Source organism: Pedobacter frigiditerrae (genome assembly GCF_032678705.1).
In the GTDB taxonomy this organism is placed as follows: Bacteria; Bacteroidota; Bacteroidia; order Sphingobacteriales; family Sphingobacteriaceae; genus Pedobacter; species Pedobacter frigiditerrae_A.
In genome coordinates this window covers 576,717-807,402 of record NZ_JAVTSS010000002.1, presented here as the reverse complement: position 1 = coordinate 807,402, position 230,686 = coordinate 576,717, and the positions used below count along the sequence as shown (strand labels likewise).

General features: G+C 35.3%; 198 protein-coding genes, 1 tRNA gene, 2 pseudogenes and 1 riboswitch (2 of these 202 only partly in view). Of the genes and pseudogenes, 112 read left to right on the top strand and 89 right to left on the bottom strand.

Annotation, left to right across the window (positions count from 1 at the left end; all coding sequences use genetic code 11):
* Positions 1–2,521 carry the 3' portion of a VIT domain-containing protein gene (locus R2Q59_RS14125; protein WP_316785951.1) on the top strand. It extends 491 nt beyond the left edge of the window, so only the last 2,521 of its 3,012 coding nucleotides appear in the window; its start codon lies off the left edge, out of view; it ends in the stop codon at positions 2,519–2,521.
* Between the two features lie 255 nt (positions 2,522–2,776).
* Here the strand turns inward: R2Q59_RS14125 and R2Q59_RS14120 are convergent, their stop codons facing one another.
* Complete coding sequence (locus R2Q59_RS14120) at positions 2,777–3,295, bottom strand: 5' nucleotidase, NT5C type (protein WP_316785950.1); 519 nt, start codon at positions 3,293–3,295, stop codon at positions 2,777–2,779.
* Between the two features lie 149 nt (positions 3,296–3,444).
* Here R2Q59_RS14120 and R2Q59_RS14115 point away from each other — a divergent pair.
* The 9 genes and pseudogenes from R2Q59_RS14115 to R2Q59_RS14075 form a co-directional block, all read left to right on the top strand.
* Positions 3,445–3,975 (top strand): annotated as a pseudogene (locus R2Q59_RS14115) (30S ribosomal protein S16); the annotation flags it as partial.
* Positions 3,976–4,186: 211 nt separating this feature from the next.
* Positions 4,187–4,714, top strand: a complete 528-nt coding sequence (rimM, locus tag R2Q59_RS14110) for a ribosome maturation factor RimM (RefSeq protein ID WP_316785949.1) — start codon at positions 4,187–4,189, stop codon at positions 4,712–4,714.
* A gap of 37 nt (positions 4,715–4,751) precedes the next feature.
* Positions 4,752–5,396, top strand: a complete 645-nt coding sequence (locus R2Q59_RS14105) for a hypothetical protein (RefSeq protein WP_316785948.1) — start codon at positions 4,752–4,754, stop codon at positions 5,394–5,396.
* Between the two features lie 142 nt (positions 5,397–5,538).
* Entirely contained in the window at positions 5,539–6,417 is an 879-nt protein-coding gene (locus R2Q59_RS14100; RefSeq protein WP_316785947.1) for a hypothetical protein, read from the top strand.
* Positions 6,407–6,607, top strand: a complete 201-nt coding sequence (locus R2Q59_RS14095; protein ID WP_316770074.1) for a helix-turn-helix transcriptional regulator — start codon at positions 6,407–6,409, stop codon at positions 6,605–6,607. The genes R2Q59_RS14100 and R2Q59_RS14095 overlap by 11 nt, the downstream gene beginning before the upstream one ends.
* Positions 6,608–6,712: 105 nt before the next feature.
* On the top strand, positions 6,713–7,387 hold the full coding sequence (gene trmD, locus R2Q59_RS14090; protein WP_316770072.1) for a tRNA (guanosine(37)-N1)-methyltransferase TrmD: 675 nt from the start codon (positions 6,713–6,715) through the stop codon (positions 7,385–7,387).
* 213 nt (positions 7,388–7,600) lie between these two features.
* Positions 7,601–7,948, top strand: a complete 348-nt coding sequence (gene rplS / locus R2Q59_RS14085) for a 50S ribosomal protein L19 (RefSeq protein WP_131551598.1) — start codon at positions 7,601–7,603, stop codon at positions 7,946–7,948.
* A gap of 86 nt (positions 7,949–8,034) precedes the next feature.
* A complete protein-coding gene (locus tag R2Q59_RS14080; RefSeq protein ID WP_316770068.1) occupies positions 8,035–9,261 on the top strand; it encodes a Glu/Leu/Phe/Val dehydrogenase dimerization domain-containing protein in 1,227 nt (408 codons plus the stop codon).
* Between the two features lies 1 nt (position 9,262).
* A complete protein-coding gene (locus R2Q59_RS14075; protein WP_316770066.1) occupies positions 9,263–10,390 on the top strand; it encodes a mechanosensitive ion channel family protein in 1,128 nt (375 codons plus the stop codon).
* Positions 10,391–11,115: 725 nt separating this feature from the next.
* Here the strand turns inward: R2Q59_RS14075 and R2Q59_RS14070 are convergent.
* The 3 genes from R2Q59_RS14070 to R2Q59_RS14060 form a co-directional block, all read right to left on the bottom strand.
* Positions 11,116–11,775: a phosphatidylserine decarboxylase family protein gene (locus R2Q59_RS14070; RefSeq protein ID WP_316785946.1), complete on the bottom strand. Its 660-nt coding sequence runs from the start codon at positions 11,773–11,775 to the stop codon at positions 11,116–11,118.
* A 107-nt stretch (positions 11,776–11,882) separates the two neighbouring features.
* Positions 11,883–12,419 (bottom strand): hypoxanthine phosphoribosyltransferase, encoded by a 537-nt coding sequence (hpt, locus tag R2Q59_RS14065; RefSeq protein ID WP_316770063.1) that lies wholly within the window; start codon positions 12,417–12,419, stop codon positions 11,883–11,885.
* Between the two features lie 4 nt (positions 12,420–12,423).
* The gene (locus tag R2Q59_RS14060; RefSeq protein WP_316785945.1) at positions 12,424–14,583 is read right to left on the bottom strand and encodes a biosynthetic peptidoglycan transglycosylase; all 2,160 of its coding nucleotides are present in this window, start codon (positions 14,581–14,583) and stop codon (positions 12,424–12,426) included.
* Positions 14,584–14,702: 119 nt separating this feature from the next.
* On the opposite strand from R2Q59_RS14060, the gene R2Q59_RS14055 reads away from it, so the two are divergent.
* From R2Q59_RS14055 to R2Q59_RS14045, 3 genes are read left to right on the top strand one after another with little or no spacing between them, the layout of a single operon-like run.
* Positions 14,703–15,779 carry an Mrp/NBP35 family ATP-binding protein gene (locus R2Q59_RS14055; RefSeq protein WP_316785944.1) on the top strand — a complete coding sequence of 359 codons (1,077 nt, stop codon included), beginning with the start codon at positions 14,703–14,705 and terminating at the stop codon, positions 15,777–15,779.
* Between the two features lie 34 nt (positions 15,780–15,813).
* Complete coding sequence (locus tag R2Q59_RS14050; protein WP_316770056.1) at positions 15,814–16,059, top strand: NifU family protein; 246 nt, start codon at positions 15,814–15,816, stop codon at positions 16,057–16,059.
* Positions 16,060–16,112: 53 nt separating this feature from the next.
* Complete coding sequence (locus R2Q59_RS14045) at positions 16,113–16,754, top strand: hypothetical protein (protein ID WP_316785943.1); 642 nt, start codon at positions 16,113–16,115, stop codon at positions 16,752–16,754.
* 88 nt (positions 16,755–16,842) lie between these two features.
* Here R2Q59_RS14045 and def read toward each other — a convergent pair whose 3' ends face one another.
* From def to R2Q59_RS14030, 3 genes are all read right to left on the bottom strand, one after another.
* Positions 16,843–17,400, bottom strand: a complete 558-nt coding sequence (def, locus tag R2Q59_RS14040) for a peptide deformylase (RefSeq protein WP_316770052.1) — start codon at positions 17,398–17,400, stop codon at positions 16,843–16,845.
* A gap of 106 nt (positions 17,401–17,506) precedes the next feature.
* Positions 17,507–18,739: a pitrilysin family protein gene (locus R2Q59_RS14035; RefSeq protein WP_316785942.1), complete on the bottom strand. Its 1,233-nt coding sequence runs from the start codon at positions 18,737–18,739 to the stop codon at positions 17,507–17,509.
* Positions 18,739–19,194: a hypothetical protein gene (locus tag R2Q59_RS14030; protein ID WP_316785941.1), complete on the bottom strand. Its 456-nt coding sequence runs from the start codon at positions 19,192–19,194 to the stop codon at positions 18,739–18,741. Before R2Q59_RS14030 ends, R2Q59_RS14035 begins: the two co-directional genes overlap by 1 nt.
* 241 nt (positions 19,195–19,435) lie before the next feature.
* Between R2Q59_RS14030 and htpG the strand changes: the two genes are divergently transcribed.
* The 8 genes from htpG to R2Q59_RS13990 all read left to right on the top strand — a co-directional run bounded on the left by htpG (position 19,436) and on the right by R2Q59_RS13990 (position 28,682).
* Positions 19,436–21,322, top strand: coding sequence for a molecular chaperone HtpG (htpG, locus tag R2Q59_RS14025; protein ID WP_316785940.1), 1,887 nt, complete (start codon positions 19,436–19,438; stop codon positions 21,320–21,322).
* A gap of 92 nt (positions 21,323–21,414) precedes the next feature.
* Positions 21,415–22,635, top strand: coding sequence for a metallophosphoesterase (locus tag R2Q59_RS14020; protein ID WP_316785939.1), 1,221 nt, complete (start codon positions 21,415–21,417; stop codon positions 22,633–22,635).
* Positions 22,636–22,732: 97 nt separating this feature from the next.
* Entirely contained in the window at positions 22,733–23,425 is a 693-nt protein-coding gene (locus tag R2Q59_RS14015; protein ID WP_316785938.1) for a DUF4397 domain-containing protein, read from the top strand.
* Positions 23,426–23,603: 178 nt separating this feature from the next.
* Entirely contained in the window at positions 23,604–26,444 is a 2,841-nt protein-coding gene (locus R2Q59_RS14010; protein ID WP_316785937.1) for a TonB-dependent receptor, read from the top strand.
* A gap of 1 nt (position 26,445) precedes the next feature.
* On the top strand, positions 26,446–27,018 hold the full coding sequence (locus tag R2Q59_RS14005; protein WP_316785936.1) for a TlpA disulfide reductase family protein: 573 nt from the start codon (positions 26,446–26,448) through the stop codon (positions 27,016–27,018).
* A 64-nt stretch (positions 27,019–27,082) separates the two neighbouring features.
* Positions 27,083–27,343, top strand: a complete 261-nt coding sequence (locus R2Q59_RS14000; RefSeq protein WP_316785935.1) for a hypothetical protein — start codon at positions 27,083–27,085, stop codon at positions 27,341–27,343.
* Positions 27,344–27,357: 14 nt separating this feature from the next.
* Positions 27,358–28,446, top strand: a complete 1,089-nt coding sequence (locus R2Q59_RS13995; RefSeq protein ID WP_316785934.1) for a metallophosphoesterase — start codon at positions 27,358–27,360, stop codon at positions 28,444–28,446.
* 5 nt (positions 28,447–28,451) lie between these two features.
* Positions 28,452–28,682 (top strand): hypothetical protein, encoded by a 231-nt coding sequence (locus R2Q59_RS13990; RefSeq protein WP_316785933.1) that lies wholly within the window; start codon positions 28,452–28,454, stop codon positions 28,680–28,682.
* Between the two features lie 6 nt (positions 28,683–28,688).
* On the opposite strand, the gene R2Q59_RS13985 is transcribed toward R2Q59_RS13990, so the two are convergent.
* The 4 genes from R2Q59_RS13985 to ffh form a co-directional block, all read right to left on the bottom strand.
* Positions 28,689–28,937: a hypothetical protein gene (locus tag R2Q59_RS13985; RefSeq protein ID WP_316770033.1), complete on the bottom strand. Its 249-nt coding sequence runs from the start codon at positions 28,935–28,937 to the stop codon at positions 28,689–28,691.
* A 176-nt stretch (positions 28,938–29,113) separates the two neighbouring features.
* The gene (locus tag R2Q59_RS13980; RefSeq protein ID WP_316785932.1) at positions 29,114–29,659 is read right to left on the bottom strand and encodes an REP-associated tyrosine transposase; all 546 of its coding nucleotides are present in this window, start codon (positions 29,657–29,659) and stop codon (positions 29,114–29,116) included.
* Positions 29,660–29,802: 143 nt separating this feature from the next.
* The gene (locus R2Q59_RS13975; protein WP_316770029.1) at positions 29,803–31,341 is read right to left on the bottom strand and encodes a YifB family Mg chelatase-like AAA ATPase; all 1,539 of its coding nucleotides are present in this window, start codon (positions 31,339–31,341) and stop codon (positions 29,803–29,805) included.
* Between the two features lie 340 nt (positions 31,342–31,681).
* A complete protein-coding gene (gene ffh / locus R2Q59_RS13970; RefSeq protein WP_316785931.1) occupies positions 31,682–33,022 on the bottom strand; it encodes a signal recognition particle protein in 1,341 nt (446 codons plus the stop codon).
* Positions 33,023–33,358: 336 nt separating this feature from the next.
* Between ffh and R2Q59_RS13965 the strand changes: the two genes are divergently transcribed.
* The 3 genes from R2Q59_RS13965 (at position 33,359) to R2Q59_RS13955 (ending at position 38,432) form a co-directional block, all read left to right on the top strand.
* Positions 33,359–33,721 (top strand): BlaI/MecI/CopY family transcriptional regulator, encoded by a 363-nt coding sequence (locus R2Q59_RS13965; protein ID WP_316770026.1) that lies wholly within the window; start codon positions 33,359–33,361, stop codon positions 33,719–33,721.
* Positions 33,718–35,799 carry a M56 family metallopeptidase gene (locus R2Q59_RS13960; RefSeq protein ID WP_316785930.1) on the top strand — a complete coding sequence of 694 codons (2,082 nt, stop codon included), beginning with the start codon at positions 33,718–33,720 and terminating at the stop codon, positions 35,797–35,799. The genes R2Q59_RS13965 and R2Q59_RS13960 overlap by 4 nt, the downstream gene beginning before the upstream one ends.
* Positions 35,800–36,002: 203 nt before the next feature.
* Positions 36,003–38,432: a DUF5916 domain-containing protein gene (locus R2Q59_RS13955; RefSeq protein ID WP_316785929.1), complete on the top strand. Its 2,430-nt coding sequence runs from the start codon at positions 36,003–36,005 to the stop codon at positions 38,430–38,432.
* 76 nt (positions 38,433–38,508) lie between these two features.
* On the opposite strand, the gene R2Q59_RS13950 is transcribed toward R2Q59_RS13955, so the two are convergent.
* The 10 genes from R2Q59_RS13950 to R2Q59_RS13905 form a co-directional block, all read right to left on the bottom strand.
* Positions 38,509–39,501: a DUF3078 domain-containing protein gene (locus R2Q59_RS13950; RefSeq protein WP_316785928.1), complete on the bottom strand. Its 993-nt coding sequence runs from the start codon at positions 39,499–39,501 to the stop codon at positions 38,509–38,511.
* Positions 39,502–39,564: 63 nt separating this feature from the next.
* The gene (locus R2Q59_RS13945) at positions 39,565–39,915 is read right to left on the bottom strand and encodes a hypothetical protein (RefSeq protein WP_316785927.1); all 351 of its coding nucleotides are present in this window, start codon (positions 39,913–39,915) and stop codon (positions 39,565–39,567) included.
* Positions 39,912–40,679, bottom strand: coding sequence for a hypothetical protein (locus R2Q59_RS13940; protein WP_316785926.1), 768 nt, complete (start codon positions 40,677–40,679; stop codon positions 39,912–39,914). Before R2Q59_RS13940 ends, R2Q59_RS13945 begins: the two co-directional genes overlap by 4 nt.
* 49 nt (positions 40,680–40,728) lie before the next feature.
* Entirely contained in the window at positions 40,729–41,580 is an 852-nt protein-coding gene (locus R2Q59_RS13935; RefSeq protein WP_316785925.1) for a glucosaminidase domain-containing protein, read from the bottom strand.
* Entirely contained in the window at positions 41,580–42,281 is a 702-nt protein-coding gene (locus tag R2Q59_RS13930) for a glucosaminidase domain-containing protein (protein WP_316785924.1), read from the bottom strand. Before R2Q59_RS13930 ends, R2Q59_RS13935 begins: the two co-directional genes overlap by 1 nt.
* Before the next feature lie 96 nt (positions 42,282–42,377).
* On the bottom strand, positions 42,378–43,010 hold the full coding sequence (locus R2Q59_RS13925) for an O-methyltransferase (protein WP_316785923.1): 633 nt from the start codon (positions 43,008–43,010) through the stop codon (positions 42,378–42,380).
* A 5-nt stretch (positions 43,011–43,015) separates the two neighbouring features.
* Positions 43,016–43,432 (bottom strand): Holliday junction resolvase RuvX, encoded by a 417-nt coding sequence (gene ruvX, locus R2Q59_RS13920; RefSeq protein ID WP_316785922.1) that lies wholly within the window; start codon positions 43,430–43,432, stop codon positions 43,016–43,018.
* A gap of 48 nt (positions 43,433–43,480) precedes the next feature.
* Positions 43,481–43,948, bottom strand: a complete 468-nt coding sequence (locus R2Q59_RS13915; protein ID WP_316770010.1) for a hypothetical protein — start codon at positions 43,946–43,948, stop codon at positions 43,481–43,483.
* Between the two features lie 200 nt (positions 43,949–44,148).
* Positions 44,149–46,566, bottom strand: a complete 2,418-nt coding sequence (locus R2Q59_RS13910; RefSeq protein ID WP_316785921.1) for an outer membrane beta-barrel protein — start codon at positions 46,564–46,566, stop codon at positions 44,149–44,151.
* A 64-nt stretch (positions 46,567–46,630) separates the two neighbouring features.
* Positions 46,631–47,068 (bottom strand): MarR family transcriptional regulator, encoded by a 438-nt coding sequence (locus tag R2Q59_RS13905; protein ID WP_316785920.1) that lies wholly within the window; start codon positions 47,066–47,068, stop codon positions 46,631–46,633.
* 178 nt (positions 47,069–47,246) lie between these two features.
* Between R2Q59_RS13905 and R2Q59_RS13900 the strand changes: the two genes are divergently transcribed.
* The 4 genes from R2Q59_RS13900 to R2Q59_RS13885 all read left to right on the top strand — a co-directional run bounded on the left by R2Q59_RS13900 (position 47,247) and on the right by R2Q59_RS13885 (position 51,639).
* Entirely contained in the window at positions 47,247–48,395 is a 1,149-nt protein-coding gene (locus R2Q59_RS13900) for a hypothetical protein (RefSeq protein WP_316785919.1), read from the top strand.
* A 1-nt stretch (position 48,396) separates the two neighbouring features.
* Positions 48,397–49,890, top strand: coding sequence for a regulatory iron-sulfur-containing complex subunit RicT (locus R2Q59_RS13895; protein ID WP_316770003.1), 1,494 nt, complete (start codon positions 48,397–48,399; stop codon positions 49,888–49,890).
* A gap of 4 nt (positions 49,891–49,894) precedes the next feature.
* Positions 49,895–50,368, top strand: a complete 474-nt coding sequence (locus R2Q59_RS13890) for a gliding motility lipoprotein GldH (protein WP_316785918.1) — start codon at positions 49,895–49,897, stop codon at positions 50,366–50,368.
* A gap of 80 nt (positions 50,369–50,448) precedes the next feature.
* A complete protein-coding gene (locus R2Q59_RS13885) occupies positions 50,449–51,639 on the top strand; it encodes a thioredoxin family protein (protein ID WP_316785917.1) in 1,191 nt (396 codons plus the stop codon).
* A 53-nt stretch (positions 51,640–51,692) separates the two neighbouring features.
* On the opposite strand, the gene R2Q59_RS13880 is transcribed toward R2Q59_RS13885, so the two are convergent.
* Positions 51,693–52,991 (bottom strand): UDP-N-acetylmuramoyl-tripeptide--D-alanyl-D-alanine ligase, encoded by a 1,299-nt coding sequence (locus tag R2Q59_RS13880; protein ID WP_316785916.1) that lies wholly within the window; start codon positions 52,989–52,991, stop codon positions 51,693–51,695.
* 92 nt (positions 52,992–53,083) lie between these two features.
* Here R2Q59_RS13880 and R2Q59_RS13875 point away from each other — a divergent pair, with 92 nt between their 5' ends.
* The 3 genes from R2Q59_RS13875 to R2Q59_RS13865 all read left to right on the top strand — a co-directional run bounded on the left by R2Q59_RS13875 (position 53,084) and on the right by R2Q59_RS13865 (position 60,577).
* On the top strand, positions 53,084–55,567 hold the full coding sequence (locus R2Q59_RS13875) for a M14 family metallopeptidase (protein ID WP_316785915.1): 2,484 nt from the start codon (positions 53,084–53,086) through the stop codon (positions 55,565–55,567).
* Positions 55,568–56,023: 456 nt separating this feature from the next.
* A complete protein-coding gene (locus R2Q59_RS13870; RefSeq protein WP_316785914.1) occupies positions 56,024–59,128 on the top strand; it encodes a TonB-dependent receptor in 3,105 nt (1,034 codons plus the stop codon).
* Between the two features lie 12 nt (positions 59,129–59,140).
* The gene (locus R2Q59_RS13865; RefSeq protein ID WP_316785913.1) at positions 59,141–60,577 is read left to right on the top strand and encodes a RagB/SusD family nutrient uptake outer membrane protein; all 1,437 of its coding nucleotides are present in this window, start codon (positions 59,141–59,143) and stop codon (positions 60,575–60,577) included.
* A gap of 86 nt (positions 60,578–60,663) precedes the next feature.
* Here the strand turns inward: R2Q59_RS13865 and R2Q59_RS13860 are convergent, their stop codons facing one another.
* Both R2Q59_RS13860 and R2Q59_RS13855 read right to left on the bottom strand, forming a co-directional pair.
* A complete protein-coding gene (locus tag R2Q59_RS13860) occupies positions 60,664–61,071 on the bottom strand; it encodes a DoxX family protein (protein ID WP_316769988.1) in 408 nt (135 codons plus the stop codon).
* 1 nt (position 61,072) lies between these two features.
* On the bottom strand, positions 61,073–61,972 hold the full coding sequence (locus tag R2Q59_RS13855) for an LD-carboxypeptidase (protein ID WP_316785912.1): 900 nt from the start codon (positions 61,970–61,972) through the stop codon (positions 61,073–61,075).
* A 38-nt stretch (positions 61,973–62,010) separates the two neighbouring features.
* On the opposite strand from R2Q59_RS13855, the gene metG reads away from it, so the two are divergent.
* Entirely contained in the window at positions 62,011–64,119 is a 2,109-nt protein-coding gene (gene metG / locus R2Q59_RS13850; RefSeq protein ID WP_316785911.1) for a methionine--tRNA ligase, read from the top strand.
* A gap of 68 nt (positions 64,120–64,187) precedes the next feature.
* Here the strand turns inward: metG and R2Q59_RS13845 are convergent, their stop codons facing one another.
* Entirely contained in the window at positions 64,188–65,771 is a 1,584-nt protein-coding gene (locus R2Q59_RS13845) for an ABC-F family ATP-binding cassette domain-containing protein (RefSeq protein WP_316785910.1), read from the bottom strand.
* Between the two features lie 153 nt (positions 65,772–65,924).
* Positions 65,925–66,695 carry a sterol desaturase family protein gene (locus R2Q59_RS13840; RefSeq protein WP_316785909.1) on the bottom strand — a complete coding sequence of 257 codons (771 nt, stop codon included), beginning with the start codon at positions 66,693–66,695 and terminating at the stop codon, positions 65,925–65,927.
* Positions 66,696–66,834: 139 nt separating this feature from the next.
* Between R2Q59_RS13840 and R2Q59_RS13835 the strand changes: the two genes are divergently transcribed.
* The 3 genes from R2Q59_RS13835 to R2Q59_RS13825 are packed head-to-tail and all read left to right on the top strand — an operon-like array spanning position 66,835 to position 69,696.
* Complete coding sequence (locus R2Q59_RS13835) at positions 66,835–68,415, top strand: Na+/H+ antiporter (protein ID WP_316785908.1); 1,581 nt, start codon at positions 66,835–66,837, stop codon at positions 68,413–68,415.
* 45 nt (positions 68,416–68,460) lie between these two features.
* Positions 68,461–69,168, top strand: a complete 708-nt coding sequence (locus tag R2Q59_RS13830) for a hypothetical protein (RefSeq protein WP_316785907.1) — start codon at positions 68,461–68,463, stop codon at positions 69,166–69,168.
* 57 nt (positions 69,169–69,225) lie between these two features.
* On the top strand, positions 69,226–69,696 hold the full coding sequence (locus R2Q59_RS13825; protein ID WP_316769975.1) for a DinB family protein: 471 nt from the start codon (positions 69,226–69,228) through the stop codon (positions 69,694–69,696).
* A gap of 10 nt (positions 69,697–69,706) precedes the next feature.
* Here the strand turns inward: R2Q59_RS13825 and R2Q59_RS13820 are convergent, their stop codons facing one another.
* Positions 69,707–70,540, bottom strand: a complete 834-nt coding sequence (locus tag R2Q59_RS13820) for a glycoside hydrolase family 16 protein (RefSeq protein WP_316785906.1) — start codon at positions 70,538–70,540, stop codon at positions 69,707–69,709.
* A 305-nt stretch (positions 70,541–70,845) separates the two neighbouring features.
* On the opposite strand from R2Q59_RS13820, the gene R2Q59_RS13815 reads away from it, so the two are divergent.
* The 7 genes from R2Q59_RS13815 (at position 70,846) to R2Q59_RS13785 (ending at position 84,047) form a co-directional block, all read left to right on the top strand.
* Positions 70,846–71,691 (top strand): sugar phosphate isomerase/epimerase family protein, encoded by an 846-nt coding sequence (locus R2Q59_RS13815; RefSeq protein ID WP_316785905.1) that lies wholly within the window; start codon positions 70,846–70,848, stop codon positions 71,689–71,691.
* 750 nt (positions 71,692–72,441) lie between these two features.
* Positions 72,442–73,356: an alpha/beta hydrolase gene (locus R2Q59_RS13810; RefSeq protein WP_316769969.1), complete on the top strand. Its 915-nt coding sequence runs from the start codon at positions 72,442–72,444 to the stop codon at positions 73,354–73,356.
* A gap of 217 nt (positions 73,357–73,573) precedes the next feature.
* Positions 73,574–77,713, top strand: a complete 4,140-nt coding sequence (locus R2Q59_RS13805) for a two-component regulator propeller domain-containing protein (protein WP_316785904.1) — start codon at positions 73,574–73,576, stop codon at positions 77,711–77,713.
* Between the two features lie 252 nt (positions 77,714–77,965).
* Positions 77,966–80,581, top strand: a complete 2,616-nt coding sequence (locus tag R2Q59_RS13800) for a glycoside hydrolase family 3 C-terminal domain-containing protein (protein ID WP_316785902.1) — start codon at positions 77,966–77,968, stop codon at positions 80,579–80,581.
* 37 nt (positions 80,582–80,618) lie between these two features.
* Positions 80,619–82,271, top strand: coding sequence for a glycoside hydrolase family 43 protein (locus tag R2Q59_RS13795; RefSeq protein ID WP_316785901.1), 1,653 nt, complete (start codon positions 80,619–80,621; stop codon positions 82,269–82,271).
* Positions 82,272–82,316: 45 nt separating this feature from the next.
* Positions 82,317–82,670 carry a LacI family DNA-binding transcriptional regulator gene (locus R2Q59_RS13790; RefSeq protein WP_316785900.1) on the top strand — a complete coding sequence of 118 codons (354 nt, stop codon included), beginning with the start codon at positions 82,317–82,319 and terminating at the stop codon, positions 82,668–82,670.
* 264 nt (positions 82,671–82,934) lie between these two features.
* On the top strand, positions 82,935–84,047 hold the full coding sequence (locus R2Q59_RS13785) for a Fic family protein (RefSeq protein WP_316785899.1): 1,113 nt from the start codon (positions 82,935–82,937) through the stop codon (positions 84,045–84,047).
* 106 nt (positions 84,048–84,153) lie between these two features.
* Here the strand turns inward: R2Q59_RS13785 and R2Q59_RS13780 are convergent.
* Together R2Q59_RS13780 and R2Q59_RS13775 are read right to left on the bottom strand one after the other, a co-directional pair.
* Positions 84,154–84,225, bottom strand: a tRNA-Arg gene (locus tag R2Q59_RS13780).
* A 52-nt stretch (positions 84,226–84,277) separates the two neighbouring features.
* Complete coding sequence (locus tag R2Q59_RS13775; RefSeq protein WP_316769925.1) at positions 84,278–84,631, bottom strand: hypothetical protein; 354 nt, start codon at positions 84,629–84,631, stop codon at positions 84,278–84,280.
* Between the two features lie 422 nt (positions 84,632–85,053).
* On the opposite strand from R2Q59_RS13775, the gene R2Q59_RS13770 reads away from it, so the two are divergent.
* Positions 85,054–85,416, top strand: coding sequence for a two-component system response regulator (locus R2Q59_RS13770; RefSeq protein ID WP_316769923.1), 363 nt, complete (start codon positions 85,054–85,056; stop codon positions 85,414–85,416).
* Between the two features lie 309 nt (positions 85,417–85,725).
* On the opposite strand, the gene R2Q59_RS13765 is transcribed toward R2Q59_RS13770, so the two are convergent.
* A complete protein-coding gene (locus R2Q59_RS13765; RefSeq protein WP_316769921.1) occupies positions 85,726–86,328 on the bottom strand; it encodes an FMN-dependent NADH-azoreductase in 603 nt (200 codons plus the stop codon).
* Between the two features lie 112 nt (positions 86,329–86,440).
* On the opposite strand from R2Q59_RS13765, the gene R2Q59_RS13760 reads away from it, so the two are divergent.
* The 3 genes from R2Q59_RS13760 to R2Q59_RS13750 all read left to right on the top strand — a co-directional run bounded on the left by R2Q59_RS13760 (position 86,441) and on the right by R2Q59_RS13750 (position 89,415).
* The gene (locus R2Q59_RS13760; RefSeq protein WP_316769920.1) at positions 86,441–86,794 is read left to right on the top strand and encodes a helix-turn-helix domain-containing protein; all 354 of its coding nucleotides are present in this window, start codon (positions 86,441–86,443) and stop codon (positions 86,792–86,794) included.
* Between the two features lie 234 nt (positions 86,795–87,028).
* The gene (locus R2Q59_RS13755; RefSeq protein ID WP_316785898.1) at positions 87,029–88,519 is read left to right on the top strand and encodes a sulfatase; all 1,491 of its coding nucleotides are present in this window, start codon (positions 87,029–87,031) and stop codon (positions 88,517–88,519) included.
* A gap of 53 nt (positions 88,520–88,572) precedes the next feature.
* Positions 88,573–89,415 carry an endonuclease/exonuclease/phosphatase family protein gene (locus tag R2Q59_RS13750; protein ID WP_316785897.1) on the top strand — a complete coding sequence of 281 codons (843 nt, stop codon included), beginning with the start codon at positions 88,573–88,575 and terminating at the stop codon, positions 89,413–89,415.
* Between the two features lie 17 nt (positions 89,416–89,432).
* On the opposite strand, the gene R2Q59_RS13745 is transcribed toward R2Q59_RS13750, so the two are convergent.
* Complete coding sequence (locus R2Q59_RS13745) at positions 89,433–90,167, bottom strand: GntR family transcriptional regulator (protein WP_225870980.1); 735 nt, start codon at positions 90,165–90,167, stop codon at positions 89,433–89,435.
* A gap of 280 nt (positions 90,168–90,447) precedes the next feature.
* Between R2Q59_RS13745 and R2Q59_RS13740 the strand changes: the two genes are divergently transcribed.
* The 13 genes from R2Q59_RS13740 to R2Q59_RS13680 all read left to right on the top strand — a co-directional run bounded on the left by R2Q59_RS13740 (position 90,448) and on the right by R2Q59_RS13680 (position 113,808).
* Positions 90,448–93,639 (top strand): TonB-dependent receptor, encoded by a 3,192-nt coding sequence (locus tag R2Q59_RS13740; protein ID WP_316785896.1) that lies wholly within the window; start codon positions 90,448–90,450, stop codon positions 93,637–93,639.
* A gap of 8 nt (positions 93,640–93,647) precedes the next feature.
* Positions 93,648–95,594 carry a RagB/SusD family nutrient uptake outer membrane protein gene (locus R2Q59_RS13735; protein ID WP_316785895.1) on the top strand — a complete coding sequence of 649 codons (1,947 nt, stop codon included), beginning with the start codon at positions 93,648–93,650 and terminating at the stop codon, positions 95,592–95,594.
* 17 nt (positions 95,595–95,611) lie between these two features.
* Positions 95,612–96,325, top strand: coding sequence for a DUF3823 domain-containing protein (locus tag R2Q59_RS13730; protein ID WP_316769910.1), 714 nt, complete (start codon positions 95,612–95,614; stop codon positions 96,323–96,325).
* A gap of 115 nt (positions 96,326–96,440) precedes the next feature.
* Positions 96,441–98,276, top strand: a complete 1,836-nt coding sequence (locus tag R2Q59_RS13725; protein ID WP_316785894.1) for a hypothetical protein — start codon at positions 96,441–96,443, stop codon at positions 98,274–98,276.
* Positions 98,277–98,285: 9 nt separating this feature from the next.
* Complete coding sequence (locus R2Q59_RS13720) at positions 98,286–100,610, top strand: GH92 family glycosyl hydrolase (RefSeq protein WP_316785893.1); 2,325 nt, start codon at positions 98,286–98,288, stop codon at positions 100,608–100,610.
* A 20-nt stretch (positions 100,611–100,630) separates the two neighbouring features.
* The gene (locus R2Q59_RS13715; RefSeq protein ID WP_316785892.1) at positions 100,631–102,037 is read left to right on the top strand and encodes a sugar porter family MFS transporter; all 1,407 of its coding nucleotides are present in this window, start codon (positions 100,631–100,633) and stop codon (positions 102,035–102,037) included.
* Positions 102,038–102,052: 15 nt separating this feature from the next.
* Positions 102,053–102,940 (top strand): ROK family protein, encoded by an 888-nt coding sequence (locus R2Q59_RS13710; RefSeq protein ID WP_316785891.1) that lies wholly within the window; start codon positions 102,053–102,055, stop codon positions 102,938–102,940.
* Positions 102,941–102,945: 5 nt separating this feature from the next.
* A complete protein-coding gene (locus tag R2Q59_RS13705) occupies positions 102,946–105,288 on the top strand; it encodes a GH92 family glycosyl hydrolase (protein WP_316785890.1) in 2,343 nt (780 codons plus the stop codon).
* A 2-nt stretch (positions 105,289–105,290) separates the two neighbouring features.
* Positions 105,291–108,476: a GH92 family glycosyl hydrolase gene (locus R2Q59_RS13700; protein ID WP_316785889.1), complete on the top strand. Its 3,186-nt coding sequence runs from the start codon at positions 105,291–105,293 to the stop codon at positions 108,474–108,476.
* Positions 108,477–108,702: 226 nt separating this feature from the next.
* Complete coding sequence (locus tag R2Q59_RS13695) at positions 108,703–111,225, top strand: phosphocholine-specific phospholipase C (protein ID WP_316785888.1); 2,523 nt, start codon at positions 108,703–108,705, stop codon at positions 111,223–111,225.
* Between the two features lie 16 nt (positions 111,226–111,241).
* Positions 111,242–112,012, top strand: a complete 771-nt coding sequence (locus R2Q59_RS13690) for a sialate O-acetylesterase (protein ID WP_316785887.1) — start codon at positions 111,242–111,244, stop codon at positions 112,010–112,012.
* A gap of 354 nt (positions 112,013–112,366) precedes the next feature.
* Entirely contained in the window at positions 112,367–112,672 is a 306-nt protein-coding gene (locus R2Q59_RS13685) for a GxxExxY protein (RefSeq protein ID WP_316785886.1), read from the top strand.
* A 320-nt stretch (positions 112,673–112,992) separates the two neighbouring features.
* Positions 112,993–113,808, top strand: coding sequence for an SDR family oxidoreductase (locus tag R2Q59_RS13680; protein WP_316785885.1), 816 nt, complete (start codon positions 112,993–112,995; stop codon positions 113,806–113,808).
* Between the two features lie 175 nt (positions 113,809–113,983).
* On the opposite strand, the gene R2Q59_RS13675 is transcribed toward R2Q59_RS13680, so the two are convergent.
* Genes R2Q59_RS13675 through R2Q59_RS13655 form a run of 5 tightly spaced genes read right to left on the bottom strand, consistent with a single transcriptional unit; the run spans position 113,984 to position 118,184 of the window.
* On the bottom strand, positions 113,984–114,940 hold the full coding sequence (locus tag R2Q59_RS13675) for a hypothetical protein (RefSeq protein WP_316785884.1): 957 nt from the start codon (positions 114,938–114,940) through the stop codon (positions 113,984–113,986).
* Positions 114,941–114,955: 15 nt separating this feature from the next.
* Positions 114,956–115,903, bottom strand: coding sequence for a DUF6175 family protein (locus tag R2Q59_RS13670; RefSeq protein WP_316785883.1), 948 nt, complete (start codon positions 115,901–115,903; stop codon positions 114,956–114,958).
* A 5-nt stretch (positions 115,904–115,908) separates the two neighbouring features.
* A complete protein-coding gene (locus R2Q59_RS13665; protein WP_316785882.1) occupies positions 115,909–116,394 on the bottom strand; it encodes a hypothetical protein in 486 nt (161 codons plus the stop codon).
* A 12-nt stretch (positions 116,395–116,406) separates the two neighbouring features.
* Positions 116,407–116,934: a hypothetical protein gene (locus tag R2Q59_RS13660; RefSeq protein WP_316769887.1), complete on the bottom strand. Its 528-nt coding sequence runs from the start codon at positions 116,932–116,934 to the stop codon at positions 116,407–116,409.
* A 50-nt stretch (positions 116,935–116,984) separates the two neighbouring features.
* A complete protein-coding gene (locus R2Q59_RS13655; protein WP_316769885.1) occupies positions 116,985–118,184 on the bottom strand; it encodes a hypothetical protein in 1,200 nt (399 codons plus the stop codon).
* Between the two features lie 537 nt (positions 118,185–118,721).
* On the opposite strand from R2Q59_RS13655, the gene R2Q59_RS13650 reads away from it, so the two are divergent.
* Positions 118,722–119,822 (top strand): DNA alkylation repair protein, encoded by a 1,101-nt coding sequence (locus R2Q59_RS13650; protein WP_316785881.1) that lies wholly within the window; start codon positions 118,722–118,724, stop codon positions 119,820–119,822.
* Positions 119,823–119,994: 172 nt separating this feature from the next.
* On the opposite strand, the gene R2Q59_RS13645 is transcribed toward R2Q59_RS13650, so the two are convergent.
* Entirely contained in the window at positions 119,995–120,495 is a 501-nt protein-coding gene (locus tag R2Q59_RS13645) for a DUF1579 domain-containing protein (RefSeq protein WP_316785880.1), read from the bottom strand.
* Positions 120,496–120,600: 105 nt separating this feature from the next.
* Here R2Q59_RS13645 and R2Q59_RS13640 point away from each other — a divergent pair, with 105 nt between their 5' ends.
* The 3 genes from R2Q59_RS13640 to R2Q59_RS13630 all read left to right on the top strand — a co-directional run bounded on the left by R2Q59_RS13640 (position 120,601) and on the right by R2Q59_RS13630 (position 122,379).
* Entirely contained in the window at positions 120,601–121,200 is a 600-nt protein-coding gene (locus R2Q59_RS13640; protein WP_316769878.1) for a hypothetical protein, read from the top strand.
* A gap of 121 nt (positions 121,201–121,321) precedes the next feature.
* Positions 121,322–121,885, top strand: a complete 564-nt coding sequence (locus R2Q59_RS13635) for a thiamine pyrophosphokinase (protein WP_316785879.1) — start codon at positions 121,322–121,324, stop codon at positions 121,883–121,885.
* On the top strand, positions 121,882–122,379 hold the full coding sequence (locus R2Q59_RS13630) for a GNAT family N-acetyltransferase (RefSeq protein WP_316785878.1): 498 nt from the start codon (positions 121,882–121,884) through the stop codon (positions 122,377–122,379). Before R2Q59_RS13635 ends, R2Q59_RS13630 begins: the two co-directional genes overlap by 4 nt.
* Positions 122,380–122,510: 131 nt before the next feature.
* On the opposite strand, the gene R2Q59_RS13625 is transcribed toward R2Q59_RS13630, so the two are convergent.
* The 3 genes from R2Q59_RS13625 to R2Q59_RS13615 all read right to left on the bottom strand — a co-directional run bounded on the left by R2Q59_RS13625 (position 122,511) and on the right by R2Q59_RS13615 (position 128,578).
* Positions 122,511–125,846: a PDZ domain-containing protein gene (locus tag R2Q59_RS13625; RefSeq protein ID WP_316785877.1), complete on the bottom strand. Its 3,336-nt coding sequence runs from the start codon at positions 125,844–125,846 to the stop codon at positions 122,511–122,513.
* 86 nt (positions 125,847–125,932) lie between these two features.
* A complete protein-coding gene (locus R2Q59_RS13620; protein WP_316785876.1) occupies positions 125,933–127,243 on the bottom strand; it encodes a M20/M25/M40 family metallo-hydrolase in 1,311 nt (436 codons plus the stop codon).
* Between the two features lie 222 nt (positions 127,244–127,465).
* The gene (locus R2Q59_RS13615) at positions 127,466–128,578 is read right to left on the bottom strand and encodes a DUF4407 domain-containing protein (RefSeq protein ID WP_316785875.1); all 1,113 of its coding nucleotides are present in this window, start codon (positions 128,576–128,578) and stop codon (positions 127,466–127,468) included.
* Positions 128,579–128,932: 354 nt separating this feature from the next.
* On the opposite strand from R2Q59_RS13615, the gene R2Q59_RS13610 reads away from it, so the two are divergent.
* From R2Q59_RS13610 to R2Q59_RS13600, 3 genes are all read left to right on the top strand, one after another.
* Complete coding sequence (locus tag R2Q59_RS13610) at positions 128,933–129,562, top strand: hypothetical protein (RefSeq protein WP_316769863.1); 630 nt, start codon at positions 128,933–128,935, stop codon at positions 129,560–129,562.
* Between the two features lie 497 nt (positions 129,563–130,059).
* Complete coding sequence (locus R2Q59_RS13605) at positions 130,060–130,377, top strand: rhodanese-like domain-containing protein (RefSeq protein WP_131551457.1); 318 nt, start codon at positions 130,060–130,062, stop codon at positions 130,375–130,377.
* Complete coding sequence (locus R2Q59_RS13600) at positions 130,377–130,562, top strand: DUF6358 family protein (protein ID WP_316785874.1); 186 nt, start codon at positions 130,377–130,379, stop codon at positions 130,560–130,562. The genes R2Q59_RS13605 and R2Q59_RS13600 overlap by 1 nt, the downstream gene beginning before the upstream one ends.
* A gap of 47 nt (positions 130,563–130,609) precedes the next feature.
* Here the strand turns inward: R2Q59_RS13600 and R2Q59_RS13595 are convergent, their stop codons facing one another.
* Positions 130,610–131,647, bottom strand: a complete 1,038-nt coding sequence (locus R2Q59_RS13595; RefSeq protein ID WP_316785873.1) for a dipeptide epimerase — start codon at positions 131,645–131,647, stop codon at positions 130,610–130,612.
* A 70-nt stretch (positions 131,648–131,717) separates the two neighbouring features.
* Here R2Q59_RS13595 and R2Q59_RS13590 point away from each other — a divergent pair, with 70 nt between their 5' ends.
* Both R2Q59_RS13590 and R2Q59_RS13585 read left to right on the top strand, forming a co-directional pair.
* Positions 131,718–132,851 (top strand): hypothetical protein, encoded by a 1,134-nt coding sequence (locus R2Q59_RS13590; RefSeq protein ID WP_316785872.1) that lies wholly within the window; start codon positions 131,718–131,720, stop codon positions 132,849–132,851.
* 173 nt (positions 132,852–133,024) lie between these two features.
* Positions 133,025–133,993: a hypothetical protein gene (locus tag R2Q59_RS13585; protein WP_316785871.1), complete on the top strand. Its 969-nt coding sequence runs from the start codon at positions 133,025–133,027 to the stop codon at positions 133,991–133,993.
* On the opposite strand, the gene R2Q59_RS13580 is transcribed toward R2Q59_RS13585, so the two are convergent.
* The 4 genes from R2Q59_RS13580 to R2Q59_RS13565 are packed head-to-tail and all read right to left on the bottom strand — an operon-like array spanning position 133,976 to position 137,830.
* A complete protein-coding gene (locus R2Q59_RS13580; protein WP_316769839.1) occupies positions 133,976–134,614 on the bottom strand; it encodes a rhomboid family intramembrane serine protease in 639 nt (212 codons plus the stop codon). The genes R2Q59_RS13585 and R2Q59_RS13580 overlap by 18 nt on opposite strands.
* A 1-nt stretch (position 134,615) precedes the next feature.
* Positions 134,616–136,358, bottom strand: a complete 1,743-nt coding sequence (locus tag R2Q59_RS13575) for a M14 family metallopeptidase (protein ID WP_316785870.1) — start codon at positions 136,356–136,358, stop codon at positions 134,616–134,618.
* Positions 136,359–136,414: 56 nt separating this feature from the next.
* A complete protein-coding gene (locus R2Q59_RS13570) occupies positions 136,415–137,095 on the bottom strand; it encodes a hypothetical protein (RefSeq protein WP_316769835.1) in 681 nt (226 codons plus the stop codon).
* Between the two features lie 6 nt (positions 137,096–137,101).
* Positions 137,102–137,830 (bottom strand): hypothetical protein, encoded by a 729-nt coding sequence (locus R2Q59_RS13565; protein WP_316769833.1) that lies wholly within the window; start codon positions 137,828–137,830, stop codon positions 137,102–137,104.
* Between the two features lie 74 nt (positions 137,831–137,904).
* Between R2Q59_RS13565 and pepT the strand changes: the two genes are divergently transcribed.
* Positions 137,905–139,158, top strand: a complete 1,254-nt coding sequence (gene pepT, locus R2Q59_RS13560; protein WP_316769828.1) for a peptidase T — start codon at positions 137,905–137,907, stop codon at positions 139,156–139,158.
* A gap of 77 nt (positions 139,159–139,235) precedes the next feature.
* On the opposite strand, the gene R2Q59_RS13555 is transcribed toward pepT, so the two are convergent.
* Together R2Q59_RS13555 and R2Q59_RS13550 are read right to left on the bottom strand one after the other, a co-directional pair.
* Positions 139,236–139,922, bottom strand: a complete 687-nt coding sequence (locus R2Q59_RS13555) for a class I SAM-dependent methyltransferase (protein ID WP_316769826.1) — start codon at positions 139,920–139,922, stop codon at positions 139,236–139,238.
* 36 nt (positions 139,923–139,958) lie between these two features.
* Entirely contained in the window at positions 139,959–140,165 is a 207-nt protein-coding gene (locus tag R2Q59_RS13550) for a YtxH domain-containing protein (protein WP_316769824.1), read from the bottom strand.
* Positions 140,166–140,250: 85 nt separating this feature from the next.
* On the opposite strand from R2Q59_RS13550, the gene R2Q59_RS13545 reads away from it, so the two are divergent.
* From R2Q59_RS13545 to tsf, 6 genes are all read left to right on the top strand, one after another.
* Positions 140,251–140,622, top strand: coding sequence for a hypothetical protein (locus R2Q59_RS13545; RefSeq protein ID WP_316785869.1), 372 nt, complete (start codon positions 140,251–140,253; stop codon positions 140,620–140,622).
* A 59-nt stretch (positions 140,623–140,681) separates the two neighbouring features.
* The gene (locus R2Q59_RS13540) at positions 140,682–141,092 is read left to right on the top strand and encodes an ORF6N domain-containing protein (RefSeq protein ID WP_316785868.1); all 411 of its coding nucleotides are present in this window, start codon (positions 140,682–140,684) and stop codon (positions 141,090–141,092) included.
* Between the two features lie 472 nt (positions 141,093–141,564).
* The gene (gene rplM / locus R2Q59_RS13535; RefSeq protein ID WP_131551446.1) at positions 141,565–142,008 is read left to right on the top strand and encodes a 50S ribosomal protein L13; all 444 of its coding nucleotides are present in this window, start codon (positions 141,565–141,567) and stop codon (positions 142,006–142,008) included.
* Positions 142,009–142,024: 16 nt separating this feature from the next.
* The gene (gene rpsI / locus R2Q59_RS13530) at positions 142,025–142,411 is read left to right on the top strand and encodes a 30S ribosomal protein S9 (protein ID WP_316769816.1); all 387 of its coding nucleotides are present in this window, start codon (positions 142,025–142,027) and stop codon (positions 142,409–142,411) included.
* 20 nt (positions 142,412–142,431) lie between these two features.
* Positions 142,432–143,277, top strand: a complete 846-nt coding sequence (gene rpsB / locus R2Q59_RS13525) for a 30S ribosomal protein S2 (protein ID WP_316769814.1) — start codon at positions 142,432–142,434, stop codon at positions 143,275–143,277.
* 97 nt (positions 143,278–143,374) lie between these two features.
* Positions 143,375–144,220 carry a translation elongation factor Ts gene (gene tsf, locus R2Q59_RS13520; RefSeq protein ID WP_316769813.1) on the top strand — a complete coding sequence of 282 codons (846 nt, stop codon included), beginning with the start codon at positions 143,375–143,377 and terminating at the stop codon, positions 144,218–144,220.
* Positions 144,221–144,277: 57 nt separating this feature from the next.
* Here the strand turns inward: tsf and R2Q59_RS13515 are convergent, their stop codons facing one another.
* Complete coding sequence (locus R2Q59_RS13515) at positions 144,278–145,486, bottom strand: FN3 domain-containing metallophosphoesterase family protein (RefSeq protein WP_316769811.1); 1,209 nt, start codon at positions 145,484–145,486, stop codon at positions 144,278–144,280.
* 69 nt (positions 145,487–145,555) lie between these two features.
* Here R2Q59_RS13515 and nagA point away from each other — a divergent pair, with 69 nt between their 5' ends.
* The 7 genes from nagA to R2Q59_RS13480 all read left to right on the top strand — a co-directional run bounded on the left by nagA (position 145,556) and on the right by R2Q59_RS13480 (position 152,104).
* A complete protein-coding gene (nagA, locus tag R2Q59_RS13510; protein WP_316769810.1) occupies positions 145,556–146,653 on the top strand; it encodes an N-acetylglucosamine-6-phosphate deacetylase in 1,098 nt (365 codons plus the stop codon).
* Positions 146,654–146,796: 143 nt separating this feature from the next.
* Entirely contained in the window at positions 146,797–147,504 is a 708-nt protein-coding gene (gene pyrH / locus R2Q59_RS13505; protein WP_316769808.1) for a UMP kinase, read from the top strand.
* A 7-nt stretch (positions 147,505–147,511) separates the two neighbouring features.
* On the top strand, positions 147,512–148,390 hold the full coding sequence (locus R2Q59_RS13500) for a hypothetical protein (protein WP_316785867.1): 879 nt from the start codon (positions 147,512–147,514) through the stop codon (positions 148,388–148,390).
* Positions 148,391–148,427: 37 nt separating this feature from the next.
* Positions 148,428–148,991, top strand: a complete 564-nt coding sequence (gene frr, locus R2Q59_RS13495; RefSeq protein WP_316769806.1) for a ribosome recycling factor — start codon at positions 148,428–148,430, stop codon at positions 148,989–148,991.
* Positions 148,992–149,101: 110 nt separating this feature from the next.
* The gene (locus tag R2Q59_RS13490) at positions 149,102–150,847 is read left to right on the top strand and encodes an ABC transporter ATP-binding protein (RefSeq protein ID WP_316785866.1); all 1,746 of its coding nucleotides are present in this window, start codon (positions 149,102–149,104) and stop codon (positions 150,845–150,847) included.
* Between the two features lie 10 nt (positions 150,848–150,857).
* On the top strand, positions 150,858–151,829 hold the full coding sequence (locus R2Q59_RS13485; RefSeq protein WP_316785865.1) for a family 43 glycosylhydrolase: 972 nt from the start codon (positions 150,858–150,860) through the stop codon (positions 151,827–151,829).
* A gap of 26 nt (positions 151,830–151,855) precedes the next feature.
* The gene (locus R2Q59_RS13480; RefSeq protein ID WP_316785864.1) at positions 151,856–152,104 is read left to right on the top strand and encodes a PLDc N-terminal domain-containing protein; all 249 of its coding nucleotides are present in this window, start codon (positions 151,856–151,858) and stop codon (positions 152,102–152,104) included.
* A 174-nt stretch (positions 152,105–152,278) separates the two neighbouring features.
* Here the strand turns inward: R2Q59_RS13480 and R2Q59_RS13475 are convergent, their stop codons facing one another.
* The 8 genes from R2Q59_RS13475 to R2Q59_RS13440 form a co-directional block, all read right to left on the bottom strand.
* The gene (locus R2Q59_RS13475; protein ID WP_316785863.1) at positions 152,279–153,571 is read right to left on the bottom strand and encodes an MFS transporter; all 1,293 of its coding nucleotides are present in this window, start codon (positions 153,569–153,571) and stop codon (positions 152,279–152,281) included.
* A gap of 6 nt (positions 153,572–153,577) precedes the next feature.
* A complete protein-coding gene (locus tag R2Q59_RS13470; protein WP_316785862.1) occupies positions 153,578–153,976 on the bottom strand; it encodes a group III truncated hemoglobin in 399 nt (132 codons plus the stop codon).
* Positions 153,977–153,980: 4 nt separating this feature from the next.
* Positions 153,981–154,622: an alpha/beta hydrolase gene (locus tag R2Q59_RS13465; RefSeq protein ID WP_316785861.1), complete on the bottom strand. Its 642-nt coding sequence runs from the start codon at positions 154,620–154,622 to the stop codon at positions 153,981–153,983.
* A 38-nt stretch (positions 154,623–154,660) separates the two neighbouring features.
* A complete protein-coding gene (locus R2Q59_RS13460) occupies positions 154,661–155,293 on the bottom strand; it encodes a thiamine phosphate synthase (RefSeq protein WP_316785860.1) in 633 nt (210 codons plus the stop codon).
* 162 nt (positions 155,294–155,455) lie between these two features.
* A complete protein-coding gene (locus R2Q59_RS13455) occupies positions 155,456–157,837 on the bottom strand; it encodes a TonB-dependent receptor (protein ID WP_316785859.1) in 2,382 nt (793 codons plus the stop codon).
* Between the two features lie 56 nt (positions 157,838–157,893).
* Positions 157,894–158,080, bottom strand: a riboswitch (TPP riboswitch).
* Positions 158,081–158,242: 162 nt separating this feature from the next.
* Positions 158,243–158,770, bottom strand: a complete 528-nt coding sequence (locus R2Q59_RS13450; protein WP_316785858.1) for an ATP-binding protein — start codon at positions 158,768–158,770, stop codon at positions 158,243–158,245.
* Entirely contained in the window at positions 158,754–159,377 is a 624-nt protein-coding gene (gene pnuC / locus R2Q59_RS13445) for a nicotinamide riboside transporter PnuC (protein ID WP_316769788.1), read from the bottom strand. Before pnuC ends, R2Q59_RS13450 begins: the two co-directional genes overlap by 17 nt.
* 159 nt (positions 159,378–159,536) lie before the next feature.
* Entirely contained in the window at positions 159,537–160,058 is a 522-nt protein-coding gene (locus R2Q59_RS13440) for a hypothetical protein (protein ID WP_316785857.1), read from the bottom strand.
* A 185-nt stretch (positions 160,059–160,243) separates the two neighbouring features.
* Here R2Q59_RS13440 and R2Q59_RS13435 point away from each other — a divergent pair, with 185 nt between their 5' ends.
* A complete protein-coding gene (locus tag R2Q59_RS13435) occupies positions 160,244–160,561 on the top strand; it encodes a carboxypeptidase-like regulatory domain-containing protein (protein WP_316785856.1) in 318 nt (105 codons plus the stop codon).
* A 209-nt stretch (positions 160,562–160,770) separates the two neighbouring features.
* A complete protein-coding gene (gene carB, locus R2Q59_RS13430; protein WP_316785855.1) occupies positions 160,771–163,668 on the top strand; it encodes a carbamoyl-phosphate synthase large subunit in 2,898 nt (965 codons plus the stop codon).
* A gap of 545 nt (positions 163,669–164,213) precedes the next feature.
* Here carB and R2Q59_RS13425 read toward each other — a convergent pair.
* From R2Q59_RS13425 to R2Q59_RS13395, 7 genes are all read right to left on the bottom strand, one after another.
* Positions 164,214–165,170: a DUF3137 domain-containing protein gene (locus tag R2Q59_RS13425; protein ID WP_316785854.1), complete on the bottom strand. Its 957-nt coding sequence runs from the start codon at positions 165,168–165,170 to the stop codon at positions 164,214–164,216.
* The gene (locus R2Q59_RS13420; RefSeq protein WP_316785853.1) at positions 165,170–165,727 is read right to left on the bottom strand and encodes a LemA family protein; all 558 of its coding nucleotides are present in this window, start codon (positions 165,725–165,727) and stop codon (positions 165,170–165,172) included. Before R2Q59_RS13420 ends, R2Q59_RS13425 begins: the two co-directional genes overlap by 1 nt.
* A 147-nt stretch (positions 165,728–165,874) precedes the next feature.
* Positions 165,875–166,339: a DUF4920 domain-containing protein gene (locus tag R2Q59_RS13415; RefSeq protein WP_316769779.1), complete on the bottom strand. Its 465-nt coding sequence runs from the start codon at positions 166,337–166,339 to the stop codon at positions 165,875–165,877.
* 352 nt (positions 166,340–166,691) lie between these two features.
* Positions 166,692–168,068, bottom strand: coding sequence for a DNA repair protein RadA (gene radA / locus R2Q59_RS13410; RefSeq protein WP_316785852.1), 1,377 nt, complete (start codon positions 168,066–168,068; stop codon positions 166,692–166,694).
* 149 nt (positions 168,069–168,217) lie between these two features.
* On the bottom strand, positions 168,218–169,768 hold the full coding sequence (locus R2Q59_RS13405; protein WP_316785851.1) for an Rne/Rng family ribonuclease: 1,551 nt from the start codon (positions 169,766–169,768) through the stop codon (positions 168,218–168,220).
* A gap of 248 nt (positions 169,769–170,016) precedes the next feature.
* Entirely contained in the window at positions 170,017–170,889 is an 873-nt protein-coding gene (locus tag R2Q59_RS13400) for a tetratricopeptide repeat protein (RefSeq protein WP_316769773.1), read from the bottom strand.
* Positions 170,890–170,895: 6 nt separating this feature from the next.
* Entirely contained in the window at positions 170,896–171,198 is a 303-nt protein-coding gene (locus R2Q59_RS13395) for an HU family DNA-binding protein (RefSeq protein ID WP_055133196.1), read from the bottom strand.
* Positions 171,199–171,371: 173 nt separating this feature from the next.
* On the opposite strand from R2Q59_RS13395, the gene mutY reads away from it, so the two are divergent.
* Positions 171,372–172,433 (top strand): A/G-specific adenine glycosylase, encoded by a 1,062-nt coding sequence (gene mutY / locus R2Q59_RS13390; RefSeq protein ID WP_316785850.1) that lies wholly within the window; start codon positions 171,372–171,374, stop codon positions 172,431–172,433.
* 3 nt (positions 172,434–172,436) lie between these two features.
* Positions 172,437–172,871, top strand: coding sequence for a single-stranded DNA-binding protein (locus tag R2Q59_RS13385; RefSeq protein WP_316769767.1), 435 nt, complete (start codon positions 172,437–172,439; stop codon positions 172,869–172,871).
* A 55-nt stretch (positions 172,872–172,926) separates the two neighbouring features.
* Here the strand turns inward: R2Q59_RS13385 and glmS are convergent, their stop codons facing one another.
* The 3 genes from glmS to R2Q59_RS13370 all read right to left on the bottom strand — a co-directional run bounded on the left by glmS (position 172,927) and on the right by R2Q59_RS13370 (position 177,104).
* On the bottom strand, positions 172,927–174,765 hold the full coding sequence (gene glmS / locus R2Q59_RS13380; protein WP_316785849.1) for a glutamine--fructose-6-phosphate transaminase (isomerizing): 1,839 nt from the start codon (positions 174,763–174,765) through the stop codon (positions 172,927–172,929).
* Between the two features lie 81 nt (positions 174,766–174,846).
* Positions 174,847–176,256 (bottom strand): DUF4270 domain-containing protein, encoded by a 1,410-nt coding sequence (locus R2Q59_RS13375; RefSeq protein ID WP_316785848.1) that lies wholly within the window; start codon positions 176,254–176,256, stop codon positions 174,847–174,849.
* Positions 176,257–176,279: 23 nt separating this feature from the next.
* Entirely contained in the window at positions 176,280–177,104 is an 825-nt protein-coding gene (locus R2Q59_RS13370) for a glycogen/starch synthase (RefSeq protein WP_316769759.1), read from the bottom strand.
* A 150-nt stretch (positions 177,105–177,254) separates the two neighbouring features.
* Between R2Q59_RS13370 and panC the strand changes: the two genes are divergently transcribed.
* The gene (gene panC / locus R2Q59_RS13365) at positions 177,255–178,103 is read left to right on the top strand and encodes a pantoate--beta-alanine ligase (protein WP_316785847.1); all 849 of its coding nucleotides are present in this window, start codon (positions 177,255–177,257) and stop codon (positions 178,101–178,103) included.
* A 65-nt stretch (positions 178,104–178,168) separates the two neighbouring features.
* Positions 178,169–178,519: an aspartate 1-decarboxylase gene (panD, locus tag R2Q59_RS13360; protein ID WP_316769754.1), complete on the top strand. Its 351-nt coding sequence runs from the start codon at positions 178,169–178,171 to the stop codon at positions 178,517–178,519.
* Positions 178,520–178,523: 4 nt separating this feature from the next.
* On the opposite strand, the gene R2Q59_RS13355 is transcribed toward panD, so the two are convergent.
* Positions 178,524–180,902, bottom strand: coding sequence for an outer membrane beta-barrel protein (locus R2Q59_RS13355; RefSeq protein WP_316785846.1), 2,379 nt, complete (start codon positions 180,900–180,902; stop codon positions 178,524–178,526).
* 107 nt (positions 180,903–181,009) lie between these two features.
* A complete protein-coding gene (locus R2Q59_RS13350) occupies positions 181,010–181,954 on the bottom strand; it encodes a helix-turn-helix domain-containing protein (RefSeq protein WP_316785845.1) in 945 nt (314 codons plus the stop codon).
* A gap of 612 nt (positions 181,955–182,566) precedes the next feature.
* On the opposite strand from R2Q59_RS13350, the gene R2Q59_RS13345 reads away from it, so the two are divergent.
* Complete coding sequence (locus tag R2Q59_RS13345; protein ID WP_316785844.1) at positions 182,567–183,709, top strand: acyl-CoA dehydrogenase; 1,143 nt, start codon at positions 182,567–182,569, stop codon at positions 183,707–183,709.
* Between the two features lie 103 nt (positions 183,710–183,812).
* Here R2Q59_RS13345 and R2Q59_RS13340 read toward each other — a convergent pair whose 3' ends face one another.
* Positions 183,813–184,160 (bottom strand): phage holin family protein, encoded by a 348-nt coding sequence (locus R2Q59_RS13340; RefSeq protein WP_316785843.1) that lies wholly within the window; start codon positions 184,158–184,160, stop codon positions 183,813–183,815.
* Positions 184,161–184,177: 17 nt separating this feature from the next.
* Here R2Q59_RS13340 and R2Q59_RS13335 point away from each other — a divergent pair, with 17 nt between their 5' ends.
* The 5 genes from R2Q59_RS13335 (at position 184,178) to R2Q59_RS13315 (ending at position 190,911) form a co-directional block, all read left to right on the top strand.
* On the top strand, positions 184,178–184,606 hold the full coding sequence (locus R2Q59_RS13335) for a hypothetical protein (protein ID WP_316785842.1): 429 nt from the start codon (positions 184,178–184,180) through the stop codon (positions 184,604–184,606).
* Between the two features lie 336 nt (positions 184,607–184,942).
* Entirely contained in the window at positions 184,943–185,407 is a 465-nt protein-coding gene (gene rimP / locus R2Q59_RS13330; RefSeq protein WP_316785841.1) for a ribosome assembly cofactor RimP, read from the top strand.
* 4 nt (positions 185,408–185,411) lie between these two features.
* On the top strand, positions 185,412–186,647 hold the full coding sequence (gene nusA, locus R2Q59_RS13325) for a transcription termination factor NusA (protein ID WP_316769739.1): 1,236 nt from the start codon (positions 185,412–185,414) through the stop codon (positions 186,645–186,647).
* A 72-nt stretch (positions 186,648–186,719) separates the two neighbouring features.
* Positions 186,720–189,728, top strand: coding sequence for a translation initiation factor IF-2 (gene infB, locus R2Q59_RS13320; protein WP_316785840.1), 3,009 nt, complete (start codon positions 186,720–186,722; stop codon positions 189,726–189,728).
* 91 nt (positions 189,729–189,819) lie between these two features.
* Entirely contained in the window at positions 189,820–190,911 is a 1,092-nt protein-coding gene (locus tag R2Q59_RS13315; RefSeq protein WP_316785839.1) for an acyltransferase, read from the top strand.
* Here the strand turns inward: R2Q59_RS13315 and R2Q59_RS13310 are convergent.
* Both R2Q59_RS13310 and glf read right to left on the bottom strand, forming a co-directional pair.
* Entirely contained in the window at positions 190,904–191,716 is an 813-nt protein-coding gene (locus tag R2Q59_RS13310) for a DUF4422 domain-containing protein (RefSeq protein WP_316785838.1), read from the bottom strand. The two genes, R2Q59_RS13315 and R2Q59_RS13310, sit on opposite strands and share 8 nt — an antisense overlap.
* Positions 191,706–192,818 carry a UDP-galactopyranose mutase gene (gene glf / locus R2Q59_RS13305; RefSeq protein ID WP_316785837.1) on the bottom strand — a complete coding sequence of 371 codons (1,113 nt, stop codon included), beginning with the start codon at positions 192,816–192,818 and terminating at the stop codon, positions 191,706–191,708. Before glf ends, R2Q59_RS13310 begins: the two co-directional genes overlap by 11 nt.
* A 75-nt stretch (positions 192,819–192,893) precedes the next feature.
* Between glf and R2Q59_RS13300 the strand changes: the two genes are divergently transcribed.
* The gene (locus R2Q59_RS13300; protein ID WP_316769729.1) at positions 192,894–193,778 is read left to right on the top strand and encodes a glycosyltransferase; all 885 of its coding nucleotides are present in this window, start codon (positions 192,894–192,896) and stop codon (positions 193,776–193,778) included.
* 17 nt (positions 193,779–193,795) lie between these two features.
* Here R2Q59_RS13300 and R2Q59_RS13295 read toward each other — a convergent pair whose 3' ends face one another.
* The 5 genes from R2Q59_RS13295 to R2Q59_RS13275 are packed head-to-tail and all read right to left on the bottom strand — an operon-like array spanning position 193,796 to position 200,704.
* Positions 193,796–194,704 (bottom strand): glycosyltransferase family 2 protein, encoded by a 909-nt coding sequence (locus R2Q59_RS13295; protein WP_316769727.1) that lies wholly within the window; start codon positions 194,702–194,704, stop codon positions 193,796–193,798.
* Between the two features lie 24 nt (positions 194,705–194,728).
* Positions 194,729–195,742: a glycosyltransferase gene (locus tag R2Q59_RS13290; RefSeq protein ID WP_316785836.1), complete on the bottom strand. Its 1,014-nt coding sequence runs from the start codon at positions 195,740–195,742 to the stop codon at positions 194,729–194,731.
* On the bottom strand, positions 195,739–196,578 hold the full coding sequence (locus tag R2Q59_RS13285; protein WP_316769725.1) for a glycosyltransferase family 2 protein: 840 nt from the start codon (positions 196,576–196,578) through the stop codon (positions 195,739–195,741). Before R2Q59_RS13285 ends, R2Q59_RS13290 begins: the two co-directional genes overlap by 4 nt.
* Before the next feature lie 5 nt (positions 196,579–196,583).
* Positions 196,584–198,839 carry a glycosyltransferase gene (locus R2Q59_RS13280; protein ID WP_316785835.1) on the bottom strand — a complete coding sequence of 752 codons (2,256 nt, stop codon included), beginning with the start codon at positions 198,837–198,839 and terminating at the stop codon, positions 196,584–196,586.
* Between the two features lie 35 nt (positions 198,840–198,874).
* On the bottom strand, positions 198,875–200,704 hold the full coding sequence (locus R2Q59_RS13275; protein ID WP_316785834.1) for an ABC transporter ATP-binding protein: 1,830 nt from the start codon (positions 200,702–200,704) through the stop codon (positions 198,875–198,877).
* Positions 200,705–200,831: 127 nt separating this feature from the next.
* Here R2Q59_RS13275 and meaB point away from each other — a divergent pair, with 127 nt between their 5' ends.
* Positions 200,832–201,728: a methylmalonyl Co-A mutase-associated GTPase MeaB gene (meaB, locus tag R2Q59_RS13270; protein WP_316785833.1), complete on the top strand. Its 897-nt coding sequence runs from the start codon at positions 200,832–200,834 to the stop codon at positions 201,726–201,728.
* On the opposite strand, the gene R2Q59_RS13265 is transcribed toward meaB, so the two are convergent.
* Both R2Q59_RS13265 and R2Q59_RS13260 read right to left on the bottom strand, forming a co-directional pair.
* Positions 201,715–202,491: a M24B family metallopeptidase gene (locus R2Q59_RS13265; protein WP_316787305.1), complete on the bottom strand. Its 777-nt coding sequence runs from the start codon at positions 202,489–202,491 to the stop codon at positions 201,715–201,717. The two genes, meaB and R2Q59_RS13265, sit on opposite strands and share 14 nt — an antisense overlap.
* Before the next feature lie 132 nt (positions 202,492–202,623).
* Positions 202,624–203,004: pseudogene (locus tag R2Q59_RS13260) on the bottom strand (aminopeptidase P N-terminal domain-containing protein); the annotation flags it as partial.
* Between the two features lie 172 nt (positions 203,005–203,176).
* Here R2Q59_RS13260 and R2Q59_RS13255 point away from each other — a divergent pair.
* The 5 genes from R2Q59_RS13255 (at position 203,177) to recG (ending at position 208,224) form a co-directional block, all read left to right on the top strand.
* On the top strand, positions 203,177–204,526 hold the full coding sequence (locus tag R2Q59_RS13255) for an OmpA family protein (RefSeq protein ID WP_316785832.1): 1,350 nt from the start codon (positions 203,177–203,179) through the stop codon (positions 204,524–204,526).
* 72 nt (positions 204,527–204,598) lie between these two features.
* Positions 204,599–204,739: a DUF6728 family protein gene (locus R2Q59_RS13250; RefSeq protein ID WP_316785831.1), complete on the top strand. Its 141-nt coding sequence runs from the start codon at positions 204,599–204,601 to the stop codon at positions 204,737–204,739.
* A gap of 84 nt (positions 204,740–204,823) precedes the next feature.
* Positions 204,824–205,204, top strand: a complete 381-nt coding sequence (locus R2Q59_RS13245; protein WP_316785830.1) for a RidA family protein — start codon at positions 204,824–204,826, stop codon at positions 205,202–205,204.
* Between the two features lie 5 nt (positions 205,205–205,209).
* Positions 205,210–206,112: an EamA family transporter gene (locus tag R2Q59_RS13240; protein ID WP_316769712.1), complete on the top strand. Its 903-nt coding sequence runs from the start codon at positions 205,210–205,212 to the stop codon at positions 206,110–206,112.
* Positions 206,113–206,118: 6 nt separating this feature from the next.
* Positions 206,119–208,224 (top strand): ATP-dependent DNA helicase RecG, encoded by a 2,106-nt coding sequence (gene recG, locus R2Q59_RS13235; RefSeq protein WP_316785829.1) that lies wholly within the window; start codon positions 206,119–206,121, stop codon positions 208,222–208,224.
* 81 nt (positions 208,225–208,305) lie between these two features.
* On the opposite strand, the gene R2Q59_RS13230 is transcribed toward recG, so the two are convergent.
* Entirely contained in the window at positions 208,306–209,541 is a 1,236-nt protein-coding gene (locus R2Q59_RS13230) for a serine hydrolase domain-containing protein (protein WP_316785828.1), read from the bottom strand.
* A 343-nt stretch (positions 209,542–209,884) separates the two neighbouring features.
* Between R2Q59_RS13230 and fumC the strand changes: the two genes are divergently transcribed.
* From fumC to R2Q59_RS13205, 5 genes are all read left to right on the top strand, one after another.
* Entirely contained in the window at positions 209,885–211,282 is a 1,398-nt protein-coding gene (fumC, locus tag R2Q59_RS13225) for a class II fumarate hydratase (RefSeq protein WP_316785827.1), read from the top strand.
* 72 nt (positions 211,283–211,354) lie between these two features.
* Positions 211,355–211,870 (top strand): fumarate hydratase, encoded by a 516-nt coding sequence (locus tag R2Q59_RS13220; RefSeq protein ID WP_316785826.1) that lies wholly within the window; start codon positions 211,355–211,357, stop codon positions 211,868–211,870.
* 1 nt (position 211,871) lies between these two features.
* The gene (locus tag R2Q59_RS13215) at positions 211,872–212,672 is read left to right on the top strand and encodes a S1/P1 nuclease (protein WP_316785825.1); all 801 of its coding nucleotides are present in this window, start codon (positions 211,872–211,874) and stop codon (positions 212,670–212,672) included.
* Positions 212,673–212,737: 65 nt separating this feature from the next.
* Entirely contained in the window at positions 212,738–213,181 is a 444-nt protein-coding gene (locus R2Q59_RS13210) for a hypothetical protein (protein ID WP_316769702.1), read from the top strand.
* A gap of 2 nt (positions 213,182–213,183) precedes the next feature.
* Positions 213,184–213,621: a low molecular weight protein-tyrosine-phosphatase gene (locus tag R2Q59_RS13205; RefSeq protein ID WP_316785824.1), complete on the top strand. Its 438-nt coding sequence runs from the start codon at positions 213,184–213,186 to the stop codon at positions 213,619–213,621.
* A gap of 76 nt (positions 213,622–213,697) precedes the next feature.
* On the opposite strand, the gene R2Q59_RS13200 is transcribed toward R2Q59_RS13205, so the two are convergent.
* Positions 213,698–214,378, bottom strand: a complete 681-nt coding sequence (locus R2Q59_RS13200) for a hypothetical protein (RefSeq protein WP_316785823.1) — start codon at positions 214,376–214,378, stop codon at positions 213,698–213,700.
* A gap of 77 nt (positions 214,379–214,455) precedes the next feature.
* Between R2Q59_RS13200 and R2Q59_RS13195 the strand changes: the two genes are divergently transcribed.
* Entirely contained in the window at positions 214,456–215,016 is a 561-nt protein-coding gene (locus R2Q59_RS13195) for a DUF1543 domain-containing protein (protein WP_316769697.1), read from the top strand.
* A gap of 199 nt (positions 215,017–215,215) precedes the next feature.
* Here R2Q59_RS13195 and R2Q59_RS13190 read toward each other — a convergent pair whose 3' ends face one another.
* Both R2Q59_RS13190 and R2Q59_RS13185 read right to left on the bottom strand, forming a co-directional pair.
* Positions 215,216–215,656, bottom strand: coding sequence for a carboxymuconolactone decarboxylase family protein (locus tag R2Q59_RS13190; protein WP_316785822.1), 441 nt, complete (start codon positions 215,654–215,656; stop codon positions 215,216–215,218).
* A 193-nt stretch (positions 215,657–215,849) separates the two neighbouring features.
* Entirely contained in the window at positions 215,850–216,419 is a 570-nt protein-coding gene (locus tag R2Q59_RS13185) for a Crp/Fnr family transcriptional regulator (protein WP_316769693.1), read from the bottom strand.
* Positions 216,420–216,531: 112 nt separating this feature from the next.
* On the opposite strand from R2Q59_RS13185, the gene R2Q59_RS13180 reads away from it, so the two are divergent.
* Entirely contained in the window at positions 216,532–216,987 is a 456-nt protein-coding gene (locus R2Q59_RS13180; protein WP_316769691.1) for a PA2169 family four-helix-bundle protein, read from the top strand.
* 61 nt (positions 216,988–217,048) lie between these two features.
* Here the strand turns inward: R2Q59_RS13180 and R2Q59_RS13175 are convergent, their stop codons facing one another.
* From R2Q59_RS13175 to cphA, 7 genes are all read right to left on the bottom strand, one after another.
* Complete coding sequence (locus R2Q59_RS13175) at positions 217,049–218,557, bottom strand: AAA family ATPase (protein ID WP_316785821.1); 1,509 nt, start codon at positions 218,555–218,557, stop codon at positions 217,049–217,051.
* 9 nt (positions 218,558–218,566) lie between these two features.
* On the bottom strand, positions 218,567–219,397 hold the full coding sequence (locus tag R2Q59_RS13170; RefSeq protein WP_316785820.1) for an ATP-binding cassette domain-containing protein: 831 nt from the start codon (positions 219,395–219,397) through the stop codon (positions 218,567–218,569).
* Between the two features lie 3 nt (positions 219,398–219,400).
* Entirely contained in the window at positions 219,401–220,171 is a 771-nt protein-coding gene (locus R2Q59_RS13165; RefSeq protein ID WP_316785819.1) for a hypothetical protein, read from the bottom strand.
* A gap of 41 nt (positions 220,172–220,212) precedes the next feature.
* The gene (locus R2Q59_RS13160; RefSeq protein WP_316785818.1) at positions 220,213–222,027 is read right to left on the bottom strand and encodes an OmpA family protein; all 1,815 of its coding nucleotides are present in this window, start codon (positions 222,025–222,027) and stop codon (positions 220,213–220,215) included.
* A gap of 42 nt (positions 222,028–222,069) precedes the next feature.
* Positions 222,070–223,191: a hypothetical protein gene (locus R2Q59_RS13155; RefSeq protein ID WP_316785817.1), complete on the bottom strand. Its 1,122-nt coding sequence runs from the start codon at positions 223,189–223,191 to the stop codon at positions 222,070–222,072.
* Positions 223,191–223,856: a hypothetical protein gene (locus R2Q59_RS13150; protein WP_316785816.1), complete on the bottom strand. Its 666-nt coding sequence runs from the start codon at positions 223,854–223,856 to the stop codon at positions 223,191–223,193. Before R2Q59_RS13150 ends, R2Q59_RS13155 begins: the two co-directional genes overlap by 1 nt.
* Positions 223,857–224,045: 189 nt before the next feature.
* Positions 224,046–226,664, bottom strand: a complete 2,619-nt coding sequence (gene cphA / locus R2Q59_RS13145; protein ID WP_316785815.1) for a cyanophycin synthetase — start codon at positions 226,662–226,664, stop codon at positions 224,046–224,048.
* Between the two features lie 268 nt (positions 226,665–226,932).
* On the opposite strand from cphA, the gene R2Q59_RS13140 reads away from it, so the two are divergent.
* The 4 genes from R2Q59_RS13140 to R2Q59_RS13125 all read left to right on the top strand — a co-directional run.
* Positions 226,933–227,805, top strand: coding sequence for a cyanophycinase (locus tag R2Q59_RS13140; protein ID WP_316769678.1), 873 nt, complete (start codon positions 226,933–226,935; stop codon positions 227,803–227,805).
* Between the two features lie 45 nt (positions 227,806–227,850).
* Positions 227,851–228,693 (top strand): isoaspartyl peptidase/L-asparaginase, encoded by an 843-nt coding sequence (locus R2Q59_RS13135; RefSeq protein ID WP_316785814.1) that lies wholly within the window; start codon positions 227,851–227,853, stop codon positions 228,691–228,693.
* A gap of 21 nt (positions 228,694–228,714) precedes the next feature.
* The gene (locus R2Q59_RS13130) at positions 228,715–229,386 is read left to right on the top strand and encodes a hypothetical protein (RefSeq protein ID WP_316769676.1); all 672 of its coding nucleotides are present in this window, start codon (positions 228,715–228,717) and stop codon (positions 229,384–229,386) included.
* Positions 229,387–229,481: 95 nt separating this feature from the next.
* Positions 229,482–230,686, top strand: partial view of a sensor histidine kinase gene (locus R2Q59_RS13125; RefSeq protein WP_316785813.1) — the 5' portion only. It continues 1,069 nt past the right edge of the window; 1,205 of the gene's 2,274 nt are visible here — the first part of the coding sequence; its start codon is at positions 229,482–229,484; its stop codon lies off the right edge, out of view.

Here is a 230,686-nt window from a genome sequence, read left to right as displayed (position 1 = left end):
TTTGCCATTAGATTATAATCAAATAATCGCTGATTTTACACTCAAAACAACGGTATTCGAAAGCCTTGTTCAGCCAGAATTAGCCGAGCAACCAGATGGAAGTTTTAGTTTCAAAAATACTGGAAATACCTATTTGGCAGAGATGAAAAGAACAAATTATCAGCCTCAAAAAGCAATAACAATTAATTTGCCCAAACGTGCCGATATGCCTGAAGTGCAAATGCAAAAAGCAAGCAGCGGCTATTATTTCTTGGTCAATGTTTTTCCACAAGAGCAAAGCAGACCTCGTGTATTGAGTAATCAAATAGGCATAATTTGGGATTGTTCGCTAAGTGGCTTGCAAAGAGATTTGAAAAAAGAATTAGAATTATTGGATTTGCTTATCAAACAAAAGCAAAATCTTACCATCAATTTAGGATTGCTAAATAACACCTTTAAAAATGGAGGTTCGTTTATAATTACCAACGGCGATTGGACTTCTTTAAAGAAAAGATTAGAAAACATAATATATGATGGCGGAACAAACTTTAGTTCCATTAATCAACGAGCTTTAATAGGGAACGAATATATTTTTTTTACTGATGGACTTTCGACGTTTGGCAAAAACACCGTTCTTCTGACCAAACCTATCCATACCGTTAATTCATCTAACAAAGCTGATTATAGTACTTTAAAATACATCAGTTTAAAATCTGGAGGCGAGTTTATAAACCTAAATAACACCAAAGTCGAGGTTGCTTTTAAACAACTGAGCGAGGAACAGCTTCAATATTTAGGAATCAAAAACAGCGGAGAAGTTCGTCAAACTTACCCTTCTATGCATGTTAACGTAACAGGACATCTGGCCGTTGCTGGTATTTTAAGTCAATATAGCACAAGCATTGTTTTACAATTTGGCTATGGAAATACGGTGGTGAGTGAGCAAACAGTTCGTCTTAACCCTAATGCACAGGCTTTAAGCTCCATTGATGTGAGTAGAATTTGGGCTCAAAAGAAAATTGCTGAAATGGATATTCAGTATGAAATTAACAAAGTTCAGATTAGTCAATTGAGTAAACAATTCGGTATTGTAACTAGAAATACCAGTTTAATTGTATTAGAAAGTGTTGATGATTATTTAAGGTATGATATTGTTCCGCCGGCAGAATTAAGAGCGCAATACGATGCAGTTTTAAAACAACGCAGAGCGGATATGTTGGAACGAAAAACCGATTTAATGAAAGATGCCATTGAGATGAGCAAAACATTAAAAACTTGGTGGAATACAGAGTTTTCCAATCGCCCTGCAAAAAATGACCAACAAAAATTTCCAAGACCAGTTCCTGTTGGAGATAGCGCTACAGCGTATAATGAGGTAGTCGTGGTTCAAAATCAGGGAAATGCGAATAGAATGGCAAACCAACAGGCTCAAGAAGTAGTGTTAAGAAGGAGAGAAGCGGAGTCTCAAGCAAGTAAAACGGCAGATGATAAAGTTGGTAGTGCTGTTCTATATGGCTATTCTAGTCCTGTGCCAATTAGTTCTGCCTTACAAGGAAGAGTTGCGGGAGTTTCAGTAAACACATCTTCTTCAACAAGTTATTCAGAAGCAAAAATGGTAGAGAAAGCTGTAATTATTGTACCAGAGTTTAAAAGCGATAAAGATTATATGAAATCTCTAACAGGAACCCCAAAAGAGGCCTATGAAAAATACCTAACTATTCGACCTCAATATTTAAGTACACCAACATTTTATTTTGATGTAGCCAATTGGTTTTATCAACAAGCAGATAGCACAAGAGCACTAACCATTTTAAGTAATATTGCTGATTTAGATTTAGAAAATGCAGACTTATTTAAGGTACTTGCTTACAAGTTGAAGCAAACTAAAGCATATAAAGCAGAGCTATTTGTAACTGAAAAAATATTGCAATGGAGACCAATGGATGCGCAAAGTTATCGCGATTATGCTTTGGCTTTGGCCGACAATGGCGCTTACCAACAAGCGTTGGATAATTTATATAAGGTGCTTACTCAAAGTTACAATACTCAAACATCTGATAGAGACGATGGCATTGAAGAAATTATCATTGCAGAAATAAATAATTTGATTGCAAAATATAGCAGCTTGCTTAATACAAAAGGAGTTGATAAAAGATTGATACAACCTTTACCAGTTGACATTCGAGTGGTGCTAAACTGGAATAAAAATGATACCGATATAGATTTGTGGTTAACTGACCCCAAAGGTGAAAAATGTTATTACAGTAACCAAAGTACAGCTATCGGCGGTAGAATAAGTAATGATTTTACAGATGGTTATGGTCCTGAGCAGTTTATGTTGAAGAAAGCAATTAAAGGAAGTTATAAAATTGAAGTTGATTATTATGGAGATAGACAAGTAAGCATCGGCGGACCAACAACTGTTACTGCTGAAATTTATACTAGATATGCAACAGGTAGGCAAGAAAGAAAAATAATCATTCTTCCGCTAGAAGAAGGAAACAAAAACAAAGGACATTTGATAGGGGAATTTAAATTTTAGGGGAAGGATAGGTTACGGATATTCTAAGTCTCTAGTCGGGAAAACTTAAATAGTAGCACGGGTTTTTGTTAGCTAAGCGGGTCCCGATAGCTATCGGGAGAAGCGATATCCTTTTTTGTCATCCTGAGCGTAGTCGAAGGGCAAAAAAGATTGCAGCAAAAAGCCCGACTGAAGAAGCTAATTGTAGATGCTTTCACTTCCCATTTATTATCGCATTACGATGCCCAGTCGAGCTGAGCATGACGTAGGCCACACCTACATCAACTTATCTAAAACTTGTTGCCAATTATCTACACGTTCATATTCCGTTAGTAGAAGATTATGAGGCGATGTAAACAACAATGTTCTGCCCTTAAAATCGATAAAATTTTTGGCTCTATCGTCTATCATTACATCGGTATTCACAATCTTCTCGCCACAGAATATGATGTTTCTCCATCCTATAAAAGGGAAATGTTCTGCTAACCAATGGTATTTGTCTTCTAATGAATTTGGAAACTCCATTGCTGCGGACACGATATATACCTCGTGTTTTTCTTGTAGTTTTTTTACTGCTTCAACACTTCCTTCAATTAACTCTAAATCTCTAAAAAATCCTTTTTCATTAATGTAATCGAACCATTTATTGTTAATGTATTCTGGAATATGCTGATAAATCTCATTACCAGCATCTATTTTTAAATCTAATGGAATGCCGTAATCACGGTTATAAAGTTGAATAAATTTTTTAATGGGGTCGGCAAGGACTTCGTCCATATCTATGGCTATCTTCATAAATGTAAATATCCAAATTTGCTATTGTAGTAATGTTATTTGAATATAAAATAATGCAGTTTGCTAGTTATTAGTATTTTACTTACTTTTGCATCCCCGCAAGCACGAAGCTCCGGGAACTATGTTGAATACATAAACTTAAAAGAAAAATGGCAACTAAAATCAGATTGCAAAGATTCGGTAAAAAAGGGAAACCTTTTTTCCACGTGGTAGTAGCGGATTCTCGCTCTCCAAGAGATGGTAAATTTATTGAGCGTTTAGGTTCTTATAACCCAAACACCAATCCTGCAACTATCGAAATTAACTTCGACAAAACTTTAGACTGGGTAAACAAAGGTGCACAACCAACTGATACGGCTCGTGCTATTCTTTCTTACAAAGGTGTTTTGTACAAAAAACACTTACAAGGTGGAGTTAAAAAAGGCGCTTTAACAGAAGAACAAGCAGATGCTAAATTTGCTCAATGGTTAGAAGCTAAAGGTGGCCAAATCGAAGGTAAAAAAGAAAGCTTAAGTTCTACTAAAGGTGAAGCTAAAAAAGCTGCTTTAGCTGCTGAAGCTAAGAAAAATGCTGACCGTGCTGCTGCAATTGCGTTGAAAAATGCGCCTGTAGCTGAAGAGGTTGTTGAAGAAGAAGTAGTTGCTGAAGAAGCTCCTGCTGCTGAAGCTGCAACTGAAGAAGTGGTAGCAGAAACTCCAGCTGTTGAAGAAACTGCTGCTGTAGCTGAAGAGGCTCCGGTTGCTGAAGAAACTCCTGCTGCTGAGGCTTCGACTGAAGAAGAGAAAAAAGAAGAAGCATAATCATAGATTTGTTTTAACTTGTGATAGCGTTCCGAATTTTCGGGACGCTATTTTTATTTAACCCCTAAATCCCCTGATGGGGACTTTTACCATGCAAAAAGAAGAAGCGTTTTATATCGGTTACATTACTAAAACCAAAGGCCTAAAAGGCGAGGTGCAATTGTATTTTGAATTTGATGCTTATGAAGATTTAGATTTAGATGTTGTTTTTGCTGACATGAACGGCAAGATGGTTCCGTTTTTTGTGGAGTCTCATAAACTGTATCCAAATAATACAGGTCTTTTTTATTTTGAGGACCTAGACCATATAGACAAAGCGCAAGCATTGGTTAAAAAGAAAATCTATATGCCGTTGAGCAAAATGCCAGAGCGTGATGAAGATGATTTTGGTTATGAAGATTTAAAAGGGTTTACAGTAACTGATGAAACTCAAGGCGAATTGGGAGAGATTTTGGAAGTTCACGAATATCCGCAACAATTTGTAGCTACTCTACTTTATAAAGAGAAAGAAATTTTGTTCCCTTTAAATGAGGATATGATTATTGAAATTGATGAAGAGGAGAAAACTTTGTTGGTAGATTTACCAGAAGGATTGCTTGACCTTTATTTAAATGCTTAGTTTATAAACATTGACGCGTTTTAAACGTTCTATTGTTATGAAACGCTTAATTCCCTTTAGCTTATTGTTATTTGTTTTCTGGGGCTGTAACAACCCAAAAGAAAGCAAGAAAGAAACACCTCCATCAACCGTTGATACCTCTTCTAAAGTAGAAATGTCGAAAGATGAAGATGGCTTAAGTCTACAAGATTCGATTAAGGCCACAGGTAGACAAATTCTGATCTTCCTAAAAGAAAAAAATTATCCCGAATTAGTTAAGTATTTTTCAAGTGACGGTGTTCTTTTTTCTCCTTATGGATTTATAGATACTGCCAAAAGTAAAAAATTAACACCTGATGATTTTCTGGAATCCATTAACAAAAAATGGATTTTAACTTGGGGAAGTTATGATGGAACGGGTGATCCTATTAAGCTTTCAGTTCCAAACTATCTTAAAAAATTTGGTTATAATGCCGATTACCTTAACGCTGAAGCAATAGGTTTTGACCAAATCATGAAACAAGGGAATTCGCTAAATAACCTAAAAACAGTTTATCCGAATCATCATTTTATTGATTATCACTTTAGTGGTTTTGACCAAAAAAACAACGGAATGGATTGGACGAGCCTCAGATTGGTATTCGAAAAAACTGATGGGCAATATTTTTTAGTAGCTATTATCCACGACCAGTGGACTATTTAAGCACTTTTCAAGACTTTTTGTAAAATAATATAATCTTTTAGTAAAAAATACTTGACATTAATGACAAATATGTTTTACATTTGTTCAAACAAACTTGATGCGCAATCTTGTAGTCTAATGTAGAACTTAAAAAGATTTTAAAATGAAAAGTAAATTCCTGTTCCCAACATGGTGTGCTATTGTTGGTTACTTATTATCAATCCCAGGATTTATCTTGGGTTATTTATACACGATTAATAAATACGAAATTCCTGGTTTTGGGTTTAAGATGCGAGAAAAAAATGACCTTTTTCAACCATCATTTGAAAACTTTACGAATGAACTTGCGATTTTTTTAGTAGTAGGTGGATTGATTTTAATAGCGTTTTCTAGAAATAAAAAAGAAGATGAATTAAGCGCAAAATTAAGATTGAACTCCCTTTACTGGAGTATCATGATTTATTACTTTCTATACATCTTAGGCCTTTTATTTAGTATTACAATAGGAGAGATTCCTTTTATAGGTGAGCATGCTTCTGAAATAAACTTATTTACACCCTTGGTTATTTTCATAATTCGATATAATTATTTGATGCATGTTAACAAGGAGAGCTATCTTATGTCACAACCAAAATTTTTGTCTAATTCATATCGGAAAATTGGCATTTTTCTTTCGCTCATAAGTTTGGTGGTATTCGTTTTAGTAACGGTAATTAAAACAAAAGATTTGTCAGACACTTTTTCTGCTTCGTCTTACCTGGCTTTAGTAATTGGGTTTATGCTTTGGACATTTTCACGCCATAAAATTGAAGATGAAATGATGATGCAACAAAGGTTAGAGAACCTACAGCTAGCAGTTTACTTTAATTATGGCGTTCTGCTTTTAGCAACCATTCTGTTTTATTCATTAAACTTTTTGCTGGTTCTATTATTTGCTCAAATATCATTACTGCTATTTTTCATTATTAGAATGGAATTTATCAATTACAAAAACAATAAATTATTAAATACTTTTGAGGGAGGAATGAGTTATGAAAAATAATCTAAGGGTACAAAGAGCAATAAAAAATATAACTCAGGCTGAATTGGCAGATTTAATCCAAGTTTCTCGTCAAACTATTAATACCATAGAGTCTGGAAAATATGTTCCATCAACTGTGTTGGCTTTAAAAATGGCAAAGGTTTTTGAGGTGCCAGTTGAAGAAGTTTTTCAATTGGAAGAAGAAGATTAAATGTAAAATGTAAAAGGGAAGATGGACAATGTAACTAAGACAACTATTTTATCACCTTAAACACATCTTTCCTTTTACGTCTTCCATTTTCCATATCTTTGCAGCATGCGTTTCGATATCATTTCAGTTTTACCAGATTTATTGACCAGTCCTTTTGCTCATTCTATTTTGCAACGAGCTCAAAAAAAAGGTGTGGCAGAAATTGTGGTGCATAATTTAAGAGATTACGCCACCAACAAACAGAAAAGTGTGGATGATTATCCTTATGGCGGTGGTAGCGGGATGATCATGTCTGTTGAACCTTTTGCGCTTTGTATAGAAAAATTGCAAAGCGAAAGAACATACGATGAAATTATTTTCATGACACCAGATGGCGAAACTTTAAATCAGGGAATTGCTAATCAGCTTTCTATTCAAAAAAACATCATCATTTTATGTGGGCATTACAAAGGCATTGACCAACGCATAAGAGATATTTATGTAACTCGTGAAATTTCTATTGGTGATTATGTTTTATCTGGCGGAGAATTACCTGCTGCAGTTGTGGTTGATGCAGTGGTGAGATTAGTACCTGGAGTTTTAAATGATGAAACCTCTGCACTATCAGACAGTTTTCAAGGAGATTTGTTAGACGCACCTTTATACACACGACCAGCGGAGTGGAGAGGGCACAAGGTTCCCGATGTGTTGTTGAGTGGGCATGAGGCAAAGATAAACGAGTGGCGGCACGATGAGGCGGTTAAACGGACACAAGAGCGCAGGCCAGACTTGCTGAAATAGGTTGAGCCGTTTGTTTGTGGAGTTGTTTAGCCGCCTTAATAGTACATCTAAACACCTTAACGTTTCCACAACTCAACCCTTCAGTTTTGTGGAAAAATCGCCGTTTGTTAAAAAATAAATTTATTTTGAATTCCACTTTTATTTTTAAAATAAAATTCCTAATATTGCAGTCCGATTTTAAACAACAAAAAATCGGCTTAATAGCTTAAAATCATGGATTTAGTAAAATTTGTAGAAGAGCAGGTAATCGCGAAAAATGAGTTTCCTTCTTTCAAATCAGGAGATACAATTAGTGTACACTATAAAATTCGCGAAGGTAATAAAGAACGTATTCAAATTTATCAAGGTGTTGTTATTCAACGTAACAGCGCTGGTGCTAATGAAACGTTTACTGTTCGTAAGATGAGTAATGGAGTTGGAGTAGAGCGTATCTTCCCAATCAATTCTCCAAATATTGATAAAGTAGAAGTTAACAGTCACGGTAAAGTGCGTAGAGCTAAATTGTTCTATTTACGTGAATTAACTGGTAAAGCTGCTCGTATCAAGTCTTTAAGAAAATAATATTCTTTAGCAAGATATATAACCTTCACGATTAGTTTCGTGGAGGTTTTTTTGTTTTATCTTTGCGCCACCAAATAGAAAATGTAATGAAAGACTTATTAAAAAAATACGAAGAAAAACAGCCAGAGATTGTTTTTGAATGGAAAGACAAAGAATCTGAGGCAGAAGGATGGGTTGTTATCAATTCGTTGCGTGGCGGTGCTGCAGGTGGCGGAACAAGAATGAGAAAAGGGTTGGATAAACGCGAAGTTGAATCGTTAGCCAAAACAATGGAAGTAAAGTTTACCGTTTCTGGTCCACCAATAGGTGGTGCAAAATCTGGTATTAACTTCGACCCAGCCGACCCTCGTAAAAAAGAAGTGCTAGAGCGTTGGTACAAAGCTGTAATGCCTTTGTTAAAAAGTTATTATGGTACTGGTGGAGATTTAAACATAGACGAAATACACGAGGTTATTCCCATAACAGAAAGTTATGGTTTGTGGCATCCACAAGAAGGCGTAATTAGTGGCCATTATCAAGCTAGAGAAAACGAACGTATTCACCAAATTGGCCAATTACGTTATGGCGTTTCTAAAGTATTGGAAGATTTAGATTATACACCAGATATTAAGAGAAAATATAAAGTAGCCGATATGATTACGGGTTACGGTGTTTCTGAATCGATAAGACATTATTATAATATTTGGGGCGGAGAAATTGCAGGAAAAAAAGCGATTATCCAAGGTTGGGGTAATGTTGCTGCAGCTGCAGGATATTACTTGGCGCAACAAGGCGTTAAAATTGTCGGCATTATTGACCGTGTTGGTGGATTAATTAAACCAGAAGGGTTTACTGAGCAAGAAATTAAAACATTGTTCAATAACCGTGTTAATAATACATTGGTTGCTGATAATTTAATTCCTTTTGCAGAAGCTAGCGAACAAATTTGGAATGTAGGTGCTGAGATTTTTGTGCCAGCAGCTTCATCTAGATTGGTGCAACAAGCCGAAGTAGATAAAATGATTGCTGCGGGTTTAGAAGTAATTGCTTGTGGCGCTAATGTTCCTTTTGCCGACAAAGAGATATTCTTTGGCAGTATCATGGAGCACACTGATAATCATGTGGCAGTTATTCCAGATTTTATTGCAAACTGTGGTATGGCTAGGGTTTTTGCTTATTTAATGCAACGCAACGTAGAAATGAGCGACGATGCAATTTTCTCTGATGCGTCTAACATCATTCACAATGCATTACAAGCGGTTTATAATACTTCAAATAAAAGAACAAATTTATCAAGCACCGCATTTGAAATTGCGTTGAAACAATTAGTATAAAATGGATAATCAATTTTTTGAACAGGTAATTTGGGGCAACACCGTAAAAGCATATTGCTTGTTTGGAGGCATTATTTTACTAGGCCTTATCTTAAAAAGATTCGTTTCTAGAAGATTAAGTCAGCTTCTTTTTAGACTGTTCAAAAAATTTGCCGAGGAAGTTAAAATAGACACATTCATTGCTTTATTATTAAAGCCTTTTGAGTTTTTTATAACGCTTGCTACTTTATATTTAGCGATTAATCAATTAAAACACCCGCTAGAAGTTGTGGTGTTTCACTTCAACAAGCAGGTAAATAACGTTAAAATATTACAGCCATTTACGCTCGGTGAATTGTTAGATAAGACGTTTTTGTTCCTTATTATCCTTTCTTTTTTCTGGATTATTTTAAGGATAATAGATTTTGTAGCACACGTATTTACTTACAAGGCCATCAAATCTGAGAATAAGGCAGACGACCAATTGGTTCCTTTTTTAAAGGAGCTATTTAAGTTTGTTATTTACTTTATTGGGTTTTTTGTTTTATTGGGTTATGTATTCGAAGTTAATGCACTAAGCTTAATAACTGGTTTGGGTATTGGCGGTATTGCTATTGCCTTGGCCGCAAAGGAAACCTTAGAAAATTTAATTGCGTCGTTTACAATTTTCATAGATAAGCCTTTTACTGTTGGCGATTTAGTTAAGGTTGATGGAGTTGAAGGAACAATTGAAAAGGTTGGCTTCAGGAGCACGGTTTTGCGCAGTACAGATAAAACAACTATCATCATCCCAAACCGAGCAATGATAGATGGCGTTTTAGAAAACATGACGCGTAGAAATTTCCGAAGGGTTAAATTTAACATAGGCATTACTTACGAAACAGATTCTGAAATGATTAAGAAAATCATTGCTGAAATTGGTTCTTTTTTAGCGCAAAACACACAAATAACAGATACATCTGTTACGTTCGATAGTTTCGCAGATTCTGCATTAAACATTCAGATTTTGTATTTGGTAGAAAATATCGAGTACAATAATTACCTTAAAATTAAAGAAGAGGTTAATTTCAAAATCATTGAAATTGTAGGCAAAAACGGTTCAGAATTCGCCTATCCTACGCAAAGAACTGTTGGCGAGAAGAAGTCTTAGAAATAAGGTAGAATTTTTGTCATTCAGAGCACAGCGAAGAATCTCTGAGAAGAATTAATCTTGAGATTACAGGCTTCGCTCTGTTCATAACATAATCAGACTGACGATATTTTTTTAGATTTGAAAAGCAAATCCAGCGCTTAGCTTAACGTTCGTCGGGCTATATGCTAAATCTTTTTTTATCTTCCTTCGACTACGCTCAGGATGACAATAAAAAAAGGATACCGCAACAATCCCGTTTAGAGAACTGAGGTTTGTGCTACTATTTAGGGCTGCAACCCGCCAAGATCTGCAGGCATTTCTAAATTAGGCGTCATTGCGAGGGTCGATTTTTCATCGCCCGAAGCAATCTGCTTTTGCGGGCAAGGTTTGGAATTCTATTTATCCTATCGCTCTTAGCAGATTGCCACGTCGTTCCTCCTCTCAATGACGTAATTTATTAGATTTTAACGAAATGCTTTGAAACTATTTAAAGCTGAAACCCGCCAAGACCCACTAACTTTGTAATATAAACCCGATTGAAGTGGAAAGCTTTTTTGTTTTGCCATATATTCATCGGATGACTTTGATGAACCCCCAAAAAAACTTGGAACGTAAAGCGGGACTGCAATAGCCAAGAATTACTGACTATTGTTTTTCTAAAAAAAATCCACGAATGAGATTGCCTGCCTACCGCAGGCAGGCTTCGCCCTGTGAAAAACAGAGGCTCGCAATGACGAACTTTATTAGCCTAACTCTGCTAAAATGGTAATTCCGCCTTTAACAACTTGGTCTAATTGTAAGTTAACTTTAGTGCCGATTGGCAAGAAAATATCAACCCTAGAACCAAATTTAATAAAGCCAAACTGTTCTGTCTGTACCACTTGGTCGCCTTCTTTAATGTACCAAACAATTCTACGAGCTAATGCTCCAGCAATTTGTCTGAACAATACGGGTGTACCGTTTGCATGCTCTACAACAGTAGTGGTGCGCTCATTTTCGGTGCTCGATTTTGGGTTCCAAGCAGCTAAATATTTACCAGGATGATATTTGAAAAACTTAACTACACCAGAAATTGGGTTACGGTTAATATGCACATTTACAGGTGACATGAAAATAGATACCTGCAGGCGTTTGTCCTTAAAGTATTCACCTTCTTCAGTTTCTTCAATTACTACAACTTTACCATCTGCTGGGCAAATAACCAAGTTTTCGCCTGATGTAAATGTCCGAGAAGGATTTCTAAAAAACTGTAAAACAATAATAAATAAAGCGAAGGATAAAATATAGATAAACCAACGCAACCAAACCACGTCTGCGAATTTGTAATCTACAAATGCATTAAGCAACATGATAAATAAAACGGTAAGTGCGAGGCTAGTGTAGCCTTCTTTATGTATGGTCATTGTTTTCAGTTTTTTGTATGCCGCAAAATTCGGAAAAAAATATCATATTCTTATAGTCATCGGATGAATATAAGCTGGATGAAAATATTCATCCGATGACTAAATCACTAGGTAGCTCTATAGATATCCTTTAAATTTCTGCCCAAACCATCATAGTCTAAGCCGTAACCAACCACAAATTCATTAGGGATTTCGAAGCCAACATATTTTAATTCTTCAATGGGTTCTTTTAGTGCAGCTGGTTTAAATAATAAGCTACAAACAGTAACGGAAGCAGGGTTTTGTGCATGAACTTTTTCTAGAATGTATTTTAAGGTAAAACCAGTATCAACAATATCCTCCACTAAAATAACGTCTCTATCTTTCAAATCTTCTGGCAGGCCAAAAGCTTCTTTAATTTTTCCTGTACTTTCTGTGCCGTGGTAAGATGCAACCTTGATAAAGCCCACCTCGCAAGCAATATCTATCTCTTTAAGCAAATCGGCCATAAACAAAAAACTGCCGTTTAACACGCCAATAAAAACAGGGCAACGGTTTTCAAAATCCACATTTAACTGGATGCCGATTAACCGCGTTCGTTTGCAAATCATGTCATTATCTAACATGATTTCGAAGTTCTTATTGTTGATTTGAATTTTGTTCATGTTGTTAACTTTCGTCCCCGTTTTCTTTTTCTTTTCTGCGTTGTTCTCTTCTTTCCTGACGGAGCTGTTTTTTTGTTTTTACTGTATCAGTTGTTTTAGTTGGGGCTTTGGTAACAGTATCTTTTTTAGCACCACCAAACAATCTGTCAAACAGATTTTTGGATTTATCCTGCATTCCGCCTGGAGGCATAATTTCTTCTTCATCGGCCTCAATTTTGTTGGTGTCGATAACGACAGAATCTGGCAATAGATATTGCCTTAAACCTTCTCTCAACCTCACATTATAAAAGCCGTAGCCACTTGTGTCTGATAGCGTTAATCCTCTTCTAGCCATCGTATTACCAATAAAGTTAAACCAAGGATATAAATAGGATTTCAAGCTACCATCGCTCATGAACTTATACATTGCAGCCTTTGGTTTAGGTACAATGTTCGCTAAGAAAATCCCTTCGCCTACAGATAATTCTGAAGGAGATTTGCCAAAATAATGTCGTGAAGCCTCACCAATTCCATACACGTTTTGCCCCATTTCTATAATATTGAAATAGACTTCTAGCATACGTTGTTTGCTAATTAAGCGGTTGTTCTCAATTAGCCAAACTATCAAAATTTCTTCCACCTTACGAGCTAAAGTTTTTTGGCGACTTAGGAAAACATTCTTAACCAACTGCATAGAAATGGTGCTTCCGCCACGTTTAAAGCGTTTTTCTTTAAAATTTACAGCGATAGATTTTCGAATAGATTCTTCAACAAAACCTTTGTGTCTGTAAAATGATGGGTCTTCGGAAGTTAAAATAGCATTTTTGAAATTTGGTGAAATATCTTCTAATCGAGTAAAGTTCGGATTAGACGGGCCAATGGTAATATCTCGCATTGGTTTGCCGTATTCATAAGGCGTATAAACGAAATCTGAATTGATTTTTTGCAAATCGTTCTTGCCCCATTTAACAATCTTAAAGTTTGTAGGCGTTAAGGTAGATTCGAATTTTACGCTGTCGGGAATTGAGGTATCTAAATAAAAATCAAGGTTATATTTTAACTTTCCCTGTACTTTAATACCTTCTAAAGATTCAAATAAGCCTACAGGAAAGGCATCGAAAATAGCTTGTGCATCTTGTTCTTCTGCATTAATCTTCATCTCATAAATCTTGTTAGGAGATAAAGTATATTTTAAATATGGATGAACTGATGCATTTTTCAAAAACACAGTTGATGTGCTGTCCAAAGAAATGAAATTCTCCCCAATTAGCACATCTGCATCTATTTTTGCATCGGGCACAACAATATCTGCAGAAGAAATCCTTTTTTGATTTATTGTTAGATTTTTGATAGACCAAGCTCCAGAAATTTTATAATCATCGCCACTGTAATCAGCGTCTTTCATTTCGGTTGTTGCCGTATCGAAACTTAATTTGGTATGCAGCTTTTGTTCTAAATATTTTGGTAGTTCGAACTTGGTTCCATCAGCAAAAAACATCACATTAAGCCTTTTCTTGCCTGGATTTAATTTTCCGTTTACGTGCCAAGTTACGGTTGTGTCATTAACAACAATGTTTGAAGTTAACTTGCCATCATCTATTGTTGCACTGGTTTTGAATTTTAAGGATGCTGTATCGTTATCGTTAAGGTTCATCACAAAATTCTTGATTTCCATGTCATCAGGAATTTTATAAAACACCTCATTTAGTAAATCACTAGCTAAATCACCAAGATTAACTTTGCTTTTTGTTGTGGTGCTATCTTTCTTTTTTCTTTTTAAAATGAAGTCGATATTTGTGATAGAGTCTCTTAAGACAATGTTCAACTTTCCTTGGTCAAGATTAATTTCAGACAATTTAACATCGCCAAATAATAATGGAAATAATTTTACAGCAACCGTAATGTCGTTTATGGTAGATAAAGTGTCTCGGTCTTTTGGAACCACAGAAATATCTTTCATATTTACAGCACTTAATCCCGTAAATCCAGCAGAACCGATTTTAATTTTAAGTCCGTAATCCTTATCCGCCTTTGCGATAGCCTTAGCCATCATTTTTTTTAATAAAGCTTCTCTTTTGCTATAAGCATAAACACCAACGGAAAGAAATAAAAGCAGGAATACACCTAAAACCCAAGCGCCGATTTTTAAATATTTCTTGGGAATGTTAATTTTTGGTAACTGCATAAACTATTTAGAATTAATTGTTAAACAAACGCTTATAGCAAATGTTTATTCTGCGTTAAAATTACAATAAAAAGGGCGATAGAAAATTTTTTGTGCCTATGTTTTGTTAATTTTGAGGAATGATAATTACCAAAGAGCAAGTTTTAGCGGCTTTGAGCCATGTTGAAGACCCAGATTTAAAGAAAGATTTGGTTACGCTTAACATGATTAAAGATGTTAAAATTGAAGATAAAACGATAGGATTTACCCTAGAACTGACAACGCCTGCTTGTCCGATGAAGGAGATGTTGAAAAACGCATGTACAAATGCAATTAAACATTTTGTTTTGGCAGATGCAGAAATCAATATCAATATCACTTCGAGGGTAACTAAACCATTAGATATTTCTCAGTTGAAAGACATTAAAAATATAATCTTAGTTTCTTCTGGTAAAGGCGGCGTTGGAAAATCTACCGTAGCCAGTAACTTAGCAGTAACTTTAGCTAAAGATGGTGCAAAAGTTGGCTTAATAGATGCTGATATTTATGGCCCATCTGTTCCGATTATGTTTGGCTTAATTGGTGCAAAACCTAGCGCTAGAGAAACAGAAGATGGCAAAAGTTTAATTCTACCTATTGAAAAGTATGGGATTAAATTACTTTCGTTAGGGTTTTTTGCAGAACCAGACCAACCTGTTCCATGGCGTGGACCAATGGCGTCAAATGCCATCAAACAGTTGTTTAATGATGCAGATTGGGGAGAATTAGATTATTTAATTGTAGATCTTCCTCCAGGTACAGGAGATATTCATATTACCATTAGCCAGAGTTTCCCCATTGCAGGGGCCGTTATTGTTACCACACCTCAACAAGTGGCATTGGCCGATACCAGAAAAGGGTTAGCGATGTTCAGAATGCCTGGAATTAATATTCCGGTTTTGGGCGTGATAGAAAACATGTCTTATTTCACTCCGGCAGAGTTGCCAGAAAACAAGTATTACATATTTGGCAAAAACGGAGGAAAAGAATTAGCAGAAAAATATGATGTTCCATTTTTAGGGGAAATCCCTTTGGTGCAAGGCATTACATCAGCTGGAGATAACGGGCAGCCAATAGCTATGGAAAATGAAAGTCCGATTGCTGCTGCATTTAAGGAAATTGCAGGAAAAATTGCTCAACAAATTTCTATAAATAACGTACAGACAGCTAATTGCTAAAAATTTACTATTTTTATACTTTAATCAATATAAGATGAGTTTAACAGAACAAGTGGAGCAGGCATTAGAAACCATCAGGCCTTATTTAATTGCTGATGGAGGTAATGTTGCCATAGAAGAGATTACGGCGGACAACGTTGTTAAATTAAGATTATTGGGTAACTGTGGTAGTTGTAAAATGAGTTTCATGACCATGAAAGCTGGCATTGAACAAGCTATCATGAAAGCGGTACCAGAAATTACTAGTGTTGTTGCTGTAGATTTAGCAGAGCAAGATTAAGTTTTTAACAAAATTTAACTAGTCAGTAAGCCATTTACAAGTATTTTTGTACAATGAAGTATAGGTTAACTATCATATTATTGTTTTTTACAGCTGTTGTTTTTGCGCAAAGCGAAATCAAAAGCGGTAAACTAATTCAATTTTCGGGTATCATAACCGATGTTGACAGCAATTCTGTTGTGCCATACGTTACCATTACCAATCAAAGTTTTAACGAACAAAAATACGCCGCTAACTACCAAGGTTATTTTTCTTTCATTGCCCATCCGGGAGATACGTTATTGTTTTCAGCGGTAGGCTTTACAAGCAAAACCTTTGTTTTACCAAGTGTTATTGCCGATAGTAAGTTTACTGCGATGATTAAGCTAAAAACCGAAATCGTTTATTTAAGAACAGTTCGTGTTAATCCTTGGGCAACTGTAGAAGAGTTTACAAAAGATTTTCTTTCCATGAAAGTGGCTGATGATGATTTGGCAATTGCAAAACGAAACGTTTCTCCTGAAGCTTTAAGAGGGATGATTAAGACCTTACCTAGAGACGGCCAAGAAATTAGCAATGGTAACTATCGCTATAATTTTGATAGGATGATGAATGTAAATATGCGTCAGACTAATCCACTCCTAAACCCATTTGCTTGGGGTAAACTAATGCAGACTATCTTTAACGGAGATAAGTTGCGTAGCGAAGAACAATAGATTTAATTTACAATGCACGATTTTTGATTTACGATTGTTAGTTACACTTTGTAAATCGTAATTCGTCAATCTAAAATCTTAAATAAGCTTATCTTTTCTTGTTCTGTTTAGGGAAACGCATTTTGTAATCTGTAGATACATTCCCTTTTGAAATTGCATCTAATTTCCCCCTTAACAGTTGTTTACGTAACAAGCTTAGTTTATCAGTAAAGAGTTTGCCCTCAATATGGTCGTACTCATGTTGAATAACTCTTGCAGGAAAACCAGTTACTTTTGCTTTATGTTGTTTCCAGTTTTCATCGAAATAACTAATTAAGATATCTGGCTTACGCATTACGTCTTCACGAACTTCTGGAATACTTAAACAACCTTCGTTAAAAGCCCAAGGCTCGCCAGATTCTTCTAAAATTTGGGCATTGATGAATACTCTTTTGTAAGCTTCTTCTTCTTCATCACCTTTGGTATCTACAATAAATAAACGAATAGGTAAACCAATCTGAGGAGCAGCTAAACCCACGCCACTAGCATTGTACATTGTTTCGAACATATTGCTAATTAGTTGTTGCAAATCAGGATATGTTTCATCAATATCAACACAAACTTTCTTTAAAACTGGGTCTCCGTAAGCTACAATTGGTAATTTCATCGTGCAAAAATACAAAAATACACGTATTGTTAGATTGCTTTATTGCTAAATTGTTGTGATAACGATAATTAAGTCTCAATACGCAATACTCAAATCGCAGGACTCTTTAATCTTCCGTCGGATAAAAAGTCAACGAGCTCAACTTACTTTCATCCAAAATCTCATTAGAAATGTTGGCCATATCGGCTACAGTAACAGCTCTAATCTTGTTAAAAACAGTTTCCAAATCATCAATTTTATTGTAATCGATTAAGCTTTTCGCCATCGAGATAATTAGCCCAATTCTGTTTTCTTCGCCTAACGCAATTTGCCCAATAAACTTGTTTTTAGCTTTTTGTAATTGAATTTCTGTTAAAGGATTTGCTTTTATTTTCTTAAACTCCTTGCTTATTAAGCTAAATGCCTTGTCTAGTTTTTCTTGGTCCGTTCCAAAATAAAGCGCAAAAATTCCTGTATCACTTAGCGGACTATAATTAGATTCTATAGTATAAGCAATGCCGTATTTTTCTCTTATTTGAAGATTTAAAATGGAACTCATTCCTGTTCCGCCAAGCATATTGTTTAATAATAACAATCCGGCTTTATAAGGATGATGTAAGGAATAAGCTTGCGTACCCATCATTACATGAGCCTGTGAAATTTGCTTGTTTACAACGATGTTTTGCGCCGCATTTGGAACTGGCACTATTCTATTTTTCGGAGCTAAATTAGCCGGAACAGATTCAAAATGTTTTGAACCCACTTTAACAAATTTGTTGAGAGCATAGTTTCCAATCACAGCAACCACAATTTCATCTGTTCGGTAATTTGCCGCAATGAATTTATGAATGTCTTTTTGTGTTAAAGCATTAACCGTTTCAGGCGTTCCTAAAATGTTTCTACCAAAGGGATGTCCTGCAAAAAGCTGGTCTTCAAAATCATCGTTAATAGCTTCTTCTGGCTGGTCTAAATAAGAAGTAATCTCATCTAATATTACACCTTTTTCCTTTTCCATTTCATCCTCTGGAAAAACCGAATGAAACACGATATCGTTAAACAGCTCTAAAGTTCTATCTAAATATGGGTTTAAAAAAGAAGCGTGGATGCAAGTGTATTCTTTGGTTGTATAAGCATTTAAATCTGCCCCTACACTTTCCAGTCTTGTTAAAATCTGATTGGTATTTCTCTTTTCTGTGCGTTTAAAAATCAAGTGTTCTATAAAATGAGCCAAGCCCATTTGTGCCGCTTCTTCATCTCTAGAGCCACTATTGATAATGATACAAGCGTGAGATATAGCCGATGCAGAAGGCACGTGCAACAGCCTAATGCCGTTACTTAGATTATGAACGTTGTATTCCATTAAAACGGGTTAGTATCTTGAATTTGTAAAGTGGAAAAAACCTTTTCTCGAGTTGGTCTCATTAGCCATAGGGCGATTAATGAGAAAGCCGCAACAACGATAAAGTAAAAATTATAAGTGATTAAACACATCACAATACTGAAAATTGCCGATGCTTCTAATAAGGCACATTTAACTAAAAAAGCAGCTTGATATTTTTCAAATTTTTCTTGCTCGGTACTCGTTGGGTCTATTTGGTTGATGAATCTGTTAAATAGAAAAGTTCCCAAATTCATTGCCACAACAGTAAATATAACCACAACAAAAGATAGTATGTTAGTATTTGTATCTGGGTGCGCCAAAGTAAAATCGAAAATTAGCAAGTCCTTATTTAGCAAACAAACAACCGCAGCAAAAATAAATATGCTAAAGCAAAAAGAACCGTGAATTAGTTTTAAAGGTTTAATATCAATCATCACTTAAAATGTAGAACAAAGATACATCAAAATTGATTTACTTAACTTATAACTCCTTTCGGCTCTAGGTCAAATTCGTCATGCTCAGCTTGACTGGGCATCGTAATGCGATGCTCGGGTTTTTAGATGGTAATGGCGAATACTCATCATAACTCCCATCGGCTCTGTCATTTTGACTTATAAAAACTTTTGGAACAGCCATTGATAAGCATAGGTATAATCAAAAAATTATAAATTAATTATGACAACAGAAAAAGGAAGTATTTCCATACACACTGAAAACATTTTCCCAATCATCAAGAAATTCCTGTATTCGGATAATGAAATCTTTTTAAGGGAACTAGTTTCTAACGCAGTTGATGCGGTTCAAAAAATAAAACGTTTAGGAGCTTTAGGTCAGTATAATGGTGAGGTTGGCGAGCCATTAGTTGAGGTAAGTTTAGACGAAGTAGCAAAAACCATTACAATTAGCGATAACGGTTTAGGTATGACTGCCGAAGAAATCAAAAAATACATCAATCAAGTTGCTTTCTCGGGTGCTAGTGAGTTTGTAGAGAAGTTTAAGGATGCTAAAGACGCAAATGAAATCATCGGTAAATTCGGGTTAGGTTTCTATTCTGCGTTTATGGTTGCAGATTTAGTAGAAATTGAAACTTTATCTTATCAGGATGGTGCTGAGCCAGCAAAATGGACATGTGATGGTAGTACATCTTTCGAAATTTCTGAAGGAAGCAGAACTACTCGTGGTACAAGTATCATTTTACATATCAATGCAGAATCTGAAGAGTTTTTAAGCGAAAGCAAACTTCAACAAATCTTAGATAAATACGCTAAATTCTTGCCTGTTCCAATTAAGTTTGGCACTAAAACAGAACAAGAAGAAGATGGTGCTGATGAAGAAGATAAACCTAAATACAAATCAGTTGAGGTTGATAATATCGTTAACACAACTAACCCAATTTGGACAAAAGCACCTGCTGATTTGTCAGATGCAGATTATTTAGATTTCTACAAACAATTATATCCATTCTCAGAAGATCCGTTATTCTGGATTCACCTAAACGTTGATTATCCTTTCAACTTAACAGGAGTTTTATACTTCCCTAAAGTGAAAGATGATTTTGATATGCAACGCAACAAAATCAAATTATTCAGTCGCCAGGTATTTATTACTGATGAAGTAAAAGATATCGTTCCAGAGTTTTTGATGTTATTACACGGTGTAATTGATTCTCCTGATATTCCATTGAACGTATCTAGAAGTTTCTTGCAAGCTGATAGCAACGTTAAAAAAATCAACAGTTACATCACTAAAAAAGTAGCTGATAAATTGGCTGAATTATTTAACAAAGACCGTAAAGCTTATGAAGAAAAATGGAGCAATATTGGTTTGTTCGTTAAGTACGGGATGATTAGCGAAGAGAAATTCTACGATAAAGGAAAAGATTTTGCTTTGCTAACCAATACCAAAGGTGAGAATTTTACTTTCGAAGAGTACAAAGAAAAAGTAGCTCCAGCACAAACTGATAAAAACGGAACGGTAGTTTATTTATATACAACTGACCCAGATAAACAAGATGGATTTATCCAATCGGCTGAGAAAAAGGGTTACGATGTATTGTTAATGAACTCTCCAATTGATAGTCACTTTGTGAGCAGTTTAGAGCAAAAATTAGAGAAAACACAATTGAAACGTGTGGATGCTAGTGTTGCAAACCAACTGATTGAAAAAGACGAATTGCAAGAATCTGTTTTAAGCGAAGAGCAATCGACCAAAGTAAAAGAGATTTTCGAAAAGGCAATTGTTAAACCTAATTTCAGTGTAGAAGTTGTTGGTTTAAGTCCTGATGATTCTCCAGTTACAGTAACGATGGATGAGTTTATGCGCCGAATGAAAGATATGGCTAAAATGGGTGGCGGAATGAGTTTCTACGGAAATATGCCAGATAGCTACAAAGTTGCCATCAACGGAAACCACAAATTGGTAAGTAAAATTTTAGCATCGGCTGATGAAGAAGAGCAAAGCAAATTTGCTAAACAAGCAGTTGATTTGGCCTTACTTTCTCAAGGAATGTTAACGGGAGCAGAATTAACCGCTTTTGTGAGTAGAAGTGTTGAGTTGATATAAATCCCCTAAATCCCCAAAGGGGACTTGTAGGTTTCAAAAAGCAATTAAACCTCGTAGGTTTCAAAATCTACGAGGTTTTTAATTTTAAAATAATGAAAAGAAGATTTCAATTATTACCAGTAAGCATTTTTGTAGCGCTTTTCCTTTTACTGAATTGGTACGCGTTAGGAGGCTTGCAAGTTGTGGCAACAGCATCTTACGTTCCCGCTGTATTTTGGTCGGTTATTCTGCTAAATGTTTTTGCATTGCTTTATGCAATTCAGGGCATACAAAGTAGAGGAATGGGAGTGTTTTTTAAAGTTGCAACCCATGCTTTTTTAATGCTTTTTGTAAGTGAACTTATCTTTATCATCAATTTATTTTTGGATGATGTTTTTAGAATTTTAGCAGGTTTATTTCATCTAATTAAACAAAGTGATTTTTTAATGCCAGCAAGAAATGCCTATTGGATTGAGTTTGGAATTGGACTTTTCTTTGTCTCAATTTTATTGTTTTTATACGGAATAATTAAAGGCAAATATGCATACAGAGTAATTAAGCATACTTTAACTTTTAAGGATTTACCATCAGCTTTTGATGGATTCACGATAACTCAAATATCTGATGTTCACGCAGGAAGTTTTACCAATCCTAAGGCTGTACAAAAAGGAATTGATTTAATTAATGAGCAACAATCAGATTTGTTTGTGTTTACAGGAGATTTAGTTAATAACAAAGCTGAAGAAATTAAGCCGTGGATTGGCCATTTCTCTCAAATAAAATCGAAGTACGGACAATTTTCAGTTTTAGGTAACCACGATTATGGAGACTATGTAAAATGGGATAATGACTTAATCAAAAGAGGAAATTTACAGCAGCTTAAAAAATATCATTCAGATTTAGGTTTCCGTTTATTATTGGATGAACACGTTGAAATAAATAAGGACGGTCAGAAAATAATTCTAGCCGGAATTGAAAACTGGGGCTTAGGATTTGGCGAACGAGGAGATTTGCAAAAAGCTTTACAAGGAACTACAATAGAAGAATTTAAGGTTTTGCTTTCTCATGATCCATCACACTGGGAAGCCCAAGTAAAAAACAATCCTTCAAAAATCCATTTAACATTAGCGGGCCATACCCATGGGATGCAATTTGGTATCGAAGCATTTGGCATAAAATGGAGTCCGGTAAAATTGAGGTATAAACATTGGGCAGGAATTAAGGAAGAAAATGGCAGATTTTTAAATGTAAATCGTGGTTTTGGCTTCATTGGGTTTTCTGGCAGAGTAGGTATTTGGCCAGAAATTACTGTGATAGAATTAAAAAAAGGATAATTATTTTTTGGGGTGTTGTAGCGTTTGGCTTTTTGCCTCCGTATAGGTTCTTAGTGTTGATGGCCATTAACCTATTATTCACCCTTAAAATTTAATTATGAAATTTACATTTAATTACAAAGCTTTACTTGCCGCAACCGCTCTCTCACTTGGATTAATTTCTTGTTCAAAGAATGATGATTACACACCGCCAGCAATATCTGGGATAAGTGTAATTCATGCATCACCAACAACAGAAAAACTAGATGTTTTTATAAATAATACTAAAATAAGCGTGGCTGATTTTTCTTTCGGAACAAAGATGGATTATTTAAACGCTTATTCTGGCAAAAGAAAATTCGATGTGACAAAAACTGGTACAACAACTAGTTTAAAAACAGAAGAATTTACGCTTGAGCCACAAGAAGGCTATTCGTTATTTGTTATTGATAAATTAGAAAACATCAACTTCCTTTTCTTAAAAGATGATTTTACACAGCCGGCTACAGGAAAAGCCAGAATCCGTTTTGTTAATTTAAGTCCTGATGCTGAAGCTTTAAATTTAGCAATTGCAGGTAGTGCGACAGATTTATTTACCAATAAAGCATTCAAAGAATATTCTACTTTCGAATCTATTGATGCTGCAGAAAAAGTAACTTTTAACATTAAAAACAAAACAACAGGAGCCAATGAAGTTGTTTTGGCCGATGTTAAAATTGAAGCGGGAAAGGTTTATACCATTTATGCTAAAGGGCTTAAAGCAACTGCTGATGCTACTAAATTCGGAGCGGCTATATTTACACACAAATAGCAAATCCAAAGAGCCAATCTATAAACGGTTGGCTCTTTTTAATACTTTATATTTCTGTAAATTTATTTATGGAAAATGATTGTTTATCTAATCTAACTTAAAGTTTTAGTTAAATTTTGTAAAAGATGCAAGATGCTGAAAACTAAAAATTAAGTTTGTAAAAGGAAACCATCATCTCTTGAAAAAACGCTACTCCTTTTTTCTGCTATTGCTATTGTCTTTATGCACAACAACACTGTTGGCGCAAAGCAATAAACGAGTTAGTGGCTTTGTTAACGACACCAGTAAAACTGCAGTAAGCGATGCGCCTGTATTGCTAATAATGGGTAGTGATACATTAAGAACTACTACAGATGAAGAAGGCTATTTCAGCTTTACGAAGATAAAATCAGATTCTTTCTCGATAAAGGTTGAATTGATGGGTTATCAATCCTTTAACAAGAACTATTCCTTCGGTAAAGAAAAACAACTGGAGCTCAAAGACATCGCCCTCAAATTCTCTTCAAATACCCTCAAAGAGGTTGTTATTAAAGCAAAGCCAAATCCCATCAGGATTATGCAAGACACCGTTGAGTATAATGCGGCGGCTTATCGGGTTATGGAAGGTGATAACGTGGCTGATTTAATAAAGCAGTTCCCTGGATTAGAAGTGGATGACGAATACAACGTGAAAACGATGGGAAAAGAAATGGTTAAGCTGCGGATTAATGGAAAAGATTTCTTTACCAATAACATTAAAGACTTTATAGGTAAACTTCCAGCAGGAATTGTTTCTAAAATTCAAATCATAGATGACTTTGGCGATGAAGCAAACTTTACAGGAATTAAGATTGGCGAACCTGCTAAAATGTTAAACATAGTAACCAAGCCAGGTATGAACAAAGGGAAATTTGGTTCGCTTAACATTAACGGTGGTACAAATGACCAAATGGGCAGTGGTGCAAATATTAATTTATGGAGCGATAATAAACAAAGCACAGCGGGCCTAAATTATGGGACATCAAATAATGGTGCTGGTAAAACTCAAAACAAAGGTTTGGTATTATCCCACAATGATAAATGGGGAAAGAATGGGAATTTTGGAGTTAATTATAATGGTGGAAACAATAGTTCTGCCTTTGCTAATGAGCAATCAGTAGAGACCTTAAATCCGTTGGGTACGTTTTACAACAACTCATCCAGTAATGGAGAAAACAAAAACAACAACCATAACTTAAACAGCAATTTTAACTTTAATAACAAAAAAATATACCTAAATGGAAATATTGGGGCTTCCTATAATAATGGCAATAATATCAGTTCTTCTATCAATAACCAGTCAGGGGTAATTAAGCAAGACAACAAAAATTTTAATCAGTCTACCAATAAATCGCCAAGAATTAATGCTAGCTTAAACTTCTCTAAAATATTAAAGAACAAAAGAAATAGCTTATCTGCCAATGTGGGAATTTCCACTTCTTCAAATAATTCGGATAGAATTATAAATACAAATACACTTTATTATGATAAGTTAACACAGGTTTTAGAAAAGGATTCTGTATTGAACAGGAATTTAATTACAACAGGAAATAGCTTAAACTTTAATTATGGAATTAGCTTTAGTTTGGGCTTGAAAAAGCTAAAGGATAGCTTGGCCAGACAAAGCCTAAATTTCAACTATAATGGTTCTTTTGGACGAAGCAATAGCGATGTTTCTACGTTTGTTTTTGACAACCTTAACAATCAGGCTAGATACGTTGATACGCTAAGCACCCAATCCAGTTCGGTGTTCATCAATCAACTTTTGGGAATTAATTACAATTTCAACAATAAAAAGATGAGGTACAATTTTGGTCTCAACTTAAGGCCAACTTTTATGAGCAGTAACTACATCAACCTAAATCGAAAAATAAACAATAATAACCTCAACTATTCGCCAAACATTAATTTAAGTAGAACGATAAGTAAAGGGAAAACAGTCTCTGTTAATTATAGTGGCAATAATAATAGCCCAACAGCCTATCAATTACAGCCGATTAGAAACACTCAAAATTTACAGAATATTGTGGTTGGCAATCCGAACTTAAAGCCATCGTTTAGCCATAATGTTTCATCAAGTTTTAATTACGTGCATACGAAGTCTGGAGTTTCGGTACAAACCGGATTAAGCTTTGCGACTACTCAAAATGAAATCGTAAATAATGTGGTTTTAATTCCTGATACTTTAAATAGCTTAAAGCAAGAAACAAGGTTCGAAAATGTTAACGGTACCTACAATGCTGGAAGTAATTATGTATTAAATGTTCCCATTAAAAAGAATAAATTTTCTATCTCCTATGGCGGTAATATCGGACTTTCGAACAGAGCGGTATTCATTAACAATATTAAAAGTTTTAATAAGGGGGTAAATATTTCGCAGAATATCAACGCCTCGTTTAACCTGAAAAAATTTGGAATTAATGCCAATGCAAGCTATGGTTTTAGCTCTAACAACAATTCTATAAACGCTAATCAATTTAATGATGTAGCTCTAGCCAACCTAGGACAAATAACTGGGGCTAATTTTTTTAAGACCCACAATTTTAGAACGGGCTTTAATAGCTCTTTGAGATTGAAGAAACTTTCAGTTTATGCAAATATGAATTACAACATGAGTGTAAACAACTCCGATTTCAACAACGCCACCAATAGAAATGTTAGAAGCTTAGACATGTCATTGTCTGCTCAAGCAACAATTAAAAAAAGTTATCGTGTAGGCTTTAATGGTAGCAAAAGGATAAATTCGGGTTACTCTTTGGCAAATACAAACCCATTGTTGTTAAATGCAAATTTAAGCAAGTCGTTTTTTAAATCTCAATCATTAAGTTTGAACATTAATGCCAATGATTTGTTAAATCAGGGAAATAACTTAGCTCGTTATGTTTCTGGCAATTCGATAATCGATAGTAGAACGAATCAAATTACTAGAGTTTTTACATTTGGATTGAGTTATAACATCTCTAACTTTGGAGGAAGAAACTTTAGGGTTGATGCAGACTAAAATGAGTAAAAAAATAATTGGTAATGTCCTTTTTGTAATCCTAATATTGGTGGTGCTTTTTGTGCCTCCAGTAAAGGCATTTATGATACGAGGACTAATGGAAATAGGGTTGTTTAAACCCGATGTAAATGCCGAAAAATTACCCGCCACACCAGATTTATCTCAAATTAAATTTAAAGATGCAAAAGGGAAAGTTGTTAATTTGAATGAATTAAAAGGTAAAGTTGTTTTTATTAATTTTTGGGCAACTTGGTGTCCTCCTTGTTTGGCAGAAATGCCTTCGATAAATAAATTACATCAACAATTTAAAAACGATGCCGATATTGTCTTTTTAATGATTGATGCTGATGGCGATTTCTCCAAGGCACAGACTTATATGGATAAAAGAAGTTACCAAATGCCTGTGTATACTTTTGCAAGCGAATTACCAAGAGAGTTATTTAAAGGCTCCTTACCAACAACAATTGTGTTTGATAAGAAGGGAAGAATTTCATTTAATGAAGTAGGAGCCGCAAATTATTCAAACCCGAAATTTATAGCATTTATTAAACAATTAAAAGAGTTAAAGAATTAACAAGGTTGATGGTCTATGGTTAATAGTCCATGGTCCATTGTCTATAAACTATCAACAAAAGAATATGATACAACCATTTGATATAGAAATAGGAGATATAAATTACGCCGTTTTTCCAGAGGGAAATGATACTTACGTTATCTTTAAAGATGGAAAAGAATATGTACAAATTCAGAAAGATACAGCCGAGCAATGGCTAAAGTTTGATAAGGAAACAGCTTTACCATTATTTGATTATGATGAAGAAATTAATCAAATAGGAAAGCAAATTGAAGCTTATATAGCAAATCCTGAAGAAGAGGAAGAAGACGAGGATTTAGATTAAGTTAGCAGGGCTGGATGCGTAAATTATTAAAAAAACTATTTGGGGCGTTCGTTATCAGAATGGCGAATAAATACGCATCCAATCCCAAAAAAGAGCGTGTTCATGAAGCGCTCACAAATCTTTTTAACCATATTATTACTCATCCTGGTAAGAAAGGATTGTTGCTAGATTTTCATGATAAGCAGCCTTATATTATCTTTTCTGACCAGCATAAGGGAGCAAAAAACTATGCAGACGATTTTAATTTCGGCAGGAAGAATTACGTCGCTGCTTTAGCTCATTATAACCTGCAAAACTTTACATTGGTTAGTTTAGGCGATAGCGAAGAGTTATGGGAAAATTCTTTAGAAGCGGTTAAAAAACATAATAAAGACACTTTCATTCTCGAAACAGAATTTCTGAAAAGAGACGCCTTCATCAAAATATTCGGAAACCATGATTTGTATTGGGATAACGATCCATTGGCGTCTTTTCAGCTAGAGAAAATCTACGGTTCGAAAGTTAAAATCTATGAGGGATTAATACTTCAAACGTTAATTGGCAATAATCAATTGCAAATCTTCTTAACCCATGGCCATCAAGGCGATTTGCAGAGCGATGGAAATTGGTTTAGCAAATGGTTTGTTTCTAATGTTTGGGCTCCGTTACAAGCTTATCTCCAGGTAAATCCGAATACGCCAGCATTTAATAATCAGCTCAAATCTAAACATAACCAGTTCATGTATGAGTGGGCTGCTGCACAACAATCAGTTTTGATAACTGGTCATACACATCAACCAGTTTTTAACTCCTTAACACATTTAGAAAGGCTATATATCAATTTAGATTATGCAAGGAAGAATAAGGATGAATCTTCAATTGAAAAGATTGGAAAACAAATGCGAAAAGAAAGAATTTACGGTGCAGAAATGCCAAATTTCACTGCATTAAAATCTAATTATTTTAACAGCGGCTGTTGTTGTTTTAGTGATGGAGATATTACGGGAATCGAAATTACTGAAGGCAAAATCCGACTAATTAAATGGGAATACAACAATGCCAAGGAGTCTATAAGAATTGTTTTGGAAGAAGCTGATTTATCAACTTTAATTACCGAAGTTTAAGAAATATGGACGAATCATTCTACATCAAGGTAAACGGCATCATTTACGAAGTCATCCCAGAAGAGGGAAGTACATTTACCATCTTTAAGTTTGATACAGAGTATATGCAAATACTTCGCAACAAAAACAATAAATGGATGCGCATCGACTACAAAACTGATGAACCAATTTTAGAGGAGAATAAAGAAGTAGAGGATGTGGGCAGGTTGATTGATAGGTATATGAAGAGAGATTAGTTTGAGTTATTGTTCTGCTTTATCTCTTGTTAACAGATAATAGATTACGAATAACCAGCCAAAGAAACCTGCAATTATGGTGGTAAGCACTGATTTTGTTCTTGTCCAACAGATAGCAATAGCAAGTGCGCTACCCATTCCAATTCCATTCCCAATTACAGTGTTTGATACCTCAGTGTCATGAGCAAAAAGAGGGTTAATAATTGCAATTAGCAATCCAGAAGTTAATAAAATTGATTTAAGGAGAGCTTTCATTTTTATGATTTGCTAGCAAAATAAGAATTTTAATCTATTTAGTGAATGAATTTTGATTTTGGAGCTATTAACGGAGTGTAGCTCAGACTAAAGATAAAAGGGATTTGTAAAATGAAACATCAAGGCTTGTGCACGCCTGTGGCGTGTTCATAAAAAACGAATTTTCAATTTTGCATTTACAAATATTCAATATCAATCATTCCCTTGCCTCCGCTATAATCTATTGCACTACTGTATTTCCAATGCCAAGGTTCGCTAATAAAACCAGAAACTACTGGGTTATTATGCAAATAATCTGCTTTCTGTTCAATCACCTCCGCACTCCATAATTCTATTGGCTGATTATTGTGTTGCCAAAACTGCATGCCTTTTACATTACTACTTTTCGAACCTGCTCTTTCAAACATCCAGAGCATCCATTCTTTCCTGCTTTCTTGACCATTTTCTCTTATTGCCTTAACCAACTGTTTAGAGGTGTATTCTTTAATTCTTCCTAATATTTTATCGGGGTTATTGTCTTTTGCTCTAAATATTAAATGTACATGGCTTGGCATGATACACCAGCAGTACAATTCAAGACCAAGATTTGGTTTGCTGTAATTTAAGCTATCTACTAAAATATCGCAATATAAAGGTCTAACAAATACATCTATCCAATTTACCGTTGCAAAACTTACAAAGTACAGTCCCTCTTTATTATGAAACTTATATTTACGGCTCATTAGTTCAATTTTTTTTATTTAATATTTCCTTCACACGCCACAGGCGTGCGATAGCTCAGGCCTTTCAGAACATATCGAATAGCAAAAAACAGCGCATACTTGACTGAGCCCATTTACCATTTTACCTCTTCCATTTTCCATTACTACCCCGCCCAACTTTCCCTATCCAAACTTCTGTAATGTATAGCCTCAGCTAAATGTTCTGGTTCAATGTTTTCGCTGTCTGCTAAATCTGCAATGGTTCGGGCAACTTTTAAAATACGGTCGTAAGCACGAGCAGATAAACCTAACTTTTCCATCGCTCGTTTAATTAACACTTGTCCAGTTTCATCAATCACACAAATATTTCTCACCATATTCGGACTCATTTGTGCGTTAAAATGCAAGGCATCATTAGCTTCAAAACGTCTATCCTGAACTGCCCTTGCTTTCATTACACGTTCTCTAATTAAACTACTTTTTTCTGCTTCGCGAGATGAAGCCAGCTCTGTAAAATTTACCGGCGTAACCTCCACATGTAAATCAATTCTATCTAATAATGGTCCAGAGATTTTGCTTAAATATTTTTGAACTATTCCTGGTCCACACAAACATTCTTTTTCAGGGTGATTAAAAAACCCACACGGACATGGATTCATAGAAGCAATCAACATGAAGCTAGATGGATATTCAACCGAGAATCGAGCCCTAGAAATCGTTACTTTCCTGTCTTCCAAAGGTTGGCGCATTACTTCCAAAACAGTTCTTTTAAACTCAGGTAATTCATCCAAAAATAAAACACCGTTATGTGCTAAAGATATTTCTCCAGGTTGTGGATTCATTCCCCCACCAACTAAAGCAACATCAGAAATCGTATGATGTGGCGAGCGAAAAGGTCGCTCTGTCATTAACGCATTGGCAACCGGAAGTTTTCCTGCAACCGAATAAATCTTTGTGCTTTCTAAAGCCTCATTTAAATTTAAAGGTGGTAAAATTGTGGGTAAGCGCTTGGCAAGCATTGTTTTACCAGCCCCTGGCGGACCAATCAATATCACATTGTGACCACCTGCTGCGGCTATTTCTAATGCTCTTTTAATATTTTCTTGTCCTTTTACATCAGAAAAATCTTGCTCATAGCTATTAATCTGATTAAAGAATTCTTCACGGGTATCTACCACAACTGGTTCTGGCTTTTCTTTCCCATTAAAAAAGTCAATAACCTCTTTTAGCGTTTCCATTCCATAAACCAGAACATTATTTACAATGCCCGCTTCCCTAGAGTTTACCTTAGGTAATATGAAACCTTTGAAATTATCGTTTCGAGCTTGTATGGAAGTGGGTAACGCACCTTTTATGCTCTGCAGTCCGCCATCCATAGAAAGCTCTCCCATGATAAAGTATTTATCTAAATCTTCAATTTCTATTTGACCTGATGCAGCTAATATGGCTATGGCAATTGGTAAGTCGTAAGCCGAGCCCTCTTTTCTTATATCCGCCGGTGCGAGGTTAACTACAATCCTTTGTCTGGGCATGTGGTAACCCGAAGTTCGAATAGCACTTTCTACTCGAAACATACTTTCTTTTACAGCATTATCTGGCAAGCCAACCACAAAATATTTGGTGCCACTCACGATACTTACTTCAATGGTAATGGTTAAAGCGTCTACGCCATAAACGGCGCTTCCATAGGTTTTTACAAGCATAATTTTAAATGTATGCAAAGCAAAACAGATTTATAGATTCCTTTTTAAAATTGAAACTACAGGGAAAATTCTTTAATTATTACGATGAGATTTTTCTTTTTTAGAAATAAATATAGATAAACCACAAAGACGCGAAGAGCGCAAAGGGAATATTCATTATTTGGTTTTATTTCTCAACTTAATATTTTATCTACGAAATTCGCGGTTATCTACGGGCTAACAATTAGAATTTTGGTATTGATAAACTCAGGTGGTAAACCCCATAAAAAAATCCCGAAACTTTCGCAACGGGATTATATATTCGCTTTGGACTTTAGTCTTTAAGCTTTGGTCTTCACTCCTACATTCTACCTTGCGGCATTTTAGGCATATTTTTCATCATTTTTGCAGCAGCTGCTGGATTTGAAAACTGCTTCATTACCTTACGCATATCTTCAAATTGCTTAATTAACTTAGTTACTTCTTCAACTTTGTTACCAGAACCCTTTGCAATACGAATACGTCTGCTTTGTTGAATACTATCTGGGTTTTCTTTTTCAAAAGGAGTCATTGATTGGATAATCGCTTCAACATTTTTAAAAGCATCATCTTCAATGTCAACGTTTTTCATCATTTTACCAACACCAGGTATCATTCCCATCAAATCTTTCATGTTACCCATTTTCTTGATTTGTTGAATCTGGTTATAGAAATCGTTGAAATCGAATTTATTCTTGCGGATTTTCTTTTGTAACTCGGCAGCTTCCTTCTCATCAAACTGTTGTTGTGCTCTCTCTACTAAGGAAACAACATCACCCATACCTAAAATACGAGAAGCCATCCTGTCTGGATAGAACACATCAAGTGCTTCCATCTTTTCGCCAGTACCAATAAATTTAATTGGTTTGTTTACAACAGATTTAATAGATAAAGCAGCACCACCACGAGTATCGCCATCTAACTTTGTTAAAACAACACCAGTGAAATCTAAACGGTCGTTAAACACTTTTGCTGTATTTACCGCATCCTGACCAGTCATTGCATCTACTACAAATAAAATCTCGTGAGGTTTAGTTTGTGCCTTAACTTCAGAAATTTCGTTCATCAAACTTTCGTCGATAGATAAACGACCAGCAGTATCTATAATGATTACGTTATTATTATTCTTCTTACCTTCTGCAATACCTTCTAAAGCAATAGCAACAGGGTCTTTAGAAGTGGTGTTTGCATAAACTGGAACACCAATTTGTTCACCTAAAATCTGTAATTGGTCAACAGCCGCAGGGCGATAAACATCACCCGCAACCATTATAGGTTTTTTACCTTTACTTTTTAAGTGTAAAGCTAGCTTACCGGTAAAAGTAGTTTTACCCGCACCATTTAAACCAGCAATTAATATAACAGTAGGATTGCTCTTTAAATCAAGCTCAGTAACTTCTCCGCCCATCAAAGCCGCCAACTCATCGTTCATGATTTTGGTTAGCAATTGCCCTGGAGAAACAGCCGTAAGTACGTTTTGTCCTAATGCTTTTTCTTTTACATCATCGGTAAAGGTTTTAGCTGTTTTATAATTTACGTCGGCATCCAATAAAGCTTTTCTAATCTCTTTCATGGTTTCAGCTACGTTAATTTCGCTGATACTTCCCTGTCCTTTTAAAACTTTAAATGCCCTGTCTAGCTTATCCTGTAAATTTTCAAACATAATTTGTCTAATTCTTAAAGCGCAAAGATATTAATTTTTAAGGTAAAAGCCCATAAGAACTTGGCAACTGTCAACTCCAAACTGCAAACTTATTTTGGGCGTTTTAACACGCTTTCCGCTATATCTTTTTGGCCAATTCTTCGAGAATAGAATATATTGAAAGCCAAAAAGGATGCCGCTGCAATCGTTAACGCAAATCCTACTTCATCTAAAACTACCATATAATTGCTCTAAAGGCCATTTTTAAATTGAGTAACTAAAAAGTTACTTATCTACTAATCAATTAGTATTGTTATTAATTAATTAGTATTACTTTTGATTTATAATTTAATGGAGATGATAAAACTAGCAAAAAGAGAAGAACAAATTATGCAAGCATTTTGGGATGTAGAAAAAGCATTTATCAGGGATATTATTCCGATGCTTCCAGAACCAAAACCACATTACAACAGTGTTGCAACAATGGTAAAAATTCTAGAAGAAAAAGGGTTTTTAGGACATGATGTAGTTGGTAACATGTTTTGCTACTTCGCCTTAATTAGTAGAGAAGAGTATCAAAAACACGCTTTAAAGGATGTGGTAAGCCAGTACTTTGATAATTCTTATCCGCGTATGCTTGCCTTTTTTGCTAAGGAGCAAAATCTTTCTGAAGATGAATTAACAGAAATCGTAAACCTTATTAAAACTAAAAAGCCATGATTTTCTATGCCTTAAACGTTGCGCTTATTTTAGCAGGCTGTTTCCTGTTTTATAAAATACTGCTACAGAAAGAAACTTTCTTTCCATTAAACAGATTTGTTTTATTAGGCTGTTTATTTCTCTCTTTTAGCTTGCCTTTAATTCCTGTACCACAGCAATGGTCATTTAGAAAAGCGAATACAGAAATATCGATTTTTGAACCTAAAACAACAACCCAAGGTTCAGAACAAACAGTAAATCCAGAAACAACTCAAACTGTTCAAGTAAGTCCTTCCAAAGAAAGCAACCTAAAAGAATCATTTTTTAAAGATGTTTCAGTACTAGACGTAGTATTTTGGGTTTATTGGCTTGGTGTTGCAGTTTTTGGTATCAATTTTCTGTTTCAGCTCTGTGTTTTATTGTACAAAAGTTATTCGAAACCATTTATTCAAGATGGTAGGTTTAGAATTGTTGAACTCTCTGGTGAGCAGGCGCCATGCTCATTTGCCAACAACATCTTTATCAATCCTGAAAAATACGATTGGGATACTTATCAGCAAATTATCCTCCACGAAAAAATCCATATTCAACAAGGGCATAGCTACGATATTATTTTAGCCGAATTGGCATTAATATTCCAGTGGTTTAATCCCTTCGCTTGGTTTTATCGCAAAGCGATGGAAGATAACCTTGAATTTTTAACAGACAGCGAATTGCTCTCGCATTCTGATATCGAACCAACAAGTTATCAAATGAGTTTGGTAAAGGTTTCGGCTCCAAACTTTCCCGCAAGTTTAACAACAAATTACAATCAATCAATTCTTAAAAAAAGATTACTAATGATGAACTCAAAAAAATCAAATATTAACTCTACGTGGAAATATCTATGTATTGTTCCCTTATTATTGGTGTGCGTTTCTCTATTTAACGAGCCAGTGGCATTTGGAAAATCAATAACAAAAACAGTAAAAACCAACAATAAATTTATTCAAATTTCAAATAAAGGAACTTGGTTTGCAACGATAAAAAATGATAAAGTTAACATCCGTTTCGAAGATGAGGAAAGTAATAACAACTACAGCAATAGCGAATTCTTATTGTCAGAATTTAAAAATTTACCAACCACAGAAAAAGGAACTTTCTCATTAACTAGAGATGCAGGAACGATTCAGTTTACAGGAAAATTTGATGGTAATGCAGGAATGGGCAACTACGAATTTAAAGTAGATGATAGCTTCTTTAATTTCCTTGAAAAAGAAGGTGTAACCGCGAATAAAGAAAAAGATGGGATGGTTTTTTATATGGTAAAATTGGATAAAGATTTTGTGAAAATGCTAAGAAATCAAGGTTATACCAAATTCTCTAAAAATGATTTAATTCCGCTTTGCGCAATGAAAGTTACTGGAGAATATATTGCATCATTAAAAAACGCAGGTTTGGATAATTTAAGCTTGCAAGATATTATTCCCTTAAAAGCATTAAATGTAGATGCAGCATTTATAAAAGACATCAAAAGTGCTGGTTATAAAAACGTTACAGCTAGTAAGTTAATTACCTTAAAGGCTCAGGGCATAGATGGAGAATTTCTAAGAAATGCTAAAAATGCCAGTGATGCCAGTGATAAAGAAACGGCATCAACCAAGACTAAATCTCCAAAAATAAATACCAGAACAGACCATAAAACTAGTGGAGAAGATGATGACGACGAGGAATTAGGGATGGCAATTGCAAAAAAAGCATTGAACATAACTGCTGAATTTGTAAAAACATTTACAGCTGCAGGTTTCAATTTTTCTGATGAAGAACTATTGGCAATGAAATCTTTAGGCGTTACTCCAGAATACTGTAAAAGCTTTGAAAGCCTTGGTCTTGGTAAATTAGGTTCAGAAGCTTTTATCTCTATGAAAGCACTTGGCTTAACTGCTGCTGATTATAACGAGTATAAAAAACTTGGGTTTAAAAATCTCACCATTGAAAATGTGGTAGGGGCAAAAGCAACTGGAACCACGCCAGCATATATCGCTGAAATGAAAAAGAAAGGATATAATTATACTTCTATTAATAAGTATGTCGAAAAGAAAGTCGTTTTAGGACTATAATCAAAATAGATTGCTTTGATAATTTCAGAGCAATCTATCTCTATATTTCCCAACAAAATTTATTTAAGTTCCCAGCTTCTAAAAGATTTTTAGTTGCACAAGCATCGCTATGCTCAAAAATTGCTCACGTAGTAAAATATATTTTTGTTACGATGCAACATTTCCATTATTAGCCGTGTCTAATCTTTAATCAAAACAAACAAATGAAATTAATTTTTACCAGTTTTATATTGGCGCTATGTGTTACAAGCACTTTTGCTCAAAACGCACAGCCAAAAAAGAAAGTACAAGTACAACGAACATCATCAAGCCCTAAAATAGATGGGATTTTAGATGATGCAGTTTGGAATAGTGCACCAATTGCAACAGATTTTATAGAGTTAAGGCCAGTTCCAGGCCGTGTTGAAACTAAAGAAGGTAGAACGGAAGTAAAATTTTTATATGATGATTATGCCATCTATGTTTCGGCCAGAATGTATGATAAACCAGATAGCGTGGTACATGAATTGGTTTCGAGAGACCAAATTGGTAATGCCGATTTTATAGGGGTTGTTTTTGACACCTTCTTAGATGGAGTAAACGGTTATGGATTTTTCGTTACTGCAGCTGGCGTTCAATTTGATGCAAAATACTCGCTTATTGCAGGAGAAGACGAAACTTGGAATGCTGTTTGGGAAAGTGAAGTAACAATTGATGATAAAGGTTGGACGGCAGAAATTAAAATCCCTTATTCTGCTTTGCGATTCTCTAGTAAAGATATTCAAAACTGGGGAATGAATATTACTCGTAAACGTACAGGAACCAATCGTCAAACATTTTGGAATTTCGTTGACCCAAAGGTTGATGGTTTTGTTAACCAGAGCGGGGTTTTAGAAGGTTTTAAAAGTATCAAAGCGCCATTGCGTTTATCCTTTTCGCCTTATGTTTCTACTTTAATTAGCCATTATCCCTACAATACACCTGGCGTAAAAAATACCCAAGCCACGATTAATGGAGGTATGGATGTAAAGTATGGTATTAACCAGAGTTTTACTTTAGATATGACTTTAATCCCTGATTTTGGGCAGGTACAAAGTGATTATAGAGTTTTGAACTTAACGCCTTTTGAGGTAAAATTTAACGAAAATCGTCAGTTTTTTACAGAAGGAACAGAGCTATTTAATAAAGGAGATTTATTCTATTCTAAAAGGATTGGTTCAATACCATCTTACTTCGATAAAAGTGGATTAAAGTCTACAGATAAAGTAATTAAAGACCCACAAGAAGGGAAAGTGCTAAATGCAACAAAAATTTCTGGTCGTACGGCTAAAGGTTTGGGTATTGGGGTTTTTAATGCCATCACTAATAAAATGTACACAGAAGTTGAAGATGCGGCTGGGAACAGGAGCAAGTTTGAAAGTCAGCCATTAACGAATTATAATATTTTTGTTTTAGACCAAACCTTAAAGAATAACAGTTCGGTTAGTGTAATTAATACCAACGTTTTGAGGCAAGGAAGTGCTTATGATGCGAATGTTAGTGCAGCTCTATTTAATTTCAACGATAAAAATAACGCTTACTTTATTGATGGAGCAGGTAAAATGAGTTATGTTACTGCAGACCCAATTAAAGAAAACCGTAATGGTTACAGTTATCAATTTCAATTAGGAAAGAAAAGTGGAACCTTTACCTTTAACTATGAACAAGAGTTTGCAGACACCAAATTTGACCCATCAGATATGGGTTTTTATACAAACAATAACTTTTTTGACCAGTCTATAAATTTTGCTTACAATAAATATAAACCTGGTAAATGGTATAATTCTATTCAGGCTTGGACTGAAATAGAATATTCAAGAAGATTTAAGCCTGGCGATTTCCAAAGCTTTGGAATTTTCCCTGGAATGTATATCCAATTTAAAAACCAATGGTCGACAGAGATAAATGCGAATTGGTTAGCCGAATCCAATGATTTTTACGAATCTAGAAATGGTCAGGTTTACAAAGCACCAGAAAGTTACAGATTGGCTATTTATGTTAATCCAAACAGAGCAAAAGCGTATAATTTTGGCGGAAATATAGTGAGAATTAAAAAGGCAATGTTTGATGGCGTTAGCTACAATTATTACTTTTTCCAAAACTATAGAGTTAGCGATAAACTAGCATTTGGTTTGGACCTTAATTATAATCCGAGTTACAACTTTGTAAACTGGGTTGGCTTTAATGGAGCTCAATCTGTTTTCTCTAGATATGATAGAAACACAGTTGAAAATACAATGGATGCTAAATACAGTTTTAGCAATAAAATGGGCGTTCGTTTAGGAGTTAGACATTACTGGTCTGATAGAAGAAACAAAGAGTTTTTTGCTTTAAACAATGCTGGTGGATTGAATGCTTACACAGGTCCAGCTTTACAAAATGTAGATAGAAATTATAATGTTTTCAACATTGATTTAGCGTATTCTTGGGTTTTCTCTCCAGGTAGCGAGCTAAGTATCACTTACAAAGATGCAGCAGAAACCAACGATAAATTCTTAACCAAACGTTACGGCAGAAACTTCTATAATATTCTTTCTAGCCCACAAAATAATAGTTTATCTATCAAGATATTATATTACATCGATTATTTGAACTTGGTAAAGAAGAAAGGGTAATTAGTTCATTAGTGTCATTGGTTCATTGGGTTTAACTTACTAATGAACCAATGACACCATTGAACCGATGAACCAATTATCTAGGAAATGCAAAAACCAATCCTAGCGCCAAAGTTTGTGAACCTTGTATTTTTAAATCGGTATCTCTATCGTATAAACCAACACCCGTTATAGAAACGTTCATGAACCGGTTAATTTTCGCAATTACGTTAATGTCTAGCCTATGGTCGATATGCCCAAAATTATCATAAGGGATAAACATATTGTATTTGGTTTTTAGTGTTACGTTTTGAAAAATTTCCTTTTCATAATTCATCACCACCTGAAATGCCAACTCATTTCTAATTGTTTTGCCTTTTTCTACCCCGAAATTTTTCGGATTGGTTCTATAAAGTGCGGTATCTAACACGAAAGTTTGTCGAGCTGTTCCTGTACCAATTCGAGTAGAGAAAAACTTATTTGGCTTGTATTCAAAACCGATTGATTCGGTTAAATATCCAGGTGACATGAACTTCGAAAGCAAGTTTTCTTTTTCATTTCCTTGCGCATCCCTGCTGTATGAAAAACCTTTGTCGAACTGAGATTCAAAATTCATCGAACCAAAGAAATACCAGTTTTTAGATAATTGCACAGCAGCTTTATTATCCCAATAAATCCTGTCTGTTGTTTTCTTTTGCAGCTGACTTTTGTTTTTCACCTTCCCATATTGCAAAATTACCTCACTCGCATAGCTATAACTTTCTTTACTATATTCCGCTTTGTAATTGATTAATCCGCCTATGGCTAAAGAGTTTACCCCACCACCTTTCCAGTTATCGCTAAATGCAGCTTGATTTATATTTATGCCTACAGAAGTTCTGGTTTTCCAGTAATTTACTTTGGCATTAACCAATGCAGGAGTTAGATTAACAGGTTTAAATTGTATAGTTCCAATTCGAGACGGAAGGGGGCTACGTTTTAATTTGATATCTAAACCTTTGGTAGAAATAGGAACTGTGTCTACTTCTTGAGCAGCTAAACGAAAAGAAAAAGCAGATAAGGTTAAAAAGGTAAACAGTAATTTCTTCATTCTATTGCAAAGAAAAACAAAAATTAAACGGAATAAAAGTTTTTTATACTTGTCGTCTTTGCTTTATCCTAAACGATCTCCCGAGCTCTTAACGAAGAATTTAGCCCAATGGTATAATTTCCTTTTAGTTAAATAATTTAAATCTCCCTCAAAGCTATAAGCTTCTCTTTCGAAACTGATGTTAAAATAAGCTTTGTAATGGTTTTTATAAATAACAAGGTTGATGAAATAGTTTAGTAAATAAAGCACATAAAATGGAAGAATTAATAATTCCAGCTGTTGCTGTAAATGAATTTTCTCATGATTAATTAACACTACATCTTTTTGTTGTGATGCCTTTTTAAGTAAGATGAAGGGGAATATTGCCATTGCGTTAGCTGGCAATTTTGGTAAAATTAATAACCAATACCTCATTGATTTTGATAGCTCAGATTAGGAATGTTTACCTTAGGTAAACTTGGCAACCTTAATAAAGATGGGTTTCTTTTATAAGAAGCATAGCTGTTTTTGATGAACAAAACAAATGCATATTCCGATGCAGATAAAGTAAATTGGTAAGTTGGACGATACTGTGACATAAAATCCTTTAATTCTGCATCGTTGGCAGAGGTTAGCGCTTTTACGTAATCTGGTTTAAAACGATAATCTATGATTTCTTCTCGATAATCTCGTTCTAAAATAGCTTGCAAATGCCTAGCGTTTTTTCCTTGGCGGCTTAATAAATTGTAAATGGCATCGATACCTAAACCAACTCTGTCGAGTCCCATGGTAAATAAATCTTTGGTACTACCTTTATCTAATTGATATTTGTAATCTTTTTTAAGGATTGAATATTGTTCTTGTGGAGTAGGTGTTTTGCCGTAAATTTTAACTTCTTTGAGTTTGATGCTCAACGATTTTAATTGAAATACTATAGCACTTTGACCTTTAAAAATTACGGTATCCATCCCATAGCCACTCAAAGCAGCAAATAAGGTGTCACCAATCTTCGCCGTTGCTGTAAACTCTCCTTTATTGTTGTTGTAAATCCCTTCGTCTGATGATGGATTGTAGATGTAAACCTTCGCCAATCGTAATTTGCTATCCTTGTCTACCACAAAACCTTGCACCGCTTTATTTTGGGCAAAGAGTTGAGTACAACAGCATAGCATAAAAAGAAATAGGCTTAAGGATTTCATCAGCTTACAAAATTACAATATAAGCAAATAAGGTTTAGCTATCTTAACATTATTTAACTACCAATAGTTTTTGACCAATTTTGATATTGTTGTCAGTCATTTTATTTAAAGCCTTCAATTCATCAACCGTTAGTTTAAAAAGTTGAGATATTTTAAATAAGGTATCGCCTTGTTTTACCACATAATAACCATCGGCAGGTGCTGTAGTAATTGCAGAAGTAGGTGGGTCTTTTGGGGCAACATTTACAGGTGTAAATTTTTTCTTGTCGACAGGAATATTTGCATTTATCTCTGTAAAAACACGGTCTTCTCTCGCAACTTTCTCACTTTCAGATTCTGGCGAATCATATTGATTTAATTTATACTTTTCAATAATGCCAATCAACATGTCAGCATATTTCGGATTAGTGGCATAACCGGCAGTTTTTAAACCAATTGCCCAGTTTTTGTAGTCGTTTTTATCGAGTTCGAAAAGGAAACTATAACGTTTACGTTTTAAAAACTCTGAATGGTCTTTGTAAGATTCTCTCGCATCTTTATAAACCCTAAAACAATCGTTAGATTGGTCGTCATCTTTGTAATAGGCCTTTCCCTTCCAATCAGACGTACATTTAATGCCAAAATGATTATTCGCATATTTAGCCAAAGTACTGTTCCCACTACCAGATTCAGAAATTCCTTGTGCTAAAGTTATACTTGCCGGAATCCCGTATTTATTCATTTCTTCTATTGCTACAGCTTTAAAAGCTTCTATATAACTAAGTGTTGTGTAGGTAGTGAAATTCGGATTTTCTTTATTTGCAGTCTTTTCAATTTGCTTATTGTTGCGGCTATATTGCCTCGACTTACAAGAACTAAAAAAGACAATGGCAATGGCCAAAAATAGGAGGGTTTTCTTCATTATAATTTAAGTTTCTGACCAGGTTGTAGGGCAGCTGATTTCAATCCGTTTTTCTTCATCAGCGCTGCGGATGTAGTTCCAGTTCGTTCGGCTAATTTATTTAAGTTATCGCCTTTTTTAACAGTATAAATATTTGTTTTTTTGGTTGATGGTTTTACCCTGCCTCTATTGGTCGTTTTTTTAACCGCAACTTCAGCAACAGGTAGCACGGTTTCCATATAATCATCCGGTCTTTCATCATACAGATAAAGCTGATATTTGTTTATTAATGCAATAACCTGCGATGACCAAGTTCTGCTACTTGCATAGCCTCCACGTTGTATTCCTCTTGCCCAATTCTTGAAATCGTATTGGTCGTATTTACTAAAAAGAACGTCAAAATAACTTCTGCTATGCAAAAACGCCACAAAGTGATTATAAGAAGAATCTACTGTCGGATAATCTCGATAAGACGACCTTATTTCTGTATTGCTATTCTCTCCTTTTACCCCAAAATGATTATTTAAATATTTGGCAATCTTGCTTTTTCCTGCTGCAGATTCATGTATGGCAACTGCTAGAATTATGCTTGCAGGTAATTGATGAATCCTCATTAACTCTTGTGCATGGTTAACATGCTCGGCAATGTAATCTTCGGTAGATTGTGCTTTAACTTTCGAGAGAATTAAAATGAATAAACAGAAAGTAAATACTCTTTTCATTGTTTGTAAATTACGTCATTGCGAGGCACGAAGCAATCTCATTTGAAGAACCTTTTCGCTTTAAGATTGCTTCGTGCCTCACAATGATGGGTTAAACTACTTCTTCCTTATCACAAATAGACCGTCTCTTACAGGCAGAATTAATTTCTCAACTCTGTTGTCTGCGGCAATCTGGTCATTAAAATTACTAATGTTTTTGGTGTCTTTATCTTGTGCATTGCTCAACACTTTTCCACTCCACAGCACATTATCCACAATGATAATTCCGCCGGGCTTAACTTGGTCAAAAACCAAATCGTAGTAAGTACCGTTATTCTTTTTATCGGCATCAATAAACACCATGTCAAAAACTTCTTCATTAAGGGTTTTTAAAGTTTGTTGGGCATCGCCGATAATGTATTTAATTTTAGAATTTAGAGGAGATTTAGCAAAATTAGCACGAACCATTTCTTCTAGTTCTGCATTAATATCTAGCGTATAAATAATCCCATCGGCTGTTAAACCTTCAGCAAAGCATAAGGTTGCATAACCAGTAAAAGTGCCAATCTCTAAAATCCGTTTAGGGTTATTCATTTTGCTCAACATGCTCAAAACCCTACCTTGGTAATGCCCGCTTAACATTCTGGGCATTAAAACTTTTAGGTTGGTTTCCCTGTCAATATGCTGAAGCAATTCGTCTTCAGGTTCACAATAATTTAAGAGTAAATTTTGTAGTTCTTCGCTAATCATTTTGCTTATAAACGTGGTTTTTCCATAAAATATTGCAGAATTATAGTGGCGGCAATGGTATCAACTCTCTCTTTGTCTCTTCTATCGCTCTTTTTTAATCCGCTTTGCATAATGGTTTGTGTGGCTAATTTAGAAGTATAACGCTCATCAATCCAATGTTGTGGAATAGTAGGAAAGTTCTTTTTTAAAATGGTAGAAAAGCCTTTAACGTGTTGGGCAGATTCTGAAGGGGTGCCATCCATTTGTTTAGGGTCGCCAATAACAAAAGCCTCAACTTGCTCAGTGAGCATATATTTTTTAAGGTAATTGACAATGTCTTTTGGATGTACATTATCCAATCCCGTCGCAATAATTTGCAAAGGGTCGGTTACGGCAATGCCGATACGTTTAGTCCCATAATCAAAAGCAAGTATACGTGCCATAACTGTCAAAGATAAGACTTTTAGCGAAACTGGATTTTTAGCTAATTATCAATAATCCTTATAGGTAATCTTTTCCCTTTTAAATTGATGGTCGGGGATTTTCTTAAGTAAATTGGTTGCGGGATCTACATAAAACTTGCTAGAAATGCTATTAGGTAGCTTTACAGCTTTACCCATAAATTTTCCATAAACATTACCCTCTTCATCAAAACTTACATTGGCTTTTGGCTCAGCATACCAAAAGATACACTCTTTGTATTCATCTAAATATTTAGGCTGTATTCGTTTGATAAATTCAGCATAAACGAAATCGAAATCTTGGTCAATATAATTATTTAGCCACTTTTTAACCAAGCTTGTATCTAAAAAAGAGTGCGATGTTTTAACGCTTTCACGTATTGGTAACTCATCAAGTAAATTCAAATCAGAAACCTTGCCATCGGCGTAATCGCCTTTTACTTTATACTTCGATTTAGAGCCTGATGATTTTCTGAGCAGCCACTTTTCTTCCTTCATAAGAGCAATTTACGGATTTTAGAATTGTTGTCCCAAAGAGAAAAGCTATTAAGTTAAGGCTGTTTGGCTCTGCGCCAAGAGCGTCATTGCGAGGCACGAAGCAATCTCCCCCTTTGCAATGGCACCATAATTAAAAAATGAGATTGGTTCGGGCGATGGAAAATCGACCCTCGCAATGACGAATTTGAACTAGCAACTGACTAGCTTCCCGCTCTATTAATTTCATCTCCAGCGCCACCCGTACTACGTTTTGCAGCTTTTAATGGTTTGCCAAATCTATAGCTAAAACCAACATTTAAAACTTGGCTATCTCTCCATAAAATGAAGTATTCACTTGCTCTAGGAAAATCTGTTACGCCTTCCATGGATTGTGTGTAGAAAATATCTCTAGCCGTTAGCCTAATAGTACCTTTTCCTTTTAAAACTATTTTCGCTAAACCAGCAGATAATTGGCCAGTTGGCGATAACAATTCCTGTAAATCGTTACGGTTTTTAGTGGTATAAAATCCAGAGATTTCTCCGTTTAAAGTTTTGCTCAATTTAAACTGGTTGTTCATGCTGGTGTGCAATTGTTTAACAGAAGATGTATAGTTTACGTTTTGATAACCACTTAGTTTTTTATAATTAAAATTGCTTTGTGCAGTTAACGACCACCATTTAAAAGGAGAAACCTGCGTAGAAACAGAAATACCTAAATTGTGCATTTGTCCAACGTTTCCTTCTGTATAAACCAAAATATCATTTCCTTCAGATAAGAATAATTGCGAAAAATAATTCTTGATGTTGCTGTAAGAAACAGCCGTAGTTAGCACTTGTTTAAATGAATGACTTAACTCAAAGTTCCAAGTATATTGTGGCAAGAAAAACGGATTTCCTCTTTGGTAAGTGTATTTGTTAATGATGAAAACGAAAGGGTTTAGCTTTTGATAAGCTGGTCTGTCAATTCTTCGCCCTGAGGTAAAAGAAAACGAATTAGCAGAATCTACTTGATAAGAAATATATCCTGATGGGAACAAATTGTCATATTTTTTAGAGAATGTACTTCCTGCTTGTGCCGAATTTCCTAACTGGTTACCATCGTATTGTGTATTTTCATAACGCAAACCTAATTGGTAACTAAGTTTATTAATTTTATGTTCAATACTGGTGTAAACAGAGTTGATGTTTTCTTCATACAAAAAGTGATTGCTTTTCTTTAAATCGGCTGTCCAATTGGCACCATCAAATAACTCATAAGCAGCTGTATTGTCTGTATTAATTTTCGATGTTTTTGCGCCAGCCTCAAACTTTGCATCTTTTCCAATTTGTAAAGTATAATCAGCCTTTGCTGCGAATATTTTCAGTTTAGAAGGAATATCGCCTCTAGAACCTTGGTTATAATTTACTGTCCCTGTTCTTATGTTCTGAAAATTTTGATCATTGTCAATTCCATATCTCAAATAATCAACATCAAAGCCAATATCTTGTGTTTTGTTGATGTTATGCCTTCCGTAAACGTTTATGGCACCATTTCTCAGTTTGAAATCACTTCCACTATAAGTAGTAATTGCAGAGTCAACCGCATTTTGAGCATTTAGCCAAGTGGCAACCGCATCTCCTTTTCCTCGTCGTTGTACAATGGTCCCCGTAAGTGTTAAGCCGAAAGTTGTTTTTTGCGATGCATAAAAATCAACCCCAGTTTTTAGTGTATTGTTATTTCCCTTATTGCCTAAGTAAGATGGCTGGTCTAATCTTGCAATTGTTAATCCAGTACTATCAAAATACTTCCTGTCAGCATAAATAGAGGTGAACCCTTTATTGTAATTGTAACTGTAATTTAAAAAGGTATTAAAAACACCTTTCCTGTAATTTAACACCAAAGAGTTATTGCTTTTTAAATATTTTCCTTGTCCAACATTGGTTGATAAATTCCCGTTAAAACCTTCTTGCCTGTTCTTTTTAGTTTTGATGTTAATGATTCCTGCATTTCCACTCGCATCATATTTAGCCGACGGACTTGTAATTAACTCAATCTGATTAACTTGCGATGAGCTCATGCTGTTTAGCAAATTATTCAACTCCGCACCAGAAAGATAAGTGGGTTTATCATCTATCATTACCAAAACACTGGCTTTCCCTTGTAAACTGATACCACCATTTCTGTCAACCATAACACCTGGAGATTTCTCTAAAACCTCTAAAACGGTTGTGCCAGCATTGGTTACGCCTGCATCAACATTTACTATAGTTTTTCCCTGTGTTCTTTGCACAAAAGGTCGTTGTGAAGTAACTGCAACCTCATTTAAGTTTTTGCTGGTCGCTGTTAAGTTAACCGTAATATTAGTTGTTGTTGATGGAACCTGAAACGCTTCACTATTTTTAATCGCATAGCCTAAAGCATTCACTTTTGCAATATATTTTCCATCAACTAATTGAAAATCTGCACTACCTTTATTGCTTGTAATTGCCGCTTTAACCAAAACTTGATTATCGGCTTTGCGTAATTCTACAGTTGCATTTTCAATTGGTTTTTGCTGTTCATCTAAAACTAGAATGCTTATTGCTTTAGTTTGTGCAAATAAATTATTGCTAATTGCCAAGCAGCAAAAGAATAATAAGGTTTTAAAAATAGGTTTCATATCATGCATGCCTGCCTGCCGCAGGCTGGTTTGTTTGGTGTGTGTTGGTTTAATTCGGCATCAATTAAGCGCCATTATTACAGTTTTCTATTACTTTTTGAAGTAAATCCCTCATCAAACTATTTGATTGTTCGTCGATACCTTCTAAAGCCGCAGCTCTATTTTTGATGGCGATTTCATTTACATCAATTGTTATCTTTTTCCCAGTTTCGGTTAGCGTTAAGTTTACTCTTCTCCTATCTGAGGGATGAACTTCTCTAGTTAAAAATCCTTGTTTTATTAATAATTGAATGATTCTTGTAATCGAAGCATTATCCTTAAATACAATTTTACTAATATCCTTTTGAGTAATGTCTGGGTTTTCGGCAACACTCTTTAAAATCAACCATTGGTCAATAGTGATGTCGTAACCAGCTTTGCGAACATTTCTTTGCGCAAATTGATTATAAGTCCTAAAGCATTTATCTAAAGTATAAAGCAGGGTGTTGTTTAACTTTTCCATAATTCTACAGCAAATTTATAAATGCGAAATTAATAATTGATATATCAACTAATATTTTACAAAGCGTATTGGGATTTGAGTATTGTGTACTGCGACCAGTAGGGATTCAAACCATTTCTCTATACGCAAATCGCAATACGCTATACCATTTCTCACATCTATTTCTTATTTTGCACCAATGCAGTTTAAAGAGATAATCGGTCAGGAAGACATTAAAAAACAATTGATACAAACCGTTGTAGAGAACAGGGTTAGTCACGCACAATTGTTTTTGTCGCCAGAGGGAAGCGGTGCTTTACCGTTGGCGATTGCTTATGCCCAATATTTAAATTGCCAAAATAGGTCTGCTACAGACAGTTGTGGAGAGTGTTCATCTTGTAGAAAGTACGAAAGATACATCCATCCCGACTTACATTTTTCGTATCCATTTTTTGCTTCAGCTTCTGTAAAAATCGCGGTTGATGTATTAGAAGAATGGAGGAGCTTGTTGTTAGAAGACCCTTATTTTAATTTGGATATTTGGCGTTCAAAGCTAAGTGCAGAGAATAAACAAGCAAACATTAACATTGCCGAGTGTCATGATATCATCAAAAAATTAAGCTACAAAGCATTTGAGGCAGACACAAAAGTTTTAATCATGTGGTTGCCAGAATTTTTAGATAGAGAAGGAAATGCCTTGTTGAAGATTATTGAAGAACCATCTCCAAATACTTTATTCATTTTAGTGGCTCAAAATCAAGAACAGATTTTGTCGACTATTTTATCGCGTACGCAGATTGTTAAAATCCCTAAATTACCAGATAACGAGGTTGAGGATTATTTGGTTAAAAAGGCAAATTTATCAGAAAACCAAGCAACCGAATATAGCTTTTTGGCTGATGGAAATTTGATTGAAGCCAAGGCAATGTTACAAGATACGCCCAATAATAACGCGGGTTACTTTGCCGAATGGTTGCGCATGGGTTTTGGCAATAAAGTGCCTGCAATGATAGATTTTACTGATGAAGCAGCCAAATGGGGAAGAGAAAATCAGAAGAATTTTTTAAATTATGGCATCAACTTTTTACGCGAATGTAGCTTGCTGTTAAGCGGAGCTGATGACTTGGTTAAACTGCCTCACCAGACATTAGAGGTAGCTATAAAATTATCTACCCATGTGTTAAATTTGGGAATGGTAGAGGCATTAATTAACGAATTAGAGAAGGCGCATTACCACATTGAAAGGAATGCGAATCCAAAAATTCTGTTTTTAGATGTATCTTTACAATTAGTTAAAATAATTAAGTTTAAAACGTTCCCGAAAGGGACTCAACATATATACAATTAATATGGGATGTGGAAGTTGTTCTACAGGTGGCGGTTGCGCTCCCTCTGGTTGCAAAAGTAATGGCTCATGCCTTACCGGCGGATGCCAAAAAATGGAAGTACACGATTGGCTATCGAATTTAGATATGCCATCTAATTATATACCTTTTCAAGTTGTTGAAGTAAAATTTAAAGGCGCTAGAAAAGAATTCTTTTTAAATAACGATAACATTTACCTAGAAATTGGTGAACTGGTTGCGGTAGAAGGCGCAACTGGCGGATATGACATTGGCCACGTTTCCTTAACGGGAGAGTTGGTGCGCATGCAAATGAAACGTCGCAAAACACCACTAGACCAAGTTACCCGTAAAATATATCGTAAAGCTACAGAAGCTGATGTTGATAAATGGAAATTAGCGAAGGATATGGAATGGGAAACCATGCATAAAGCCCGTACCTTGGCATTAGATTTACGTTTGTCGATGAAAATTAGCGATGTAGATTACCAAGGAGATAAAACAAAAGCTACGTTTTTTTATACAGCAGAAGGTCGTGTAGACTTTAGGGAGCTGATTAAAAAAATGGCAGAAACCTTCCGTATCAGAATTGAAATGCGCCAAATTGGTATGCGTCAAGAAGCGGGTCGTTTAGGCGGAATTGGCTCTTGCGGTCGCGAATTGTGTTGCTCTACTTGGTTAACTAATTTCAAAACAGTTTCTACGGCTGCTGCTAGGTATCAAAACCTTTCTTTAAATACATTAAAACTTGCTGGACAATGCGGTAAGTTAAAATGCTGTTTAAACTATGAGTTAGATACTTATTTGGATGCCTTAAAAGATATTCCAGACCGTATTGAGGCTTTGCAAACGGAAGTTGGCGTAGCTCGTCACCAAAAAACAGACATCTTTAAAAAATTAATGTGGTTTAGTTACGCCAATCAAGAAGATTGGATTCCTTTAAAAGTTGACCGTGTAAAAGAAATCATGGCGATGAATAAAAAAGGCGAAAAACCAGTTAATTTAAAGGATGAAGCTGTTGAACTGAAAACCACTACGGTAGTAGAAAAAGTTCACGATTATGAAAATGTTGTTGGTCAGGATAGTTTAACAAGACTAGACGATAGGAATAAAAACCGTAACAATAACAATCGCAATAACCGTAACGGTAATCCGAACAACCGTAATAACGACAGGAACGATAGGAACAGGAACCAGCCTCAAGGAAATGCGCCACAACAAGCACGACCTCAACAGCCAAAGCCTGCGCAACAAAACAGGCCATTACAACAGAACCCAAATAAACCTGTTCAACAAAATAAACCACCTCAGGCACAACAACAAAGGCCACAGCCTCAGAAACCGAATCTAAATCAGGCTGTTCAAAAACCTGTTGCAGAGGGTGGTGAGGTAACTAATCCAAATGGACCAAAACCAAACAAAAATAAGAACAGGAATAAAAACCGTAATAAGAAAAAACCAACAGACCAAGCTCCAAGTGCCCCAAAAGGCGATGAATAGTATAATGCATAAATTAAGATTCGTATTTTTTTTGACAGTATTTAGCATTTTGCTAGCTGGTTGTACTAATGATAATTTAGTGGATACCAATCAGGCAATGCCAGAAAATAATTGGGCTTACGCAAAAAGTGTGAAGGCAACCGTAGAGATTAAAGACATCAACGAACCCTATAACTTGTATTTCAAGCTTCGCCATACGGCTGATTATCGCTATTCAAATATCTATGTAATTGTTCATGTCAAAGGAAATGGCTTAAATAGAAATAATCGTTATCAATATAAATTGGCAAAAGCTGATGGCGAATGGCTAGGTAAGGGTTCTGGAGACCTTTTTACCTATAATTTTCCATTGTTAACCAATTATCGCTTTGCGAAACCAGGCAAATATCAAATAGAAATAGAGCAAAATATGCGTGATAATCCATTAACTGGTATCAGTGATGCTGGAATAACGGTGGCTAAAGCACAGGTAAAATAATACCCATTTATAGGTATTTAAAACTGCTATCATTAATGCTACTTTGCAATAGTTAATACAGAAAGCATAAATCAATTCAGATGAGATCATTATTTACGGCAATTTGCCTTTTCATTATATCAGCATCAGTTTCTGCTGCCGAAATTACATTTTTAGATAACCCAACTTGGGCAAGTGTTTTAGAAAAAGCCAAAAAAGAGAATAAAATGATTTTCTTAGACGGTTATGCAACTTGGTGTGGCCCATGCAAAAGTATGGATGCCGAAACCTATAAAAATCAAGCAGTTGCTGATTATTACAACGCTAACTTCATTAATGTAAAATATGACATGGAAAAGGGAGAAGGGAAAACATTGTCAGAAAAATATATGGTTACGGCTTATCCCTACTTAATGTTCATTAATGCAGAAGGAACAATTTTGCACAAAGCGGTGGGCTTTAAAGAAGCAAATGATTTTGTAACCCTTGGTAAAAATGCTAAAGACCCCAATACGCAATATTATACTTTAAAAAAGAAAGCCCTAGAATTAAGCAATGCCCAATTCTTAAAATTTGCTGAACAAGCAGCTGCATTTGAAGATGAAGATTTTGATCAATTAGGTTCAGATTATTTAGCGAAACAGGCAGATATTTTAGGTAATAACGATTTAATCGACCTAATAATGGGTCCAATCGATATGTTGCCAGATGAAAAAACGCTAGCTTATTTGGCAAAAAGCGAAGCGAAGATTACTACTTCAGGTAAATATACTAAAGCAGATTTTGAAGAACGTATAATTGGATTAACGATAGATTACGCTATTTCAGATAAAACACAAGGAGATGCTGAAAAACTCGACTTTGATAAAGTAAAAACTATTTTGGATAAATATATTCCATTGAAAGCTTTTTTTGTATTGCACTATTTTAAAGCACAGTATGGTTTGGATAATGATAAGATTGACGATGCTATAATTTCATTAGGCCTCTTGATAGAGAATACACCAAGCAAAGTAACTATTGATCAGATTTGTAATGCAATGATGAATATGGGGCCAATTCTTTTGGAAAAAGCAAAACTAGACCCAATTTTGAAAAAATTTGAAGCAATACAGTTTGAAACAAAAGTGGCTTATATGAAAGATTTTGTAAAGGCAATTATTTACATAAAAGCTAAAGAGCTAGACAAATTTAAGGCAATTGCTAACAAAATGATTCTAGATGTTAATACGCCAGAAAATGTAAAGGAAGATATTAAATCTGCGCTAGCAAGGATGAACGAGAAACCATAAAATTAGGCGCCAAATCTGCGGCATCTCCAAAATCTGTGGGACAAATTAAAATTCTATAGTAATGGCAACAACTGTTCCAGCGCCATTCCTCTACTTCCTTTTAATAAAACAAGTTTATCTTTAATTGGGTTTGCTTTTAAGTAGTCTGATGCTTCGGCAGGTGTGCTAAAAAACTGACCAGCATATTTATCTTTAAACTCAAAAAAGCTTTTGCCTATAAACAGGGTTGATAATTCATTTTCAACAGCAAGTTTAACTACCATTTCATGTTGTGCTGGCCCTTCTGCACCTAGTTCAAACATATCGCCAATAATGGCAACTTTGTGTGCTGCACTTAAAGATTTTAAGTTATTTAAAGCTGCAGTCATACTACTTGGATTGGCATTGTAAAAATCGCAGATTACCGTATTGTTATCTGTTTTTGTTAATTGAGAGCGATTATTAGTAGGAAAATAATTCGCCAAGCCATTATTGATTTGAGAAGGTGTTAACTCAAAGAAATTCCCAATACATATTGCCGCTAGAATATTCTCGAAATTGTAAGTTCCGGTAAGATTTGCTTTGGCGGCATAGTTGTTTCCTTTCGTGCTCCAATCAAATTCAATTAAAGGGTCGCTATGTTTTAATTCTCCGCTTACCGCATTCTCTTTTTCAGTACCATAATAAACTACCTTATTCAAATCGGCACGTTCACTCATTTCTAATAAATAAGGATTATTGCGATTGATAAATGCAAAACCATGATGCGATTTCAAATAAGCAAATAATTCAGCTTTACCTTTTTTCACACCTTCAAAACCGCCAAAGCCATCTAAATGTGCCATGCCCACGTTGGTAATTAAGCCATGAGTTGGTTGCGCTAGCTCACACAAAAACTCAATCTCTTTTTGATGGTTTGCGCCCATTTCTATCACAGCAATTTCTACATCGCTCTGCATAGACAAGATAGATAATGGCACACCAATATGATTATTTAAGTTTCCCTTTGTTGCAAAAGTTTTAAATCGCTCTGCTAAAATCGCCCTTATTAACTCTTTTGTAGTTGTTTTTCCATTGCTACCTGTTAGGCCTATAACAGGAATTTTTAGTTGTTTTCTGTGATGTCTGGCTAAATCTTGCAGAGAAGTTAAAACATCAGAAACTAAGATACATTGTTCGTTTTTAGCATATTCCTCATTATCAATAATAGCAAAAGCAGCACCTTGTTCAATCGCTTGTAAGGCAAAAGTATTGGCATCGAAATTTTCACCTTTAAGGGCAAAAAACAAACAACCTTTTGTAATGGTTCTTGTATCTGTACAAATTATGGGATGGTTTAAATAGTGTTTATAAAGCTGTTCGGTATTTGCCATTGCGCAATGCGGATAAATTCAATCGTAAAATTACAAATGCAAAGACAAATACAACTATTCTTTTTAGTATTATTGGTAAATATTCCCTTTATATGAAAAATTACCTGCTCTATCTTTTATTTGTTTGCTTAGGTACAACCAATGTTTTAGCCCAAACTCCATCACCAGATGAATTTTTAGGTTATCCATTGGGTAGTAAATTTACACCACATCAAAAAGTGGTTGATTATTTTAAAAAGGTAGCAGCCGCGAATAAAAACATTCAATTACAGGTTTATGGAAAAACCTATGAGGGAAGAGAGTTATTGTTAGCGGTAATTTCTGATCCTTCAAATATGGATAGGTTAGAACAGATTAGAACCAATAATTTGGCTTTATCTAATGCAGATAAATCTGCAAAAGCAACCAAACAACCAGCCATTTTATGGTTAAGCTATAATGTACACGGAAATGAAGCTAACTCAACTGAAACGTCAATGAGGGTGCTTTATACATTAGCAATGGCAAAGGAAAGCAATGTTAAGGATTGGTTAAAGAACACAGTTGTGATTATCGACCCTTGCCTAAATCCTGATGGAAGAGAGAGATATGTAAGTAATTTTAACATGGTAAGTGGAGTTGTTCCAAATCCAGACCCATCTGCTCGTGAGCATAGCGAACCTTGGCCAGGAGGAAGGCCTAATCATTATTACTACGATTTAAATAGAGACTGGGCTTGGCAAACACAAATAGAGACACAACAGAGATTGGTAGCTTATCATAATTGGATGCCACAAGTTCACGTAGATTTTCACGAACAAAGTTATAACGAACCTTATTATTTTGCTCCTGCAGCAGAACCAGTTCATCAAGACATTACAACTTGGCAAAGAGAGTTTCAAGTTACTGTCGGAAAAAATAATGCTAAATACTTTGATGAGAATGGATGGCAATATTTTACTAAGGAACGTTTCGATTTACTATATCCATCTTATGGTGACACCTATCCTTTATATAATGGTGCCATAGGAATGACTTATGAGCAAGGTGGAATTAGAGCTGGCCTTGCTGTGATTACATCTGACGGAGATACCTTGACCTTAAAAGATAGAATCGACCATCATTTTACTACTTCAATAGCTACATTGGAAACTGTATCTACACACAGTGAAAAGCTGCTGACGGAGTTCAAAAAATATTTCGAGCAAAGTGCCACTACTCCTCCTGGAGTTTATAAAACATACATTGTTAAAGCGCAAAACATCGAGCGTTTGCGTAAAATGGCAGAGCTTTTAAAAAGAAATCATGTTGCGTTTTCTTTTGGAGCTGATAGAACTTTAAATGGCTACAATTACGAAAACCAGAAGCTGGAGAATTTTAAAGTAGAAAGAAACGACTTGATTGTGAATTTGCAGCAGCCTAGCTCTGTGTTGGCAAATGTACTCTTTGAACCACAAACAATGGTTACAGATTCTAACACCTATGATATTACTGCTTGGGCTTTACCTTATGCATACGGACTAAATGCTTATGCTCTTAAAGAAGCCATAACCGGTACATACACTTTCATTGAAGAGAAAAAAGAAAGTATACCCGCCATTGCAAAACCTTATGCCTGGGTAATGCCATGGAACTCTATTAAGGATGCACAAACTTTAATTGCCCTACAAAAACAAAAAATTAAAGTTCGCATTGCGGAAGAAGCATTTACTATTGGTGGAAAGGTTTACCCTGCGGGTTCTTTATTGGTTTACAGAACAGAAAATGAGAAGATTATCAAAGATTTCAGTAAGATTCTTTCGGAAATAGCAAAAGGTAATAACGTTTCATTATATCCAATAGCAAGTGGTTATGTAGAAAAAGGAAAGGATTTTGGTTCTTCTGTGTATAAACTGCTAACAATGCCAAAAGTTGCCGTAGTAACCGGCCAAGAAGTTTCTTCTCAGGGTGTTGGAGAGGTTTGGCATTTCTTTGAGCAAGAATTGGATTATCCAATTACCTTAATAAGTGTTCAAAGTGCGGGCTTTTTAGACATTAATAAAATCAACACCTTAATTCTCCCTGATGGAACATATACTGAAAAATTAGCAGAGCAATTATCAGGTTGGATTACCGCAGGAGGTAAATTGATATTGATGGAAGATGCGATTAGCTCATTAGTTGGTAAAAGACCTTTTGATATCAAGAAGAAAGAATATCCAGAGAAAAAAGACAAAGATGTAAATGAAAGAAGGTATGCGGAGAAAGATAAAGATGATTTACAAAATTCTATTCCCGGTGCTATATATAAAGTTTCTATAGACCAAACACATCCGTTAGCTTTGGGCTTAGGGAGATTCTACTATACTTTAAAAACAGATGAGAAAATTTACGAACCTTTAGAAAACGGTTGGAATGTAGGTACCTTAAAAGCCAACAGTTATATAGCAGGTGTTGCCGGAGAAAAGGTGAAAAAGAAATTAGCTACTGGTTTACTTTATGGTGTCCAAGAATCAGGCAGAGGAAGTATCATTTATTTGGGAACAGATGTTTTATTCCGCTCTTTTTGGGAGAATGGAAAACAAATGTTTACAAACGCTTTGTTTTTGGTGAATTAACTATGAGATTTTCGTAGCTGAAAAGTCTTCCTTTTGTAAATTTTTATTGTCACATCTAATTTTGCTAATAGATAAAATCGACAAAGCTTATTTAAACTTTATCGATTTAGTACTGACTTTAACATTAAAATGTTGTAAATAAGTATTTATGAGTTTTTAATGAATTTTAATTTTTTGGTAATAATTCTCCTTATGTTGTGTTAAAAATGTTACATAAAATTTGTTTTAGCTACATTTTTTTCGGAAACTTGTGGTTAATTAACTTAATACTTTATTTAAAATAAACTACCAATGCAAGAATTGTCGTCTTTAAAAGGCGGCAAGAATTAGGCGTGGAGGGAACGAAACTCGCCTTAATCGATCTATTTAATAGAGGATAATTCTCAATCAATTTCAAATGAAATGATCTAAAATTTCGCCAAAAACAACCAATTTTTCACACAAAATTAATTATTTATGAAAAAAATTTTACAAAGCCTTCTCGTTTTGTCTTTGCTATTTTCTGTGGCATTTGCACAAAACCGAACGGTTACTGGAACAGTTAAAGACAAAACAGGCTTGCCTGTCCCTGGTGTAACTGTAAAAGGCAGAGGTTCAAACGCCGTAACGGGCACAAGTTCAAATGGTACATTTAGTATTAGTGTTCCTGCTTCAGTTACAATAATAGAATTCTCTTCACTGGGTTATGCTAATCAATCATTAACAATTGGAACAAATAATGTTGTTAACGCAACATTGGAAGATAGTACAAACGACTTACAAGAAGTAATGGTAGTTGCTTATGGTACTGTTAAAAAAGAAAGTTTTGTTGGCTCTGCAGCAGTTGTAGGAGCTAAAAACTTTGAAAGCAGACCTACTACATCTTTCCAAAAGTCTTTACAAGGAGCCGCAGCAGGTGTGCAGGTAAGTAGTGTGTCTGGTCAGCCAGGTGCAGCAACTCAAATTCGTGTACGTGGTATTGGTTCAATTACACAATCTGCTGAGCCACTATATGTGGTAGATGGAGTTGTTGTATCGCCTACAGGTACAGACTTAACGAGTGTTGCTCAAACAGCAGATTTTTTGGCAACATTAAATCCAAATGATGTTGAATCTGTTACTATCCTGAAGGATGCTTCATCATCTGCTATTTATGGATCTAGAGCGGCCAACGGCGTAGTTTTGATTACTACTAAACAAGGAAAAGCCGGAGTAACTAAATTTAGCGCAAGTGTTTCTGGTGGTTTTTCTTCTCAAGCAGTTGATAAACATGAAACTTTAAATGCTGAGGAATATTACAGATTATATTTCAATAGCTATTATGCAACAGCAATTGCAGGTGGAGCAACTCCGGCTGCAGCTGCAACTACTGCAAATACAAATACAAGAACTAAGTTAAGTGTAAATCCTTTTAATACCTTAAATCCATTTGTTGGAGGTGGGGCACTTGCACCAGGTGCTGCTTTACTTTATGACACGGATTGGAGAGATGCTGTTTTAAGAAAAGGTATTACTAAAGACGCCAATATTTCTGCTAGTGGTGGCACTGAAAAACTAAAGTATTATGTTTCTGGTGGATATTTCGATCAGAAAGGTATAGTAATTGGTTCAGATTTTAAAAGATTTACAGGTAAGTTTAACCTCTCTGGTGATGTAAACAAATCAATCTCTTTTGGTATCAATAATACTTTAGCAAATTCAATCCAGAACACTCCTGCAGGTGCAGGTGGCGGTGCTAACCCTGTACGTTTTGCGGACATTAACTCAAACATCTATTCATTATATGTAAGAGATGCAAATGGTAATGTGACCTATGATGTTAATGGCAAGCCTGTATATAACTATGTTAACCCTGTTTCTCCTGATTTTAATCCAGTTGGATTAAATGAATTGGATCAATACCTTTCTAAAACTACACGTATCACTTCAGTTCCATACGTTCAAATTAAATTTTTGAATGGGTTTACTGCAAAATCAATGGTGAGTTTAGATTACACCGGTGTAAGAGAAAACCAATTCTACAATTTGGAGCATGGTAATGGAGTTGGTGTAAAAGGTAGAGCATATCGCTATTCTAAGGAAGATATAACTACGACCTATATCAATACCTTAACTTATGATAAAAGCATAGGTAGTCATAACTTCAATGTTTTATTGGGTCAAGAATCTTTCAAGAATACATACGATACTTTTTCTGCCGAGAGAACAGGATTTTCATTTGCTGGACAAACAGAATTAGGTAATGCTGCACTTCCAGGTTCAGGAACTACTTCTGGTGTTACTGAAGAAAGATTTGCATCTTATTTCTCAAGATTAAATTATGATTTTGCGAATAAATATTACTTGTCTGCTACTTTTAGACGTGATGGTTCTTCTGTTTTTGGACCTGATAAAAAATATGGTAATTTTTATTCTGTAGGTGGGGCTTGGAGAATTTCTCAGGAGAAGTTCATGAGCAACTTAACTTTTATCAATGAATTAAAACTACGAGCAAGTTACGGAACTACTGGTAACAATAAGATTGGTCGTTATGCAGCACAAGGATTATATTCTTTAACAGGTGCCTATGAAGGTCAGGGTGCGGCGGTTTATAGTCAGCTAGAAAATAATGCGTTACAATGGGAAAGAAATAACACTAAAGACATTGGTATTGAGTTTTCAATCTTAAATCGCCGTATTAATGGAGAGTTAGGATATTATAAGAAACAATCTGAAGGATTATTATTTGCGCAGCCATTAACCAGAATGACAGGGTTTGCTCTTTTGAATACCAATTTAGCAGAGATTAACAATTCAGGATTTGAGTTTACTTTAGGAGGTACGCCAATTGTTACTTCAGATTTCAACTGGAATGTATCGGTTAACCTAACAACTAATAATAATGAGATTAAAAAATTAACTCAAGCTGAAGTTGGAGATGGTCAATATAATCTTAAAGTTGGTGGAGACCGTTATGCATGGAATCTAAGAGAATATGCAGGTATAGACCAGACTGATGGTAGAGCAATGTGGTATATGGATGATGCAAATGGAAATAAGATTACTACCAAAACTTATGCAAGTGCAAAGTTATATAATACACACGGTTCATCACTACCAGATTTCTTTGGTGGCTTTAACAATACATTAACCTATAAAGAATTTGATTTTAGCGTTTTCACTTATTTCTCTTATGGAGGCAAAGTTTATGATGCGCTTGAACAAACTTTAACACATAATGGTATTACTCCTGGACAGCAATTGTCTAGAGAGGTATTAAATGCTTGGTCACCAACAAATACATCTTCAACTATTCCAAGATTTGTTCCTGTGAACACGGATTTGTCTAATAGTGCTTCTACTAGGTATTTACATGACGGTTCTTATATCAGAGTAAAAAACATCACTCTTGGTTATAAACTCAAAAGTGATTGGGCTACTAAAGCGAAATTAGGAAGTGCTCGTTTATTTATCATGGCAGAAAATCCTTTCACTTTAGCTAAGCACAAAGGTATGGATCCTGAACAAGCAATTAATGGTACAAGCAATAATGAAATACCTAACATTAAAACACTTTCTGTTGGATTAACTGTTGGATTTTAATATAAGATAATTATGAAAAAGATAAATAAAATCGCAATATATACAGCCCTATTATTAGCAACAATAGCTACAGGTTGTAAAAAGGAGTTTTTGGTGGTTGCACCAACTACTTCAATCAAAGCAAGTGAGGCATTTTCTAGTCCTGAAAGAATTGCTTCTGCATTAACAGGACTTTATGACTTAACCACATTAAGTTCATATACAAATGATATGATCTTAACTGCTGATATTAAGGGAAATGATGTATTAGTGGTTAGTGGCGCAGGTAATTATGGCCGTTTTGTTGTAGGTTACCAATTTTCGCAAACTTATACTTCTAACGAGCCTCTGGCTTATTGGACACAAGCTTATAGAATCATTGCAGGTTGTAATCAATTTGAATTTAATATTCCAACTTCTCCTTTAACAGCGGCTCAAAAAACTGCTTATTTGGCAGAAACTAGAGCGTTGAGAGCTGAAGCTTATTTTAACTTAGTAAGATGGTATGGTAAACCTTATACAGTTGATCCTGAAGCTTTAGGCGTTCCATTGGTTTTGGCACCGTTAGGCCCAACTGATGTACCTCCTTTAAGAAGCAAGGTAAAAGAAGTATATGCCCAAATCCTTACTGATTTGTTATTTGCAGAAGCGAATATCCCAACTACAAAAACTAGCGTCTATAGGTTTACAAAAGGTGCTGTACAAGGTTATTTGGCTAGGATCTATTTAACTATGGGTAACTATGCTGAAGCAAGTAAGTATGCTAAATTGGCTAGAGTTGGTAAGCCTTTAAGTGCTGGCGCAGCTTTATTAACTGGTTTTGCTGCACCTACATCAGAATGGATTTATGCTATCAATGTTAGAACTGATGATAACCAAGGTTTCCTTAACGTTCATTCATTCTATGATCCTTATGATATCGGATATTCAAGCTTTAGAGCTAATGACGCATTCTTCAATTCATTTGCAACAAATGACATCCGTAGACAACAGTTTCTTGTAAATGGCGTAATTGGCGCAAGGAGAGGTCCAGAAGGTTATTTAATTAACAAATTTGACTTTAGATCATCTGCTGCAACTAACACTGTTTTAATTCGTTCATCAGAAATGTATCTAATTGAAGCAGAGGCTGAGGCTAGATTAGGTGTAGCTAATGAGCCAGCCGCTAAACTAGCTTTACAAGCAATACAAGCTAGAGCTATACCAGGCACTCTTCTTTCATTAAATACTGGGCAAGCATTAATTGATGAAATTTTAGCAGAAAGAGGTAAAGAACTATATGGTGAGGGTCACAAATTCTTTGACTTGTTGAGAACAAAAACACCTATCGTGAGAACAGCTACAAATGGCCATTGGGTGGCTTTAAATCTTCCAGTAGGAGATAATAGATTGGTATTCCCTCTTCCTCAGGCTGAGTTAAATGCTAATCCGTCATTGAAACCTCAACAAAACCCAGGATACGCAAATTAATAATGCCGAACTAGATTAGTTCATTAAATAAAAAAGCCCAGTTTACAAATGTAAACTGGGCTTTTTAATATATATAGTTATTCTCGCTACTTCTTATCAATGCTATACTTTCCTGGGCCAATAAAAATCAAGCTAAAAAATACAATGCCTAATTCTATCGCATGACCAGCTCCATCCAATCCATCGCCTTTGGCAAAATGAACTAATGAGGCAATAATCATGGTAACAACCAAAAGCATATTTACAGGACGGAAGAATAAACCTAAAATCAATAAAAACCCGCCAATACCTTCTGAAGCTGCGGCCATAAAGCCCCACAACATAGGTAAGAAATCTATGTGAACTACTTTCATGCTTCCGCCAAGTTTTGTCCAACCATCTGGACCACCCATAATTTTTGGTAAACCGTGTACCATCATCATTACACCTAAACCAATTCTTAAAATTAATAATCCCGTATTGCGGTATTTACCTAAAGTATCGAAAATTGCCATGTTATAAATAGTTTAATTGTACATCATTTTTAGCTACAGAAAGAGAAATTGTTTTACCCACTACCATCGCTCGGTTATCATCTATATGTCCTGTAGGGAAGTTAAAACAAACTGGGTAATCAAATTCTTTAACCAACTCCGAAATCACTTCTTCAGGCGTTTGCCCAAAAGGGATACTTTCTTCGCTTATCTCATTAAAAGCACCAACAATTAACCCCTTTAGTTTGTCGAGTTTGCTCTTTCTTTTCAAAAGGCGCATCATTCTGTCAATGGAATATTCATGTTCACCAACATCTTCCAAGAAAAGAATTTTATCATCATAATTCATTTCAGAAACAGAACCTTCTATAGCGATTAACAAACTTAAATTTCCGCCAATTAAAATTCCTTCTGCTTTACCGACTTTATTGTTAAACTCGCTGGAGTAGCTGTAAGATAACTCTTCTCCAAAAAGCGATTTTCTTAAACTTTCCAAAGCTTCAGCCGTACTTGTGTCAAAAGTATAAGGCATTTGTGCATGTATGCTTTGAGTCTTTAAATCCGCCAATGCGTGAGAAAGCAAAATGGTAATGTCACTAAAGCCAACCAGCCATTTTGGCTCTTCATTAAAGATGGTAAAATCTAGCAGATCTATAATTCGGATGGTACCATAACCACCACGAGCAGCAATAATGGCTCTAATGCTTTTGTCATCTAAAAACTGCTGTAAATCTGCCGCCCTTTCTTCATCTGTTCCGGAAAACTGATGGTAAGACCCATTTACGGTGCTTCCAATAACCACTTCCAAACCCCAACTTTTAAGGGTTTCAATGGCGCCATCAATAGATTTAGGTAGTTTTTTAGCCGGACAGACAATCGCAATTTTATCGCCCTTTTTTAAATAGGATGGCTGTTTTATCATAGGTAAAATCAATATCTTTGCAAAATAAATAAATAGTTTTGGATAACGATAAAATTAAAAGATATACGGTAACGGCAGCTTTGCCTTACACTAATGGTCCAGTGCATATTGGTCACTTAGCGGGTGTTTATTTGCCTGCAGATACTTATGTGCGTTACCTTCGTAGCAATAAAAGGGATGTAAAATTTATTTGTGGCTCTGATGAAAATGGAGTGCCAATTACTTTAAAAGCCAAAAAAGAAGGAATTACGCCACAAGAAGTGGTAGATAAATACCACACAATTATTGGTGATTCTTTTAAGGAATTCGGCGTATCTTTTGATATTTATCATCGTACATCATCCTTAACTCACCACCAAACAGCATCTGCTTTTTTTAAGAAGTTACATGATGAAGGTGTTTTTACAGAAGAAGTTACCGAACAATATTATGATGAGAAAGCACAAACTTTCTTGGCAGATAGGTACATTACAGGTACTTGCCCTAGATGCGGCAATGAAAATGCCTATGGCGACCAATGCGAGAACTGCGGAAGTACACTAAATGCAACAGATTTAATCAATCCAAAATCTACCCTTTCCGGAGAACCTCCTGTAAGAAAGGAAACCAAAAACTGGTTTTTACCTTTAGATAAATATGAAGGGCAATTAAGAAGCTATATCGAAAGTCACAAAGAATGGCGACCAAATGTTTATGGTCAATGCCAAAGCTGGTTAAATGCAGGTTTACAGCCAAGGGCGATGACAAGAGATTTAGATTGGGGTGTAAAAGTGCCAGTGAAAGGCGCTGATGGCAAGGTTTTATATGTTTGGTTTGATGCACCTATTGGTTACATCTCTGCGACAAAAGAGCTTTGCAATTACGCTACATTAGACGTTTGGAATCCAAAAGCTGAAGAGTATTACATTAACCCAATGGAAGATGATAAGTGTGGTTGGGAAGAATATTGGAAAGATGATTCTACTAAACTAGTTCACTTTATAGGTAAGGATAATATCGTATTTCATTGCATTATTTTCCCTGCAATGTTAATGGCACATGGTGGATTTATTTTAGCAGATAATGTTCCAGCTAATGAGTTTTTGAACTTGGAAGGTCAGAAAATATCGACGTCTAAAAACTGGGCAGTTTGGTTAAATGAATATTTGGTAGAGTTTCCAGATAAACAGGATGTATTACGTTACGTATTAACCGCTACTGCACCAGAAACAAAGGATAATGACTTTACTTGGAAAGATTTTCAAGCTCGTAATAACAATGAGTTAGTAGCCATTTTAGGGAACTTTATTAACAGAGTTACCGTATTAACCCATAAATATTTCGATGGCAAAGTGCCAATGTTAATGACAATTACCGAGCAAGACCAAGCTGTAATTGATGAATTAGCTGCTTATCCGGCTAAAATTAGCGCTTCTATAGAAAATTACAGATTTAGAGAAGCCTTAGGAGAAGTGATGAATGTAGCTCGTTTAGGTAATAAATATTTAGCTGATACAGAGCCTTGGAAAGCGATTAAAACTGACGAAGATAGGGTAAGAACCATTTTACATATCTCTCTTCAAATTGCAGCAAATATTGAGATTTTAATTGAGCCATTCTTGCCGTTTACAGCCGATAAATTAATGAAAATGTTAAATTATGGCGGTCACCAATGGGAAAACGCAGGAAGCCTTGATTTATTAGCTCGCGGTCACCAATTAAATGAACCGACCTTGTTATTTGCAAAAATTGAAGATGAGGAAGTACAAGCGCAAATAGACAAGTTAAATAACAGTAAAACTGCTAATGCGCAAGCAAATGCAACTGTAGTACCAGCAAAAGAAAACATCACGTTCGACCAGTTTGGTGCAATGGATATTCGCGTGGCAACTATTACAGCAGCTGAAAAAGTAGATAAAACCAAAAAGCTGTTAAAGCTTACGGTAAATACAGGATTAGATGAAAGAACTGTTGTTTCTGGAATAGCCGAACATTACAAGCCTGAAGAAATAATCGGACAACAAGTGAGTTTATTGGTTAACCTTGCACCAAGAGAAATTAAAGGAATTCTATCTCAAGGAATGATTTTAATGGCAGAAGATGCCGAAGGTAAATTAACCTTTGTATCTCCAACAACTAAGTTTGATAATGGAAGTGTGATAAGGTAATGCGGAATTGAATATATAAGAAGCCTTGCTGTGAAAACTGCAAGGCTTTTTTATGAAACAAACCTTCACTAAAGATTGATAGTCTTTTCAATATTTATCTGCTCCAAAAAGAATTCATCATGAGAAACCACTAACAGTGTGCCCTTATATTGATTTATAGTATCCGTTAAAATCTCTAAATTCTGAATATCTAGGTTATTGGTAGGTTCATCTAAAATGATAAAATCAGGTGCGCTATTGTTAATGGTAAATGAACAAAGTATCAAACGCATCTTCTCACCGCCACTAAGTGCACCGCAAGGTTTATCCCAATATTCCTTTGTAAACAAGAAACGACTGAGCCTAATTTTTACCTCATGTTCTCTTAAAGCCACATTAAAACTTTGAGCTTGTTCGTAAACAGTGAATTGATTGTTTATTGAAGAGTAGTCTTGGTCGATATATATTACTTTAGTGACAAGGCTGTCTATTGTTCCTAATGTATGTTTTACTTGCCCTAATATCAATTTGATTAAAGTTGTTTTTCCTGAGCCATTTATCCCTTTTATCGCAACTCGCTCTCCACTTTTAATTTGAAAGCTTAGGTCATTTTTCCAAAGTAACCGATGCTCATGTCCAAAATTAACAGTGATTGCATTAACCAAAACTTTACCTTGATGAAGATCCGAATCCAAAAAGTTCACCTTCATTTTATCCCTATCGGGGATGGTTAAACGGAGTTGATGTAGCTCTTCAGTTATGTTGCTTATTTTATCAGTATGTACACCTTTCATTTTAGCTGTACTTCTCTCCGCATTATTTTTAAGGGTATTCATCGAAATAGTAGGTAGCCCTGCTTTTTCTTGTTTTTTCTTCCCTTTGGCATCTAGTTTCTGCTGCCTTTCTATTGATTCTCTTTCTGTTTCCTTCGCTTTTCGGAGGGTTTTCTCTTTGTTTTTTAGCACCTGATTCGTGGCTTCTGTAGCTATTGTCTTCTGCGTCGTATAAAAATCATAGTTTCCTCCATAACTTGCTATGCCGTTTTTACTAAGCTCACAAACGGAGTTAAGCAGGTTAAGTAAAGTTCTATCATGGCTTACCACAACTAAGGTGTTTTTAGTAGATTTGATATACTCGTAAAATATATTTCTGCTATAACTATCTAGATGATTGGTGGGCTCGTCTAGTAAAACCAACTGAGGCTGATGAATAATAATCCCTGCAAGGAATACCTTGGTTTTTTGACCGCCACTTAGTGTTGCTAGAGGTTGTTTCAAATCTAAATCAGATAAGTTCCAATAAGCCAATGCTGTTGCACAACGCTCTTCAATTGTCCAATCGTCGTTTAACACGGTTAGATTTTCCTCAGTTGCATTGCCACTTAAAATTTCAGCTAACGAAGCTAATTTATCGGAAACTTGAAGTGCTTCAGCAATGCTGTAATTATTATATTGACCAAAATGTTGTGGAACATGATAAGGGTCTTCAGCGGTTCTTAATAAGCCAGTAGTAGGTTTTAGTTTTCCTGCCAAGATTTTTAAAAGAGTAGATTTCCCAGTGCCGTTATTACCGATTAATGCAATTTTATCGTGTTTGTTTATGTTGAGATTTATATTACTGAACAATAAATCTCTATTGGGGTGTATGTAGGTAACACCTTGTAGTTGAAGCATAATTTCTTTCTTAAGAATGAATAATTACAGAATCCCTTTGAACGGATTCTCTTGATTTTTCGCGAAAAGAAATTAATCCTACATTGATGATGTTTTAATGAGAATGCAAAAATAAATATTTTTTGCTAATCTTAAATATTGAGAAGTTTAAAATTAAACAGCTTTCTGTTGAACTAGCGCAGTCTCTTCTGTCACTTCCTTAGCTTGATTTCTTAAATCGGCCAATTTCTCGAACTCCTCTTCATATTTTGGATGTTCCGTTTTCATCACCTTGTCCCAAAAAGTAAAGTATAGCCCAAAATTGCTTTTAAAATGAGTATGATGCAAGTTATGGTGAGTAGAGGTATTATGCCACTTAAATATCTTATGACGAACAAACCATTTTGGTAAAAACTCAAAGCCAGCGTGACCAGCAACATTAATAACTAAAGAATAAACACCAAAAACTGAAATTACAGATACGTGATGCGGAATGGTAAACACAAGTACCAGCATGATTCCCATCTCTATTACTGCCTCAAAAGGATGAAAGGAGTAAGCTGCAAATGGAGTTGGATTTATTGATTTATGATGCGTTTTGTGCGCAAATTTAAAGAGTGGTTTCCAATGCAATAAACGATGTGTCCAATAGAAATAGGTATCATGAACAATAATCATAATTACAAAGCTTAAGAAATAATAACCATAACCATATTTGTCTATTGGACTATAAGCCATTGTTAATCCATTTTTATTGGCCCATATTACAAATGCTATAAAAGCACTTAGAATTAAGAAAGTATAAATGGAATAACGTATTTCTAGAAAAACATACTTGTTTTGTGGGTACCGTTGTTGAATTTTGGTATACCAAAACTTTTTCTTTTTCCAAACATACAAGGTCAGAAAAACAATTCCTGTAAATAGAAAATATTGGGCCATCATTAGTACTGCCCCATTAAACCACTTCGAAATTATTTTATAATAAAACTCCAGTTCCACGATACAAAGCTAATCATTGTAAGCCGATTAGCATAATTCTATAAAAACCTGTACCTTTTACTTGATTAATGTTTTGCCTCCAATGATTGAAAACTTCACCTTTTATCTAAGTCTCGTAATTGCCATTGTATTATTGATCATGTTGGCCAATAAAATTAAAGTAGCCTATCCGGTGCTTTTGGTTTTAGCAGGATTAGGGATTTGTTTTATTCCAGGTATTCCTATTATACACATCGACCCAGAACTTATTTTCATCATTTTTCTTCCCCCTTTATTGTATGAAGCGGCTTGGTCTATCTCATGGAAGGAACTGTGGCATTGGCGACGAATCATTTTAAGTTTTGCCTTTGTAATGGTATTCCTAACGGCGATGTCTGTTGCCTTTGTTGCCAATCATTTTATTCCTGGTATTTCCTTGGCATTGGGATTTTTATTAGGCGGTATCGTATCTCCGCCAGATGCGGTAAGTGCAGGAGCAATTTTGAAATTTGTAAAAGTACCCAAGCGAATGTCGTCTATTTTAGAAGGAGAAAGTTTGCTAAATGATGCTTCGTCATTAATTATCTTCCGCTTTGCGATGATAGCCGTAGCCACCGGACAATTTATTTGGTATGAAGCAGCCTTAAGTTTTAGTTGGATGTTGTTAGGTGGGGTAGGAATAGGATTATTGGTTGGTTTTGTATTCATGAAAGCGCACAAGTATTTGCCTACCGATGCAAATACAGACATTGTATTATCTATTGTAGCGCCCTACTTAATGTACATCGCCGCAGAAGAAGTACATAGCTCTGGGGTATTGGCAGTTGTAAGTGGGGGTTTGCTTTTAGCCAATAAAAGGCACTTGTTTTTAAGTAGCACATCGCGATTGCGTGGCGTAAATGTTTGGGAAAGCTTTTGTTTTGTGCTCAATGGTTTGGTGTTTATATTAATTGGCTTGGCATTACCAGAAATTACGGAAGGATTAAAAACTGAAGGGGTAAGTCTTTCTTCAGCTATTGGCTATGGCCTATTGATTACATTGGTGCTCATTGTGGGTAGAATTTTGTCGGCCTATGGTGCGGTGATTGTTACCTTAATCATGCGAAATTTCATAACAGTTGCAGATAGGCGCAGTCCAGGTTTTAGAGTACCTTTAGTATTAGGGTGGACAGGTATGCGAGGTGTGGTATCTTTAGCTGCGGCATTATCAATTCCTGTTCAGCTAGCAGATGGTTCGCCATTTCCGCAACGTAATTTAATCTTATTCATCACCTTTATTGTAATTCTAGTAACCCTGTTGTTGCAGGGATTAACTTTGCCTTATGTCATCAACAAGGTACTAACACCGCATATCGAATCAGACTTGCCTGAGGATGAGATCTATCATCACATAAGAAAGGAATTAGCCGACCATGCTTTGTCTCATTTGAGAACCAATTATAGTGAGCAATTAGAAAATGACCCAGTGTTACAACAAATGGCTAGGAAATGGGAAGACGCCGGGCGATTAGCCGATGATGTGGTAATGGCAGAAGCATGTAAGGCCATTTACATTGAAATTTTGGGCAAGCAGAGAGAATGGCTACACAATAGAAATAATGAAGAAGCCACGCTCGATGAAGATATCGTTCGTAAACATTTACTGAATTTAGATTTGGAGGAAGAGAAATTGAGGTTTTTGTAATTCGATTAATGACTGATTATCATTATATTAGATTAAAAAATTAATATGACGCCCCTCAAAGAAAAATTCATTTTATATCCCTATGCATCTTGGTTTTTTGCATTGGCAATGCTCATTACTTGGGTTGGGTTTTCAACTACATACTTTGCCAGATTAGGTGCATCAACAGTTTATCATCATGTTCATGGCGCAACTGCTGGATTATGGATTCTCTTGCTAATTGTTCAACCTTTACTGTATAAGTATGGGAAGCTAAAACTACATCGGAAACTAGGATGGATTGCTTCAATAATTTTGGTTCCCCTTTTAGTTATAGGTGGATTAAAAATGATTCAAATGATGATTCAGCGCCAAGATTTTTATCCGCCAGGCGAAGTTTATCGACTTTCATTTATCGATTTTTATTCGTTAATCCAGTTTCTGTTGTTTTTTGTATTAAGCTTATATCATGGCAAACGCATTCAGTTGCATGCTCGTTACATGGCCTGTACTGTCCTTACCCTGCTTCCTCCCGCCATTACACGGTTGTTGTTTTTCATTCCATTTCTAGATACTTTCACCAAAACACTTAATGTAAGTTTCGCTTGTGTAGAAATAACCTTATTGGTTTTGATTTGGGATGATAAAAGAAACGGGGGTTTTCGCAAACCCTATTTTTTTGCACTAATTATTTTCGGCTTATTACACTTGTTGATGAATTTTGCAGGAGGCTGGTCATTTTGGAAGAGTCTAATGGATGGATATGCGGGTTAGAATAAATCCAATAGCATATTAGACAAAACTTTTTAAAAAGATGATGGTTTTTATAGCATGGAAGCAATTATCTCATCATTACTTAATTTGCTTGAAGAACTTTATGTTGGGGCTACAAGCAAAGATACCTGGGTAATAGATCAAAAACCAGGGTACGGATTTAGTAAAACAATTGAACAGATTGATGCTAAACAAGCTTCAACCCCAACAGTAGAAGGTGGCTCTACCATAGCTGCACATACTGAACATTTGAGGTGGAGCATTCGTGTGGCATTAGAATTCTTTGATGGCAAAATGCCAACACCAGATTGGGCTGAAAGCTGGAAAATTAAACAGGTAAGTGAAGAAGAATGGAAGAAACTACAACAAGACTTGCTTAAAGCCTATCAAGATCTTAAAGCTGCAATTGCAGAAAGAAAAGATTGGTCTATTGAACAATTTAATCAAGGTGTTTTAGCATTAGTCCCACATGCAGCCTATCATTTAGGGGCAATTAAACAATTGATAATTGCTACTGACAAAAATTAATATGTAAGTATTATGGTGTATAACTAAAACGTTGTATAATTATTTCTACACTGTTTTTGTCAGAAGGAATATTACCCTGAAATAACCATAGGTTTAATAATATTGGCATTGGTTTAGGGCTAATAAAGCTTTCTGTACAAGTTTTGCTAAAAAATAGGTTAGAATTATCATTAGTAAATCCATGTAAGCCTTGAAAAAGCACCGATGTAAGCGTTCTGTTGAATCGGTAAGTAGAATAAGTTCCATTCAAGGCAAATTCAGCACTACCCGACCACGGTGTTCCAACGCTACCTTCTGCTGGATAAAGCGTACAGTTTAAATTAGGGTTAGATTTTTTGCCCCATCTGGCAAATTCAATATCCATTTCATCATAATAATCTAAACCAGAATAATTAAAAAGGCCTAAAACAACATTTCTATCTAATTTGTCTACACGTCCCTCAATAGAAAACTGATAAGTTCCCATTCCGAAACTATTAACTGAAGCAATCTCCGCACATTCCCATTTTCCAGTCTTGGTATTTTTAGCCAATTTTAAATGAAGATATCCTCTAGAATCAACCCATACGTTTGCGGCCGACCAATAATTGTTGCCTGGTCCTCTTGTAGTTAAAGGGCTGTTTTTTACAACCCAATCATATCCACTAAAGCTAATCATATAAGAAGTTGAGGAATTAGCTAACGTACTCATGGCGCCTGAAGGTTTATGTGATGAAATAAGCTCAGGTTCGTTATTGAATTCCTTTTTACAACCTTGTAAGAGCACAAAAAGCAGTAGTATAGCAAAAATGGCCTTTGCCCGCCCCATACTTTTCATTCTAATAGAATAACCCTTTATCTTCATGCTAAATATTGTTTTGTTCGGTTAATGAGAGATCTCAAATGTAATAATTTCTCATTGGAGCAATAGATCTATAGTTCTGACCATTTTGTTCAAATTAACGACATTTAGCTATTTTAATGATTATGTGGATGGAAAGCTAAAGGTTTTCCAGTCAATAAACCAATCATCAAAATTGATAGCATTATTTTGCAACAAGGTTCAAAGAAATATGAATGGTTTTTGAAATATTTTTACAATAATTGTCTTGAATGTTTTAATAATAATTATTCAACCTAAATTCAATTTTTAAAAAAGAGCAAATTAAAATGACGACAAGAAGAAATTTTTTACAAAAAGGAATACTGGGTGTGGCTGCAACAACGCTGATCAATATCCCAACAGTTTTTGCTACACCTGAAAAACGTAAAGTTGTTAGTGAAGATGCTTTTAAATTAGGAATTGCAGGTTACAGTTTTACTAATTTCAACCTTGATGAATCGCTAAAAATGATGAAAAAAGTTGATGTACATTACTTATGTATCAAAGACTTTCATTTGCCTTATAAAAGCACAGCTGAAGAAATAGCAGCCTTTCATGCCAAATTGAAGGAGAATAACGTAGTCGGCTATGGAGTAGGACCTATATACACCAAAACCAAAGAAGAAATTGACAAAGCATTTGATTACGCAAAAAGGGTTGGTGTTGATTTGTTAATAGGAATTCCAGCTCACGCTGACCTAGAATATGTTGCCCAAAAGACAAAAGAATATAATATTCGCTATGCCATTCATAATCATGGCCCCGAAGACAAACTCTATCCCAATGCAGAAAGCATCTACAATCTCATTAAAAACCTAGATCAACGTGTTGGGATATGCTTTGACATGGGGCATAACAAAAGAGACGGACGAGATTCGGTTGCAGACCTTCAGAAGTTCTCCAAACGAATTTTTGACATGCATTTAAAGAACGTAACAGAAGCAGCAAATAAAGGTACCACTTGTGAACTCGGTCGTGGTGTAATTGATATCCCAGCATTTGTAAAAATGTTGAGAAAGGTTAATTACAAAGGCTCTTGTAGTTTGGAATATGAAAAAGACATGAAGGACCCATTGGCAGGAATAGCTGAATCTGTTGGTTATTTTAAGGGTGTTTGTGATGGTACACGCTAGTTATATTCTAAGAGAAAATGAACTCGTATTTTTGATAAATGATGGTCCATTTTTTAGACTGGCATCTGCAATACCAAGGCTATTTGCCACACAACCCAAGCAATTCCACCTAACAATAACACAGTCAGAAACAGCTGGTATATAATTTTACCAGTTCTACTTTTTGGTGCAGTAAATAATAAATCTCGTATGTCAAACATATAATGAAGTTAATTATTATTTGCGAAAAAAATTCCTGCAAACTAAAAAAGCCACCGATTTGGTGGCTTTTGTTTGTGGTCCAGACGAGAATCGAAGAATCTCTTTTTTTATTTTTTAAGGCCTATTTTTGAAAGCATGCGAGCAGGAAAGATTTTATGCAATAAACCCTCAGAGTTTAGCCTTGTCAGAAAATAGATTGTTCAGAAACTTGCATACAAAAGAGACATAACAAAGGTAATTTCATCACCACAAAGTACATTTATCCATTGTTAAACATTGTTCTAGATGCTTTTTACGTGATTAAATTTTATAGGAAATTGCTATTAATCGTTCCACTTTGAATGTTTGAACGGATGAAATAAGCTATTGCTACGTCTCAACATCCAATACATTTCGTTAAAAAAATAGCAATAATGTTTAATGAGTTTACATTAATGGTAATGTATTATATATTTATCATGGATGGTTTATGAAGAGAGGCTTTGATTGGAAAATATATAAACCTAGTATGTTTTGTAAAATCATCCCAAATAAAATGAATTGAACGATATGCCTAGAAAAATTTTAGCTGTTGCCTTGTTTTTCCTTGTACTGCTGGGAATATCAGAAAACACCTTTGCACAGCAACAAAATTTATCCCTTAAATATAGTGAAACAATTGTTGAAGATGGTGGAAGTGGTCAATATACTGCTATAATGAAAGTTGAGCATTCATTGCCAACTCACACTGTTTTCCGCCCTAAAAATCTAGTTGGCTTTAACGCCAAAAACAAAATGCCAATCATTGTATGGGGCAATGGTGCTTGTGCCAATTCGCCTTGGGAGCACGTGAATTTTTTATCAGAAGTATCATCTTACGGGTTTTTAGTGGTCGCGATAGGTACTCTTGCTAAGGAAGGCCAAACTGATACCAGAAAATCAACCTCATCACAGCTTACTGATGCAATTAATTGGGCTATTGCACAGAATGGCGATAAAAAAAGTATCTATTACAATAAAATTGATATCAAAAAAATAGCAGTGAGTGGGATGTCGTGCGGAGGTTTACAGACATTGGAGGTTGCGTCTGATGCTAGAATTACAACGGTAGTGGTTTGCAATAGTGGCATTTTTAAAACTCCAGGCAATGGCATTAGCAATATGCCTAAACTTACTAAGGAAAGCTTGAAAAAAATCCATACACCAACTTTGTATATGTTGGGAGGAGAAAAGGATATCGCCTATGGCAATGGAATGGATGATTATCAGCAAATTGATCACGTGCCAATTTTTATGGCTAATATGGATGTAGGGCATGGGGGAACCTATCGTGAATACCATGGGGGTGAATTTGCTAAATTAGCAATCTTATGGTATAAGTGGCAATTAAAAGGAGATAAGGAAGCCGCTAAAGTTTTTGAAGGCGAACCTGCAGGCTTGTCAAAAAATCCAAAATGGAGATTTGAGAAAAAGATGATGCCTTAAAAGAAAATCAAAATGGGGTTAATCTTTTTTCACATTTATAAATTTTATCTGATTAAAAAAGTAAGTTATCCTAGTAAATGATCTTATCTTGGATAGCGTAACTTCGAAAGATGGTATGAGCATTAAAAACTACAGTATTGATGTAGTATAATTTTAAATTGGTTGCCGTGGCATAGAATAAAAACTGCTAGGCCTGAAGTAATTGTATGTCAAATATATGAGAATAGCTAATTCAAGTGTATTGTCGCTCTTTTTCGCGATGATATTAATGTACAATGTAGCGCTGGGACAAAACACTCCTAATTTCATTAAACTGACCACTAAAAACGGATTATCTTCAAACACAGTCAATGCTATTCTTCAAGATCGAAACGGACTAACTTGGTTCGGCACCAACGATGGACTCAATAAATTTGACGGGACTAACTTCACGGTCTACACCAATAAAAGCAAGGATGGTACAAGTATCCCCTCAAATAACATAACAGCACTTTTAGAAGATAGGTTAGGCAGGTTATGGATAGGAACAAGTTCTGGAGGTTTATGTATCTATGATTCTAAAAAAAATCAATTCACCTCATTTACTGGAGATGGAATACCTGGTCGAACTGGACAGTTTAATGTGCTGACTCTTTATGAGGATAATAGTGGAAATATTTGGGTTGGCACCTTTGGTGGATATAGGATTATTAATTCGAAAACACTTAAAGTTAAAAATGTTGGGATCAATACCTTTATGGGCAACGGATCTAGTGTGCTCTCATTCTCTTTGGGAAATAGCAACAAGATGTGGGTTGGAACAAATGTTGGCCTTTTAGCAGTTGATTTGAAATCTGGAATTACCGAGAAATTCATTCATAACCCATCAGACCCGAACAGTCTAAGCAACAATAGCATCAGCACAATTATTAAAGATGAAAGTGGCCGTATATATTTTGGCACCAACAGAGGCCTGAATATGTTGATAAACGAAAATGGGCAGTTCAAGGCTTTTTTGCAGCCTAGTAGTAACAAACTTTCTGACAATGTAATTTACGATGCTAGCTTAGCAAAACAGGGCAAAATTTGGATGGGAACAGAAGAGGGAGTGAGCATTTTCGATACTAAAACACAAACCTTCTCTAATATTCGACCTAACAGAAGGGAGCCTTTCGGTTTAAGCCATAAATCTGTACGAAGCATTTGCATGGCCAAAAATGGAATAATTTGGCTTGGAACTTTTCAGGGAGGTGTGAATAAATTGGATCCAAATTTGGCACTTTTTAACCTAAAACATAGCAGCCCATTTGATCCAAAAGGTTTACGGTCTCCAATTGTAACTTCTTTTGTAGAGCATAATAAGGGTAAATTATTTATTGGCACCGATGGAGGTGGAGTGCATTCTTTTGATAGAAATACTGGGCTTTTTGAACATATAAATGTAAAGAGCAAGATCGATAAATCGGGAAATCCCCTGGCTATACTTGCACTTGAATTAGATAATCGTGGGTTTTTGTGGATAGGAACTTATCAGGATGGGCTATTTTCTTATAATGTTTTAACCAAGAGCTTCAAACAATTTTTGGCTGGTCCTTTAGCCAGTGATTTAAGCCAAAATGATATTTTCTTTGTAAAAGAAGACAGTAGAGGAATGATCTGGATTGGTACAAATGGTAATGGTGTTAATGTATATAACCCAAAGACTAATCTTTTTACGCGTTATGGAACCTATCTAATCCCTCCCATGTTATTGCCAAGCAATGGGTACATGCGTGCCATTTCTGAGGATGTAAACGGAGATATTTGGTTGGCCTCTAACGGAACTGGAATAGCGGTTTATCAATATAAAACAGGAAAATTTAAACTGTATAATAAAGCAAATAGCGGGCTTTCTAATGATGTTGTGCTAAGTTTATTACATGACAGTAAAGGCAATTTATGGGCAGGTACTGATGGAGGAGGCTTAGATCTTTTTGATTCAAGAACGGGAAAGTTCACCAATTTCAACGAATCTAACGGACTGCCGAGCCCAATTGTTTATAAAATACTCGAAGATAAAGCTGGTGTGATTTGGTTCAGTACAGATAGGGGAATTAGCAGTCTAAACCCCAAAACCAAGAAAATTAAAAACTTTGGTCGCCCAAATGGGTTGCAAGATAGCCCATTTGTGCTTGGCTCTGGGCTTACTACCTCAGAAGGAGAACTTTATTTTGGTGGGCAAGAGGGTTTCAATTATTTTTATCCAACAGATTTACCAGGAACAAAAACTGCTCCCAGCGTTTTGCTTACCGAGCTAAAGGTGGCTAATATTGTAGTGCTTCCAAGTGAAAAATCACCCATTAAAGAACAAATTGGCTTTGCGAAAAAAATCCACTTAACCTATGGGCAGAATTTTTCCATTAGCTATACTGCCTTAAACTATACCGCCCCCGAACAAAATAATTACTCTTACCGCCTTGTTGGTCTTGAAAATAAATGGAATTACGTAGAGAGGGAGAAAACAGCCTATTATACCAATCTAGATCCAGGCAATTACACTTTTCAGGTAAGAGCAAGTAATAACGATGGTTCTTGGAGTGATCAAATTACCTCGATTTCGGTTTATGTACAACCGCCGCTATGGCGCACTGTTTATGCCTATGTCTTTTACGTCATTGCAATTGGAGCCATATTGTTTGCCATCAGGCGAAGGGGAATTCAACGCATAAAACGTCAATTAGCACTAGAACAAGAGCAAATTAATATCCAACAAAAAATACTTCAGCAACAAAGAGAGGCCGAACGTGCTCATGCATTAGACATACAAAAAATCAAGTTCCTTACTAATCTTAGCCACGAATTTAGAACACCCATCTCGCTCATATTAGCGCCTGTAGATAAGTTGCTTTCGACAAAACAAGATCAATACGTGTCTAGTCAGGTAAAAATGATCAAGAGAAATGCTCGTAGGCTCTTGAACCTTGTTAACCAGCTACTGGATTTTAGAAAGATGGAAGAACAAGAACTGAAACTGAACTTGAGCCAAGGCGATTTAATCCTATTTGTTAAGGAAGCAGCAGAAGCTTTTCAAGATCTTTCAGAACGGAAGAAAATTTCACTCCAAGTGAGTAGTGATGCGCCAAGTTTGCAAACTTATTTTGATCAGGATAAAATGGAGCGAATCATTTTCAACCTGCTCTCGAATGCTTTCAAATTTACACCAGAAGGTGGAACGGTAAGTTTAAGGATGTCATTGCAAACTACACCTAGCCATTCCAAACCAATATTTGATATCGCTGTTTCGGATACAGGTATCGGCATAGCGCCAGAAAGTAAGGTTAAGGTTTTCGATCGTTTCTTTATGGGCAATAATGTAAGTTCTATTCTAAATCAAGGAAGTGGGATTGGATTGTCGATTGTTAAAGAATTTATAGAACTGCATGGTGGTGAAATTACATTGGAAAGTGAATTGGGCAAAGGATCTACTTTTCTGGTTTCCTTACCGGTAGAAATCATAGAACGAGAGGAAATAATAGAAGAAGAGAACGGCGAACATTTGGTTAACGAATTGGCTGATTTCCAATCCGAAGTAGACCGTACTTCGGCAGTTGCCGATGGAAAAATAGCAACGGTTCTTTTAGTGGAGGACAATGAAGAGTTTAGATTCCATCTCAGGGATAGTCTACAACCTTATTACCAAATTATTGAGGCATCAAACGGCAAAGAAGGATGGCAAAAAACACTTTCAGGACATCCACAGTTGGTGGTAAGTGATATCAGTATGCCAGAAATGAATGGTATAGAACTTAGTCAGAAAATCAAGGCCGACAAAAGAACCAGCCATATTCCAGTAATATTACTTACCGCCATAAGTGGAGAAGAAGACCAGATAATAGGCTTGAAATCTGGCGCTAACGACTACTTAACCAAACCGTTTAATTTTGATATCCTTCAGGCAAAGATTGAGAATTTGTTATTGTTTAATCGATCAGTAAAGAACGCTTATTCAAAGCAGGTAAAAGTTGAATCCAAAGAAATAGAAATCGAATCGAGCGAGGTAAAATTATTGAGTAAAATCGTAAAATACATTGACGAGAAGTTAAATAATCCAGAATTATCTGTAGAAGAATTAAGTAAGCATGTTGGTATGAGCAGAGGTTCGTTATACCACAAATTACTCGAGATTACAGGTCTCACACCTATTGAATACATCCGATCAGTTAAATTGGAAAGAGCAGTAGAGCTACTGGAAAAAAGCGATTACAATGTTGCACAAATCGCATACATGACGGGATTCGGAACACCGAGTTATTTCTCAAGACTTTTTAAGGCTCAATTCAATATGTTGCCTTCAGAATATATCAATGCAAAACGCAAGGATAAAAGGGATCATTTGTAACAATAACCTACAATGTTTAACAACTAAAACATTTGTGGGTTATTCTTGAACAAATCACGTATACAATTTATTAAGCTTCAACTAGATTTGAGCTAAATCAAAATATACTTATGAGCCAATACTACCAAACCTTATTCCTATTTATTTGGCATTCTGGATTAAAGCCAGTAGTCAATTTCGCAGCATAAAACTGGCGAGACTTAATTCCCGAAAGGTAAAAACCGATACAATGGCAAATAAATCAATTGGAAAATGAAATTCAAACTCAAAATATCGCTCTGTCTATTCCTTGTCGTTCCAATTTCAGTAATTGCACAGACCTACAAATTCCCTTTTCAAAACCCTAAACTCGATTTTAAAACAAGGGTAGATGACCTTGTTGCTAGAATGACTTTGGAAGAAAAAGTAGGTCAAATGCTTAATGCCGCACCAGCTATTCCACGACTGGAAATTCCCGCTTATGATTGGTGGAACGAGGTGCTCCATGGCGTAGCAAGAACCCCTTTTAAGGTAACTGTGTATCCTCAGGCAATTGGTATGGCCGCAACTTTCGATAAAGAATCGTTATTTAGAATGGCCGATTATTCTGCTTTGGAAGGACGAGCCATCAATAACAAAGCCGTAGAAATGGGACGTGGCGGAGACCGTTATGTTGGCCTTACTTACTGGACACCAAACATCAACATATTTAGAGACCCAAGATGGGGTCGTGGACAAGAAACCTATGGCGAAGATCCTTTCTTAACCTCGGTAATGGGTGCTTCTTTTGTAAAGGGTTTACAGGGTGATGACCCTAAATATCTTAAGGCTGCGGCTTGTGCCAAACATTACGCTGTACATAGTGGTCCAGAGCCAGATAGACACGTATTTAATGCAGAAGTTAGTAAATACGATTTATGGGATACTTACCTGCCAGCTTTTAGAAAATTAGTGGTAGATAGTAAGGTTGAAGGGGTAATGTGTGCCTATAACGCCTTCCAAACTCAACCTTGTTGTGGTAGCGACCTTTTAATGGTAGATATCCTTCGCAAACAATGGAACTTTACTGGCTATGTTACCTCAGATTGTTGGGGAATAGATGATTTTTTTAAGAACCACAAAACACATACTGATGCTGCATCAGCCTCTGCAGACGCAGTTTTACATGGAACAGATGTAGAATGTGGTACTGATGCCTATAAATCTTTGGTAAAAGCGGTTAAAGAGGGTAAATTGCTTGAATCACAAATTGATGTTTCTGTAAAACGTCTTTTCATGACGAGGTTCAAGTTAGGGATGTTTGATCCAAAAGAGATGGTTAAATATGCGCAAACCCCGTCTTCGGTCCTTGAAAGTGATGAACATAAAGCGCATGCCTTGAAGATGGCTAGGCAATCAATCGTGATGTTAAAGAATAAAAATAACACTTTACCTTTGAGCAAGTCGGCAAAAAAAATAGTGGTTTTAGGACCAAATGCAGATAATCCAATCGCTATTTTAGGTAATTACAATGGTACGCCTTCTGTACTTAAAACGGTGCTTCAAGGCATTAAAGAAAAATTGCCCAATGCCAATGTGGTGTATGAAAAAGCAATCAACTTTACCAATGATACCCTTTTAGCTTATAGAAACTATTCCAATCAATGCAACGCTGATGGAAAGCAAGGCTTTAAAGCAGAATATTTTGCAAATAAAGAACTGACAGGTAATCCTGTTTCTAGGCAAGAACAGAGTTTAGATCATGCTTGGCAAGAAGGTCAACAAGTAGCCGAAGGCATCATTGCTAGAAATTTTTCGGCAAGATATACGACTAACTATTTAGCAGATGCTGATGGACCAGTAACTTTTGAGATTGAGGGTGATGATGGTTACCGTTTCAAAGTTGATGGCAAGGAAGTAATTAACGCTTGGACAAGAAATAGATGGGGTGCTCAACAATACAAACTGCAAGTCGAAAAAGGAAAATCTTATCAAATTGTATTAGAATACTGGCAAGGCGATGGCAAAGCAAATATTAGATTGAGTGCTGGAAATTACCAAAAAACGAACTTCATCGCCTTGGCAGAAAGAATTAAAGATGCCGATGCAATTGTTTATGTAGGTGGGATATCTCCCCAACTCGAGGGAGAGGAAATGAAAGTTAATTTTCCTGGGTTTAGCGGAGGAGATAGAACATCTATTATGTTGCCAAAAGTGCAAACTGACTTATTGAAAGCCTTACACACTACTGGAAAACCTGTTGTTTTTGTGATGATGACAGGAAGCGCCATTGCAATTCCATGGGAAGCTGAAAATATTCCTGCCATAGTCAATTGCTGGTATGGAGGCCAATCTGCTGGCACGGCAGTTGCCGATGTGCTTTTTGGAGATTATAATCCAGCGGGAAGGCTACCTGTGACCTTTTATGCTAAAGATTCAGATTTACCTAACTTTTCGGACTATTCGATGACTGGCAGAACGTATAGATACTTCTCTGGAAAACCGCTTTACGGATTTGGATATGGGCTAAGTTATAGTTCGTTTAAGTACGAGCAATTATTAATGCCAGCTCAAATTAAAGGTGGAACCACGCTAAACTTAAGCGTAACCATAACCAATACCAGCAAAGTTGTTGGCGAGGAGGTTGTTCAACTTTATATCAGCAACCCGAACTCAACGGTTAAATCACCTTTAAAAGCATTAAAAGGTTTTGAAAGGATTGTTCTTAAACCTGGAGAACGTAAGGTTATAAAGTTTAGCCTTTCGCCAAGAGAACTTTCATTTATCAAGGAAGACGGGATTGCTCAGCTTATAAAAGGTAAACTGATGATTAGTGCTGGTGGTTCACAGCCTGATGAATTGAACCCAACTTCTGGAAACCTGCTTAAAAAAACCATAACTATACTTTAACACAAATGTTGGGCACAATTATCCCATACCATAATATATGAAAAAAATTATCTTGATTTTGATTGGCCTGTATTCAGGCTTATGTCAAGCACAAATTAAATTCACAAACCCGATTATGTCGGGATTTTATCCAGATCCCAGTGTTACCAAAGTGGGTGAAGATTACTATCTGGTAAACTCAACTTTTGCTTATTTTCCTGGTGTTCCAGTGTTTCATAGCAAGGATCTGAAGAATTGGAAACAGATTGGAAATGTTATCGATAGACCATCTCAAATGACGTTTTTTGGCGATCAAACCTCAAGGGGTCTGTTTGCTCCATCCATTAATTTCTTCAAGGGTACTTATTACATGACTTGTACCAATATCGATAAAAATGGGAATTTTGTGATGACGGCAAAAAATCCAGCTGGCCCGTGGGGTAATCCAGTATGGCTTCCAAAGGTAAGGGGTATTGATCCTTCTTTGTTTTTTGATCAAGACAAAGCTTACATCGTTTACAATAGCGATCCTCCTGGAAATAAATCGCTCTATCCAGGCCATCGTACCATACGCACATTTGAGTTTGATCCAATCAATCTGAACGTAATTGGAGAGGAAATACAATTGGTAAATGGCGGTGTAGACATCAGTAAAAAACCAGTTTGGATTGAAGGACCTCATATTTTTAAGCGTGGCGATTGGTATTATCTCTGTGCGGCAGAAGGAGGAACTTCTGTAAATCACTCACAGGTAATACTGAGAAGTAAAAATGCAACTGGTCCATACGTACCTTATGAGAAAAATCCGATATTAACACAAAGAGACCTTGATCCAACTCGTAAAGATCCAATTACTTCGGCTGGCCACGCCGAATTGGTAGAAGGTCCAGATGGTAAAACCTATGCCGTTTTCTTAGCGGTGAGGCCGTACGAAGGCAATCATTACAATACGGGTAGAGAAACCTTTATTGCGCCTGTAAAATGGGAAGATGGATGGCCAATTATCAATCCTGATCAAAAAGAAATACCTTATCACTTTAGTGCTGGCTTTAAGGAAGTAAAGCAGTCAGCACCGCCACAAAGTGGAAATTTTGCTTACAGAACTACTTTCGAAAATAAAATTGATCAATCTCTGTTGTTTTTAAGAACAAACGATACCAGTTGGTACAAGCTAGATAAGGTAAACGGATTGACGATGAAGTTGCTGCCTGAAACTTGTATGGGTTTGGGTAATCCCGCCTTCATTGGGAAAAGGCAACAACATTTAACTAGCGCCGCAACTACGGAAATGACATTCGAGGCGCAAAAATCAAATGAAAAAGCTGGAATGCTAATTTTTCAAGGTGAATACAATTTTTACTACATCTGCAAGTCGGTAAGGGAAGGCAAACAAGTTGTTCAGCTTTATCAAGGCAATCCGAAGACGAAAACAATGGATTTAATAACTGAAGCACCGATTACTGGAAAGAAAGTTCAGTTTAAAATTCAAGCTCAACGAGAATTTTACAGCTTTCATTTTTCAGAAAATTCTGGCAAATGGAAATTGCTAAAGGATAAAATTGATGGGAAGTTCTTAAGTACACAAACTGCGGGTGGATTTGTAGGTTCACTTTTCGCTCTATACGCGACCTCCTCTGGAGAACCATCTCAAAATATGGCCTCGTACAAATGGCTAGATTACAGCGGAAATGATGCCGTCTATAGCAAATAAATGCTTAGCATATTAACGGAATACCATTAAATAACCTCATCGAAATTGAAAAAGCTAACTACCATATACGATATTGCAAGTGCGTTAGGCATAACTGTTTCAACTGTTTCGAGGGCATTAAGAGATTTTCCTGGAACTAGTGAGAGTACTCGAAAAACAGTAATTGATATGGCTGCCAAACTTGATTACAGGCCTAATAAATTGGCTTCTGCACTTAAATCTGGCAAAACATTCATCATTGGGATAATTGTCCCTAGCATTGAAGCTCATTTTTTTGCTTCCATTATCCATAGTATTGAGGATGAGCTGAAAGAAAGCCACCGATTTGTGGCTTTTGTTTGTGGTCTCGGCGACGCCGATTTCAAACTGTTTTTTGGAAGATTTGCAACTGATTGTTAAGATTCTTGGCCATGAAGACGGGTTTCAAATATCTTGGCGAGACGGATTTCAAACTTTTTTAGTATTGTAATGTTTCATAAACCGTTCGTACCTATATGTCCAATTTTATAAAATAAATGAACAGATGATGGTTTTATGTTCATTTACTTATCCTTTTTCACAACATGTTCATTTTTTTTTAAAAAATGAACATGTTGTGCTTATATGTCCAACCACTATGCGTATATTTGTTTATAAGTTCAATATCATCGAAAAACTGAACATATGCCATACGATAGAACACAACCTTTCAACGATCTTCCATTTCTGCCTCCACTTAAAAATATGGAAGAAGATGTGGAAGTGATGAAGAAACTCGTCACTGCTTCCCGTTCTTTGGCGACTACAAATTCCAGTATCCATAGGCTTCCAAACCCTACCATGCTCATCAATACCATTGCACTTCAAGAGGCACAAACCTCTACAGCAATCGAGAACATATTTACCACCGAAGATGAACTCTACAAGGCAGTGTCAGAAACTATTCGGGAAGAAAATATAAAACCAGCTACCAAGGAGGTACTTCGCTATCGGGAGGCATTATGGGAAGGATACAACATCACCCAAGAAAAAGGGAAGATGGACATGGATAGTATCATTAGCACCTTTAGACAGATTAAGAACTCTACAGCTGGAATAAGGCCACCACAGACCCTTACGGTGATTAGACGCGGACAAAGTGAATTCAGAACGGGCGAGGTAATATATACTCCTCCAAGAGGCGCGGGCATCATAGAAGCCAAGATGGAAAATCTGATCGAGTACCTAAATGACGATAAGAAATACACTACCGACCCACTGATCAAAATGTGCATTGCCCATTATCAGTTTGAAGCCATACATCCATTTTCAGATGGAAACGGAAGAACAGGTAGAATTTTGAATCTTTTATACCTGGTAAACAAAGGGCTATTAGGCCAACCGGTACTCTATCTTTCCAAATACATTATGATCAACAAGGACGACTATTACCACCACCTGAGCGGGGTTACCCAACGTGGTGCATGGAAGCCATGGGTGATGTACATGTTAGATGCTGCAGAGAAAACAGCGGAGCTGACCAATCAATTAATCACTAGTATTCTCAATCAAATGGAAGCGACACTTGCCCATGGCAAGGCAACTATTAAATGGTACAACAAGGAGGTCAATGAGGCGATCTTCAGCCAACCCTACATCAAACCAAAATTCATCGGAGAAATATTGGACATTACCTCAAGAACTACGTTGACCAAATACTTCGGCGAACTCGTTGCTGCAAAGATCTTGAGCCCCGCTAAAGACGGAAAAGAGGTATATTACATCAATGATGATCTTATTCAAATTCTGAAGGGCTAAAGCTCGAAGTAGAATTACGTTTTTTGATATTTCGTAGGTCCGTAAAATACAAAAGGCCGTAAACATTAAATTTACAGCCTTTTATACGTTTTGTTGATGTTTAAAGTGGTCCCGACGAGAATCGAACTCATATCTAAAGTTTAGGAAACTTCTATTCTATCCGTTGAACTACGGGACCAATCAGGTCGCAAATATATAAAAATATCTAACTCAACTTTATATAAATCTTATCACTCTGCATCAATAATTGCTTCTTTTAGTGAAGTAATTTTTAATACATACGCTTTGCCTAAACTGAATTTGAAATGATTGTCTTGCAATAGATCCTTTATTTTAGGGCTACTAAGCAAAACATCATATAAATCTCTAGCTACTGCAGAAGCTGAAATGTTATTTTTTACTTTACCATTTTCTAATTCCAGACTGAATGAATAGTCAGCCTTGTTTCTATTGCCTAAACTATGTAAATCAGATTTGGTGAAGCTAATTTCTTGCTCTTCGGTTATTGCCTTTTTAATTTGGATAGCAAATACTGGAAGGTATCTTTTCCAAAGTGGGTAATAAAGGTTTATTTGTGTCATCATATCTTTGTATTCGTGTTTGTTTTGTCTCCTCTAGAATTAACAATTATCCCAATTCTTAAAGCTCAGGTTAGAATTTTGATTGATTGCCTGTATTTTGTTTAGTTTAAATCAAGGTTTTCATCTACAATTGCCATATAACAATCTAGATTGAAGATGCTGATATGAATAAAATTGATTGGATTTGCTTATTGACCCAAGCCAAAATAGCTTATTTGATCTCTCAAAATGCCTTGCTTTCGTTTGTCTAAGATTGTAAAAGTAAGCTTTAACAGCCAATAATCCTAAATGCTAGTGTAAAAGCTATATTTTAAGTCAGATATCACGAAACAATCGTAACAAATGACACACAAAAGCCATCTTTTTTTTACGCGGTATAATGTTTGCGTAAGTACAGGCAGTACTCTATATTTATTGATAATTAAATGAAAAAGAGAATCTTAATAGTTGACGATCAGCCCTTAAGCATTGAGCCAATGACGATGCTGTTTGAAGAAGAAGGATACGAAGTGAAAACAATGAATACCCATAAGGGCATATTCACTGCAATTGATGAATTTCAACCAGATATAATCCTATTGGATGTTTTTCTAAACGACAATGATGGTAGGTATATCTGTAACTTGCTTAAATCAATGCACAAAACACAAGCTATTCCAATCGTTTTAATTTCGGGAGTAATGGACTACGAAACCATCTTAAGCGATGATGTTTGTCAGGATGGATTTTTACAAAAACCATTCGATCTAGACCAATGTACAATCCTAGTAAAGTCCTTGGTAAATTAAGTAGCTTTCAAAAACACAAAATTATAGTTATAGCGACCTTATAGCGACTTGAGTTCGAGTTTGCTCCCAGTCTAGTTCGAGAAGAGTTCGTGCCAAGTTCGTGTTGGCTTCGTGTTTTGTTGCAGGGGAACACCCTCGAATTCCACGTTTTGCCGAAGAAAAGACGGACTAGACACGACGCTGATGCGATGTTACTCATATCCAGCTATAAGCGATAAGCGAAATGATATCGATGAGGAATGAAATAACAATAAAAGAGCGCAAAAACTGAATTGTTCTACGCTCTTTCTTTATTGTCCAATATTAGATTTAATTAACCACAATACTTTCAATGCCTTTTGCTAAAGCGTTATCCTGAATCCCTGGGATGTTAGTGCCTTCTACGCGAACAACAGTAATGTCGGTTATGCCTAAAAAGCCAAAAACTGATTTTAGATAAGGAACCGCATTGTCATAACTAGCCATCGGTCCTTCAGAATAAACCCCTCCAGCCGAAAAAGCAATGTAAAGCTTCTTGTTTTTAATTAATCCCTCTGGGCCATTTTGATCGTATTTGAAGGTTACACCAACTCTACTGATGTGATCTATCCAAGCTTTTAAGTTAGAGGGCACGCTGAAGTTATAAAGAGGCACACCCAATACAATAATGTCTGCTTCCATAATTTCGGCGATCGCCTCATCAGAGTGTTCAATGGCAATTAAGTTTTCTTGTGTCCTATTTTCTACAGGAGCAAAAAAAGCATTTAAATGTGCTTCTTCCAAATGTGGGAAACGCTCTTCAACTAAGCTAAATTCCTTAACAGTACTATCGGCATAGGCCAATTGAAGTTTTTCTATAATGGCATTTCCTAATCTGATGGTATAAGAGGCCGCTCCTCTGGGGCTAGAAATAATGTGTAATATCTTTTTCATCGTTTTATATAATTTATGTCGACAAATCTATTTACATTTGGTTATAAAATGTTAGTAGTATACAAAAGGTTAGTGGTAATATTTTGTATAGTATTATGATAGTCAGTTTGTTATGGAAAAAGAAGAAACAGCAGAGGGTTGTAATGCCTTTCTAAATCCCATCGGTGATGCCTTATATGTAATTGGCGGAAAATGGAAGCTGAGGGTGATTTCAAGCTTGAGAGATGGAAGCAAACGATTTAATGAAATACAAAGAACCGTTGTTGGCATTTCTGCTCGAGTGCTTTCTGCAGAGCTGAAAGAATTGGAATTAAATGGCTTTGTTAAAAGGGTAGTTCACCATCAGTTAACACCTGTAGTGGTAGAATATCAATTGACCGAATATGCAGGAAGCCTAAGCAATGTATTACACGCTTTAGCGGATTGGGGAACCATGCATCGCGATAAGTTAAGACAAGAAAGATAGCATAGACTTTATCATTAGAAAATTCTGGGCCAATACAGGCCTATCGAACACAGGTTCAAACATAAGATTAGTATGTTCATATTATTCTCTAAAAATTTGCAAAATAAGCTTAAATAAATATATTTGTATGTACAGACATATTATCAAAGTTTAATTAAATTTTGTAGAGTTAATCACATGAACGCAAATAGCAAAGTCTTCTTATCAAAATTTTGCGCTCTTCTTTTTTTATCGATGTCCTTCGCGGCGTTAACGGCAAAGGCACAGCTTAAAAAACCAAATGTGATTGTTATTGTATCAGATGATCACGCCTATCAAGCCGTCAGCGCTTATGGTTCAAAGTTAATTCATACCCCAAACATTGATAAAATTGCAAAGGAAGGCATGTTAATGAAGGAAGCGGCGGTAACTAACTCAGTTTGTAGTCCTAGCAGAGCGGTTTTGCTAACCGGAAAATATTCTCATATCAACGGAATGAAGGATAATGGCACTTATTTCAATGGTGCACAAGAAACACTCCCTAAAATTTTTAAGAGAAATGGTTATCGCACTGCGATAGTAGGAAAATGGCATTTGTTTAGCACGCCAACGGGTTTCGACTATTGGAATATCTTGCCAGATCAAGGGAATTACTATAATCCTGGCTTTAAAAAGAATGGAAAGGATACCGCTTATACTGGTTACGTAACGGATGTAATTACCGATCTAGCATTAGATTGGGTAACCAAGAATAAAGACGAGGCGCCATTTTTTTTGATGTTACACCATAAGGCGCCGCATAGAAATGTAATGCCGCCCATAAAATATTTAGAAAAGTTTAATGATAAGAAATTTAAGCTGCCATCGAACTTTTATGATGATTACAAAGGTAGAAAGGCCTTGCAAATTCAGCAGGTAACGATGAAGGATCATTTGGATATTCGTTATGACAGCAAGATACCATGTGATACCTGCCAAATAAACAAAGTAAACGATTGGGCACCTGCAGAATATCAAAGAGAAATACAGCGCTTAAGGCCAGATGAACGTAAAATCTGGGATGCTGCTTACCAGAGAGAATATGAGATTTTCAAAACCTTAAAGACGAAAGATGAAATTGTACGCTTTCAATTTCAGCGTTACATGGAAGACTACCTAAGGGTAGTTAACTCGCTGGATGATAATGTTGGAAGGGTGCTACAGTACCTGCAAGACCAACACCTATCAGAAAGTACCATAGTGGTTTACCTATCCGATCAAGGTTTTTATTTGGGCGAGCATGGCTTGTACGACAAACGGTTCATGTATACAGAATCATTTAGAACACCAATGATGATTAAATATCCGGCAGGTTTTAAAGGCGGACAAAAAACAAGTTCTTATGTACTTAACCTAGACATTGCACCAACTTTGTTAGATCTTTGTGGTATCAAAGTGCCTGAAGATATGCAGGGTGTATCAATGAAAAAGCTGCTTACTTTAGGTAAAGATGAAAACTGGCGCAAAGAGGTTTATTATCATTACTACGAAAAGTCGTTCGGTTTAACCAGGCATTATGGCATTAAAACAGAGCGATACAAATTGATTCATTTTTATGACCCTGTTGATACTTGGGAATTGTACGACTTGAAAAAGGATCCAAAGGAAATGCATAACCTGTATGATGATCCAACAAAAGCAACACTAGTCAAAACCTTAAAGGAGCGATTAAAAGCTTTACAGCTGAAGTATAAAGAGAAAATTTAACAAGGTTGATGGCTTGTTAGTCGTCATAGTTTTAACAATAAAAAAATTAAATAATGAAACGTTTTTTACTTATAGCCATCATATTATTTTCATTGTCAGCTTCGCTATGCGCTCAACAAATGAACCTCGGTTCTTATAACTTGCGTTATGATAATCAGACAGATTCTGCCGCTGGAAATGGATGGAAGGTGCGTTATCCAGTTATAGCACAAGTGATTAAGTTTAACGATTTGGATGTTTTTGGTGTTCAGGAAGGCTTTCATCACATGTTAAATAACCTAGCAGATAGTTTGCCAGGTTATAAGTGGATTGGTGAGGGTAGAGATGGTGGTCAAAAAGGTGAGCACTCTGCCATCTATTATAAGGAAGCTAAGTTTAAACTGTTAAAAAGCGGAAACTTTTGGCTTTCGGCAACGGATACTGAAAAACCTAATGTAGGTTGGGATGCAGCATTAACCCGTGTGTGCACTTGGGCTCAATTCAAGGAAATAAAAACAGGTTTCATTTTTAATTTTTTCAATGTGCACATGGATCATGTAGGTGTTTTGGCTCGTAGTGAGAGTGCAAAATTAATTATGGCAAAAATGAGGGAGATTACTGGTGGTAAGCCAACAATATTGACTGGAGATTTCAATGCAAACCAGAATTCTGATGCTTATTTTACTATAAATAATTCGGGATTGTTAAAGGACAGCTATGTTTTATCGCCTATTAAATTGGCCAATGGACCTACTTTTAATGGTTTTAAGATTGGGGGTAGCAACAATAATGCTCGTATCGATCATATTTTTGTAACCAAACAATTTAAGGTAAAACGCTATGGCATTTTAACACAAACCTTTAATGGCAAATTGCCTTCAGATCATTATCCAGTGGTCATTAATGTGAGTTATTAGGAGGTGGAGGTTAATTCCTAATCCCTTCTGCTTTCTACAGTATAAACGAAGCTATCGGCCCTGTAATAACCTAGGTTAAATTCGATTGGCCTATCTCCTTGGTCGTAAACAAAACGCTTTCTTACTAAAATAGCTGAGCCTGGTTCTACCTCCAATTTAGCGCTGATAAACTTATCGGCTTCCTTTGCGCTAATTTCTTCTTTGGATAAATTGGCCACAACAGAATGTTCTTTCTCTAGGATTTCATAAAGCGGTCTTTTAAAGTCTTCTTCGCCCGTTAATCCAACTCGTGGGTGGAAATAAGAGATGAAATAAACAAACGGACCTTCTAGTCGGCCTCTTAAACGTTCTAGCTTTAACACCTTTTTATCGGTACTGATGTCAAAAAAGTGAGCTAATTTTTCATCAGGGGTAACCCAACTAATGTGTAACTCAAAGTTTTTAATTGGAATACCTCTCGCTTGCATCTCTTGAGAAAAGCTGAGCCAATTATTAGACTTTGAGCTTACAGAAACCTCGGCAACCTTAGTTCCAACGCCTTTTTTTCTAATCAGCAGACCTTCGTAAACTAATTTATTTAAGGCTTGCCTTAAGGTTGTTCTAGAAATGGCAAGCTGCTTGGCCATGTCAACTTCATTAGGAAGAAACTTCGTAGCATACTGTGGATCCTTAATTAGGTTCCGCAGTAATTCCTCTGCCTGTATGTGCAATGGAATATGACTTTTATGGTCGATAGAAAATTTCACCTTCATGTTAACAAGCCATTAAGCTAATAAAAAATAATATAGCAAAAGTAAAAAAATATTTGTTTTTAAATAGAATGTTTATATGTTTGTACATAACCAATGTATAAATCTTAATATCCTCAGTATGAAACAGGTAAAACCTTATTCAAAAAGAAAGGAAACAAGGCACAAAAACATTCGTCGTGTTTCCCATTTTCCCTAGTAATTCATAAGTCGATTGAGCCACAATCAATGCAAAACCTTAAATCATTCAAATATTTAATCAATTGAGTTAGCATTATTAATTATGAAATCATTTTTACTAAATCGCCTCAGCAAAAAAGAACTGAACCAATCTAGTTTGCTGTCGCAAAATTCTAAGCTGCAAGAAAGCGATTGGCGCTACAAATTGCAGTCACTTAAACTTTTACTCTGTTCTTTCTTTTTGGCTTGCAGTATTTTTGGAACTGCTTATGCGCAGAACACTGTAAAACTAACGGGAACAGTGAAAGATGAAACTGGACCACTTCCGGGTGTTGGTGTTACCGTAAAAGGAACAACAAATGCCACCACAACAGGCCCTGATGGAAAATACAGTATCACTGCTAAAGTGGGCGAAACATTAGTGTTTACCATGATTGGCTACAAGGCCAATGAAGTTGTTATAGGTAGTCAAACACAGGTAAACGTAACATTAGCCTCTACTGCATCAGATTTAAATGAAGTAATTGTAGTGGGTTATGGATCTCAGAAAAAGGCTACTTTAACTGGTGCCGTATCCTCAGTAACAGCAAAAGAAATTGTAACCACTAAAAACGAAAACGTTCAGAACATGTTAACTGGTAAAATTGCTGGTGTACGTGTGGTGCAAAACAGTAGTGAGCCAGGAGCTTTTAACACCTCATTTGATGTAAGGGGATTAGGTTCTCCTCTAGTGGTTGTAGATGGGGTTGTTAGAAATAACTTCTCCCGTTTAAGCGCTGAGGACATAGAAAGTATCACCGTGTTAAAAGATGCTTCTGCTGCTATTTATGGGGTACGTTCAGCAAATGGTGTAGTGTTAATTACGACTAAAAAAGGTAAAAAGGGAAGTGTAGAGCTTAACTATAATGGTTCCTACTCACTTCAAAAGCCGTCATTCATGCCTAATTCAGTTAATATTTTCGAATACATGACTTTGGCTAATGAATATTCACTTCACTTAGGTGGAACAGGCGCATACAATAAAGGGCCTGTTCGTTTTACGCCAGCTGATTTTACTGCCTATCAAAATGGCACTAAAGTGGCGTCTGATTGGAATGCCGCTGTATTGAGGTATACCGCTCCTCAATCTCAACATGACATCAGTGCGTCTGGTGGTAATGAAAACACAACTTATTTTGCGAGTTTAGGTGTTCAAGATCAAGAAGGATTTTTCAAGTCGGGCGATTTAAACTACAACCGTTATAACCTTAGGGCAAATTTAACAACTAAACTGGCTAAAAACTTAACTTTCGATATCAACTTAACAGGTATCGTTGATCAAAAAAATCAATTGAAGGAAGATACTTATTGGGTAATTAGAAGTACTTGGTACCAAGCACCAACAGAACCAATTTTTGCAAACAACAATCCTGCTTATTTAGCAAAAGTGCCTAGTTCATTAAATGCTTATGCGCATGCAAATGCTGATGTAAGTGGTTATCGTAATATTCAGAACAAATGGTTCCAATCATCTACCAGTTTAAAGTATGATGCAACATTTTTAAAAGGTTTGAGTTTAAAAGGTTTATTTAGTTACGATTATCAAATTGCCACCAATAAATATTATACTAAAACTTATAACCTTTATACCTACACTGCTGCAACTGATACTTACGCTCCAGAAGCTCAGTTTTCTCCTTCAACATTAAGAAGAGAGTTTTATGAATACCCAAGTATACTCTTCCAAGCCTCTGCGAACTATAATAAATCATTCGGTTCGCACAATATTAGTGCATTGGCATTATATGAACGAAACACCTTAAAGGGTGATAACTTTTTCGCACAGCGAAACCTAACCATCCCTGTAGATCAGTTATTGGCAGGTTCTACTACTGATCAGCAAGGTTTCATGTCAACCGCTCAGGGCAGTCTTTTCAATAATCAAACTGCCTCTTATGTAGGTAAGTTTACTTATGATTATGATGGAAAGTATTTAGCTGAAGTAGGCTTTAGGGCTGATGGTTCCTCAAAATTTTCAGTAAACGAACAATGGGGATTTTTCCCTTACGCTTCAGCTGGTTATCGTGTATCTGAAGAAAAATTCTGGAAAGACTCGCCACTTAAATTCATAAACAACTTTAAGATTCGTGGATCTTATGGCGAACAAGGTGATGACTCTGCTGCTACTTATCAATTCATTACTGGTTATAACTATCCAGCTACTGGATCTGTATTTAATGGCGTTTATGTTACTGGTGCTTCTAGTAAAGGTTTAGCCAATCCGATCATCACTTGGTTTACTGCGAAACAGTTAGATATTGGTGTAGATGCTGAAATGTGGAATGGATTATTTGGATTTTCTGTTGATTATTTTGTAAGAAACAGAAGTGGATTGTTGGGAACACAAGCTAACAGTTTACCAGATGTTGTGGGTGTTAATTTCCCTCAAGAAAACTTAAATGGCGATCGCTCAAGAGGTATCGATTTAGAACTTAACCACCGCAACCAGTTGGGTAATTTTTCTTATAGCGTTAAAGGTATAATGGGCATTACCCGTACCATGAATACTACACGTGTACAGGCACGAGCAGGAAACTCTTACTTAAATTGGGAAAACAGCAATTTCACGGCTAATCGTTGGAACAACTTATACTGGGGTTATGGAACAACCGGCCAGTTTGAGAATTATCAAGCCATTAAAAACAGTCCGATTTATGCTTCTAGAACCACCGTTGTTGGCGATTACAGATACGAAGATTGGAATGGAGATGGCGTAATTAGTTCACAAGATTCACATCCAATTTCTACATCAGGCTTACCCACTTTAACTTATGGATTGACTCTTAATGCTGCTTATAAAAACTGGGATTTTAGTACAACCATCAGCGGTGCTGGAAACGTATATGTTTCTTATTTTGAGCAATTGAATACGCCGCTTTGGGCTGGAGGTAATGCCTTAAAACAATTCTTAGACAGGTACCATCCTGAAGATCCTAATGCAGATCCATTTGATCCTAACACAAAGTGGATACCAGGTTATTACGCTTATACTGGTACGGTGCCATTTACCAATACCTTGGCTAATGCCCAAAATGCTAAATATTTCAGAATAAAAACCATCGAATTAGGTTACAGCTTACCACAAAAATGGTTTAACAAAGTAGGCGTAAAAGGATTAAGATTTTATGCCAATGCATTCAACTTGCTTACAGTTACCGATTTGAAGTTCCTAGATCCAGAACACCCATCAAGTGATTTTGGTTATGTGTATCCATTGGATAAAAAATTCACTTTTGGCCTTAACCTTAAATTATAACAGTAGCCATGAAAAAGAAACTATATATATTATTAGCTGTGGTGATCACATCATTTGCAGCTTGCCAGAAACTGGATGTGCCGCCTGTAAACATTGTTCAGGATGCCGATCTATTTACTACAGAAGCTGGTGTTGATGCTTACATATCAAGAATGTATTATACCATGCCAATTGAGGATTTTAAATATCACCCAGTTGGGGCTTTTAACCAAACTGGCCAAGTAGGTTCACCACATGCCATTAGTGGCGAGGCGGTAAGTAGGGATTTAGGGAATGTGACAGAAACACACAATTACTGGAGCGCAGCTTATTTATTAATCCGCGATTGTAATTACTTTATCGCTACGATGCCAACTTATGCAAGCAACCATAAACCAGAGCAGGTTCAAATGTGGATAGCTGAAGCACAATTTGTTCGTGCTTTCACTTACTTTGCTTTAGTGAAACGTTATGGAGGAGTTCCATTAGTTGATAAATTATTAACCAAACCTGGGGAAACTATTTCTGAGCTTGCTTCTGAAATTGAAGAGCTTAAAATACCACGTTCAAGTGAAGAAGCGATTTGGGACTTTGTTGCCAAAGAATTGGATGCAGTTTACATTACCCTGCCAGAAACCAATAAATCTAATAGAGCGAACAAATATGTTGCTGCGGCATTAAAATCAAGAGCAATGTTGTATGCTGGAACTATCGCGAAGTACAATACAATTGATTTAACAACTGGTGGTATACGTTTGTGCGGTGTGCCTGCTTCAAAAGCGGTTACCTATTTTAAAGCAGCTTATGATGCGGCAAATTTATTAAATGGCAAATATGCATTGTATAAAAATAAATGGTCGGCAACTGATAAGGAAGCCCAATATCAAAATTTTGTAAGTCTATTCTTAGACAATTCAACCGCAAACAGAGAGTCTATTTTTGCTAGGCAGTTTAAATATCCTGACTTGACGCACATGTACGATGCATTAAATGTGCCTAAACAATGGGAGGGTCCACAAGGAAATTATTCTTCAGAGACCCTACCAACCCTGAACTTGGTAGAAATGTATGAGGGTTTCCCAAAAAATCCTGATGGGACGATTCAAACGATGGATGCTGGTGGTAAATATTTAACCTATACCAATACCATGGATATTTTTGCCAATGTAGAACCAAGGTTAAGGGCTACTGTAATATTGCCTGGCGATTTATTTAAAAGTGTTCAAATTGAAGTACGCAGAGGTGTTTTCACAGGAGCTTCAACGGGAGGTTTAAGTGACCTAACCCCTGGAAATGCAAGTACAGCTTATCCTGCTACTTTATTGGGATCTGCAACTGTAGCGGCAAACCTTGATGCAGCAAATTTAGTAACACTTTCAAACGGAACTAAAATCACTAGGTCTGGTGCGAGTGGTATTTACACAGCAATTGGCGCTAATGCAACTGGAGGTACTTACACAGGCTTTTATGTGAGAAAATATTTAAGTCCAGAAAAACCACAAGCAGAAACATTGCCTAATCGTTCAGACCAGCAATTTATTGAGTTTAGATATGGCGAAGTTGTATTGAACAAAGCAGAAGCTGCTTATGAATTATTCCTTTTAGGGCAAGGCGCTACTTACGCTACTGAGGCTTTAACCTTAACTAATTCGATAAGGGAACGTGCAGGAGCATCACTATATGTTGCAATTAACAACATTAATGACGTTAGAACGGAACGTAGAAGAGAGTTGGCTTTTGAGAACAAAACCATTTGGGATTTAAGAAGATGGCGCATTGCGAATTTAGAGCAAAATAACACCATTTATAAAGCCCTTATACCAATTATGTTGCAAGATCAAAGCAAATATATTTTGGATGTAAGAAATGAGGAGCGTGGTGTAAACTATACCTTCCAAACTAGATGGTATTATAATCAAATTCCAACTGCAGCAATTGCTAAAAGTTTAAACCTTGTACAAAACCCAGGATGGTAATTTAAAAAATTCAAAAGATGAAAAGAATAACTTATTATATCGCAATATGTCTTGCTCTATTAACAGCAAGCTCATGTTCCAAATTTGATAACTACGCCGCTCCTGACCAAACCGTTAAAGGAGTGGTAACAGATGCAGGAACAGGAAAGCCAATTCAAACGGAAGTGACCACTACTGATGGATCTATGACAGCTGGAACTAGAGTTAGACTAGTAGAAACTAGTTATAGTCCAACTGCTACCCCTCAATTTCTAGCATCACGACAAGATGGTAGTTTTACAAACACCAAACTTTTTGCTGCAACTTATACCATGACTCCAGAAGGTGCGTTTGTACCTCCTACTCCAAAAGTGGTAGAGGTTAAAGGCGGCACCACAGAGGTTAATTTTGCTGTTGAACCTTTTCTTCGTGTAGAATGGGTTGGAGAACCAACTTATGATGCAGCAACTGGTAAAGTTAATGCTCAATACACTATAGTTAGAGGTACAGCCAATGCTGCGTATCAAGATGCCATTGGCGATTGTGTACTTTACCTTAACAACACACCCTATGTTGGAAATACTAATTTCACGCTATTCACTAGGCCGGCAACCCCAGCTTTAACTGTAACCAATAGTGTAGCAAGCCCTGTTTTGCCAAAAGGGAGAGAGATTTTTTTAAGGGTTGGCGCTAGAATAGGTTCAAGACTTTATAACTACAGCACAATAAAATCGGTAACTATCCCTAATTAATTACCTAAAACAAAGAATAAGCTTTATTTGCGAGAAAATTCTCTCGCAAATAAGGTTTAAATATTGATTAAATTACAGCTATTTAGTAGCAGAGAAACAAGAGAAATACCTTGATATGGAATTGAATACTAATGTATTAGATAAGAGCGAGCCGATAATTAACAATTGGAGATTAAGCTCCGAAACTATTTTGCCACAACAGATTAACCAAAAGAAGAAGGAAGATACTGGTTACGATATCTATCCATATCATTCATTAGGAAGCGGAAAAATTAACAATGGTTATGCGTCTTTGGTAAATTGGATAATTGAACAAAAAACAGTAAGGATTGATGGTTTTAACGGTGTTTTCTGGAATGCTGTTCAAACTGCAATTGATGATGTGTTGAATAAAAAGGGTATTACTGTAAAATGGACTTATTTAACAGATCATATAAAAGACAGTCAGGATATCGAAAAATTGGTTACACCATTTTTAGGGGAAGAGAAGAGTGTTTGGGGTACTAAAACCACTTTAACCCTTTCTAACTTTTTTCAAACCAATCAACTTTCTAGCTTAATACCTGATGAAGAATATGAAGTTAATATTGCCATAGGAGTTGGGGCTGCGCTATTAAACTGGGATTCACCGCTGGTTTATCTAGAGATTCCAAAGAATGAAATACAATACCGTTTTCGTGCAGGTGCAATTACCAATATTGGCGCTGATGAAGTTGATGGTGCGGCAGAAGCCTATAAGCGATCTTACTTTGTAGACTGGGTAGTTTTAAATAATCACAAACAAAACATTTTAAATCAAATAAGCATTGTGGCAGATGCACAATGGAAAGAATCAATCAACTGGGCTTTTAATTCAGATGTGCAGCAAGGTTTAAAGGAGATGAGTCAATCAGTTTTTCGTGTGCGACCTTGGTTTGAAGCAGGCGCTTGGGGCGGTCATTGGATGCAAGAAAAAATTGAGGGATTGAATAAGGAGGAAGTAAATTATGCTTGGTCGTTCGAATTAATTGTGCCAGAAAATGGGGTGCTTTTTGAGAGCGATGGTAATTTATTGGAAGTTCCTTTTGATCTTTTAATGTATCAGCAAGCGCAAGCTGTTCTAGGTAAACACGAACCTACATTTGGAACTGAATTTCCAATCAGATTCGATTTCTTAGATACATTTGATGGCGGTAACTTATCGATTCAATGTCACCCATCTTTAGAATACATTAGGAAAGAATTTGGAGAAAATATTACTCAGGATGAAACCTATTACATTTTAGATTGTAAAGAAGATGCAAAAGTATATTTAGGATTTCAAGAAGACATCGACCCAAAAGCTTTCGAAGAAGCATTAGAAGATAGTCAGGAACATAGCAAGGAAATAGACATTACAAAATATGTACAGGTATTAGACGCCAATAAACATGATTTATTCTTAATCCCAAATGGGACGGTGCATAGTGCAGGGGCAAATAATTTAGTGCTAGAAATCAGTGCAACACCATATATTTTTACTTTTAAAATGTACGATTGGATGAGAATGGGACTTGATGGACATCCAAGACCAATCAATATAGATCATGCATTTAAGAACCTTAAATTTGATAGAAAAGGAGAAAAGGTTAAAAACGAATTAGTGGCTAAACCTAAGGTAATTGAAAATGGAACTGGTTATGAAATTATCCATTTGCCAACCCATCAAGAACATTTTTATGATGTACACCGTATAGAGTTTGATGAGCAAGTAAGTATAGAAACAGAAAATGTTTGCCATATTTTAATGTTAGTTGAAGGTAGCGAGGTTACAGTAATAACTTTAGATGGAACTACAATGAATTTCAACTATGCAGAAACTTTTGTAATACCTGCAGCGGCAAAAAGCTATACCATTTTAAATAATGGAAAAGGTAAGGCAAAAGTGGTAAAGGCATTTGTTAAGGATAATGCAAGCCTGCTTGTTAAATAAGATCATAAAATGATGAACCTAAAGAAATTATTCGTCTTTTTATTGATGCTCTCTTTGAGCATAAAACTGAATGCGCAGCAAAAGGAACCGGTTGATTATGCTGATCCGCTGTTAGGCACTTCAGAATCTAGGTGGATGTTAAATCCTGGCGCTACAATGCCCTTTGGAATGGTTCAGCTTAGTCCAGATAACCAAGGCGATGTTTGGAAGTCTGGTTATGAATATTCTTTAAATAACATAGGTGGCTTTAGCCATGTACATTCGTGGACAATGGTTGGACTTTCGGTAATGCCTACAGTTGGATTGTTGAGCACTTATCGCGGTGCTGCAGATGCGCCAACAACAGGCTGGACTTCAGGTTACAGATCGCGAATTGATAAAAGCACAGAAGTTGCAAAGCCAGGTTATTATGGCATTACCTTAATGAATGGAAATATCCGAACAGAACTAACCAGTACAACTAGGGCAGGTTTTTTTAGGTTCACTTATCCCGAAGCGCACGACGAGGCGCATATCCTATTAGATTTAGACATCCCTGGCGAGGCGAAAACAAATATTTTAGACGCAAAAATTACCAGAATATCTGATACAGAAATTGAGGGTTATTCTCATCAAAAATGGAGTTGGAACGAATATACCATCCACTTTGTGGTAAGATTTAATAAGCCAATGAAAAGTTTTGGTGGTTGGAATGGAGATAAGGTGCAAAAAGAAATCAAACAGGTTTTAGGAAAAGGACGAGTTGGTGCATTTGCAGATTTTAAGGTAAACGCTGGTGATGTAATTCTCATGCAAACAGGGATTTCTTTAGTTAGCATTGAGCAGGCTAGGCTTAACCTAGAAACAGAAATGAATCCTTTCAAATGGGATTTTGATGCTGTAAAAACAAACGCCAGGAATGTTTGGAACACCATGCTGAGTAAAATCAAAGTAGAAGGTGGTACAGAAACTGACAAGAAAAAATTCTATTCTAACTTTTATAGGTCTTACGTAGCCCGTACCACATGGAGCGATGTGAATGGTAAATATGTGGATGTAAATGAGAAAGTTCAACAAGCTAATTCTCCAGTATATGGTTCAGATGCACTATGGAATACCTTTTGGAACTTAAACCAATTATGGGGACTTGTTAATCCAGATATTACCAGTAATTGGGCAAAGTCGCTGATTGAGATTTATAGAACAGGTGGTTGGCTTCCAAAAGGTCCGGCGGGGATTGAATATTCGGGTATCATGGAGGCCTCTCATGAAATCCCTTTAATAGTTGGTGCTTACCAAAAAGGGATTAGGGATTTTGATATTGAAACAGCCTATAAGGCAATGTTGCATCAGCAGACTACCAATGGGGTTAAAACTCCAGAAAATGGATTTGCAGGCAATCGCTTTTTTGATTCCTATATGAAACTTGGATACGTGCCTAACGAAGAAGGACAAGTATCAAACACCTTAGAATATGCTTATGATGATTGGTGTGTGGCGCAGTTTGCAAAAGCAATTGGAAAGAAAGATGGTTACGAGCTATTCTTAAAAAGAGCAGGGAATTATAAGAATGTATTTGATCCTGAAACCAAATACATCAGAATGAAAAACAGAGATGGAAGCTGGGTTAAAGATTGGACCCCATTCTGCTGCACAAGCTTTAGTGGTTCAGGTTATTTAGAAGGTAACGCTTGGCAATACAGTTTTTTCAATCCACATGATGTGCAAGGCATTATTAATTTAATGGGTAAAGATGAATTTAATAACCGCTTAAATGATGGTTTTGAAAAATCAGTAAAATACAATTTCAATGCAGAAGGAGATCAATATGATTTGGTTCCTGTAAATCACGGTAATCAGCCTAATATGCAAGCAGCTTGGTTATTTAACTATTCGGGTAAGCCATGGCTCACTCAAAAATGGACAAGGGAAATCATGAATAGGTATTATGGTTCAACGCCCTACCACGGCTGGTTGGGAGATGAAGATGAAGGGCAAATGGGCGCTTGGTATGTAATGGCTGCAATGGGTTTATTTGAAACAGATGGAGGAGTTTCATCTAAGCCATTTTATGAAATTGGTAGTCCGATTTTTAACAAAATTACCATTGCTTTGGATGATAAATATTATTCGGGTAAAACGTTTGTGATTGAGGCTAAAAACACCTCCGATGCTAATAGATATATCCAATCGGCCAAGTTAGATGGGAAAGACTTAACTAAACCTTGGTTTTATCATGCTGATTTAGTTGATGGTGGTTCTTTGACCTTAGAAATGGGTGCCGCACCAAATATGAAATGGGGAGTTAAACCCACTGATGCACCGCCATCGATGTCTCCTACTAAAAAACAATAATTAGTTCTAAATATAAACTTATGAATAACGAACAAAAAAGAATTAGCCTATTAACCATCACATTGGTTGCCTCATTGGGAGGTTTTCTCTTTGGATTTGATATGGCTGTTATTTCAGGTGTATTACCATTAGTTCAAAAGCAGTTTACGCTTTCGGCAGCTCAAGAAGGTTGGTTTGTTTCATCGGCATTGGTGGGCTGTATCATTGGGGTAGCATTTTCAGGTGAGTTAAGTGATAGATTAGGCCGCAAAAAGCCACTCATTTTAACAGCTATTTTATTTGTAATTTCTGCTTTAGGTTGTGCAATAATGCCAAATTTATCTGGTGTAATTACTTCGAGGTTAATTGGCGGTATTGGTATTGGAATTGCATCTAATGTTGTCCCTTTATACATCTCAGAAATCGCTCCATCGGCCATTAGAGGGAGATTGGTTACCTATTATCAGTTTGCATTAACCTTTGGTATTCTAGTTGCGTATTTAAGCAATGCTGCATTGTTAAGTGGAGTTTCTGTGCAAGAGCTTACCACTTCTGGCTTAACCAATATTTTTAATGCCGAGGTTTGGCGTGGAATGTTGGGCTTAGGGGTAATTCCAGCGCTGCTATTTTTCTTCGGCTTGTTGATGATTCCTGAAAGTCCACGTTGGTTAATTCAAAAAGGACGCACGGCAGAAGGAGTTTCTATTATCAGTAGAATAACAAATCAACCTAAAGCTGAAATAGAAGCAGGTTTATCAACACAAAACAATAAAAACGAGAAGGGATCTTATAGGGATTTATTTGCGCCAGGTGTTAGAAAGGCTTTAGTAATAGGCATCCTTTTGCCTTTGTTTTCTCAGTTCAGTGGCATCAATGCCATCATTTATTACGGCCCTACCATTTTAGGCAATGCAGGGATTTCTTTGAGTAACTCTTTAATTAGTCAGATTATTTTCGGCCTTGCCAATATGTTATTTACACTGGTTGCCATTTGGAAAGTTGACAGTTGGGGAAGAAGGCCGTTGTATTTGTTTGGAACGGCTGGTGCTACAATAACCTTAATTTTAACAGGTATTTGTTTCTATTATGAAGCGACTACGAGCATTTGGTTATTGATCTGTGTACTTGGCTTTTTAGCTTGTTTTGCCTTTTCTATAGGTCCACTAAAATTTGTAGTGGCATCAGAAATATTCCCAAGCGCCATTAGGGGAAGAGCATTAGCGATTAGCATTATGGTGATGTGGGTAGCGGACACAATCGTTGGACAGATTACTCCTATTTTGTTGAAAGAAATTGGTAGCGCAGGCACGTTTTGGTTTTTTGCGTTCTTCTGTTTAGTGGCCTTTGTAGCAGTATACAAATTGCTGCCAGAAACAAAAGGTAAATCTTTAGAACAAATAGAAAATGACTGGAAGGAAAAAGGAGAAGATCAAGTTTTTGTTCATTAATATTTGAGTTTTAAGATGATAAATGATTCGATAGCGATTGGTGCAGACATAGGCGGAACACACATTACAGCAGCCTTGGTCGATTTAAAGGAGAAAAGAATATTACCAGGCTCGTTTATTCGTGAAAAGATTGATTCTCATGGTTCACAAGAACAAATCATGGAGGCTTGGAGCGAAACAATCTTAAAAGTAAGGCAAGGCCGCAATGTAAATAAAGTTAGCCTTGCCATGCCTGGACCTTTCGATTATGATAAAGGGATTTGTTTGATAAAGAATCAAAATAAATACGAAAATCTCTATGGCCTTAACATCAAAGAATTGTTGGCGGCAAAACTTAAAAATGAACCGGAAGACATTTCAATGGTGAACGATGCAGCATCTTTTTTACAAGGGGAGGTTTTTGGAGGTTCGGCTAGTGGTTTCAAAAACGTGATCGGTTTAACATTGGGTACAGGTTTGGGTACTTGCACTTATCATAATGGTAAGGCCAATAACGCAAACCTTTGGCAGCATCCTTTTAAAGCCGGCATCGCCGAGGATTATTTATCAACCAGGTGGTTTACCAAAAGATACCATGAGCTTACGGGTATTAATATCAATGGCGTTAAAGAACTAACAGAACTGGTGGGTAAAGACCCAAGGGTGAAAAGGATTTTTAATGAATTTGGGGATAACCTAGGTGATTTCTTAACAGAGTTTGCATCCCTTGCACATCCAGAAGTTGTGATATTGGGGGGCAATATTGCAAAAAGCTTTAGGCTTTTTAAAAGAACATTGTTGAATAACATTCAAGATAAATTTCCAGAAATAAAAATAAAAATAGCGGTTTTAGGCGAGGAAGCAGCCTTAATGGGTGCTGCCAGTTATTGGAAAGATAACATACACCTAAACAAAAATCTATGATGAACATGAGAAAGACGAATTATATCTTATTTATATTATTGTTTATAGTTGGGTTAACCGAGGCGAATGCGCAATCCGATAAAGATTTACTGCAATACGTAGATCCAAAAATTGGAACTGCGCATAGCCGATGGTTTTACTTTACCCCAGGAGCCGTACCTTTTGGAATGGCAAAACCAGCACCATCTACCAACGGTTCTTATGGCAATATGCATGGTTGGGATGCGGTTGGTTATGACGAAAGACATAATTCCATCGAGGGTTTTGCGAACTTCCACGAATTTCAAGTTGGTGGCGTTGTGTTTGCACCCATAACTGGAAAACTACAAACACTTGCAGGAAAATTGGAAACACCAGAAAATGGTTATCGTTCTACGTTTGATCGAAAAGATGAAATTGCTAGTCCGGGTTATTATTCCGTTTTATTGAAGGATTATCAAATTAAAGCAGAGTTAACGTCAACTCAACGAGTAGCATTTCATCGTTATACTTTTCCTGCTTCGCAAGAATCTCATATCTTATTTGACATTGGTCATAAACAAGGAGAAGGTGGCGAAGTTAAGGATGCCAAAGTTTATGTAACAGCCGATGGCAAGATTGAAGGCTATGTAACCACACTTCCTGTTTACGTTCAGAAATATCAACCTGGTGCAGAAGTAACGATGTATTTTTCAGCTGTGCTGGATAAAAAACCATCAGCCTATGGTGTATTTAAAGGAGAAGAAATTTTTAAGGGAAAAGCTGAAATAGCAGGAAAGGGTGCAGGTCTTTACTTAACGTTTGCTACCAAAGAACAAGAAAGCATCACCATAAAAGCAGGCTTGTCTTATACCTCAATTGAAAATGCAAGACTAAACCTTGATGCTGAAGCAAAGAAACTTTCTTTTGATAAGGCAAAAGCTACTGCAGAAAAGAATTGGGCGAGTTATTTGGGTAGAATTAAAGTACAGGGCAAGGAAAGGAAAGATATGGTTAAGTTCTATACGGGATTATATCATGCGCTACTGGGAAGAGGTTTAGCCAGTGATGTGAATGGTGCCTATCCAAAAAATGACGGTGGGGTAGGACAAATTCCTTTAGATCAAAATAACAAACCAGTCCATAATCATTACAATACCGATGCCATTTGGGGAGGCTTTTGGAACTTAACCCAACTATGGGCAATTGCTTATCCAGAATATTATTCAGATTGGATCAAAAGCCAGCTTTTGGTTTATAAGGATTCGGGTTGGTTGGCCGATGGTATTGCTAACAGTAGATATGTTTCTGGTGTAGGGACCAATTTTGTGAGTTTAGCCATCTCTAGCGCTTACATGGCAGGCATTAAAGATTTCGATGTGAATTTGGCTTATGAAGCATCCTTAAAAAATGAGTTGGTAGGTAAAGACAGACCGCACGGTGCTGGAAAATTAGATGTAGATCAATTTGTAAAATATGGTTATGTGCCTCACTTAGATAAAGGAAAAGGTGGTGGAGAAAGATGGCAATATTCTGCATCACATACGTTAGAGTACGCTTTCAGTGCCTATGCCGTTGGCCAGTGGGCGAAGGTTTTAGGTAAGGAAAATGACTATCAACAATTAATGGGTTTGTCTAAAGCTTGGGAGCGCCTTTATGATCCAAAATTGAATTTAATTCACCCTAAATGGGAGAATGGCAACTTCATAGAAAACTTTAAACCAAGTGAAGCTTGGCGAGGGTTTCAGGAAGGAAATGCATGGCAATATACTTTCTACGTTCCGCATGATCCTGAAGCTTTGGTTGCTAAAATGGGGAAGGCTAATTTTAACAATCGCTTAGATAGTATTTTCTCCACCTCTCAAAAAAATAACTTTGGCGGTGGAACTAAGCTCGATGCTTTTTCTGGATTGGAAGGATTGTACAATCATGGCAATCAACCAAATCTACACATCTCATGGCTTTTTAACTTTTCTGGCAAACCTTCGCTAACTCAAAAATGGGTGAGAACAATTTGCAATGAGTTTTACGGAACAGATGGTATTCATGGTTATGGTTACGGACAAGATGAAGATCAAGGGCAATTGGGTGCTTGGTACGTCATCTCAAGTATGGGTTTGTTTGATGTAAAAGGCTTTACTGCTCCAGATACTAAAGTTGGCTTGGGAAGTCCGCTATTTGATTACATAAAAATCAAAGGAAATAAGCAATATTTTAGTGGAAAGGATTTTACCATCGAAGTAAAAAATAACAGTACTGGGAATATTTATGTACAATCGTTTAATTTAAATGGGAAACAATTAGCTACTCCATTTATTTCGCTAAAGGATTTACAAAATGGAGGGAAATTAACTTTACAAATGGGCGCTAATCCAAAAGATCAATATTAAAGATGATACAACTTAAATCAATTAACCTACGTTTTCAGCCATTTATATTGCTTTTTTTCTTGTTGGCAATAACCATTAGTTCAAATGTTTTTGCGCAGAATAAAACGATATGGGAAATTGGAAAAGCCGATAACCAAACTGCGGGGTTAGCTTTGGCACCAACAGATTACAAGAAGTTTTTAGAACATGACTTTGGCTGGGAAGATCGATATTATTTAGTTGGCTATTCAAACCCGGCAAAGGATTTTCCTTATGTATTGCCTGGCCCGAAAGATGGTTGGGGCGGTACTGCTCCTACAGCTGGTATCAGGTCTCATTTATTAAACATCTTGTTTGATTTAAAAAATGCGTCTACAAACAAACCATTCAAACTGGTAATTGATTTAATTGGATACAATGGAGAAAAATCACCTTTATTTAAAATAAACATCAACGGTAAAGGCACTGTTCAGCAATTGCCAAAAGGCGATAAAAGTAATGTAGTAGCGGGAGATATGGCTGCTGCAAAAGAATATGTGATAGAAATTCCTATTAAAGCTGGTGCTTTACATAATGGTGGAAATGAAATTCAACTCACCTCTCTTGATGGCTCTTGGCTGGTTTTCGATCAAGTAAGGTTAGAAGGCTCGGCAGAAACTATTGTTAAGTCGCCCAAAGCGGTGTATGCAAGATCCATCGAAGCAGCAAACTATGAAATTATAGAGAACGGAAAACGCTTACAGCCTTTATTAGTAGATGTAGAACATTTGAGTGGAAAACCTAACTTAACTGTTAAATTAGATGGAAAACAAGTTTTTCAAGAAAAGATAGAAACAGGACGCTATCAATTTGAAGTGCCGATGTCAGCAGTTGCTATACCTAAAAAAAGCAAATACGAAGTTTTAGCAAATGGCATTGTTATAGAAAGCGGAACAATTTCACGCTCTCCAAAGCCGATAGGTTCATTTGCGAGTTATGTAGATACTAGAATTGGAACAGCTCATTCTCGTTGGATGATTGGCCCAGGACCATGGATGCCTTTTAGCATGGTTAAATTAAGTCCTGATAACCAAAATGCAGGTTGGCAAGCAGGTTACGATCCAACGTTTGAAAGTATTGGGGCTTTTAGTCACATACATGAGTGGACAATGGGTGGTTTAGGAATGCTTCCTGTTAATGGACCATTAAAAATTAAAGTTGGCGACCAAAGAAGCGCACCTGGAGAAGGCTACCGATCGCGTATTGATAAATCTACTGAACAGGCTCCTTTAGGTTCTTACAGGGTAGATTTGATAGATTATGGCATCAAAGCCGAAGTTACAGCAACATCTAGGGCAAGTTTCATGAAGTATACTTATCCTAAGGCAACAGATTCTAGGATCATGATCGACCTGCAAACTCCTGCTGAAAATAAATACAACTTAGCTGAAGTAACCTTAAAAAAAGTAAGTGATTATCGTATTGAAGGATACAGCAAGCAATTTGCACCTCAAGTATGGATTGCTCAAGCAGGTTCTAGCGAGCAAGAGTATATCGTTCACTTTGTGATAGAATTTGATCAGCCCATTAAAAAATTTGGGACTTGGATTGATGACCAGATTGGAACGGAAAACCTAATCACGATTAAGGACCCAAAAGACGCTGGTGCTTTTGTAGAATTTGATACAAGACAAAACCAAGTGGTACAAATGAGAACAGGGATTTCGTATGTAAGTGTGGAAGGAGCTGCCAAAAATTTAACAACAGAAATTAGCAATCCATTTGGCTGGAGTTTCGAGAAAGTTAAAAATAACCAGCTTGCTGTTTGGAATGAACTGTTAAGTAGGGTAAAAACAACCAGCAATGATAGAAGAGAAAAAGTAAGGTTTTATACCAATATGTATAGGGCTATCTGTAGCAGAAATACTTTTAGTGATGTAGATGGGAAATGGGTAGACGCAACAGAGAAAATCCAACAGTTTAAGAACCCTAATGATATTGCTTTAGGTTGTGATGCCTTTTGGAATACATTCTGGAATTTAAATCAGTTTTGGAATTTGGTTACCCCAGAGTGGTCATCGAGATGGGTAAAATCTCAATTAGCGATGTATGATGCAAATGGCTGGTTGGCTAAAGGCCCCGCTGGTATGGAATATATCCCAGTTATGGTGGCAGAACATGAAGTGCCGCTAATTGTGAGCGCTTATCAAATGGGGATTAGAGATTATGATGTAAATAAAGCTTTCGCAGCTGCGGATAAAACATTATCAACCCCACAAACTAAAGTTGGAGGAGCACTTGCCGGAAATCAGGATTTCGAAGCCTATATGAAATATCACTATGTGCCGTACGATAAGGGAAGATTTTCTAACTCCTTAGAATATGCTTATGATGATTGGACACTAGCCCAACTGGCCAAGTCTATTGGCAAAACAGCTAAATACAATGAATATACTGAAAGAGCCAACTGGTGGAAAAATGCAATTGACACGGTAACTGGTTATGCAAGGATGAGAAAATCTGATGGTTCTTGGCTTCCAGATTTTGACCCTTTCCAATCGGGAAGAAACGAACATTATGTAGAAGGAAATGCTTGGCAGCTTACTTTTTTTGTGCCACAGGATGTGAACGGTTTAGCCAAAATGATTGGGCCAGATCGTTTTAAGGAGCGATTAAGTTGGGGTTTCAAGGAAAGCGTAAAATGGCGTTTCAATGCGCCAAATGATCAATATTGGGATTATCCGGTTACACAAGGAAACCAGCAATCTATGCACTTTGCCTTTCTATTTAATTGGGTAAAACAACCTTGGTTAACACAAGAATGGAGTAGATCTATTGTAGATAGGTATTATGGTTATGGTGTTGCCAATGCGTATTTGGGAGATGAAGATCAAGGACAAATGAGTTCTTGGTATATCATGGCAGCTTTAGGTCTATTTCAAATTGATGGAGGAACTAGAGCAAACCCTATTTATGAAATTGGTAGTCCGATTTTTAAAAATGTAACCATTAATTTGGGCGAAAAATATGGTAGAGGAAAAAATTTTCAGATCGAGGCGGTTAATGCATCAAGAGTAAACAAGTACGTTCAAAGTGCCACATTAAATGGCAAACCATTAAATAATTTTTGGTTCAGATCTAGTGAATTATTGAAGGGAGGAAAACTTATCCTGCAAATGGGGCCAAAACCAAATACAGCTTGGGGGATTGCTTCTTTGCCGGCCGATTAAACGGCAATCGCATTTAACCAACACGTAATCTTTATAGACGAATAGAGAGTCACAAATCAGTGGCTCTCTTTTTTTGTTTACAAAATGATGTTTTTACTTTAAACTTCTCTTTATTTCGATTTGATAACTTCGTATACTTTCACTTATGTAATTTCTTTGATAAAAGACAGTTATTCTGGGTAAAAAATCGAAGAAATGGTATATTTAACTTTCATATTATTTCGAAATGGATTCAAGAAGAGATTTTCTAAAAAAGGCAGCATTATTATCTGGCGGTGCCATGATGGCTAACATTTTACCTCCTGCAATTCAAAGGGCAATGGCCATTAATCCGGCTTTAGGCAGTACTTATTTGGATGCTGAGCATATCGTAATCTTGATGCAAGAAAATCGTTCTTTTGATCATTGTTTTGGAACTTTGCAGGGCGTAAGAGGGTTTAACGATCCAAGAGCAATCAGGCTACCCAATCAAAATCCGGTATGGCTACAAACCGATGCTGTAGGAAATACTTATTCGCCTTTTAGATTAGATATTAAAGACACCAAGATAACTTGGATGGGTTCGTTGCCACATTCAAGGGCAAGTCAGGTTGATGCAAACAACTTTGGTAAGTACGATAAATGGTTACTTGCCAAAAAATCTGGCAATAAAAAATATGCCGATCTACCTTTAACATTAGGTTATTACACAAGGGAAGACATTCCATTTAATTACGCAATGGCGGATGCCTTTACAGTTTGTGATCAGAACTTTTGCTCTGCGATGACCAGTACAACGCCAAATCGTTCATTCTTTTGGACGGGTAAAATTACCCATGATACAGATGGAATTCCAAAAGCCCATATTAGAAATACAGATTTTGCCCATGCTACATTAGGTTGGGAAACATTTCCAGAGTTGTTATCACAAAATGATATTGCTTGGAAATTTTATCAAAATGAAATTAGTTGTGGGGGTGGCTTTGTTGGTGAGGAGAGATCTTGGTTGGCAAACTATGGCTGTAATTTGTTAGAGTTTTTTAAAGCTTATAACGTGAAGTTCTCTGAACGATACATTAAAGGTTTACAAAACCAAGCAGAGACTTTACCAGCAGAAATAGATAAAATTCAAGAGGCAAGTCCGGCAGATGAACAAGCTGCGGTAAAAGCAAGGGAAGCATTAAAAACAAAACAAGAAGTTTTAGATAATGCCCGAAAAGAATTAACCAAATGGAACAAGGAAGGCTATGAAAAATTAACGGCAAAACAGAAGGAACTTTATCATAACGCATTTACGGTTAATGTTGGAGATGCTAATTATAGAAAACTTGCTGAATTAACTTATATGGATAATGGCGTAGAACGTAAGGCTACTGTTCCGGCTGGAGATCTATTTCACCAGTTTAGAGAAGATGTAAACAAAGGAAAACTGCCGACAGTTTCTTGGTTAGCGGGTCCGCAAAACTTTTCAGATCATCCTAGTGCACCTTGGTATGGGGCTTGGTACGTTTCTGAGATATTGGATATCCTAACCAAAAATCCAGCAGTCTGGAAAAAGACTATTTTTATTGTAACCTACGATGAAAATGATGGTTATTACGACCATATTCCACCTTTCTCTATCCCCGATCAAAAACTACCTGAAACAGGGAAAGTATCTGCAGGAATTGAAACGGAAATTGAACACGTTCGATTAGCAAATGAAATCAAGCAAGGCATTCCAAAAACACAAGCAAGGGAAGCACCTATTGGTTTAGGGTTTAGGGTGCCAATGATGATTGCTTCTCCATGGAGCAGAGGCGGAAAAGTTTGCTCAGAGGTTTTTGATCATACTTCTACCTTACAATTTTTAGAAACCTTCGTTAATCAAAAATATAAGAAGCAAGTAAGGAGTAGCAATATTAGCGAATGGAGAAGAACCATTTGTGGCGATTTAACTTCTGCTTTTACACCTTATAATGGTGCACCATTGGAGAAAATCCCTTTTTTGGATAGAGATAAAAATGTAGAAACTATTTTTAACGCCAAGTTTAAACAAGAACCTGCTGCAATGAAAAAACTTTCGGCACAGGAAATAGAAGCAATAAAAGTAAAACCCTCATTAATTAGTCTTCAGGAAGAAGGAGTTCGTTCTTCTTGCGCATTACCTTATGAGTTATATGCTGATGTTGGTTTAACGAACGACAAGAAAAGTGTTACGATAAAATTTAAAGTTGGAAATGAGATTTTTGGTAAAAATGCTGCTGGATCTCCATTTACAGTTTCAGTGCCAGTTAAGTTTGGTCCACAAAATGAGCTAGCCAGAAACTGGTCTTTTGCGGTAAAAGCTGGAGACAGCCTGACTTACAACTGGCCACTAGATTCTTTTGAAAATGATAATTATCATTTGCGTTTAAATGGACCGAATGGTTTTTTCAGGGAATTTATGGGGAGCAAAAATAATCCGCTAGTAAAAGTTGAATGTACCTTTGAAAAGGCAAAAGGAAATGCAGCCAAGCTTACCGGAAATGTGATTGTTAATTTGGTTAACAATGATACCAAGTCTCACGCTTTTAATATTAGCGATAATGCCTATAAAGCCACAGGCATTAAAAAGGAAGTAGCAGCAAAAAGTACAGTTCAGGTAACTATAAATCTACAGAAATCATTTAGTTGGTATGATTTTTCGGTGAAGTTAAGTAACCATGAACAGTTTGAAGAACGTTTTGCTGGTAGAGTTGAAACTGGCATCGAGACAAAGACAGATCCTTTCATGGGAAGAATTGTATAGCTAAAATTTGAATGACATGAAATACCTCGTATTTGTTGCGCTAACATTAGTTTGTTTCAGTTTTAGACTTAAAAATTTGTCAGAGAAACCTAGGAAGCAAATTTATCTGTTAATGGGACAGAGCAACATGGCAGGACGAGGTGCGGTTACAGCTGAATATAAAAACCTGCAATACGACAGGGTATTAATGCTCAATGCAAATAATGAATGGGTTATTGCAAAACATCCCTTACATTTTGATAAACCAAAAGTTGCCGGTGTTGGTCCGGGTCTAGCTTTTGGAGCAGCATTAGCTGATGTTTTTCCAAAAGATACCATCTACTTGGTCCCTTGTGCAGTAGGTGGTACATCTATTGTTAAGTGGGAATCAGGCGCTTTTGATAAGGCAACAAATACTCATCCTTATGATGATGCCTTATTGCGAATAAAAGAAGCGATGAAGTTGGGAGAGATTAACGGTGCAATTTGGTTGCAAGGAGAATCTGATAGTAACCCTAAATCTGCTGCTGTTTACTTAGAAAAATTAACTGCTTTGATAGAAAGGGTTCGTAAAGAAACCAATAATCCAAATTTGCCTTTTGTTGTGGGCGAATTAGGTCAATTTCGTGATAACTACAAATTAATTAATGAGGTGATACATCAAATTCCTCAAAAGATTAAGTTCACAGGTTATGTAACATCAGAAGGCTTAACCCATAAAGGAGACACCACCCATTTCGATAGTCCATCAGCAACTATATATGGTGCTCGTTTTGCAAAGGGAATGTTAAAATTGATTAAGAAGTAAGGTTTCTTTCTCCCGCAGATTTATTTTTTGATAGATCAGTTTAATCTTTTTTTATCTGCGGAATTAGCGTTCATCTGTGGGCCTATGTTTTCTCCCGCAGATTTTGGGGATTGCGCAGATTTTTTTAGCGAAGACATTCTATTCAGTAAATCCTAATCTTCTTTTATCTGCGACATTAGCGTTCATCAGCGGGCTAATATTTATCAGCTTTTGGATTGTGTTTACATAAAACGTATATTCATTTGATCATCCATTATAATTTAATATTTAAACATTATTAAGTATGGATGAAAATGAAATATCTTATAAAATTCGGGGGCAATTTTTACTGTCTACAATGTTCTTGGTCCAGGATTGCTTGAGTCAGTTTATGAATTAACTCTTGCTCATGTTTTAAAAGAAAATGGTTTAGATGTTAAGCAACAAGTGTCGCTTCCAGTAATTTTTGATGGTGTAAAACTTGATGGTGGTTATAGGATTGACTTATTAATAAATGATTTGGTAATTGTAGAAATAAAATCTGTTGAAATTCTTAAATCATTACACCATCTTCAGTTGCTGACATATCTTAAACTTTCTGGCTTAAAATTAGGGTTACTGGTAAATTTTAACAGTTCTAACATTACAGACTCTATTTTTAGAAAAGTTAATGGACTTTAATTTTCCCGCAGATTTTTGGGATTGCGCAGATATTTTTTAGCGAAGACATTCTATTCAGTAAAACCTAATCTTCTTTTATCTGCGACATTAGCGTTTATCAGCGGGTCTATGTTTTCTCCCGTAGATTTTGGGGATTGCGCAGATTTTTTTAGCGAAGACATTCTATTCGGTAAATCCTAATCTTCTTTTATCTGCGTAATTAGCGTTCATCCGCGGGCTAATATTTTCTTTATGTAGAATCGGCACATTGTCAATAAGCTTTATGAAAAATAGATTTACTACCTTAGAAAATTGAATAACAATTGATATAAAAAGCAAAAATGGATAATAAATTCTCTTTAGAAGGAAAAGTAATCGTTGTAACTGGCGGAACAGGCATCATTGGAAAATCATTTATAAAAGGGATAGTAGAAGCAGGGGGAACGGTTGGAATTTTAGGAAGAAATGAAAAAGTTGCAAACGAAAGAGCAGAAGAAGTAATTAAAAATGGAGGTAAGGCAATTGCTTTAATTGCAGATGTGCTGGATGAAAAAGCTTTAGAACAAGCCAAAGATAAAGTTTTATCAATTTTTGGCAAAATTGATGGCTTGGTAAATGCAGCTGGTGGAAATATTCCAGAAGCAATTATCATGAAAGATGATGACATTTTTGGAATGAATGTAGATGGTATGCGCAAAGCGATGGAGTTAAACCTTTGGGGAACATTAATTCCCACTCAAATTTTCGGTAAAGCCATGTTGGAAGCTGGAACTGGAAGCATTGTAAACATCTCATCTATGAGCTCGAAAAGAGTAATTACTAGGGTTTTGGGTTATAGTATGGGTAAAGCTGCGATCGACTGTTATACGCAATGGTTCGCTGTAGAATTGGCTAATCGTTTTGGTGATAAGGTAAGGATGAATGCCATCGCCCCCGGCTTCTTTTTAACAGAACAAAATAGAGCATTGTTAACAAATACCGATGGTTCTTATACCGAACGTGGTAACTTGGTAATTAAGCAAACTCCATTTAAGCGTTTTGGTGATACCGATGAATTAATTGGAGCTTTGCAATGGTTATTGAGCGATGCCTCTGCTTTTGTAACTGGAACGGTTATTAATGTTGATGGTGGCTTTTTCGTGAACAGCGGAGTTTAATAAGTTTTGTCATTCAGAGCTAACTGGTCATGCAGAGCGAAGCGAAGAATCTCCTTTAAAATTCTATTCGTTCTTAAGAAAAACAATTTTTAAGAACCAGTTGGTCTTAAAGCAAAAAATCTAGGACTAATAAATATTAGCCTAGATTTTTAACCTTAAATTGAGAGACACTAATTTACCACCAGCCTTTTACGTTATAAACTACAGCTTGCGGTTGTCGGTTGGCATAAGCCATACCTAAACTGTAAGCTGATTTTAGAACATCAGAATCTAATTGTTGTTGCTTAAATATAAACTGCCATTCTTTATTGTCTTTTTCTTTCACACCTTTAGCAATTTCAGCAACGAATTTTTTCACTTCGCCATAACAAGCAGCAGTTGGATCTATCTGACTTAAAATATCGCCAGCAGCAACGGCACCATCATAATTTTGGCTTGCTGCCCAAATGGTTTTTGCTTCCATTAATCTGGTTTGACAAATCTTATCCCTGTGTTTTTTGTAAATAGGGATAATGATTGATCTTGCCTTGTTATAACAATCTTTGCTAATTTCAGGGATGCCTGATAACTTATAAAAAGCCTCTTCATATCTACCCTGACTAGCCAAGCTTTGCGCATCACTAATGATAAAATCACATTTTGTATTGTAGTATTTTAAAATTTTAGCCTTTCCAGATTCTATAAAAGTTTTAATGGCATTATTGTTTGCACTAATACCTTTTATAGCTGAGATGTAGGCTTTGGTTTCATTTTCTCCCACACCTTTAACACTTACCGATGTGCTTGAGAATTTTGTGCCATCAATACCATCACCAATATAAAGCGTAATATCTAAAGACAAAGCATGCATAGCAGGTGCAGTTGGGGTTATGTTTTTAGACATAACACTTACATTTGCCGTAATGATAAAACGTTCATTCATGGCGCTTCCACCCAAGCCGCTTTCCGTAACAATTTGGCTCAATTTATTAGACAAAATGCTCCTTGCTGAAACAGGCATGTCATCTATTTGCTCTGGAACATAAGCCGCTAAGGTAATCCTTCCAAAATCGTCAACCTTGCCTTGGCTATTTTGAGCAGACGCACCAAAAACAGGCGATAAGGCAACTAAGAAAAATAATAATTTTTTCATGTTTTTTCGTTTAGTTTATTTTTCTCCTAAAACAATTACTGCTTGACCAAGCCCTTTTGTCATCAATTTATTTACAATTGAAAAAGGAGCTGCGCTTAAGAATTTTTGCAAATTTCTTGTAAAAGCTCTAGCATCTATAGCGTTACCTGAAGCATCGTAAAGCGGAATGCGTACTTGGTCAAAATGCATTTGATTTTCTGTAGCATCTGCTGTACTAAAACGACCCTTTACAGTATTTGCTTTCATCCAGTTTTCAATCAGTGTTCCTAATTCTTCACCGTTATATTCCTTTTCTAAGTCGCCAGACCAGGTGTCGAATTTTTTAACATAGATGGAAATTTCCCTACCGTTTTCAAACAAATCATCAAAATGCTTTTGTAACGAATTACTAAAATTATCCATGTGGTTAAGTACTGCCTCCTCTAATAAAATAGGCACATCAACTGAAAAAGAAGGAGCACCGTTACCAGTTGCTGTTGCAATTTCTTTATTTGAGTAAGCATCTAGTCCAGCCAGTATAAAACTCACATATTTTTTTGGTCCACTTTCGTTTACACGATAAGAAAGATCCATAATTATATCAGCTTTTGCTGTTTTACGCAACTTGTCAATTGGAGATTCTGTTATGCCACCTCCTGTTTTTGAAGTCAATATTGCATCTTCAGCACTATTGCTTTCTAAGCTTTTCAATGTTTGCTCTAAACTAATTAGCGGAAAACCTTTCTCTGCCATTATGCCATTAATTTTGCTAATGACTAATTTCAAATCAAGATCATTTTGAAATGCCTTTTTGTAATCAGGTATTTGTTTTTTTGTGCCTTGATCATCAAAAGACGAATAATAACCTTTTGTTATGCACCAAGCATCACTTGGCACAATCATTATACGGGGTTTTTTTGCCTGCGAAAATACCTGTGTATGCAAAAGTATTATCGTTATAACCAGAAGTATTTTTCTTTTCATGTTACTTAATTTTTAATTATGCCCTCGTTAATGAGTTTTTCTTTTATTCGCGATCTATCAACGGAAATTTCAAAACCTAACGCTAAATTTTGTGTCTTTTCTAGCATTTTAATTTCTGGTTTGGTTGCAAATTCTCTTGAAATGCTTACAAAGTCTTGTGATGATAATAACGAAGTGTAAAATTTAGCGAAGTAATCTTGCTTCTCAGTTTCTACTCTTACATCGGTAATAATTGGCTTTTGAAACATGGCACTACTACCATTGGTAATACCAACAAATACAATTTCTCTAATTACCTTTTTTAACACGTTTACCTTAATTTCATCGTAAGTTCTGCCTGTTGCAAACGATTTTACAATCAAACGCCCATTACCATCTGTAGTAATTCCCGCAACTTGATAATTATAGTTGCCTTTGTCCAAAACTACTTTTTGACTGCATGAACAGCTTATTATCGCTATTAGAAATGCGATTAATTTTAATTTTTTCATCTGTTTAATTTTTTAAAATCCAGAGTTTAATCCTCTAATAATCCCAGCCTCTTCTAAATCTTTGCGTAAAGCATCTTTTGATACCGTTACTATTACCCCAATCTTGTATTCTTTACCCACCTTTTTGGTATCTTTTGCATCAATTTGGCCCGCGTTAGATAAGCTAACATATTTCATGTATTTGCCGTTGTCTTGAAAAAAGTTCATAAAGAAATCGTTTTTTTCATATTCAACATTAGGGTTTGTGGCTATAGCTTTTTGAGATTTACACCCATCCTTACCAGGGAATCCTTTAAAAATTACGCCATGAACTGCATTCTTTTTAGCTTGTTCAAGATCTAATTTTGATTTACTTGAAATCGTGTAAACTTTTACCAAATACATTCCATCTGTACCCACGCCAGCACATTCTATCTCATAATTCCAAGCATAGGTTTGTTTATCTTCTTCGGTAGGTTTAACTTTTGTAAATTTTTGTTGTGCCTTTGCTACAAATGTTATTGTGGTAAGGGCAATAATTAGAATTGATTTAATGCTCATTTTTATAATGATTTAGAATTGATTAATGGTTTGTGCGCAGTCAATATTAATTACTTAACCTGTCTGATTAATAATCCAGGATAAAAATCTTTACCACTTACTTTTTTGAAATAGGTTTTATCAGTTTTTTGATTAGGATTTTCCTCATCGGCTGCGAACTTATTATCCCAAATAGGGTATTTGGTATCAACCTTTAAGGTTCCAATTTGTACAAATTTTGTTTTACCCTTGTCGTCTTCTTGTTGTTCTAAAACTTCGAATTTGGTTTTTTCTGTTACACCATCTTTTAATCCAATTTTTGCAGTTAATGGCTCAATGCTATACAAAGGCATTTTTGTTTTAAACACATCATATTCAGCTTGTAGTTTAGAAATTACATTCTCTATTGATTTTACTGTCGCCCTTCCAATTAATTCGCTATTTGATTTGGTAGTATAAGCAGTAGACTGTACATCTGCAAATGATTTGTCTGTACCAATATATTCTAGTTTAAAGAAATCGGCATTATCGAAAGCTAGTTTTTTTGCAGGAGTTATAGTTTTGTCATCAGCCCATAGTTCGTTATAAAATCTGCTTTGTATTTCCTCATTCCATACCAGTTTAAATAAATGTGAGTGAGTAGCTACAACAAAGCCTTTACCAAAAGTTTTTAAGCCTTGGTCGGCCAATTGGCTACCTACAGCACCAAGTTTAGAGGCAAAAGCACCTAAAAGCGCCCTGGCTTTACCAGCTACTTCTTCTTTATTGGTGTATTTAGAATCATTTACCAGTACAAAGGTGTTACCAACTAGTTCTTCCCCAGCATCAGCCAATGCGGCTAAACCCCTTTTACTTGATTTTGCAACTTCAATGTTTAAAATATTTGCATCATAAAATCCTCGTTCTTTAATGAGGTTCATATTAAAACCTCCCTTTTCACTTCTGTTAAACCATTTTGCTACTAATTTCTGTGCAACTTTATTAGCTGCTAAATAGTTCTTGATGTTAGTTAATTCGTCTTTCGCACTAGTAGCTTCAATGTATCTATCACTTAAATTGTGGTTGTTATACTTGTCTGGTAAAACCCTATCAACAAAATACTTTTGAATATCCGTTTCGTACTCCCTTGATGAGTTGGTTGTCATTAATGTATAAAGGGAACTACGTTTGTAACTTGCAGAAACGCTATCACTATTTTTTTTAATCTGTTGCGCATAAGAGAGCGGCATTACAAAGATTATAAGTCCGATAATTAGTAAGTTTTTTTTCATGATCTGTTTGTGTTTGAGTGCGAAAATTATTAGTTGAAGGAAATTTCTAAGATGTTTAATATCTTATAAGTTGTTGCAGCTTGATTCTTTACGCTCGATATTGAAACCAAAAAATAGCCAAAAAAAGGGCCTTAGAACGTGTTTTTCTTTCCATAAATAAAAATTTACTGGATTTGAGAGCCAGAGTTTACGAAAAAGAGTTTGTCGCCAATCCATTTATTGGATGCTCACTTTCTCTTTATCGCATAGGTTAATTCGTTTTTGTTTTATAGTTAATTTTATTTACTAAATCTCAACATATTAAAAACAAGATGAAATACCTATAATTAGGTATTTTGTTATCAACTAATTAGTTATGCTATTAGGTGATTGAAAGGAAATCACGATAAAAAATTGCGTAATTGTTAATTAATTCTATAACTGATTTTGTTGAAATCTTGTTTGCAATTGCGTCAATTCTTTCCTTAATTTTCCAACAGTATAAATGATCTATTTCCATCTGTACAATCAAATTTAATCTATGCAATCATTTTCCTTATGGGATTAATTAAAGACATCTATAATAAATCATTTTACGAAAGATTGGCATCTAGCTTGGAAAAAATTATACCTGGTTTTGTGCCTGAAAAATTTATGAAATCCATTTTGTCGGATGCTTTTTATAAAATGGAATGGAAAGAAAGAGTACAACATACTACAAAAATCCTATATGATTTTATGCCAAAAGATTTTGCAGAAAGTGCAAAATTAATGGAGCTAATTGTTGGGCAATTAAGGGAAGATGGTTTCGGAGAACAGGGATTGGTATTCATGTTTCTGCCTGATTATATAGCGACTTACGGATTAGGAGATTTCGATAATTCTATAAAAGCGCTCGAGTTTTTAACCCAATTTATAAGTGCAGAATTTGCGGTTAGACCATTTCTCTTAAAATATGGAGATAGAATGATGGTTGAAATGTTGAGAATGTCATCTCACCCAAACCATCACGTTCGCCGTTTTGCAAGTGAAGGAAGTAGACCAAGATTACCATGGGGAGCAGCAATCCCAGCACTTAAAAAAGACCCATCTTTAATCCTTCCAATTTTGGAGAACTTGAAAAATGATTCGTCAGAATATGTTAGAAGAAGTGTTGCCAATAATTTAAACGACATTACAAAAGATAACCCTGATGTTGTGATTGGCATTGCCAAAAAATGGAAAGGTTTAGGTAAAGAAACTGATGCGATTATTAAACACGCCTCTAGAAGTTTATTAAAAAGTGGGCATCCAGAAATTTTAAGTTTTTATGGATTAGATGCAAATCGTTTATCAGTTACTGATTTTAAAATTGAAACACCAAAAATTAATATCGGTGGCGAAGTTGAGTTTTCTTTCACTATTAAAAACGAAGATGCTATAGAACGGTATGTCAGGTTAGAATACACGCTTTATTACTTGAAAAACAATGGCGGCTTAGCAGGTAAGGTTTTTAAAATTAGCGAGAAATCTTATTCCGCAGGTGCGGAAATAAAAGTAAAACGCAGACAAAGTTTTAAGTTAATTACCACTAGAAAATTTTATACTGGACACCATAAATTAGCTATAATGGTAAATGGACTAGAAACAGTAATAGGAGATTTTGAGTTGGTAGGTTAGATTTTTTGCATTTGATGGATGTCAAATACACTTTCTTAGCCAGTAGATTAATACCAAAAAAATCCGTCATCCTGACTTGTGCCGATTTTACATCGGTAGCGTAGTTCGAAGGATCTCTTTTGAGTATTACTAAAATAGTCTTCGACTACCCTCAGACTGATACCACTATCGACTACAAATTTATCCTGTGATAAATAGTCTCTGTAGCTTTCGCTTCATCTCCTTCTGGCGAGATATTATAAGCTCTCAGTATAAATTGGTCTGAGTTGATGATTTCTAATTCTGTTCTCCAGCTCCAAGGTTCCCCAATTCCAATCCATCCATATTGTCCTGTTACTGAAAAACCATTTCCAGTTTCTGAACCTTCAGAATGCATTATTGCTGTGCCCATATGAAAGGTATCTATCCAGCTGCATTGGCATTTTTCATTGCCTAAATCGTAAGCCCAAGTCATTTTGCCTTCATAAGGTTTGCCATTTAATGTTCCTTCATATTCATAGTTCAGAAACCGACCATCCATAAGTAGCGTTATTTTTCCACGCATCGGTGATTCATCTGCCAGCATATCTTTCTCAAACCAAGTGCGAGTGCTGCCATCCCAGCTACCTACTAATGTTGCCAATCTTAAATGTTGACCACTTTCTTTGCTAATTTCGAATTTACTTTTGCTCATCAATACTAAAATACAGAATTTATTTAAATTTACTTTTCATTTTAGCTTTGTCAACTTTCTTTGCTACTTGTTATAAAGTTGATAAAGCTTATTAAATACCAAATTATGAAAAGGATTTCTTTACTCTTAATTACATCAATTGTTGTTTTTGCCGCTTGCAATTCATCAACTCCAAAAGAGGAAAAACCAAAACCAGGGATTTATACAAGTCTGGAAGTTGGCTGGACAATAAAAATTCCTCAAGGCTTTCAATCTTTAAGTAAATCCAGAATTGAAGCTAATATGCAGAAAGGAAAAGAAGCACTTAATAAAGTTGCCGAAGGTAAAGTAGAAACAGATGGCGCTATAAATCTAGTAAATTTTCAAAAAAACCAATTCAATTCACTTTTTGCATTAATTGAATCTTGCGAAGACCAAGAAAGGTTTTTAAGGAATAATCAGAAAGTTAGGAAATTGATATTTGATACATACACTAACCAGGAAATTAAAGTAGATACCTTATCAGGAAGAGAAGAAATTGCTGGGCAAACATTTAATACATTTTACATTAAAATTTATGGGCCAAGTGGAGAAGTTTTGATGAACCAGATTATGTTTAATCAATTTATTAGAGGGTATGATTTTGGTGTAAATATTAATTACAACAATGAAACTGACAAGCAAACGTTATTGAATGCTTTTAAGAATTCTACGTTTGATAAATAATGATTTGTTAAGATTAATTTTGCCCGCTGATTTTGGAGATTACGCTGATTAAAATCTGCATAATTAGCGTCATCTGCGGAAGATATGTTTAGTAAATCTAAAATTAATTTAACTTCGCTTTATGTCATCACACCACATTGTAAGAGAAAAACAAGAGCCAGCTTTATATATTCATCATTTAGGCAATTTCGATGAAGAATATCTTGGTCAGCTATTAGAATGGAGCCCAACTTTATTGGTGGCAAGTAGCGAATATGAAAAAGCTATCTCTTTAGGTCTAAAGGTTGATGTAGTCATTGGCAACGAAGAAAGCACTCACATTCAGGAAAACACAAAGTGGATTCTCTCACCAACGGAAAGCCTACAAGCGGTTGTTAAATATTTAATTTCAGAGAAATATCCGGCAGTAAATATTATTAGTAAAGAAAATAAATTTGATGATTTAGCACACCTAATTTCAGATATAGATATTGTGTTGTTTACAGAAACGGAGAAGAGTTATCCAGTTAAACCTGGCTTTAGTGTTTGGAAACCTGCTGGTACCATTTTTAAAATAGACATTATTTCGTATTTCGAAACCAGTAATTTAAAACCAATTGATGAAGGTACTTTTGAGGTAATAAAAGATGGTTTTGTGAGTTTTGAATTTATTACTGAATATTTGTTTTTGACAGAATTGTTATGATACTTTTAAGAAGAGCGAAGGCAGAAGACATGCCAATTGTGGCAGATTTAGCTGAGAGAATTTGGCCTGCTACTTACAGTGCTTACATTAGTGATGAGCAACTACGCTATATGTTAGATTTAATGTATAACCAAGGTGAATTGTTAGCTCAACTAGAAAAAGGTTATGTTTTTTTAATGGCTTCTGAAGAAGATAAGGATGTTGGGTTTGCTTGTTATTCTATCGTAGATACAGCAAACGATGTTTATAAACTCCACAAAATTTATGTATTGCCAGAAATGCATGGTAAAGGTGTGGGTAAAATATTAATGAATGAAGTACTTAATTTAGCTAAACGCAACGGTGGAAAATCTCTCGAGCTAAACGTTAACAAGCACAATAAAGCCAAAGATTTTTACCTTAAAAGCGGCTTTAAAATAAAAGAATCCGTTACCATAGATATTGGCAACGGATTCGTTATGGATGATTTTGTAATGGAGCTGGCGCTTAGTTAGCAATTCCAATTTGGTTTATAAAGCGTGTCGTCATGCTCAGCTTGACTGGGCATCTTAATGCGATAGTAGGTTTTATGCATTACGATTCCCGTTTTCACGGGAATGACGGCAACCCAAAAACTGCCAATTGTTTAATGCCCTCTTATCGGGTCTTTTGGTTTAGCTACATTAGGATATTTATAGGTTTTCATCTCATCTTGTAGCAATTTAATGGTACGCTCTAGTTGAGGGTCTTTACCTTCTAATAAATCTTTTGGAGTTTGTTCTACAAAGATATCTGGTGCAACACCTTCGTTCTCAATAATCCATTTTCCCTTCGTATCGTAAATCCCAAAGTTTGGAGAAGTAATGCTACCACCATCTAATAAGGCAGGGTAACCGCTAATACCAACCAAAATCCCCATAGTTGTACGTCCAACTAATTTACCTAAGCCTTTTTCCTTGAACATATATGGCATCATATCGCCACCAGAGCCTGCATTCTCGTTAATTAACATCGCCTTTGGCCCAAAAATACCATTACCTGGTGTGGTGAAACTTTTGCCATCTCTAATGGCCCAGTAACTCACCAATTCGCGACTTAATAAATCAATTACATAATCGGCAACAGAACCACCACCATTATTACGTTCATCTAACAACAAGGCTTTTTTATCCATTTGCGAGAAATAGTAACGATTAAAATAAGTGAAACCGTCTTGACCAGTATTTGGCATGTACACATAAGCAATTTGACCACCACTTAGTTCATCAACTTTTTTACGATTTTTTTCTACCCAAGCCATTTTTCTTAATTCCATTTCTGCAGCGGCAGATATAGGCACAACAACAACTTCTCTAGCGCCAACCAATGTTGGTTTGCTATTTACTTTGATAGCTACTTGTTTACCTGCTTTAAAATCAAAGAGACTATAGATAGAAGTTTTAGAATCTAATGGAACTCCGTTAATTGCAACAATGTAATCTCCTTCGTTAATGTTTAATCCTGGCTCTGCCAATGGAGCTTTAAATGTTGGGTTCCAATCTAAGCGGTTAAAGATTTTGCTTATTTTATAAAAACCATTTTCTATGGTATAATCAGCTCCAAGCATTCCAACACCAACTGCTGGTGCTGTAGGCTCATCACCAGGGTAAATATAATTGTGTCCAACCACCATTTCGCCCATCATTTCATTAAACAAATAAGCTAAATCTGAACGATGATTCACATAAGGCAAAAACTTCTCATATTTAACTTTAATGGCCGGCCAATCTGCACCATGCATATTCTCTGCATAGAAATATTCTTTCTCCATTTGCCAAACCTCATTAAACATTTGTTTCCATTCTGCAGTTGGGTCTACCAGCACTTTAATACCGTCTAATTTAATTTTTCCAGTTTCAGAAGTTGCTGGTTTTTGAGCAGCAGGAACTATGTAATAGCCACCACGCATGGCATACATCATACTTTTTCCATCAGCACTTACATTTGCGCCAAACACACCAGAAACTAAAGATTTGGTTTCCATTTTGCTTAAATCTAAAGCACTTAATTCTCCACCTTTTACATATAATAATTGGCCATCTACACCGCCGTCAAGACCAGATACACCAGTAAGAGGTAAAGCAATAATTCTATTGCTTAAGTTATCTAAATCAATTTCTACAGGTTTTTTGGCTGGTGTTGTAGCAGCAACTGCTGGAGCTGGTTTTTTATCTTTATCAGTTTTTTTAGCATCTTCCTTTCCTGTCCGTCCGGCAGGCGGGTTAGGTTCTTCTTTCTTAGGGGCTTCAGTATCATCCGCTTTTACAGTTTCTTCATCACTCTCAGTTTTATATAATGAAGGCGTTTTTTTAGAAAGTATTAAAGCATAAGCAGTGTAATTAACAGGACGTTGATAAGCAGACATGTGCAAGCCGCTATTTGTTAAACCCACATCGGTACTTGCCATAAAGAATAAATACTTTCCATCTTTACTAAAAGTTGGGTTAGCAGCATTACTCATCCCGTCTGTAATTTGTGTATGTGTTCCTTTTTCAATGTTGAATAGAAAAACAGCACTTAAAGTATTTGGTAGAGTAGCCACGTAAGAAATCCATTTAGAATCCGTAGACCAAGCCGGTTGTAATTGGTTATAAGTTCTATTGGTGTGTGAACCCAATTTATCTTGTTTTACCAAAACTGGCTTGCGTGTATTAATGTCGATATAGTAAAGATTTAAATGGCTATCGCTGTAGAACAGTTTTTTACTATCTGGCGACCAAGTTGGCTGGAAATAAAAATGCGTATCTCCTAAATCTATATATTCTGGCGCACCTTTGGTTACTTGATTTTGCAATACCAATTGATATTTTCCATTCTTATCAGACAAATAGGAGATGTATTTTCCATCTGGCGACCAACCTGGATATTTCTCATAACTTCCAGGAGAATATGACAGATTTCTAGCATCACCTTTTTCTTTTGGAACAGAGAAGATTTCGCCTCTGCTTTCAAACAGTGCTCTAACACCTTTTGGAGAGATTTCGTAATTGCGAATGTCGTTCGCTAAATCATTATAGTGTTGGCGTTTGTAAGGGGCATCAGCCTGAATATTTATGCTGATATCAGTTACTTTATTTGTTTTTGCATCTAAAAGATGAATCTTTCCACCTTGTTCAAAAGCTAATGCACCATTTCCTGCAACTAATGATTTGATATCGTAATCGTTATAATTAGTTAATTTCTCTACCTTTTTACTTTTAACATCATAGCTATAAAGGTTTAAGGTTAAATCTTTATCTGATAGGTAATAAACCTTATCGCCAAGCCATTGTGGTTTTACATTGTTAGCTCCAGTTCCTGGGATGATTTCAATGTTTTTTGATTGTGTATCGAAAATCCAAACTTGTGGCATACCTCCGCCTCTGTATCTTTTGAAAGCCACATTTGAACGATCTGTTGGGTCGGTATTTTTAATATACGCCCAGTATCTTTTATCAGTAGATGGTGAACCTTGAACCGCTTCCGGCATTGGTAATGCTTTCTCATTAGTTCCGTCAATGTTAATGCTGTGCATTCTCGGACTTAACGCGAAATTATATTCACGAGTTGAGGTAAAGTATAATTCATCATTACTTAACCAACCTTTTACGGCATCACCATTTGGATGATAAGTTACTCTTTTTGGTTCGCCACCTTCTATCGGGATAATATAAACGTCGTTATTTCCATCATAGTTGCCCGAAAAAGCAATCATTTTTCCATTCGGAGAAAAAATAGGACTTGACTCAACCGCAGGATTTACAGTCAGTCTTTTTGCATTGCTCCCATCTCTATTGGCAACCCAAATATCGCCACCATAAACAAAGGTAATGTTGTTGGCACTTACTGATGGACTACGCAATAATAAGGTCTCGTTATCTTGAGCAAAAGCCGGAGTAATAAACTGAGTTGCCAGAATTGCAGACCCAATAAGAGAGCGATTAAAAGATTTTAAAATTTTCATTAGTATGTTGGTTTAATTTAAGCCGCAGATTCGCAGATTAATTTGAGGTTTATTAATCTGCGCTCTGCGGCTATTTTTTAAGCTTATTAACGTTGTCCTAGTTTTGGGATACGAGTTGGTGTATCAATTCCTTTTACAATGCTTACCGCACTTTTTGCAATAGCTTTAATGGTTGATAAGATGTTTTCTACATCCAATGTTTTATATTCATCGGTTAACTGATGATAGTATGGGTCGACATCTATTTTATCTGTACTGATAGTATGAGCAGGAACACCTAAAGCTGCTAAAGTTGCATTATCGCTTCTGTAGAATAAGTTCTCTTTAATATATGGGTCTGGATGGAAGGTAAATTCGGTACCAGCTAAGTTTTTCTGTAAAATCTGTCCGAAATCTGATTTATCATAGCCTGTTATAAAAGCAGTGTTTTTGCCAAACTTGCTATCTTTTCCAATCATTTCTATGTTGAACATGGCAACTACGTCATCAGGATTTAACTGTTGTGAGAAGTAGCGAGCACCGAAGCCACCAATTTCTTCAGCTGTAAAAGCTACAAAGATTAACGTACGCTCATTGTTATTTAGTTTTTTGTAATATTTAGCCAAGGCAATCATTGCCGAAGTTCCAGAAGCATCATCATCAGCGCCATTCATGATACTGTCGCCATCTTTTGCTTTAACAATTCCCATATGGTCGTAATGTCCAGAGAAAATCACTAACTCTTTAGCTTTTGATTTTCCAGGGATGATACCAGCAACATTAAACAAAGGCATTTTAACGATTTCATTTTTCAACTCAACCTTAAAATCTTTTGCAACAGTGTCTTTATCTAACACAAAAACTATCGCCCCTGGCTTAGCAGGATTTAAATCCTTCTCGTCAACCGCTCTTCCTACCTGACCTTTCAATCTATTGAAGGCATCAACAAAATTTATATTAACTAAAACCAATTGTTTTTTACCGCTTCTTGCTAAGCCTCTATATTGGGTTATAAAATCTTTTGAGGGGTCAAGCTTGATAAAACCATCACTATTGGTCTGATCAAAAGACAATTGCTCATTGTTATGGCCAACCACAACGATGTTTTCAGCTGGAACTACTTGCCCATCTATGGTTACTTTTGCAGATACTGGTTTAAACTGGTATTTGTAAAAAGTTTGGCGGTAACCTGAAGCACCTTCCAAAGGTTTTAAACCAATTTGTTTAAACTCACCTTCTATAAATGACGCTGCTTTATCAATGCCTGGCGTAAAAGTTCTACGACCTTGCATTTCATCGCTACTTAAGGTTTTAATTAAGTGGTCTACGTAATCTTTGGTAATAATTTTATTAATGTCTTGAGCAGATGCAACTGAAACTGCAAAAGCTAAGAATAAGGTGTAAAGTGTTTTTTTCATTGTATAAGTTGTTAGGATTCTTGATTCTTTTTAGCGTACATCCCGATTATTCAGGAAGTTTGGTTTAAATATGGCTTTAAGGTAATGTTAATCAATAAAAAAAGTAGAATTTGTGTGAAGATTATTACTTGATTGAAGAAGTTATACTATTTAACTTTAAATAAGAAGCCGCAGATTCGCAGATTATTTTACATCTGCAAATCTGCGGCTAAAAATTTTGAACTACTCTTCAGAACTTAAATCCCTTCGAGCTTTATTTCGAATCTGTTCCTTTCGCTTTTCTATCTCGGTACTTACACGTGTTTCGTGAATGCCATCTGCTACCTCAATCTCAAATTCTTTGTCTTTATCTGATAAATGAACTTGAGTAGTTTCAATGTTTTCTACTGCATGATCATATGGTCCGCGACTGCTCATTAACTTTACAAAAACAGGTAAACACTCAAAGAAGATGAACAACAAACCAATAAAAGTTACTGCGATGGCAGTATTGGTATCTCTAGTGCCATCAACATTAAAACTAAGTTGACCTAGCGCCCAGTTTCTATCTGCAAAACCAGCAATGTTACTTAAGCTATCTAGTTGTTTTGTGGTGTACAATTTCTCAGTCATTAAACCATCAAACTGTTTCCTTCCGTCGACAAATTTTTCCATTTGGCGAACATCTTTCGTCAACGTATCTAAATTTTGTTCGCGTTGTTTCAGCTCTGCTTCCTTCCTTTTGGCATAAGGACCATAGCCCATTACACCCGAAGTTTCAGTGGTTTTATTTCCAAAAATCTCAAAGTTTAGCTTTTGTCTATCAGCCTTGATGGCTGCGGCTAATGAATCTCGTTCGGCTTTAGCATCATTTAACTTGCCAATTTCAATGGTATATTTTTTATCGAAGGCTTTATTTAAGGTGTCAATTTTTGAACGTTGGCCATTTAAGTAACTAACATTTAAACGTTCTTTAATTTCTTTATCGAAAATCTTTAATTCCAGGGGACGAGAAATTACCATCCCAATCATGATGGCTAAAAGAATACGAGGTGTAGCTTGCCAAATTTGTTTATTAGTTGTAGCATTCTTGTTAATGCTAGATACAATATACCTATCCATATTAAAGATGGCCAAGCCCCAAATTAAGCCAAAAAACAAGGCAAATAACCAAGCAAAATCTCCACCTTTAAAAACGAAATACATGGCATAACCCCCAGATAATGCGGCAAACAAACCAGTAAAAAAGATGGTAGCGCCTATGCCTAAATATTTGTTGTGTTCTGTAGGATGTTTTTCTAATGTAGTTAAATGAGCGCCGGAGCAGAACCAAAAGAAACGAGAGATGCCATTCATAATTGTAGCAAATTAATCAAGATTTGAATATTAAACGCTTTTAAAGGCAACTTGTTACAAAAAAACGGCTAATAAATTCATCTAATAATGGCTGATATATTTTTTGGGGTTAGCAAAGAGATAAATCTCTAACTTTTCGCTTAAAGTAAGTTTAAAATACCAATTGCTTATACTTAATCATATTAGGAATGATCAACAAAAAATAGCCCCTATATTAACGAGCAGGATGTTTATAATTTAATATACGTACTGTTGGGTAGATGAAAATACCGACACTAGGGTATTGATGTAACTTGCTGTTGTGCTGATATTTATCAAAAAAATAATCATAACCCTAACAAAAAAATAATCATCATGAAAAAATTATTACTAACCGCAGTATTCGCATTATCATTGTGCTTTGCCGCAAATGCTCAAGACGAAAATGTAACAGAAAACCCAGCAGAGGTAACAGATTCAAAAACACTATCATTAGATGAATTAAAAGCTCAACGTGCAGCTTTATTAGCCTTATCTAAATCAGAAGACTTTTTAGAAAAATTAGCTAAGGTAGATAAGTTGCAGGCACCAAAAGAAACTGGTATTGGAGGTTTAGATGCTTTAACAACAATGGCAGCAAAACTAATAGACCAAATGAAAACTACTAGAGGTTCTATACCTCAATTTTATGCGAGTGTAACTGGTCAGACAATGGATGGCAACCCAGCAACAGGCGTTACACCTGTGCAACCAGACCAATTAATTGCCTTATCTAAAATGTTTGTAACCATGGGCGTGGAGTTAGTGAAATCTTCTAAAGAATTATTAACCATGCCAGGAGAGATTAAAAGTGCAGGTGTAATGAAGGCAATGAAAGCCTTAAAATCTATGGCTTATATCAAAAATGCTTTCGTTGCTTTAAAACAAGAGATTTCTTATAACGCTAAAATGACCCAAAACCTAATTGCTACCAACAAAGCAATGGCTGGCGATAAATCGAAATAAATCTAAAAAGTTAAGCATTTGAAAATTAAGGGACAGTAGCTTTTGGTGGGCTGCTGTCCCGTTGTTCGCTATATCTTTTTGTTAACGGCAGTAATAATTTGTTGTTTCCTTATGCAAAAAGTATGTCACTGCCACCGGGTTTAAGTACAACGGTGGGTTGCCATGTCGGGTTTCCCAAAATGCATAGGTTTGGGATTTTAACCCAGGGTGCCGCGGCACCCCAATTTCATTACATTAGGTAAATAAGATCAAAAAAGGATGTCATCCTGAGCGTAGTCGAAGGAATCCTTTTTGATTGATGAATTGAATAAGCCTTCGACTACGCTCAGACCGACAATTCCTTTACTTAATAACATTGAGTGGTACCCAGCAGCATAACGCTCCAAAAAAATTATCAAATTAATCCCAATTGTTAAGCTTTTGGGATTTTTAATTTAAGACTTTTCTAAGACTTTACCTTATTATTCATTTTTGTACATTTGAAAAAATAAAAAATCATGAAAGAAATTTCGGTACAAGAACTAAAGCAAAAAATAGATAATAAAGAAGATTTTCAATTGATTGATGTAAGAGAAACATTCGAATATGAAACCTCTAACCTAGATGGATTAAACATCCCTTTGGGCGGAATTTTAATTGAAACTGAAAAAATCGCAACAGATAAACCTGTAATTGTACAGTGCCGTAGTGGTAAAAGAAGTGCTGCAGCAATTATGCAATTAGAGCAAATGCATGGTTTTGATAACTTGTATAACCTAAAAGGTGGTATTTTGGCTTGGCAAGAAGCCTTTGATCCAAATATGCCTGTTTACTAATGCGCAAAAAGATTATCTTAAACGTACTTTTTAATGTAGGTATCATCTTTTCTATTTTTGGAATAGGATGGGCATACAGTAATAAAAGCCCGCTAGTTGTCGCATTCTTTGCAGCAACTTTTGTGGCATTTGTTTATGTAAAAGTACAACTGCTTAAAAGCGTAAATAAAGATTTGAAGAAGTAGAGGATGATGGTAGATAGTCAATGGACCATCGTCTATTGACCATCAACCTATTTCTCTTGTCCAAACAACCCCTCTCCGCCAGTCAATCCCAAGCCTGGCAAATCGTTTAAAATATATCGACCATCTTTCATCTCTGGTGCATCAAATGGATTGTTTTTGGTTAACCAAGGTCCGTCTAAATCTGCCCAATCACAAAGTGGAGCTAGAGCCGCTCCTGCTAAAGTAGCAATTGAGGTTTCGCTCATGCAGCCAATTAAGATTTTCATTCCAAAACTTCTGGCTTTTAAAATCATTTGATGTGCTTCGTAAATTCCGGCACTTTTCATCAGCTTAATGTTTATGCCGTGGTAAGCGCCTTTCAAATTGTCCATATCTCCTAAACGTTGCACAGCTTCATCGGCAATAATCGGTATCGGACTTCTCTGTGTTAACCAAGCGTTTCCTTCTAGGTTGGTTTTGTCCATTGGTTGCTCAATTAGCAAAACACCTTGGTCGTGCAACCAGTAACACATATCTATCGCTTCTTTTTTATTGCTCCAACCTTGGTTTGCATCAACATATAAAGGCAAATTGCTCACACTGCGTATCGTTTGTATGAGTTCTTTATCATTATCTCTGCCTAGTTTTATTTTAAGCACTTTAAACCCTTTGGCATCTGCCACTTTTTCTTTTAAAACTTCAGGTGTATCAATGCCTAAAGTATAAGAAGTAATTGGCATTTTAGTCTTATCGGCTCCATAAATAGTGGCGCAAGGCTGATTTAAAATTTTACCGTTAATATCATTCAAAGCAATATCAATCGCAGCTTTTACTGCTGGATTTCCTTTTCCAATTTCATCTAAATAATGATGAATTGCTGCAAAATCAAATGGGTGTTGAAACCTATTCCAATCTACTTTTGCTAAAAATGAAGCTGCAGTAACCTGGCTTTCGCCCATATAAGGAACCATGCTTGCTTCACCATAACCAATAAAACCTTCATAATTTAACCTTAGAAGCAATAATGGCGTACTTGTTCTGGTAAATTTCGAAATCGAAAATGGATGTTTTAATTCTAATTCAAACTCCTTGCAACTTATTTTCATTATTTATCGTCTAATCATTAAAGGGGTTTCACAACCTTAGGTTATATTTGTTCATTTAACGCCAATAGCCATGAAAACTATTTCAAGATTACGGTATTTTCTTTATTTATCCATACTAATTGTTGGATGTACCACCGGAAAAAATGCATTACAAAAAGGAAACTACGACCAATCTGTTTTTAAATCGGTTGACCGTTTAAAGAGTTCTCCTAAAAATGCAGAAGCAATGTATGTTTTACCAATTGCTTATGATTTAGCATTAAAAGAGCACTTACGTAAAATTGATGAAGCAAAAGTTTCTTCAGATGTTTTGAGATGGGAAACTATATTGGCTCATTACCAAAAAATTAATCAATTAAGCGATGAAGTTAGTGGTTCGCCAGTTGCTTTAAACTTGATCCCGAATCCTCAGAAATATATCAACGAAGTTGAAGATAGTAAATATAAAGCAGCAGAAGTTCGTTATACTTTGGGTATAAACCAAATGAATGAAAACAATCGTGTTAGTGCTAAAAATGCCTATTACAATTTTGAAAAAGCACAATATTTTTATCCTAACTATAAAGATGTAAAAAATAAAATGGATGATGCTTATTGGGCTGCAGTTGTTAAAGTTGTGGTACAACCTGTAAAAGTAAACAGTAGTTATTACCAATTGAGCAATCAGTACTTTCAACAACAAGTAAGCGATTTCATAAGTAAATATCAACAAAACAGATTTGTAATTTTTTACTCGGAGCAACAAGCAAACAGTCAAAAAATTACGCCAGACCAAATATTGAGATTAAACTTTGATGATTTTATCGTAGGACAAACCTATGTAAAGGAAAGGGTGGAGAAATTAAAAAAAGACAGTGTTTTAATCAGTGATACCAGAGCAAATGGAAAAGTTTATGGAACTGTGAAAGCAACATTGAGTATTTTCAATAAGCAAGTTTCTTCATCAGGATTATTAGCCATGACTATTGTTGATTATCAAACTAATAACATCATCCGCCAGCAAAGATTGCCAGGAACTTATGTTTGGCAAGATAGCTGGGCAAGTTATAAAGGAGACGAAAGAGCCTTAACAAAAGAGCAATTGCAGATGACCAAAAGGAGAGAACTATTACCTCCAGCACCAGCTGCATTATTTGTAGAGTTTACCAAACCAATTTATGCCCAACTGGTAGATGAGATAAGCTATTTTTATAATAAGTATTAGATGTAGTTTGTCATTCAATCTAGTTTTGTCATTCTGAGCTTGCGAAGAATCTCAATGTGAAATCTTATTTGAGATTCCTCGTTCCTCGGAATGACAAATCTTTTTAAGTAATTAAAAAGTTAAAATTTATTCAATAAAGTTTTAGCAGAAATTAATTACCTAGTTTTGCAGCAATGAGCACTGCGATATACAATCCTTTTAAAAACTTCGATTTCAAAAACGACAAATGCTTTTTAAGTGGCGATACTTTTTCATCTCCTTTGGCAACCGTAAATGTACTGCCAGACTGGCTTTTATCTATGTCAAACCTTACGGGGAACGAACAAATTCAATTGTTAGATGAAACCATCAGGACTTATAAAAGCTTAGTTGTTCCGGCCAATACCACTGTTCTCGATAAATTTATTTCCCCATTGGAAGATAAGATTGCCTTGGCTTTTGGTAAAGGTCATGAAGGTGTATCGGCGCTGCCAGAAATAGATTTGTTTAACTGGATTGGTAAATTGATGTACAGCTTTTTGTATATAGAAATGCAAGGCGCCATTCGTTTACAGCAATTAAGTGGCGATGGAATGAACATGTCGCAAGGTTTAATGCATAAGTTTGGGAACCTGCATGCCATGTTGCAAAGCATTTATCGTGAGGTAGTTTTAGAAGATTTTACGCCTTGGTCTATCGTTGTTGTGCCACTAGATAATGAAAATACACCATTCAGTTTTAGGGATGAAATTAACACGTTAACCTTCTCCTTAAAGTTTAAGGATTTTGGGATAATCGCTTGTTTGCAAGATAACGGAACCAATAAAAGATATCATCAAGAAATTATCGATTCTATAAAAGGTAAAAAGCTTTCAGAACAACAGTTCGAAGAAATTGCTGCTCGGTTTTTTTATTCAGCTTACTTGTTTAATCGCCTGCCTGAATATAATATCATGCTGGTTGAAGAGGTAATTTACATTGATGCCATGCCATTAAAAGGGATGCAAAACAAACCGCTTTTTGATGCTTGGGCTAACAAAACGTACGGGCAGGTTTTAGAAAATTTCTGGAAACCGTGGGGACATACTTTATTCGAAATCATTAAAGACCCAACAGCTCCAATGAGTTATTTTGAGGAGCCTTTTTTACCCTCCACCAGTTAGTTTAGTCATAACCTGAGCAACAAAATGTGGGATAATTCCAGGGAATAAAATAACGGTTAATAGAATACCTGCTAAAGCACCAAAAAAGTGTGCGTCATGGTTGATGTTGTCATTGGACTTTTTAGACATGTAATAACAATAAAATAAATATAAAGGACCAAATATTATAGCCCAAATTCCTAATTGTGGGGGTAAAAAAAGGATGCCAATCTGCATAAATGGTGCAAATAAAATCATACTAAACAATACACCACTAATTGCTCCAGAAGCACCTAAACTATGATATCTATAGTCGTTTTTGTGTTTCAAAATGGAAGGAATATCAGCTAATACCATACTCAGGATATACAATAAGCCAAATTGCCAATGGCCAAGCAACTGCTCTAATGGAAATGCAAAAAAGAAGAATGTTGCCATGTTAAAGAAAAGATGCATTCCATCGGCATGGATTAACCCACTTGTAATTACTGTAAAGTATTTTGCTTTGTGATGTACAATTGAATATGGATGCAGCATGAATTTGCCATAAACGCTATGGTCATTAAACGCATAAACACTTGTAATTAATGTAAAAATAAATATAATTGACGCTACCGGAGTATCGTTTAAGTATTGCATCATGTTATTTTAAATTTAATTTGGTTTCTTTTTGCAGTCTACCGATTGGATAACGCATATAAGTTTTTTCGAAGTAATCAGAGTTTTTGTAAACGAAATCTAGCTGCATTCTTCCATTTTTTGCCAAGTCTGGATTTTTCAGTTTTTCTGCTTCTAATTTTTGTTTAAGCTCAGGATTTTTCTTCAATAAATCTGCTGCCGTATCTTCAAAAACGTAACTAGAATAACCTTCTTTTTGCCCTAGAATTGAGTCGAAAAAGTTCCAGTTAAAAAATGAATCAATTGCTTGTGGTTCTAGCGTTTCTACTATGTAGCGATTGTTGGCTTGATTAACATAAACTACATAATCTCCAGTGTAGAATTGTACATTTTGCTTTACAGTTGTAAGATTTACACCAGAATGTTGGTAATGGCCTTCATACGGACGAGTTCCAGTTTTCATTTCACCAATGTAATACATATCTAATTCTAGTTTTACATCAGTGGCTAATTGCTGCATTTTAACATTGTTTAATTTAAGCAGAGCGATTACTTTATCCCAAGCTTTTGGAATTACATAAGCAATGGGTTTAGTAACTGTTAGGCTTGGCTCAAATTTATCCCAGTACTTTATTTTCTTAGTGTAAGGGTCTTTCCTATCATAGTATAATCTATCTGTACCACTAACTTCACTAGGTTTATATTTTGCAATATATCCCTTAAACTCAATGCTGTCATAAACAGAGCGATTTAATTTCCAATCTAATGGGAAATCTTTCTGGCTTGCCACAGATTCATCTGCCTTGCGCTTATTCTCTCCAATAATTTTTGCATCCCTAACAATTACATCAACATAAGTATTCAATAGTTTATAGGTTGATTCTACGCGTTTGTCGAAATCTTTCAGCATGTGTGTTTCTGGCATAAAGCCGATTGAATTATGCAAAGCTGCATAACCAGTTGAGTAGCGAGGAGATTCGATATAACCTGTAATTCCTGCATCTGGAGTTTCATTGATTGAATTAACGTAAGGAATTAATTCATAGCCAACATTCTTCATTTTGCTATACAAATCTGGAACTAAGGTTTTTGTTAAATAGCTGGATAAAATAGGATTTAATTTATCTTTTTGTGTTGGAATCAATGTCATGGTATACTGGTAATCTGCCCCATTACTAGTATGTGTATCTACAAAAATCTCTGGTTGCCAAGTATTAAATATTTGCTGAAAAGCTTGTGAGTTTTTCGAATCGGTTTTAATGAAATCTCTATTTAAATCATAGTTTTTGCTGTTTCCTCTAAAACCATATGCAACTGGCCCATTTTGATTTGCTCTAGAAGTTCCGCTTCTATTATGGCTTCCGTCAATATTATAAACTGGGATAATGCAAATAACCACATTGTCAGGTAACTTGTTGTTTTTTAACAACTCACGAGCAAATAACATACTTGCATCGATACCTTCAGGCTCTCCTGGATGTATGCCGTTATTAATCAAGAAAATTCTTTTATCACTTTTTCTTAAAGCAACTGGGTCGAAGATTTTATTTTTTGATAATACTAAAAGATGCAAGGGTTTGCCAAAATCAGTGTTGCCATAAGTAAACAACTTTGTTTGCAATGGATAACTTTTAGCTAAGCTTTCATAAAATGAAATAGACTCTTCGTAGGTTGTAGTTTCTTTTTTACCACTTTTCTCAAAAGGAGTTTGTTGGGCAAAAGAATTTATTGAGATAAAAAGGGTTAAAAATAGGGACAATTTATTCATAAAAGGAAGCTTGAATCAATCCTCTAAATTACCTTTTTTATTCAATTGCAAAAGTATTATCTTCGTCTATCTAATCCCATTGGACCAAATTTATATTTAAAACCGAGGGAGAAAAAGCTATAAATATCTTTGCTTCTTGTGCCTACACTTGCATAGCCGTCCATACCTTCGCCAAGCGCTAGGGCATTTTGTAGGTTTAAGTTAATTGCATAACGCGTAAGCCCCCATTGATTAGGTATATAAAAATCAATACCTAAATTAAGAAGAATCAAACCTTCCTTGCTATAATCCTCTCCAGGATAAAAATTGCTACCATAGTATCTCACGTTTGAGATCTTGTTGCTGATTACGCCTAATCCTCCACCCGCGTATAAACCCCTAATGTTATAAAGGAAATCGTTATGCAACTGGTATGAAGATAAGAATTCTCCAAGGTGTACTCTTAGGTTTCCTATTACCGCTTTATACGAGTTAATAAATTGTCGGTTATTTGGATCAAAAGTAATGTCTCCTCCTGCTAGTTCACCTTTTTGAAATTCTCCCCCCAAGGTAATGTATGGAGTTATCTGAAGATCTAATGAACCATAAGCTGCAAAGCCTAATGTCTTTTTTTGTAAATCGGCAAATGCCAAAGTTCCTCCAGCACCAGCACCGATGCTTAATTTATAAAAGTTGGTTTGAGCAAAAAGCGCAGAACTTAAAAAAAGTAGTGAGAATAGGGATGTTATTTTCTTCAAGTGATTTTAATTAATTTCAAATATTCGTTTCGAGATACCAACTGGACCAAAATTATACTTAACGCCAACAGAAAATACAGTGTACATATCTGGGGCATCATTTTCAAACTTTACCATCGGGTCATTATAACCATCTAAGCCTTCGCCAAAAGTTAAATTACCCTGATAGTTAATGTTTACAATATACCTTAACTGATCATCTCTATCTTTAAAATAGAAATTCATCCCTAAATTAAGTGGCATTAAAAGATTTACACTCTTATCTTTTCCTGGAAACAGGTAGCCAAGTGGTGGATTAGTTGCTTGAGTGTTTGGTTTATAACGTACTATATACGACATTTTATTGCTTATAGCACCTAATCCTACTCCAACATAAAGACCTTTTATAGCGCTTAAAAAACTTTGTCTGTAATATCCAACAAATTGCCCTAAAGCAACCCTTCCGTTTAATGAAAAACCTTTATAGTTATTTTTAAACTGACGATTATGTGGGTTGGTTATAACGTTGCCTCCTCTAATTTGGCCTGCCTGAAACTCTAATCCTGCAGTTAAGAAGGGGGTAAGATTATAATCAGCCGTAATATGCCCGCTATAACCTTGACTGTTTTCTCTAACATCTGCATAAGAAATATTAGTTCCAAATCCAGCACCAACTGCAAATTTGTAGAAATTAATTTGGCTAAATCCAATTAATGCAGAAAGTAAAAGTAAAATTGTTAGAATAGCTTTTTTCAAAGTCCTTGTTTTTATTGGGTTATCTGCAAAATTATAATCTTTATTGTATTTATAAGTATTATTTTTGGAAAACTATGGGTAATTATCAAAACAAAGACCAAAATTTACAAAATAGGTTTTTAAAATACGTACAAGTTGATACTCAGTCTGATTCAAGTTCAGAAACCTCTCCTTCAACTTTAAAGCAGAATAATTTAGCGAGAACTTTAGTAGATGAATTACTAGGTATTGGGGTTGTAGATACTCATTTAGATAATTACGGATATGTTTATGCCACAATTCCTGCAACTTCTAAAAAAAAGGTTCCTGTAATTTGTTTTTGTTCTCATATGGATACATCGCCAGATTGTAGCGGCAAGAATGTTAAACCAATTATTCATAAAAATTATAATGGAGATGACTTAGTGTTGCCTGATGACAATTCAATTGTTTTGAAATTAAGCGAACACAAAGATTTGAAAAATCAGATTGGAAACGACATTATTACAGCAAGTGGTACAACACTTTTAGGGGCAGATAATAAAGCTGGCTTAGCCGAAATTATGGAGGTTGCGGCTTTTTTGATGCAAAATCCAGATATTAAACATGGCGTAATTAAAATATTGTTTACACCTGACGAAGAAATTGGGCGTGGCGTAGACAACGTAGATTTAAAGAAACTAGGGGCTGATTTTGCTTACACAGTTGATGGAGAAACATTAGGTTCCATAGAAGATGAAACATTCTCTGCCGATGGTATTAAGTTAACGATTAATGGAGTAAGCTCTCATCCTGGTTTTGCTAAAGGGAAAATGGAAAGTGCCATTAAAGCGTTGGCTGATATTTTATCGGCATTGCCAAAAGATAAATTGACACCAGAAGCAACAAGCGGAAAAGAAGGTTTCATTCATCCTGTAAGTTTTCAAGGCCAAGCAGAACAAGCAGAAGCACAATTTATCATAAGAGATTTTGATGATGAATTATTAAAAGCTCACGAGATAACGTTAGAGAACATAGTAAAAGAGGTTCTTAAGACTTACCCAAACTCTACTTACGAGTTTAAGGTTACCGAGCAATATCGTAACATGAAAAAGGTGTTAGATAAATATCCGCAAGTAATTGAATATGGCATTGAAGCTATTGAGCGTGCAGGAATAACGCCAAAAAGGCAAAGTATAAGAGGGGGAACAGATGGCTCTCGATTATCTTTTATGGGTTTACCTTGTCCCAATATTTTTGCGGGAGAACACGCTTTTCATAGCAAGCAAGAATGGGTTTCTGTACAGGATATGGAAAAAGCAGTGCAAACCATTATAAATATTGCTTGCATTTGGGAAGAGAAAGCATAGGATATTTTATTGGCGCATTTTATCAGTATGACAATTATTTGCCTTTCTTAACTTCTCAATTTTTATATGTTTACAATTTAACTCAACAATTTTAACCTTGCTAAATATTGGTCTTCGCCGTCCTCAAAAATAACTTCGCAATCCCAGCCATTTTGATGCGCTAGGTGAGCTAATGTTCCTTGATCTAAATATAACCAGTTAAACCAGTTTCCTCTTTGTTTTTGATATTCGTAGCGAAAACTTACTTCGCCAAAATATTGATTGGAAGGTTTTTCTAAATCTTCATATAAATAGGATATGTCAGAACTGTCAAACAGTAATTGGCCATCAGGGTTGATTAGGTTTTTTGCTTTTTGTAAAAAATCAATGTATCCAGCTAAGGTTCCTGTTAAGCCTATGCCGTTCATTAATAGTAATATTGTGTCGAATTTTTCAGTTATAGTAAAAACATCTTGTACTACTGCGTTTTTAACTCCACGTTGTTGCATTATTTTTACGGCATTGGCCGATATATCTATTGCGGTAACTTTATGCCCTATTTCTTGCAAAATTAAGGCATGACTTCCTACTCCAGCACCAACATCCAAAACATCGCCATAACAACGTGAAAGTGCATAGTGTTCTAAAGGAGGCATTTCATCCTCTGCTCTAAAGAAAACATCAACAGGCATTTCTTCAGGCTCATCATAAGAATTATGTAGCCAAAGAACATCAGCTTTACCTTTTGTATAAAAGTCGGATAGTGCTTTTCCAAAAACATCCATAATCAAAGATAGTTTTGGAAAAGCTTATATGAAAATCTATGCGTTGGTTTTCGCTATTTTATCTTTTACAAGACCAGTTACAGAAGCAAGTTTATCTTTTGAGCTGTCTAGTAAATCGCAAAACCAATCACTTGCCTTTTGTTTAAGGTCATCATTTTTATCAGAAGATAATATCAATGCAATTGCAGTTCCTACTGCTACACCGGCTAACAGGCCAGTTAAAATTTTTGTTTGCTTTGTCATAATTGTAGGTTTTATAAAATTCTAACAATATTAAAACGCAATTGTTCTTTATTAATTACAAATTTGATTATGCTTAACATTTTGTATGCTTCAAAAACTATCCTATTTCAACCTCATACTTGCCATTATTTATCTGTTGGTTTACTTAAAGAGCGGAACATTTAATTCTACCGCTGGCATATTTGTGATTATATTGTTTAGTTGGCTTTGCTTGAGGAGTTACCAATTAGATAACTACAAATGGAAAATTTGGCATTACTTAACAGGATTATGGAGTTTGTATTTTATTGGAACCATAATTTATGGCATTTATAATATCATTGCTCCAGCAATTGAATATAATTTTATCAGTAATGATACTTTAACTTATTTAACTATCGGAATTGTATTTAGCATTTCCGTTTTGGTACATATTATAATTTACTTTTTGAGGAGTTGTAAAGAGTTGAGAGGTTAAACTTGAGGTCGCATTTTGCGATATCAAAATCCAAAATATATTTTATATTTGGTTTACCTATGACCAACAAACAACCCCTTGCAATACTATCAGACGATATTGTTGTGAACAAAATTTATGAGATAAGAAATCATAAAGTAATGCTTGATAGCGATTTAGCAGAATTTTATGGTGTGGAAACAGGAAGATTAAATGAACAAGTCAAAAGAAATATTAGCAGATTTCCTGAAGATTTTATGTTTCAACTTTCTGATGAGGAATTTAAGTCTTTGATATCGCAATTTGCGATATCAAACAAAGGCAGAGGAGGAAGAAGAAAGCTGCCATTCTTTACCGAACATGGCGTATTAATGTTGTCTAGTGTTCTGAATAGCCAACAAGCTATACAAGTACCTGCCTGCCGGCAGGCAGGCAGGCAGGAATATTCAAATTGTAAGAATTTTTACAAGGTTGAGAAATTTATTGAGTGAGCATACAGAATTGAAACTTGAAATTGCCGACATTAAAAAGCACCTTCAAAATCACGATAAGAATATTGAATTGGTATTTAGTTACTTAGACCAGCTTATTGATAAGAAAAGCCAGCCTAGAAAGCGGATTGGCTTTAAACCTGATGATTTGTAGTGCGCTTTGCAACCCTCCTTACTTACACAAGCCCTGCAATCTAAACTGGATTGAAGCGGCATCTCCCGATTCTTCATCGGGAATATAGCGTAAAGCCAGACTACCATTAAAAAGAACCACTTAACTTGCTTTTCAAAACGTCGTAATTAATTGTTTTTGAGCATTTTTACCTTAATCGGACCAGAACTCTCAACTCCCAACACTCAACTCCCAACTTTTTTTGCGGCAACTCTTTGACAATTAAAGTATTCTCCCTATCTTTGCAGTCCCTAAAAAACAGGGAATTAAAATATTTTTTAACAAATTAAATAAAAGCAAGTGAATACGTTAAGTTACAAAACTGTCTCTGCCAATGCCAAAACTGTTAACAAACAGTGGGTTGTAGTTGATGCACAAGGAGAGATTTTGGGGCGCTTGTCTTCTAAAATCGCTATGATTATTAGAGGAAAACACAAGCCAGAGTTTACCCCAAACGTAGACTGCGGTGATAACGTTATCGTTATTAATGCAGACAAGGTAAAATTGACAGGAAACAAATTAAGCGATAAGCAATATGTTTCTTATACTGGTTACCCAGGTGGTCAAAAATTTATTTCTCCAAAAGAATTAATGGCAAAACACCCTACTCGCGTAGTTGAGAAGGCTGTTCGTGGTATGTTACCAAAAACAAAATTGGGCAAAAAATTGTACACCAATCTTTTTGTTTACGCTGGGTCGGAGCATCCGCATGCAGCACAATCACCAAAAACCATTACACTTTAATTAAAGGAGAAAAGAAATGTCAGTTACAAATACTTCAGGTAGAAGAAAAACTGCAGTTGCCCGTATCTATTTAAAAGAAGGCAACGGCACCATTACCGTTAACGGTAAAGATCATAAAGAATATTTCCCAACATTACCTTTACAATACATTGTTAACCAATCATTCGAAGTTTCTGAGTCGGTTGGTAAATTTGATGTTAACGTAAATGTAAACGGTGGTGGAGTAAAAGGACAAGCAGAAGCAGTTCGCTTGGCAATCGCTAAGGCTATTGTTGAATTAGATGCTGAGAAAAAACCAGCATTACGTGCTAAAGGGTTAATGACCCGTGATATGCGTATGGTTGAACGTAAGAAACCAGGACGTAAAAAAGCACGTAAGAAATTCCAATTCAGTAAACGTTAATCTTAAAGGAGACAAACACAATGGCAAGAACTACATATCAAGACTTATTGGATGCAGGTGTACACTTTGGTCACCTTACCCGCAAATGGAATCCGAAAATGGCACCATATATTTTTATGGAACGCAATGGGATTCACATTATAGATTTAAATAAAACTTTAACTAAAACTGAAGAAGCTGCAGCAGCGATTAAACAAATCGTAAAATCAGGTCGTAAGATCTTATTCGTAGCTACTAAGAAACAAGCTAAAGAAATCGTTGCTGAACAAGCAAGAAAAGTAAATATGCCTTTCGTAACCGAGCGTTGGTTAGGTGGTATGTTAACTAACTTTGCTACAGTACGCAAGTCAATTAAAAAGATGGTTACCATCGATAAAATGACTAAAGACGGTACTTACTCAATTCTTTCTAAAAAAGAGCGTTTGATGATTCAACGTGAGCGTATCAAATTAGAAAGTTTATTAGGTGGTATTGCAGACTTAAACCGTTTACCGGCTGCAATTTTCTTAATCGACGTTAAAAAAGAGCATATTGCTGTAGCAGAAGCGATGAAATTAAACATCCCTACTTTTGCAATGGTTGATACTAACTCTGATCCATCTAACATCGATTTTCCAATTCCTGCGAATGATGATGCAACTAAATCAATTTTATTAATTACTGATGTAATTATCAAAGCAATTGAAGAAGGTTTAGATGAGCGCAAACGCGAAAAAGATGATGAAGCTGAAAAAGAAGCTGTAGCTGTGAAAACTGCTGCTGATGCTCCAGAGGCTGCAACACCTAGAGAAGCTGGTGCTAAAAGACCAACTAAAAAAGAAACTGCTGACGCACAAGCATCAACAGAAGATTCTACAGAAGCATAGTTTAAGTTGTGGGTTGAGAGTTACGAGTTGCGGGTTTACCCATAGCCTTGTAATCTTCAACCCATAATATTTTATAAAAAATTAAAAAACATACAAAATGTCAACAGTACAAATTACTGCCGCAGATGTAAATAAACTACGCCAACAAACTGGCGCTGGTATGATGGATTGCAAAAAAGCTTTAGTAGAAGCTAATGGCGATTTCGAAGCTGCGGTTGATTTATTGCGTAAAAAAGGTCAAAAAGTTTCTGCCGCTCGTTCTGGTAATGCTACTTCTGAAGGTCAAGTGTTAATCAGTGTTTCTGCAGATGGTACAAATGGTAAATTAGTTGCTTTAGCTTGTGAAACTGAGCCAGTTTCTAAAGTTGAAGATTTCCGTAATTTAGGTCAAGCTGTTTTAGCTGCAGCAGTTGCTAACAATCCTGCTACTGCAGAAGAATTATCAGCAATTACTTTAGAAGACGGACGTACAGTTGCTGAAACTATTACTGAATTAACTGGTAAAATCGGTGAGAAAATCGTTATCCAAGAATATGCAAATGTTTCTGGTGAGAAAATTGTTTCTTACACTCACTCAAACGGCAAAATGGGCGTTTTAGTAGTATTTGAAGGTGCAAATGGCGTAGATATTACTGAAGCTGGTAAAGATGTTGCAATGCAAATTGCTGCAATGAACCCAGTTGCTGTTGATAAAGACGGTGTTGACCCTGCTACTATTGAGCGTGAGATTGAAATCGCTAAAGATGTTATTCGTCAAGAAGGTAAACCGGAAGAAATGGTTGAAAAAATCGCTGCTGGTAAATTGAATAAATTCTACAAAGACAGCACTTTATTAAACCAAGAGTTTGTTAAAGACGGTTCGGTAGATGTTCGTAAATTCTTAGACAATACTGCTAAAGGATTAACAGTAACAGCTTTCAAAAGAGTACAATTAGGCGCTTAATTAGCAACTTAAATTATAATAAAAAGTCCCGATTTATCGGGACTTTTTTTGTTTACGTTATTTCCTTCTAGCGGTATAATTTCCAACTTCTTTTCCGCTATCATCACGCATACTTATTTTTAGCTCCCTATCATTTACTATAATTTTTGTTAATGTTCTCGTACCTTCTTTCGGCCCTCCACCAATTATTAGCGGATAATGATTAGCTTCTTTGTTGGGTTGATGAACCATATATTTGTGAGTATGCCCACTTAAAACTAAATCTACTTTTCCTGCATTTAATAATGGTTCAAAAACCTCCGTACAATGTTTTGGTCCATGTGCATCTCCAGAAAAACGAGGAGGAATGTGCATCAATACAACTCTAAATGGTGCTTTTCTAAATTCTTTTGAACTAATTTCTTGCTTCAACCATTCTGCTTGCTCAATTCTATATTGGTCAAAATCAACAATTCCTGCATAAACTGGATGAGCGTCTTCCTTGTCTTCTCCGGTATCGATAATAACAAAACGAACAGGCCCAAGAGTAAAAGCAGCGTGGCCAACATGCTTATAATATTGAGGAAATTCTCTAGCAAATTTACCACGTGTTTCATGATTTCCTCTTACATAAATAAATGGTGTCTGTTTGGCGAATGAATCAACACAAGGCTTTAACATGTGATCGATAATTTGTTGCTCATCTGTTTGGTAATCAAAAATATCCCCATTAAAAAAGATAAAGTCATTTTTGTTGCCCTTGTCTAAATCCAATAGTAAGGGGATAGATTTAGGCCTATCATGAATATCATTTAACATTAAAAATGAAACTTCTTTTTTAGATATATCAGTGTTTATAAAACTTTCTGTTTCAGAATTAACCGTATTTCCGTAGGTAAGCTTATAGGGTTGAAAATCTTTTATTTCTTTAGAATAAATACGATAATAATAAGTTTTACCAGGCAATAAGCCATTAATTGTAACGCAATTCAGTTTGCTATTGGCTGCTTTTAATCCTAATGCTGATTTTCCATAAGCTTTCTGGTCAAGCTTGTTTATATCTTCTCCAAATTCTACCCAGCCAGCAGCAACTTTATTAGTTAACCACAAGATGGTCATTTCGTTGCCAAAATTAGTTTGTAAATACGGACCAACGGTAATTGCAAATTCATCTGCCTTTTCTGGTAATGAAGCAACTGTGCTTAAGGGATTGATAAAAGCGGTAGCGCCAAGTGCGAATGTAGTTTTAAGGAAATTTCTTCTTTTTGAAGTTGGTTCGATATTCATAATATGGGATTTTCTAAGGGACAATATAAAAGTTTAAAATATTACCTTCGTAAAAAATAGCCGCTTAACATGACGCAAACGTTTGATAATTACAACTATTTTGATGGAGACACTATAATATCATTAGAAGAGTTGGAAATTGCTAAAGGAAAATTCAAAACTGTAAAAACTGCAGAAATTGTTTCTGATAGAGAAAATCTAATAATTCCTGGGTTCATAGATCTTCAAATTTATGGAGCAGGAGGAAGATTATTTTCAGCAGAACCAACTGTAGAATCACTTGAAATTATTGAAGATGATCTTTTAAAAAAAGGAACGACAGGTTTTTTAGCTTGTATTGCCACAAATACACCAGAAGTTTTTAATGCTTGTATTACAGCTGCGAAAGAGCATAAAAGAATAGCAAAAAATTGCCTAGGTCTGCACTTAGAAGGACCATTTTTAAATGCTAAAAGAAGAGGAGCACATGTTAGCGAATTTATTCGTAAGGCTACACTTGACGAAATTAAGGCATTACTTGATTTTGGCGATGGAGTAATTAAAATGATGACCATTGCTCCTGAACTACAAGATGAAAAAGTTATACAATATCTTTTGGATAATGGTGTGGTTGTCTCTTTGGGACATAGCGATGCAAGTTTTGAACAAGCAACTGCTGCGTACAATTTAGGGATACAAACCACAACACATTTGTTTAATGCCATGTCACCTATTCATCATAGAGGTCCAGGCATACCAACAGCAGTATTTAATCATGGCAAAGCAATGGCAAGTATAATTGCCGATGGGAACCACGTAGATTTTGAAGTGATAAAGTTTAGTCAGAAATTGTTAAAGGAGCGAATGTTCTTAATTACAGATGCTGTAACAGAGTGCTCATCGGGCCCTTATCAGCATCGTTTACTGGGAGATAAATTTGTAATGCCAGATGGAACATTATCTGGTTCATCCTTAACCATGCTGCAAGCTGTTAAAAATTGTGTAAATCATTGTAATATTGATCTAAGTGACGCTATAAAAATGAGTTCGTTGTACCCTGCAAGACTAATTGGAGAAGATGGGTTTAAAGGGAAAATTGGAGCTGGATATCAAGCAGATTTTTTAGTATTGGATAAAGAATTAAGCTTAAAGGAAGTAATATTTAACGGAGAAGTATTCCACAACTAAATAATTACATCAATTGTTAAAAAGCATAGTAGCTAAGTAAAAAATTGTTAATATTTTTGAGGTTATGAACCCGAGATGAATAAAATAATTATTTTATTCATCGAAGGCTCCATCTGACAGATAAAAACATTCAAAACAACCTGATGAAATATAAACGGATTTTACTAAAACTGAGTGGCGAATCGTTAATGGGCGAAAAGCAATATGGTATTGACAATGAGCGTGTTAAGCAGTATGCTGAAGATATTAAAGCAGTGCATGACAAAGGCTTACAAATTGCAATAGTAATAGGTGGAGGAAACATTTTTAGAGGCTTAAGTGCAGAAAAATCTGGAATGGATAGAGCCCAAGCCGATTATATGGGAATGCTTGCCACGGTTATCAATAGCATGGCTTTACAAGATGCACTTGAGAAAGTTGGATTAAAAACCCGTTTATTATCTGCCATTAAAATGGAGCAAATCTGTGAGCCATTTGTAAGAAGAAGAGCTGTTCGCCACCTTGAAAAAGGTCGTGTGGTTATTTTTGGTGCGGGTACTGGAAACCCATATTTCACAACCGATTCTGCGGCTGCTTTAAGAGCAATCGAAATTTCTGCAGATGTGGTTTTAAAAGGTACTCGTGTAGATGGAATTTATACTGCAGACCCAGAGAAAGACCCAAATGCTACTAAATATACAGAAATCACTTTCAAAGAAGTTTATGCTAAAGGATTAAACGTAATGGATATGACAGCCTTCACGCTTTGCGAAGAAAATAAAGTTCCAATCATTGTATTTGACATGAACAAGCATGGCAACTTCATGAAGATTGCTAATGGCGAAGAGATTGGTACGCTAGTAGTTGGCTAGTTCTTAAATGAAGTATTTTTTTATTTTTCTGTTATCGATTAATACCTGTTTAGCACAAAAAATTTCTGTTAAAGATGAGTCTGGTAATGCATTGGCAAATGTTTCTATCTTTTTGGTGGAAAAGGATAATTCATTGATTGGAATTACCGACAATGAGGGTTTTTCAGAGATTGCCTTAACCCAAAATGCTAGTTATTTATTTCATTTGCTAGGATTTGAAGATTTGATATTGCCTTACTCTGTAATTAAAGGCAATAACGAGGTTAGATTAAAGAATGCAATAAACCAGTTAGAGGATGTTGTGGTTGCCTATTCAAAATCCAATATCTTAAAGATTAAGAATACACCATCTAATCGTTTTTGGAGCTACCCTAATTTTTCAAATGCCACTTTAAACAAGGTTATTCAAATTAAAGTAGATAGTGCCGGTTTTTTAAATAAGCTTACTTTTCCAATTAAACTTCAAGATAAAGCAAACGTTAGTGATTATAGATTTGTTTTGTTTAAGGATGATAATGGGAAACCTAGCAGTGCCTTAATCAATGAAAGTATTGTTGGTAAAATCGATAAGAAGAAATTGCAATTTGATTTAAAGAGCCTAAATTTTTATTTAGAAAAAGGAAGTTATTTTTTCGGGTTCGAAGCCATAACCCCGGCAAATTTTATAAAAAAGGAAGGTGAGCAGTATAAAAAAGGAAAATGGGTTACTGTTCCTTTAGTTATAACAAATAGTATTGATACTGCTAAAACCTACATTAGGCACAACCTTGGGGAATGGTTAGTAGAAACTGAATTTAAATATGAAAACGGTAAGAGGACAACACACATTTCAAAAGGAAGATTTTTAGCGTACGAATTAGAAATACTAACAGCTGTAGCTAAATAACACTAATTTTTATATTTTTGTACAAACACTACAAATTATGAATGACCTCATAAAGAAACAATTAGCAGACGCACAAGCAACAATGGATAAAGCTATTGCCCATTGTGAAGCAGAATTGACTAAAATAAGAGCTGGTAAAGCATCAGCAGGTATGTTAGATGGAATTATGGTTGACTATTATGGCAATCCAACTCCTTTGGCACAAGTAGGTGGTATTACAACTCCAGATGCTCGTACCTTAATTATCCAACCTTGGGAAAAATCATTATTAGTTCCTATTGAAAGAGCAATTATGGAAGCTAATATTGGTATTAATCCTCAAAATGATGGTGTAATTATCCGTTTAGTTGTACCTCCATTAACAGAAGAACGTCGTAAGGATTTAGTTAAAAAAGTTAAAGAAGAGGCAGAAAGAGGAAGAATTACCGTTCGTAATATACGTAAGGATGCCAATGGTAAAATCCAAAGATTAAAAGGAGAAGGTATTTCTGACGATGAAATTAAAACTGGTGAAGGTGAGGTTCAGAAAATAACCGATGCTTACATCATCAAAGTTGACAAACACGCAGAAATAAAAGAAAAAGATATCATGACGATATAGTAGATTACCTATTGCACAGGCAATCAGTATATCGCTAAAATGTAATTAAAAAGGGAATGTGGCTAAGCTTCATTCCCTTTGTTTATTTTTGCAATCCAAACAATAAAAAAATGAATTTACTGCTCCAATATTTAAAAGAACATAAATGGTTAGTGGTGCTTGCTTTGTGCTTAGCTGCTATGAACATCGGCTTTTCATTAATGGATCCTGCTATTACAGGAAAATTGATGGATAGATATATTACCAAGGCTAGCTTATACCAAGCAGATAGGGAAGCTTACATATTTGGTGTTTTAAAGTTAGTTGGTGCCGCTATTGGTGTAGCGATGGTGTCTAGAATTGCTAAAAACTTTCAAGATTATTTTACCAGCATTATCATCCAAAAGGTTGGCGCAAAAATGTATGCAGATGGGCTTAAACACTCGTTGGAGTTGCCTTATCAAGTATTTGAAGATCAACGTAGTGGAGAAACTCTTTCTATCCTTCAGAAAGTAAGAACAGATAGCGAAAAATTCATCACCTCATTTATTAGCATACTTTTCATCAGTTTTATTGGATTGATGTTCGTTATTGTTTACTCTTTATCCATCAGTTATAAAGTAACATTGGTATATGCGGCATCTATTCCAATCATCAGCTTTATTAGTTGGTTTTTGAGCCGAAAAATTAAAACTATACAGCGTTCAATCATTTCAGAAACTACAGCTTTAGCTGGTTCTACAACTGAATCATTAAGAAACATAGAATTAGTAAAAAGTTTGGGTTTGGCAGATCAAGAAATTGGGAGATTAAATAATACAACTTATAAAATATTAGGACTTGAACTTAAAAAGGTAAAATATGTGAGGAGTATGAGTTTTGTACAAGGAACTACCGTGAATTTGGTACGTAGTACGATGATTGTAGTACTGCTAATGCTTATTTTCGAAAACAACATTACTCCTGGTCAATATCTTTCGTTTTTATTCTATTCGTTCTTTTTGTTTGGTCCACTTCAAGAAATTGGAACCGTGATTTTGGCTTGGAGAGAAGCAGAGGTTTCATTGGGTAACTTTAAAAGAATATTAAGCACACCTGTAGAACATAAACCATTAAATCCAGTTAAGGTTGAAAAAATTAATACTTTAACTTTTGAGGATGTAAACTTCAAACATCTTTCTGGGAAAACCAATGCATTAAACAACATTAGTTTTACAACAAATAATGGTGAAACTATAGCCTTTGTAGGACCATCTGGTTCTGGGAAAACAACTTTGGTAAAACTGTTAGTAGGTTTGTACCAACCAATGGAGGGTAAAGTATTATACAATCAAATTTCAGGTAGGGAAATTGACCTTAATCAATTACGTGAAAAAATAGGTTTTGTTACTCAAGACACTCAATTATTTTCAGGCACAATTAGAGAAAACTTACTTTTTGTAAAACCAGGAGCAAGTGATGAAGATTGTATGAGAGTGCTACATCAAGCCGCTTGCCAGAATTTATTAGCACGTGCTGATAAAGGACTTGATACTGTGATTGGCGAAGGTGGTGTAAAGGTTTCTGGCGGAGAAAAACAACGCTTATCAATTGCTAGAGCATTATTACGTAACCCAGATATTTTAGTGTTTGATGAGGCAACATCATCTTTAGATTCGATTACTGAAGAAGAAATTACCAAAACCATTCGCGAGGTTTCTGATATAACCAGTCAAATTACCATCTTAATTGCACACCGTTTATCAACCATCCGCCATGCGGATAGAATTTTTGTTTTAGAAAAAGGAAACATTATTGAGCAAGGTAAACACGCAGATTTATTAGCAGAAAAAGGCTTGTATTATGCAATGTGGAGACAACAAGTAGGCGAAAGATAAAATGCAATCAATGAAATACCTTTTTACCCTATTGATTTTGTTTAGCATTTTAAATGTTAAGGCACAGTCAGTTCAAAAAGGTATTTCTGTTCATGATCCGGTAATTATTAAACAAGATAGTATTTACTATTTGTTTAGTACGGGAAACGGAATTAAGGTGCAAAGCTCTAAAGATTTACTAAGTTGGAAGCTAGAGCGGCCAGTTTTTGCAACGGCTCCAACTTGGGCTGTAGAATCAATTTCTGGATTTAAGGGGCATATTTGGGCGCCAGATATTTCATTTCACAACAATCAGTATTATTTATTCTATTCGGTTTCTACGTTTGGGAAAAATTCATCCGCAATTGGGGTAGCTACTAACAAAACCTTAAATCCATCAGACTCAAATTTTAAGTGGGTAGATCATGGAAAGGTAATTCAATCTACTCCTGTAAAAACACATTGGAATGCCATCGACCCAAATATAATCACAGATGATGAAGGTAAGTCTTGGATGACATTTGGGTCTTTTTGGGATGGAATTAAAATGGTGCAACTAAAAAAAGACTTGTTAAGCATTGATACCAGCATTTACAAAATTGAAACTATAGCAAGCCAGAAGAAAAAGGGACAATCTGGCAATAATGCAATTGAAGCACCTTTCATATTTAAGAAGAATGGGTATTATTATCTTTTTGCTTCGATAGATTATTGTTGCAAAGGAGAAGCAAGTACCTATAAAATGATTGTTGGTCGGTCTAAACACATCCAAGGTCCGTATGTTGACCAATCAAATATTCTCTTAACTAATGGAGGCGGAACAATTTTATTAGCTGGAAATGAAAACTGGCATGGCGTTGGGCATAATGCTGTTTATCATGCAGATGGGAAAGATTACCTCATTTTTCATGGATATGATGCAAAAGACAATGGAAAATCAAAATTGAGAATTGAGATTTTAGATTGGGAAAACGGATGGCCAACTATAAAAACTAAATTGTAGTTTAGTGTAATTACACAAATACTAGTATGCTTTTAGAATTCTTCAACCTAGGCTCAATTGAAATAATCATCATTCTTGTCATCTTGTCAATTCCTTTCGGATTAATGATTTATGCGCTTATTGATATCATGCGTTCTGATTTTAGGGAAAGTAATACAAAACTAATCTTCTTTGTATTAGTACTATTAATGCCTTGCTTGGGAAGTATAATATATCTCCTTATCAAGAAAAACTATATCTATCCTAAAGAACCACCGTTTAATCAATTTCCTTAAATCTGGACTTTTATTTTATCCGATTAATACTTAAATAGTAGCAATAACCTAAGTTTTTAAACTGGATTGGAATGACATACTTTGAGCCCTTCGCGAAAAGATATAATGGAAAGCCAGACTAACTTTAATTGGAAAACTGATATTGCTTTTCCCTAAACTAAAACTTTGATTAAGCTAGATCTGGTCTTCAATTTTATCGGCAGGCTTAATATCGTTTAAGGTTAATGGTAACAGACTTTTAGTTTTGAAATAGGTAATTGCTGCGATACCCAACGTCATACTTCCTCCAAAAACTACAGCAGGAACAGTGCGCATCAGTTTTGCTGTTAAACCAGATTCAAATGCCCCAATCTCATTAGATGAGCCAATAAACATACTATTTACTGCAGAAACACGGCCCCTCATTTGGTCTGGCGTAAGCAGTTGCATAATGGTAGAACGGATGATTACACTCACACTATCAAATGCTCCTTCGCAGAATAAGAAGAATAAAGTAAGGTAGAAACTGGTTGATAAGCCATAACAGATAATACTAATAGCAAAGCCTGTAACCGCAATTAGTAAATTTCTCCAAGGTCTGTTCATAGGTGAAAATCTAGTCATCACTAGCATGGTTAACACAGAACCTAATGATGCTGCAGCTCTCATGAAGCCTAATCCTTCTGAACCTACATGAAGTATATCGTATGCAAAGATTGGCAATAAGGCAACAGCACCACCAAAAAATACAGAGAACAAATCCAGGCTCATTGCACCTAACATCATTTTACTTTTAAATACAAACTGAATACCTTCTTGTAAGCTCTTTGCAATACTTTCTTTAGGGATAAATGTTGGAGGATGCACTTTTAAAAACAAAATGCAAATGATTGCCAAAATGATAAAAGCAATAATTATAATGTAAGAAATGGATATCCCAAAGCCTGCATAAATTAAACCGCCTGCTGCTGGACCTAAAATAGAAGCCATTTGCCAGAACGAACTACTCCAAGTACTTGCATTTGGATAGAGCTTTTTAGGTAAAATAGAAGCCATTAAAGAAAAAGTCGCTGGACCAAATAAACCTCTTGCCAAACCAACACAAAAAATCATTCCGTACATGATAGGAACAATATAACTTGAAGGAATGTAGGAACTCATTCTATGACTTGTTACCAAAAGCATAACGATAGATGCTAACAAAACCGCCGAGAAGATTTTAAGGAGCAAACCTTTTTTTTCTAATTTGTCTGCTAAATAACCTCCATATAATGCAATTGAGATTGCTGGTATTGCTTCAGAAAGCCCAATAAAAGCAAGGGCAAGTGGGTCTCTAGTTAAATGATAAATGTGAGCGCCAATGATAATGGCTTGCATTTGGTAAGCAAACGTAAAGAAGAAGCGCATTCCTAAATAAGAACGAAATTCTCGGTAACGTAAAGAAGCAAAAGGGTCTTTTTTTTCTACTATGACTGATGGTTCTTCCAAGGCAAATTATATTAGTGGTTGCGCAGGATTGTTTTTGTAATAATCCAATTTATATTGAAACATCTCACTCATTCTTGCAGCTCTCCATTTGGCTTCACTAGCTTTTTCGCCTGTAAAATGTTCATCAACGGTTTCATTAAATAAACCAATCCAAGCATCAAAATGTTCCTTCTCTATTGGAAGCTTGGCGTGTTTTAAAAATGGAGTTCCACTATAGGCTGGGACATCCAATAGTAAAGTTTGCCAAAAACCATACATTCTCTCTAAATGTGCAGGCCAGTTATCTTTAATAACGCCATTAAAAATAGGTGATAACAATTCATTATCTCGAACTTTTTCATAAAAGTCATTTACCAATAATTTAACATCATCTATATTGAGAATATCTGTTTGTTTGGTTTCCATAGTGTTATTTAATGATATCAAATATAAGTTGTTCTATTTGAGAAGCTTTATTTACAATCATAAAATGACCTCCATTTGGTATTTCTATTGCATTTTGAATATTTTTTATAGGGAATATTTTATCGGATGTTCCGTGGATATGAATTAAATTTTCTGGATACTTTTCGTTCTTCCAATTCATTATTTGATTGATTGCCCAAACTAAAAATGTGGGATTGGTATCCTTAATTATTTGATGAAGCAATTTAGATTCTAACTTGCTTTCAATTCCAAAATAATAATTGGCTGTTAGTTTATTACTTAATGTTAAAAACCAGAGTGGAGCAATTTTATGGATTTGTAGTCGACTAGCTAGCTTGAGCTGCCAACTAAATTCACTATTAGATTTTACACTTGATATGATAATTACTTTTTTACAAGTAACGATTTTCGAAATTTCTTGAGCGATAATTCCTCCGAAAGAAATGCCTATTAAAATTACTTCCTTAGTTTTGTCAATTTGTTCAGCGAGTTCTGTGCAATAATTTGATAAGCTTTCGTTTTTTCTAGGTTCATTCCATTTAATAAATTGATGTTCAATTTCGGATAAATCAAGAAACTGAAACACCCTTTCGTCGGCACCTAAACCACTAATGAAATAAACCATATAGTAAATCTAGGAATAAACCTACGAGGTTTTATATTTTAAATCACAGCTTTATAAAAATCTAAATATGCCTCGTACATATTTTCAGCTTGATTTATTGCTGATGATGCCGCAATACCATAAATGCCAGTTTCTAGAAGCTGAGGAATATCTGCCAAAGTAACTCCACCAACTGCTAAAATCGGTAAATCGATATCTTTAGCCTTCAATTTTTCCATCGCATCAGCATAACCTTCTTTGCCAAGTAACGGATAGTCATTAGGCTTTGTGGTGGTAACTTTAAATGGACCAAAACCAGCATAATCTGCACCTTCTTTTGATAATCGAATTAAATCTTCTACCGTGTTAGCAGAACCTCCTAAAGTAAACTCTTCTCCAATTTGTTTACGCAGTGCGATGAAGTTAGCCCTCATATCTTCTATATGAAAACCCTGTATATCGGCTTTGCCTTTTAAGTGAATATGATTGGTTACGATTAAGGTTACTCCCCAATCATCACAAATTTCTGCTATGGCATTAATATCGGCTAAAAGTTCATCATCAGCTTTGCTTAAACAGCGATATTGAATCCATTTTGCCCCAGCCTCACAAGCTACTTGTGCTTGCTCTATGTGTGAGCTTTGTTGAATATCATTTGTGATGAAGTGTAATTTTTCGATGTATTTTTTCATTGAAGAAGATTTTTAAAGGATTAAATTTGATTACACCGATTTAAAATAAATCGTCATTGCGAAGATAGTTAAGCAATCTTTCCTGCAAGATAGATTGCTTTGCAAAGCTCACAATGACGAATTTAATGTTCTTTAGTCTTTCTGCTATGGTCTTTTGTCTTTCTAAAACTTAACGTTCAAGCTCAATAAAAAGTTACGTGTTGCTTGCGGATAATAGTAATTGCCACGATCTAAAACTCCGCCGTAAAGATAACTGTAAGAACCTCCATTATTTTCATAAAGTGTGCTAAACACGTTATTTACCAATAAAGTTAAGCCAACATTTTTTACACCTGCAAAAGCAGTATTGTAGCTCAGGCGAATATCATTCACAAAAAAGCTAGATAATGTGCGACTATTTGCAGAAGTATTATCTAAATTTTGCTTGCCAACATATTTGCTGATGAAAGCGATTTGGCCATTTTTAATTAGATTATAACCAATTTCACTTGATGCAATTACCGATGGAGAGAAAGATATATTGGTTTTTTTATAAGTGTTAATTACAGTTGGAATTAATGCAGCAGGGTCTTCATCATAAATGTACTCGTTAAATTCTTTTATTTTATTACGACTTAATGTAGCTGTTGCAGCCCAATATAGGTCTTTAACAATTTGCCAACGACCATCAAATTCAATACCTAACCTGTAACTGTCTGGCACATTTTGTCTAGTTTGTCCGCCAACATCATTTAATTTACCTGTGTTAATCAACTGGTCTTTATAAAGCATGGCATAACCATTAATCCCAAATGAAAGGTTGTTAAATTGTGTTCTATAACCAGCTTCAATATCAGTTAAATTTTCTGATTTTGGTCTGCTGTTTATATTAGAATCAGTAAAGTCTCTTCTGTTTGGCTCTTTGTTTCCTACTGCTACAGAAGCATAAACATTACTTTTTTCGTTAATATTATAAGTTAAACCAGCTTTTGGATTAAAGAAATCTAAAGTCGCATTTTGTTGTGCAGGATTGCCTGCCAAATCCTTACCGAAATAAGAATAGTAAACATGGCGATACTGAAGGTCCGCAAAAATATTAAATTTATCTAGCTGATAATTTGCTCTTCCAAAAATGTTAAAGTCTGTTTTAAAAGCATCATTGTCGTTATATCTATGTCTCATTGAACCACTTGCATCGTAATTTGCATACTTAGCCCAAATCACTTCGTCAAAGTGTTTTCCATCATATTCATTATAAGCTCCACCTAAAATAAAGTTTAGATTGGTTTTTGGTGTGTAGTTTAAGGAATAGGTAACGCCATAAAAATCGTTATCAAGCCATAATCTCCTTACTAAATCAGACTCGGTAATTGTAGTGCCACCAATTACAACTGGTGCAATGTTATAGTCTGCTAATGTGCGATTATCTTTAAATTCTTCGTAGTATCCTCTTCCATAGGTATAATGTAGGGCCGCATTCGCTACGAGCTTATTGCTTAAATTACGAGTGTAAAATAACTGATAATGGTCTTGTTGGTAGTTATCGGTTTGGTTATCATAAGTAAAATCATTATGTTTTCTATCAGTAACTAATAGCACTTCTGAAATACCATTCCATGCCTGATAAGTTTTTTCGGCACCACTAAATACGTTGGCACGAAGAATATCTTTTTTGCCATAATACGCACCAGAAACAAAAAACGATTTCAAATTTGATGATGCCCTATCCACATAACCATCAGACTTAATTCTTGACAGGCGACCGTCAAAACTAAATTTATTATTGATCAAGCCAGAACCAACATTGACCGTGTTTTTCCAAGTTTCATAAGAGCCATAAGTACTGTTTACTTCTGCATAGGCCGAATCTCTTCTGGTGGTGGTTTGTATATTTAAACTGGCACCAAACGCACCAGCACCATTTGTTGATGTACCAACACCGCGTTGAATTTGAATATTGTCTACAGAAGAAGCCAAATCTGGTAAGTTGATAAAATAGCTGCCTTGGCTCTCTGCGTCATTTAAAGGTATGCCATTTACAGTTACATTGATTCTAGTTGCATCACTACCTCTAATTCTTATACCTGTATAGCCGATACCTGCTCCAGCATCAGAACTTACAACAACAGAAGGAGTTTGATTTAATAAATAGGGAAGGTCTTGACCAAGATTATTTTTTTCTAAAGCAGCCTTGTCGAGGTTTTTATAAGTAGTAGCGGTGTTTTTTGAGGCTCTTGTTGCACTTACCACAACTTCGTCGCCGACAAAACTCTGTGCAGATAAGCTAAAATTAATGGTGGTATTGGAGCTTAAATCGACAGTTTTTTCTTGCGTTTGGTACCCTAAATAACTCACGCTAAAGGTGTATTTACCTTGCGCAAGGTTTAATGTGTAGTCTCCATTTTTGTCACTGATAATCGTTGTAGCTTTGTTTTTTAACTTGATTGTTGCTCCATCTAATGATTTCTGATTGTTGTCGGTTACTTTTCCGTTAACAGTAATTTGGGCCATTGCAACACAAGGCAACAGCATGGCAAGCAATGCCAATAATCTTAAATTTTTCAATTTGTATTTTTTGTTTTAGTTAAACCTGCCGACAGTAGGGGTACTCCCGACTTTAGTTAAACTCCATAAACCATCCCTACGCCAGCATTACCTGGATCAGGTGCATTTAGAGGTTGAAGGTTGAAGGTAAAAAGGCTGAAGGTTTCCCTTTCCATCTTACATTTTCCCTCTTCCATCTAAAATGGGTATGTTCTCAGCCTTTATTTGTGTTTTTTACAAAACAAGGCACCCCTTATTGATGGTGCAAATGTAATGTAAAATGATTGAGATTAAAAAATTGATTTTGAAAAACGCAACAAAGACGTCACCCTGAATTTATTTCAGGGTCTTTTTTTGCAGGACAGGTGCTGAAATAAATTCAGCAGGAAGTGTCGATATGCGAAATCCCTAAATCAGCGGGAAAATTTATTTCTTTAAAAACCCATCAATAGCATCAATCGCATTTTGTAAGCGAGTTTCAATACCTCCAATTACTTTATAATTTGCGTTTAATGCTTTTAATTCTTTATGCCAAACTTCCATAAAATATTCACGCTTATGCGGAAAATCTCTTAGTGGGTCATCCTGCCAAGGTAAATCAATATCTAATAAAAGATAAAAATCATACGGGCGATTTGTCAAACCATCTAAAACAACCTGTGGTGTTTCTCCAAAAAATTCATCGCTCCAGATTTTTACGGTTGCAAAGGTTGTATCGCAGATAATGAATCCTGTTGCGGCCGTTGCCAAAATAGATTCTTCTAAAGCAACTTGCCCGTGAAACATATTAACCTCATCCTGTAAAGTGCAATCGTTAGTTAAAGCAGAACAGTAATAACGAGCATATTCTGGTACCCAAGGCACATTGTAATGTTTTGCCAAGGCGATGGATATGGTAGATTTGCCAGTGCTTTCAGGGCCAACAATGGCTATTTTCTTAATTGTTTTGTTCACGATAAATTTTTCTCCAATCTAAATAACCCATTGTGGCAATGCCGATGTATAGGGCGTACATCAACCCTGTTGCATATAAGTCTTTGGAAAAATATACACTTACATAAATTATATCCACAAAAATCCAGATTAACCAATTTTGTATAACACGCCTAGCCAAAAATACTTGTGCAATTAGACTACAAGCAGTACAAAAACTATCAATAAAAGGAAATGAAGCATTGGTTTTATGGAATAGGGTAAAGCCAAGTGCCAGGGTAAATACTATTACTCCTATAATTGAGAGGATAATTTCTTCCTTAGTAATGTTTATAATTGGACGCTCCAATGCTGGGTTTTCTTTTTGCTTGCTCCAATAATACCAGCCATAAATATTAGTAACCAGGAAATAAATCTGTAAACCTGCATCAGCATACAGCCTTCCCTCAAAAAATATGAAAACATAGATAATTACGCTAATGCAAGCAATTGGCCAGTTCCAAATATTGTTTTTTGCAGCTAACCATACACACAGTATTCCCGTGAATACGCCACACCATTCTAGCCAACCAGTTCCAAAAAGAAACTGCTTTATGCTTTCGCTAAATCCGCTTGCAAGTAATAACATGTTCAAAAGTATAAAATAGAAGTGAGTATTGAGAAGTAAGATTTAGGACTGACAAAATCTCTTAATCAAAAAAGTCCGATAGGAAACAACGCCTACCGGACAATAAACCAAACAAACTATTTATGAAGAATCCTCAAACTTGTTGAGGAAATTTTTAATCTAATTAGTATTCGGCGTCGAATTAAAATTAATTGCCGCCCTTACACTCACATCACTTGATAAAGTACTTCTTAAAGTATATTCCATTCTCACTCTCAAGTTATTCCCTTTCACATATTCATCTACAAAACGTGAGTTATCTACATCTAGTACAAGATTGTTGCCAATATTTTCAGAGACATCATTTCTTGACGCAACCATGACTTCTGCCCCAGCGCCATTAACTAAAAATATTTTTACGGATTTAAAAACACCTAGGTTCTGATTTGTTGGATTACTTGCATCTAACCTAACTGATGCAACCCTTACTTCCTTAATATAATTGGTGCCATTTTGATTACCAAAGATTTGGTCAAAACTGCTTGCCGAGCTTGTAGCGCTTAATGTTGTATTTATTTTTGAGCTTGCAGGGATAATCAAACTCGAAGTATAGGGGAAGGTAGATTTAATGATTGACTGTACTGTTGCACATCCTGCAATAATGCTGGAAATCACAACAAATGATAGAATTAATTTTTTCATAAGACCATAACAAATAAATAGTCTAAAAAGTTTTTTATGTTCTGTCTTGATTCTTAAAAAATAACTTCAACAAAAACAATTTTTTTAATACTGTGTTTAATTTTGTACATCACTGCCTATTAAATACTATACGGATGGAAAAGAATTACGCTTAATTAATAGAAGTTAAACTAAAAATTTACATCATGAAAAGAGCGAGTTTAGGAATTTTGGCTGTTGCAGGCTTATCGTTAGGATTGTTTGCATTTGGCTCAATTAAAGAAGGTGGCATACAAGGGAAAGTTACACCTGCAGAAGGTGCTAAGGAAGTTGTTGCGGTTGCAGGAACAGATACTTTAAGGAGTACCATAAGTAATGGAGCTTTTGTATTTAGTAAAGTAAAAAAGGGAACATATACCGTTTGGGTAAAAGCAAATGCACCTTATAAAGATACTTCGGTAGAAAATGTAGCAGTCACAGATAGCGCAACAACAGATATTGGAGAGATAAAGTTATTACAATAGAAATATTGTGTGTGTTAAAATGGAAAGAGGGCTTGATGTCCTCTTTTTTGTTGCAATAAATTTCAAAAAAGTCAAGCTTTTTTATATTCAAAAACCTATCTTTGCATCCCGACAGAGCTGTGGGAGTTTTTAATACATCGTAGCAAGGATTTCTCCCAGCTATTAGTCAGAATTTGACTTTTTACTTTAGACTTTTTTAAAAACCCACAATGCCTAAAGATCTCTCTATACAATCAGTACTTATTATTGGATCAGGACCTATTATCATTGGTCAAGCTTGCGAATTTGATTATGCTGGTTCTCAAGCCGCCCTTTCTCTTAAAGACGAAGGAATTACGGTTTCAATCATCAATTCGAATCCTGCAACCATCATGACGGATAAAGTTATTGGTGATCACGTTTACTTGTTACCACTAACATTAGATTCGATTGAGCAAATTTTAACTGACCACGCAACCAATCCAAACCTACCTAAAATTGATGCTGTATTGCCAACAATGGGTGGTCAAACTGCCTTAAACTTATGTGTTGATGCAGAGGAGCGTGGCATTTGGAAAGCACACGGTGTAAAAATCATCGGTGTAGATGTTGCCGCAATCGAAAAAACTGAAAATAGGGAATCTTTCCGTCAGTTAATGGTTGATATTGGTGTAGGTGTTGCTCCTTCAAAAATCGCAAACTCATTTTTAGAAGGTAAAGAAGCTGCTCAAGAAATTGGTTTTCCATTAGTAATTCGCCCATCATACACATTGGGCGGTTCTGGTGGTGGTTTTGTACACAAAAAAGAAGATTTCGATGCTGCTTTAAAACGTGGTTTAGAAGCTTCTCCAACTCATGAAGTTTTAGTAGAAAAAGCTGTTTTGGGATGGAAAGAATATGAGTTAGAGCTTTTGAGAGATGGAAATGATAACGTAATTATCATTTGTTCTATCGAAAACTTCGACCCAATGGGGATACACACGGGAGATTCAATTACTGTTGCTCCAGCCATGACTTTATCTGACCGTTGTTACCAAGAAATGCGTAATCAGGCTATAAAAATGATGCGTGCCATTGGTAATTTTGCTGGCGGATGTAATGTACAGTTCTCAGTAAATCCAGATAATGATGATATCATCGCTATCGAAATCAATCCTCGTGTTTCTCGTTCATCAGCGTTAGCAAGTAAGGCAACTGGTTATCCAATTGCAAAAATCGCTGCTAAACTGGCAATCGGTTACAACTTAGATGAGATTGAAAATCAAATTACTAAAACAACTTCAGCATATTTTGAGCCTACTTTAGATTATGTAATCGTAAAAGTTCCTCGTTGGAATTTCGATAAATTTAAAGGAGCTAACATGGAACTTGGCTTGCAGATGAAATCTGTAGGTGAGGTAATGGCAATTGGCCGTAGCTTTATCGAAGCTTTACAAAAAGCTTGTCAGAGTTTAGAAATTGGTAGAGCTGGTTTAGGTGCAGACGGCAGACAAAAAAGAAATATCGAAGAAATCATGCATGGCTTAGAGCATCCAAGCTGGAACCGTTTGTTCCTGATTAAAGATGCAATGAGTATGGGTGTGCCTTTAGAATCTATCCGTAAGGTAACCAAAATAGATAAATGGTTCTTGTCTCAAATTCAAGAATTAGTAAATTTAGAGGTAGAACTTAAACGTTATTCTTTAAACAATATTCCAAGAGATTTCTTCTTCAATTTAAAACAAAGAGGTTTCTCTGATATTCAAATTGCATACGTTTTAGGTAACGTTACCGAAGATGATGTTTACAACCGCAGAAAAGAATTAGGCATTAAACGTGTTTATAAAATGGTTGATACTTGTGCAGCTGAGTTTGCAGCACAAACACCATATTTTTACTCAACTTTTGAAGAATCTCCAATCCAAATTTCTTTGGTTGGTAACGAAATACTTTCAGATGGCGACGAATTAGGTTCGAATGAATCAATCGTGTCTGATAAGAAAAAAGTTATCGTTTTAGGGTCTGGCCCGAATAGAATTGGTCAGGGGATAGAATTTGATTACTCTTGTGTACACGGATTACTTGCTGCAAAAGAAAGTGGTTTCGAAGCGATCATGATTAACTGTAATCCAGAAACGGTTTCTACAGATTTTAACATGGCCGATAAATTATACTTCGAACCAGTTTTCTGGGAACATGTACGTGAGATTATCGAACTTGAAAATCCAGTTGGCGTAATTGTACAATTAGGTGGACAAACAGCACTTAAAATGGCTGAAAAACTTCACGAGAACAATATCAAAATTATCGGTACTGCTTACAACGATATGGATGTTGCCGAAGACCGCGGCCGTTTCTCAGATTTGTTAAAAGAATTAGATATTCCTTATCCAAGATACGGAGTTGCAGAAAATGCTGAAGAGGCAATCGTAGTTGCAAATGAAGTTGGTTATCCAGTTTTGGTTCGTCCGAGTTACGTTTTAGGCGGACAAGGAATGAGCATTGTAATTAACGATGAGGATTTAGAAAAGGCAGTAGTTAAATTGTTGGGAGATTTGCCAGGTAATCGCGTACTTATCGACCACTTTTTAGATAGAGCAGAAGAAACAGAATCAGATTCAATTTCTGATGGAACTGATTGCCATATTGTTGGTTTAATGGAACACATCGAACCTGCAGGTATTCACTCTGGAGATTCATTTGCAGTATTACCGCCATTCAGCTTATCTGAAAAGGTTATTGCTGATATGGAAACTTACTCTAAGAAAATTGCAAAAGCGTTAAACGTAATAGGATTATTGAACATTCAATTTGCGGTTAAAAACGATAAAGTATATGTAATTGAGGCGAACCCGAGAGCATCTCGTACCGTTCCTTTCATTGCAAAAGCTTATGATGTACCATATATCAACATCGCTGCTAGAATTATGTTGGGAGTAAACAAATTAAAAGACTTTACAATTGTCCGTAAACTAAAGGGATATGCGATTAAAGAGCCAGTTTTCTCTTTCGATAAATTCCCTGAAGTAACGAAAGAATTAGGTCCAGAAATGAAATCGACAGGAGAGTCAATCCGTTTTATTAAAGATTTAGAAGACCCTTATTTCCGTAAATTGTACAAAGATAAATCGATGTATTTGTCTAAGTAAAACAAAAAATATAATGTCAGTCTGACGTGTGCCGATTTTACATCGGTAGCTTGTCGAAGACTAGTCGATAAATTAAATCCCTTAGCGAAAGTTGAGGGATTTTTTGTTGTTTGTCATTCAGACTTGTACCGATCCGATAGCTATCGGATTTACATCGGTAGCGTAGCGAAGAATCTCTGCGATAAATAATAATTGGCCTATCGGTTGGTGTCTCACCGACCGAAATTTTTGAAGCGCAATAACACTACAGCAATTAAGGGCAGTCCAACTTTCCGCTATATCTTTTTAATGTTCTTCGACTACACTCAGAATGACATTAAAAAGTATGTCGCTTCAATTTGGGCTATTTAACTTAGGCTACTGCAAGGAAACCGTACATAGTTTCACAAACCTGCGTAAACTAAACCCGTCCCGATAGCTATCGGGAGCAACGAAAAGCCCGCAGCGAGGAACGAGTGAGGACTTGAAGTAAAAGCGGGACTAACGTCAAGATGAAATGCTGTTTTTGCTTTCTAAATAATAATCTGATAATCTGTGGCTATCATTTATTGTTTAGTCCAAATCCTTGTATTCAAATCTAGTTCGTGTACAATATCATACATAAAGCCAAGAACAGACATGTCATCATCCAGCAAGTCTGGCCTTAATAACGTTTTATAAACAGGAGCTTCGAAATAGTTTTTATCTAATGGAAAAGCAATATACATACTCGAATTGATAAACGATAGCGAAACGGTATATGCAGAACGTTGATTTAGGTCGTTAATTCTCTCCATCATTGCAGGAGTTAAAACATAACGGGCTTCAACCTGGTCGGTACTGTAAGTCACAAAATTCTTGTTAAAGCCATCATTTTCCAGTTCAACAACATTTTTATCGCCAACAGAAAATATGTTTTTAGAAAACCAGGCGCCAATAGAAGAGCCAAAATCTTTGGGCCTAACTACAGTAACACCATTAAAGTTTTTGTTAAAATCGGCAACAAATACAATTCCTTTTAGAATATCATGCCAAGTAGTTTGCGTTCCGTTTTTGGTACGTGTTTCGGTTTTGTATTCGGCATGAACTTCAGCAAAATAGAATGAGGTTTTATCTATCTTGCCACAAACTAAATCTTCAGTATGGTATCGGTCTATACCAGTTGTAAATAGTTGTGAAGAGGTGAATTCTGATTCAGATATTCCATTGCTAGGGTCTAATGTTAAACATTGGTCTACAGAACTTAATGCAGCGCCTACTACTTCTCGTTTAAAACGACTTTTGTATTGAGCAGTATCATCGCTTATTTTGTACAGCATAACTCCGCCAGGAATTACAGCAGCAGCACCCACTAATAACCCAGCTATTAACCCACCAAAATTGGTAACAAGAAAAGCTAATAAGATGCCACCTAAAATTAAGCCCCAACCTTTATAATTGGTCGAAACTATTTTTTTGCGCTGAATTTCTAGTTCATCAAGAACGCTTTGAACCGCAGGGCTTATTACAAAATTGACTGCCATTAATTATTGAAAAGTTCTTTAGCGCTCACATTTTTGCGTTCTTCAGCAGCAGTTTCTAAAACTGGCATAGGTTGGTAACCAAGCATTCCTGCAAACATATTGCCTGGGAACATCATTACAGCATTATTGTAAGTTGTAACAGATGAGTTATAATTTCTTCTGGCTGCGGCGATTTGCTCTTCACTTTCTGTCCAAGTGCTTTGAAGGTTTAAGAAGTTTGTGTTTGCCTTTAAATCTGGATAATTCTCTACACTAACCATTAAGCCTTTTACAGCAGAGCCAATTTGTTGGTCTAAAGCTAATTTATCGCTTTCACTAACATTGCTACCCATAGCTTTACCTCTTAATTCTGTAATTTTAGTTAAAGTATCGCCTTCGTATTGCATGTATTGCTTTACGGTTTCAACAAGGTTTGGTATTAAATCGAAACGTTTTTTAAGCATCACATCAATTGCAGAAAATGCATTAGCAACTTGATTTTTCTTACTTATTAATGAGTTATAAATTCCTATACCGATAATTAATACAAGGATGGCAATTACTGCTACAATAATCATTTTGTTTGTTTTTAGTGGAGGTTAAATATAAATATATCATTAAGATATATAATTGATTTAGGTGTTACAAAAATTAGCAACAAAAAAAGAACCCTGTTGCGGAGACAACAGGGTTCAAATCAATCAATATTAAAAAGGAGAACCTTCTTAATCCTCCAAAATTACAACTCCTTTTGCTTCAAACACAATTTCTTTTTTAGGTTGTGTAATTTTTGCTATTTCTTCAGCTGATTTCTTGGCATCTTCAGCAAAATGTTTTTGGTCTTCAACCGAAGTTTCTTTTCTTTCTGCGAAACCATCAATTACAACTTTTTTTCCTGCTAGGTCTTTAGGCATAAAAAAAGCATAGTCTTTAAAGTTTACAAACATAGTTTTACCGTTAGGTAATTCTAAATTCATGAAACAACCTTTTTTCTGGCAAACCAAAGTAACTAAACCTGTTACTTTCATATCTTTTTTAGTTTTATCACCTAAAGTAGATTCTATTTGTGCAGTTGTTATTACATCCCCTTTTTTAACCCCTTCGCCAAAAGATTTTCCTTTGTAAGCATCTTGCGCAAACGCAAAAGCAGTAAATAGGCATAAAGCCAAGCTTAAAACAATTTTCTTCATATCAATTTATTTAATTTGGTATAACTCAATTTCTTATCTATTACAAAAGTATTTAAAATCTTGCTAATTCTTTTGATAATTTATTCAGAAAAAAACCTCACTGCTTCCAGCAGTGAGGTCAATCATCCCTATTTGTTTTGTAAGCATCCATTAATGGAACTAAAACACAGAACATAAGGCAATAACATGTCCAAATGGGGGTAATAAAATGAGTTTAATATTAACTATTTGATTATGTGTAGTTTAATAGTCAGCAACTTAAAAAAGCAACAGAAATACTTGATTTAAAACGAGAAACATTTCCCCAAAAAATCATAATATGAGAAATGAGTTGCCTGTGTACGCTTAAAATTTAGCCAAAGAGCAAAGAAAAAACTTCTTCAATTTTGCTAACCGTTATTATTTCTATTTTAAATTTATCCTTTACTAATCCCTTTAGGTTATAATTAGAAATGAAGATTTTTTCGAAACCTAACTTTTCTGCTTCAGATATTCTTTGTTCTATTCTATTAACAGCCCTAATTTCTCCAGATAAACCAACTTCTGCTGCAAAGCAGATTTTTGAGGAAATAAAAATATCTTCATGAGAAGAAATAATTGCAGCCATTATCGCAAGGTCAATTGCAGGGTCTTCTACTTTTATACCGCCAGCAATATTTAAGAAAACATCTTTTGCACTTAGCCTAAATCCGCATCTTTTCTCTAACACAGCTAAAAGCATGTTCATTCGCTTTGTGTCAAAGCCTGTAGCAGAGCGCTGGGGAGTTCCGTATGCCGCAACGCTAACCAATGCCTGTGTTTCGATTAGCATCGGTCTTGCGCCTTCTAATGTAGCGCCAATTGTTATGCCACTTAACTCTTCATCCCTTTGAGATAGTAAAATTTCTGAAGGATTAGATACTTCTCTTAGTCCACTGCTTTGCATGGCATAAATTCCCAATTCTGCAGCAGCACCAAACCGATTTTTAATCGACCTTAAAATTCTATAAATATGATGTCTATCTCCTTCAAATTGAAGTACGGTATCCACCATGTGTTCTAAAATTTTTGGTCCTGCAATCGCACCATCTTTAGTAATATGGCCTATTAGAAATACTGGTGTATTTGTTTCCTTTGCAAAACGTAATAGTTCTGCTGTGCATTCTCTTACTTGTGAAACACTTCCTGGCGTAGATTCGATATGAGCAGAATGTAATGTTTGAATAGAATCTACAATTACAATTTCTGGTTCTAATTGCTCAATTTGCTTAAATATGTTTTGGGTTGATGTTTCTGTAAGGATATAACAATCTGATTTTGGATTTGCTGTAATCCGCTCTGCACGCATCTTGATTTGCTGCTCACTTTCTTCGCCAGAAACATATAAGATTTTTCTTCCGGCAATATTTAATGCTAATTGTAGCATTAAGGTAGATTTTCCTATTCCTGGTTCCCCTCCAATTAAAATAACAGAGCCAGCAACTAAGCCGCCTCCTAAAACCCTATCTAATTCCGAATCGCCAGTGGAAGTTCTTTCTTCCGTTGCACTTAAAATTTCTTCTACCTTGCTTGGTTTGCTTAATCTTTGTGTGCCAGAGGGCGATTTCCACGTAGGAACATTGGTAGCGCCTTTATCAATAATTTCTTCAACAAAAGTATTCCATTGATTGCAAGAAGGACATTTACCTAGCCATTTTGCAGATTCATAACCACAACTTTGACAGAAATAAGCAGATTTAGTTTTAGCCAATTTGATTTATGATTTTAAATTTTTGATTTACGATTGGTAATTACGAATTTAAACCTAATGAATGGAAAAATATGATTAAGTTTTAAACAAAAATGCCTGATTTCATTTTTGAAATCAGGCATTTGTAATTCGTAAATTTAAAACCTTAATTACAATTTTATCTCTTCATCTTTTGAAGATAAAAAATGAAACTCAGTTAAGTTATAAGAAGATATCGCTTTAACCCTAATGCGTTGTCCAAATTTCAAGAACCATTTCCATTTTAGGGAAATTAATCCTTTGTTAATGAAAGCTGCAATGTAAGGATGCACACAAAGTGTAATATTCTTTTCATTCTGCTCTTGCAAAATGTAAGTTAAGTTACTTTCAATGTCGTCCATTAAAACGATACTGGCTTTAATTTCGCCAGTACCATCACAAGTTGGGCATTTCTCAACCGTAACAATGTTCATCTCTGGTCTAACACGTTGACGGGTAATTTGTACTAAGCCAAATTTACTTGGAGGTAAAATGGTGTGTTTAGCACGGTCTAACAACATCAACTCGCGTAGATAATCAAAGAGCATTTTTCTATTGGCTGGTTTATGCATATCGATAAAATCGATAACAACAATACCACCCATATCTCGCAATCTCAACTGACGAGCAATTTCTTTAGCAGCTTCTTTATTTACTTGAAGTGCATTTTCTTCTTGATTTTCTTTGCTAGCAGTTCTATTACCGCTGTTTACATCAATAACGTGTAAAGCTTCGGTATGTTCTACTACCAAATAAGCTCCGCCAGCAAGATTTACTGTTTTGCCGAAGCCATTTTTAATTTGTTTCTCAACACCAAAATGCTCAAAAATTGGTTCTTTATGTTTATACAGCTTAACGATTTTTTCCATCTCTGGAGAAATTTCGTGCACATAAGAACGAATATCTTCGAACAGGTTTGCATCATTTACATGTACGTTTGTAAAATCGGTGCTTAAAATATCTCTGATTAGGGTAGAAGTACGATCCATCTCTCCCCAAACACGTTTAGAAGGTTCTGCATCGGGCAACTTTTTAGTAAAGTTTTCCCATTTGGATACAGAATCCAATAAATCTTTTTGTAATTCGGCAACGCCTTTTCCTTCGGAAACGGTTCTAATGATTACTCCAAAGTTTTTAGGCTTAATACTTTCAATAATCTTTTTTAAACGATTACGTTCGGTATTGCTTTTAATCTTTTTAGAAATCGAAATTACGTTCGAAAAAGGAACTAAGACAATGTATCTTCCTGCAATAGAAAGATCAGAGCTTAATCTTGGTCCTTTAGTAGAAATTGGTTCTTTAGCAATTTGAACAGGTAAGATCAAATTCTTGCTGACAATTTCGGATATTTTACCCGCTTTATTAATGTCGGCCTCTAATTTAAAATTGTCTAATAAAGTTCCATTGACTGTGCCGTTACGCTTAATTTTAGTAAGCTTTATTAAAGATTGTACTTGCGGACCTAAATCGAAATAATGCAAAAATGCATCTTTCTCATAACCCACATCAACAAATGCAGCATTTAGGCCGGGCATAATTTTTTTAATGCGACCTAAATAAATATCGCCTACGGCGTAATTATTGTTGATTTGCTCTTTATGTATTTCTACAAGGTACTTGTCTTCAATTAAAGCTATGGTTACTCCCGCAGGAGTAGAATCGATTATTAATTCCTTTACCAAAAGCTACAGATTTTAAGGCAATTAATGCCTTATTACACATGGACCAAAAAACATTGAATCCAAAAATAAATGCTCTATGTAAGAAACATTTATTTTTGGCCAAAGCACTAATAGGAAAATCCTATTTTTTCTTGTGTCTGTTTTTTCTTAGACGTTTTTTACGTTTGTGCGTAGCCATTTTATGTCTTTTTCTTTTTTTACCGCTTGGCATAATTTTAAGTTTTTAATGTTTTTATTAATTCTGTTAATTAACGTTTATTCTTTAACTCAGCCACCTTCTTATCTATAAAGCCCGATAAAGTAGGATTCGCTGCTAATTTTTTGCTATTTAAATAAGCGTCTATTGCTTCTGTGTTTTTTCCTAGATTTTCATAAGCCGTAGCTAAGTAAAAATAGGCATCTGGTGTAGCTTTGATGTTGCTAATGATATCGTTAAAACGAATTATAGCTTTGTCAAACTGACCAGATTTAATCGCAAACATACCTAAATTCATATTTGCTTTTAAGTTTTTTGGATCTTTCTTAACCACATCCAATAACATTGCGATACCACTCATTGGAGCACCTAAACCATTAACGATAGTAATCCCTAACCCAGTTTTAGCATCGTTATTGTTGGTGTCAATTGCTAGTGCTTTGGTAAAAGCATTATTAGCCTTTTGCAGCATAGCTGGTTGTATCAAGCTGTCTTGGGTGTTGTCAAAAGCTTTCAAAAAACGAGTTCCTGCATTCAGCCAATTAGAAAGCGTACCTTCATTATTGGCAACAACCTCTAAGTACATTGCACTTGGTATAGATTGTTCAACGTCATCCCATTTCTGAGCTAATGTTTTGGCAGTTGTAATTTTATCTGCTTCCGAAGCACTTTTATATGAGCTTTCTAAAGCAATAATCTCTTTGGCAGTTGCACTGCTTACTAAGTTTTTTGCTGTGTTAGAAACTTCTTCAATAGTAATTTTCGGAGCCGATGACGAAGTAGAGGCTTGCCCATTGGTTGGCATTTTACCAGCTTCATCTTTTGGTTTAACCAAACCCTTAACGTCTCTAGTAAACAAAAATCCGCCAAGCAATAATATTGCGACAATAAGAATAACTTGTTTTGAACGGATATTGTTTAACATAAGGAATTAAGCTTCTGCTTTAACTTTTTTAGAATTGTTTTTTACTTTATCAACAAATACTTTTGCTGGTTTAAAGCTAGGAACAAAATGTTCTGGGATAATGATAGCAGTGTTTTTAGAAATATTTCTAGCAGTTTTTTGTGCTCTCTTTTTTACAACGAAACTTCCAAAGCCTCTAACATATACATTTTCGCCACCAATCATACTGTTTTTGATTACTTTGAAAAATGCCTCAACTGTTTCTTGTACATCTACTTTCTCAATGCCTGTTTTTGTTGATATTTCTGAAATAATATCTGCCTTAGTCATATTTTTCTATTTTATTAAGTTATTGTGTATTTAATATTATAACTGTTTTGGGGTTGCAAAAGTATTGCTTTTTAATGAGATAGGAAAATAAAAGATGATTTATTTACAATCAAAATCATCATGTTACTGCAAGTTTTAATAAAAAGATAAGTTTTGATTGTATTTTTGATGAAATGAGCTTCCAAACTGAAATAATAAAATGGTATAAAATTAATAAACGCGATCTTCCTTGGCGTAGTACAACCGATCCTTATGTAATTTGGTTATCTGAAATTATCTTACAACAGACTAGGGTTGAGCAAGGCTTACCTTACTTTAATAAGTTCTTGGAGAATTTCCCTACAGTAAAAGCTTTTGCAAGTGCTACTGAAAATGAAGTTTTAAAACTTTGGCAGGGGTTAGGTTATTATTCTAGAGGTAGAAATATGCTTTATACGGCTAAGCAAGTAATGGAAATGCATAATGGGAATTTTCCAAAAGCCTATGAAAAGTTAATTAAACTGAAAGGAATAGGCGATTATACTGCAGCTGCTATTTCTTCCTTCTCGAATAATGAATCTAAAGCTGTTTTGGATGGGAATGTTTTTAGGGTGTTGTCTCGATATTTCAGAATTGAAGAACCAATTAACTCTACAAATGGTAAAAAGATATTTTCATCGCTTGCTCAAAAATTAATTGAAGATCATAAACCATCGGTATACAATCAAGCGATTATGGAATTTGGTGCGTTGCAATGTAAACCAAAATCGCCAGCTTGCAATATTTGCCCTTTACAATTTGGCTGCTTTGCGCTTAAAAATCACAAAGTGGATGTATTGCCTGTAAAACTCAAAAAGGTAAAAGTGAGAGAAAGATGGTTTAATTATTTTGTCGGATTTAAAGATGATAAAATTTTAATTAAACAGCGTCAAGCCGGAGACATTTGGCAACAGATGTATGATTTTCCTCTAATCGAGACTAATGATGTTGCGGGCTTAAACGATAATGATTTTACCGCAACTATAAGAGAGATGTTTGGTAACGATGTAAAAATCAAATCTTTGGTGCAAAAAAAACATATTTTAACTCACCAAATTATATATGTTCATTTTTTTGGTTTAGAAAATTATATGATTAACTTTAATGTGCATACAGATATTAAATCGGTTACGCTTGAAGATTTAGCTACTTTACCACATCCAAAAGTTATAAGCGATTTTTTTGAATTGTATTTGCAAAACAAACCAAATATTTAATCTATGTCCGGTATTAACAAAGTTATTTTAGTGGGGCACCTGGGTAAGGATCCAGAAGTCCGACATTTAGAAGGTGGCGTAACAGTTGCTAGCTTTCCTTTAGCAACATCTGAAACGTATAATAAAGATGGTAAACGCGTTGAGCAAACAGAATGGCACAATATCGTGCTGTGGAGAGGTTTGGCAGAGGTGGCCTCAAAATATCTTCAAAAGGGAAAATTAGTCTATATTGAAGGAAAATTAAGAACACGCTCTTTTGAAGATAAGGAGAAAGTGAAAAAATATGTAACTGAAGTTGTTGCGGAGAATTTCACAATGCTTGGAAGAAAAAGTGACTTTGAGAACACCCCAGTGAGCTCTGGCACTCCAAAAAGTGAAGATGATTATATAACACCAAATGGTGATTCTGTGGCTGAAACCGGCGACTTACCCTTTTGAGAAATACAAAGTAAAACAAAGAAGCCTCAAAATTAATTTTGAGGCTTCTTTGTTCTTATTCAACTGTAACAGATTTTGCTAAATTCCTTGGCTGATCTACATTACAACCTCTTAATACAGCTATATGGTATGATAATAGTTGAAGTGGAATAGTTGCAAGCAATGGTAAAAATGCTTCGTTCGCGTCAGGTATTTCAATACAATAATCAGCCATTTTTTTAACTTCTGTATCACCTTCTGTAACAATAGCTATAACAACTCCTTTTCTAGCCTTAACCTCTTGAATGTTGCTGATTACCTTTTCGTAGGATGAATTTTTAGTCGCTATCACAACAACTGGCATTTCTTCATCTATTAAAGCAATCGGCCCATGTTTCATTTCCGCTGCAGGGTAGCCTTCTGCATGTATATATGAGATTTCCTTTAATTTTAATGCGCCTTCTAGTGCAACTGGAAAGCCGCTTCCTCTTCCTAAAAATAAACAATTCCTAGAATCTTTAAACTTCTCAGAAATTTCTTTAACGATATCATTAGATTTTAAGGCTAACTGTATCTTATCGGGTATCGAATCAAGCTCGGTTAATAGCTCGATCAATTTAGAACTGGTAATTGTTCCTCTTTGTTGAGCCATATAAAAGGCTATTAATGTTAACACCGTTACTTGTGCGGTAAATGCTTTAGTTGATGCTACACCAATTTCAGGTCCAGCATGTGTATATACACCTGCATGAGTAATTCTGGGAATTGATGCCCCAACAACATTACAAACTCCAAAAATAGTAGCACCTTTTTCTTTGGCCATTTCTATTGCGGCCATAGTATCTGCCGTTTCACCGGATTGAGATATGGCAATAACTACATCTTTTTCGGTAATAATCGGATTTCTATACCTAAATTCAGATGCATATTCTACTTCAACAGGTATACGAGCGTACTCCTCAATTAAGTATTCTCCTACCAAACCAGCATGCCAAGAAGTTCCGCAAGCCACGATAATGATACGATCAATGTTTTTAAGCTTGTCAACAAATTCCTTAATTCCTCCCAATTGTACTTTACCTTCTTCGGGATAAATTCTTCCTCTCAAACAATCTCTAATAGAACGAGGTTGCTCATAGATTTCCTTTAGCATAAAGTGATCATAACCACCTTTTTCTAACATTTCTAGTTTAAGTTCTAGCTCTTGTATATAAGGTGTTTGAACAACATTATCTAAACGTTTAATCATTAACTCGTCGCGTTTTAAAAAGGCAATCTCATTATCGTTAAGATAAATTACGTTTTTTGTGTATTCAATAATCGGTGTAGCGTCTGAGGCAATAAAATATTCTCCTTGCCCAACACCAATTACCATTGGACTTCCTTTTCTTGCGGCAATAAGTTGGTCTGGCTTATCTTGATCCATCACAACAATTGCATAAGCGCCACTTACTTCTTTTAAAGCTAACCTTACGGCCTCTAACAAGTCGTTGTGTTCATTCTTATAAATTTCTTCTATTAAATGAATTAATACTTCAGTATCTGTATCGCTTTTGAATGTGTGTCCTCTTCTTAGTAGTTCTTCTTTTAGAATAGCGTAATTTTCTATAATACCATTATGAATAATGGTCAATCTTCCATTGTCTGAAGTATGCGGGTGTGAGTTTCTATCAGAAGGCGCTCCATGCGTTGCCCATCTAGTATGTCCCATACCAATCGTTCCTGCTAAGTCTTTGCCTTCCGCAAAATTTTCAAGTTCATTAACTTTACCGGCTTTTTTATATATATTTAAATTGCCGCTCTCAATCAAGGCAATACCTGCACTATCATATCCTCGATATTCTAACCTTTTTAATCCTTTTAGTACAATTGGCCAAGCTTCTCTAAACCCTATATACCCTACAATTCCACACATAAAATGTTCTTTTAAAAATAAAATCCCTCGAAAATAGTGAAATTTTGAGGGATTTTAGAAGTTATAAAATTATTTATACCTCTAATTTATCTTGGTATAATAAATATTCAATTTCATCAAATTATCACCAGCAACTGGATTCTTTTTATAGGAACCTAATACCGATCTTGCGGCTGTTGCTATCGAAGGCACTATTTCAAATTCTGTGGATGGTGTTGCAGCTAAAAAAGTCCCGTAGTCCTTTGTCTTACCATCTAGGAGGTCTTGTATATATCCAGAAATATTAAATATGTATTGTTTTGTTAATACATTATAATAACCTCCAAAGGTTCCAGTATAACGGGGATCTGGACTTGAAGTTGAAGAACCAGCATTATTGTCTGGCAAATTTTCTCTTTTTTCTGCAATGTCATACCTATATAGGGCTAGTCTTGGTGCGGCATTAAAAGGAATAGCATCAGAACCAGCGCTTAAGTCAATAACTAACTCAGCTTTGTTAACAACGATTTTACCTGCACTAGCGGCAAATTTGTTTAAGTAAGGAAATGAAATTTTGTTTCTTACTCCAGACAAAGGCTGCAAATAAGTAACCGGAAATTGTGTGTTAGGACTTGCTAATTGCGTAGCAATTTGTGTACCTGTATAGTCATGCTTAATTGTCGCAGCAACAGGATTTGTATTAGCAGCTATTGGAAAGTCAATTGAAACGGTGTCCTTTAATCCAGTACTTACATTTGTTTTTTTATAATATAAGACAAGAGAAGAGGCTGCACTACCAAAATCAAAAAACATTATGCCACCATTACCAGTAGAGTTTGTTTTGTTTATTTGTACATGCAATCCATTAAAAAACCTAGTAAAATTTGCATTGTACTTTAAATTTTCAGAACTAATATTAACAATGTTTTCTTGGATGAATGTTTTATCTAAGGGAATTCTTATTTGAGGGCTAACTGTTCTTAGTGTATCCGCCTTTCCTGCCACAACATCTGTAACTTTATAAGCAGTAGATGGTTTAAGTCTCCCTGTTTTATTGCCTAAGAAGGTTGAATAAGTCCAATCTCTGTTGCTTAAAAATGAATTTTCTCTAGATATATTCACGTCTAATTGATGAACATCTATACTATAGTTTGCCGTACTATCACCATAAAATTGACCGCCATATTTTAAGACTAAAATGGCAGAATCAACAATAGGGGTTGTGCCGAAATTGTAAGCATCAACAGGCAAATTTACCGTCATTGCTAAACTCGATTCTGTTGTTCCGAAAATAGGGTCTTTTAAAAAGCCCATTGGAAATCTAGCTGAAGACACTGTAGAAGTGATGTCTTCGGCTACAGTTCTTGAACTAATAGTAACCGTATCAACCAAGGCACCTTGTACAGCAATACTTGGGTCAACTTCTAAACCAATTGTAGAGGAGTTTTCGCATGAAGCGAAAAGAAAAAGACTTATCAACAAGGTTAATAAGTCTAGTTTTATAAATTTCATATTTGTTATTAAAATAATGCTTCTTAAGCTACTGAAACCAATTCTTCATCAGAGATTTCTTCATAAAAATTGAAGAAGTTCTCGTAATTTTCGGTTAAATTAAAGGCTAAAGTTGGCTTATTAGAATCTTTAACAAATTTTAACACATCATTATCAATCTTTTCATCAGCTAATACTACTGCGTCTGAGTGAGTTATGGCTCCAATGTGTAAGCTATTACTGTCTGCTTTAATGAAAGCTTTTGTATCTTCCTCAGTCATATTTTGCATTACAGCTTTTTTATGCAAATCAGCATTTAAAGTTTCTGTAAAACAGTTTTCGTAAACCGAATAAACAACTTTAGCATTTTTAAATGTTGGGTCGTTTTTGTAAGTTGTTTTAATGTAAGCAGGTACTAAAGATGTCATCCAGCCATGGCAATGAACAATATCTGGTGCCCAACCTAGTTTTTTAACGGTTTCTAGTGCGCCTTTACAGAAGAAAATAGTACGCTCGTCATTATCTGCGTAAAATTTGTTTTCCTTGTCTCTAAAAACATACTTTCTTTGAAAATAATCTTCGTTGTCTAAGAAATAAACCTGCATACGTGCAGCAGGAATTGAAGCAACTTTAATGATTAACGGATTGTCATTATCATCAATAATAATGTTCATTCCTGATAATCGAATAACTTCGTGTAACCTGTTTCTTCTTTCATTAATGTTACCAAACCTAGGCATCAAGATGCGGATTTCGAATCCTTTTTCTTGCATTGCTTGTGGCAGTTGACGGGTAATTTCAGAAATTTTAGTAAGTTCGAGGAAAGGCGACATCTCGTGTGTAACAATCAGTAGCTTCGTTTTTGCCATCTCCATAGTGTATATTAAATTATGTTAATTTAAAGATTATCAAGGTGCAAAGGTACGAATAATATTAACATTTATCAATAACTTGTGCAATAGGCTTTGTAAGTTTTAGATAATTGTTCAACTTTGAGCCTTTAAAAACCAATTGGTAATTTGGAAATCACAAATACAATCTCAGCATTACAAATGTTGTTAAGTCCTTTACAAAAGGCAAAATCTAAAGTTGCGTTAGTGCCTACCATGGGTGCATTGCATAAAGGGCATCTCTCATTAATTAAGATTGCGCAACAATATGCTGATGTAGTTGTATGTAGTATTTTTGTGAATCCCACTCAATTTACAGATCCAAAAGATTTAGAAAAATATCCACGCCCGCTTGAGCATGATATTAAAATGCTACAAGAGGCAGGCTGTAATTTTGTCTTTATGCCAACTGTAAAAGAGATGTACCCTACTTTTCCAACTCCAGAAGATTGGCATATAGACTTAGGTGCGGCTGAATTTTTATTGGAAGGTGAGTTTAGAAAAGGTCATTATCAAGGGGTTACCCAAATTGTAAAAAAGCTTTTTGATGCGGTTAATCCGGATATTGCATTCTTTGGACAAAAAGATTTCCAGCAGGTGCTGATGATTAAAAATATGGTTAAGCATTTTAATATGCCAATTGAGATTGTTTCTTGCCCAATTATAAGGGAAAATGATGGATTGGCGATGAGTTCTAGGAACATTCATTTATCCCAAAACGATAGAGAAAATGCGTTGGTGCTAAGCAAAGCCTTGCAGTTTGTAGCTGACAATTTTAACAAACTATCTAATGATGAGTTGTTGGGTAAAGCCAAATTGATGATAAATGAAACGAACGGCGTTGAATTAGATTACTTTACAATTGCAGATGGTGAAACCTTATTGGCAACAACAAACAAGGAAGTTAAAAATACAATAGCCTTGGTTGCTGCAAAAGTTGGCGAAACACGTTTAATTGATAATATGCTGCTTAATTAATCAGTTTAATCACATAAAACCTTTAAAAATCGTCTTCTAAAAAACTTTATTCCTAACTTTGTAGCATGATTATCGAGATTTTAAAATCGAAAATACACCGCGTTAAGGTAACACAAGCAGAATTAAATTACGTTGGTAGCATAACTATAGACGAAGATTTATTAGATGCAGCTAATATTATTCCTAATGAAAAGGTTCAAATTGTTAACAATAACAATGGCGAACGTTTTGAAACTTATGCCATTAGAGGCGAAAGAGGAAGTGGTATGATTTGCCTTAATGGCGCTACAGCTCGTAAAGTTCAGGTTGGTGATATATTAATAATTATGTCTTACGGTTCATTGCCAATGGAAGAGGCTAAAAAGTATCAACCAATCCTAGTTTTCCCAGACGACAATAATAAATTGTTGAAGTAGGGTATTAATTAGCCCTATTTTCTTCATCGCTTTTTTTATTGTCTTTGGCTTTGTAGGTAGAACTACCAAAGTTATAGGTTAAACTAAAAACTAAACGCTGAGTTCCAAAGTAGTGGTAAAAATCATTGTTGATAATACTCATTTCCCTAAAAATCAACCTCCTTTTAACATTGTCGAAGGCATCATAAAGTGTAAGTTTAGTATTGATTTTGCTTTTGAACCAAGCTTTTTGCAAACCAAAATCAACTCCATAAACAGGTTTAAATACATAAAGACCATTGCCACTTTTTGATTCGTAACTATAGCTAAAATCCAACAGCCAATCTTTTAAGCTGAAAACCTGACTACCGTTAATGGTATAGTTAAATACACCAATATGATACGTTTGATTAAAATAAGGAGTCAATTCCTTGTTGTAATAAAAACCAATATTGTTGTTCATTCGCCACCATTTATTAAAGATTAAGGGCGAACTTAACTGTAGATTTGCAAAATCCCTATATGGAAGATTTCTGCCCAAAAAAATCAATTCATTTGTTGTTGGATTATATTCAGGGTAACGGGCTATAACTTCTGTTTCTCGTCCAGCATTTAATGAAATGTTAATTGATTTTCTACTATACCCAAATGCGAATAGATTGGTAGTAGAAGGTTGAAGGTAAGGATTTCCTATCCAGTAATGCCTTGGACTATAATAAAAACGAAATGGATTTAAAGCAGCAAAAGTCGGTCTTGTCAATCGCTTACTGTAACTGAAACTTAATTGTTCTCCACTGCTAATGCTATAGGTAATGTTGAAACTGGGTAGCCATTTCAAATACTTTTTTTCTGTAACTGCGTTGGTTGTTATTGAATTTGATAAACTATTTGTATGCTCAGCTCTTAAACCTAGGCTGTAATTAAATTTATCCCATTTCCCAAGAAAAGAAAGATACACCGCCGTAATATACTCATGGTAACGGAATTGATTACTACGATTGGGGTCTAAGTTAAAGACCTTATTTGCCAAAGTATCATAGCGAAGATTATTTTGAGTGGTAGTGTTGGCAAATTTCCCACCAATTTCTAGTTTACTTGTACCTATGGCTCGACTGTAATCTGCTTGTGCAGTATGGATCAAGATGTTGTTCCTAGAATTGGTTTTCCAATAATTTAGTCGCTCATTGCTCAATTCATTCCAGTTTTGAATGTCTTCGTTTTGCCGATTATCGATTTGTGCCAAAGAAGCGATTACATGGAGCTCGCTATTTTTAAACTGTGCATCGTAATTGAGCCCTCCTGCATAATTATGCTGTTTAGGCAATGCATTATTCGAGCCGCTAACACGTGCTGTTGTTTGTGCTAAATTGTTGGTTTGTGTAAGTAATTGATTGTCTGTTACCGCATTTCGGTCTATTTGGAAAGTTCGTACAAAAGCTTCTAAACTTTGCCCTTTTTGCAATTCGTACGCTAGCCTTGCCTGCACATTAAAATTCTGATTTGAGGTAATTGTTCGTGTATCGGTAGTCATTGCATTGGTGTTAGGTAGGTACTGTAGGGCATAGTATTTATAAAAGGTACTTCCAGTAGTATGGCCTAACTTTAAATCGTAGAACAATCGATTTGTTTTATAGGTAAGAGACAGGTTGTTGTCAAGCAAACTATAATTGTTTCGCTGAAACCTAGCATTGTAAGTCCCTCTCAGGCCTAAAGTTTGATTTCTTTTTAATTTTACATCAATAATACCTTGATATTCTCCATCGTATTTTGAAGAAGGCTGGTTAATTAGCTCAATTGATTCTACCATTTCTGGAGATAAACTGCTTAAGTAAGTCAGAATTTCATCACTATTCATATTTACGGGTTTTCCATCAACAAATAATGTCGGAGTAGCTCTATTGGCCATTAAAATAGTTCCATCTTGGTTAACCTGTAAACCAGGTAGTTTTCTAAATACATCTAGTAGATTTGCTGATGATTTAAAAAAAGCATTATTAGCAACGGTAATCTTTATTTGACCATTTTTTGTGCTAAAGCTGGGTTGGCCACCAGTAATGGCTATTTCTTTTAGGAGATTAAGGTCTTCAGTCAATAAAATATTGCCTAAATCTAAATCCTTTAAGTTATTCCCATTGACCAATATTTCTTTTTCTGTTTTTTGATAACCTATTAATGTAACTGATAAAAGATACTTGCCTTTTGAGATTTCTTTAAACTCAAAAACTCCAAGGGTATCGCTATTTGCATATCTGATAAAGCTTGGACGCTCTTTATCGACCAATGTCAGTTTGCCAAAAGAAATAGCTTGATTGGTTTTGCCATCAATGAGTTTTCCTTTAATTGTTTGTGCATTTAATAACTGGCAAATAAGTAATAGGAAAGATAATAATAAGGTTGATTTCATTTTCATTGCGTTGTATGGAATGACCAAAACTAGCAGTGATGAAAAGGAAAATGGTTTTGATTCTCAGATTTGGGAGTTCGGAATTATAAATTCAGACAAATCATAAATTATGAAATAACTAATAATTGCTCTTTATAAAGGGTTGGTGTAGTCTGCTTTAATTTTTTAAACGCTGCATAAAAAGTAGATTTAGAATTAAATCCAACTTCATAACCAATTGCTTCTAGTTTGATGTTGGCATTATTAATAATCAGTGTACAAGCCTCATTTATACGATATTCATTTACATAAGCCGCAAAGCTTTTACCTAAATTATCATTAAGAAGTTGCGATAGTTGATGACTTGAAATGTTGATTTTCTGAGCAAGGTCATTTAGCTTAAGATCAGGGTTTTTATAAAGTTCCTGCTCTAATATAATTTGCTGAAGTTTTTCTGTTAATGCAAGTGCCCGCTCACCTCCAATTTTTTTATTCGCATAAGGCTTTGGCTCTTGACCGTCTGAAAAAAAACTGCTTGTTTTTCTTTTGCTAATAAATAAGAAAACATTTAAATAAAGAATAAGAGAGAAAAATAAAGCCCCACTAATACAAGGGCCATTAAAAAAATCAAAAAAGGATAATTTAAATGACACAGGAATCACCAGATTGCCTATAAATACAGACAGTAATAACATCTCAGTTTGTGAAATCTTTTCTTTTGTACTAAAGAATTTCATTAAAACTCTTTTGAGCAGCCAGCCTGCTAAAATCATATAAACGGTCAATTGTAAAGCAACTATAGTCCAGATATAATTTTCCCATATATCAGGTCGACTATCATATGGTGTAATAATGCTCGTAGTTACAATTACCAAGAACCAAAATACATAAGTCGCTTTCTGTATGGTGGTTATTTTTGCATTTGGCTCAAGTGCCGATTTAATAAAATAGAAAAGAGATGGACCAACCAAAGTACTCCCCAAAAGACCTATTTGGATATAGATGCCTGGCAAGTCTGGATAAAAATAATAGATAAAAGATTTGCCGATTTTTAAGCAAAGGCCTAAAAGCAATAACCCTAAGAAATAAGAACTCGGTGACTTTGGTCTTTTGAAAAATAATAGATAAACACTAATGATTAAGCCATTAAAGACACCTAGTGCACTAAAGAAAAATAGGATTTGTTGAGCTAGGTTCATTTAACAAAAATAATAATCTTGTGCTAATTTAGGTGGCTTTTAGCATATCCAAATTTTTTTGTAAAAATGCCTTTAAAAATACCTAATCTTAGCGATTGGTGTCCGGTTTAGCGAAATAACTCTTTTGAAAAGCAAATTCTGTGCTTTTCGAAGAGTGTAGTCCCGCCACCGTTCCTGCCAGAAGGAGGCATCCACTCATGTCGGGTTTATTTAACATAAGCCTGTAGCGTTTAGGCAGGAAAACCATCATAGTAGCAGAAACCTTTGTAAGATAAGCCTGATTGTAGCGAACACGAATCCCGATTTTTCTTCGGGAGAGTAAAGCGAAAGCAGGGCACCAATTTGTGTTTTTCACTTCATTTGCCTTCCTAAAACTCTAAAAACCTATCTTAATGATCATTTTTTATAAAAAATTACTATGCAACCATAGTAATTTCATTAAGAAATACTAAATTTGGCTTTGTTAACCATTTATAAACTTTAATTATGCTTTTTGAGTTAAGTGAAGAACAATTAATGATACAACAGGCCGCAAGAGATTTTGCTCAAACCGAATTAAAACCTGGAGTAATCGAAAGAGATGAACATCAAAAATTTCCTGCAGAACAAGTTAAAAAACTAGGAGAATTAGGTTTTTTAGGGATGATGGTTGACCCAAAATATAACGGAAGTGGTATGGATGCTGTTTCTTATGTTTTGGTAATGGAAGAACTTTCTAAAGTTGATGCATCTGCTTCTGTTGTGGTTTCTGTTAATAATTCGCTGGTTTGTTACGGATTAGAAGCTTACGGAACTGAAGCTCAAAAGGAAAAATATTTAAAGCCCTTAGCGTCTGGAGAAAAGATTGGTGCATTTTGTTTATCTGAGCCAGAGGCGGGTTCTGATGCAACTTCTCAACAAACTACCGCCGAAGATATGGGTGACTATTACCTATTAAATGGCACAAAAAATTGGATTACAAATGGAAGCACTGCAAGTACCTATTTGGTAATTGCGCAAACCCATAAAGAATTAAGGCATAAGGGAATTAATGCTTTTATTGTAGAAAAGGGAACACCTGGATTTACAATTGGTCCGAAAGAAAACAAGTTAGGAATTCGTGGTTCTGATACACATTCATTAATGTTTAATGATGTAAAAGTTCCAAAAGAAAATAGAATTGGTGACGATGGGTTTGGCTTTTCTTTTGCGATGAAAACTCTTGAGGGAGGCAGAATTGGCATAGCTGCACAAGCGCTAGGAATTGCCGCAGGTGCTTACGAATTAGCCTTGGCTTATTCAAAACAACGTAAATCTTTCGGAAAACCAATATCAGACCATCAAGCAATCGCATTTAAATTAGCGGATATGGCCACTCAAATAGAGGCGGCTAGAATGCTGGTTTATAAAGCCGCTTGGTTAAAAGACCAAGGTGAGTCTTACACTTTAGCAGGTTCTATGGCTAAGTTATTTGCAAGTAAAGTAGCTATGGACGTTACGGTTGAAGCAGTTCAAATACACGGCGGTTATGGTTTTGTGAAAGAATACCATGTAGAACGAATGATGAGGGATGCGAAGATTACGCAGATATACGAGGGTACATCTGAAATACAAAAAATGGTAATTAGTAGGAGTATTTTAAGTAAATAAACCCAAGCTTAAAGAGAATTATTTTAACCACAAAGAAAAGAAGTACGCAAAGCATATAAAATTAACTTTGCGCTCTTTGCTTCTTTGTGGTTTGTTTTTGTTGTTACTTTTTATCCACACCAAAAATAGAATCCAATATCATTTTAATTACAGAAACTGCGATTGCTAAAATTGCGGCAGCTAGAAACCCTGATGTATTAAATCCAGTCATCCAATTATCTACTAATAAAATCATCAGTACAGTAATAATAAATGAGATTAGGCCCAAGGTTAATACGTTAAGTGGGAAAGTGAAAACCCTTAAAATTAATCCGATAGTAGCATTCGCAATTGCAATTAAAACTGCAGCAATAATTGCACTTCCATAGCCATCTACACTTACACCGGGTACAAGGTAAGAGCCAAGCATCATTGCCAAGCCCATCAATAAAATTTCGAGTATTAGCTTCATAATGTTAATTTAGTTAAATGTTTAAATATATAAAGTTTTTAAGCTTTGTTATTGGTGTTGCGTTAGTTGCTTGTAATGCTACAAATAGCAAGCCATTATCCATTCGTTTTTCTGCTGATAGCAGTAAAATTATTATTTCAGATATTAATGAAGCAGGATTATATCAAATTAAAACTAATATCAATATAGATAGCGGCTACCAAAAACTAGTTTCTGTTCTTCAGACTCCAGCTGAAGACGATTCGACAAGTATGGAGATAGAATGGCCAGGAAGATTAAGCGTGGCGGGAGATAGTTTAATTTTTACCCCAAATTTACCCTTTGAGAAGAAGAAAGAATATCTAGTAGAAACGATACTGAATGCACGGTTCGCAAGTGGTAAGGACATTATAAAATCTAAAGTTGGGTTTAAAGTGAAAGCACAACAGCAGATCTTAACAAGATAACAATATGGTATATTATATTATCATATCAATTCTTATCTCTTTAATTTTCAAAGGTGTTTATGATTTGCTTAAAAGTAAAATTCTCTCAAAAGCAGAAAAAATAATATTAGGGTGTACCATAATTGTTTTGCCATTAATTGGAGTTACAATATTTTATAGGTATCAGCATAATAAATTTATATCAAGAAGAAGCAAAAACAACCATAATGTTTTTTAATTATCTAAATTAGAAACAGGTAGGGCTTTTATTTTGAAAAAATAATTCGTACATTTGCACGGTAATAGAGGAAGAAGAGGGGACGGTGTCCCCTCTTTTCTTTTACAACAAATTAGGATATGCAGGTAGAAAAAAGAGTTAAGGAACTTGTAGAAGAGAAGATTGCGGACAGGCCTGAGTTGTTTTTGGTGTCAATAAAAATGTTGCCAAATAACAAGTTGATTATTCATGTTGATGGTGATGAAGGGATTAGCATTCAAGACTGTGCGGCAATTAGTAGGCATGTAGGCTTTCACTTGGAAGAAGAAAACACAATTGAAAAAGCTTATAATTTAGAAGTCTCTTCTCCAGGCGTTGGTGAGCCGTTGTTATTAAATCGTCAATATCATAAAAACATTGGCAGAGATTTAAGCGTTAAATTAACTGATGGAAAGGTGAAAGAGGGTAAATTGCTTGTGGTTAACGATAGTGCAGTTACAATTGAAGAAAAAGTAAAAGAAAAAGGTAAAAAAGTTCAGCTGGTAGAAGCCCAGATCGAATTTAATAATATAGTAGAAACAAAGGTTTTAATTTCATTTAAATAGAAAAATGAGCAATATTAACTTAATCGATTCATTTCAGGAGTTTAAAGACTTCAAGAATATCGACCGCCCTACAGTAATTAGTGTACTGGAAGAGGTATTTCGCAGTATGTTGCGTAAAAAATATGGCACAGACGAAAACTGTGACGTAATCGTGAATCCAGATAATGGGGATTTGGAAATCTGGAGAACTAGAAAAGTAATGGAAGATGGGTTTTCTGAAGATGATGATTTAGAAATTGAACTTGCAGAAGTGAAGTTATTAGATGCAGATATGGAAGTTGGAGACGACTACATAGAACAAATCACTTTAGAAAGTTTTGGCCGCAGAGCGATTTTAGCAGCTCGCCAGACTTTGGTTTCTAAAGTTTTAGAATTAGAGAAAGACGAAATCTTCAAAAAATATAAGGATAGAGTTGGTGAGATTGTAACAGGTGAGGTTTATCAAGTTTGGAAAAAAGAAACTTTGGTATTGGATGATGAAGGCAACGAGTTAATGATGCCTAAAACTGAACAAATCCCAGCTGATTATTTCAAAAAAGGAGATGCAGTTCGTGCTGTAATCTCTAAAGTTGATATGGTTAATGCAACTCCAAAAATCATCATCTCTAGAATTGCACCTGAGTTTTTACAGCGTTTATTCGAAATTGAAGTTCCAGAAATTTTTGATGGTTTAATTACCATTAAGAAAATTGTTCGTGAGCCAGGAGAGCGTGCTAAAGTTGCTGTAGAATCTTACGATGATAGAATTGACCCTGTAGGAGCATGTGTTGGTATGAAGGGTTCTCGTATCCACGGTATTGTGAGAGAATTGAAAAATGAAAACATTGATGTAATTAATTTCACAAATAATATTTCATTATATATTCAACGTGCTTTAAGCCCTGCAAAAATCACATCTATTAAATTAGATGATGTTACAAAACACGCTTCAGTTTACTTAAAACCAGATCAGGTTTCACTAGCTATTGGTCGTGGCGGACATAACATTAAATTGGCTGGCAAATTAACTGGGTATGAAATTGATGTTTATCGTGAAGCTGGCGAAGAAGATGAAGATGTAGATATCGAAGAATTCTCGGATGAAATTGATAGCTGGATCATTGATGAATTGAAAGCTATTGGTTGTGATACAGCGAAAAGTGTATTAGCTTTATCTGTTGATGAATTAGTAAAAAGAACCGATTTAGAAGAGGAAACAATTAAAGAAGTAATTGGTATTCTTCAGTCGGAATTTGAATAAACGTTGTATGCTTGAATAAACAAGGAATAAACGTTACTTTTGTATATAATTAGTAAAAAAATAGGATAATAGATGTCAGACGACAAAGCCGTAATTTTATTTAAAGCAGCCAAAGAGCTTAACATAGGAATCGCTACAGCAGTAGAATTTCTTGGTAAGAAGGGCTTTGCTGTGGAAAATAAGCCCACTACAAAACTTTCTAAAGAAATGTATGATACATTGATGAAAGAGTTTCAGGGGGATAAAATCGTAAAAGAAGAAGCCAATCAGATAGTTATAGGTAAAATACGTCGTGACGAACCCGAAGCAGCTGAGAGAGCTCCTGAGGTGCCTAGTAAAAAACAAGATTTTGAAAACGAGGGCATTTTAATTAAAAACCTTCATTCATATACTCCTCCGGTTGAGAAACCTAAGGAAGAAAAACCTGTTGAGGCAAAACCAGTTGAGCCAGCAAAGGCTCCTGAACCAGTTGTTGCTAAGGAAGAAGAAGGTTCTTTGCCGGGTGTGAAAATTGTTGGTAAAATAGACCTTAACAACTTAAACAGTAAAACTCGTCCTGATAAAAAGGAAGAGCCAGCTCCTATAGTAGAGGCTAAAAAAGAAACACCTGCTCCTGAAGTACCAAAAGTTGCTGAGCCTGTTGCCGAGAAACCTGCGCCAATTGAAGAGGCAAAAGCACCTGTTCAAGAAGTAAAAGTACCAGTTCAAGAAGTAAAGATTGAAGAAAAACCAAAAGCTGCTGAACCAGTTATTCCTGCTCCGGTTGTAGAGGTTAAAGAAACTCCAGCAGAAGATGAGGTAATTAAAGCTCGTTCGGTTAAATTATCAGGACCAAACATTATTGGTAAAATTGTATTGCCAACAACGCCTGATCGAAGAAACCAACCTGTAGCGTCTTCTGGTGATAGTGAAGCTGCGAAACGTAAGCGTAAACGCAAGAAAACTCCTGGTGGACCAAATGCTCCTCAACAAGGACAAGGTGGTAATCAAGGCGGACAAAGCCAACCTCAGCAACAAGGACAACAAGCTCCTCGTCCGGCAGGTACTGGTGTTCCAGCTAATAGACCAGATTTTAGAAATAATACAAACAATACAGCTGGCGGCCGCCCTAACTTTAGAAATGCTAGACCTGGTGCTCCTGCAACAGGCGGTCCTAAAGAAGAGCCAACAGAAAAAGAAATACAAGATCAGATTAAAGCAACACTTGCTCGTTTAAGTGGAGCAGGTAAATCTGGTAAGTTTGCGCAAAGAGCAAAATTACGTCGTCAGAAACGTGATGATGTTGCATTAACTGCAGAGGAAGCAGCAGCAGAAGAACAATTACAATCTAAAGTATTAAAGGTTACGGAGTTTGTTACGGCAAATGAATTAGCTAATATGATGGATGTACCAGTTACCAAAATTATTGGTACTTGTATGAGTTTGGGTATGTTCGTTTCTATTAATCAGCGTTTAGATGCTGAAACTTTAACAATTGTTGCTGATGAATTTGGCTATGAAATTCAGTTTGTAAAAGCTGATGAAGAAGCTGATAGTGTAATTGAAGAAGAAGACGCACCAGAAGATTTAGAAACTAGAGTTCCTGTGGTAACCATCATGGGTCACGTAGATCATGGTAAAACATCATTGCTAGATTATATTCGTAAAGCGAATGTAGTAGCTGGTGAGGCTGGTGGTATTACACAACACATTGGAGCTTATAAAGTAACCACAAACTCTGGCAAACAAGTTACTTTCTTAGATACACCAGGTCACGAAGCATTTACAGCGATGCGTGCTCGTGGTGCTAAGGTAGCCGATATTGCAATTATCGTTATTGCTGCGGATGATGCTGTGATGCCTCAAACTAAAGAAGCAATTAACCACGCTCAAGCGGCTGGTGTTCCTTTGGTATTTGCGTTTACAAAAATTGATAAGCCAGGCGCTAACTCAGATAGGGTAAAAGAACAATTATCTGCAATGAATATCTTGGTTGAGGACTGGGGCGGTAAATTCCAATCTCAAGAAATTTCAAGCAAAAGCGGATTAAATGTTGATTTACTTTTAGATAAAGTATTATTAGAAGCTGAATTATTAGAATTACAGGCTAACCCTAACAAACGTGCAACAGGTACAGTTATCGAAGCAACGCTAGATAAAGGTCGTGGTATTGTAACTACGGTATTGGTGCAAGCTGGTACATTAAGAGTTGGAGATCCAATCTTAGCAGGAAGTTATAGTGGTAAAGTAAAAGCTTTATTTAACGAACGTGGTGCTAAGGTAAATGAAGCAGGTCCATCTGTACCAGTACAAGTATTAGGTATGCAAGGAGCTCCAACTGCAGGTGATAAATTCAACGCAATGGAGAGTGAAGTTGAAGCGAGAGAGATTGCAAATAAACGTTTACAATTAATGCGTGAGCAAGGTTTGCGTACGCAGAAACATATTACACTGGATGAGATTGGTCGTCGTTTGGCAATTGGTAACTTTAAAGAGTTAAACTTAATTGTTAAAGGTGATGTGGATGGTTCAATTGAGGCACTTGCCGATTCATTATTGAAACTATCTACCGAAGAAATCCAAATCAATATTATTGGTAAAGCTGTAGGTCAAATCTCAGAATCTGATGTGTTGTTAGCATCTGCTTCAGATGCAATCATTATCGGTTTCCAGGTACGCCCTTCGCCAGGCGCTCGTAAATTAGCAGAGGCTGAGCAAATCGATATTCGTTTATATTCTATTATCTACGATGCGATTAATGAGATTAAGGCTGCGATGGAAGGTATGTTGGCTCCAGAATTTGAAGAGAAAATTGTGGCTAACGTAGAAATTAGAGAAACCTTTAAAATTACTAAAGTTGGTACCATTGCAGGATGTATGGTGTTAGATGGTAAAATTACCAGAAACAGTAAAATCCGTATTGTAAGAGATGGTGTTGTAGTATATACTGGAGAGTTAGCTTCGTTAAAACGTTTCAAAGACGATGTGAAAGAAGTTGCTAAAGGTTACGAGTGTGGTTTAAACATCCAAAACTTTAATAATATTGAGGTTGGTGACATCGTAGAGGCATACGAACAAGTAGAAGTGAAGCGTAAATTGTAACATTTCTAATTCTTAAAATATAAGGGAGCGATATTTGTATCGTTCCCTTTTTTATTTTAAACCTATTTAGTAAAATCCTGTCAATTAATTAATGACTCAAACCATCATCCCTCAAGAAACGCCAAAGAAAAATTTTGATTTTATAGATTCTATTCGCGGCATAGCCATGTTAGGTATTGTTCTTGAACATAGCTCTGCTTTTTGGTTATTAAAATATGAGAGCTATAATGATAAGTTGATCCAAGCTGGATATATGACGGTTTTTAAGTTCGCTACTATCACTTTCTTTCTCATAAGTGGGTTCTTAATAAACCATAAATTCACAGAATACACACCGATACAATATCTTAAAAACCGTTTTAAGAATACTGTTGGGCCATGGTTGTTTTGGATCTTTATATACTTGACATTACTAATAGGTCACCAAGTTTTCATCACGCTTAAAACAACTGCACCCCATATAAGCCATATCAATTGGTACGATTCAACTGTGGGAATGTTTTTTTTAGTAATTTTTCATAGCAACTACTGGTTTATTCTCAATTTCTTAATCTGTATTGCCATTTTACTATTGTTTAAAAAATACATTTACAAATGGGAATTTGGATTCATTCTGGCATTATGCTCCTTGTTTTATAGTGTAAATCTGTATTATGGATGGTTGCCATTAGAACATACAACAGCGTTATTTGGGTTTGTATTTTACCTCTGGCTAGGTATTATTCTGAACAAACACTTTGATCGTGTTAAAGCTATTTTGGGTAACATATCATTTGGAACAATCATCGTTGTTAACATAGTGCTGTTTGCCTTAGCGACGTTAGAATCTGTGCATTTGATGGATTTAAATCTGAAAGATCCTTTTAATACATTAAGGATCACCAACATTATTTATTCTTTTGGCATATTTGCTCTATTGTTAAAAATAAAAGATATGAAAAATGTACAAAGAATACTAAATCCCAGACATACTACCTTTGGAATCTATTTGCTCCATTTGATTATCATTGATCATTTATTGATTGAAGTTTTACGCCCATTGCAATTAGACGTTAATACAATGTCGGCATTTGGCGTAGTTGGCTACTCAATTATGAGGTTTGCCATTACTTATGTCATAACTCTTCTTCTTGTAAAATTGATTGCCCGAACAAAATTCAAATGGTCAATCGGTTCTAGGTGAAATAAACGATAGGCATTTCGCTAATCCTCATTGAGGTTTTATAAACATAAAGATTGAGCAAGCGTTCGCTTAAAAAAGCGACAGATCTATTTTGATAAGGGTATGGACTAAGTTTAATATTTTTTTCCAGCTCAAATAATATTGGAAACAACCACGTACAATAGTCGCTGATAAAAGATTTATCTGCTACAAACATATTATAGCAATGCATCAAATTTTTTGATGTAAATAGAGTTTTTGCAAATTCGAAATCATCGGGCACTAAGTTTTGTAAAGTTCGTTCAAAAATCAGCCAGTCTTCAATAAGATGATTATAAATAAACTGATCTTTGATATTTAAAAGATGCCCCCCTAAGTTGCCTATGTGACTAGCTTTAGATAACAAGATATCAGATTGTCCTAGTTTAGCTAGTATGTAATTTTTAATAGCAGGTGATGAAATGTTGTTTATTTCTTCAGTAGATAATGACCTAATATATACATCAGATTTATCTTCTATTGTCTTGGAAGTCCATAATTTTTGTTTTGTTCTTGTTTCAGGTATGGTGAGGTATCTTCTATAGTGAGCTAAACCAATATATTTACTTGGAATATGTTGGAGATTTTTCCAGATCCAATACAAGGCCGTAGCTTCGGAAAAACGTATATTTTTATCTGAAATGTTGTCTCCTGTATCGTCACTTAAAAAATGTAAGTTAAGTTGATTCTGTGTTTTGCCTACTTGTATGGGTTTTATAAAAGAGCAGTTTGGAGCAGGATACTCTTTGTGAAACACACTAAAAATGGTTAAGTCTTTATCGTACATTTAATTCAGCTTTTGCTGCATGTAGTGATGAAGCGATCACTTGATGCATATCGTAATATTTATATTCAGCTAGTCTACCGCCGAAAATCACATTGGGTTCCAACTCTTTTAATTTTTTATATTGATTAGCTAAGGTTTCGTTTTCAAAGTCATTAATTGGGTAATAAGGCTCTTTTTCTGTTGTCCATTCTAATGGATATTCTTTTGTAATTACTGTTTTAGGCTGTTTGCCAAATTCGAAATGTTTATGTTCAACGATGCGAGTATATGGCGTTTCAAAATCCGTATAGTTAACAGCTGCAGATCCTTGATAGTTTTCCGTGTCTAATACTTGGTGGTTAAATTCTAAACTACGATACTGCAGGTGTCCTAGTGAGTAGCTAAAATATTCATCTAGCTTACCTGTATATACAATTTTAGTAGCGAGTTTTATGAGCTCATCCTTATTCTTGAAAAAATCTGTACCTAATTGCACTTCAACCCCTTCAAGTAATCCTTCAACCAACTTATTATAGCCACCGATAGGAATGCCCTGATATTTATCACTAAAGTAATTATTATCGTAAGTAAATCTCAGAGGCAAGCGTTTGATGATAAATGCTGGTAATTCTATCGCTTTTCTTCCCCATTGTTTTTCGGTGTAACCTTTGATTAACTTAACATAGATGTCTTTACCCACAAAGTTGAGTGCTTGTTCTTCGAGATTTTTAGGTTGTTTAATGAAGTTTTTAGCAACTTGTTCATCAATTATAGACTTTGCTTCAGCTGGGGTTTTTGTTTTCCAAAGCTGATAAAAAGTATTCATGTTAAAAGGTAAACTATAAAGTTCGCCTTTATAATTTGCAACCGGTGTGTAGGTGAATCTGTTGAACTCTACAAATGAATTTACAAAATCCCATATTTCTTTATCGTTGGTATGGAAAATATGTGGGCCGTACCAGTGTACATTGATTTTTTCAATCTCCCTACAATAAATATTTCCTCCTTGATGGCCTCTTTTATCAATCACCAAACACTTTTTCCCTGCTTTGGTCATTTGATGCGCAAAGGTTGCTCCAAATAGTCCAGAGCCTACAATGAGGTAATCATAATTTTTATCCATATAAAAACAAATATAATTATTGCTACTTTGATTATATTATTTAAGAAAGATTAGTTTTGCATTAACTATCAAACAATGATATCTATCATCATCGCTTCTGGAAAAAATGAGCTACTAGTTGACGTTTCTGAAAACATACGTCAAACTATTGGGGTAGATTACGAGATTATCAGCTTTGATAATTCATATGGTATCCAGGGCCTCTGTGAGGTTTATAATCTTGGGATTGCACAGGCGAAGTATGATTTATTATGTTTTATGCATGAGGATATTTCAATTGAAACAATAGGCTGGGGCAAAAAAGTAATTGAAGTTTTTGGTAAGTATGAGCTAGGGATACTTGGAGTTGCTGGTTGTACATATAAATCTTACGCACCTTCAGGCTGGTGCCCACCCCAAGAATATGGAAGGGATTCTTGGCGTTTAAACCTAAAGCAAGGTTCAAAATATACAAGCAACAACGAGGTTTACGAGTACTATAATCCACTGAACGAATCGATAAGTGAGGTAGTTTGCCTAGACGGAGTGTGGCTGTGCACAACAAAGAAAATCGCACAAAAATATGGTTTTGATCAGCAACTGTTAAGAGGTTTTCATGGATATGACATTGATTTTTCTTTAAATGTTGGTCGTCATCACAAGTTGATGGTTACTTATGATATTTTGCTTTTTCATACCTCTGAAGGAAATTTTAACACTACTTGGCTTAAAGAACTTTTAAAAGTACATCAAAAGTGGGGTAATCTATTGCCTTTGGGAAAGAGTGAGTTTGATGACATTACCAATAAAGCTAAAGAAGTTGTGGCATTAAAAAGGGTGCTGAAGGAAATAAGCCGAAATGAGGATTTTAGCTTTGCTGAAATAAAATCAATCCTATATTATTATAAGAAGGATATTCCTTTAGCTTTTTTCTTAAAGCTTCTTGTTAAGACATATTTTAAAAGAATGCGTAAGCCTTGATGATGGTGACTTGCACTTTATTTCAATGTCTTAAATATAGCTATTGGTGTTAATTTGATCAGACTAGTTTTAGTGGACAAAGATTGACGAAAAAGGGCTTTGATCAGTATGCGATTATCTTTAGGGATTGTGGTTTTTACACGCCAATATTCAATATATTTTTTCTTAAATGCTTTATAATAGATGTTTTCTGTGATTAAGCTATCTTGATAAAGCCAAGAAATAATTTTCAATTCCTCGATGAAGTTTAAGCCACTCTGATAAGCTTTTCCACTCACATCGTTTTCATGTTTTCTGAAATAGTTTAAGAGTTTGCCACTAATATGGACATTTCCATGTTTACAAAGGTTAATCCAAAAATACCAATCGCCACAAAATTTAAATGAAGTTAACTCGTCAGGTATTAAGTGAAATAGATCTCTTTTCCATAAGGCCATACTTGCATTAAAAATAGCAATAGGTACAGAAAGGTATTGTTGGATGTAGGTTTTTCCTTCAACAATTTCAGATAATTTGTTGTGGCTAGATTGGAACCTGATATTATCATCTTTAGTAACACAATAAGATTGACAATAGCTAATTGCACAATTGGGGTCTTTTTCTATTCCGTCAACTAACGTCTGCAAAAGTGTTGGTTCGCACCAATCGTCACTTTCTGCAATCCAAATATAATCGCCAACTGCTAATGAAACACCCTTTTTCCATTGTTTAAATGTATTGCCACTATTTTTTTCGTTATAAATGATATTGCTAACCTTAGAGCAACTTGCATAATGGTTAATAATATCACGACTGTTATCTGTGGAAAAGTCATCCATGATAATAAGTTCAAAATCTTGATATGTTTGATTTAATACGCTATCAATACGCTGCTTTAAATAGGGCGCATGATTAAAATTAGGAACTATTATGGAAACTTTAGGCATAATTTGATAGTTGCGATTATAGATCTATGAGCTAACAAAATTTTTTTCAAATTTCACAATTGATTGTAAGATTGGATCATTGGGATAATCTAACTTTAGCAAATATCTTAATGTATTTATACGTTTCGTCTTCTTCTTTAGTGATGTCGTAAATAGAATCCTAAAGGGTGTAATGATAACAAGTCTAAGCCATTCAAGAGAGTGCTTTTCGACTTTCAATTTCAATTGAGTAATTAAACGATATTTATCTAAAATAAAATTACTTTCTGCCAATCCTTCATAAAGTAGCAGTCTATAACTCTCAGTTAATCTATTTAAAGGCATATAGTGATATAAATACATATCAGGATCATAAACTAGTTTATAGCCCATCAATATTAAACGTTGACAGTATTCGCTATCATCTCCTGCCGTTAATTTGTTTTCTTGTCTGCCTACTAGCATGGTTGGTAATTTAGCATATGCCAAATTAAATAGTTCAGTTTTTGTTGCCATTCCGGCTCCAAATAGATAGCCTCTTTTGCTGATATCGCCTTTTTGTTCTCCTTGAGGACCAACGGCATAGCCACATTGATAAGTCTCAAACCACGTAGGTAACTCTTGGCCATCAGTTGTGGCAATAGAAAGGCCACCTACGGCACCAATACTTTCATCGCTTTTGAGTAGGTCATAAGCATTTTGAACATAGTTGGGGGAAAGCCAATTATCGTCATCACAATTGATAAAGAAACAGTATTTGCTCTGTAATACTCCTGTTGCCATCGCATTTATCTTACCTGGCGTGGGCTCGATCATACATTTGAAACCAATTTTCTTATTGTTATGATTATCCCATTCTTGAGTAGCAATTATAGCTGAGCTATCAGATGATGAATTGTCAATAACGATTACTTCCCAATTAAGATTTGGGTTAACAATTTGATTGGCAAGGTAATCTAATGTTTTAGGTAATCTACCCGCACCATTGTAGGTACATACAATAACGCTGATGCCATCTTTTAAAGTGCTGTTTTGATTTGTATAGCTTGTCGTACTCATCGATAATCGGTTTTATTGAGAGATTTTTTTTTTAAGAAAAGTAGGATGACATTCATCATACCCTTTAACAGGCTCCAGGCTAACTTGTGTTTTCCAATAAAAAGAAACTGCTTTGTTCTTTTTGAGCCTAGGGCGGTGATAGATTGATAATCGTCGATAAAAGCAGGAAAATATTTACATAAAGTCTGATTTCGTTCTTCAAACATTAACCGATAATTATCTTTTAAGGAAGAAATACCTGCCACATCATAAATCGTGACAACTAACGGAATGTGTTTATACGACACATTCATTTTACAGATGGCGTAAATGAAAAACTCCCAGTCTGACACTATTTTATATGATTCGTTATAGTAGAAAATCTCGTCGAATAGACTTTTTTTGATGAAACTTGCTTGGTGAGATAAACTATGTTCTAGAAAGAATAAGAAGGTCAGTTTCTCAGGTAATATTCTTTCTCTTTGTTTATTAGGGTGTTGATAGATTAGATCACCATAATAAATTCCATAGTTGTCATCAATATATTCTTGAGCGTTCTGTAAGGTGTATTCATTTAACAAAATATCACCACTATTTAGAAATAATAAATAAGTGCCTGATGCCAATCTTATGCCTTTGTTCATGGCATTGTAAATTCCAGAATCTGGCTCGCTGACATAATGTGTAAAAGCATGTTTGTTGGCTTCAATGATATCTTTACTCCCATCATTACTATTACCATCAACCACTATAAATTCAAATTCCTGCCAATTTTGACTAGCCACACTAGCTATCGTTTTCTGAAGGCCATTTTTATCATTGTAATTTATAGTTATGATTGAAATTTTACTCGACATCAGGATCAGCTTGTTTGTTGAATTTTTTCAAACAAAGATTGTAATTTTTCTCCAATCATTTCTGGAGTGTATTCATAGATTGCTTTTAGGGATTGGTTTCTTATTTCTTCCCAGATCTGCTGGTCTTGGTAAAGCCGAATAATCTGATTAGCAAAACTCTCTGTATTGTCGGCAATTAATACATTTTGATTATGGATTAAATTCATCCCCTCAACGCCTATAGTAGTTGATACAATTGGTAAGCCAAACTCTAAGCTTTGTCCAATCTTGCCTTTCATACCAGCTCCATATCTTAATGGAGCTACAAAAATGCGAGAATTTAAAAAGTAAGGATCTACATCATGTAAGTATCCTGGTACAAAAACATTTTTGCTTGCAAGTTCAGATATTGCTGGAGTAGGGTGGGCGCCAAGTAGATATATGGGTATATCACCTAGCTTTTCTATCACTAAAGGCATTATTTCCTTTATCAGCCAAATTGCCGCATCAACATTTGGTGGATGACCATAGCCACCAATAAACACAATCCCTTTTCTTTCGGTAAAAATCTTTGATTGTTCAAAGGTTTTTGGTGAATGAACATTTGGGATTACAAAAACATTTTTTATGTTTTCGTTAAGCAGCATATCTTTTTCTACGTCTGTAATAGCGATGGTAGCATTTGCTGCACTTGCCAACGCCAGTTCTAATTTCTTAAATTTTGCAGCTTTTTTAATAAGTCTGGGTTTATTTTCTTTAGCAGCTTGTCTAAGAAAACGTACATAATGAAGATCAACGGTGTCATAAATCCACTTTATCTTGGCGAAGCGTTGTACAAGGTATTGATATTTTAAGTTTAAGTTTGGTCTGCTGATCCACAATATTTCACTGGTTTTAACCAATGCAGAGATGGATGATTTGAATTGTTTTTTGCCAGAAAAATTATACGCTACTGGAATGCCTAATTTGGAAGTTAAAATTCTATAATAAGGTGCAACATATTTACCATCATGAGGAATAAACTTAACATGGTAACCTAGTTTTTTAAATATTTTTAATAATTGAAACAACCTATTTGAGCCCGATTCTTTATCGAAAAATGGGAGGTAAGAGTCGATTACGCTTATTGTTTTTTGCGGTAAAAATCTTGTGGCAGCAGCTTCAATGTTAAGAAATTGATATTGATTGCCTAGAATACTTTTCCATTTTGATAAAAATGCTGAATCGTTTTCGCGAAGTTTCTTAAATGCGTTTCTTCTGTTATTTCCACTTATAATTAATATAGTGGATGATGGTTGATAGATAACGGTTTTCCCAAGCTGATGCCTAATTGAAAAACATAGGTCGATTACTTGGTAGGTTGGACTCTCTATATTGCTGTCAAATCCATTAACTTCATTTAAATCAGATTTGCTTAATAGTATAACTGTATCGCAAAAATCTACAGGTCGTTTATAGTCACAGTTAAAAGCCCTAACATGTTGATAGCTTCCATAATTGGAATAATTTCCGCTTTGATCTACAACTCCTCCGGCTTGTTTAATTAATCCATATTGAGACAAAATCTTTGATCCAACACAACCTACTTCTGGATCATCCTGAATAGTTTCGATTAAGGACTCTAGCCAAGAAGGCAAAACTATTGCTTTGGCATTTAAGAGACAAATATATTTTCCCTTCGCTATCGTTATTGCTTTTTTACACGAGCTTAAATTTTTTGAAAGTGTTTCATCTTTAATATAAGTGACACCTGCACTATCTTTTACCGACTTTAAGATTTCAGCGTTATTACTGTTATCCACCACAATTACTTCAAAATTATCGGTTTTATGTGTGTTTAAAAATACTGACTTTAAGCATGCTTCTAATGTAGTTCTTTCGTTGGCAGAATGTACTATTATAGAAACGGTCGGAGTAGTGTGTTCTTCGAATGAAAGTTCAATTTTATTTACTTGTTTGTTATAATAATAAGGATCTTGATTAGGCTTAGAGAAAAATCTTAAACCGAGCAAAGTAAATAAGATTTCAACAGTTTTAGATGAGCTAAGTGGTAATTGTTGTTTTTTATCTAGCGCCCAGCTATATGGAAGGTATAGCTGTTTATTAAATCTTAAAACATTAAGTCCAACTAAAAATAGTCGTAGAATATAATATGGATAAAATAATGGATTTAAAACAATATTCGTTGAATAGCCCGAATCTATTTTCTGTAAATAGATTTGATTGATCTTTAAGCAGACCTTTTCATTCGTAAAATCTATCCAACGTGTTAGTTTATTCATTTTTGGACGAAGTGATTTAATTCTTTGCAATTAACTTAATCGTTAAATGCTTGCATATCGATTAACCTTTTATAAATCCCTTTATGTGCAATTAGTTCACTGTGAGTCCCTTCTTCAGCCACTTTGCCATTATCAATCACAACTATTTTATCCGCGTGTTGTATAGTGCTCAAACGGTGGGCTATAACTATTGATGTTCTATTTTTCATCAAATTATTTAAAGCATCTTGAACCAATTTCTCTGATTCTGTATCTAATGCTGATGTAGCCTCATCTAATAACATAATAGGTGGGTTTGCTAAAACTGCTCTAGCAATGCAAATTCTTTGCTTCTGTCCGCCTGATAGTTTATTTCCCCTATCTCCAACCGATGATTTATATCCATCTTCTGTGTTTAGAATAAAATCATGCGCATTTGCAATTTTAGCGGCGTTAACAACTTCCTCTTCTGTGGCGTCTGGTTTTGCAAAAGCGATATTATTAAAAATGGTATCATTAAACAAAAAGGATTCTTGGTTTACTATCCCCATTTGACCCCTGATGCTCTCAACTGTTAAGTCCTTAAAATTATGGCCGTCAATTTTTATAGTGCCAGATAATGGATCGTGGAAACGTGGAATTAAATCCATTAAAGTGCTCTTCCCTCCACCTGATGGGCCCACCAAAGCAACAGTTTTGCCTTTTTCAATGCGAAGGCTAATTTCTTTTAGAACTTGTTTGTCTCCATAATTAAATGATACATTTTCAAACGCAAGTGCATTATCGAAATCAGTTAAGGCAATGGCATTCGGTTTATTGGTTAATTCTGGTTTTGTATCTATTAAATCTAAAACTCTTTCTCCGGCTGCAATTCCAGAATGGATACCGCTAAACGAATCTGTTAAAGCCTTTGCAGGGCGCATAACCTGTGAAAAAAGTGCAATATAAGCTATAAATTGACTTGTTGATAAAGCATCGGGCTGATTGCTAATGATTAAATTACCTCCATACCAAACAATTAATGCTACCATAACAACCCCTAGAAACTCAGATACTGGAGAACCTAATTGTTGCCTCCTTACCATTTTCCTGTTAAGGTTCGAATAGATAATATTTTCTGTTTGAAATTTATCCTTAGTTCTATCTATACCATTAAAGGCTTTGATAATTTTAATTCCTCCTAATGCCTCATCTAAGAAACCTATCATTTTTGCAAAAGACTCATGTGCTTCTTTAGCTTGTTGTTTAATCCTTTTTACTATTTTGCTAATGATAAAGGCTGAAATAGGGATTACCAAAAGAGAAAATAAAGTAAGTTTAACAGAGATGGATAGTAGTACAAGGACATAGAATATCAATGTTAAGGGTTCTTTAAAAACAACTTGTAAAGTATTTGTAACTGTAAATTGAACTACTTGAACATCTGAGGCAACCTTAGATATAATGTCACCTTTTCTTTCATTGCTAAAAAAACCAACATGTAAATCCATAACATTATTGAAAACGGTTTTACGTAGGTTTAATAAAGTATGTACACGTAAATCCTCCATGTATCTTTGAGATAGATATCGGAAAATGTTTGATAATAAGACTGAGCCTACTATTGCCAAGCATACATAGGTTAGAGTTTGGGAGGTTCCATTTTCAATTTTAGACTGTCCAATTAAATCTCTAAACTGACCAGTAATGTCGAAGGAAGAAGTAGCCGTTTCTGTAAGACTTTTGCCAGCATTTTTTGCTTGTGGCATTAGCGTTTCAAATAGTGGAACTAATAATGTAAGATTTAGTGTGCCAAATACGATTGAAAGTATAGTTGCTATAACATAAGGTATAGCAAACTTTTCTATAGGTTTTGCAAAAGATAATAATCTAAAATAGGTTTTCATTTAATGGTATAAAGAACACAAAGTTACGGTTTTTGTTGTTTGTTTAGCTAAATGAGAATTTGTGTACTGTAAACTTTAATAATTTTATCAATGGCAAAACTCATAAAATTCTGTTTATTTGTAGTAAATGAACTTGCATCAAGATTTAAAAAGGGGAATTGAAGAAGGAGATTTTCGGGCAATTGCTAGGGCATTAACCTTGGTTGAGAATGATATTGAGCCTTCTGGTGATCTACTTAAATCTCTAAAAATTAACGACACGCTGGTTTTAGGTATCACTGGCCCCCCTGGAGCAGGTAAAAGTACGCTAGTAAACGCCATAACAAATAACCTAGTTGTTGCAGGAAAAAAAATTGCTATTTTGGCAGTTGATCCAACCTCACCTTTTAATTTTGGATCTCTGTTGGGAGATAGAATCAGAATGGCTCAACAATTTAACAATCCAAATGTTTACATCCGTTCTATCGCTACTCGAGGTGCTTTAGGTGGTATGTCATTAAAAACACTGGAGCTGGTGGATGTGTTAAAGGCGGCAAAATTTGACTTAATCATTATTGAAACAGTTGGGGTTGGGCAATCTGAAGTGGAAATAGCGGGTTTAGCCGATAAGACCTGTGTGGTCTTGGTGCCAGAATCAGGAGATGAAATTCAGAATATTAAATCTGGATTAATGGAAATTGCTCAAGTATTTGTAATAAATAAAGCAGATAGAGAGGGGGCAGATGTTTTTGCAAATAACCTAAAGAAGTTAGTAAATGAACAGCATCAAGCTATTCCGGTTTTTAAAACAGTTGCCGATAAAAATACAGGTATAGTTGAGTTATGTGACTGGATATTAGAAGAAAAGATCGACACAAATGAAAAAAGAAAATTTTTAATAGCTGATAAAGCTTATAAAATTATTCAAAACCAAAAAATGAAAGATATAGATAAAACAAGGCTTCTTAACGATGTTAAAGAAGCCTTGTCAAAACAGGATTTTAATGTTTATCAATTTACCCAAGATTGGCTTAGGCATTCATAATTTCTTCTATTTCTTCTGCAATTATTGGGATATGGCCCATTAAATCATAATTTCCATCTTTTGTAATAAGAATATCGTTTTCTAATCTAACAGCAAACCCTTCTTCAGGAATATAAATTCCAGGTTCGCAAGTTAAAATATTACCTTCGGCGAAGGGAGTGTATCGCCCTGCGAAATCATGTACATCTATACCTAAATGATGCGAAGTTCCGTGCATAAAATATTTTTTGTAGGCTGGATATGAGGGATTTTGATTTTTCACATCTGTAGAAGAAATTAACTTTAACTTAATTAGCTGCTCAGTCATTAACTCACCAACTTGCTCATGGTAGGTATTCCAAATTGCTCCTGCAACCATTAGCTTTTTCGACTCATTTAGCACATATAAAACTGAATTGTATACCTCTTTTTGTCTAGGTGTAAATTTTCCGTTCACAGGGATTGTCCTTGTCATATCTGCATTATAGTTCGCATATTCAGCTCCAAAGTCAAGCAATATCAATTCTCCATCCTTACATTCTTGATTGTTGTCGGTATAATGGAGGATATTTGCATTATTGCCACTAGCTATAATCGGATTATAACCGTGGCCCGTTGCAGCTTGTCTAATGAATTCGTGAATGATCTCTGCTTCAACTTCATATTCCATTACACCTGGTTTTATAAATTTCAAAACCCTATTAAAGGCATCTCTAGTAATATCACAAGCTTTTTGGGTAAGATTTACCTCTATATCGGACTTTATGGCACGTAGTTGCCTCATTAAAGGAGCGGCCCTCTCATATTTATGTAGTGGGTATTTACTTTTTAATTCGTTAATTAATCTAATATCACGATAGGGCACTGTGTGGGCATACCTGTCATTCTCGTTTGTGTTAAGAAAAATATGATCGGCATAGTGAATTATGCTGTGAAGAATATTGTCAAAGTCATCAAGCCAATAGACATTTGTTATACCTGACGTTTCCTGTGCTTGCTTTTTAGTGTATTTGTGCCCCTCCCAAACTTTTATGTGATCATTGGTCTGTCTTAAAAACAGGACTTCTTTATACAAAGGATTAGGACAGTCGGGGAAAATCAATAAAACAGACTGTTCTTGATCTATTCCACTAAGATAAAAGAGATCTGAATTTTGCTTAAAAAGAAAATTTTGGTCACCGCTTCTAGGAAATTCATCGTTTGAATGAAATATAGCGACTGATTTTGGTTGTAATAGGGTTTTAAAATCGCTTCGGTTCTTAATAAATAGAGAATTGTTTATTTGCTTGTATTTCATGGAATTATTAACTTAGATTTGAAGATCAATTATTCAAATGTAATTAAATGAACTAAATTTTTGAAGTTTGGAACAGAGTTTGTGTAATGTTTTGAGATTATAAAAATTTGTTTAATTTTGTCTTACAAAAAATTATACAATTAATATTTGTTTAACCTTAAAAAAGAAAATTATGAATTATTCTACTTTAAAAAAGGGTGTTGCCGCATCTCTTGTAGCTTTGGTTGGAGTTTCTACTCTTGCTAATGCTCAGGATGCTCCAGCCTCTTCTTCTGCCAAGGTATTTGGTGGAACAGCGCAGTACAGAACTTGGTCATTAGGTATTAATGCTGGTGTTTTATCTCCAGTTGTTGTGACAGGTGGTACTAACGATTTTACTAACTGGGATGTTAACTTAGGTTACGGTATCTCATTACGTAAACAATTATCACATGCTTTCGGATTAGAAGGTAACATTATGCGTGGTAAACTATCAGGAACTAATAAAGATGCTACTGGTGGTGTTTTAAACGGAGTTAAAGATTTCGAAACTAAAATCCAATATGCAGCTGATTTAAGAGGTGTTATTAATGTTGGAACAGTTGATTTCTTAAAACGTGAGAATTCAGTTAACTTCTTTGTAAGTGCTGGTTACGGTTTAATGGCTTTTAACCCAACTACTACTCAAGCTAACGGTACAACCGTAGATAACTCTGGTAAATATGGTGAAAATGGCGATAACGATTATATCAAACAAGCTTACATTCCTGTAGGTGTTGGTGTTAAATTTAAAGTTTCTGATCGTGTAGCTTTCAATTTAGCTTATACTGCTAACTTTGTTGATGGTGATAACGTAGATAGAGTTTACGCTAATGGTACTTCTAAAGATAAATTTTCTTACGGTTCTGCTGGATTAGAATTCTCTTTAGGTTCAAAAGCTAAACCAAACTTGGATTGGGTTAACCCGGTAGCTTTAATGTATGATGAATTAAAAGATCCTACATTACGTCAAGAAGTTGAAGCATTGAAAAACCGTGTTTCTAACGTTGAAAAATCTGTTGAAGATTTGAAAAAAGATTCTGATGGTGACGGTGTTGCTGATCAATTTGATAAATGTGCTGGTACTCCAGCTGGAACTAAAGTTGATGGTTCAGGTTGTCCTCTTCCAGTTCCTGCTCCAGTTGTTGAAAACACTGGTACTGCAGCTCCAATGGTTTCAGGTTTCGAAACTATTCAATTTGAATTCAACTCTTCAGTATTAAAAACTGAATCTTATCCTACTTTAGATAAATTATCTTCAGTATTGAAAGAAAACGGTGGTAAAGTAACTACTAAAGGTTACGCTTCAAGCGAAGGTACTGCTGCTTACAATATGAAATTATCTAAAGACAGAGCAAATTCTGTTAAAACTTACTTAGTAAACTCTGGCGTTAACGCTAGTCAAGTTACTGCTAAAGGTTTTGGCGAAGCTAATCCAATCGCTTCTAACGATACTGAAGAAGGTCGTATCCAAAATCGTCGTGTTGAGACTACAAGAAACTAATCTTTCTTAATTCGATATAAAAAAGTACCGACCAATTGGTCGGTACTTTTTTTTTATACCTACATTTGCAATATGTACTTCTTTAGAAAACAAGACCCCAATAGGCCAACAAATATTAATATCAAGATCATGCATGTTATTAATGCAGTTGCGATTATTTTATTTGTGGGAGGAATAACTTGGAAGTTAATTCAATGGTTTATTTTAAAATAAAAATACAGACGAAACTAGTATGTCAAAGCTTATCAATAAGAAAATCATAGTAGCTTCATCACTTTTAAAACAATAACAAAACGGATGAAAAAAGTAATTTATACAACCAGTGCGCCAGAACCAATTGGCCCATATAGCCAAGCCATAGTTGCCAACGGATTTTTATTTGCTTCGGGTCAAGTAGCTATCAACCCCGAAAATGGAGAGTTGACCTTAACATCTATAGCAGAAGAAACTCATCAAGTAATGCGTAATATTAAAGCAGTTTTATTGGAAGCAGAGTATACATTTGAACACATTTTAAAGACAACTATCTTTTTGTCAGATATGGGTTTATTTGCTGAAGTAAATGAAGTTTATGGTTCTTATTTTGAATCAGCTTACCCAGCTCGTGAAACTGTTGCGGTAAAGGGGTTACCAAAAGGTGTTAATGTAGAAATTTCAATCACTGCATATAAAGCATAAGATTGTTGAAATCCAAATCAAGGTATTTATTAGCTGCATTTCTTTCTGTTGCCATTTGGGGGTTTTTCTCAATTCCATTAAGGAATTTAAAGGCTTATCCTTCAGAAGAAATATTGTATTACAGAACATTCACTTCTTTAATAGTCATTTGGATTGCCATCTTATTATTTAGAAGGAAATATCTTAAGCAGGATATTCAATATTTTAAATCGGCATTGCCAAAACAAAGGAAGATTATTGTTTGGCAAATAATTGGGGCAACTGTATTGCTAACTCTAAATTGGTATACATTTATTTATGCCATAAATAATGTAAGTATTAAATCGGGTGCATTTGCTTATATGGTTTGTCCTTTGATTACTGCTTTTGGCGGTTTTATCATTTTAAAAGAAGAGCTTTCTAGAATTAAGCTAATATCACTCGGTATTGCTTTGTTAAGCATAATTATGCTGGCAACTGGCTCTTTTATAGAAGTATTATGGTCGGTTATCATAGCAGCTCTTTATGCCTTCTATTTAATCATTCAGCGTAAAATGCAACACTTAGATAAGTTAAATGTACTGGCTTGTCAGATTACGCTGGCAGTAGTTTTAATGTTACCATTCTATATTTATCATCATCAAGGTTTTCCAACTGGCGGATGGTTTTGGGGTCACATTATAGTAATTGCAGCGTTGTTTACGGTTATTCCTCTTTTTTTGAGCTTGTATGCACTAATAGGAATTCCTTCTTCAACATTAGGTGTAATTATATATTTGAATCCAATTATTGCGTTTACAGTTGCGGTTTTATATTTTGATGAACATATTAGCTTTCATCAGCTATTGGCATATCTATTATTGTTGTTTGCAGTTTTTCTATTTAATTGGAACTTGATAAAAGATATCTTTACTTTTAATAGAAAATAGATTGCTTTGTTTGCTTCAAATTTAGATACTCCTCTTGTTTACTTAAAAGGCGTTGGTCCGAAACGTGCCGAACTTTTGCAAAAGGAGTTGGGAATGTTTACCTATGAGCAACTTTTAAATCACTATCCTTTTAGGTACATAGACAGAACTCGTTTTTACAAAATTAATGAGCTCAATCCTGATATGCCTTTGGTACAAGTTATTGGTAGAGTAACTGGCAAGGAAACCATAGGCGAAAAGCACAAAAAGAGAATTGTTATCAAATTTACTGATGATACTGGCACAATGGAATTGGTTTGGTTTCAAAGTTTAAAGTGGGTTGAAGATAACATCATGAGAGGCAGTTTATACATCGTCTTTGGCAAACCAACATTCTTTAACAGCGGCTTTAGTATTTCTCATCCAGATTTAGAGCCCTATCCCAGACAAACAGGCATTACGGGAAACCTAACATTGCAACCTATTTATAACTCGACAGAAAAGCTTAAAAAGAGTTTCTTAGATAGTAAGGGCATACAGAAGTTAATTCATCACATAATTGAATTACACATTAATGAAGTAAGGGAAACACTACCAAAATATATCCTAGATAAATACAAACTGATTAGTCGAAAAGATGCGTTAATCAATGTCCATTTCCCTTCAAATACGACAATGTTGCAACACGCTGAAAGGCGATTGAAATTTGAGGAACTTTTCTTTATTCAGCTTCAATTACTTTACAACAAGCAACTGCGGAGTTTAAAGTTTAAAGGAGCATTATTTAATACGGTTGGAGAGCGTGTAAATACTTTTTATAACACAATGTTGCCATTTGATTTAACAGGTGCACAGAAGCGAGTTATTAAAGAAATTAGAATAGATACCCAGAGGGGAAGCCAAATGAATCGCCTTATACAGGGTGATGTGGGAAGTGGAAAAACAGTAGTTGCCTTAATGAGTATGTTATTGGCCAATGATAACGGTTACCAAGCCTGTATGATGGCACCTACAGAAATTTTAGCTAGGCAACATTATCAATCGTTAGTGGATTTATTGAAAGGTGAATTGGTGAATGTTGCCGTATTAACAGGAAACTCAACTAAAAAACAAAGAACTGTTTTACACGAACAATTAGAAAACGGGGAGATTGATATTTTAGTTGGTACGCATGCGCTGATTGAAGATAAGGTCAAGTTTAAAAATTTAGGCTTTGTTGTTATAGATGAACAACATCGTTTTGGCGTTGAGCAAAGGGCTAAACTTTGGCGTAAAAATGTAATTCCGCCTCATATTTTGGTAATGACTGCAACACCAATTCCACGAACTTTAGCTATGACTTTATACGGCGATTTAGATGTTTCTGTGATAGATGAATTGCCTGTTGGAAGAAAACCAATTGAAACAAAACATTTGTTTGAAGGGCAACGATTGAGGATGTTTGGCTTTATGAAGCAGGAGATCGCTAAAGGAAGGCAGGTTTATGTTGTTTATCCATTAATTGAAGAGAGCAAAAAACTTGATTTAATGCATTTAGAAGAAGGCTTGGCACAAATGCAATTTGAGTTTCCATTGCCCGATTATCAAATTAGTAAAGTTCACGGACAAATGCCAAATGCTGATAAGCAGTTTGAGATGCAAAGGTTTATCGAAGGCAAAACCCAAATTATGGTGGCTACAACTGTTATTGAGGTTGGGGTTAATGTGCCAAATGCTTCTGTAATGATTATAGAAAACGCAGAGCGATTTGGGCTTTCACAATTGCATCAATTAAGAGGGAGGGTTGGTCGTGGAGCTGAACAATCTTTTTGTATTTTGATGACTGGAAATAAACTCAGCCAAAACTCAAAACTTAGGATAGAAACAATGGTTAAGACCAATAATGGTTTCGAAATTTCTGAGATTGATTTACAACTTCGTGGACCAGGTGATATAACTGGCACACAACAAAGCGGTGTTTTAGAATTAAAGATGGCAAACCTGGCTAAAGACCAAATCATTTTACAAGAAGCAAGAAATACTGTGATAGACATCTTTGAAAAAGATGCTATGTTGGGTAATCCTGAAAATGTGCTATTGAAAAATTATATCGATAAGCGAACAAGAGCAATTGCTTTTGATAAAATTTCGTAGTTGAGTCTTGTCATTCTGAGCCTGCGAAGAATCTCATAAAAGAGATGCTTCCTGCGTCAGCATGACAAAACCTTTGTGGTTTTAATCCTCGTCTGTACCTGGTAAACTACCAGCACCAGTATAGGCACCTTTTCTAATGATTGGCATTTTTAGGTATTTAAATAATTCATCTAAATGCATTAAGCTGCCATTGGTTTTGTTGCCTAAGAAAATTACCACAATATCTTTGTCTAAATCGCGGATATAAATGTGGCGGAAACCGTGCCACCAACCTGTATGGTAAACAACTTTGTCCATTCCTTTTCCATCGAACATACGCCAACCATAACCATAATTAAAGTGACCATTAACAGGCTTATTGCGACCAACGAAAGCAGAATCTAAACTCTTTTTGGTTAGTAATCTCTCGTTTTTCAAGTACTTATCATACAGTACTAAATCATGTATGGTACTGTAAATTCCTTTGTCGCCAACTGGGCCATCTAAAAAATTTTGTACCACTGAGTATCTGAAATTATTTCTATCGTGGCCAACCACATCAACAGGAATTTTAGGGTAAACCGTGGTAGAATAAACGTGAGTATGTTTCATCCCAGCTGGTTTGAAAACATGCTCCATCATATATTCGGCGTAGGTTTTCCCCGTAACCTTTTCTATAATTGCTCCCAAAACCATAAAGTTTGAGTTGTTGTAATGAAAAACTTTATCTGGTTTAGCATAAGGATTAGGTTTTTTTTCGGCAATTACATTCATTACATCGTTATTAGAAACGCCTTTTTTCTGGTCTTTTTTCTCCTTGCGCCAAATGTCATCTATAAAATAAACGTAGTTCATCATTCCACTTCTGTGGGATAAAAGTAGTTTTACAGTGATACCATCGTAAGGGAAATTTGGATAAAATTTCTTTACATCGTCAGTTAATTTTAGCTTTCCTGCTTCAACCAATTGCATAATGGCAACCCCAGTAAAAGTTTTGGTAATAGAAGCCAGTTCAAACTCCGAGTTTATTTTTAAGCTATCGCGATGAAGATAATCTGCCCAACCCTTAGCGCCTTGATAAATAATTTTGCCTTTTTTAGCTACCAGTATATTTCCATTAAAGCCGTATTTTCTGTGCAAATTATCAGCAAAACCTGCAATCCATTTATCTTCATTTTTAGGGTTGTAAGTAATTAATGCGCTGTCTGCTTTATCGTCTTCTTTGACTCTTACTTTTTTATCGGCAGCTGCCTTTTTAGCTTTTTCTTCTTTGGTAGTACAAGATGATATAGATATAATGGTAAGCGCTAACGCTGTAACTAGTAGACGAAACTTCATAGATATAGATAGACAGTTTTAAAAGCTTGCAAATTAAGGATTATTGCTTTTTTAAACGCAAAAGAGTTTTAAACATTGCCGCATTTATAAAGTAAAATAGGATTTTAGCTGCTTGTTTTTTAATAGTTGCACAATTTTTGGTTAATTAAACCTGATGGGAGCGAAAATACTTTTTGTTGAAGAGGTTTTGGGATGGACAACAAAAAGATTGTAGCGCACAGCAGGACTGAAGGTTCAAAAATGTTGCTGTACTTTCTTTTCATAATTATTTTACAAAACTCTATCATCTTTTAAAAGGCTGTAATTTTAAAAATGCTAAATTTGGGCAAAAAATAATAACATCATGAGTTTCAGAATAGAACACGATACAATGGGTGAGGTGCAAGTGCCTGCTGACAAATATTGGGGAGCACAAACCGAACGTTCACGTAATAATTTTAAAATTGGTCCAGAGGCTAGTATGCCCAAGGAAATTATACATGCTTTTGGTTATTTAAAAAAGGCAGCGGCATTGGCTAATACAGAATTAGGTGTGTTATCTCAAGACAAAGCAAATTTAATAGCAATTGCTTGTGATGAGGTTATTGCAGGTAAGTTGGATGGCGAGTTTCCGTTGGTAATTTGGCAAACAGGTTCTGGAACGCAAAGCAACATGAATGCAAATGAAGTAATTGCAAATAGGGCTCACGTTTTAAATGGAGGAAGCTTAGCGGATGATAAAAAAGTGTTGCATCCAAATGATGATGTGAATAAATCTCAATCAAGTAACGATACTTATCCAACAGCAATGCATATTGCGGCTTACAAACAAGCTGTGGAAATTACAATACCTGGATTAGAAAAATTAAAAAATACGTTAGCTAAAAAAGCAGCTAGTTGGAATGATATCGTAAAAACTGGTCGTACTCACTTTATGGATGCAACGCCATTAACATTAGGGCAGGAGTTTTCTGGTTATGTACAACAAATTGATAATGGCTTAAGGGCAATTAAAAACGCTTTGCAAATGATTAGCGAATTAGCTTTAGGCGGAACAGCTGTTGGTACGGGCTTAAATACTCCTGCTGGTTATGATGTTTTAGTTGCTAAAAAAATCGCTGAATTAACAGGTTTAGGTTTTGTAACTGCTCCGAATAAATTTGAAGCTTTGGCTGCGCATGATGCGATGGTTGAGCTTTCTAGTGCTTACAGACGTGTGGCTGTTTCTTTAATGAAAGTTGCTAATGATATTAGAATGTTAAGTTCTGGTCCTCGTAGTGGAATAGGAGAAATTATTATTCCTGATAACGAACCAGGTTCTTCTATCATGCCAGGAAAGGTTAACCCGACACAACCAGAAGCTTTGACGATGGTTTGCGCTCAGGTTATGGGTAACGATGTAACTGTTGGTATTGGTGGTAGCAATGGTCATTTTGAATTGAACGTTTTTAAACCTGTTATTGCGGCTAATGTTCTGCAAAGCGGTCGTTTACTAGGTGATGCTTGTGTGTCATTTAACGATAAATGTGCTGAAGGTATTGAGCCAAACAAACCTGTGATTAAACAACATATGGAAAACTCTTTGATGTTGGTTACGGCATTGAATCCTTATGTTGGTTATGAGAATGCAGCTAAGATTGCTAAAAAAGCGCATAAAGAAAACAAAACTTTACGTGAGGCAGCAATTGAATTAGGTTTGTTAACCGACGAACAATTTACAGAATGGGTTAAGCCAGAAGATATGGTAGGAAGCCTTAAATAATTAAGAGGAAAGTATAAAGACCAAAGCAGAAAGCTAATAGTAAGTTGCAAAACAAAACGTCGTAAACATTTAATGATGATACTTTTTTTTAAGAGGAATTGCTTCTTCGCTTTAGTCTTTAGTCTTTCAGCTTTTGCCTTGTCATGCACCCGCTTACCAAATGTACAAGGCAAGGGAGAAGCGCTTTTACAGGGAGTTTGGAATCAGGATAGTATTGCAAATTCGAGTAAACTTTTAACTTACACCCAACATCGTTTTAAAATAAGTTGCGATTCATTCTATGTAGATTTAACAACTGTTTCTAAAGTAAACTATTACTCAGACTCGTGTTTTAATAAAGGTGTTTGGAAAGAGTATGCAAAGGGTACTTACGTTGTTAAAGGGGATACTTTAATGCTTACTGGAACTTTTACAAAAGATAGCTACAAACAAAAGGTCTCGGGTTGCTACAGGACTGGAAGGTATTTAACTAACTTTAAGATTAAGTCATCTGGGGCAAATAGTTTAGTTTTAGAGAGTTTAAACGACCAAAGGGAATGTGCATTGGTTTTGAAAGAAAAAATTACTTGTGTGCCTAAAGAATTATAGAATGAAGAAATTATCAATATTTAGAAAGTTATTTGTTGTTTTTGCTTTGGTGTATGTGCCAATTAATGCAAATGCTTGGGGTGCGCTAGGACATAGAATTGTTGGGGAAATTGCCGACAGTTATTTACAAGCGAAAGCTAAATTAGCTATTAGGCAAATTTTGGGAACAGAAAGTATAGCGCTAGCAGCAAATTGGGCAGATTTTGTCAGGTCTGATAGTTCTTACAGTTATTTGAGCAGCTGGCATTATGTAAATTTAAATCCTGATATGAGCAAGACTGATTTGTTTAGTTATTTGGATAATCAGCCAAGCGCTAATGTTTACAACAAAACCAATGAGATGATTGTTGTTTTGAAAAACCCAAAAAGTACATTAGCACAAAAGACACTGGCTTTGAAGATGCTTATCCACTTGATTGGAGATATGAATCAGCCGATGCATACTGCCAGAAAAGATGATTTGGGAGGAAATAAAGTGCAGGTTTTATGGTTTGGCGAAAAATCAAACTTACATAAGGTTTGGGATGAGCAGCTAATAGATTTTCAGCAATTAAGCTATACAGAATATACCAAGGCTATTAATCACCCTACAACTTTGCAAATTGCCAACTGGCAAAAGGCTAGCTTAAAAGATTGCATTTGGGAATCTTACAGTATTTGTAATAAGATTTATGCAACTGGTATTAAAACCGATGATAAGTTAAGTTACAAGTATAATTACGATTGGATTGGAACTGTAAATGAACAACTTTTAAAAGGAGGCGTTCGTTTAGCAAAAATTTTAAACGATATTTATAAGTAGAAAACATTGATGATGTTGTAGCGTTTCCTGATAAGATTTCGTATTGATTATAAATTCAAAGAAATATGAGAGCATTTTTAGTTTTAGCATTAATTTGCCTAACCATTGGTTGTAAAAAGGATAATACTACAGAGAATATAACTGAATACAACTGGGTACTAAAAGCTCAAGTTATATCGCCAGCAATTACAATTAATGGGAAAACTTCTACTAATTATTTAAGCTTACAAAATCCTGAATGGTGCTCAAAAAACTTCACTTATGTGTTTTATGAGAGTGGTCTTTTCCAATTTAGTTCAAACGGGTCGCTTTGTGATATGATACCTAATTCTAAATTGCAAAATTGGAAAAGAGATGGTGACCAAATTACTTTAGATTATGGCAATGCTGGAAGTACTATTGTTATATTGAAAGTAAATGGTAATTCTTTAATTCACACCTCAGAGTTTACCACTAATGGAGAGAAATATACGCTGGTATCTACTTACTTAGCTGTAAAATCAAAATAGCATTGAAAATATTAATGGTTTGTTTGGGTAATATTTGTCGCTCGCCTTTGGCAGAAGGAGTGATGCGTCATTTAGTTAACGAACAAAATTTGGGTTGGGAAATTGCATCTGCTGGAACTGGAAATTGGCATATTGGCAGTGCCCCAGATAGGAGAAGCGTTGCTGTTGCAAAAGAATTTGGGTATGATATTTCTGCACAAAGAGCAAGGCTTTTTACTAGTCATTTATTTGATGAGTTTGACCATATTTTGGTCATGGATAAAAACAATTATAAGGATGTTTTAAGACTAGCCAAAACAGATGAGCACCGCAAAAAAGTTGAATTTTTCTTGGCAGACCAAGGCGAAGTTATCGACCCATATCACCATAGTCACTTATTTGAACCTGTATTTAAAGAGGTAGAGGCAAGATGTAAAAAGTTGATAAATCAGTGGAAATAGATTAGTTTCCCGAAGCTTCGGGATTTCGCTTCGCTCAACATTTGTGTCATTAGTTCATTGGTGAGTATCTCATAGTCTATTTCCTATTCCCTATTTCATCTTTAAAACCAGTTAAATAAATATAGTAAAACATACAAGCAGACGCTATTGCACCGAATGTATGCCATAAGAAATGGGTTCCTGTATTTAGCCATTCCCATTTATCCGCAATGCGAAATGTAAGTGCAATTACAAAAGCAATAAGTGCATAGCCTACCCACTTTCCATCTTTCCATTTCGTTTTAATCAAATATCCTAACACTGGAAGCAGAACCAATGAAGCCATCATTGCATAATTTATGTTGAGGAATAGCTGTATGTTGTTTACCGCCAATGTATTTCTGAAATAGAATTGAAGAGTTAGATAAGCAATCACTACTGAAATTGCGAAATACCATTTAATCAGCTTTGCTAAAAAGTAGACCCCAGCGGAAACACAGAGCAGCATGATAAGTAGCCAATCCATCATTATAAATATATTCCATTTCCTAAAAGCGTGATATGTTGTTCCGCCGATGCCGCCTATATAAAGTAACACCAAACAATAGGTTAAAAATGGATGAGCTTTATGATCTCTCCATAATTTAAATGTCCAATAAATTGCTATTCCTAGAAAGAAGCAAGAGGTTAATGCGTTTAATGGCTCTGGAAAAAGTTGTTGTAAGTTTGTTTCGGTATAAAGTGAACCACCATCTGGTGGATTTTGGAGTAAGCGCATATTAAATGTTTGTTTTTTAAAAAACGTTAAGTGAAATTAAATGTTTTAATTTTAACTCATACAAATTTCACAAGCCAATGCAAACTCCAAGGTTGTTTATGATATTATTGGGCGCTACACCAAAAGGAAGAAATATAGAGCAACATGATATATTCTTCGGCATTGGAACATCTGTAAAAGAATTATTGCCAGAGATGCTAGCTTTTTGGCCTGAGGCAAAAGGTAAAATCCATGTTGATGCTTATAGGATTGTTAACAAGGTTGGCAATTATAAGGTTGAAGTAATTGCTAAGGAAGAAGAAAATAAAACTGAAGTAAGAAGTTTGTTCTTTATGAATTTAGGCGGTTACAAAAGAGATGAATTTGAAGAACTTCATTATAAGATGCTAGCAGTTTCAGACCAGAAAGCACTTGCCATAAAAGAAGCCAAGGAAACAGCATTTTATAAGCATGTTGGCTTTAAAGGTGCAACATCTCACATAGATGATAAGTTTGGGGTAGATGTAGATGATATTTTTGAAATCAAGGATATTTTATCAGCAGAAACAAAAGGCAAGTATGCCTTAAAGTTTTCTCCTGCGGATGGTTTGCCAGAGGATGAAATCTTTTTAGGATACTTGCCTTTATCGAAAATATGAGTTTGTGATGAGGTTTTGTCATTCAGGGCAAAGCGAAGAATCTCTGGGTAATAGATTTATCGGCCTCATACTTACACAATAGTTATTATTACCTTGAAAACGGATATCTTGAAGCGAACAATTATTTGCCTGCAATCGCATTACGATACCCAATCGAGTTGGGTATGACGAGCAATTCAAAGCAGGAATGAAAAACGAATTATGCAGGTTGCAATTGTGTAGCAATCGCCATTCTATTCCAAGCATTAATCGTTATAATTGCCATCATGATTTGAGCCAATTGGTTTTCATCAAATATCGATTTTGCTTTGTTGTATGTTTCATAAGAAACACCACCATTTGCAATTAAAGTCATTTCTTCGGTTAAAGCCAAAATAGCTCTTTCTTCTTCTGTATAAAGATTAGCAACTTCCCTCCAAGCATTTAGTAAATAAATACGTTGTTCTGTTTCTCCGTGTTTTCTAGCATCTATAGTATGCATATTGATACAAAATGCACAGCCATTAATTTGAGAAGCTCTAATTTTAATTAATTCTTTATGAGTTTTATTAATGGTAGTTGCTGCTAAATAAGTTTCTAAACCCATTAATGCTTTATAAGCTACTGGCTCAAGTTGACCAATGTTTATTCTAGTTTCCATTTTTAATTGTTTTAAATAATGAATCAAAGGTAAATTGATGTGAGCTAGTAAAACTTAAACTAGTTTAAGAAATAAAGTTGAATTAAAATGAATTGTCAGTCTAAGCTTGTCGAAGACTATTGTAGAAATCCTTCGACTACGCTACCGATGTAAAATCGGTACAGGTCAGGATAACAATACTTTAGAGATAGAACTAAACCTTCTTCCTTAATTCGCTTAAATACTCTGGGGTTAAACCTAAATAAGAAGCCAACATATATTGTGGAATGCGTTGAACAAACTCTGGGAATAGAGAAACAAATTGGCGGTAGTTTTCTTCTTTAGAATAATCGTAGAAGTATTTAAACCTCATCTGAGATGCAGCATAAGCACGTTGGATAATGATTCTGAAGTACTTTTCAAGTTGTGGCAATTCCTTAAATAGCTCATCTTGTTTATGGTGTTCTATTACAACAACTTCAGCATTTTCTACAGCTTGAATATAAAAATGAGCTGGCGACTGCATCGTAAAACTCATATAGTCTGCTATCCACCAGTTTTCTAAAGCAAACTGGGTAATTTGTTGTACTCCTTTATCATTGATGAAATACATCCTTAAAAGACCTCTTTCTGTAAAATAATTGGCTTTACAAACTTGGCCTTCCTGTAGTAAAAATTCTTTCTTTTTTAAGGAAATTGTTTTTACATAAGATGATAGAATCTGTAATTCATCCTCGTTGAGGGAAATGTATTTTTTTAAATGTTGAATGAAATTTGGTGACATATTGAAGATTAACACTCAAATATATAAAGCTTTTGGTATTCCTAAATGCGCTAAGTTATTTTAAACTTTTCTTTTGGGTCAATGTTCTTTAGTCACATCAAAACTAAAAATTATGGAAACGAGAACAGTAAATGCAGAAATTTTAAACGACCTGGTTCAAATAAACAATGATAGAATTGCAGGTTATGAAAAAGCCATTGAAGAGTTAAAATCGGAAGACGCTGATTTGAAATCTTTATTTGTAAGAATGATTGGCGAAAGTCATAAACTGAAAATGGCTTTGGCTACAGAAGTACAAGCATTAGGAGAAGATATTGACCAAGGAACCACAAATTCAGGCAAAATTTATAGAGCTTGGATGGATGTTAAAGCAGTTTTTACAGGTCATGATCGTAAAACAGTTTTAAACAATTGTGAGTTTGGAGAAGATGCAGCTCAAAAAGCATATAAAATGGCATTAGCCGAAGAAGATTTATCAGCGGATTTAAGAAGTTTAATAACTGAACAGAAAGCCCAATTAAGAGCATCTCACGATGAAATTAAAGCATTAAGAGACTCCCAAGCATAATTAAACTTGCTATGCAAAAAGCCATCTTGATTTAATTGGGATGGCTTTTTTTGTTTGAGCCTTATTTTTCTTCTTCGTTAGAAAAATAGACTTTCTTTTCTGTTTCTTTTGGTTCTGGTATATCTTCTTCAGTAATCGACTTTAAAATCTCAGGACTAATTTTTTTTAACTTAATAATTCTGTTCGCTTGATTTTGAACACATTTTTCAAATAGATTTCTAACAACCCTTGCATTTCCAAAACCTTCATCTTTTTTTGAATATAATAAATCAAAAGTATCTTTTAATTTATCCTCAGCATCTTTGGAAACTGTAAAATCAGACTTTTTGCAGAAGTTTTCAAAAATTTGAAATAGCTCAGCCGGGGTAAAATGTTTAAAAGAGAAGTATCGATTAAACCTTGAATTTAATCCTGGATTTGATTCAATAAAGAGTTTCATAGGCTCAGTATAGCCCGCAGCTACTACTACCAAATCATCTCTTTTATCTTCCATTCTTTTTAGTAAGATACTTATGGCCTCGGCGCCATAATCGTTGCCAAATGTATTTTGTGTAAGAGCGTAGGCTTCATCAATAAACAATACGCCTCCTATACTTTCTTCTACTATTTTGTCAACTTTTGTAGCCGTTTGCCCAACATAACCTGCTATCATTCCTTCTCTATCAGTTTCATAAAGTTGGCCCTTAGAAAGAAATCCCAAGTGTTTAAAAATTCTACCCAACAATCTTGCCACGGTGGTTTTTCCTGTGCCTGGAGGGCCTAAAAAAACAGTATGTAAAGATATTTCAATATTCTTTAAACCCTTTTGGCTACGTTTTTTTTGTATTTCAAGTAGGTTTATTAATTCTTCTATATCTTTTTTCACATTTTCTAAGCCAACAAGCTCATTAAGCTCTTTCATTACTTTTTCTAATGAATCATCGGCTATGGCAGCAGCCTCATATTTGCTCTTGACTTTAGATGGTTCAAAGCCTAAAAAACCATTTAATTCTTTAGTGTTCGAAAAGTCTAAATTGTAAGCGTACTTTAAAAAGACTTGAATTTGATTAGCAGCAATGTCAAGCCTTTTATCTTTTTTTTCAGCTAAAGTAGATAAAATGTAATAGTGATTTTTGGTTGTAGAAAGGGTATTGTCTTTTTTTATTTTGAGTAAATGAACCTTGAATTCTTCACTAGTAACTAATTTGTTCAAGGCACTAATTCCTGCTACATCTGCAAAGTGATTGTTTCTTAAAGCGTCATAATAATAAGCTAAAACAAACCTTGATGTAGGACTTTCCTTAGCTTCGTTTTGTTGATAAGCAGTTATAAGGTCAGAAATGAAAAAATGCTCCGCCTTTAAAAGTAAGTTGTTACTTCGGTTTACTTCAGCATTTATGCTACTTACAAAATCATCATCTTGATTTAGTATCGCACAAAGTGCTAATACTTTTTTTGTCTCTTGCTCAAGTATTTGAATAAATTCTGCTGTAATAATCATTTTATCGCTACTAGTTTCAGCAGATTTTAAATACTCTTTTATAGACAAAAAGGAGTTTTCTAAGAATGAAAATGGATCTTGTTTTTTCAAAGGTTTCTTTTAAGAAATCATCATTTGGTGAATAATGTCTTTTGATAATTGGATATGTTTTTCTCCATATAATTCCCAAGCCATACCTAAATCTCTCAAATCAAATTTGGCTACAATTGTTCCATAACTTTCTTTTTTACCATTAACAGTGGGATAGCCAATTACATAAATTGTTTGTGCTAGCTCAATAGCTAATTCAATATCATGTGTAGAGAAAATAACGGTATTAAAATCTGAAGTGCTGCTTAACAATTCAAATGATTTTTTTACTTCTTGAATATTGCCAACATCTAAGCCAGAGAAAGGCTCATCCAAAACAATAAAATGGTCTGAGGAGAAGAGTTGTTCTATGATAGCAGTTCTTTGTCTTTGCCCCCCAGAAAGTTCATTGGGATATTTATCAACACAGGTATCAAGCCCCCATTTTTCTATATATTCTTTTATTTTAGCCTCTTTTTCCGTTTCCGTAAGTGAAGTTTTTCTAAGCGCAAATTTTAAAGTCTGATGAACGGTTTTATGCCTAAACAAGGTATATTTTTGGTCTACAAAGCCAATATTGCCTTCTTTAACCACTTTTGCCACATTCGGTTCTGTCGCTTCAAAATCTTTAATTAATATCTTGCCAGTTTTACAAGGCACCAAACCAGTAATAGCTTTAAAAAAAGTTGATTTACCTCTGCCAGACCTCCCAACAAAAGCGATTACTTGTCCAGTATGTTCTATGCCATCACGCACTACATCTTTTTCTGTTAACGTAATGTCCTTTATAATTATATGATCATCATAAGCTACGCTTAGATTTTCTATGTATAAAAGAGTTTCTTTATATTGATGTTTCATGCGTTAAATTTTTGAATATCTGAAGATTGCTTTTCTTAAAAAATTGATTCCAGAATCCAATCCTAAACCAATTAATAGAATGATGATTTGCAAAGCGATGATGCGACCATGGTTCATGAATTTATCAGAATTCTTTATCAAGAATCCTAATCCGCCAGATGCGACAACAATTGATTCTACGGTTACCAACATCATCCAAGCAATGGCTAGATTTTGCCTGATTACATCAATCACATAATCTATTCTACCTAATATAATTACCTGCCAAAGCACTTCCCATCTGCTACACTTTAAGGTTTTAGCATGGTCAAATTCTTCTTCAGGTATATCTTTAATAACAGCTATTAGCGATGTAGTTAAAAAGGTAGTTAAAAATATAACCAAGATCCACACTTGCATATTCCTTGCATCATGAACTAATAGGGCAACATAAAATGATAAGCCGGTAAAGGGTAGAAATCTAAATTTTGTTATAAATTCTGACACAGGCTTAAGTGCAGGAATTGGCCAAGAATAAGCCAATAACATTGAAATCACTACAGCCAAAAAGATGGACAGAAAGCATAATTTGAGCGAGTTAAAAATATGTTCGACCAAGCCTTCATTATAAAGTGCAGTAAAGCCACTGAAAACTTGAGCAGGAGAAGGAAACAAATGTTTTGTACCCGAAGTGCCAATAAACCAAATAGCAATTAAAAGTACAATCCACAAAACCAAAATAATGGTCTTATTGCTTTTGGAAATTTTTTCAAAAGGAGTTAAGAATTTAATCATAATATTTAAAAAGGCTATTGTTTAGATAGCCTTTAAGTTTTTTATTTTAATAAGGTAATTACAACACGCCTATTTAATGCTTTACCAGCTGGGGTATTATTTGATGATAGAGGTTCGTTTTGCCCTTTACCATCTATCAGTTGGAAACGGCTTGCAGGAATCCCTTTCTGCTTCAGATAATCTACAACAGCTTGTGCCCTACTTTTCGAAAGCGCTAAGTTTCCATCAGGGTTACCTACATTATCTGTATGGCCAACCACTGTAAGTTTTGTGTTTTCTGCTTGCACCAATAGGTTATAAATTTTTTCAACTTCTTTACTTGAAGTACTTGAAATTTCTGCACTACCACTATTGAAATTGATTTTCCACTCACCTGAAGCTACAACCTCAGTAGCCTGATTGCTATAATCTGCCTTATCAGCTGAAGTTGACTCAATATCATTGATGTTTTTTAAGAAGAATAAATTAACAGCTTGGTCATATGGCACAACTTCGCCCACGTTTTCATTAAAGCCGAATGGATTTAAATCTTTTAAATAGCCAGAAACTTGATTGTACACCGATTTATATCTGTTAACACCATCAGTTAAACCAAAATATTGCATTGCATCAGCGTAGTTAAATACTTTTGAACCACCCATGTTGTAAGTTAAGCCATTTTTAGTTGCAGATTGACCTTTAAACATTTTGTACCAGTATTCTGGTGTTTCCATTTTATAAGTATCTGTAATTGCTTCAGAAGCTCTAACTTTCCAATCTTCGTAATTTTTAATTTGGTTAGAAGCAACCAATGCTGATTTTAAGATGTTAGAAACAATTTCTGGATTTTTAGTAGCCCATTCTTTAACACCAATTACAGCGGTTGGCATTTGGTTATTAAACTCTTTGGTAGAAACAATATCAATAAAGCCAGAAAGTTTATCGAAAACCGTTTTATCTCCAGGAGTCCAAGTTGCACAACCATCAATTTTTCTACTTACTGTCTTGCCAGTTAATTTACCATTTACAACTTCCTTTAAAGAAACAGTCCATCCAGTAGTTTGAGATTTGATTAATTCTTCTGCAGATTTAATGTAATCATCATTTTCTGATGGATAAATATTAACAGCATCTGCATCGTAAGTAGTAGGGTCTGGATTTACTTTCAATCCATTCGCGAAACAATAGTTAACAGTTGTTACCCAGTCACCATCACCTAATACAGCAGATATAACAGCACCTTTCATAGATTTAGGATCAGATTTCCAGCTTGGTGGGCCGATTAATTTATCCTCACCATAACTCATACCAACTACACCCATAACCTGTAAATGGTATTTATCTTTACCATATTTTTCGTCTAAAGCTTTCTGAACAGAGCTGATATAGAAAGGAGCTCCATCGCCCATTATCATTACTGCAAAAACACTTTTGTCAGAACTAGGGAAAGCTTGACCTTTATCAAACTCTTCAATAAATTTCATTTGCATATTGCGAAGTTCCGAAAGCCAATCCTGACGAATAATCTCAAGGTTCACTCCGTTTTTCTCCATTAATGAACCTTTAGTGGTTTTTGGCCCACCATTAGCTACTATAATTCCTGATTGTGCATTCCATGCGTAACCAGCAATTCTAACCAAAGGTTTTTCGCTTACTTCAGTAGAAATATCTTTAGATGGTATTTCAATTTTCTCGGCATTAGTAACGTTATTAACATCGGTTTGGTTAACATCCATACCAGATAGTTGTTTAGATATAGATGTTCTTATCCCTGGCGACGCATAATATACACCAGCCAAAATAGCCCCAATAACTGCTATAACAATTAGTAGTTCTGAAAATGTTGTTAATTTCTGCGTTCTTAATATTTTTCCCATTTTAGTTTTTGTTTGTTTTAAGGTATCTTATAATTGATATGGTTAGAAGATTTCTCCGAAACCACCATTGTTTAATTTTTCTTCTTTGGTTAGTTTATAGTTTGGATTATTATATTTTGTTGAATCTGGCACCACACTATCTCCAGTTTTAATCTGGTCAGCTAAAGTGTCTAATCTAGAATATAATTCATCGTTATCTACAGAATATTTAGATGTTAAAGCATCAATGTCTATTAGGTTTTCAGAGGTTTGAGCAATATCTAGTGCAATTGTAGAGGTAACAACTTCCAATGCATATTCAAGTTCCCAGTCTTGTGTAAACATCATGGCGCTTTTCGCACTTTCGGTAGCTTCTTTAGCATTTTTTGCGAATTGATATTCTTTCTCTAGCATTTTTATGGTGGCATCAAAATCCGCAATTTTAATATCAATAGCAGTACCCGCTAAAGTAAGTTTTCTATCCATTTTACCTAAAACATTAGCTCTCACGCCATACTTTTGAATGAAGTTTTTACTTTGCTCATATTGGGTAGAAACTCTTTGCGAATCGCTAAGTTTTCTAGCTAATTCACTTTGTAGTGTTACATAATCATCAGTATCTTTTGCTGCAACACCGCCTTGTTTTACCATTTCATCCATGGCAGACTTTAATTTTTCTGCTTGTCTTTGTAGGCTTAAAACATCGTCTTGGAAAACTTTTGCCTCTTTTTCAGCTTTGCTAGCCTCAATTTCCATTTCATTTTTCAGCCCTTTTAACTTAGCCTTGGTGTTTTTAAAAACCTCACGATTTTTAATCATCTTTTCCTTTTGCTCATTTAACTCATTAAAAGGATTACTTTGTATTAATGCTTTATGTATATTCTTAGTGGCAAATCTTAATGCTTTCATGATTACTGGATACATCATTACCAAGAAAACCAAAAACACGCCTGTAGCCGAAATTGCAATAGCTTGCCCAAGCATTGTAAAAAGTGGCGGAATAATATATGTCCAGGTTAGATAGCCACCAACACCTAAAAGACCCAGAGCTAAAGCCCAAAACAATCCTTTCTCGCCCTTTTTTAATGCCCCAGCCTTTAAGGCTATTTCTCCTTTTGCTTCATCAAAATGTTTTAATATTGGTAGGGATAAAAGGGTGCTCTTTTCTTGTTCGTACTTGTCCATTATAAATATTGATTTACTCCTGTTAACACTGTGTTTATAGATTCAAGAATTTTATTTTTAGCAAAGTTATTTGCCTCTATTTTCAATTGAATTTCAGAATATTGCTCTCTATTACCTTCTCCTACCTTTAAAAGCTCTGCCTTTTTCGTTGCTAATTCTTGTTGTAGCTGTGCAATTTTCGATTCTAAGTCTGTAATAGATTTAGTTAATGATTGCTTTTGAGCAGAAATATTTGTGTCTAAAGTAGATTTTTTAGTTTTACCATCAGTATCATATTTGCTATGAACTTTTTCAATTTCAGCGATGTAAAACTTTGCTTTTTCTACAAGAAATTCTTTAGTTAAACTAGGGTTTATGGTTTTTCCCATTGTAAAAGCCATCTGGTAGCTTTGAGGGTTGGTTACACCAACTGCCATTACAGATTTATAAAGTTCAAAAAAATCAAATCCTTGAGCGTTAAGAGATTCAAAGCCTTTTTCATAAACTGCTAAAATATCAGTTAAAAAAGGGTTTGGTAAAGAGTTCTCTGTAAAATATTGTTGCTGTTGATCTGGAAATTTATTCTCTAATTCTTTTGTAATAACAGGTGCTGGGCTTTCGTTTTTTTCATTATTAGTGTCTTCATTAACGAAAAGACCTTTCCAGTTGAATGATTCTTTTGCCATAGTTTAATTTTAATCTTGTATTAAGATATAGATTGTGCGTTATTGTTTCGATAAATGTAAAAAAAATCTGTATTTATTTAATCAATACCTATAATGTTTATTTAGTACATCCATTACCTAATCAATAATGCGAATTGCTAATAAGTCTAAAACAACAAAGCTCCAATTTAATGAAGCTTTGTTGTCGGATTATTTTTTATCTAATTCCTTATCTAAATAATAAGTTGCCTTTTGAATAGCATTATCAATGGTATCACTTAAAATTGTGATGAATGAACCAGATTTTGCATTGTTAACTAGGTTCTTCATACAATCTTCTCCATTGTTATTAATCTCAATCGGGATGTTTGGTTTTACTTCTTTCAATCCTTTTACCAATAGGTCTATAAGTTCCTGTTGTTTTCGACCGCGAAGATATTTTTCTTGACAGATGACAACTTTATCGAACATTTGAGCTGCAATACGAGCTGTTTCTATAATATCTTCATCTCTTCTATCGCCTGTGCCCGAAATTACACCAACATGTTCTGTTGCGGCAACAGTTTGTAAGTAAGCCTTGATGCCATTAAAACCATCAGGGTTGTGCGCAAAATCAACTAAGATTTTAAAGTCTTTAAACTTAAAAACATTCATCCTACCAGGTGTATGTGCGGCAGAAGGAATAAATGTTTCTAGAGACATTCTAATATCCTCGGTTTTATAACCCCATAAAAACGTAGTTAAGGTTGCTGCTAAAACATTTTGTATCATGAAATCAACAGAGCCATTAAATGTTAAAGGAATGTGCGTAGCTTTTTCGACACGGATTTTCCAATCTCCTTTTTTAATAGTAACATAACCATTTTCGTAAATAGCAGAAATACCTCCTTTTTTACTGTGTTCTTTAATTACTGGATTTTTTTCATCCATACTAAAATACGCTACATTGCAACTAGCACTTTCTGCAATTTTTAGGCAGTAAGAATTGTCAGCATTTAAAACTGCCCAGCCTGTTCTTTTAACAGCGCCAATAATTACGGCTTTTACTCTTGTTAAATCATCCAATGTATTTATATCGGAAATACCCAGATGGTCTTCCTGAATATTAGTTACTACACCAATATCACACTGATTAAAGCCTAAACCAGCACGCAAAATTCCGCCTCTTGCGGTTTCTAAAACAGCAACTTCTACCGTTGGGTCTTTTAAAATAAACTCTGCACTAAACGGACCTGTTGTATCGCCTTTCATCAACAAGGTGTTTTGCACATAAATTCCATCAGATGTGGTAAAACCAACCCTGCTACCATTATTTTTCACAATGTGAGCAATTAAACGAGTAGTTGTAGTTTTTCCATTTGTGCCAGTAACCGCGATGATTGGAATACGGGCAGATTTTCCAGGAGGATATAACATATCAATTACTGGAGCTGCTACATTACGAGGTAAACCTTCGCTTGGAGCCAAGTGCATTCTAAATCCTGGTGCGGCATTTACTTCTAAAACTACACCTCCGTTTTCCGTTAATGGCTCAGTTAAATTTTGCGCCATGATATCAATACCACAAATATCTAAACCAACAATTCTAGAAATTCTTTCGCAGATAAAAACATTTTGAGGGTGAACTTGGTCGGTTACGTCAATAGAAGTGCCGCCAGTACTTAAGTTTGCAGTAGATTTTAAGTAAACGATTTCTCCCTTTGGTGCTACAGTTTCTAATGTATAACCTTTTTTCTCTAATAAGTCTTCAGTATCGCGGTCAACGGTTATTTCTGTAAGTACATTTTCATGGCCATAACCACGACGAGGGTCTTCATTTTCTTTATCAATTAATTGTTGAATAGTGCTTTTTCCATCACCTTTTACATGGGCAGGCACACGTAAGGCGGCGGCAACCATTTTATGATCAATAACTAATACTCTAAAATCGTGGCCAGTTATAAATTTCTCTACAATAATCCTTCGAGAATATTCTTTAGCATAATGAAAAGCTGCGATGGCTTCTTCTTCATTTTTTACGTTTATGGTTGCTCCTTTTCCGTGGTTTCCATCCAATGGTTTAAATACTAACGGAAAGCCAACTCTTTTAATGGCGTCATGAACATCATCGAGTGTGGAGGCAGTAACACCTTTAGCAACAGGGATAGCGGCATCACTTAATAAACGTTTAGTTTCATCCTTATTACCCGCAATATCAACAGCAATGCTACTTGTTCTTTCAGTCATGGTAGCCCTAAAACGAACTTGGTTTTTACCATAACCCAATTGCACTAACGAACTTTTGTTTAACCTTATCCAAGGGATATCTCTTGCAATGGCTTCATCAACAATAGAACCAGTACTTGGTCCAAGCCTTTCAGATTCTCTTAATTCACGCATCCTTTGGATGTCATGTTCAAGGTCATATTCTTTATCATTTATTAAAGCTTCTGCAATGTTAACTGAAGCTTCTGCTGCATAAACGCCAGCTTTTTCTTCAAGGTAACTGAAAACAACATTATAAATTCCTTCTGTTTTTGTTTGGCGAGTTCTGCCAAAACCTGTATCCATTCCTGCTAAGGTTTGAATTTCCAAAGCAATATGTTCTATCACATGTCCCATCCAGGTCCCTTCTTCAATACGTTCTAAAAACCCTCCAGGTGCGCCTTTAGAGCAACGATGAGTTTGCAAACTCGGAATTAACTTTTCAATTCTTTCTCTAAAACCTTCAATAACGTTTGTTGGGCGTTGCTCAAGCTCTTCCAAATCTAAACGCATTTGGATTAATTTCTTTCTGTTTATAGACCAAATATTCGGTCCTCTTAGCACTTGTATGCCTAATATCTTCATCGTTATCTAGTTTAATTATTGTGGTAAAAGATTGTTGTAGCCTTTGAGTTTTTCAGCTCAAAAGAAAAATTAAAGTATAAAATATTTTTCGAATTATAAGACTATGCCTTATAAAAGAAGAAATACAGATTGCTTGTTTTAATCTAGGTGTAAAATACAAAAAACGCCATAGATTGTTAATTAAAAGTATAATATTGATAAAAATAATGTTAATTAGTTAGGCTAATGGCATATATTTGGCATTTTAGTAGATATCTAGACGATAAGAATGGCTCCAAAAGGTAAATTAATAATAATTGGTGGTGCAATAAATACCGGAAGTTTTGCGGAAACGCAGTTCGGTTTGCCACAAAACATGAACTTTTTTGAGCGTGGAATTTTAAAAAGAATTACTACAGAATCTATAAAAGGTAATGATTCGCGGTTCGAAATTATGACAACCGCATCTTTAATTCCGGTAAAAGTAGGCGAAGAATACATTAAGGCTTTTGCACAGTTAGATGTACATGATGTTGGCGTAATGAATATTGGAAGTAGAGAAGAGGCCAATAAACCAGAATATGCAGAGCGAATTAAATTAGCTGATGTAATTATTTTTACTGGCGGAGACCAATTACGCTTGACTTCTATTTTCGGAGGAACAGAAATTCATCGTGTTTTGCTGGATAAATACCAAAACACAGAGTTTGTAATTGCAGGTACATCAGCAGGTGCTGCAGCAAGTTCTAAAAATATGATTTACCAAGGAAGCAGTAAAGATGCCTTGCTAAAAGGTGAGGTTAAAATTACTGGTGGATTAGGTTTTATAGATGACGTAATTGTTGACACCCACTTTGTTCAACGTGGTAGAATTGGCCGTTTATTATATGCTGCAGCAAGTAATCCTGGTATATTGGGGATTGGTTTAGGCGAAGATACTGGTTTGTATATTCAAGGAAATACAATGGAAGCCATAGGTTCTGGGATGGTTATTTTAGTTGATGGTCGCCACATGGCTGATACAAATTTAACTGACGTAGAAATGGGTCAGCCGGTCTCCATTAAAAATATGATTGTTCATGTCATGTGTGATGGAGATATTTATGATTTGACTACACACCAATTAGTTATTCATCATCCAAAAGTTGTACCAACGGAATAAATTATTAAAAGGCCCTCTCCTTTGGGGAGGGTTGGGAGGGGCCGAATGAAAGTTATTATACATGGTGGTTTTTTTAGTGAATCATCTACCAATCAAGAAACAAAAAAGGCTAAACAAGATGCATTAGCTTCAATTGTAGAAAAAGCATATCAATACTTAAAAACACATTCGGCTTTGCAAACTGTGGTTTATACGGTTGCTTTATTAGAAGATAATGAGCTTTTTAATGCAGGCATTGGTTCTCAAATACAAAGCGATGGCAAGGTTCGTTTAAGTGCTTCTTTAATGGATGGCAAAACCCAAAAATTTAGTGGAGTTATCAACCTTGAAGATGTTAAAAATCCGATTGAAGTTGCGGAAAAGCTCCTTTCTTATGATGATAGAGTTTTAAGTGGAGAAGGCGCTTTAGCTTTTGCTCGTGATAATGGGTTTGACTATTTTAATCCAATTACCGCACAGCGACAAGCAGAATATCAAGAAAAATTAAATCAGCAAGAAAGAAAAGGAACAGTTGGTTGCGTAGCATTAGATGCAGATGGAAATCTGGCAGTTGCCACCTCTACTGGTGGAAAAGGTTTCGAAATTCCTTGCAGGGTAAGTGATTCTGCAACTGTAGCTGGTAATTTTGCCAATGAGTTTGCGGGTATTTCCTGTACTGGTGTTGGAGAAGATATTGTGAGTGGAGCTTTGGCTGCTAAAATTGTAACTCGTGTTACCGATGGTTTTACTTTACAAGCTGCCTGCGATAAATCATTCTCAGAATTAAAACCTTTTGATGGTTTTGCTGGAGTTGTTGGGATATCTGCCAAAGGCGAAATTTATCATTGCGATTCACATCCCTACATGGTTTGGGCATCTTTCGACGGTAATTTGCAAGTGTTTAACTAAAATTTTACATATCTTTATCGGATGAATAAAATTTGTTTAGCGCTCGTTTGCTTCTTTTTTGTTTCTAGTGCTGTTGGCCAGAATGTAAATTCAGGACCTCAAGATGTTCCTGCTCCTGTAATTAATATTGCAGTTTCAAATACAGATGAATCTACTGGTGACGAGTTTTTTGCAGATGCAGAAAAAAATGAACGCCGTGGTGATTTAAATGAAGCTTTAACCTTATTTGGTAAAGCAGCATTTGAATATAATAACGATAGAAAATTTAGTCGTTATGGTGCTACTTTGCTTAGAATGAGTAATGTACACATGCTACTTACACATTATACAGAGGCAGAGCAAGTTGTCCTTAATGCTGCCTTAAAAACTTATTCTAAAATTGGCAGCAGGTCTGGTCAGATGGCATCTTATAATCAATTGGGTAAAATTTATTTTGCAGCAAATAAATTGACACAGTCGCTTTGGTTTTATACCCAACAGGGGATTTTAGCGCAACAACTAAAAAATAATACTTCATACATCGATTCTGTGTTGGGCATCGCTGCTATAAAAATCAAAAAGAAAGAATATTACTTGGCTACAAAAGATGTGAATAGAGCAGAATTGCTAGCCAAAAACTCTAAAATTACCCAGTTTACTCAACAAATAAAGAGTAATCGCTCTGTTATAGCAGAGAAACAAGGGAAGAAATAATTCTTATAAATAGCTTAAAAACTTCCTTTCTCTTTCCATAAATATACCCATTGGCAGGTATTTACTAAGGTATTTTTTTGAATGATATTTAGGATATGAAAAATCCCTTCATATCTAAAATTGTTTACCTAATAGTGGCATTAATGTGCTGCTTTTCAAGCGCTTTCGCTCAACAATCAAAAATAGATAGCCTTACCAAAATTGTTTCTAAAACAGGAACCAATCTTGCTTACATAGATGCCTTGAATAGCTTAGCTTGGATGCTTTCCAAAACAGATTCAGCAAAGGCAACTAATTATGCTATAAAAGCAAAAAATTTGGCTACTAGTAAAAAATATACAAATGGTCTTGCAGAAGCCTACAAGTCTATCGGCAATGTCCAGTCCTATAAAAATCATACTTCTGCCGCCGTAGAAAATTTTCTAATTTCTAATGATTATTATACCAAGCTGGATAATAAAATGCAGATTGGTGCTAATTACAATAATATAGGAATGGCTTATAAAATTGTAGGCAATCTAAATCAAGCATTAGTTTATTTTCAAAAAGCAGAAAAAATTCATCGTTCTGGAAAAGATATTGAAGCTACATCTACAATACTAAATAACTTGGGAGCTCTTCATTATGATTTAGGCAATTATAATAAAGCCATTGAATATTACATTGAGTGTACTAAACTAATGGATAAGATTAAGAGGCCAAAAGAAAATGCCCAAACTTTTATAAACATTGGTAATGTACTCAGGCTTCAGAAAAATTTTAAGGAAGCTTTTTCATATTATGACAAGGCAATAAAAATATTAATAGATTTTAACGACCAATTAAATTTAGGCATTGCTTATTTAAACCTAGCAAATGTACACATCGAGCAATCTGCTTATGATAAGGCTATTACGATAATAAATTTAAGCCTTAACGCATTTGAAAAAGCAAACTTTAAGCGAGGAGTTCAGATTTGCTATAATAATTTAGGTGCAATATATCTACGGCAAGAAAAATATAAACAAGCAATTCCCTTTTTGGAGAAATCTATTAAAATAGTCGAAGAATCTAAGAATTTCGCTGGATTGGCATTGGTTCAACAAAATATTGGTTACGCTTATACAAAGCTCAAGGATTTTAAAAAAGCTGAAGAATGGTTTGATAAATCATACGCAACTGCATTAAAATATAATAAAGCTAATATGAGCACTTTTGCCGAAATATATAACCACAGGTCTTCTTTAGATTCTGCAATGGGGAATTTTCAGCAAGCTTTTTTTATTAGAGAGAAGTATAGAAATATTAAGGATAGCTTACT

Excerpts from the sequence above, each read along its gene's own strand:
- R2Q59_RS14120 (WP_316785950.1), bottom strand. The coding sequence starts at position 3,295 with ATGAAGATAGCCATAGATATGGACGAAGTCCTTGCCGACCCCATTAAA.
- rimM (WP_316785949.1), top strand. The coding sequence starts at position 4,187 with ATGCAAAAAGAAGAAGCGTTTTATATCGGTTACATTACTAAAACCAAA.
- R2Q59_RS14105 (WP_316785948.1), top strand. The coding sequence starts at position 4,752 with ATGAAACGCTTAATTCCCTTTAGCTTATTGTTATTTGTTTTCTGGGGC.
- R2Q59_RS14100 (WP_316785947.1), top strand. The coding sequence starts at position 5,539 with ATGAAAAGTAAATTCCTGTTCCCAACATGGTGTGCTATTGTTGGTTAC.
- R2Q59_RS14095 (WP_316770074.1), top strand. The coding sequence starts at position 6,407 with ATGAAAAATAATCTAAGGGTACAAAGAGCAATAAAAAATATAACTCAG.
- trmD (WP_316770072.1), top strand. The coding sequence starts at position 6,713 with ATGCGTTTCGATATCATTTCAGTTTTACCAGATTTATTGACCAGTCCT.
- rplS (WP_131551598.1), top strand. The coding sequence starts at position 7,601 with ATGGATTTAGTAAAATTTGTAGAAGAGCAGGTAATCGCGAAAAATGAG.
- R2Q59_RS14080 (WP_316770068.1), top strand. The coding sequence starts at position 8,035 with ATGAAAGACTTATTAAAAAAATACGAAGAAAAACAGCCAGAGATTGTT.
- R2Q59_RS14075 (WP_316770066.1), top strand. The coding sequence starts at position 9,263 with ATGGATAATCAATTTTTTGAACAGGTAATTTGGGGCAACACCGTAAAA.
- R2Q59_RS14070 (WP_316785946.1), bottom strand. The coding sequence starts at position 11,775 with ATGACCATACATAAAGAAGGCTACACTAGCCTCGCACTTACCGTTTTA.
- hpt (WP_316770063.1), bottom strand. The coding sequence starts at position 12,419 with ATGAACAAAATTCAAATCAACAATAAGAACTTCGAAATCATGTTAGAT.
- R2Q59_RS14060 (WP_316785945.1), bottom strand. The coding sequence starts at position 14,583 with ATGCAGTTACCAAAAATTAACATTCCCAAGAAATATTTAAAAATCGGC.
- R2Q59_RS14055 (WP_316785944.1), top strand. The coding sequence starts at position 14,703 with ATGATAATTACCAAAGAGCAAGTTTTAGCGGCTTTGAGCCATGTTGAA.
- R2Q59_RS14050 (WP_316770056.1), top strand. The coding sequence starts at position 15,814 with ATGAGTTTAACAGAACAAGTGGAGCAGGCATTAGAAACCATCAGGCCT.
- R2Q59_RS14045 (WP_316785943.1), top strand. The coding sequence starts at position 16,113 with ATGAAGTATAGGTTAACTATCATATTATTGTTTTTTACAGCTGTTGTT.
- def (WP_316770052.1), bottom strand. The coding sequence starts at position 17,400 with ATGAAATTACCAATTGTAGCTTACGGAGACCCAGTTTTAAAGAAAGTT.
- R2Q59_RS14035 (WP_316785942.1), bottom strand. The coding sequence starts at position 18,739 with ATGGAATACAACGTTCATAATCTAAGTAACGGCATTAGGCTGTTGCAC.
- R2Q59_RS14030 (WP_316785941.1), bottom strand. The coding sequence starts at position 19,194 with ATGATTGATATTAAACCTTTAAAACTAATTCACGGTTCTTTTTGCTTT.
- htpG (WP_316785940.1), top strand. The coding sequence starts at position 19,436 with ATGACAACAGAAAAAGGAAGTATTTCCATACACACTGAAAACATTTTC.
- R2Q59_RS14020 (WP_316785939.1), top strand. The coding sequence starts at position 21,415 with ATGAAAAGAAGATTTCAATTATTACCAGTAAGCATTTTTGTAGCGCTT.
- R2Q59_RS14015 (WP_316785938.1), top strand. The coding sequence starts at position 22,733 with ATGAAATTTACATTTAATTACAAAGCTTTACTTGCCGCAACCGCTCTC.
- R2Q59_RS14005 (WP_316785936.1), top strand. The coding sequence starts at position 26,446 with ATGAGTAAAAAAATAATTGGTAATGTCCTTTTTGTAATCCTAATATTG.
- R2Q59_RS14000 (WP_316785935.1), top strand. The coding sequence starts at position 27,083 with ATGATACAACCATTTGATATAGAAATAGGAGATATAAATTACGCCGTT.
- R2Q59_RS13995 (WP_316785934.1), top strand. The coding sequence starts at position 27,358 with ATGCGTAAATTATTAAAAAAACTATTTGGGGCGTTCGTTATCAGAATG.
- R2Q59_RS13990 (WP_316785933.1), top strand. The coding sequence starts at position 28,452 with ATGGACGAATCATTCTACATCAAGGTAAACGGCATCATTTACGAAGTC.
- R2Q59_RS13985 (WP_316770033.1), bottom strand. The coding sequence starts at position 28,937 with ATGAAAGCTCTCCTTAAATCAATTTTATTAACTTCTGGATTGCTAATT.
- R2Q59_RS13980 (WP_316785932.1), bottom strand. The coding sequence starts at position 29,659 with ATGAGCCGTAAATATAAGTTTCATAATAAAGAGGGACTGTACTTTGTA.
- R2Q59_RS13975 (WP_316770029.1), bottom strand. The coding sequence starts at position 31,341 with ATGCTTGTAAAAACCTATGGAAGCGCCGTTTATGGCGTAGACGCTTTA.
- ffh (WP_316785931.1), bottom strand. The coding sequence starts at position 33,022 with ATGTTTGAAAATTTACAGGATAAGCTAGACAGGGCATTTAAAGTTTTA.
- R2Q59_RS13965 (WP_316770026.1), top strand. The coding sequence starts at position 33,359 with ATGATAAAACTAGCAAAAAGAGAAGAACAAATTATGCAAGCATTTTGG.
- R2Q59_RS13960 (WP_316785930.1), top strand. The coding sequence starts at position 33,718 with ATGATTTTCTATGCCTTAAACGTTGCGCTTATTTTAGCAGGCTGTTTC.
- R2Q59_RS13955 (WP_316785929.1), top strand. The coding sequence starts at position 36,003 with ATGAAATTAATTTTTACCAGTTTTATATTGGCGCTATGTGTTACAAGC.
- R2Q59_RS13950 (WP_316785928.1), bottom strand. The coding sequence starts at position 39,501 with ATGAAGAAATTACTGTTTACCTTTTTAACCTTATCTGCTTTTTCTTTT.
- R2Q59_RS13945 (WP_316785927.1), bottom strand. The coding sequence starts at position 39,915 with ATGAGGTATTGGTTATTAATTTTACCAAAATTGCCAGCTAACGCAATG.
- R2Q59_RS13940 (WP_316785926.1), bottom strand. The coding sequence starts at position 40,679 with ATGAAATCCTTAAGCCTATTTCTTTTTATGCTATGCTGTTGTACTCAA.
- R2Q59_RS13935 (WP_316785925.1), bottom strand. The coding sequence starts at position 41,580 with ATGAAGAAAACCCTCCTATTTTTGGCCATTGCCATTGTCTTTTTTAGT.
- R2Q59_RS13930 (WP_316785924.1), bottom strand. The coding sequence starts at position 42,281 with ATGAAAAGAGTATTTACTTTCTGTTTATTCATTTTAATTCTCTCGAAA.
- R2Q59_RS13925 (WP_316785923.1), bottom strand. The coding sequence starts at position 43,010 with ATGATTAGCGAAGAACTACAAAATTTACTCTTAAATTATTGTGAACCT.
- ruvX (WP_316785922.1), bottom strand. The coding sequence starts at position 43,432 with ATGGCACGTATACTTGCTTTTGATTATGGGACTAAACGTATCGGCATT.
- R2Q59_RS13915 (WP_316770010.1), bottom strand. The coding sequence starts at position 43,948 with ATGAAGGAAGAAAAGTGGCTGCTCAGAAAATCATCAGGCTCTAAATCG.
- R2Q59_RS13910 (WP_316785921.1), bottom strand. The coding sequence starts at position 46,566 with ATGAAACCTATTTTTAAAACCTTATTATTCTTTTGCTGCTTGGCAATT.
- R2Q59_RS13905 (WP_316785920.1), bottom strand. The coding sequence starts at position 47,068 with ATGGAAAAGTTAAACAACACCCTGCTTTATACTTTAGATAAATGCTTT.
- R2Q59_RS13900 (WP_316785919.1), top strand. The coding sequence starts at position 47,247 with ATGCAGTTTAAAGAGATAATCGGTCAGGAAGACATTAAAAAACAATTG.
- R2Q59_RS13895 (WP_316770003.1), top strand. The coding sequence starts at position 48,397 with ATGGGATGTGGAAGTTGTTCTACAGGTGGCGGTTGCGCTCCCTCTGGT.
- R2Q59_RS13890 (WP_316785918.1), top strand. The coding sequence starts at position 49,895 with ATGCATAAATTAAGATTCGTATTTTTTTTGACAGTATTTAGCATTTTG.
- R2Q59_RS13885 (WP_316785917.1), top strand. The coding sequence starts at position 50,449 with ATGAGATCATTATTTACGGCAATTTGCCTTTTCATTATATCAGCATCA.
- R2Q59_RS13880 (WP_316785916.1), bottom strand. The coding sequence starts at position 52,991 with ATGGCAAATACCGAACAGCTTTATAAACACTATTTAAACCATCCCATA.
- R2Q59_RS13875 (WP_316785915.1), top strand. The coding sequence starts at position 53,084 with ATGAAAAATTACCTGCTCTATCTTTTATTTGTTTGCTTAGGTACAACC.
- R2Q59_RS13870 (WP_316785914.1), top strand. The coding sequence starts at position 56,024 with ATGAAAAAAATTTTACAAAGCCTTCTCGTTTTGTCTTTGCTATTTTCT.
- R2Q59_RS13865 (WP_316785913.1), top strand. The coding sequence starts at position 59,141 with ATGAAAAAGATAAATAAAATCGCAATATATACAGCCCTATTATTAGCA.
- R2Q59_RS13860 (WP_316769988.1), bottom strand. The coding sequence starts at position 61,071 with ATGGCAATTTTCGATACTTTAGGTAAATACCGCAATACGGGATTATTA.
- R2Q59_RS13855 (WP_316785912.1), bottom strand. The coding sequence starts at position 61,972 with ATGATAAAACAGCCATCCTATTTAAAAAAGGGCGATAAAATTGCGATT.
- R2Q59_RS13845 (WP_316785910.1), bottom strand. The coding sequence starts at position 65,771 with ATGCTTCAACTACAAGGTGTTACCTACATACACCCCAATAGAGATTTA.
- R2Q59_RS13840 (WP_316785909.1), bottom strand. The coding sequence starts at position 66,695 with ATGATGGCCCAATATTTTCTATTTACAGGAATTGTTTTTCTGACCTTG.
- R2Q59_RS13835 (WP_316785908.1), top strand. The coding sequence starts at position 66,835 with ATGATTGAAAACTTCACCTTTTATCTAAGTCTCGTAATTGCCATTGTA.
- R2Q59_RS13830 (WP_316785907.1), top strand. The coding sequence starts at position 68,461 with ATGACGCCCCTCAAAGAAAAATTCATTTTATATCCCTATGCATCTTGG.
- R2Q59_RS13825 (WP_316769975.1), top strand. The coding sequence starts at position 69,226 with ATGGAAGCAATTATCTCATCATTACTTAATTTGCTTGAAGAACTTTAT.
- R2Q59_RS13820 (WP_316785906.1), bottom strand. The coding sequence starts at position 70,540 with ATGAAGATAAAGGGTTATTCTATTAGAATGAAAAGTATGGGGCGGGCA.
- R2Q59_RS13815 (WP_316785905.1), top strand. The coding sequence starts at position 70,846 with ATGACGACAAGAAGAAATTTTTTACAAAAAGGAATACTGGGTGTGGCT.
- R2Q59_RS13810 (WP_316769969.1), top strand. The coding sequence starts at position 72,442 with ATGCCTAGAAAAATTTTAGCTGTTGCCTTGTTTTTCCTTGTACTGCTG.
- R2Q59_RS13805 (WP_316785904.1), top strand. The coding sequence starts at position 73,574 with ATGAGAATAGCTAATTCAAGTGTATTGTCGCTCTTTTTCGCGATGATA.
- R2Q59_RS13800 (WP_316785902.1), top strand. The coding sequence starts at position 77,966 with ATGAAATTCAAACTCAAAATATCGCTCTGTCTATTCCTTGTCGTTCCA.
- R2Q59_RS13795 (WP_316785901.1), top strand. The coding sequence starts at position 80,619 with ATGAAAAAAATTATCTTGATTTTGATTGGCCTGTATTCAGGCTTATGT.
- R2Q59_RS13785 (WP_316785899.1), top strand. The coding sequence starts at position 82,935 with ATGCCATACGATAGAACACAACCTTTCAACGATCTTCCATTTCTGCCT.
- R2Q59_RS13775 (WP_316769925.1), bottom strand. The coding sequence starts at position 84,631 with ATGATGACACAAATAAACCTTTATTACCCACTTTGGAAAAGATACCTT.
- R2Q59_RS13770 (WP_316769923.1), top strand. The coding sequence starts at position 85,054 with ATGAAAAAGAGAATCTTAATAGTTGACGATCAGCCCTTAAGCATTGAG.
- R2Q59_RS13765 (WP_316769921.1), bottom strand. The coding sequence starts at position 86,328 with ATGAAAAAGATATTACACATTATTTCTAGCCCCAGAGGAGCGGCCTCT.
- R2Q59_RS13760 (WP_316769920.1), top strand. The coding sequence starts at position 86,441 with ATGGAAAAAGAAGAAACAGCAGAGGGTTGTAATGCCTTTCTAAATCCC.
- R2Q59_RS13755 (WP_316785898.1), top strand. The coding sequence starts at position 87,029 with ATGTCCTTCGCGGCGTTAACGGCAAAGGCACAGCTTAAAAAACCAAAT.
- R2Q59_RS13750 (WP_316785897.1), top strand. The coding sequence starts at position 88,573 with ATGAAACGTTTTTTACTTATAGCCATCATATTATTTTCATTGTCAGCT.
- R2Q59_RS13745 (WP_225870980.1), bottom strand. The coding sequence starts at position 90,167 with ATGAAGGTGAAATTTTCTATCGACCATAAAAGTCATATTCCATTGCAC.
- R2Q59_RS13740 (WP_316785896.1), top strand. The coding sequence starts at position 90,448 with ATGAAATCATTTTTACTAAATCGCCTCAGCAAAAAAGAACTGAACCAA.
- R2Q59_RS13735 (WP_316785895.1), top strand. The coding sequence starts at position 93,648 with ATGAAAAAGAAACTATATATATTATTAGCTGTGGTGATCACATCATTT.
- R2Q59_RS13730 (WP_316769910.1), top strand. The coding sequence starts at position 95,612 with ATGAAAAGAATAACTTATTATATCGCAATATGTCTTGCTCTATTAACA.
- R2Q59_RS13725 (WP_316785894.1), top strand. The coding sequence starts at position 96,441 with ATGGAATTGAATACTAATGTATTAGATAAGAGCGAGCCGATAATTAAC.
- R2Q59_RS13720 (WP_316785893.1), top strand. The coding sequence starts at position 98,286 with ATGATGAACCTAAAGAAATTATTCGTCTTTTTATTGATGCTCTCTTTG.
- R2Q59_RS13715 (WP_316785892.1), top strand. The coding sequence starts at position 100,631 with ATGAATAACGAACAAAAAAGAATTAGCCTATTAACCATCACATTGGTT.
- R2Q59_RS13710 (WP_316785891.1), top strand. The coding sequence starts at position 102,053 with ATGATAAATGATTCGATAGCGATTGGTGCAGACATAGGCGGAACACAC.
- R2Q59_RS13705 (WP_316785890.1), top strand. The coding sequence starts at position 102,946 with ATGAGAAAGACGAATTATATCTTATTTATATTATTGTTTATAGTTGGG.
- R2Q59_RS13700 (WP_316785889.1), top strand. The coding sequence starts at position 105,291 with ATGATACAACTTAAATCAATTAACCTACGTTTTCAGCCATTTATATTG.
- R2Q59_RS13695 (WP_316785888.1), top strand. The coding sequence starts at position 108,703 with ATGGATTCAAGAAGAGATTTTCTAAAAAAGGCAGCATTATTATCTGGC.
- R2Q59_RS13690 (WP_316785887.1), top strand. The coding sequence starts at position 111,242 with ATGAAATACCTCGTATTTGTTGCGCTAACATTAGTTTGTTTCAGTTTT.
- R2Q59_RS13680 (WP_316785885.1), top strand. The coding sequence starts at position 112,993 with ATGGATAATAAATTCTCTTTAGAAGGAAAAGTAATCGTTGTAACTGGC.
- R2Q59_RS13675 (WP_316785884.1), bottom strand. The coding sequence starts at position 114,940 with ATGAAAAAATTATTATTTTTCTTAGTTGCCTTATCGCCTGTTTTTGGT.
- R2Q59_RS13670 (WP_316785883.1), bottom strand. The coding sequence starts at position 115,903 with ATGAAAAGAAAAATACTTCTGGTTATAACGATAATACTTTTGCATACA.
- R2Q59_RS13665 (WP_316785882.1), bottom strand. The coding sequence starts at position 116,394 with ATGAAAAAATTAAAATTAATCGCATTTCTAATAGCGATAATAAGCTGT.
- R2Q59_RS13660 (WP_316769887.1), bottom strand. The coding sequence starts at position 116,934 with ATGAGCATTAAATCAATTCTAATTATTGCCCTTACCACAATAACATTT.
- R2Q59_RS13655 (WP_316769885.1), bottom strand. The coding sequence starts at position 118,184 with ATGAAAAAAAACTTACTAATTATCGGACTTATAATCTTTGTAATGCCG.
- R2Q59_RS13650 (WP_316785881.1), top strand. The coding sequence starts at position 118,722 with ATGGGATTAATTAAAGACATCTATAATAAATCATTTTACGAAAGATTG.
- R2Q59_RS13645 (WP_316785880.1), bottom strand. The coding sequence starts at position 120,495 with ATGAGCAAAAGTAAATTCGAAATTAGCAAAGAAAGTGGTCAACATTTA.
- R2Q59_RS13640 (WP_316769878.1), top strand. The coding sequence starts at position 120,601 with ATGAAAAGGATTTCTTTACTCTTAATTACATCAATTGTTGTTTTTGCC.
- R2Q59_RS13635 (WP_316785879.1), top strand. The coding sequence starts at position 121,322 with ATGTCATCACACCACATTGTAAGAGAAAAACAAGAGCCAGCTTTATAT.
- R2Q59_RS13630 (WP_316785878.1), top strand. The coding sequence starts at position 121,882 with ATGATACTTTTAAGAAGAGCGAAGGCAGAAGACATGCCAATTGTGGCA.
- R2Q59_RS13625 (WP_316785877.1), bottom strand. The coding sequence starts at position 125,846 with ATGAAAATTTTAAAATCTTTTAATCGCTCTCTTATTGGGTCTGCAATT.
- R2Q59_RS13620 (WP_316785876.1), bottom strand. The coding sequence starts at position 127,243 with ATGAAAAAAACACTTTACACCTTATTCTTAGCTTTTGCAGTTTCAGTT.
- R2Q59_RS13615 (WP_316785875.1), bottom strand. The coding sequence starts at position 128,578 with ATGAATGGCATCTCTCGTTTCTTTTGGTTCTGCTCCGGCGCTCATTTA.
- R2Q59_RS13610 (WP_316769863.1), top strand. The coding sequence starts at position 128,933 with ATGAAAAAATTATTACTAACCGCAGTATTCGCATTATCATTGTGCTTT.
- R2Q59_RS13605 (WP_131551457.1), top strand. The coding sequence starts at position 130,060 with ATGAAAGAAATTTCGGTACAAGAACTAAAGCAAAAAATAGATAATAAA.
- R2Q59_RS13600 (WP_316785874.1), top strand. The coding sequence starts at position 130,377 with ATGCGCAAAAAGATTATCTTAAACGTACTTTTTAATGTAGGTATCATC.
- R2Q59_RS13595 (WP_316785873.1), bottom strand. The coding sequence starts at position 131,647 with ATGAAAATAAGTTGCAAGGAGTTTGAATTAGAATTAAAACATCCATTT.
- R2Q59_RS13590 (WP_316785872.1), top strand. The coding sequence starts at position 131,718 with ATGAAAACTATTTCAAGATTACGGTATTTTCTTTATTTATCCATACTA.
- R2Q59_RS13585 (WP_316785871.1), top strand. The coding sequence starts at position 133,025 with ATGAGCACTGCGATATACAATCCTTTTAAAAACTTCGATTTCAAAAAC.
- R2Q59_RS13580 (WP_316769839.1), bottom strand. The coding sequence starts at position 134,614 with ATGATGCAATACTTAAACGATACTCCGGTAGCGTCAATTATATTTATT.
- R2Q59_RS13575 (WP_316785870.1), bottom strand. The coding sequence starts at position 136,358 with ATGAATAAATTGTCCCTATTTTTAACCCTTTTTATCTCAATAAATTCT.
- pepT (WP_316769828.1), top strand. The coding sequence starts at position 137,905 with ATGGGTAATTATCAAAACAAAGACCAAAATTTACAAAATAGGTTTTTA.
- R2Q59_RS13555 (WP_316769826.1), bottom strand. The coding sequence starts at position 139,922 with ATGGATGTTTTTGGAAAAGCACTATCCGACTTTTATACAAAAGGTAAA.
- R2Q59_RS13550 (WP_316769824.1), bottom strand. The coding sequence starts at position 140,165 with ATGACAAAGCAAACAAAAATTTTAACTGGCCTGTTAGCCGGTGTAGCA.
- R2Q59_RS13545 (WP_316785869.1), top strand. The coding sequence starts at position 140,251 with ATGCTTCAAAAACTATCCTATTTCAACCTCATACTTGCCATTATTTAT.
- R2Q59_RS13540 (WP_316785868.1), top strand. The coding sequence starts at position 140,682 with ATGACCAACAAACAACCCCTTGCAATACTATCAGACGATATTGTTGTG.
- rpsI (WP_316769816.1), top strand. The coding sequence starts at position 142,025 with ATGTCAGTTACAAATACTTCAGGTAGAAGAAAAACTGCAGTTGCCCGT.
- rpsB (WP_316769814.1), top strand. The coding sequence starts at position 142,432 with ATGGCAAGAACTACATATCAAGACTTATTGGATGCAGGTGTACACTTT.
- tsf (WP_316769813.1), top strand. The coding sequence starts at position 143,375 with ATGTCAACAGTACAAATTACTGCCGCAGATGTAAATAAACTACGCCAA.
- R2Q59_RS13515 (WP_316769811.1), bottom strand. The coding sequence starts at position 145,486 with ATGAATATCGAACCAACTTCAAAAAGAAGAAATTTCCTTAAAACTACA.
- nagA (WP_316769810.1), top strand. The coding sequence starts at position 145,556 with ATGACGCAAACGTTTGATAATTACAACTATTTTGATGGAGACACTATA.
- pyrH (WP_316769808.1), top strand. The coding sequence starts at position 146,797 with ATGAAATATAAACGGATTTTACTAAAACTGAGTGGCGAATCGTTAATG.
- R2Q59_RS13500 (WP_316785867.1), top strand. The coding sequence starts at position 147,512 with ATGAAGTATTTTTTTATTTTTCTGTTATCGATTAATACCTGTTTAGCA.
- frr (WP_316769806.1), top strand. The coding sequence starts at position 148,428 with ATGAATGACCTCATAAAGAAACAATTAGCAGACGCACAAGCAACAATG.
- R2Q59_RS13490 (WP_316785866.1), top strand. The coding sequence starts at position 149,102 with ATGAATTTACTGCTCCAATATTTAAAAGAACATAAATGGTTAGTGGTG.
- R2Q59_RS13485 (WP_316785865.1), top strand. The coding sequence starts at position 150,858 with ATGAAATACCTTTTTACCCTATTGATTTTGTTTAGCATTTTAAATGTT.
- R2Q59_RS13480 (WP_316785864.1), top strand. The coding sequence starts at position 151,856 with ATGCTTTTAGAATTCTTCAACCTAGGCTCAATTGAAATAATCATCATT.
- R2Q59_RS13470 (WP_316785862.1), bottom strand. The coding sequence starts at position 153,976 with ATGGAAACCAAACAAACAGATATTCTCAATATAGATGATGTTAAATTA.
- R2Q59_RS13465 (WP_316785861.1), bottom strand. The coding sequence starts at position 154,622 with ATGGTTTATTTCATTAGTGGTTTAGGTGCCGACGAAAGGGTGTTTCAG.
- R2Q59_RS13460 (WP_316785860.1), bottom strand. The coding sequence starts at position 155,293 with ATGAAAAAATACATCGAAAAATTACACTTCATCACAAATGATATTCAA.
- pnuC (WP_316769788.1), bottom strand. The coding sequence starts at position 159,377 with ATGTTATTACTTGCAAGCGGATTTAGCGAAAGCATAAAGCAGTTTCTT.
- R2Q59_RS13440 (WP_316785857.1), bottom strand. The coding sequence starts at position 160,058 with ATGAAAAAATTAATTCTATCATTTGTTGTGATTTCCAGCATTATTGCA.
- R2Q59_RS13435 (WP_316785856.1), top strand. The coding sequence starts at position 160,244 with ATGAAAAGAGCGAGTTTAGGAATTTTGGCTGTTGCAGGCTTATCGTTA.
- carB (WP_316785855.1), top strand. The coding sequence starts at position 160,771 with ATGCCTAAAGATCTCTCTATACAATCAGTACTTATTATTGGATCAGGA.
- R2Q59_RS13425 (WP_316785854.1), bottom strand. The coding sequence starts at position 165,170 with ATGGCAGTCAATTTTGTAATAAGCCCTGCGGTTCAAAGCGTTCTTGAT.
- R2Q59_RS13420 (WP_316785853.1), bottom strand. The coding sequence starts at position 165,727 with ATGATTATTGTAGCAGTAATTGCCATCCTTGTATTAATTATCGGTATA.
- R2Q59_RS13415 (WP_316769779.1), bottom strand. The coding sequence starts at position 166,339 with ATGAAGAAAATTGTTTTAAGCTTGGCTTTATGCCTATTTACTGCTTTT.
- R2Q59_RS13400 (WP_316769773.1), bottom strand. The coding sequence starts at position 170,889 with ATGTTAAACAATATCCGTTCAAAACAAGTTATTCTTATTGTCGCAATA.
- R2Q59_RS13395 (WP_055133196.1), bottom strand. The coding sequence starts at position 171,198 with ATGACTAAGGCAGATATTATTTCAGAAATATCAACAAAAACAGGCATT.
- mutY (WP_316785850.1), top strand. The coding sequence starts at position 171,372 with ATGAGCTTCCAAACTGAAATAATAAAATGGTATAAAATTAATAAACGC.
- R2Q59_RS13385 (WP_316769767.1), top strand. The coding sequence starts at position 172,437 with ATGTCCGGTATTAACAAAGTTATTTTAGTGGGGCACCTGGGTAAGGAT.
- glmS (WP_316785849.1), bottom strand. The coding sequence starts at position 174,765 with ATGTGTGGAATTGTAGGGTATATAGGGTTTAGAGAAGCTTGGCCAATT.
- R2Q59_RS13375 (WP_316785848.1), bottom strand. The coding sequence starts at position 176,256 with ATGAAATTTATAAAACTAGACTTATTAACCTTGTTGATAAGTCTTTTT.
- R2Q59_RS13370 (WP_316769759.1), bottom strand. The coding sequence starts at position 177,104 with ATGGCAAAAACGAAGCTACTGATTGTTACACACGAGATGTCGCCTTTC.
- panD (WP_316769754.1), top strand. The coding sequence starts at position 178,169 with ATGATTATCGAGATTTTAAAATCGAAAATACACCGCGTTAAGGTAACA.
- R2Q59_RS13355 (WP_316785846.1), bottom strand. The coding sequence starts at position 180,902 with ATGAAATCAACCTTATTATTATCTTTCCTATTACTTATTTGCCAGTTA.
- R2Q59_RS13345 (WP_316785844.1), top strand. The coding sequence starts at position 182,567 with ATGCTTTTTGAGTTAAGTGAAGAACAATTAATGATACAACAGGCCGCA.
- R2Q59_RS13340 (WP_316785843.1), bottom strand. The coding sequence starts at position 184,160 with ATGAAGCTAATACTCGAAATTTTATTGATGGGCTTGGCAATGATGCTT.
- R2Q59_RS13335 (WP_316785842.1), top strand. The coding sequence starts at position 184,178 with ATGTTTAAATATATAAAGTTTTTAAGCTTTGTTATTGGTGTTGCGTTA.
- rimP (WP_316785841.1), top strand. The coding sequence starts at position 184,943 with ATGCAGGTAGAAAAAAGAGTTAAGGAACTTGTAGAAGAGAAGATTGCG.
- nusA (WP_316769739.1), top strand. The coding sequence starts at position 185,412 with ATGAGCAATATTAACTTAATCGATTCATTTCAGGAGTTTAAAGACTTC.
- infB (WP_316785840.1), top strand. The coding sequence starts at position 186,720 with ATGTCAGACGACAAAGCCGTAATTTTATTTAAAGCAGCCAAAGAGCTT.
- R2Q59_RS13315 (WP_316785839.1), top strand. The coding sequence starts at position 189,820 with ATGACTCAAACCATCATCCCTCAAGAAACGCCAAAGAAAAATTTTGAT.
- R2Q59_RS13310 (WP_316785838.1), bottom strand. The coding sequence starts at position 191,716 with ATGTACGATAAAGACTTAACCATTTTTAGTGTGTTTCACAAAGAGTAT.
- glf (WP_316785837.1), bottom strand. The coding sequence starts at position 192,818 with ATGGATAAAAATTATGATTACCTCATTGTAGGCTCTGGACTATTTGGA.
- R2Q59_RS13300 (WP_316769729.1), top strand. The coding sequence starts at position 192,894 with ATGATATCTATCATCATCGCTTCTGGAAAAAATGAGCTACTAGTTGAC.
- R2Q59_RS13295 (WP_316769727.1), bottom strand. The coding sequence starts at position 194,704 with ATGCCTAAAGTTTCCATAATAGTTCCTAATTTTAATCATGCGCCCTAT.
- R2Q59_RS13290 (WP_316785836.1), bottom strand. The coding sequence starts at position 195,742 with ATGAGTACGACAAGCTATACAAATCAAAACAGCACTTTAAAAGATGGC.
- R2Q59_RS13285 (WP_316769725.1), bottom strand. The coding sequence starts at position 196,578 with ATGTCGAGTAAAATTTCAATCATAACTATAAATTACAATGATAAAAAT.
- R2Q59_RS13280 (WP_316785835.1), bottom strand. The coding sequence starts at position 198,839 with ATGAATAAACTAACACGTTGGATAGATTTTACGAATGAAAAGGTCTGC.
- R2Q59_RS13275 (WP_316785834.1), bottom strand. The coding sequence starts at position 200,704 with ATGAAAACCTATTTTAGATTATTATCTTTTGCAAAACCTATAGAAAAG.
- meaB (WP_316785833.1), top strand. The coding sequence starts at position 200,832 with ATGAACTTGCATCAAGATTTAAAAAGGGGAATTGAAGAAGGAGATTTT.
- R2Q59_RS13265 (WP_316787305.1), bottom strand. The coding sequence starts at position 202,491 with ATGAGGCAACTACGTGCCATAAAGTCCGATATAGAGGTAAATCTTACC.
- R2Q59_RS13255 (WP_316785832.1), top strand. The coding sequence starts at position 203,177 with ATGAATTATTCTACTTTAAAAAAGGGTGTTGCCGCATCTCTTGTAGCT.
- R2Q59_RS13250 (WP_316785831.1), top strand. The coding sequence starts at position 204,599 with ATGTACTTCTTTAGAAAACAAGACCCCAATAGGCCAACAAATATTAAT.
- R2Q59_RS13245 (WP_316785830.1), top strand. The coding sequence starts at position 204,824 with ATGAAAAAAGTAATTTATACAACCAGTGCGCCAGAACCAATTGGCCCA.
- R2Q59_RS13230 (WP_316785828.1), bottom strand. The coding sequence starts at position 209,541 with ATGAAGTTTCGTCTACTAGTTACAGCGTTAGCGCTTACCATTATATCT.
- fumC (WP_316785827.1), top strand. The coding sequence starts at position 209,885 with ATGAGTTTCAGAATAGAACACGATACAATGGGTGAGGTGCAAGTGCCT.
- R2Q59_RS13220 (WP_316785826.1), top strand. The coding sequence starts at position 211,355 with ATGATGATACTTTTTTTTAAGAGGAATTGCTTCTTCGCTTTAGTCTTT.
- R2Q59_RS13215 (WP_316785825.1), top strand. The coding sequence starts at position 211,872 with ATGAAGAAATTATCAATATTTAGAAAGTTATTTGTTGTTTTTGCTTTG.
- R2Q59_RS13210 (WP_316769702.1), top strand. The coding sequence starts at position 212,738 with ATGAGAGCATTTTTAGTTTTAGCATTAATTTGCCTAACCATTGGTTGT.
- R2Q59_RS13200 (WP_316785823.1), bottom strand. The coding sequence starts at position 214,378 with ATGCGCTTACTCCAAAATCCACCAGATGGTGGTTCACTTTATACCGAA.
- R2Q59_RS13195 (WP_316769697.1), top strand. The coding sequence starts at position 214,456 with ATGCAAACTCCAAGGTTGTTTATGATATTATTGGGCGCTACACCAAAA.
- R2Q59_RS13190 (WP_316785822.1), bottom strand. The coding sequence starts at position 215,656 with ATGGAAACTAGAATAAACATTGGTCAACTTGAGCCAGTAGCTTATAAA.
- R2Q59_RS13185 (WP_316769693.1), bottom strand. The coding sequence starts at position 216,419 with ATGTCACCAAATTTCATTCAACATTTAAAAAAATACATTTCCCTCAAC.
- R2Q59_RS13180 (WP_316769691.1), top strand. The coding sequence starts at position 216,532 with ATGGAAACGAGAACAGTAAATGCAGAAATTTTAAACGACCTGGTTCAA.
- R2Q59_RS13170 (WP_316785820.1), bottom strand. The coding sequence starts at position 219,397 with ATGAAACATCAATATAAAGAAACTCTTTTATACATAGAAAATCTAAGC.
- R2Q59_RS13165 (WP_316785819.1), bottom strand. The coding sequence starts at position 220,171 with ATGATTAAATTCTTAACTCCTTTTGAAAAAATTTCCAAAAGCAATAAG.
- R2Q59_RS13160 (WP_316785818.1), bottom strand. The coding sequence starts at position 222,027 with ATGGGAAAAATATTAAGAACGCAGAAATTAACAACATTTTCAGAACTA.
- R2Q59_RS13155 (WP_316785817.1), bottom strand. The coding sequence starts at position 223,191 with ATGGACAAGTACGAACAAGAAAAGAGCACCCTTTTATCCCTACCAATA.
- R2Q59_RS13150 (WP_316785816.1), bottom strand. The coding sequence starts at position 223,856 with ATGGCAAAAGAATCATTCAACTGGAAAGGTCTTTTCGTTAATGAAGAC.
- cphA (WP_316785815.1), bottom strand. The coding sequence starts at position 226,664 with ATGAAGATATTAGGCATACAAGTGCTAAGAGGACCGAATATTTGGTCT.
- R2Q59_RS13140 (WP_316769678.1), top strand. The coding sequence starts at position 226,933 with ATGGCTCCAAAAGGTAAATTAATAATAATTGGTGGTGCAATAAATACC.
- R2Q59_RS13135 (WP_316785814.1), top strand. The coding sequence starts at position 227,851 with ATGAAAGTTATTATACATGGTGGTTTTTTTAGTGAATCATCTACCAAT.
- R2Q59_RS13130 (WP_316769676.1), top strand. The coding sequence starts at position 228,715 with ATGAATAAAATTTGTTTAGCGCTCGTTTGCTTCTTTTTTGTTTCTAGT.